General features: G+C 70.0%; 171 protein-coding genes, 1 tRNA gene, 1 pseudogene and 1 riboswitch. Of the genes and pseudogenes, 80 read left to right on the plus strand and 93 right to left on the minus strand.

Annotated elements, in window-relative coordinates; genetic code table 11:
• The coding region (locus ACGFNK_RS36600) for an L-serine ammonia-lyase, iron-sulfur-dependent, subunit beta (RefSeq protein WP_393414437.1) at positions 1 to 174 on the plus strand (174 nt) is incomplete at its 5' end.
• Between the two features lie 106 nt (positions 175 to 280).
• Here the strand turns inward: ACGFNK_RS36600 and ACGFNK_RS36605 are convergent.
• The 11 genes from ACGFNK_RS36605 to betA all read right to left on the minus strand — a co-directional run bounded on the left by ACGFNK_RS36605 (position 281) and on the right by betA (position 17,461).
• A complete protein-coding gene (locus ACGFNK_RS36605) occupies positions 281 to 883 on the minus strand; it encodes a sarcosine oxidase subunit gamma (protein ID WP_393423013.1) in 603 nt (200 codons plus the stop codon).
• Positions 876 to 4,304, minus strand: a complete 3,429-nt coding sequence (locus tag ACGFNK_RS36610) for a sarcosine oxidase subunit delta family protein (RefSeq protein WP_393423015.1) — start codon at positions 4,302 to 4,304, stop codon at positions 876 to 878. The genes ACGFNK_RS36605 and ACGFNK_RS36610 overlap by 8 nt, the downstream gene beginning before the upstream one ends.
• 11 nt (positions 4,305 to 4,315) lie before the next feature.
• A complete protein-coding gene (locus ACGFNK_RS36615; RefSeq protein WP_393423017.1) occupies positions 4,316 to 5,548 on the minus strand; it encodes a sarcosine oxidase subunit beta family protein in 1,233 nt (410 codons plus the stop codon).
• Between the two features lie 22 nt (positions 5,549 to 5,570).
• Positions 5,571 to 6,431: a bifunctional methylenetetrahydrofolate dehydrogenase/methenyltetrahydrofolate cyclohydrolase gene (locus ACGFNK_RS36620; RefSeq protein WP_393423019.1), complete on the minus strand. Its 861-nt coding sequence runs from the start codon at positions 6,429 to 6,431 to the stop codon at positions 5,571 to 5,573.
• A 22-nt stretch (positions 6,432 to 6,453) separates the two neighbouring features.
• Positions 6,454 to 8,892, minus strand: coding sequence for an FAD-dependent oxidoreductase (locus tag ACGFNK_RS36625; RefSeq protein ID WP_393423021.1), 2,439 nt, complete (start codon positions 8,890 to 8,892; stop codon positions 6,454 to 6,456).
• A 235-nt stretch (positions 8,893 to 9,127) separates the two neighbouring features.
• Entirely contained in the window at positions 9,128 to 10,105 is a 978-nt protein-coding gene (locus ACGFNK_RS36630) for an ABC transporter substrate-binding protein (RefSeq protein ID WP_393423023.1), read from the minus strand.
• A gap of 13 nt (positions 10,106 to 10,118) precedes the next feature.
• Positions 10,119 to 12,128 carry an ABC transporter permease gene (locus tag ACGFNK_RS36635; protein ID WP_393423025.1) on the minus strand — a complete coding sequence of 670 codons (2,010 nt, stop codon included), beginning with the start codon at positions 12,126 to 12,128 and terminating at the stop codon, positions 10,119 to 10,121.
• Positions 12,128 to 13,216, minus strand: a complete 1,089-nt coding sequence (locus ACGFNK_RS36640; RefSeq protein WP_393423027.1) for a glycine betaine/L-proline ABC transporter ATP-binding protein — start codon at positions 13,214 to 13,216, stop codon at positions 12,128 to 12,130. The genes ACGFNK_RS36635 and ACGFNK_RS36640 overlap by 1 nt, the downstream gene beginning before the upstream one ends.
• Before the next feature lie 20 nt (positions 13,217 to 13,236).
• A complete protein-coding gene (locus ACGFNK_RS36645) occupies positions 13,237 to 14,706 on the minus strand; it encodes an aldehyde dehydrogenase family protein (protein ID WP_386338383.1) in 1,470 nt (489 codons plus the stop codon).
• Between the two features lie 244 nt (positions 14,707 to 14,950).
• Entirely contained in the window at positions 14,951 to 15,787 is an 837-nt protein-coding gene (locus ACGFNK_RS36650) for a 5,10-methylenetetrahydrofolate reductase (RefSeq protein ID WP_393423029.1), read from the minus strand.
• A 3-nt stretch (positions 15,788 to 15,790) separates the two neighbouring features.
• Positions 15,791 to 17,461 carry a choline dehydrogenase gene (gene betA, locus ACGFNK_RS36655; RefSeq protein ID WP_393423031.1) on the minus strand — a complete coding sequence of 557 codons (1,671 nt, stop codon included), beginning with the start codon at positions 17,459 to 17,461 and terminating at the stop codon, positions 15,791 to 15,793.
• A gap of 191 nt (positions 17,462 to 17,652) precedes the next feature.
• Here betA and ACGFNK_RS36660 point away from each other — a divergent pair, with 191 nt between their 5' ends.
• Positions 17,653 to 18,399, plus strand: coding sequence for an IclR family transcriptional regulator (locus tag ACGFNK_RS36660; RefSeq protein WP_393423033.1), 747 nt, complete (start codon positions 17,653 to 17,655; stop codon positions 18,397 to 18,399).
• Positions 18,400 to 18,544: 145 nt separating this feature from the next.
• On the opposite strand, the gene ACGFNK_RS36665 is transcribed toward ACGFNK_RS36660, so the two are convergent.
• The 5 genes from ACGFNK_RS36665 to ACGFNK_RS36685 form a co-directional block, all read right to left on the minus strand.
• Positions 18,545 to 19,678, minus strand: coding sequence for an aromatic ring-hydroxylating dioxygenase subunit alpha (locus ACGFNK_RS36665; RefSeq protein WP_386338370.1), 1,134 nt, complete (start codon positions 19,676 to 19,678; stop codon positions 18,545 to 18,547).
• A 129-nt stretch (positions 19,679 to 19,807) separates the two neighbouring features.
• Positions 19,808 to 20,971, minus strand: coding sequence for an NAD(P)/FAD-dependent oxidoreductase (locus ACGFNK_RS36670; RefSeq protein WP_393423036.1), 1,164 nt, complete (start codon positions 20,969 to 20,971; stop codon positions 19,808 to 19,810).
• Positions 20,968 to 21,330, minus strand: coding sequence for a bifunctional 3-phenylpropionate/cinnamic acid dioxygenase ferredoxin subunit (locus tag ACGFNK_RS36675; RefSeq protein WP_386338364.1), 363 nt, complete (start codon positions 21,328 to 21,330; stop codon positions 20,968 to 20,970). The genes ACGFNK_RS36670 and ACGFNK_RS36675 overlap by 4 nt, the downstream gene beginning before the upstream one ends.
• A 305-nt stretch (positions 21,331 to 21,635) precedes the next feature.
• Entirely contained in the window at positions 21,636 to 22,271 is a 636-nt protein-coding gene (locus tag ACGFNK_RS36680; protein WP_393423038.1) for an MBL fold metallo-hydrolase, read from the minus strand.
• On the minus strand, positions 22,268 to 23,353 hold the full coding sequence (locus ACGFNK_RS36685; protein WP_393423040.1) for an S-(hydroxymethyl)mycothiol dehydrogenase: 1,086 nt from the start codon (positions 23,351 to 23,353) through the stop codon (positions 22,268 to 22,270). Before ACGFNK_RS36685 ends, ACGFNK_RS36680 begins: the two co-directional genes overlap by 4 nt.
• 348 nt (positions 23,354 to 23,701) lie before the next feature.
• On the opposite strand from ACGFNK_RS36685, the gene ACGFNK_RS36690 reads away from it, so the two are divergent.
• From ACGFNK_RS36690 to ACGFNK_RS36705, 4 genes are all read left to right on the plus strand, one after another.
• Complete coding sequence (locus tag ACGFNK_RS36690) at positions 23,702 to 24,583, plus strand: LysR family transcriptional regulator (protein ID WP_393423042.1); 882 nt, start codon at positions 23,702 to 23,704, stop codon at positions 24,581 to 24,583.
• 147 nt (positions 24,584 to 24,730) lie between these two features.
• Entirely contained in the window at positions 24,731 to 27,091 is a 2,361-nt protein-coding gene (locus ACGFNK_RS36695) for an arylsulfatase (protein WP_393423044.1), read from the plus strand.
• A gap of 86 nt (positions 27,092 to 27,177) precedes the next feature.
• Positions 27,178 to 27,981, plus strand: coding sequence for a formylglycine-generating enzyme family protein (locus tag ACGFNK_RS36700; RefSeq protein ID WP_393423046.1), 804 nt, complete (start codon positions 27,178 to 27,180; stop codon positions 27,979 to 27,981).
• Positions 27,982 to 28,053: 72 nt separating this feature from the next.
• Entirely contained in the window at positions 28,054 to 29,025 is a 972-nt protein-coding gene (locus tag ACGFNK_RS36705; RefSeq protein ID WP_393423048.1) for an ABC transporter substrate-binding protein, read from the plus strand.
• Between the two features lie 157 nt (positions 29,026 to 29,182).
• Here the strand turns inward: ACGFNK_RS36705 and ACGFNK_RS36710 are convergent, their stop codons facing one another.
• Entirely contained in the window at positions 29,183 to 30,766 is a 1,584-nt protein-coding gene (locus tag ACGFNK_RS36710; protein WP_393423050.1) for a multicopper oxidase family protein, read from the minus strand.
• A gap of 78 nt (positions 30,767 to 30,844) precedes the next feature.
• Positions 30,845 to 31,309: a hypothetical protein gene (locus tag ACGFNK_RS36715; protein WP_393423052.1), complete on the minus strand. Its 465-nt coding sequence runs from the start codon at positions 31,307 to 31,309 to the stop codon at positions 30,845 to 30,847.
• Between the two features lie 586 nt (positions 31,310 to 31,895).
• On the opposite strand from ACGFNK_RS36715, the gene ACGFNK_RS36720 reads away from it, so the two are divergent.
• The 3 genes from ACGFNK_RS36720 to ACGFNK_RS36730 all read left to right on the plus strand — a co-directional run bounded on the left by ACGFNK_RS36720 (position 31,896) and on the right by ACGFNK_RS36730 (position 35,033).
• Positions 31,896 to 32,189 (plus strand): heavy-metal-associated domain-containing protein, encoded by a 294-nt coding sequence (locus ACGFNK_RS36720; RefSeq protein WP_386338343.1) that lies wholly within the window; start codon positions 31,896 to 31,898, stop codon positions 32,187 to 32,189.
• 566 nt (positions 32,190 to 32,755) lie between these two features.
• The gene (locus tag ACGFNK_RS36725) at positions 32,756 to 34,201 is read left to right on the plus strand and encodes an MFS transporter (protein ID WP_393423054.1); all 1,446 of its coding nucleotides are present in this window, start codon (positions 32,756 to 32,758) and stop codon (positions 34,199 to 34,201) included.
• 475 nt (positions 34,202 to 34,676) lie between these two features.
• Positions 34,677 to 35,033 carry an NADH-quinone oxidoreductase subunit A gene (locus tag ACGFNK_RS36730; protein WP_393423056.1) on the plus strand — a complete coding sequence of 119 codons (357 nt, stop codon included), beginning with the start codon at positions 34,677 to 34,679 and terminating at the stop codon, positions 35,031 to 35,033.
• Here the strand turns inward: ACGFNK_RS36730 and ACGFNK_RS36735 are convergent.
• Positions 34,997 to 35,701, minus strand: coding sequence for a hypothetical protein (locus tag ACGFNK_RS36735; protein WP_393423058.1), 705 nt, complete (start codon positions 35,699 to 35,701; stop codon positions 34,997 to 34,999). The two genes, ACGFNK_RS36730 and ACGFNK_RS36735, sit on opposite strands and share 37 nt — an antisense overlap.
• Positions 35,702 to 35,728: 27 nt before the next feature.
• Here ACGFNK_RS36735 and ACGFNK_RS36740 point away from each other — a divergent pair, with 27 nt between their 5' ends.
• The 8 genes from ACGFNK_RS36740 to ACGFNK_RS36775 all read left to right on the plus strand — a co-directional run bounded on the left by ACGFNK_RS36740 (position 35,729) and on the right by ACGFNK_RS36775 (position 43,309).
• A complete protein-coding gene (locus tag ACGFNK_RS36740; protein WP_393423060.1) occupies positions 35,729 to 36,502 on the plus strand; it encodes a hypothetical protein in 774 nt (257 codons plus the stop codon).
• Positions 36,495 to 37,439 (plus strand): complex I subunit 1 family protein, encoded by a 945-nt coding sequence (locus tag ACGFNK_RS36745; RefSeq protein ID WP_393423062.1) that lies wholly within the window; start codon positions 36,495 to 36,497, stop codon positions 37,437 to 37,439. Before ACGFNK_RS36740 ends, ACGFNK_RS36745 begins: the two co-directional genes overlap by 8 nt.
• Before the next feature lie 68 nt (positions 37,440 to 37,507).
• Positions 37,508 to 38,068: an NADH-quinone oxidoreductase subunit J gene (locus ACGFNK_RS36750; protein ID WP_393423064.1), complete on the plus strand. Its 561-nt coding sequence runs from the start codon at positions 37,508 to 37,510 to the stop codon at positions 38,066 to 38,068.
• Positions 38,065 to 38,370 (plus strand): NADH-quinone oxidoreductase subunit NuoK, encoded by a 306-nt coding sequence (nuoK, locus tag ACGFNK_RS36755; protein WP_386338319.1) that lies wholly within the window; start codon positions 38,065 to 38,067, stop codon positions 38,368 to 38,370. Before ACGFNK_RS36750 ends, nuoK begins: the two co-directional genes overlap by 4 nt.
• The gene (locus ACGFNK_RS36760) at positions 38,367 to 40,214 is read left to right on the plus strand and encodes an NADH-quinone oxidoreductase subunit L (protein WP_393423067.1); all 1,848 of its coding nucleotides are present in this window, start codon (positions 38,367 to 38,369) and stop codon (positions 40,212 to 40,214) included. Before nuoK ends, ACGFNK_RS36760 begins: the two co-directional genes overlap by 4 nt.
• 5 nt (positions 40,215 to 40,219) lie before the next feature.
• On the plus strand, positions 40,220 to 41,725 hold the full coding sequence (locus ACGFNK_RS36765; RefSeq protein WP_393423069.1) for a NuoM family protein: 1,506 nt from the start codon (positions 40,220 to 40,222) through the stop codon (positions 41,723 to 41,725).
• A complete protein-coding gene (locus tag ACGFNK_RS36770) occupies positions 41,722 to 43,140 on the plus strand; it encodes an NADH-quinone oxidoreductase subunit N (protein ID WP_393423071.1) in 1,419 nt (472 codons plus the stop codon). The genes ACGFNK_RS36765 and ACGFNK_RS36770 overlap by 4 nt, the downstream gene beginning before the upstream one ends.
• A 1-nt stretch (position 43,141) precedes the next feature.
• A complete protein-coding gene (locus ACGFNK_RS36775; RefSeq protein ID WP_393423073.1) occupies positions 43,142 to 43,309 on the plus strand; it encodes a hypothetical protein in 168 nt (55 codons plus the stop codon).
• An 81-nt stretch (positions 43,310 to 43,390) separates the two neighbouring features.
• Here the strand turns inward: ACGFNK_RS36775 and ACGFNK_RS36780 are convergent, their stop codons facing one another.
• The 4 genes from ACGFNK_RS36780 to ACGFNK_RS36795 all read right to left on the minus strand — a co-directional run bounded on the left by ACGFNK_RS36780 (position 43,391) and on the right by ACGFNK_RS36795 (position 48,314).
• The gene (locus ACGFNK_RS36780; RefSeq protein WP_393423075.1) at positions 43,391 to 44,806 is read right to left on the minus strand and encodes an acyl-CoA reductase; all 1,416 of its coding nucleotides are present in this window, start codon (positions 44,804 to 44,806) and stop codon (positions 43,391 to 43,393) included.
• Positions 44,803 to 46,146 (minus strand): hypothetical protein, encoded by a 1,344-nt coding sequence (locus ACGFNK_RS36785; RefSeq protein ID WP_393423077.1) that lies wholly within the window; start codon positions 46,144 to 46,146, stop codon positions 44,803 to 44,805. Before ACGFNK_RS36785 ends, ACGFNK_RS36780 begins: the two co-directional genes overlap by 4 nt.
• Before the next feature lie 10 nt (positions 46,147 to 46,156).
• A complete protein-coding gene (locus ACGFNK_RS36790; protein WP_393423079.1) occupies positions 46,157 to 46,906 on the minus strand; it encodes an ABC transporter ATP-binding protein in 750 nt (249 codons plus the stop codon).
• Positions 46,907 to 47,075: 169 nt separating this feature from the next.
• Positions 47,076 to 48,314: an ABC transporter substrate-binding protein gene (locus tag ACGFNK_RS36795; protein ID WP_393423081.1), complete on the minus strand. Its 1,239-nt coding sequence runs from the start codon at positions 48,312 to 48,314 to the stop codon at positions 47,076 to 47,078.
• A gap of 208 nt (positions 48,315 to 48,522) precedes the next feature.
• Between ACGFNK_RS36795 and ACGFNK_RS36800 the strand changes: the two genes are divergently transcribed.
• A complete protein-coding gene (locus tag ACGFNK_RS36800) occupies positions 48,523 to 51,282 on the plus strand; it encodes an ATP-binding cassette domain-containing protein (protein ID WP_393423083.1) in 2,760 nt (919 codons plus the stop codon).
• A gap of 76 nt (positions 51,283 to 51,358) precedes the next feature.
• On the opposite strand, the gene ACGFNK_RS36805 is transcribed toward ACGFNK_RS36800, so the two are convergent.
• The 5 genes from ACGFNK_RS36805 to fabG are packed head-to-tail and all read right to left on the minus strand — an operon-like array spanning position 51,359 to position 56,899.
• On the minus strand, positions 51,359 to 52,153 hold the full coding sequence (locus tag ACGFNK_RS36805) for an SDR family NAD(P)-dependent oxidoreductase (protein WP_393423085.1): 795 nt from the start codon (positions 52,151 to 52,153) through the stop codon (positions 51,359 to 51,361).
• A gap of 16 nt (positions 52,154 to 52,169) precedes the next feature.
• Positions 52,170 to 53,378 carry an acetyl-CoA acetyltransferase gene (locus ACGFNK_RS36810; protein ID WP_393423087.1) on the minus strand — a complete coding sequence of 403 codons (1,209 nt, stop codon included), beginning with the start codon at positions 53,376 to 53,378 and terminating at the stop codon, positions 52,170 to 52,172.
• Positions 53,375 to 54,829: an OB-fold domain-containing protein gene (locus ACGFNK_RS36815; protein ID WP_393423088.1), complete on the minus strand. Its 1,455-nt coding sequence runs from the start codon at positions 54,827 to 54,829 to the stop codon at positions 53,375 to 53,377. Before ACGFNK_RS36815 ends, ACGFNK_RS36810 begins: the two co-directional genes overlap by 4 nt.
• Positions 54,829 to 56,121: an acetyl-CoA C-acetyltransferase gene (locus ACGFNK_RS36820; protein WP_393423090.1), complete on the minus strand. Its 1,293-nt coding sequence runs from the start codon at positions 56,119 to 56,121 to the stop codon at positions 54,829 to 54,831. Before ACGFNK_RS36820 ends, ACGFNK_RS36815 begins: the two co-directional genes overlap by 1 nt.
• 31 nt (positions 56,122 to 56,152) lie before the next feature.
• Positions 56,153 to 56,899, minus strand: coding sequence for a 3-oxoacyl-ACP reductase FabG (fabG, locus tag ACGFNK_RS36825; RefSeq protein ID WP_393423092.1), 747 nt, complete (start codon positions 56,897 to 56,899; stop codon positions 56,153 to 56,155).
• Between the two features lie 113 nt (positions 56,900 to 57,012).
• Between fabG and ACGFNK_RS36830 the strand changes: the two genes are divergently transcribed.
• The gene (locus ACGFNK_RS36830; RefSeq protein ID WP_393423094.1) at positions 57,013 to 58,230 is read left to right on the plus strand and encodes an acyl-CoA dehydrogenase family protein; all 1,218 of its coding nucleotides are present in this window, start codon (positions 57,013 to 57,015) and stop codon (positions 58,228 to 58,230) included.
• Here the strand turns inward: ACGFNK_RS36830 and ACGFNK_RS36835 are convergent.
• Entirely contained in the window at positions 58,227 to 58,805 is a 579-nt protein-coding gene (locus ACGFNK_RS36835; RefSeq protein WP_393423096.1) for a DUF2889 domain-containing protein, read from the minus strand. The two genes, ACGFNK_RS36830 and ACGFNK_RS36835, sit on opposite strands and share 4 nt — an antisense overlap.
• Entirely contained in the window at positions 58,802 to 59,629 is an 828-nt protein-coding gene (locus ACGFNK_RS36840; protein ID WP_393423098.1) for an enoyl-CoA hydratase-related protein, read from the minus strand. The genes ACGFNK_RS36835 and ACGFNK_RS36840 overlap by 4 nt, the downstream gene beginning before the upstream one ends.
• 239 nt (positions 59,630 to 59,868) lie before the next feature.
• Here ACGFNK_RS36840 and ACGFNK_RS36845 point away from each other — a divergent pair, with 239 nt between their 5' ends.
• Both ACGFNK_RS36845 and ACGFNK_RS36850 read left to right on the plus strand, forming a co-directional pair.
• Positions 59,869 to 60,672, plus strand: a complete 804-nt coding sequence (locus ACGFNK_RS36845) for a FadR/GntR family transcriptional regulator (protein WP_393423100.1) — start codon at positions 59,869 to 59,871, stop codon at positions 60,670 to 60,672.
• 116 nt (positions 60,673 to 60,788) lie between these two features.
• The gene (locus tag ACGFNK_RS36850) at positions 60,789 to 61,970 is read left to right on the plus strand and encodes an amidohydrolase family protein (protein WP_393423102.1); all 1,182 of its coding nucleotides are present in this window, start codon (positions 60,789 to 60,791) and stop codon (positions 61,968 to 61,970) included.
• 55 nt (positions 61,971 to 62,025) lie between these two features.
• Here the strand turns inward: ACGFNK_RS36850 and ACGFNK_RS36855 are convergent, their stop codons facing one another.
• Genes ACGFNK_RS36855 through ACGFNK_RS36880 form a run of 6 tightly spaced genes read right to left on the minus strand, consistent with a single transcriptional unit; the run spans position 62,026 to position 66,977 of the window.
• Complete coding sequence (locus ACGFNK_RS36855; protein ID WP_393423104.1) at positions 62,026 to 63,153, minus strand: serine hydrolase domain-containing protein; 1,128 nt, start codon at positions 63,151 to 63,153, stop codon at positions 62,026 to 62,028.
• Positions 63,143 to 64,618, minus strand: coding sequence for a class I adenylate-forming enzyme family protein (locus ACGFNK_RS36860; RefSeq protein ID WP_393423106.1), 1,476 nt, complete (start codon positions 64,616 to 64,618; stop codon positions 63,143 to 63,145). The genes ACGFNK_RS36855 and ACGFNK_RS36860 overlap by 11 nt, the downstream gene beginning before the upstream one ends.
• Before the next feature lie 55 nt (positions 64,619 to 64,673).
• Positions 64,674 to 65,117: a MaoC family dehydratase gene (locus tag ACGFNK_RS36865; RefSeq protein WP_393423108.1), complete on the minus strand. Its 444-nt coding sequence runs from the start codon at positions 65,115 to 65,117 to the stop codon at positions 64,674 to 64,676.
• Positions 65,114 to 65,569 (minus strand): MaoC family dehydratase N-terminal domain-containing protein, encoded by a 456-nt coding sequence (locus ACGFNK_RS36870; protein ID WP_386338250.1) that lies wholly within the window; start codon positions 65,567 to 65,569, stop codon positions 65,114 to 65,116. Before ACGFNK_RS36870 ends, ACGFNK_RS36865 begins: the two co-directional genes overlap by 4 nt.
• A gap of 30 nt (positions 65,570 to 65,599) precedes the next feature.
• On the minus strand, positions 65,600 to 66,454 hold the full coding sequence (locus ACGFNK_RS36875; protein WP_393423110.1) for an enoyl-CoA hydratase-related protein: 855 nt from the start codon (positions 66,452 to 66,454) through the stop codon (positions 65,600 to 65,602).
• A 4-nt stretch (positions 66,455 to 66,458) separates the two neighbouring features.
• Complete coding sequence (locus tag ACGFNK_RS36880; RefSeq protein WP_386338245.1) at positions 66,459 to 66,977, minus strand: PaaI family thioesterase; 519 nt, start codon at positions 66,975 to 66,977, stop codon at positions 66,459 to 66,461.
• A 152-nt stretch (positions 66,978 to 67,129) separates the two neighbouring features.
• On the opposite strand from ACGFNK_RS36880, the gene ACGFNK_RS36885 reads away from it, so the two are divergent.
• Positions 67,130 to 68,341: a CaiB/BaiF CoA transferase family protein gene (locus ACGFNK_RS36885; RefSeq protein ID WP_393423112.1), complete on the plus strand. Its 1,212-nt coding sequence runs from the start codon at positions 67,130 to 67,132 to the stop codon at positions 68,339 to 68,341.
• 278 nt (positions 68,342 to 68,619) lie between these two features.
• On the opposite strand, the gene ACGFNK_RS36890 is transcribed toward ACGFNK_RS36885, so the two are convergent.
• The 4 genes from ACGFNK_RS36890 to ACGFNK_RS36905 are packed head-to-tail and all read right to left on the minus strand — an operon-like array spanning position 68,620 to position 72,319.
• A complete protein-coding gene (locus ACGFNK_RS36890; RefSeq protein WP_393423114.1) occupies positions 68,620 to 69,384 on the minus strand; it encodes an SDR family NAD(P)-dependent oxidoreductase in 765 nt (254 codons plus the stop codon).
• Positions 69,384 to 69,923 (minus strand): nuclear transport factor 2 family protein, encoded by a 540-nt coding sequence (locus ACGFNK_RS36895; RefSeq protein ID WP_393423116.1) that lies wholly within the window; start codon positions 69,921 to 69,923, stop codon positions 69,384 to 69,386. The genes ACGFNK_RS36890 and ACGFNK_RS36895 overlap by 1 nt, the downstream gene beginning before the upstream one ends.
• A complete protein-coding gene (locus tag ACGFNK_RS36900) occupies positions 69,920 to 71,098 on the minus strand; it encodes an acyl-CoA dehydrogenase family protein (protein ID WP_393423118.1) in 1,179 nt (392 codons plus the stop codon). Before ACGFNK_RS36900 ends, ACGFNK_RS36895 begins: the two co-directional genes overlap by 4 nt.
• Before the next feature lie 48 nt (positions 71,099 to 71,146).
• Positions 71,147 to 72,319 carry an acyl-CoA dehydrogenase family protein gene (locus ACGFNK_RS36905; RefSeq protein ID WP_393423120.1) on the minus strand — a complete coding sequence of 391 codons (1,173 nt, stop codon included), beginning with the start codon at positions 72,317 to 72,319 and terminating at the stop codon, positions 71,147 to 71,149.
• 68 nt (positions 72,320 to 72,387) lie between these two features.
• On the opposite strand from ACGFNK_RS36905, the gene ACGFNK_RS36910 reads away from it, so the two are divergent.
• Entirely contained in the window at positions 72,388 to 73,209 is an 822-nt protein-coding gene (locus ACGFNK_RS36910; RefSeq protein ID WP_386338228.1) for an enoyl-CoA hydratase/isomerase family protein, read from the plus strand.
• Between the two features lie 46 nt (positions 73,210 to 73,255).
• Complete coding sequence (locus ACGFNK_RS36915; RefSeq protein WP_393423123.1) at positions 73,256 to 73,765, plus strand: MaoC/PaaZ C-terminal domain-containing protein; 510 nt, start codon at positions 73,256 to 73,258, stop codon at positions 73,763 to 73,765.
• Positions 73,766 to 73,797: 32 nt separating this feature from the next.
• Here ACGFNK_RS36915 and ACGFNK_RS36920 read toward each other — a convergent pair whose 3' ends face one another.
• The 3 genes from ACGFNK_RS36920 to ACGFNK_RS36930 all read right to left on the minus strand — a co-directional run bounded on the left by ACGFNK_RS36920 (position 73,798) and on the right by ACGFNK_RS36930 (position 78,028).
• Positions 73,798 to 75,207: a family 1 glycosylhydrolase gene (locus tag ACGFNK_RS36920; protein WP_393423125.1), complete on the minus strand. Its 1,410-nt coding sequence runs from the start codon at positions 75,205 to 75,207 to the stop codon at positions 73,798 to 73,800.
• A 205-nt stretch (positions 75,208 to 75,412) separates the two neighbouring features.
• Positions 75,413 to 77,014 carry a GMC family oxidoreductase gene (locus ACGFNK_RS36925; RefSeq protein ID WP_393423127.1) on the minus strand — a complete coding sequence of 534 codons (1,602 nt, stop codon included), beginning with the start codon at positions 77,012 to 77,014 and terminating at the stop codon, positions 75,413 to 75,415.
• A gap of 111 nt (positions 77,015 to 77,125) precedes the next feature.
• Complete coding sequence (locus ACGFNK_RS36930; protein ID WP_393423129.1) at positions 77,126 to 78,028, minus strand: crotonase/enoyl-CoA hydratase family protein; 903 nt, start codon at positions 78,026 to 78,028, stop codon at positions 77,126 to 77,128.
• A gap of 81 nt (positions 78,029 to 78,109) precedes the next feature.
• On the opposite strand from ACGFNK_RS36930, the gene ACGFNK_RS36935 reads away from it, so the two are divergent.
• The 3 genes from ACGFNK_RS36935 to ACGFNK_RS36945 are packed head-to-tail and all read left to right on the plus strand — an operon-like array spanning position 78,110 to position 81,104.
• Positions 78,110 to 78,907, plus strand: coding sequence for an enoyl-CoA hydratase/isomerase family protein (locus ACGFNK_RS36935; protein ID WP_393423131.1), 798 nt, complete (start codon positions 78,110 to 78,112; stop codon positions 78,905 to 78,907).
• A 42-nt stretch (positions 78,908 to 78,949) separates the two neighbouring features.
• Positions 78,950 to 80,194, plus strand: a complete 1,245-nt coding sequence (locus ACGFNK_RS36940; RefSeq protein WP_393423133.1) for an acyl-CoA dehydrogenase family protein — start codon at positions 78,950 to 78,952, stop codon at positions 80,192 to 80,194.
• A complete protein-coding gene (locus ACGFNK_RS36945; protein ID WP_393423135.1) occupies positions 80,082 to 81,104 on the plus strand; it encodes a TIGR03617 family F420-dependent LLM class oxidoreductase in 1,023 nt (340 codons plus the stop codon). Before ACGFNK_RS36940 ends, ACGFNK_RS36945 begins: the two co-directional genes overlap by 113 nt.
• 32 nt (positions 81,105 to 81,136) lie before the next feature.
• Here the strand turns inward: ACGFNK_RS36945 and ACGFNK_RS36950 are convergent, their stop codons facing one another.
• From ACGFNK_RS36950 to ACGFNK_RS36995, 10 genes are all read right to left on the minus strand, one after another.
• The gene (locus tag ACGFNK_RS36950) at positions 81,137 to 81,922 is read right to left on the minus strand and encodes a FadR/GntR family transcriptional regulator (protein ID WP_393423137.1); all 786 of its coding nucleotides are present in this window, start codon (positions 81,920 to 81,922) and stop codon (positions 81,137 to 81,139) included.
• An 85-nt stretch (positions 81,923 to 82,007) separates the two neighbouring features.
• A complete protein-coding gene (locus tag ACGFNK_RS36955; protein WP_393423139.1) occupies positions 82,008 to 82,604 on the minus strand; it encodes an ATP/GTP-binding protein in 597 nt (198 codons plus the stop codon).
• Positions 82,585 to 82,956, minus strand: coding sequence for a DUF742 domain-containing protein (locus tag ACGFNK_RS36960; protein WP_386338428.1), 372 nt, complete (start codon positions 82,954 to 82,956; stop codon positions 82,585 to 82,587). The genes ACGFNK_RS36955 and ACGFNK_RS36960 overlap by 20 nt, the downstream gene beginning before the upstream one ends.
• Before the next feature lie 17 nt (positions 82,957 to 82,973).
• A complete protein-coding gene (locus tag ACGFNK_RS36965) occupies positions 82,974 to 83,408 on the minus strand; it encodes a roadblock/LC7 domain-containing protein (protein WP_393423141.1) in 435 nt (144 codons plus the stop codon).
• A 2-nt stretch (positions 83,409 to 83,410) separates the two neighbouring features.
• Entirely contained in the window at positions 83,411 to 86,002 is a 2,592-nt protein-coding gene (locus tag ACGFNK_RS36970; RefSeq protein WP_393423143.1) for a nitrate- and nitrite sensing domain-containing protein, read from the minus strand.
• A 128-nt stretch (positions 86,003 to 86,130) separates the two neighbouring features.
• Complete coding sequence (locus ACGFNK_RS36975; protein WP_393423145.1) at positions 86,131 to 86,538, minus strand: Zn-ribbon domain-containing OB-fold protein; 408 nt, start codon at positions 86,536 to 86,538, stop codon at positions 86,131 to 86,133.
• Positions 86,535 to 87,701, minus strand: coding sequence for a thiolase family protein (locus ACGFNK_RS36980; RefSeq protein ID WP_393423147.1), 1,167 nt, complete (start codon positions 87,699 to 87,701; stop codon positions 86,535 to 86,537). The genes ACGFNK_RS36975 and ACGFNK_RS36980 overlap by 4 nt, the downstream gene beginning before the upstream one ends.
• A 4-nt stretch (positions 87,702 to 87,705) precedes the next feature.
• Positions 87,706 to 89,289, minus strand: coding sequence for an AMP-binding protein (locus ACGFNK_RS36985; protein WP_393423149.1), 1,584 nt, complete (start codon positions 89,287 to 89,289; stop codon positions 87,706 to 87,708).
• 35 nt (positions 89,290 to 89,324) lie between these two features.
• Entirely contained in the window at positions 89,325 to 90,815 is a 1,491-nt protein-coding gene (locus tag ACGFNK_RS36990; RefSeq protein WP_393423151.1) for an aldehyde dehydrogenase family protein, read from the minus strand.
• Between the two features lie 117 nt (positions 90,816 to 90,932).
• Entirely contained in the window at positions 90,933 to 92,075 is a 1,143-nt protein-coding gene (locus tag ACGFNK_RS36995) for an acyl-CoA dehydrogenase family protein (protein WP_393423153.1), read from the minus strand.
• 129 nt (positions 92,076 to 92,204) lie between these two features.
• Here ACGFNK_RS36995 and ACGFNK_RS37000 point away from each other — a divergent pair, with 129 nt between their 5' ends.
• The 6 genes from ACGFNK_RS37000 (at position 92,205) to ACGFNK_RS37025 (ending at position 97,698) form a co-directional block, all read left to right on the plus strand.
• Positions 92,205 to 92,960, plus strand: a complete 756-nt coding sequence (locus ACGFNK_RS37000) for an SDR family NAD(P)-dependent oxidoreductase (RefSeq protein WP_393423155.1) — start codon at positions 92,205 to 92,207, stop codon at positions 92,958 to 92,960.
• An 11-nt stretch (positions 92,961 to 92,971) separates the two neighbouring features.
• Positions 92,972 to 93,751, plus strand: a complete 780-nt coding sequence (locus tag ACGFNK_RS37005) for an enoyl-CoA hydratase/isomerase family protein (protein WP_393423157.1) — start codon at positions 92,972 to 92,974, stop codon at positions 93,749 to 93,751.
• 104 nt (positions 93,752 to 93,855) lie between these two features.
• Entirely contained in the window at positions 93,856 to 95,010 is a 1,155-nt protein-coding gene (locus ACGFNK_RS37010; protein WP_393423159.1) for a CaiB/BaiF CoA transferase family protein, read from the plus strand.
• 62 nt (positions 95,011 to 95,072) lie between these two features.
• On the plus strand, positions 95,073 to 95,984 hold the full coding sequence (locus tag ACGFNK_RS37015; RefSeq protein ID WP_393423161.1) for an SDR family NAD(P)-dependent oxidoreductase: 912 nt from the start codon (positions 95,073 to 95,075) through the stop codon (positions 95,982 to 95,984).
• Positions 95,981 to 96,511: a DoxX family protein gene (locus ACGFNK_RS37020; protein ID WP_393423163.1), complete on the plus strand. Its 531-nt coding sequence runs from the start codon at positions 95,981 to 95,983 to the stop codon at positions 96,509 to 96,511. Before ACGFNK_RS37015 ends, ACGFNK_RS37020 begins: the two co-directional genes overlap by 4 nt.
• Positions 96,512 to 96,540: 29 nt before the next feature.
• Positions 96,541 to 97,698, plus strand: a complete 1,158-nt coding sequence (locus ACGFNK_RS37025) for an acyl-CoA dehydrogenase family protein (RefSeq protein WP_393423165.1) — start codon at positions 96,541 to 96,543, stop codon at positions 97,696 to 97,698.
• A 76-nt stretch (positions 97,699 to 97,774) separates the two neighbouring features.
• On the opposite strand, the gene ACGFNK_RS37030 is transcribed toward ACGFNK_RS37025, so the two are convergent.
• From ACGFNK_RS37030 to ACGFNK_RS37060, 7 genes are read right to left on the minus strand one after another with little or no spacing between them, the layout of a single operon-like run.
• Positions 97,775 to 98,890, minus strand: coding sequence for an acyl-CoA dehydrogenase family protein (locus ACGFNK_RS37030; RefSeq protein ID WP_393423167.1), 1,116 nt, complete (start codon positions 98,888 to 98,890; stop codon positions 97,775 to 97,777).
• The gene (locus ACGFNK_RS37035) at positions 98,887 to 100,134 is read right to left on the minus strand and encodes an acyl-CoA dehydrogenase family protein (protein WP_393423169.1); all 1,248 of its coding nucleotides are present in this window, start codon (positions 100,132 to 100,134) and stop codon (positions 98,887 to 98,889) included. Before ACGFNK_RS37035 ends, ACGFNK_RS37030 begins: the two co-directional genes overlap by 4 nt.
• A 16-nt stretch (positions 100,135 to 100,150) precedes the next feature.
• Entirely contained in the window at positions 100,151 to 101,299 is a 1,149-nt protein-coding gene (locus tag ACGFNK_RS37040; protein WP_393423171.1) for a thiolase family protein, read from the minus strand.
• Positions 101,296 to 101,754 carry a Zn-ribbon domain-containing OB-fold protein gene (locus ACGFNK_RS37045; protein ID WP_388684242.1) on the minus strand — a complete coding sequence of 153 codons (459 nt, stop codon included), beginning with the start codon at positions 101,752 to 101,754 and terminating at the stop codon, positions 101,296 to 101,298. Before ACGFNK_RS37045 ends, ACGFNK_RS37040 begins: the two co-directional genes overlap by 4 nt.
• Before the next feature lie 15 nt (positions 101,755 to 101,769).
• On the minus strand, positions 101,770 to 102,684 hold the full coding sequence (locus ACGFNK_RS37050) for an SDR family oxidoreductase (protein ID WP_393423173.1): 915 nt from the start codon (positions 102,682 to 102,684) through the stop codon (positions 101,770 to 101,772).
• Between the two features lie 22 nt (positions 102,685 to 102,706).
• Positions 102,707 to 103,417, minus strand: coding sequence for a hypothetical protein (locus ACGFNK_RS37055; RefSeq protein ID WP_393423175.1), 711 nt, complete (start codon positions 103,415 to 103,417; stop codon positions 102,707 to 102,709).
• Positions 103,417 to 104,742 carry a phenylacetate--CoA ligase family protein gene (locus ACGFNK_RS37060; protein ID WP_393423177.1) on the minus strand — a complete coding sequence of 442 codons (1,326 nt, stop codon included), beginning with the start codon at positions 104,740 to 104,742 and terminating at the stop codon, positions 103,417 to 103,419. The genes ACGFNK_RS37055 and ACGFNK_RS37060 overlap by 1 nt, the downstream gene beginning before the upstream one ends.
• A 176-nt stretch (positions 104,743 to 104,918) precedes the next feature.
• Between ACGFNK_RS37060 and ACGFNK_RS37065 the strand changes: the two genes are divergently transcribed.
• The 6 genes from ACGFNK_RS37065 (at position 104,919) to ACGFNK_RS37090 (ending at position 111,977) form a co-directional block, all read left to right on the plus strand.
• Positions 104,919 to 105,686 (plus strand): electron transfer flavoprotein subunit beta/FixA family protein, encoded by a 768-nt coding sequence (locus ACGFNK_RS37065; protein WP_393423310.1) that lies wholly within the window; start codon positions 104,919 to 104,921, stop codon positions 105,684 to 105,686.
• Between the two features lie 67 nt (positions 105,687 to 105,753).
• Entirely contained in the window at positions 105,754 to 106,719 is a 966-nt protein-coding gene (locus tag ACGFNK_RS37070; protein ID WP_393423179.1) for an electron transfer flavoprotein subunit alpha/FixB family protein, read from the plus strand.
• Positions 106,720 to 106,795: 76 nt separating this feature from the next.
• Positions 106,796 to 107,875, plus strand: a complete 1,080-nt coding sequence (locus tag ACGFNK_RS37075) for an amidohydrolase family protein (protein ID WP_393423181.1) — start codon at positions 106,796 to 106,798, stop codon at positions 107,873 to 107,875.
• A gap of 34 nt (positions 107,876 to 107,909) precedes the next feature.
• Entirely contained in the window at positions 107,910 to 110,438 is a 2,529-nt protein-coding gene (locus ACGFNK_RS37080) for a GNAT family N-acetyltransferase (protein WP_393423183.1), read from the plus strand.
• Complete coding sequence (locus ACGFNK_RS37085) at positions 110,435 to 111,409, plus strand: LLM class flavin-dependent oxidoreductase (protein ID WP_393423185.1); 975 nt, start codon at positions 110,435 to 110,437, stop codon at positions 111,407 to 111,409. Before ACGFNK_RS37080 ends, ACGFNK_RS37085 begins: the two co-directional genes overlap by 4 nt.
• Before the next feature lie 13 nt (positions 111,410 to 111,422).
• Entirely contained in the window at positions 111,423 to 111,977 is a 555-nt protein-coding gene (locus ACGFNK_RS37090) for a PaaI family thioesterase (protein ID WP_393423187.1), read from the plus strand.
• Between the two features lie 10 nt (positions 111,978 to 111,987).
• On the opposite strand, the gene ACGFNK_RS37095 is transcribed toward ACGFNK_RS37090, so the two are convergent.
• Together ACGFNK_RS37095 and ACGFNK_RS37100 are read right to left on the minus strand one after the other, a co-directional pair.
• Complete coding sequence (locus tag ACGFNK_RS37095) at positions 111,988 to 113,139, minus strand: acyl-CoA dehydrogenase family protein (protein ID WP_393423189.1); 1,152 nt, start codon at positions 113,137 to 113,139, stop codon at positions 111,988 to 111,990.
• Positions 113,140 to 113,348: 209 nt separating this feature from the next.
• Entirely contained in the window at positions 113,349 to 113,522 is a 174-nt protein-coding gene (locus ACGFNK_RS37100; protein ID WP_393423191.1) for a hypothetical protein, read from the minus strand.
• Between the two features lie 557 nt (positions 113,523 to 114,079).
• Here ACGFNK_RS37100 and ACGFNK_RS37105 point away from each other — a divergent pair.
• The 21 genes from ACGFNK_RS37105 (at position 114,080) to ACGFNK_RS37205 (ending at position 141,762) form a co-directional block, all read left to right on the plus strand.
• Positions 114,080 to 115,558: a sugar transferase gene (locus ACGFNK_RS37105; RefSeq protein WP_393423193.1), complete on the plus strand. Its 1,479-nt coding sequence runs from the start codon at positions 114,080 to 114,082 to the stop codon at positions 115,556 to 115,558.
• Between the two features lie 78 nt (positions 115,559 to 115,636).
• Positions 115,637 to 116,962 (plus strand): nucleotide sugar dehydrogenase, encoded by a 1,326-nt coding sequence (locus ACGFNK_RS37110; RefSeq protein WP_393423195.1) that lies wholly within the window; start codon positions 115,637 to 115,639, stop codon positions 116,960 to 116,962.
• A complete protein-coding gene (locus tag ACGFNK_RS37115) occupies positions 116,952 to 118,232 on the plus strand; it encodes a glycosyltransferase family 4 protein (protein WP_393423197.1) in 1,281 nt (426 codons plus the stop codon). The genes ACGFNK_RS37110 and ACGFNK_RS37115 overlap by 11 nt, the downstream gene beginning before the upstream one ends.
• A complete protein-coding gene (locus tag ACGFNK_RS37120) occupies positions 118,229 to 119,596 on the plus strand; it encodes a Wzz/FepE/Etk N-terminal domain-containing protein (protein ID WP_393423199.1) in 1,368 nt (455 codons plus the stop codon). Before ACGFNK_RS37115 ends, ACGFNK_RS37120 begins: the two co-directional genes overlap by 4 nt.
• Positions 119,593 to 121,113: a Wzz/FepE/Etk N-terminal domain-containing protein gene (locus ACGFNK_RS37125; RefSeq protein WP_393423201.1), complete on the plus strand. Its 1,521-nt coding sequence runs from the start codon at positions 119,593 to 119,595 to the stop codon at positions 121,111 to 121,113. Before ACGFNK_RS37120 ends, ACGFNK_RS37125 begins: the two co-directional genes overlap by 4 nt.
• Positions 121,114 to 121,116: 3 nt before the next feature.
• Positions 121,117 to 123,045: an asparagine synthase (glutamine-hydrolyzing) gene (asnB, locus tag ACGFNK_RS37130; RefSeq protein ID WP_393423203.1), complete on the plus strand. Its 1,929-nt coding sequence runs from the start codon at positions 121,117 to 121,119 to the stop codon at positions 123,043 to 123,045.
• Between the two features lie 25 nt (positions 123,046 to 123,070).
• Entirely contained in the window at positions 123,071 to 125,272 is a 2,202-nt protein-coding gene (locus ACGFNK_RS37135; RefSeq protein WP_393423205.1) for a bi-domain-containing oxidoreductase, read from the plus strand.
• Positions 125,269 to 127,245: an alginate lyase family protein gene (locus ACGFNK_RS37140; RefSeq protein ID WP_393423207.1), complete on the plus strand. Its 1,977-nt coding sequence runs from the start codon at positions 125,269 to 125,271 to the stop codon at positions 127,243 to 127,245. The genes ACGFNK_RS37135 and ACGFNK_RS37140 overlap by 4 nt, the downstream gene beginning before the upstream one ends.
• 8 nt (positions 127,246 to 127,253) lie before the next feature.
• The gene (locus ACGFNK_RS37145) at positions 127,254 to 128,774 is read left to right on the plus strand and encodes a right-handed parallel beta-helix repeat-containing protein (RefSeq protein ID WP_393423209.1); all 1,521 of its coding nucleotides are present in this window, start codon (positions 127,254 to 127,256) and stop codon (positions 128,772 to 128,774) included.
• A gap of 1 nt (position 128,775) precedes the next feature.
• Positions 128,776 to 130,080 carry an O-antigen ligase family protein gene (locus tag ACGFNK_RS37150; protein WP_393423211.1) on the plus strand — a complete coding sequence of 435 codons (1,305 nt, stop codon included), beginning with the start codon at positions 128,776 to 128,778 and terminating at the stop codon, positions 130,078 to 130,080.
• Positions 130,081 to 130,082: 2 nt separating this feature from the next.
• Entirely contained in the window at positions 130,083 to 131,357 is a 1,275-nt protein-coding gene (locus ACGFNK_RS37155; RefSeq protein WP_393423213.1) for a glycosyltransferase, read from the plus strand.
• Complete coding sequence (locus ACGFNK_RS37160; RefSeq protein WP_393423215.1) at positions 131,358 to 132,608, plus strand: class I SAM-dependent methyltransferase; 1,251 nt, start codon at positions 131,358 to 131,360, stop codon at positions 132,606 to 132,608. It begins immediately after the preceding gene.
• Positions 132,605 to 133,426, plus strand: coding sequence for a glucose-1-phosphate cytidylyltransferase (locus tag ACGFNK_RS37165; RefSeq protein WP_393423217.1), 822 nt, complete (start codon positions 132,605 to 132,607; stop codon positions 133,424 to 133,426). Before ACGFNK_RS37160 ends, ACGFNK_RS37165 begins: the two co-directional genes overlap by 4 nt.
• Entirely contained in the window at positions 133,423 to 134,070 is a 648-nt protein-coding gene (locus tag ACGFNK_RS37170) for a PIG-L deacetylase family protein (protein WP_393423219.1), read from the plus strand. The genes ACGFNK_RS37165 and ACGFNK_RS37170 overlap by 4 nt, the downstream gene beginning before the upstream one ends.
• Positions 134,071 to 134,073: 3 nt before the next feature.
• Positions 134,074 to 135,099, plus strand: coding sequence for an NAD-dependent epimerase/dehydratase family protein (locus tag ACGFNK_RS37175; protein WP_393423221.1), 1,026 nt, complete (start codon positions 134,074 to 134,076; stop codon positions 135,097 to 135,099).
• A 20-nt stretch (positions 135,100 to 135,119) separates the two neighbouring features.
• The gene (locus ACGFNK_RS37180; RefSeq protein WP_393423312.1) at positions 135,120 to 136,394 is read left to right on the plus strand and encodes a DUF4910 domain-containing protein; all 1,275 of its coding nucleotides are present in this window, start codon (positions 135,120 to 135,122) and stop codon (positions 136,392 to 136,394) included.
• Positions 136,391 to 137,689 (plus strand): hypothetical protein, encoded by a 1,299-nt coding sequence (locus ACGFNK_RS37185; RefSeq protein WP_393423223.1) that lies wholly within the window; start codon positions 136,391 to 136,393, stop codon positions 137,687 to 137,689. Before ACGFNK_RS37180 ends, ACGFNK_RS37185 begins: the two co-directional genes overlap by 4 nt.
• A complete protein-coding gene (locus tag ACGFNK_RS37190; RefSeq protein ID WP_393423225.1) occupies positions 137,686 to 138,633 on the plus strand; it encodes a glycosyltransferase family 2 protein in 948 nt (315 codons plus the stop codon). Before ACGFNK_RS37185 ends, ACGFNK_RS37190 begins: the two co-directional genes overlap by 4 nt.
• Positions 138,630 to 139,862, plus strand: a complete 1,233-nt coding sequence (locus tag ACGFNK_RS37195) for a polysaccharide pyruvyl transferase family protein (protein WP_393423227.1) — start codon at positions 138,630 to 138,632, stop codon at positions 139,860 to 139,862. Before ACGFNK_RS37190 ends, ACGFNK_RS37195 begins: the two co-directional genes overlap by 4 nt.
• Complete coding sequence (gene rfbC, locus ACGFNK_RS37200) at positions 139,859 to 140,410, plus strand: dTDP-4-dehydrorhamnose 3,5-epimerase (protein WP_393423229.1); 552 nt, start codon at positions 139,859 to 139,861, stop codon at positions 140,408 to 140,410. Before ACGFNK_RS37195 ends, rfbC begins: the two co-directional genes overlap by 4 nt.
• Positions 140,411 to 140,418: 8 nt before the next feature.
• Entirely contained in the window at positions 140,419 to 141,762 is a 1,344-nt protein-coding gene (locus ACGFNK_RS37205) for a glutamate-1-semialdehyde 2,1-aminomutase (protein WP_393423231.1), read from the plus strand.
• 12 nt (positions 141,763 to 141,774) lie between these two features.
• Here the strand turns inward: ACGFNK_RS37205 and ACGFNK_RS37210 are convergent, their stop codons facing one another.
• Positions 141,775 to 142,461: a phosphatase PAP2 family protein gene (locus ACGFNK_RS37210; protein ID WP_393423233.1), complete on the minus strand. Its 687-nt coding sequence runs from the start codon at positions 142,459 to 142,461 to the stop codon at positions 141,775 to 141,777.
• Positions 142,462 to 143,216: 755 nt separating this feature from the next.
• On the opposite strand from ACGFNK_RS37210, the gene ACGFNK_RS37215 reads away from it, so the two are divergent.
• Entirely contained in the window at positions 143,217 to 143,933 is a 717-nt protein-coding gene (locus ACGFNK_RS37215) for a methyltransferase domain-containing protein (RefSeq protein WP_393423314.1), read from the plus strand.
• A gap of 75 nt (positions 143,934 to 144,008) precedes the next feature.
• Here the strand turns inward: ACGFNK_RS37215 and ACGFNK_RS37220 are convergent, their stop codons facing one another.
• Together ACGFNK_RS37220 and ACGFNK_RS37225 are read right to left on the minus strand one after the other, a co-directional pair.
• On the minus strand, positions 144,009 to 144,779 hold the full coding sequence (locus ACGFNK_RS37220; RefSeq protein ID WP_386338060.1) for a FadR/GntR family transcriptional regulator: 771 nt from the start codon (positions 144,777 to 144,779) through the stop codon (positions 144,009 to 144,011).
• Entirely contained in the window at positions 144,776 to 146,224 is a 1,449-nt protein-coding gene (locus tag ACGFNK_RS37225; protein WP_393423235.1) for an amidase, read from the minus strand. The genes ACGFNK_RS37220 and ACGFNK_RS37225 overlap by 4 nt, the downstream gene beginning before the upstream one ends.
• A 129-nt stretch (positions 146,225 to 146,353) precedes the next feature.
• Here ACGFNK_RS37225 and ACGFNK_RS37230 point away from each other — a divergent pair, with 129 nt between their 5' ends.
• Genes ACGFNK_RS37230 through ACGFNK_RS37265 form a run of 8 tightly spaced genes read left to right on the plus strand, consistent with a single transcriptional unit; the run spans position 146,354 to position 155,023 of the window.
• Positions 146,354 to 147,424, plus strand: coding sequence for an isocitrate/isopropylmalate dehydrogenase family protein (locus tag ACGFNK_RS37230; protein ID WP_393423237.1), 1,071 nt, complete (start codon positions 146,354 to 146,356; stop codon positions 147,422 to 147,424).
• A 5-nt stretch (positions 147,425 to 147,429) separates the two neighbouring features.
• Positions 147,430 to 148,950: an ABC transporter substrate-binding protein gene (locus tag ACGFNK_RS37235; RefSeq protein WP_393423239.1), complete on the plus strand. Its 1,521-nt coding sequence runs from the start codon at positions 147,430 to 147,432 to the stop codon at positions 148,948 to 148,950.
• Positions 148,951 to 148,966: 16 nt separating this feature from the next.
• Positions 148,967 to 149,917 carry an ABC transporter permease gene (locus tag ACGFNK_RS37240; protein WP_393423241.1) on the plus strand — a complete coding sequence of 317 codons (951 nt, stop codon included), beginning with the start codon at positions 148,967 to 148,969 and terminating at the stop codon, positions 149,915 to 149,917.
• On the plus strand, positions 149,914 to 150,792 hold the full coding sequence (locus ACGFNK_RS37245) for an ABC transporter permease (RefSeq protein WP_393423243.1): 879 nt from the start codon (positions 149,914 to 149,916) through the stop codon (positions 150,790 to 150,792). Before ACGFNK_RS37240 ends, ACGFNK_RS37245 begins: the two co-directional genes overlap by 4 nt.
• Positions 150,789 to 151,856 (plus strand): ABC transporter ATP-binding protein, encoded by a 1,068-nt coding sequence (locus ACGFNK_RS37250; protein ID WP_393423245.1) that lies wholly within the window; start codon positions 150,789 to 150,791, stop codon positions 151,854 to 151,856. Before ACGFNK_RS37245 ends, ACGFNK_RS37250 begins: the two co-directional genes overlap by 4 nt.
• Positions 151,849 to 152,730, plus strand: coding sequence for an ATP-binding cassette domain-containing protein (locus ACGFNK_RS37255; RefSeq protein WP_393423247.1), 882 nt, complete (start codon positions 151,849 to 151,851; stop codon positions 152,728 to 152,730). The genes ACGFNK_RS37250 and ACGFNK_RS37255 overlap by 8 nt, the downstream gene beginning before the upstream one ends.
• Positions 152,727 to 154,220 carry an aldehyde dehydrogenase family protein gene (locus ACGFNK_RS37260; RefSeq protein WP_393423249.1) on the plus strand — a complete coding sequence of 498 codons (1,494 nt, stop codon included), beginning with the start codon at positions 152,727 to 152,729 and terminating at the stop codon, positions 154,218 to 154,220. The genes ACGFNK_RS37255 and ACGFNK_RS37260 overlap by 4 nt, the downstream gene beginning before the upstream one ends.
• 5 nt (positions 154,221 to 154,225) lie before the next feature.
• On the plus strand, positions 154,226 to 155,023 hold the full coding sequence (locus ACGFNK_RS37265) for an SDR family NAD(P)-dependent oxidoreductase (RefSeq protein ID WP_393423316.1): 798 nt from the start codon (positions 154,226 to 154,228) through the stop codon (positions 155,021 to 155,023).
• Between the two features lie 121 nt (positions 155,024 to 155,144).
• Here the strand turns inward: ACGFNK_RS37265 and ACGFNK_RS37270 are convergent, their stop codons facing one another.
• Together ACGFNK_RS37270 and ACGFNK_RS37275 are read right to left on the minus strand one after the other, a co-directional pair.
• On the minus strand, positions 155,145 to 157,412 hold the full coding sequence (locus ACGFNK_RS37270; RefSeq protein WP_393423251.1) for an arylsulfatase: 2,268 nt from the start codon (positions 157,410 to 157,412) through the stop codon (positions 155,145 to 155,147).
• A 372-nt stretch (positions 157,413 to 157,784) separates the two neighbouring features.
• On the minus strand, positions 157,785 to 158,765 hold the full coding sequence (locus tag ACGFNK_RS37275; protein ID WP_393423253.1) for a formylglycine-generating enzyme family protein: 981 nt from the start codon (positions 158,763 to 158,765) through the stop codon (positions 157,785 to 157,787).
• Between the two features lie 915 nt (positions 158,766 to 159,680).
• On the opposite strand from ACGFNK_RS37275, the gene ACGFNK_RS37280 reads away from it, so the two are divergent.
• Both ACGFNK_RS37280 and ACGFNK_RS37285 read left to right on the plus strand, forming a co-directional pair.
• Complete coding sequence (locus ACGFNK_RS37280) at positions 159,681 to 161,168, plus strand: UDP-N-acetylmuramoyl-L-alanyl-D-glutamate--2,6-diaminopimelate ligase (protein WP_393423255.1); 1,488 nt, start codon at positions 159,681 to 159,683, stop codon at positions 161,166 to 161,168.
• Positions 161,169 to 162,139: 971 nt separating this feature from the next.
• A complete protein-coding gene (locus tag ACGFNK_RS37285) occupies positions 162,140 to 162,271 on the plus strand; it encodes a hypothetical protein (RefSeq protein ID WP_393423257.1) in 132 nt (43 codons plus the stop codon).
• 284 nt (positions 162,272 to 162,555) lie between these two features.
• On the opposite strand, the gene ACGFNK_RS37290 is transcribed toward ACGFNK_RS37285, so the two are convergent.
• Positions 162,556 to 164,001 carry an FAD-dependent monooxygenase gene (locus tag ACGFNK_RS37290; RefSeq protein ID WP_393423259.1) on the minus strand — a complete coding sequence of 482 codons (1,446 nt, stop codon included), beginning with the start codon at positions 163,999 to 164,001 and terminating at the stop codon, positions 162,556 to 162,558.
• Between the two features lie 169 nt (positions 164,002 to 164,170).
• Between ACGFNK_RS37290 and ACGFNK_RS37295 the strand changes: the two genes are divergently transcribed.
• A complete protein-coding gene (locus ACGFNK_RS37295; protein WP_119102998.1) occupies positions 164,171 to 164,770 on the plus strand; it encodes a TetR family transcriptional regulator in 600 nt (199 codons plus the stop codon).
• 163 nt (positions 164,771 to 164,933) lie between these two features.
• Here ACGFNK_RS37295 and ACGFNK_RS37300 read toward each other — a convergent pair.
• Both ACGFNK_RS37300 and ACGFNK_RS37305 read right to left on the minus strand, forming a co-directional pair.
• Positions 164,934 to 165,386, minus strand: a pseudogene (locus ACGFNK_RS37300) (IS5 family transposase); the annotation flags it as partial.
• 358 nt (positions 165,387 to 165,744) lie between these two features.
• Entirely contained in the window at positions 165,745 to 167,034 is a 1,290-nt protein-coding gene (locus ACGFNK_RS37305) for a vanadium-dependent haloperoxidase (RefSeq protein ID WP_393423261.1), read from the minus strand.
• 474 nt (positions 167,035 to 167,508) lie between these two features.
• On the opposite strand from ACGFNK_RS37305, the gene ACGFNK_RS37310 reads away from it, so the two are divergent.
• The gene (locus tag ACGFNK_RS37310) at positions 167,509 to 167,688 is read left to right on the plus strand and encodes a hypothetical protein (RefSeq protein ID WP_393423263.1); all 180 of its coding nucleotides are present in this window, start codon (positions 167,509 to 167,511) and stop codon (positions 167,686 to 167,688) included.
• 30 nt (positions 167,689 to 167,718) lie between these two features.
• On the opposite strand, the gene ACGFNK_RS37315 is transcribed toward ACGFNK_RS37310, so the two are convergent.
• Positions 167,719 to 167,940, minus strand: coding sequence for a hypothetical protein (locus tag ACGFNK_RS37315; protein ID WP_393423265.1), 222 nt, complete (start codon positions 167,938 to 167,940; stop codon positions 167,719 to 167,721).
• A gap of 137 nt (positions 167,941 to 168,077) precedes the next feature.
• On the opposite strand from ACGFNK_RS37315, the gene ACGFNK_RS37320 reads away from it, so the two are divergent.
• Positions 168,078 to 168,662, plus strand: a complete 585-nt coding sequence (locus ACGFNK_RS37320; RefSeq protein WP_393423267.1) for a hypothetical protein — start codon at positions 168,078 to 168,080, stop codon at positions 168,660 to 168,662.
• Between the two features lie 54 nt (positions 168,663 to 168,716).
• Here the strand turns inward: ACGFNK_RS37320 and ACGFNK_RS37325 are convergent, their stop codons facing one another.
• The 6 genes from ACGFNK_RS37325 to ACGFNK_RS37350 all read right to left on the minus strand — a co-directional run bounded on the left by ACGFNK_RS37325 (position 168,717) and on the right by ACGFNK_RS37350 (position 172,610).
• Positions 168,717 to 169,424: a carbon-nitrogen hydrolase family protein gene (locus tag ACGFNK_RS37325; RefSeq protein ID WP_393423269.1), complete on the minus strand. Its 708-nt coding sequence runs from the start codon at positions 169,422 to 169,424 to the stop codon at positions 168,717 to 168,719.
• A 185-nt stretch (positions 169,425 to 169,609) separates the two neighbouring features.
• Positions 169,610 to 170,098, minus strand: a complete 489-nt coding sequence (locus tag ACGFNK_RS37330) for a nucleoside deaminase (protein WP_393423271.1) — start codon at positions 170,096 to 170,098, stop codon at positions 169,610 to 169,612.
• Between the two features lie 631 nt (positions 170,099 to 170,729).
• A complete protein-coding gene (locus tag ACGFNK_RS37335) occupies positions 170,730 to 171,467 on the minus strand; it encodes a SpdA protein (RefSeq protein WP_393423273.1) in 738 nt (245 codons plus the stop codon).
• On the minus strand, positions 171,460 to 172,032 hold the full coding sequence (locus ACGFNK_RS37340; RefSeq protein ID WP_393423318.1) for a tyrosine-type recombinase/integrase: 573 nt from the start codon (positions 172,030 to 172,032) through the stop codon (positions 171,460 to 171,462). The genes ACGFNK_RS37335 and ACGFNK_RS37340 overlap by 8 nt, the downstream gene beginning before the upstream one ends.
• Positions 172,033 to 172,035: 3 nt before the next feature.
• Complete coding sequence (locus ACGFNK_RS37345) at positions 172,036 to 172,419, minus strand: phage integrase N-terminal SAM-like domain-containing protein (RefSeq protein ID WP_393423275.1); 384 nt, start codon at positions 172,417 to 172,419, stop codon at positions 172,036 to 172,038.
• Between the two features lie 117 nt (positions 172,420 to 172,536).
• A tRNA-Pro gene (locus ACGFNK_RS37350) sits at positions 172,537 to 172,610 on the minus strand.
• Between the two features lie 137 nt (positions 172,611 to 172,747).
• Here ACGFNK_RS37350 and ACGFNK_RS37355 point away from each other — a divergent pair.
• Together ACGFNK_RS37355 and ACGFNK_RS37360 are read left to right on the plus strand one after the other, a co-directional pair.
• A complete protein-coding gene (locus ACGFNK_RS37355; RefSeq protein WP_393423277.1) occupies positions 172,748 to 173,449 on the plus strand; it encodes a transketolase in 702 nt (233 codons plus the stop codon).
• 84 nt (positions 173,450 to 173,533) lie between these two features.
• Positions 173,534 to 174,451 (plus strand): transketolase family protein, encoded by a 918-nt coding sequence (locus tag ACGFNK_RS37360; protein WP_393423279.1) that lies wholly within the window; start codon positions 173,534 to 173,536, stop codon positions 174,449 to 174,451.
• Between the two features lie 18 nt (positions 174,452 to 174,469).
• Here ACGFNK_RS37360 and ACGFNK_RS37365 read toward each other — a convergent pair whose 3' ends face one another.
• On the minus strand, positions 174,470 to 174,829 hold the full coding sequence (locus ACGFNK_RS37365) for an MmcQ/YjbR family DNA-binding protein (RefSeq protein ID WP_386342149.1): 360 nt from the start codon (positions 174,827 to 174,829) through the stop codon (positions 174,470 to 174,472).
• Positions 174,830 to 174,990: 161 nt separating this feature from the next.
• Here ACGFNK_RS37365 and ACGFNK_RS37370 point away from each other — a divergent pair, with 161 nt between their 5' ends.
• Positions 174,991 to 176,880, plus strand: coding sequence for a DUF2264 domain-containing protein (locus tag ACGFNK_RS37370; RefSeq protein WP_393423281.1), 1,890 nt, complete (start codon positions 174,991 to 174,993; stop codon positions 176,878 to 176,880).
• A 79-nt stretch (positions 176,881 to 176,959) separates the two neighbouring features.
• Here ACGFNK_RS37370 and ACGFNK_RS37375 read toward each other — a convergent pair whose 3' ends face one another.
• The 6 genes from ACGFNK_RS37375 to ACGFNK_RS37400 all read right to left on the minus strand — a co-directional run bounded on the left by ACGFNK_RS37375 (position 176,960) and on the right by ACGFNK_RS37400 (position 182,627).
• The gene (locus ACGFNK_RS37375; RefSeq protein ID WP_393423283.1) at positions 176,960 to 177,562 is read right to left on the minus strand and encodes a GAF domain-containing protein; all 603 of its coding nucleotides are present in this window, start codon (positions 177,560 to 177,562) and stop codon (positions 176,960 to 176,962) included.
• Complete coding sequence (locus ACGFNK_RS37380; RefSeq protein ID WP_388684025.1) at positions 177,559 to 178,158, minus strand: ATP/GTP-binding protein; 600 nt, start codon at positions 178,156 to 178,158, stop codon at positions 177,559 to 177,561. Before ACGFNK_RS37380 ends, ACGFNK_RS37375 begins: the two co-directional genes overlap by 4 nt.
• Positions 178,136 to 178,507, minus strand: a complete 372-nt coding sequence (locus ACGFNK_RS37385) for a DUF742 domain-containing protein (RefSeq protein WP_344396048.1) — start codon at positions 178,505 to 178,507, stop codon at positions 178,136 to 178,138. The genes ACGFNK_RS37380 and ACGFNK_RS37385 overlap by 23 nt, the downstream gene beginning before the upstream one ends.
• A 2-nt stretch (positions 178,508 to 178,509) precedes the next feature.
• Positions 178,510 to 178,944, minus strand: coding sequence for a roadblock/LC7 domain-containing protein (locus ACGFNK_RS37390; RefSeq protein WP_344396047.1), 435 nt, complete (start codon positions 178,942 to 178,944; stop codon positions 178,510 to 178,512).
• A gap of 77 nt (positions 178,945 to 179,021) precedes the next feature.
• Entirely contained in the window at positions 179,022 to 181,067 is a 2,046-nt protein-coding gene (locus ACGFNK_RS37395) for a sensor histidine kinase (protein ID WP_393423286.1), read from the minus strand.
• Positions 181,068 to 181,424: 357 nt separating this feature from the next.
• Complete coding sequence (locus tag ACGFNK_RS37400; protein WP_393423288.1) at positions 181,425 to 182,627, minus strand: MBL fold metallo-hydrolase; 1,203 nt, start codon at positions 182,625 to 182,627, stop codon at positions 181,425 to 181,427.
• A gap of 315 nt (positions 182,628 to 182,942) precedes the next feature.
• Between ACGFNK_RS37400 and ACGFNK_RS37405 the strand changes: the two genes are divergently transcribed.
• Together ACGFNK_RS37405 and ACGFNK_RS37410 are read left to right on the plus strand one after the other, a co-directional pair.
• The gene (locus ACGFNK_RS37405; RefSeq protein WP_393423290.1) at positions 182,943 to 184,133 is read left to right on the plus strand and encodes a Glu/Leu/Phe/Val dehydrogenase dimerization domain-containing protein; all 1,191 of its coding nucleotides are present in this window, start codon (positions 182,943 to 182,945) and stop codon (positions 184,131 to 184,133) included.
• Between the two features lie 41 nt (positions 184,134 to 184,174).
• A complete protein-coding gene (locus tag ACGFNK_RS37410) occupies positions 184,175 to 184,792 on the plus strand; it encodes a TetR/AcrR family transcriptional regulator (protein WP_393423292.1) in 618 nt (205 codons plus the stop codon).
• A 518-nt stretch (positions 184,793 to 185,310) separates the two neighbouring features.
• Here ACGFNK_RS37410 and ACGFNK_RS37415 read toward each other — a convergent pair.
• From ACGFNK_RS37415 to ACGFNK_RS37430, 4 genes are all read right to left on the minus strand, one after another.
• Positions 185,311 to 186,096 (minus strand): SGNH/GDSL hydrolase family protein, encoded by a 786-nt coding sequence (locus ACGFNK_RS37415; RefSeq protein ID WP_388684447.1) that lies wholly within the window; start codon positions 186,094 to 186,096, stop codon positions 185,311 to 185,313.
• A 122-nt stretch (positions 186,097 to 186,218) separates the two neighbouring features.
• A complete protein-coding gene (locus ACGFNK_RS37420) occupies positions 186,219 to 186,941 on the minus strand; it encodes a DUF6250 domain-containing protein (RefSeq protein ID WP_393423294.1) in 723 nt (240 codons plus the stop codon).
• Between the two features lie 233 nt (positions 186,942 to 187,174).
• The gene (locus ACGFNK_RS37425) at positions 187,175 to 188,101 is read right to left on the minus strand and encodes a peptidoglycan DD-metalloendopeptidase family protein (RefSeq protein WP_393423296.1); all 927 of its coding nucleotides are present in this window, start codon (positions 188,099 to 188,101) and stop codon (positions 187,175 to 187,177) included.
• 4 nt (positions 188,102 to 188,105) lie between these two features.
• A riboswitch (cyclic di-AMP (ydaO/yuaA leader) is annotated at positions 188,106 to 188,267 on the minus strand.
• 301 nt (positions 188,268 to 188,568) lie between these two features.
• Complete coding sequence (locus ACGFNK_RS37430) at positions 188,569 to 190,677, minus strand: alpha-galactosidase (protein ID WP_393423320.1); 2,109 nt, start codon at positions 190,675 to 190,677, stop codon at positions 188,569 to 188,571.
• A 191-nt stretch (positions 190,678 to 190,868) separates the two neighbouring features.
• On the opposite strand from ACGFNK_RS37430, the gene ACGFNK_RS37435 reads away from it, so the two are divergent.
• Complete coding sequence (locus ACGFNK_RS37435) at positions 190,869 to 191,666, plus strand: tyrosine-protein phosphatase (protein ID WP_393423298.1); 798 nt, start codon at positions 190,869 to 190,871, stop codon at positions 191,664 to 191,666.
• A 39-nt stretch (positions 191,667 to 191,705) separates the two neighbouring features.
• On the opposite strand, the gene ACGFNK_RS37440 is transcribed toward ACGFNK_RS37435, so the two are convergent.
• The 5 genes from ACGFNK_RS37440 to ACGFNK_RS37460 all read right to left on the minus strand — a co-directional run.
• A complete protein-coding gene (locus tag ACGFNK_RS37440) occupies positions 191,706 to 191,831 on the minus strand; it encodes a DUF6126 family protein (protein WP_033329364.1) in 126 nt (41 codons plus the stop codon).
• Positions 191,828 to 192,454 (minus strand): helix-turn-helix domain-containing protein, encoded by a 627-nt coding sequence (locus tag ACGFNK_RS37445; RefSeq protein WP_393423301.1) that lies wholly within the window; start codon positions 192,452 to 192,454, stop codon positions 191,828 to 191,830. The genes ACGFNK_RS37440 and ACGFNK_RS37445 overlap by 4 nt, the downstream gene beginning before the upstream one ends.
• 89 nt (positions 192,455 to 192,543) lie before the next feature.
• Entirely contained in the window at positions 192,544 to 193,950 is a 1,407-nt protein-coding gene (locus ACGFNK_RS37450; protein ID WP_393423303.1) for an aspartate aminotransferase family protein, read from the minus strand.
• Positions 193,947 to 195,887 (minus strand): 1-deoxy-D-xylulose-5-phosphate synthase, encoded by a 1,941-nt coding sequence (gene dxs, locus ACGFNK_RS37455; protein WP_393423305.1) that lies wholly within the window; start codon positions 195,885 to 195,887, stop codon positions 193,947 to 193,949. Before dxs ends, ACGFNK_RS37450 begins: the two co-directional genes overlap by 4 nt.
• A gap of 28 nt (positions 195,888 to 195,915) precedes the next feature.
• Positions 195,916 to 196,620, minus strand: a 705-nt coding sequence (locus ACGFNK_RS37460) for a flavodoxin-dependent (E)-4-hydroxy-3-methylbut-2-enyl-diphosphate synthase (protein WP_393423307.1), incomplete at its 5' end; no start/stop codon positions are given.

Consider the following 196,620-nt stretch of genomic DNA (forward strand, 5'->3'; position numbering starts at 1 on the left):
ATGGCCGCGGTGAAGGCGGTCACGGCCGCCCGCATGGCCCTGCGCGGCGACGGCCGGCACCACGTCTCCCTCGACAAAGTCATCAAGACCATGAAAGACACCGGCGCCGACATGAGCGTGAAGTACAAGGAGACAGCGCGCGGCGGGCTCGCGGTGAACATCATCGAGTGCTGAGCGGACGCGCGCGCCAGTCCGGCCCGTCACGACCAGGGTCCGCCCGGTTCACCGGGCGGACCCTGGTCTCCATGCCGTCAGTGCCCGACTGTCCGCACCACGTCCTTCACACGTACTCCGTCGCCGCGTCCAGCAGCCAGTCCGCGAGGTAGCCGGCGAAGGACGAGCGGACCAGTACCCAGAACCCGGCCCGGTGTTCGTCCCGGGCGACCAGCACGATCTGCGTGCGGCCCAGAGTCGTCTGGGCGCAGCGTCCGGGGCCGAAGGCGCGGGGATGCAGGTCCAGCGAACAGCCGTGGGCCAGCAGGTCGCGGGCACGGGGGCCGGCGACGAGGAGCGTGGTGCGCTGGGCGGAGACGTCGGTGACGGAGACGGGCTCGTCCCCCGCGGCCTCCCGGATCCGGCTCTCCAGGTCCCGTTCGCTGCCGGGCGGGCCCACCAGCAGCCATTCGTCCGGGCCCAGCCACAACGCGGTCAGCTCCCCGGCTCGTACGACGGTGTTGGGTTCGAGGGGCAGTGGGAGGTCCAGCGCGAGCCCGACGGCGTCCGCCGCTGTTCCCTTGGCGTCGAGGCGCACGTTGATCTGCGTCAGGTAGGGCAGTTCGGCCAGCCGGACCGCGCCCCCGGACGTACGCGTCGCGGCGGCCAGGCGGTTGGCGGCGTGCGACAAGGGGCTGCGGAACGGGGCGGTAAGGGCGGTGTCAGCCATCGCGGCGGGCTCCCTCGGGGTCGTAGAGGACGGGGCTTGCGACGGTCACCGGAACCAGCCGGTCGCCCAAGGGGGCGTACAGCCGCTCGCCGATGCGGTCCCGGCCGCCCTTGATCAGGGCCAGCGCGAAGGTCCGGCCGAGGGCGGCGCTGCGGTAGCTGGAGGTGACGTGGCCGAGCATCGGGACCGGCGGCGCGGGCAGCACACCGTCGGCGACCAGGTGGGTGCCCTCGGGGAGGAAGGTTCCCGGGTCCTCGGGGAGCAGGCCCACCAGGTGCTTGCGGTCGGGGCGGACGCTGTCGGCACGCGCGTACGAACGCTTGCCGATGAAGTCGGGCTTCTTCTTCGACACCGCCCAACTCATGCCGAGGTCGTGCGGGGTGACGGTGCCGTCGGTGTCCTGGCCGATGATCGGGTAGCCCTTCTCCGCTCGCAGGACGTGCATGGTCTCCGTGCCGTACGGGGTGATGCCGTACGGGGCCCCGGCCTCGTACAGGGCCTCCCACAGGGCGAAGGCCTCCCACGGTGACACGTTGATCTCGTAGGCCAGTTCGCCGGAGAAGCTGATCCGGCACACGCGCGCGTCGATGCCCGCGACGGTCGTCTCCCGCCATGCCATGAACGGGAAGTCGTCGTTGGCGACGGCCAGTTGGGGTGCGAGCGTGCCGAGGACCTCGCGGGAGCGGGGGCCGACCAGGGCGACGGTCGCCCACTGCTCGGTGACCGAGGTGCAGTGGACGCGCAGTTCGGGCCACTCGGTCTGCAGCCACTCCTCCATCCAGTCGAGTACGGCGGCGGCGTTGCCCGTCGTCGTGGTGAGCAGGAAGCGGTCCTGGGCGAGGCGGATGACGGTGCCGTCGTCGAAGAGCATGCCGTCCGGGCGGCACATGACGCCGTAGCGGATCATGCCGACCTTCAGGGTGCTCATCATGTTGGTGTAGAGCCGGTCGAGGACGACGGCGGCGTCGGGGCCCTGTACGTCGATCTTGCCGAGGGTGGAGGCGTCCATGAAGGCCACGCTCTCGCGGGCGGCGACGCATTCGCGCAGGACTGCCGCCTCCATGTCCTCGCCGTCCTGCGGGTAGTACCAGGGCCGTTTCCACTGGCCGACGTTCTCGAACAGGGCGCCGTGCGCGACATGCCACTCATGCAGGGCGGTCGTCCGGATCGGGTCGTGCAGCACGCCCCGGTCGCGGCCTGCGAGGGTGGCGAAGGAGACCGGCGTGTACGGCGGCCGGAAGCTCGTCGTGCCGAGCGCCGAGATGTCCACGCCGAGCAGTTCGGCGACGACGCCACTGGCCAGGACGCCTGAGGTCTTGCCCTGGTCGTTCGCGGTACCGGCCGTGGTGTAGCGCTTGGTGTGCTCGACCGAGCGCATACCGGCACCGGTCGCGCGGGCCAGATCGTCGACGGTGACGTCCCGTTGGAGGTCGACGAAACGAGGGGCGTCCGGGGCACCGGGCACGACGTACACGTGCATGGGTGGCGTCTGCGGCTGTGTGGCCACCTCGGGGAGGCGAGGCGCCTCAGGGGTGTAGCCCTCGGCCTCGATGGCGCGGGCACCGGCGGCCGCACCCTGTGCCAGGACCGCGGCCAGGTCGAGGACGCCGCTCGCGCTGCCCGCAACCTCGACCGCCTGGCGGCAGGTGTCGGGGACGAAGGAGCCCAGCGCCTCGTCGTGGCGCAGCTTGCCGCCCGCCTGGCTGAACAGGTGTGCCACCGGGTTCCAGCCGCCGGAGACCAGCAGGAGGTCGGCGGCGAACTCCCGCTGCCCTGTGGCCTCTCCGGACTCTGCGGACTCTCCGTACGGGGCGACGGTCACCGCGGTGAGGCGCGCGTCACCTTCCGTGCCGGTGACGGCGTGGCCGGGCAGGACTTCGATGCCGGCTTCCCGGGCGCGCTGCGCCCACTCCCCCGGTTCGGGGCGGGTGTCGACGATCGCTGTGATGTCCACGCCCGCCGCGTGGAGGTCCAGGGCTGCCGCGTAGGCACTGTCGTTGGTGGTGAAGACCACCGCGTGGTGGCCGGGCAGGACGCCGTGGCGGTTGACGTAGGTACGGGCCGAGGCGGCCAGCATCACTCCGGGGCGGTCGTTGTCCGCGAAGGCCAGCCAGCGCTCGTGGGCGCCGGTGGCGAGGACGACGCGACGGGTGCGGATGCGCCAGACGCGTTCGCGGGAGACGTTCTCGGGGGCCTGGGCGCCCAGGTGGTTGGTGCGGCGCTCGACTGCGAGGAGGTGGTTGTCGTCGTAGTAGCCGAAGACGGTGGTGCGACGCAGGACGCGTACCTCGGACTCGGCGTCGAGGAGTTCGGCGACATCTCCCACCCAGTCGGGGTGTTCGCCGGTGCCCAGGAGGCTACCGCCCGGCTCGGGTTGGTCGTCGGCGAGGATGACGCGTGCGCCGCTTTTCGCTGCCGCCGCCGCGGCCGCGAGGCCCGCCGGGCCTGCGCCCACGACCAGCAGGTCGCAGTGGGCGTGTACGGCGTCGTAGCGGGCGGGGTCCGGCTCGGTGGCGAGGCGGCCCTGGCCGGGGAGGCTGCTTGCGACGAGGCCGTCGTAGAGCTCGACCGTTGTCGCGGGGAGCATCGGCTCGGGGAACGGGGCCTCGATCTGGACGACGGCGTTGGGTTCCTCGACGCCGGCCGAGAAGATGCCGCGGGGGCGGCCGAGCTTGATGCTGGTTCCGGCGTGGATGACGCCGTTGGCGAGGAGGGCGGAGGCGAGGGTGTCGCCCTTGTAGCCCTCGTATTCGGTGCCGTCGAAGGTGAAGGTGAGGGGGGTGTCGCGGTGGATTCGGCCGCGGGTGGGGTCGCGGAACGGCTGGTTCTTCCCCACCCCGCCCCTTCCCGTAACCAGGGGGCCGGCCCCCTGGGCCCCCGCTGGGGGCTCCGCCCCCAGACCTCCGATATCGGCCTGAACGGCCTCGTCCTCAAACTCCCCCAGAGGGGGCACCCCCAGACGGGCTGGAGTGCCTGGACCGGCGTCGACAAGTGACCGTCGCTCGGCCCCCTGCGGGTGGGTGGGGGTTGGGGACGGTGCGACCTCGTCCTCGGACGCCGGACCGTCTGGTTGTGCCGGCCCGCGTTGAAAGGGCCCCGAGCTCGAGGGCCCCGAGCTCGGCTGAGAAATGACCCGACGCGGCTCAACAGTTGCGGGGCGTTCCTCCCCCGCCCGATACACCGCCAGGACCTCGTTCGTCGCCGTGTCCCGCACCGCGTTGAACCACTTGCGGCAGCCCGCCGCATGGCTCCAGCGCTCGGCGAACGGGCCCTTCGGGTTGTCGCGGAAGAACAGGTACCGGGCCCATTCCTCGTCGGTCAGGGCCGACGGGTTCTCCGGATAGGGCACGTGGGCCTGGCCGCCGTAGTGGAACTCGGCCTCGTCGCGGGGCCCGCACCACGGGCAGGGGATCAGCAGCATGGTTCGGCTCCCTAGTGGGCCACCGCGGCCGCGCCGTGCTCGTCGACGAGCGCGCCGGTGGTGAAACGGTCGAGCGAGAAGGGGGCGTTGAGCGGGTGGGGGGTGTCGTGGGCGATGGTGTGGGCGTAGACCCAGCCGACGCCCGGGGTCGCTTTGAAACCGCCTGTGCCCCAGCCGCAGTTGAGGTAGAGGTTGTCGACGGGAGTGAGTCCGACGATCGGCGAGGCGTCGGGGCTGACGTCGACGATGCCGCCCCAGGTGCGCAGCACGTGGGCGCGGGCGAAGACCGGGAAGAGCTCCAGGGCCGCGGACATCTGCTCTTCGATGATGTGGAAGGCACCGCGCTGGGTGTAGGAGTTGTACGCGTCGATGCCCGCGCCCATCACCAACTCGCCCTTGTGCGCCTGGCTGACGTATACGTGGACCGCGTTGGACATGACGACCGTCGGGTGCACCGGCTCCAGCAACTCCGACACGAGCGCCTGCAACGGGTGGCTCTGCAGCGGCAGTTCGATGCCCGCCATGGCGGCGAGGACCGAGGTGTGGCCTGCCGAGCAGAGCGCCACCTTGCCGGCGGCGATCGGGCCGAGCGTGGTGTGTACGCCGACCACCCGGCCGCCGATCACGTCAAGTCCGGTGACCTCGCAGTTCTGGATGATGTCGATTCCGGCGGCGTCCGCCGAGCGGGCCAGGCCCCACGCCACGTGGTCGTGCTTGGCGATGCCGGCCCGTGGCTGGTAGGTGGCGCCCAGGACCGGGTAGCGCACGTCGGGGGAGATGTTGACGATCGGGCAGACGTCCTTGACGCCATCCGCGTCCAGCCACTCCGCGTCCACGCCGTTCAGGCGGTTCGCCTCCACCCGGCGCACGCTGTCGCGGACGTCCTGGAGGCTGTGGGCCAGGTTCAGCACGCCGCGCTGGGAGAACAGGATCGGGTAGTCGAGTTCGTCCGCCAGTCCCTCCCACAGCTTGAGGGCGTGCTCGTAGATACCGGCGCTCTCGTCCCACAGATAGTTCGAGCGGATGATGGTGGTGTTGCGGGCCATGTTGCCGCCCGCGAGCCAGCCCTTCTCCAGTACGGCGACGTTGGTGATGCCGTGGTTCTTCGCCAGATAGTGGGCGGTGGCGAGGCCGTGTCCGCCGCCGCCCACGATGACGACGTCGTACGACCGCTTCGGCTCGGGCGTGCGCCACAGCCAGTCGGGGTGCTCGGGGAGCTCGGCGCCGGGGGTGCGGGGGCTCATCGCATGTCTCCGTTCAGCGCGTTCATACCGTGTTCGCGTTTCTCTCGGCGGCCTCGACGACATTGGCGAGCAGCATGGCCCGCGTCATGGGTCCCACGCCTCCGGGCATGGGCGCGAGCCATCCGGCGACGTGGGCGGCGTCCGGGTGTATGTCGCCGACCAGCCCGTGGCCGGTGCGGGTGATGCCGACGTCCAGGACCGCCGCTCCGGGGCGCAGCATGTCCTTGGTGATCAGCCCGGGCGAACCGGCAGCCGCGACGACGATTTCCGCCTCGCGTACGTGCCAGGCCAGGCCCTTGGTGCCGGTGTGGCACAGGGTCACGGTGGCGTTCTCGGACCTGCGGGTGAGGAGTAGCCCGATGGGCCGTCCGACGGTGATGCCGCGGCCGATCACGCACACCCGCGCTCCGGCAAGGGGCACGTCGTACCGGCGGAGCAGCTCGACGATGCCGCGTGGGGTGCACGGCAGCGGGGCCTCGACGCCGAGGACGAGTCGGCCGAGGTTGACGGGGTGCAGGCCGTCGGCGTCCTTGGCCGGGTCCATGCGTTCCAGTACGGCGCCCGCGTCCAGGTGGCGCGGGAGCGGGAGCTGGACGATGTAGCCGGTACAGGCCGGGTCGGCGTTGAGTTCGTCGATGACGTCCTCGACCTGTTGCTGGGTTGCGTCGGCGGGTAGTTCGCGGCGGAAGGAGGCGATGCCCACCTGGGCGCAGTCGCGGTGCTTGCCCGCCACGTAGGCACGGCTGCCGGGGTCGTCGCCGACCAGGACGGTGCCGAGCCCCGGCGGGCGTCCGCCGTTTGCGGTCAACTTGGCCACCCGCTCCGCGAGTTCGCGGCGGATCTCGTCGGCGGTCGCCTTGCCGTCGAGGAGTTGTGCGGTCACCGGCGGTACCTCTTCTCCACGGTCAGCCACGGAGGCGGGACATGGTCGGGTCGAACAGGGGCTCCTCGGCGACGACCGCCTCGACGCGCTGGTCGAAGTAGCCGATGTGCACGGTGGTGCCGGGGGTGGCGAGCTCGGCGGGGAGCCACGCGTAGGCGATGCCCTTGCCGATCGTGTAGCCGTAGGCGGCGCTGGTGACGTAGCCGACCGCGCGCTCGCCGTCGTACACCGGCTCCTTGCCCATGACGACCGACTGCGGGTCGTCGATCGTGAGGCAGGTCAGCTTCCGCCGCACCTCAGCCTTACGGCGCTCCAGCGCCGACTTGCCGATGAAGTCGTCCTTGTCGAGCTTGACGGCGAAGCCGACGCCGGCCTCGTAGGGGTCGTGCTCGTAGGTCATGTCGGTGCCGAAGGAGCGGTAGCCCTTCTCCAGACGGAGGCTGTTGAAGGCGCCGCGGCCCGCGATGATGCCACCGAGCGGCTCGGCCGCCCGCCACAGGGTGTCCCACAGCTTCTGGCCGAGGTCGGCGGTGGTGTACAGCTCCCAGCCGAGTTCGCCGACGTACGACAGGCGCATCGCCGTCACCGGGACACTGCCGATGTGGGCCCGCTTGGCGCGGAAGTACTTCAGGCCGTCATTGGCGAAGTCCTCGTCCGTGAGGGGCTGAAGGACCTCGCGGGCGAGCGGCCCCCACAGGCCGATGCAGCAGGTACCGGGGGTGATGTCGCGTACCTGGACCGTGCCGTCGGCGGGGAGGTGGCGGGCGAACCAGTCCAGGTCCAGGTTGCCGTTGGCGCCGACCTGGAAGAGGTCGCGGGCCAGCCGGGCGACGGTGATGTCGCTGCGGATGCCGCCGTCGTGGTCGAGGAGCAGGGTGTACGTCACCGAGCCGACGGACTTGGCGACCTTGCCGGTGACCAGCCGCTCCAGGAACGCGGCGGCACCGGGGCCGCTGATCTCCAGCCGCTTGAGGGCCGTCATGTCGTACATCGCGACGGTCTCGCGGGTGACCTGCGCCTCGGCGCCGACGATGGGCGACCAGTACTGCGCCGCCCAGTCATTGGGCGTGGCGATGGAACGGCCTTCCACCAGGCCCGCGTTGGCCTCGTACCACTGCGGGCGCTCCCAGCCGTTCGCCTCCAGGAAGAAGGCGCCCAGCTCCTGCTGGCGGGGGTAGAACGGGCTGGTGCGGATCGGGCGCGGGTCCCCCGACGGCTGCAGCGGGTGCAGGATGTCGTAGACCTCGGCGAAGTTCTGGCAGTCGCGGGCCAGGACGTACTCCGGGGACAGCTGGTGGGGCTCGAAGCGGTTGACGTCGCACTCGTGCAGGTCGAAGGAGGAGCAGTAGCCGTCGACCAGCCATTCGGCCACGGCCCGGCCCACACCCGCGGAGTGGGTGACCCAGACCGCCTCGGCGACCCAGAAGCCCTTGACGTCGGGGGACTCACCGAGGAGCGGGTTGCCGTCGGGGGTGAAGGAGAACAGGCCGTTGATGCCCTCCTCGACCTTGGCCTCCTTCGTCGCGGGGAGCAGGGACTGGGTCTCGGTCCAGGCGTCGGCGAAGTCGTCCTCGGTGAACGTCAGGACCGAGGGCATCTCCTCGGCCTCGTCGACGGAGAGGATGTCGCCGGCGGAGATCGGCATCGGGCGGTGGCCGTAGTAGCCGATGCCGATGCCGTCGAAGCGGTCGCGGTAGTAGAGGTCGGCGTCCTGGTGGCGCAGGATCGGGCGCACCGCCTCCTCGGTCTGGCCGGCGAGGGCCGGTACCGGGCCGGTCCAGGCGAGCTGGTGGGCGAGCGGAGTGAGCGGGAGGTTCATGCCCGCCATGCGGGCGATCTTCGGGCCCCAGATGCCGGCGCAGCACACGACGATGTCGGCGGGGATCTCGCCCTGGTCGGTCAGGACGCCGGTGACGCGGCCCTCGCTCTGCTGGACGTCGAGGACCTCGTGGCGGGCGAGGAAGCGCACGCCGCGCTCGGTGGCCCGGCGGATCTGCGCCTCGACGGCGAGGACGGCCTTGGCGAGGCCGTCGGTCGGGACCAGGAGGCCGCCGAGGACCCTGTCGCGGTTGACCAGCGGGTGCTGTTCGACGCACTCCTCGGCGCTCAGCAGCCGGGCGTCGATGCCCCAGGCGGTGATCCAGCCGTGGCGGCGGCGCAGTTCCGCGAGGCGCTCGGGCGTGGTCGCCACTTCGAGGCCGCCGACCTGCAGGAAGCAGGGCTTGCCGTCGACATCGAGGGAGCAGAACTTCTCGACGGTGTAGCGGGCCAGTTCGGTCATGGTCTTGGAGGCGTTCGTCTGGAAGACCAGACCCGGGGCGTGCGAGCTGGAGCCCCCGGTGGCGGGCAGCGGGCCCTGGTCGACCACGGTCACTTCGGTCCAGCCTCGCGCGGAGATCTCGTCCGCGAGTGCCGCGCCAACGACGCCCGCTCCGATGATGACCACTCGGGGTCCCGCCATCGCCGCACCTCCGGTGTGCAAACCAGTCCAGCCGGTCTAGTTGCTGTCTACGCAACATGCTCCAAGTTGCGCAACTCAATGTGCCTGGCGTGCAGGTGGGTGTCAAGAGGGTTCGGGACGTCGGAAAACGGGCCGCGGCACGGGCCGGAACATGGCAATGCCCGGTGGGCGGAGCGCACAGGTGCGCTCCGCCCACCGGGCATGTTCGACCGGTTTCCGGCTCTGCCTTCCGGGGTTACTTGATCCAGGCGTCCACCTTGTCGCGGTTGGCCTCGACCCACTTCTTCGCGGCGGCCTCGGGGGCCATCTTGTCGACCGCGATGTACTTGGCCACGGTGTTCTGGTCGTCGTTCGTCCAGGTGAAGTTCTTCACGAGGTCATAGGCCGGGCTGCCCGACTCGGAGAACTTCTTGCTGACGAGCTTGTCGAGCTTGTACACGGGGTAGTCGCACGCGACCTTCTCCGCGTCGGCGTCGCAGCCCTCCTTGTAGTCGGGCAGCTTCACCTTGACGAGCGGCACCTCGGACATGAACCACTGCGGCTCGTAGAAGTAGCCGATCATCCATTCCTTGTCCTTCTCCGCCTTGCGGAAGGCCTGGATGAGCGCGGTCTCGCTGCCCGCGTACACGACCTTGAAGTCCAGCTTCAGGTTCTTCACCAGGGCCTCGTCGTTGGTGACGAACGACGGGTCACCGTCGAGGAGCTGCCCCTTGCCTCCCGACTCGGAGGTCTTGAACTCGGCCGCGAACTTGTTGAGGTTCTTCCAGTCGGTGACCTCAGGGTGCTCCTTGGCCAGCCACGGCGGCACGTACCAGCCGATGAGGCCTTCGTTGCCGGTCGGCCCGGCATCGACGGCGGTCTTCTGGTCGGTGATGTACTTCTTCTTCAGGTCGTCGTGACCCCAGTTCTCGATGACGGCGTCGACCTCACCCGTCCCGAAGCCCTGCCAGGCGATCTCTTCCTTCAGGTCCTTCTGGACCACCTTGCAGCCGAGGTCCTTCTCCGCGACGTAGGCGACGACCGCCGCGTTCGCCTCGTAACCCACCCACGGGTTGACCGCGAGGTTGAAAGTGCCGCACTTGCCGGAGCCGCCAGAACTGTCGGATCCCGAGGAGCTGTCCTCGACCGTCGCACCGCTGCAGGCGGTGAGGGTGAGGCCGAGGACCGCTACGCCGGCCGCGCCGACTCTCCACTTGCTTGCTTGCCTTGCCATGATCAATTGCTCCTTATGCGCTGGTACGCCGCGCGGCTGCCTGAGTGATTCGGTCGAACATGACTCCGAGAAGGACGATGGCCAGCCCTGCGGCGAGCCCCTTCCCGTACAGCTGTCCCTGCGAGAAGCCGGCCACGACGTCGTAGCCGAGGGCGCCCGCGCCTACCAGGCCGCCCACAACAACCATCGACAGCACATAGATCAGGCCCTGGTTGGTGGCGAGGGTCAGGGCGCCGCGTGCCATCGGGAGTTGAACCTTGGTGATGATCTGCCAGGTGTTGCACCCGGCGGAGGTGGCCGCCTCCACGGTGGTCTCGGGGACGTTCCGCACCCCGTCCGCGACGATCTTGATCGTGACGGGTGTCGCGTAGACCACCGCGGCGACGATCGCGGTGAAGCGGGTGGCGCCGAACAGTGCGAGGAACGGCACCAGATAGACGAACGGCGGCATGACCTGGGCCGCGTCGAGCGTGGGCCGCAGTACCCGGTCCACCCGCAGGCTGCGTCCCATCCACACCCCGAAGCCGATGCCGAGCGCCATCACCAGCACGGTGGCGACGACGGTCGACGCCAGCGTGGTCATGCTGTCCGACCACACGCCCGTGCCGACCAGCAGGCCCACACAGACCGCCGCGGTGAGCCCGGCGCGCCAGCCGCCGAGAACCACTCCGAGCCCGATCAGCACCGCGCCGACCAGCCACCACGGGGAGTCGGTGAGCAGTGTCTGGAAGGGGTTGAGCAGGCCGTTGGTGATGACGTCCCGGAAAGCGTTGGTGAGGCCTGACAGGTTGTCCTGCGTCCAGGTGGTCGCGGTGTCGGCGGCTCGGGCGATGGAACTGCCGAGGTCGCCCTCGCCGGGGAACTCCGCCGCCCACAGATAGGTGTGCGACATGTAGATCAGGACTGCGGTGGCCACCGCTCCCGCTCCCAGCAGTGGCCGCCGCCAGGTGAGGAAGCGGCTGCCGGAGCGCCGGGCCGGATCCTCTCGTCCGCTCGCCGCGGTCGTGACCCGGTCGAGGACGATGGCCATGACGACGATGGCGAGCCCCGCGTTGAAGGCCGTACCGACGTCGAGCGACTGCAAGGCCTGGACGACGGTCTTGCCGAGGCCGGGCGCGTCGATCAGGGCCGCGATGGTCACCATGGCCAGGGCGGCCATGATGGTCTGGTTGATGCCCATCACCACGGTCCGCTTGGACATCGGCAGCAGGACCTTGAGCAGCGACTGCCATCGTGTCGCACCCAGCGAGTCGGCCGCCTCGACGGTCGTCTCCGGTACGGAGCGGATGGCGTGCGCGGTGATGCGGATGGCCGGCGGTGCCGCGTAGATCAGGGTGGCGATGGTGGCGGAGGCCGGACCGATGAGGAAGAACAGGGTCAGGGGGGCCAGGTAGACGAAGGTCGGCATCGTCTGCATGAAGTCCAGGAAGGGCGTGAGAATCCGGTTGAACCGGTTGGACAGCCCCGCCCACACGCCCAGCGGGATCGCGAACAGCAGCGCCACGAACACCGCGGAGAGGGTGAGCGCCAGGGTGTCCATGCTCTCCTGCCACAGGCCCTGCAGCCCGAGGAAGGTGAAGCCGGCCACGGCCAGCACTGCGACCCGCCAGTTGCCGACGGCCCAGGAGACATAGCCGGCGATGCCTACGACGCCCAGCCAGCCGATCTGCGGAACCGGGCGGCCCTCGGGCGGCTGGGAGATCAGCCCCTGGATGAAGGTCACCAGGTTGTCGATGACCAGGCGGATCTCGTTGAAGAAGTAGAGGAAGAGGGGGTTGGAGTTGCGGTTGGCGCCGATCGAGTCGTTGACGTCGTTGAACCAGCGGTGCAGATCGGTGAGGTCCGCCGCCGCGAGCGACAGAGTCTGCTTGCCGCGCAGCACGGCGAACAGCACCAGCCACACGACCAGGATCGCGGCGATCACCATGCGCCGGCTGACCCTGCGTACGGCCACGACGGGCGCGGTCCCTTCCGCGGTCTGCGTCTTCTCCGGTTTCTCAGCCTTGTCCATGACGACGGTCATCACATGTCGCCTTCCTGCCCGGCGACCACCGCGAGGATCTCCTCGTCGCCGACGATGCCGAGCAGCTTGCCGTTCTCGACGACCTTGACCGGCTTCTCGGCCACCAGCACCGCCCGTGTGGCCTCCTTCACCACGACGTCCGGACCCATCTCAGGGCCGTCCAGGGCGTCGCCGTCCGCCGGCGGTCGCATGATCCACCGCAGGGTGAGCACATCGCCGCGCGGCACGTCCTTGACGAACTCGCGCACGTAGTCGTCGGCGGGGGCGCCGACCAGTTCGTCACCCGTGCCGCACTGGACCATCTGACCGTCGCGCATGATCAGGATGCGGTCGCCCAGCTTGAGCGCCTCGGAGAGGTCGTGTGTGATGAACACCATCGTCTTGCCGACCTCGTGATGCAGACGGATGACCTCGTTCTGCATGTCACGGCGGATCATCGGGTCGAGTGCGGAGAACGGCTCGTCGAAGAAGAGCACGTCCGGATCGCCGGCCAGCGCCCGGGCGAGGCCGACGCGCTGCTGCATACCGCCGGAGAGCTGGTCGGGGTAGGAGTTCTCGTAGCCGGAGAGGCCGACCAGTTCGACGACCTCCAGGGCCCGCTTCATGCGTTCGGCCTTGCCCATGCCGCGGATCTCCAGCCCGAACGCCACATTGTCGACGACGCGGCGGTGGGGCAGCAGACCGAAGTGCTGGAAGACCATGGAGAACTTGCGGCGGCGCAGTTCACGCAGGCGCCCCGCGTCCGCGCCGCGGATGTCCTCGCCCTCGAAGACGATCTCACCGGCGGTGGGTTCGATCAGCCGGGTCAGACATCGCACCAGTGTGGACTTGCCGGAGCCGGACAGTCCCATGACGACGAAAACCTCGCCCGGGGAGACCTCGAAGTTCACGTCCCGTACGGCGGCGGTGTTCCCGGTGCGGTCCATGAGCTCGCGCCGGGTGAGCCCGCACAGCTCCTCGGACTCCGGTACCTGCTCGGCTTTCGGCCCGAACACCTTCCACAGCTTGCGCACGGATATGACCGGCGTGCCGTCCGAATCCTGGGGCGTGCCGCTCCGCTGCGGTGCCTCGGTCTGTGTTGGGGTCACGATCGACCTCTCTTCGGCGTTCAGCCGCGAAACCAGTACTGCGGCCGGGGTTGGATGTTCTGCCAGATGTGCTTGGGCTCTCGGTACTCGTCCAGGCCTGTCGGTCCCAGCTCCCGGCCCACGCCCGAGTGCCCGAAGCCACCCCATTCCGCTTGCGGCACATAGGGGTGGTAGTCGTTGATCCACACCGTGCCGTGACGCAACCGCCGCGCGACCCGCTGGGCCTTGCCGCCGTCCTGCGTCCAAACGGCTCCGGCAAGGCCGTACTCGGTGTCGTTGGCTATGTGTACGGCGTCGTCCTCGTCTGTGAAGCGCTCTACGGTGAGCACGGGTCCGAAGGACTCCTCGTGCACCACGCGCATGTCCTGTCGGCACTCGTCGAGGAGGGTTGGCGGGTAATAGTAGCCCTTCGCGAGGGCGGGGTCGTCGGGCCGTTCACCGCCGCAGCGCAGTACGGCGCCCTCGGCGAGGCCCGCTGCCACGTACGCCTCGACCTTCTCCAGATGCTGGGCGGAGATCAGCGCGCCGGTCTCGGCATCGGGGTCGAAGGGGCCACCGAGGCGGATCTGCCGGGCGCGGCGGACGACCTCGTCGACGAAAGCGTCGTGCAGGGAGTCCTCGACGATCAGGCGGGCACCTGCCGAGCAGACCTGCCCGGAGTGCAGGAAGACGGCCGTGAGGGCGAAGTCCACGGCCGTCTCGAAGTCCGCGTCGGCAAAGACGACGTTGGGATTCTTGCCGCCGAGCTCCAGCGCCACCTTTTTCACGGTCGCCGCGGCCGTGGCCATGATCCGCTTGCCTGTCTGCAGGCCTCCGGTGAAGGAGACCATGTCGACGGCGGGGTCTTCGGAGAGCGGTGCGCCCACTTCGGGCCCGGCACCGAGGACGAGGTTGGCGGCGCCGGCGGGGAGACCGGCCTCCTGAAGTGCCTTCATCAGCAGGATCGAGGTGGAGGGGGTGAGTTCGCTCGGCTTGAGGACGATGGTGTTGCCGGCGAGGAGGGCGGGGGCGACCTTCCAACTGGCCTGCAGCAATGGGTAGTTCCAGGGAGTGATCAGTCCGCACACGCCGATGGGCTCGTAGACGACGCGGCTTACGGCGTCGTCGCGGCCGGTGTCGATCACGCGGCCGGCGTCGGTGCCGCCGAGCCCGCCGTAGTAGCGGAAACAGGAGACGACGTCGGCGATGTCGTACTCGCTCTCCACCAGCCGCTTGCCGGTGTCCAGCGATTCGGCGCGGGCGAACTCCTTGGCGTCGCGCTCCATGAGGTCGGCGGTGCGCAGCAGCAGCGCGCCGCGCTCCCGCTCGGGGGTGCGCGGCCAGGGCCCCTCGTCGAAGGCACGGCGGGCCGCGGCGACAGCCGCCTCGGTGTCGGGACGAGTCCCCTCCGAAACGGTCGCGGTGAGCGTGCCGTCAGCGGGACAGCGGATCTCGCGATGGCCTCCGGCGAGGGGTTCCCGCCATTCGCCGTCCACATACAGGTCTGCCACGCGCCCAGCCCTTCACCAGAAATGCGTTGCGCATCATGCATTCAATTGCTTGTGGTGGAACACCATGGCGAATGCGCACACACGCGTCAAGAGGTTGAGGATGACGATTCCGCCAGGGGCCAGTCGGCCCCTGCGTTACCGGTTCCGTCCCGCCGACCAGGCGTGCCGCATCTCGTATACGACTTTCGGCGCACCGCCGCGCAGCCAGAACGGGTGCCGGAGGAAGGCGATGAGCGCGGAGCGTTCAGCCGCCCAGCCGGTCCAGCAGCGCGCGGCGCCACCGCTCCGTTTCGGCGATCTGGTTGAAGGTGAACAGGTGCAGACCGGCCACCCCCGCCGAGGGTGCGGTGAGGGCCTCCTCCGTGCGGGCCAGCAGCCTCTCGGGGGAATACCCTCCGGGTGCCGCGAAACGCACGAACCACGAGGCGTGCTTCGTCAAGAAGCGCGTCGACTCCCCCACCCCGATCTTCGTGGCCATCGACAGCAGCTTCGCCCGCTGTACAGGCCCCGCAATGCCCACATGGACGGGCAGGGTGACGTTCCGACGCCGTATCCGGGCGATCCACTCCCCCAGCACACGCGAGTCGAAGCACAGGTTGCTCACGATGTACGTGGCGTGTTCGCGCTTGTCCCACATCGCCTGGACGGTGACGTCGTCATGGATGAGCGGATGGCTCTCGGGATAACCGGTGACCCCGACGTGTGTGAAGGGCCTGCCCAGCTCCACCAGCCTGCGCAGCACCGGGAGCGACTCGTCGTAGTCCCCGGCGGGCGGGTCCGCGTCGCCCGCCGGCACGAAGACGTCGTCCACACCCGCCTCGCGGAGCCGGTCGACGACTTCCTTCAGATGCCCGTCGTCCCGGACCAGGCGCGCCGGGACGTGCGGGACCACACGGTAGCCGTGCACCGCGAGCCGGGTAGCGAGGCCGAGCGTCGGTTCCAGGCCCTTGACCGGCGACGCCGTCACGGTGACGACGACATCGCGCGGGACATGGGCGAGGACCTTGTCCTCGGTCGCCTTCGCAGGCAGCACCTCATAGCGGACACTGCGCAGCAGCGCCCGAAGCCCTGCGCCACCCAACGCCTACCCCGCCTGCTTCTGTGCGTCGCGGTGGCGGTAGTACGCGGCCGTGGACGGCGCCGGTGGTTCCTTGCCGAGGATCAGGTCGGCGGCCTTCTCGGCGATCATCATCACCGGCGCGTAGATGTTGCCGTTGGTGACGTAGGGCATGACGGAGGCGTCCACCACCCGCAGGCCCTCCACCCCGTGCACCCGCATGCTGGCCGGGTCGACGACGGACATCTCGTCGGTGCCCATCTTGCAGGTGCAGGAGGGATGCAGGGCGGTCTCGCCCTCCTTCGCGACCCAGTCGAGGATCTCCTCGTCCGTCTCCACCTTCGGACCGGGCGAGATCTCACCGGCGTTGTAGGGAGCGAGCGCGGGCTGGTTGAGGAGCCTGCGCGCCACGCGGACCGCCTCGACCCACTCGCGGCGGTCCTGCTCGGTGGACAGGTAGTTGAAGCGCAGGGCGGGGTGCTCGCGCGGGTCACCGCTCTTGATCTTCACCGAGCCGATGGCGTCGGAGTACATGGGGCCCACGTGCACCTGGTAGCCGTGACCGCCCGAGGGGGATGAGCCGTCGTAGCGGACCGCGACGGGCAGGAAGTGGAACATCAGGTTGGGGTAGTCCACGTCCTCGTTGCTGCGGGCGAAGCCGCCGGCCTCGAAGTGATTGGTGGCGGCCGGACCCTTGCGGAAGAGCCACTGCAGCCCGATGAAGGGGGCGCGCCACTTCGCCATGTACGGCTGCATGGACACCGGCTGCTTGCAGCCGTACTGGATGTAGACCTCCAGGTGGTCCTGCATGTTCTCGCCGACGCCCGGGAGGTCGTGCACGATGTCGATGCCGAGGGCCGACAGCTCCTCGGCGTTGCCGACGCCGGAAAGCTGCAGCAGCTGCGGGGAGTTGATCGCGCCGCCGCACAGGATGACCTCCTTGGCGCGGACCTGCTGGAGCGCGCCCCGGCCGCGCCGGTACTCGACGCCGACGGCGCGCTTGCCCTCGAAGAGGACGCGGGTGACGAGGGCGCGGGTCTTGACCGTGAGGTTGGGTCGCTTCATCACGGGCTTGAGGTACGCCTTCGAGGCCGACAGACGACGTCCGCGGTGGACGTTGCGGTCGAACTTGGCGAAGCCTTCCTGCCGGTAGCCGTTGACGTCGTCCGTGGGCGCGTAACCCGCCTCCTCGGTGGCCTTGAGGAAGGCGCCGAAGAGCGGGTTGGTCGCCGGGCCGCGTTCGAGGACGAGTGGCCCGCTGTGACCACGGAACTCGTCGTCCGGGTCGGCGGCAAGACAGTTCTCCATCCGCTGGAAGTACGGCAGACAGTGCGCGTAGTCCCAGGACTCCATCCCGGGGTCGGCCGCCCAGCGTTCGTAGTCCATGGGGTTGCCGCGCTGGAAGATCATGCCGTTGATGCTGCTGGAGCCGCCCAGCACCTTGCCTCGCGCGTGATAGACGCGCCTGCCACCCATGTGGGGTTCGGGCTCGGACTCGTACTTCCAGTCGTAGAAGCGGCTGCCGATCGGGTAAGTCAGCGCCGCGGGCATGTGAATGAACACATCCCACGGGTAGTCAGACCGGCCGGCCTCCACAACCAGCACCCGGTTCGCCGGGTCCGCGGACAGTCTGTTCGCCAGTGCGCTGCCGGCCGATCCGCCGCCGACGATGACGAAGTCGTATTGGAGGGGAGCCATGGTGCCTCGTCTCGCTCGCGCCGTAGATACGCGAGCATGCTAGCCACAGTATCGCTATACGCACCAGGTTGCGGTGCGCGCAACTTCGTTTCGTCGCTGTTACTTGCAGTAGCGTTGTTTACTCTGGGTATAGTTGCGTTGTGAGCAACTACAACATTGATACCGGAACCTCAAATTCACATGCTGGCGGAGTGCAGTCGGTCGACCGCGCCATCAGCGTCCTAGAGATCCTGGCCCGCCGCGGCGAGACAGGAGTCAGCGAGGTGGCGGCCGAGATCGATGTTCACAAGTCCACCGCGTTCCGCCTGCTCGGCGCCCTCGAGGCGCGCGGCCTGGTGGAGCAGGCGGGCGAGCGTGGCAAGTACCGTCTCGGCTTCGGCATCGTGCGGCTGGCCGGAGCGGTCACGGGCCGCATCGACATCACCCAGCAGGGCCGCCCGGTCTGCGAGGACCTGGCCGAGGAGATCGGCGAGACCGTCAACATCGCCGTGCTGCAGGAGCATTACGCGGTCAACCTCTACCAGGTGCGCGGCCCGGGGGCCGTCACCGCACAGAACTGGGTCGGCCAACTGACCCCGCTGCACGCCACGTCGAGCGGCAAGATCCTGCTGGCCTACCTCCCTGCCAAGGAACGCGCCGCGGTGCTGGCCGTGTCCGGCCTGAAGAAGGTCACCAAGCACACCATCACCGCGAAGACGAAGCTCGAGAAGAACCTCGCCGACATCCGGGAGAGCGGCTACGCCTGGGCCCTGGAGGAATTGGAGCTCGGCCTCCACGCCATGGCCGCTCCGATCCGCAACCGGGACGGAGAGGTCGTCGCGGCACTGAGCGCCTCCGGTCCCGGCTACCGGCTCACCAAGGAGCGCCTGCACGAGCTCGCGCCCGTGCTGATGAAGGGCGCGGACGAGATCAGCCACCGCATGGGGTACCTGGGCTGAGCGGCCCGTCCGCCACCGGCACCGCCCGCACCGCTGACGTACGGTCAGGCGCGGGCCGCGCATGCGACCGTCGCTACTGCGACTGCTGTGTATCCAGGTGCAACCGTCGCTACTGCGACTGCTGTGTACCCAGGTCCGACCGTCGCTACTGCGACTGCTGTGTACCGAGCCGCTCGTGCACCCAGTCGTGGAAGGCACCGATGTGGTGCTCGCTGGGCACCAGCACGCCCCCCTTGGCGTACATCCGGGAGTTCATCGCGGGCTGGGTGCGCTCGCAGGCGTCGAAGTCCTGCCGGTTGACCCGGTCGAAGAGCTCCACGGACCGGCTGACGTCCTTGCCGCTCTCGACGACATCGGGGAGGTAGAGCCAGTCGCACTCCACGATGGTGCGGTCGACGGCCACCGGGTACATGCGGTGGAAGATCACATGGTCGGGGACGAGGTTGATGAAGACCTGCGGCCTGACAGTGATGGCGTAGTAGCGGCGGTCCTGGTCCTCGGCGACGCCCGGAATGCGGTCCAGGCCCTCGCTGCCGTCGACGGTGAAACCCTGGACCTCCGCACCGAACTCGGCGCCGTGACCGACGTAGTACTGAGCGGCGAAGCCGTCGGCGAACTCAGGGAGCACCTCGGTCAGTTCGGGGTGGATGGTGGCGCAGTGGTAGCACTCCATGAAGTTCTCGATGATGAGCTTCCAGTTGGCCTTGACGTCGTACACGATCCGCTTGCCGACCGAGAGGGCCGCGATGTCGTAGCGCCCGATCGCCTCGGCGTCGCCGAGGCGGCTGACGACGTCGCCGATGACGTCCTCCTCGAAGGAGGGCGGGTTCTCCGCCAGGCAGACCCAGACGTAGCCGAGCCATTCACGGACGGCGACGCTCACCAGGCCGTACTCGGTACGGCCGATGTCGGGCATCTTGGTGAGGTTGGGCGCCGCGACGAGCTTGCCGTTCAGGTCGTACGTCCAGGCGTGGTACGGGCACTGGAAGGCCCGCTTGACCTCGCCGCTCTGCTCCGTACGGATCCTGGCTCCGCGATGCCGGCAGACGTTGAAGTAGGCCCGGATGGAGTTGTCCCTTGCGCGGGCGACCAGGATGCTTTCGCGGCCCACGTCGACGGTCCGGAAGGCGCCGGGCTTGGCCAGGTCGGACGCACGCGCGACGCAGAACCACATGGTCTCGAAGATGTGCTCCTGCTCCTGGGCGAAGATCTCGGGATCGGTGTAGGAGGAGCCGGGGAGGGTGGCGATCAGGCTGTTTGGCAGGCTGGTCGAGGTCACGGTGCACTCCTCGGGGACGTCGTGGAAGGGTCATTCACGCGCCGGGAAGAGCGACTCCGGACGGCGTTGTGTATGGAGCAACGCTGCGTGCCATGTGAAACCGCAGCATGGGATGCCCGAGGGGCGGTGTCAAGAGGTGGTGCGGGCGAGCTGCTTGCGCCAGCGGGTGAACAGCCGCGGCTGGTTCATCCCGAGCGCGGCGACCGGCTGACCTGCACGCCGGTAGACGGCCAGGACGTTGCGCTCGTCCGCCGTGCCTTCCTCGATCGTCACGCTGTCGGCTCCGGCCGCATGACCGGCGAACTGGATCTTCACGCCGTACTGGTCCGACCAGAAGTACGGCGGCCGGGGCACGCCCGGTTCCACCGCGCCGCCCGCCAGCAGCGTGGCGACGGCGGCGTCGGGGCGCTCCCTGGCGCCGGTCCAGTGTTCGACGCGACGATGGACGCCCGCACGGGGGTCGTACCAGTTGGCGCAGTCACCGACCGCGACCACACCGGCCAGGCTGGTGCGGCCGTCCGCACCACACCTGACGCCGTTGTCGAGCTCGATGCCGGATCCTTCCAGCCACTCGACGCATGGCCGTGCGCCCACACCGATCACGACGACGTCGGCGGGGACGCTGCGGCCGTCCTCGAGCAGGACGGCATCCACACGGCGCTCCCCGCTCAGCCCCTTGACGCCCACGCCGCACAACAGCCGTACGCCGTGGTCCGCGTGGAGAGCCGAGACGATGGCGCCCATGGTCTCGCCGAGCGGTCCGGCGAGCGGCGTCCGGGCGGCCTCGACCACCGTCACGTCGAGCCCGAGGGCGTAGGCGGTGGAAGCGACCTCGGCACCGACGAATCCGCCGCCGATCACCACCAGCCGTCCGCCGCCCGCCAGTTCGCCCCGTAGTGAGCGGGCGTCGTCCAGGGTGCGCAGGACGTGCACTCCGGCCAGGCCCTCGGAGCCGGGCAGGGTGCACGCGGCGGCGCCGGTCGCGACGACGATGCCGTCGGCGCGGACCTCCCGGCCGTCGTCGAGCCTGATGGCGCGGTTCGTGCGGTCGAGTCCGGTGGCGCGGACGCCGAGCAGCCACTCGGCCCGCAGGTCCTCGTCGTCCGTCTCCAGCACGAGTTCCGCTTCGCCGATGGTTCCGGCCAGGAACTCCTTGGACAGCGGTGGCCTGTCGTACGGGCGGTGGAGTTCGTCTCCGATGACGACCAGCCGCCCGTCGTAGCCCTGTTTCCGCAGTGAGCGCGCCGCTGACAGCCCCGCCAGCGAGGCGCCCACCACGGCCACCGTCCTCACGCGGGAGCCCCGGCGAGCTTGGCTGCGACGCAGGGCGGCAGGTTGGGAGCAGCCGTGGACAGCCGGACGTAGACCATGCCGTCCTCGACGAGGACCTCATGGGTCCGGACGGGGCGCTTGGCCGGCGGGGCGTCGACGGCACCGGTCTTCAGGTTGAACTTCGAGGCGTGCAGCGGGCATTCGACCCAGCAGTCCTCCAGCCAGCCGTCGGCGAGCGAGGCGTCCTGGTGGGTGCACGTGTCGTCGATGGCGAAGAGCTCGCCGTCATCGGTGTGGAACACCGAGACCGGCGGGTCGATGTCGAGCCGGAAGGCCTCTCCTCGCGGGAGATCCGCGAGACGGCACGCGGGAATCATCATGACCACCTCGGTGCGTATAGCGAAACGGATTGCGGTAAGCGCAACATCAGTCTGGAGTCGGCCAGAACCCTTGTCAAGGCGTTCCGAGGGCCGTTTGAGCCGTCGATCTGAGTTGCCCATCACACAACTTCACACGCGATAAGAAACAAGCGCGCGAGGGGACACAACGCCGGAACCACCCCCTTCGCCCCGGTCAAAGGGGGTGGCCCAGCCGTCGCCCCCCCTCCCGCGTTGGACCGTTGCACGCACGCCCGCTCTCGGCCGGGATGGCCGAGAGCGGGCGTGCACTGTTCGACGGGCGGTGGTCAGAACCCGCGGTCGATCCAGTCCTGAAGGTGCGGGGACTCGGCGGCGATGGTGGTCGTCTCCCCGTGGCCGGTGTGTACGACGGTGTCGTCCGGCAGAGGCAGCAGCCGGTACCGGATGGAATCGACGATGGTCGGGAAGTCGCTGTACGACCTGCCCGTCGCCCCCGGGCCGCCCGCGAAGAGGGTGTCACCGCTGAAGAGGGCTCTCAGGGCAGGCGCGTACAGGCACACTGCACCGGGGGCATGGCCGGGGGTGTGCAGCACGGTCAGCCCGACACCGGCCACCGTGAGGACCTGGCCGTGGGCCAGGTCGCCGTCGGGCATCCGGCCGGGGTGGGTCTGCTTCCACAGCGGCAGGTCGTCGCCGTGGAGCAGGATGGGGGCGCCGGTGCGCGCCGCGAGTTCGGGTGCGGCATCGATGTGGTCGTTGTGGGCGTGGGTGCACACGACGGCGCGCAGGGTGCGCCCACCGAGGGCTTCGGCGATCGCCTCGGCGTCGTGGGCGGCGTCGATGACGACCGCCTCGCTGTCATCGCCGATGATCCACACGTTGTTGTCGACATCCCAGGTGCCGCCGTCGAGCGTGAACTGGCCCGAAGTGACGAGATGTTCGATGCGGGCGCCGGATGTCACAGGACCACCACCGAGCGCAGCACGTCGCCACAGTGCATCCGCTCGAATGCCTTCTCGACCTCGTCCAGCGCGATGGTCTCCGTGACGAAGGCGTCCAGGTTCAGACGGCCCTGCAGATAGAGGTCGATGAGCATCGGGAAGTCCCGGCTCGGCAGGCAGTCGCCGTACCAGGAGGACTTCAGCGCGCCGCCCCGGCCGAATACGTCCAGCAGCGGCAGTTCCAGCTTCATCTGAGGGGTCGGCACACCGACGAGGACGACCGTACCTGCCAGGTCGCGGGCGTAGAACGCCTGCTTGTACGTCTCCGGGCGGCCCACCGCCTCGATGACCACGTCGGCGCCGAAGCCGCCGGTCAGGTCACGGATCGCCTCGACCGGGTCGGCGTCCTTGGAGTTTACGGTGTGGGTCGCGCCGAGCTTCTTGGCGTTGTCCAGCTTGAGGTCGTCGATGTCCACCGCGATGATCTTCGCCGCGCCCGCCAGGTTCGAACCGACGACGGCCGCGGCCCCGACGCCGCCACAGCCGATGACCGCCACGCTGTCACCGCGACCGACATTGCCGGTGTTGATGGCGGCGCCGATGCCCGCCATCACGCCACACCCCAGCAGACCGGCAGCGGCCGCCGACGCGGCCCGGTCCACCTTCGTGCACTGCCCGGCCGCCACCAGCGTCTTCTCCGCGAACGCACCGATGCCCAGCGCAGGCGACAGCTCCGTGCCATCGGCCAAGGTCATCTTCTGCTTCGCGTTGTGGGTGCTGAAGCAGTACCACGGCCGTCCGCGCAGGCAGGCCCGGCACTGCCCGCACACCGCACGCCAGTTGAGGATGACGAAGTCACCGGGGGCGACGTCGGTGACCCCTTCTCCGACCGACTCCACGACACCCGCGGCCTCGTGGCCCAGCAGGAAGGGGAAGTCGTCGTTGATACCGCCCTCGCGATAGTGCAGATCGGTGTGACAGACCCCGCAGGCCTCGATCTTCACCAGCGCCTCTCCCGGGCCCGGGTCGGGCACGATGATCGTTTCCAGGCTGACGGGGGCGCCCTTCCCCCGCGCGACGACAGCACGGACCTGGTGAGTCATGGCCACTCCTCGGCTGGTACTGAATCATGTGTTGCTCATTACGGCACATGGTTCATGTGCCGCAACACAGCATCGTGGAGTGCCGACCGGGGGGTCAAGGACTCGGCTTCGACAGGGGTCCCCCACCGTGCACGACGAACCCACCGTGCTCGAAGATGTCGTCGCTGTGCGCGGGTGCCGGCGCCGTGGTGAGCGTCGTCGACGTGCCGCACGGTGCACTGTGCCTGTCGGCAGTACACGCCAGTTCCCCACGGGCCGCGGGTCGGCAGCCCTGCGGTCCCGAGATTCCGAGATTCCGACCGACCGACCGACCCGACGATGGTGTTACCTGGAATTAACGGAGATCCGATGGAACGACGCCAGCTGGAATACTTCATCGCCGTGGTCGAGCACGGCGGATTCACAGCCGCGGCCATTGCGCTCCATGTCGCACAGCCCTCGCTGTCCCATGCGATCCGGGCTCTGGAGCGTGAATTCGGCGGAAGCCTGTTTCACCGCCTTCCGCACGGCGTCGCACTCACCGCGGCGGGTGAGGCGCTGGTCCAGCCGGCGCAGCAGGTCCTGCGGGACCTGTCCACGGCCAGTTCCCTGGTCCGTGAAGTCCTCGGCCTCAGTGGTGGCCGGCTCGACATCGTTGCGCAGACAACCCTCTCGGTCGATCCGCTCGCGGGCATGCTGGGGCGCTTCCATCGCGCGTATCCGAAGGTTTCCGTGCGCGTGGTCGACCCGGAGCGCGGACCTGACGTGGCGCTCATGGTCGCGGCCGGCCAGTGCGAACTCGGGCTGGTGGACGCTTCGGTGGCCACAACGGACCTCCGCGGGCTCGACCTGCCGGAGCAGGAGATGCACGTCGTGCTGCCCCCGGACCACCCGCATCCGGCAGGCAGCACGATCACCTCGCGTGAACTGGCCGCGCTGAACCTGATCGTGACGCCCCCGGGCACCGAGACCCGCGCAGCCCTGGACGACGTGTGCACCGCGCTCGGCGTAACACCTCGGATCGTCGTGGAGACCGCCCATCGCGCGATGATCGTGCCGCTGGTCCTCTCCGGCGTCGGCGCCTCATTGCTGCCCACCTCCATGGCCAAGGACGCCGAGCTCCGCGGCGCTCGGATGCTGTCCAACCGTCCGCGACTGCTGCGCCATGGCCGACTGGTCTGGCGGTCGGGCCCGCTGTCGCCCGCTGCCCAGGCGTTCGTGGACCTGGCAGCCTCGCCTGACCAGGAATGACGCCCGGCCCTGCCGGTATAGAAGTTTTCTATTGCCTTGATTCAAAACCGGTTCAGGAGGATTCGAGGTTCCTTATTGACCGGCGTCGGATCGCCTGCCACTTTTGCCGGGAAAAGAGCGGGTGACATTATCCCGACGGAGAATTACATGACCGATTTCGAAGCCGGACGGCACATACTCCCCCGGCCGGACGCACATCGGCCCCTGACGACCGCGATGGACGTCCACGAGCAGGAGGCCGCCTTCACTCCCATCGGTCCGGTTCCTCCGCCGGAGGGCGCACCGAACGTGGTGATCGTGCTCGTCGACGACCTCGGGTTCGGCACCTCCAGCGCGTTCGGCGGGCCGTGCGAGATGCCGGCCGCGGAACGACTCGCCGAGGGCGGTCTGCGCTACACCCGTTTCCATGTCACGGCCCTGTGCTCGCCGACCCGGCAGGCCCTGCTGACCGGACGCAACCATCACTCGGTCGGCATGGGCGGCACCACCGAGATGGCCACGGCGGCCCCCGGGTACAACGGATTCCGGCCGCGCAGCGCGGCGACCATGGCCCAGATCCTGCAGGGCAACGGCTACAGCACGGCGGCCTTCGGCAAGTGGCACCAGACCCCACCGCGGGAGATCAGCGCGGTCGGGCCGTTCGACCGCTGGCCGACCGGGGAGGGATTCGACACCTTCTACGGGTTCATGGGCGCCGAGATGAACCACTGGTACCCGTTGCTGTACCAGGGCACCACCCCGGTCGAGCCGGACCGCCGGCCCGAGGACGGCTACCACCTCTCCGAGGACCTCGTCGACCATGCCATCGACTGGGTTCGTACGCAGCGCACCCTGACCCCGGACCGGCCGTTCTTCACCTACCTCGCGCTCGGCGCCGCGCACGCGCCTTTGCACGTCGGCCCGGAGTGGCAGGAGAAGTACCGCGGACGCTTCGACCACGGCTGGGACCAGCAGCGGGAACTGACGCTGCAACGGCAGAAGGATCTCGGCGTCGTACCCGAGGACGCGGAACTCGCGAACTGGGCGGAAGGCGTGCCGCACTGGGACGAACTCACCGGCAACCAGCGCCGGCTGGCAGCCAGGTTCATGGAGACCTTCGCCGCCTTCACCGAACACGCCGACGTACAGGTCGGCAGGTTCATCGACGCCTTGGAGGAACTCGGCGAGCTGGACAACACGATCGTCCTCTACATCCTCGGCGACAACGGCGCTTCCGGCGAAGGCGGTATCGAGGGAACGATCGTCGAGCACCGGCTCGGCCACGGCATCGTGGACGACCCGGACGAGATGATCGACCACCTCGAGGAGATCGGCGGCCCGCACAGCTACCCGATCGCCCCCGCGGGATGGGCGCTCGCGCTGAACACTCCCTACCAGTGGACCAAGCAGGTGGCGTCGCACTTCGGCGGCACCCGGGACGGCATGATCCTGCACTGGCCCGAGCGTGTCCCCGAACGAGGCGGCCTGCGTCACCAGTTCTCCCACGTGATCGATCTGCTGCCGACGATCCTGGACTGTGTGGGCGTCCCGGCGCCGTTCAGCGTCGACGGGGTGACGCAGCAGCCCATCGAGGGGACGAGCATGCGGCAGACGCTCACCGATCCCCAGGCGCCCGAGCATCGCCGCACCCAGTACTTCGAGATGTGCGGCAACCGCGGCATCTACCACGACGGCTGGATGGCGGTCACCCGGCACGGCATCCCCTGGGAGATGATCCCGGACAAGAACCGGCGGTTCGCCGACGACGTGTGGGAACTCTACGATCTCGACCACGACTGGAGTCAGGCACACGACCTCGCCGCCGAGTTCCCCGAGAAGCTGCGCGGCCTGCAGGACCTGTTCCTGATCGAAGCCGCGAAGTACCAGGTCTTCCCCCTGGACGACCGGGTCACCGAACGGGAGAACCCCGCCGTGGCCGGCCGTATCGATCTCCTCGGAAACCGGACGTCCGTGACCTACCGCGGAGGAATGCGCCGGTTCACCGAAGAGACCACACCCAACATCAAGAACCGCTCGCACAGCATCACCGCGGACATCGACGTACCGGATCCGGCGGCCGAGGGCGTACTCATCGCACAGGGCGGCCGATTCGGCGGCTGGACCCTCTACGTCACCGGTGGAAGGCCGGCCTACGCCTACAACTACTTCGGAATGAGCCTGTACACCGTGCGCGGGGACCGACCCCTGGCACCGGGACGGCACGAGGTCCGGCTCGAATTCGACTATGACGGAGGCGGACTCGGCAAGGGCGGAACCGCCGTGCTCCTGGTGGACGGCGAGAAGCACGTGACCGGCCGGGTCGACCGGACGATCCCCTACTACTTCTCCTTCGACGAGACACTCGACGTAGGAGTGGACCTCAGTACACCGGTGACCGACGACTACCCCGCCCTGGACAACGAGTTCACCGGGACCATTCACACGGTCCGCATCGACCTGGACCTCCAGACAGACGGATCGTCCGAGTTCGACGGTGGACTGCACCGGCGCGTCATGGGGGCCCAGTGAGCTGCTGCACGCCCTCCGGCGGCCGGGGGGCGGACCGGCCACCGGCACGGCGGACCGCCGCCGTCCTCAGGGCGCACACCGACGGCATGGTGACCATTCCCACCGGCGAGTTCCTCATGGGCAGCGAGGACGCGCTCGCCTACCCCGCCGACGGAGAAGGCCCGGTGCGGACGGTGCACGTCGGCGCCTTCTCGATCGACGCCTGCACGGTGACGAACGCGCAGTTCGCGCGCTTCGCCGCCGAAACCGGGTACCGCTCCTCAACCGAGCGGACCGGCTGGTCGTTCGTCTTCGCCGGTCTGCTCCCGGACGACTTTCCACCGACTCGCTCAGTGGTGGGCGCGCCCTGGTGGCGCCAGGTCGAGGGCGCCGACTGGCGTCATCCCGACGGACCGCACTCCACCTGGGAGGACCGCGGGGATCACCCGGTCGTCCACGTCGACTTCCACGACGCCCGCGCCTACTGCTCCTGGGCCGGCAAGCGCCTGCCCACCGAGGCGGAATGGGAACGCGCCGCCCGAGGGGGACTGCACGGCAAGGTGTTCCCCTGGGGCGACGAGCTGGAGCCTGGCGGTCGTCCCCGGATGAACGTGTGGCAGGGCGACTTCCCCAACCGGCACCCGACGGCCGACGGCTGGTACGGCACCTGTCCGGTCGACGCCTACGAGCCCAATGGCTTCGGCCTGCACAACGTCACCGGCAACGTCTGGGAATGGTGTGACGCCCCGTTCTCCCCGGCGGACGACGGGGGGCAGCGTGTCGCCAAAGGCGGCTCCTACCTGTGCCATGCGTCGTACTGCCGCCGCTACAGGGTCGCCGCAAGACAGGGTCTCCCCCCGGACTCGGCAACCGGCAATGTGGGGTTCCGGTGCGCTGTGGACATGGCTTGATCCCTACATGGCTCGTGTTCAACTCGATCACTCAGGCGACGGCTCACGCGTCGGCGCATAAGGAGCAAGACCATGGCAGAGCAAGCAAGACAGTGGCGCGTCGCCTCGGCGGGCCTGGCGGTCCTCAGTCTCACCCTCACCGCCTGCGGCGGCGCGAAGGTCGGTGAAAGCACCGCCGGGTCGGACAGCAGCTCGGGCAAGTGCGGCACCTTCAACCTCGCGGTCAACCCCTGGGTGGGCTATGAAGCGAATGCGGCGGTCATCGGCTATGTCGCGAAGACGAAGCTCGGCTGCAAGGTCACCAACAAGGACCTGAAGGCGGAGATCGGCTGGCAGGGCTTCGAAACGGGCGAGGTCGACGCCATCCTCGAGAACTGGGGCCACGAGGACCTGAAGAAGAAGTACATCACCCAGCAGAAGACCGCCGTCAGCCTCGGCCCGACCGGCCTCAAGGGCATCATCGGCTGGTACATCCCCCCGTGGCTCGCGAAGAAGTACCCGGACATCACCAACTGGAAGAACCTCAACAAGTACGCGTCCAACTTCAAGACATCCGAATCGGGCGGCAAGGGGCAGCTGCTGGACGGCGATCCGTCGTACCAGACCAACGACGAAGCCCTGGTGAAGAACCTGAAGCTGGACTTCAAGGTGGTGTACGCGGGCAGCGAGACCGCGCTCATCCAGGCTTTCCGGGACGCCGAGCAGAACAAGAAATGGATGATCGGCTACTTCTACGAGCCGCAGTGGTTCCTCTCGGAGATACCACTGGTCCATGTAGAACTGCCCAAGCACACGGCGGGCTGTGACGCCGATCCCGCGAAGGTCGCATGCGACTATCCCGTCTTCGACCTCGACAAGATCGTCAGCACCCGGTTCGCCAAGTCCGGCAGCCCGGCCTATGACCTGGTGAAGAACTTCAAGTGGACGAACGAAGACCAGAACACCGTGGCGAAGTACATCGCGCTGGACAAGATGTCTCCGGAAGCGGCGGCGAAGAAGTGGGTCGAAGCGAACCCCGAGAAGGTCCAGGCCTGGCTCGGCTAGGAGCAGGGAGAGGCGTTCCACGGTCACGCCCCTCGCCGACGTCGCGAAGGGGATGCGGATGGATGGGCCGCCGTTCGGTGCCTGAAATGGCAGGGGCAGGCGCCGAAGGAACAGCGCCCGCCCCTGGTCCGCCAATTGAGGATGGGTCACATGAACGTCAGGCCGGATAGGCCACGTTCGCCATCATCCCGGCCTCACCGTGGTACGCGTTGTGGCAGTGCAGCATCCACTGGCCCGGGTTGTCGGCGTCGAAGAAGACGGACAACTTCTTCTTCGGCAGCACGATCGCGGTGTCCTTGCGGGGACCGGAGGTACCGATCTGGTACGTGTGGCCGTGCAGGTGCATCGGGTGCCACATGTCCGTGTCATTGAAGAAGTCGAGCCGTACGCGCTGGCCCTCCTCGATCATGATGGGGTTCGCTTCGGGGTTGCCCATGTCGAAGGGCTTGCCGTTGATGGCCCAGTTGTACTTGGCCATGCCGCCGGTCAGTTTGAGCTGGTGCGTTACGTCGGTCCTGGCGGACTTCAGGCGCACGTCGTCTTCGGCGCGCAGCTGGGAGGCCGTCATGATGAGGCCGTCGAGTTCCTTCGGGCGGACGGTCGGCTTCGGGGCGCTTCCCGAGCCCGTGCGCACCAGGGCGAAGCCGTTCGCGTTCTTGCCCTCGGCCACGGCGACGAGCGGGAAGACTCCGTCCCCGAGGGTGACGAGGACGTCGTAGCGCTCGCCCATGCCGACGAGCAGGGCGTCCACCTTCTGGTGCTGGACCGGGAAGCCGTCGGTGTGGGTGATGGTGACCTTGTGGTCGCCGAGGGCGACACGGTAGGCGGTGTCACCGCCCGCGTTGATGATCCTCAGCCGTACCCTCTTGCCGGGCCTGCCGGTGTACACGTCCGGGTCGGCCGCCACGCGGCCGTTGATCAGGTGGTGCGGGTACTTCACATCGCCGGCATCGCCGCCGAGCAGGTCGCTCTCGGCGCCCATGAGCATGAACTTCATCGACATGTCGCCGGATGAGGAGGCGGAGGCCGAGGGGGACTCGGAGACCTCCATGTCCATCTCGCCCATGTCCCCCATGTCGTGGCCCTCCATGCCGCCCATGCCCTGCCCGACCTCGGCGAAGACCTCGTCAGGGGTGCCGGTGACCCCGTCGACCCAGTCGTCGAGGAGGACGACCCATTCGTCGTCGTACGCGAGGGGCTCCTTGGGGTCCTCGACGACCAGCGGGGCATACAGGCCGCGGTCGAGCTGGACGCCGACGTGGGGGTGGAAGAAGTACGTGCCGGGCACGTCGGCGATGAAGCGGTAGGTGAAGGTGGAGCCGGCCCGGACGGCACTCTGCGTGGCGGGCGGCACGCCGTCCATGTCGTTGCGCAGCGCGATGCCGTGCCAATGGATCGACGTGGGCGTCTTGTTCGGAAGCTGGTTCGACAACTCGGCGACCAGGGTGTCTCCGACCGACAGCCGGATCTCCTTACCCGGGGCGCGGCCGTCGAAGGCCCACGTCCTGGGCATGACGCCGCCGCCCAGGTCGACGGTGGCGGGCGCGGCGGTCAGGGTCGCCTTCTGCAGGCGTCCGGTGCTCTTGCGCTTCTTCTCCGCAGCGGCGACTGCCGAACCGGAAGGGTTGACCAGGGCGTTGCCGCTACCGGAGCCACTCGCATTGGTGCAGGCAGCGAGTGCTCCGGCGCCTGCGGCTCCCAGCCCGGCGAGCAGGACGGAGCGGCGGTTGATGCTGTTCATTGTGTTGTGTCCTCTGTTTTTTCGAAACTGCCGATGCGGTCGCGGAGGGACGGCACATCGCGCGCCGTCCGGCGCGGCCTATATGCGCAGTTGCGAGAGGACGGACAGATCGGGCGGGGCACGGCCGACCGTGCTGGCGGGGGCACGACCTGCCGCGGCACGCTCCAGGTCTGCGGGCGAGTCGAACGCGCTCTGGCCTGGCGTGGCCAGTTGCACGGAACCGACGCTCGCCGTGGTGCAGTGCTGCATACCGGGCATGGCGCAGGCGCCGGAATCGGCGCCGTGCGTGGACGATTCCGAGGCGGAGGGTGTCGCCTCGCCCGCCATCACATGACCCGTATGCGCCATCGCATGAGCCGCGTGGGCGGGAACCGGCATGCGGGCAGAGCCGGACATGGGCGAGGCGGTCGTCATGGACGTCATGGACGTCATGGACGTCTCGTGGTGGACGAGCACGGCCAGCGCGACGCAAAGGGTGAGGAACACCCCGTACGCCAAGCGGACGGCCGTGCCGCCGCCGCTGTGAGCCGCCCGTATCGCCATGAGTTCCACCTGTGCCGTGCTGACTGGTCACCGGAGTCGCATGCTACCCCCTGGGGGTAATTACGGCTTCCCGGCCCGATGCGGTCTTCTTCGGCGGGCTCCGACAGCCCTCCGTTCGACGACTCCGCGGGCACCGCCCACCGAGTCCACAGTTCTCCCGAGACGTGGCCGTGGGCGGTGCCAGCACTTGCGTGCTCCTCCTGTCACACCGTCCACGACCACACTCATCGTCCGGTCGCGTGCGCGCACGGCCGAGGGCCTCCGTGCCGTCGAGGCGGCAGCGGAAGCACGAATTAGCTTAGTACTACTTGAGAACACTCGGGGCCGCCCGCGGCAGGGAAGGAGGAGCTCAACGGGCCTCGCGGGCGGGCCTGCTGAGCGCGCATGAGTGACAGGTGGGTGTCATCCGCAGGCCGCGACACCCACTAATCGGTTGGCGAGACGGAAGCCGGCCAAACCGACCACGTGGGCAGCACCACAGGTTTTTTTATACCCCTAGGGGGTATAGTGTTGGCGTCAGGACGGGCCGGGGGACAACGCCCCACCCGGAAACCAACCCACCAACCACACTCCGAGGATGTAGCCAATGACCACCCAGACGAACTCCAACTCCGGCTCTTGCTGCGGCTCCTGCGGCTCCGGTAACGCGGTCGACGTCCAGGGCGTCGGCCTCACCACCACCTACAAGGTGACCGGCATGACCTGTGGCCACTGCGAGAGCTCGGTCTCCCAGGAGATCTCCGCCCTGGACGGCGTCACCGCGGTCAAGGCCGTCGCCAAGACCGGCGAGGTGACCGTCACCTCCGCCGCCCCGCTCGACGAAGACGCCGTCCGCGCCGCCGTCGACGAGGCCGGTTACGAGCTTGTCGGCCGCGCCTGACAGCCCCCTTCGGGGCCTCACGGTCCCGAACTCGCGAATTGCTCCCCGCAGCCGGGACCTAGCGCTCCGCTGACACGGATGCCGTACGTCCCGGCCTCCCCCTGGCGCCCGGCCCGATGAGGCCGGGCGCCTCGGTGTCGGGCCCGTCGCTCGCGCTGACCTCCCCGCTCGTCGACTCAGTCCCCGAGCGCGCCGGAAGTCCTGCCCAAGAACGACAAACTCGTGGAGGTCGGGGGCTTCATCGGCAAGGGCGGCGGACAACTTCTGGGGCGTGCACACGTCAGCCGATGATCCTGGAGCAGTCACCGGACACGACGAGCCGCAGCCTCAGACACAGCCCCAACACCCGCTTGAGCAGAACGACTTCGGCAGATCCCACCCCGCACAGAGACCGGCAGGGGCGGCTCGAGGTGGCCAGCGGCAGCTCTCCGATACACATACACCGAACATACCCCCGCGGGGTAAAAAGAGAACCGCACCAACCCCCTTCCATACCCCCCACCCGTATGCTAACTTGCCTTCGCGTCATACCCCCTAGGGGTATATCGAGAGAAAGGAAAAACGTCATGTCAACCGTCAACCCCCGGCGCTGGTGGGCATTACTCGTCCTCGCCACCGCCCAGTTCATGGTGATCATGGACACCTCGATCATCGGCGTGGCCCTGCCCGAGATGCAGCGCGATCTCGGCTTCTCTCAGGGCGATCTCCAGTGGGTGTTCAACGCGTACGTCATCGCCTTCGGCGGCCTGCTGCTCCTCGGCGGTCGGCTCTCCGACCTGCTCGGCGCACGGCGGATCTTCGTGAGCGGCTGGACCGTACTGATCGCAGGCTCCGTAGTGGCCGCCGCCGCGACGACCGCATGGGTGGAAGTCCTCGGCCGCGCCGTCCAGGGCGTGGGCGGCGCGCTCATCGCACCCGCCTCCATGACCCTGCTGATGATGCTCTTCAGCCACGACCCGAGGGAACTCGGCAAGGCCCTCGCGCTCTACGGCGCGGCCGCCCCGGCCGGCGGCACGGCGGGCGTCTTCCTCGGCGGCGTCTTCACCGAATGGGCCAGCTGGCCCTGGGTGTTCATCATCTACATCCCGATCGGCGTCGCCACACTGCTGGCCACCGGACTGTTGCCGTCGGTCGCGAGCCGGCGCGGCGCCATCGACGTTCTCGGCGCAGCGTCCGTCACGGCCGGTCTGGCGCTCGCGGTGTTCGCCGTCGTCCGCGCCCCCGAGGTCGGCTGGGGCGCGGGTCAGACCGTCCTGGAGCTGATCGGCGCCGCCGTACTCCTCGGGCTGTTCCTCGCCATCCAGCGCTCGATCAAGGCGCCGCTCATGCCTCTCGGGGTATGGCGCACTCCTGGCCTCGCCCCGTCAAACCTGGCGATGACGCTGCTGGGCGCGGCCTGGATCCCGATGTGGTACTTCCTCAACCTCTACCTTCAGCAGGTGCTCGGCTACGGGGCCTTCGCCAGCGGCGCCGCGCTGCTGCCGATGACCGGTCTGCTGATGCTCTTCATGACGATGGTCACCGCACGGCTGCTCGGCCGCTTCGGACCGAAGCCGCTGATCGTGGGAGGTCTGTTCGTCCTCGCCGCGGGCCTGCTGTGGCTGGCCGCCGTCGAGCCGACGGGCACGTTCGTGGTGGACGTCCTGCCGGCCTCGCTGGTGGCCGCGCTCGGCATGTCGTTGGCGTACATCCCGGCGATGATGGCCGCCATGTCGGGCGTACCCCAGGAGCAGGCAGGTCTGGCCTCCGGCATCGTCAACACCACCTACCAGGTGGGCTCCGCCCTCGGCCTGGCCGCGCTCACCGCGCTCGCCACGTCGCAGGGTGCGGGCGAACTCGGCGACCTTTCCGCCCTCACCGACGGATTCAGCGCCGCGTTCCTGGCCGCCGCCGCCATCGCGGCCGCCGGCGGCCTGCTGACCGCACTGCTCATGCGCGGCAGCAGCTCCACGAACGGCCAGAGGGCCCACGAACCCACTGCCCGGCCACAGGACGAATCCGTGACCACCTAGGAGGCCGTTGAAACTGTGTGATCTCGACGTGAAAACGGGCGACTCGACGGCCACCGCACGGTCCTTCAGAAGGGCAGCGCCCTTCGGGGGACCGAGCGGTGGCCGCACGCGTTCGCGGTCACGGTCGACCCCTCCGAGGCCGCGCCGCTCGAGCGTCCCCGAACCGCTCACGCCCTCGACGCGGGAGTGCTGTCCGCTGCGCGGTCGGCTGTCACTCACCCGGCGTTACCCCAAGGGGGTATACTGCCGTCTCGTCGCGTCACCGTTACTCACTGGCGCTCCCACCCCGTGGGCACCGGCGCTGGAGGGCTGGCACGGCGTACGCCAATGCGTTGACGGACACGACCGCTGGAGGCAGTTGACGCCGGGACGAAGCACCTCGTCAGCCCCGGTGTCGTACGTTCCGCACGTCACGGCCGGCTGACATGCCGCCGCCGGGGTAACCGGCTGGGGCAATCCTCGACAGGGAGTCCGTGTGCAGACATCCGACTGGCAACCGGTCCTGCTCCTCCTCGTGCTGGTCGTCGCGGCCGTCGTGCTGCTCCATGCCGCGTCCATTGCGCTGCGGGCGATCCGCGCGCCGCTGCACACCGGACCGTTCAGCGGAGGGCTCGAACCACAAGAGCATCCCCACTCCCGGTTCCACGTGCGCTGGTATCCCGTCACGATGGTCTTCCTGGCCTTCGACATGGAGATGTTGTTCATGTATCCGTGGACGAAGGTCGTCTCGGCCGTCGGTACGACCGCGGTCGTCGAGATGTTCCTCTTCCTGGGCATCCTGCTCGCCGGTGTCGGTTACGCCTGGCGGGAGGGGGCCTTCCGGTGGAGTTGAGGCGCAGGTTCTTGCGGACGGCTGTTTCCCGGCCGGGAGTTCTGCTGGCGGTGTCCCCCGGAAGCACGCGCGAGCGGCTCGCCGTCGAGGCGGAACTGGTACGTCGGGGGTGGCCTTGTGTGAGCGCGCCCGCGGAGGCTGATCTGCTCGTGGTCCTGGGTGGTCACCACGCCGAGCAGAGCGACGAGGAGAGCGCCTGGGCAGCGAATCTGTGGCGAGCCATCCCGGCGCCCAAGGCCCGCGTACCGGTCACGGACGCCGGGCAGGTCGCCGAGGCTCTCGATCGCGGACTCGCCGAGCTTCACCGCGGGGAACCGCCACGTGACCATCACCACGAGGACGGCGCGCATGCCCATCACGACGGGCAGGGCAAGGCCGAGCACACCGCGCACGACACGAATGAGAACCCCGGAGCACCCGAAGGTCACGACGGTCACGATAGTCACGTGGATCATCACGGTGAGCACGGCGGCCACGAGGGGCACGCCGGCGGACACGGCAGTGACGACATGCATGGCGGTCACGACATGCACGATCGCCACGACATGCATGGCGGTCACGACATGCACGATCGCCACGACATGCATGGCGGTCACGACATGGACGATGGCCACGACATGCACGGTGGTCACGACATGCACGGCGGCCACCACGGTCATGCCGGCCACGCCATGGGCGTCGTGGACGGTCTGCCCATGGCCGATCGCGCCGATGACCGCGACGGGCTGAGGCTCGACCGGCTCCACGTGCCGCTCGGACCGGCCCTCGTCGACTGGCCCGCTGGGCTCGTCCTGCGTGTGGCTCTGCAGGGCGACATCGTCCAGCAGGTCAGCGTGGAGGCGAAGGGGTCCGCATCGCCGCATCCGCCCTTCTGGAACGAGCCGTGGCTGCGGGTGCTCAGGGGCGAGCGGGTGTCTCAGGGGGAGGCTGCGAGGCGGCTGTGTGCCGCGCATCTGGACAGTCTGGGCAGATTCTTCGCCGTGACGGGGTGGGCCGACATGGCCGCCCGCTTCCAGCGCGGTCGGGATCGTGCCCTGGACGGAGCCGACGCCGCGGAACTCCGCGATCTTTTACGTCCCCTGATCCGCCGGGCGGAGCGCTCCCGGACCCTGCGGTGGCTGACCAAGGGGCTGGGGCCCCTCACCGCTGAGCACGCGCGGCACCTTGGGGTCACCGGCCCTCCCCTGGTCGCCGGCGGAGATGCGTACGACCGGATGCGCGCGTGGCTCGATGCCGCCTGGCGCAGCGCGGCCGAGTGCGACGACACCGAGGCGCTGGACACGGCCCAGGTCAGCGGGCCGCGCGGGCGGGTCGACGGACCGGTGCCTCCGTCACGGGCGCTGCTGGATGCGCTGCCCGGCTTGCTGGAGGGCGCGGAGTTCGCCGGTGCGCGGATCATCGTCGCGAGCCTCGACCCGGACCTCGACGAACTCACACACGTGCCGGCGGTGGGGATGGCCCATGACTGACAGCGCACCGCTGTGGGCGGTCTTCGTCCTGCCTGTTCTCCTGCTCTCGGTCGCTCTGGTGACGGCCGGATTCGATGCCGTGCTCGCGGCCGGTGCCCGGGGCGGGCGAGCAGGGTCCCTCGCTGAGGCGGCCGTCCGCGCGGCAGTTCCCGGCCGGGAGGTGCTGCGGCAGCTCGTGCAGCAGCCACGGCGCACTCGGGCCTCCGATGTGCCGCTGGCCCGGATCGGGGCGGCTCTCCTCCCCGTCGCCGCGATGCTCGCTGCCGTCGTGCTGCCGCTCGGCTTCCGGTCGGTGAGCGATCTGCCGGAGGGGATCGTCTGGTTCAACGCGATGGAGGCGTTGGCCTGGGCTGCGGTGTGGCTGGCGGGCTGGGGGCCGAACTCGACGCTCTCGCTCATCGGCGGTTATCGCTTCCTCGCGCAGGGGCTGGCGTACGAGCTGCCGCACATGCTCGCGATCACCACCGCGGCGCTCGGGGCCGAGTCGCTTCGGGTCGGTGAAGTCGTGGGCGCACAGGCGGGGTTGTGGTTCGCGGTGTGGATGCCGGCCGCGTTCGGGATCTATCTGCTGAGTGCGATGGCGATGGCGTTCTGGGGGCCGTTCGACCAGCCCGCGGGGCGCGACGTGGCCGGCGGCGCGGCAGCCGAGTTGTCCGGCGCGGACCGGGTGCTCTTCCTCGGTGGCCGGTGGCTGCTGCTGGTCGTGGCCGCGGCGTTCAGCGTGCCGCTCTTCCTGGGCGGCGGATACGGGCCGTGGCTGCCCGGCTGGGTGTGGACCATGCTCAAGACCGCTGCCGTACTGGCGTTCCTGGTCTGGGTTCGGCACAGGGTCCCGACCGTGCGGATGGAGCGCTATGTGGAGCTGGCCTGGGTCGTGCTGACTCCGCTCGCCATCGTGCAGGCGCTGGTGGTGGCCGTGGTGGTGCTCAATCGGTGACGTCCTCAACATCGGTGACGTCCTCAACGTGCACGAGGTCCATGACGAGAGCGAGGTGTCGTAGGTAAATGGATGTCGCGGTCTTCTGGATCCTGGCCGTCCTGGCGGTGATCAGCGGCGCGATGGTGTTCCGCTTCGACTCCATGGCCCGTGCGACGTTCTCCCTGCTGACCTCGCTGCTGTGCGTCGGCGGGCTCGTCGTGCTGCTGGGGCTCGACTACCTGGGGATCGTCATCGTGCTGATGATGACCATCGAAATGGCCATCATGGCTGTCTTCATGGTGATGTACATGATGAACCCGGCCGGGCTCATGCCGATGACGATGATGCACAACAAGCGGGGTGCGGCCGTCGTCTGCGGCCTCGTCTTCCTGCTCCTCGCCGCGGGGATCCTGTTCGCCCCTTGGCCGGCCCGACGAGGGAAGGCCTCCGCCGATCCCACCATGGAACTCGGCATGTCCCTCATGGGCACGCAGATGCTCACCATGATGACGCTGGGTATGGCGCTGTTCGCGACGATCGTCGCCACCGTGGTGCTGGCCACCCGCCGGGGACGCTACGACCGGCTCGGCGACGATCTGCGGGCACATCGCGCGGACGATCCCGTACGGGGCGGTGTCGGCCGGTGACGCTGGAACTGTTCCTGCTGCTGGCCGCCGCCCTGTTCTGCATCGGGCTGTTCGGGGCGCTCACCCAGCAGTCGATCGTGATGCTGATGATGGGCCTGGAACTGATGCTGGGCGGGGTGATCCTGGCCGCCGCGACCGCGTGGCACTACATCGCCCCGGCGGCCACAGACGGACAGGTCCTGATCGTCCTGGCCGTGACGGCGATGGCCCTGGAGATGGCGATCGGCTTTGCCGTCGTCACCGCACTGTTCCGGTCACGGGAGGTCGACATGACCGACATGGCGGCGGAGTTGAAGGAGTGAGCGCCCTGTTGTGGGCGCTGGTCGCCCTGCCGCTCGGCGCCGGTGTGGTGCTGCTCGTGGTGGGGCGCCGGGCCGATCGCGCGGCACCACCTGTGGCTGTCGCCGTGGCGGCCGCTGCTCTGGGCCTCGCCATCGCCGCAGCCTTTCGGCACCCTGCCGTCGGGGCACCGCTCCTCGACGGGCTTCCGGTGCGACTCACGGTGGACGGCCTGTCCGGTCTGCTGGCGGTCACGGTCACCTCGGTCACGCTGGCCGTACTGCTCTTCAGCGCCGCCGAGTTCGGTACCGGCGAGGCGCGGGCGCGCTTCTTCGGCCTGATGCTGCTGTTCGCCGGGAGCATGCTCCTCACGGTGACCGCCGCGACTCTCCCGGTCCTGCTGATGGCGTGGGAGATCATGGGCGCCACCTCGTGGGCGCTGATCGGCTACTGGTGGCGGGACCCGAACCGTACGAGCGCGGCAGACACCGCATTCCTCACCACCCGCACCGCCGACCTCGGTCTGTATCTGGCGGCAGGTGCCGCACTCGCGAGCGGCCGGGATACGACACTGTCGCTCGAGGGACTCGCTCGCGCCGACGACCCCTGGCTGTCCCTCATCACCGCGGGCGTCATCGTCTCCGCCTTCGGCAAGTCCGCCCAACTGCCCTTCAGCTTCTGGCTCTCGAAGGCCATGCAGGGCCCGAGCCCGGTCTCCGCGCTGCTGCACTCCGCAACCATGGTCGTCGCGGGCGCGTACCTGCTGCTGCGGACCGGGCCACTGCTGGACGCATCCGGCTGGGGGGACGATGTGGTCGCGTGGACGGGCGCCGCCACCGCGCTGTGCCTCGGACTGGTCGCGGTGGCGCAGACCGACCTCAAACAGCTGCTCGCCGCGTCGACCTGTGCCCAGATCGGCTTCATGGTGCTGGCTGCGGGAACCGACGCGACCTCCGGTGGCACGCTGCAACTCATCTCCCATGCGGCGGCGAAGAGCCTGCTCTTCCTAGCCGCCGGGGCCTGGCTGACCGCACTGGGCACCCAACAGCTCCGCGAGCTGCTCGGCGCCGCGCGCCACCACCGGACCGTCGGCCTGGCCTTCAGCATGGCCGCCCTCTCCTTGGCCGGGCTTCCTCCGCTGTCGCTGTGGGCCGCCAAGGACGTTCTGCTCGCGGGAGCCCTGGAGACCAGCCCTTGGTTGTACGGCGTCGCGCTGGCGGCTGCCCTGTTGTCGGCGGTCTACAGCACCAAGGCCGCCTGGTACGTGTGGCAGCCGGCGGTCCCGCGACCGGAAGCGCGCCGTATCCCGGGCGGCGCCGTGGGGCCCTTGGTCCTGCTGGCCGTGGCCTGCCTCGCGCTGACACCGGTGGCCTTCCCACCGCTGCGTGACGATGTCGGGCGCGCACTCGCGTCCGCCGGTCAACCTGACCCGCGCGTCTGGGAGTTCGTGCTGTCCGGGGTGCTCGCTCTGCTGGCGGCCGCGGTCACCTGGACCTGGGGAACGCGCCCGCTGCCCTTGCCCGCACGGGCGAAGTCGGGCTTTGCGGACTGGCTGCTCTTCGAGCGTGCCGCTCATGTACTCGTCGTTGGTCCCGTGATGCGGCTCGCACGCGTCGCCGCGGCCTTCGACGATCGTGTCGTGGATCGGGCCGTCGACGGTTCGGCCGCGGCTGCCATGCGGTTCGCCCGCTGGACGGACGGCGTCCTGGAGCGTGCCGTCGACAGCTCGGTGGCCTCGGTCGCTGCCGGTACGCGTGCGCTCGGCCAGTGGGCCCGCCGCCCGCAAACGGGCCAGCTGCACCAGTACCTCGCCCAGGCCGTCGCCGCCTTCACCGTCCTCGCCGTCGTGATCGTCCTCGTGAGGTGACCCACTTGCTGACCGCCCTCGTCTTCGCGCCCACGGCCGTCGCCCTGCTGCTGTTCGCGCTCCCCCGCCGTACGTCGCCGACCGTGTTCCGCACTGTCTGGGTGGCGGCGTCGGCTGTCGAGCTCGCCCTCGTCATCGCGATGTGGATCGGGTACGAGGCCGACGGCGGCATGCAGTACGAGGAGCAGGCCCGCTGGATCCCCAGCGCGGGGGTCGGCTACCACGTCGGCGTGGACGGGCTGTCGCTGCCGCTGCTCGCCCTCACCTGCCTGCTGTTCCTGGCCTGCGCGCTGTACTCCCTGCGGGAGAACCGCCGCATCCGGGAGTTCGCCGCGCTGTTCCTCTTCCTGGAGACCACCTGCCTGGGGCTCTTCGCGGCCCTCGACCTGATCCTGTTCTTCGTCTTCTTCGACCTGTCCATCGTGGCGATGTACTTCGTCATCGCCGGCTGGGGTCATCGGCAAGCGGCCCGTGCCGCGCTGAAGTTCTTCCTCTACACCTTCATCGGTTCGCTCGCCCTGCTGCTCGGCTTCATCGGCCTGTACCTGGCGGCGTCCCCGCACACCTTCGACATGGTGGAACTGACCGAGCAGAACCCGCTCGCCGGACGCTCCGTCTACGGCGCCCTTGTGTTGCTCGCGGTGGTCGTCGGGCTGGCGGTGAAGACCCCGACAGTGCCGTTCCACACGTGGCTGCCGCCGGCCCACGTCGAGGCGCCCGCCGCCGGTTCGGCCATCCTCGCCGGAGTGCTGCTGAAGATGGGCACATACGGTTTCGTCCGCATCGCCATGCCCATGCTCCCCGAGGTCTGGCGCCGCTACGCACTCGTCCTGGTCGTCATCGGCGTTCTCTCGGTCCTCCACGGCGCCCTGGTCGCCCTCGCCCAGACCGACTTCAAACGGATGGTCGCCTACACCTCCGTCAACCACATGGGCTACATCGTGCTCGCCGTCGGCGCCGCCGCAGCGACCGCGGACAGCTCCGAGCAGGCCCGCTCCCTGGCCGTCACCGGCGCGGTGACACAGATGGTCAGCCACGGGCTGCTCACCGGCGCGCTGTTCCTCCTCGCCGGTGTCCTGTACGAGCGTGGGCGGACGTACGACATGACGGCTTACTCCGGAGTCGCCGCGGTGGCCCCCCTCTTCGCGGCCATGACCGGCATCGCGGCCTTCGCCTCGCTCGGTCTGCCCGGATTCTCCGGCTTCATCGCCGAGTTCCAGATCTTCACCGGAAGCCTCGGGCCACGCCCGCTGGCCACAGCACTCTCGGTACTCGGCATCCTCCTCACCGCCGGGCTGTTCCTGCGCGCGCTGCGACAGGTCTTCACGGGCCCGCTGCGCCTGCCCGACACACCCGGCACGCCGCGCGCGTTCCCCGACATCCGCACGCACGAGAGCCTTGCCATCGTCCCGCTCCTCGCCCTGGCAGTCGTCCTCGGTGTGGCACCCCGCTTCCTGCTCGACGTCATCGAACCGGCCTCCCGGTCCGTCCTGGAGCTGCTCGCCCGATGACCGAGATGAACGAGAACCCCCTCGACCTCCTTCCCGAGGTACTGCTCGCCGCCTCGGCCGTCCTCGGGCTGCTGCTCGGCTCCTGGCTGCCGCGTACCCGGCAGTGGATCGTGGGGCTGCTGGCCGCCCTCGCGTGCGTGGCCGGGATCGTGGCCGCGGCCGTAGCCGCCGCGGAGCCCGCCCTGACCGCCTTCGGAGAGGCCTTCGCCGTCGACCCGGTGACGAGCACGTCCCGGATCGTTGTCCTCGGCGGCACGCTCCTCGTCCTCGGCGTCTCCTTCCGTCCCTTGCGCGCGGATCCCAGGGAAACGGAGTTCTACGTCCTGGTGCAGTTGGCGGCCCTCGGCGCACTGATGATGGCCGGGGCACAGGACCTGCTGCTGCTCGCCGCCGGGTATCTGCTGGCGAGCATCCCCGCCTACACCCTCGCCGGGTTCCGCAAGGACGGACCGGGCACCGAGGCAGCCCTCAAGTACTACGTGATCGGCGCCCTGTTGGGCGTACTGATGCTCACCGGCATCACGGTCCTGTACGCGACCGGACGCGGCACCGCGTACCCCATGCTCGCCGAGGCGTTCCGCGACGCGCCCAAGGCACTGATCGCCACCGGCACGACGGGGCTTCTGGCAGGCGTGCAGTTCAAGGCCGGAGGTGTACCCGCACATTTCTGGGTTCCAGACGCCGTGCAGGGGAGCAGCCCGCCGGTAGCCGCGCTCCTCACCACGATCCCGAAGATCGGTGCCATCGCCGCACTCTTCCGCCTCGGCGATGTCGTCTTCGCGGACAGCACCCTGCCATGGCCCGCACTCGTCGCCGTACTCGCCGCCGCCTCCATGACCCTCGGCAACCTCGGCGCGTTCTTCCAACAGGACGTCAAGCGGCTGCTCGCCTACTCGACGATCAGCCAAGTCGGATACCTTCTCATGCCGGTCGCCGTCGCCGGACGCGCGGACCTCGCCCAGCAGGCGCTGCTGTACTACCTGGCGGCCTACGCGGTGACCAACCTCGGTGCCTTCGCCGTGGTCTGCGCCCTCCCCCGCGCCCATTCGCTGGACGACTACCGAGGGCTCGCCAAGGAACATCCGCTGCTCGCCGCGAGCCTCGTCGTCTGCCTGCTGGGGCTTGTCGGTACGCCACCGACCTCTGTCTTCCTCGGCAAGCTCGAAGCCTTCAGCGCCGCCTTCGACGGCGGCTACGCCTGGCTGGCCGTTCTGGCTGCCGTCAACACCGTGGCGTCGCTCTTCTACTACCTGCGCTGGATCGTGCCCGCGGTATCCCGGAGCGGGTCCTCGCAGCCTGCCGTGGGTGATCAGGCGGCTCGCTTCGTCGCGTACGCCGCCACGGTGGCCTCGCTCGGACTCGGTCTGGCCGGGGGGCCAGTACTCGATGCGTTGGCAGGACCGATCAACCGCTGACATGGAAGGCGGCCGAATCGCTCCGGCCGCCTTCGACAGCTTTCCACACCTGGTCTTCAGCACGTACGGCACCGAGATCGACGCCGATCTGACGGACCGGCTGATCGCCCAGGGAGTGGAGATGTTCCTGGACCACTACACGCCGCGCGACCCGGATACGGCGCCCTGAGGGAACCGGAGCAGACGGTACGGGCTGCCTCGTGGCCCTCAGCAACAGCCGCCCCTTCCATACGGGTCGCTGTCTGCCGGGTCACTCGTCGTTCACCCAGCGCATGAGCCGCTGCAGCGGGTAGAAGCCGTCGTGGGAGAGGCCGGGCGCCATGCCGCCCGCCCTGCCGAGGGACACCACCCGCTGAACCCCGGCGCAGGCAAGTGCGTCGCGTACTTCCGCCTTGCGGGCGTCCGGGTACACGCCGACCGTCTGCGTGGCGACCCCGGCGTGCGCTACGGCGTCGGACAGCGCGGCAACGGGAACGACGTTGACGATCTTTCCGTCGGGGTGGAAGTCCACCGGTTCGGGAGAGCGGATGACCAGGCCCCGGCCGTCGTAGCCGCCCCACACCCGGTATTCGGGCGCCAGGGAACGCAGTACGTCGATCTCCTCACGGAGTTCCGCCGCGACCCGCGGACCGCCGGCCGCGCTGAACTGCCGGGCCACGCCCAGGCGTTCGCACAGCAGCGCGGCGTAGCGGTCGGCCTCGTCCTCGGAGCCCTCGACGAACTGGAAGCGGCTGGCCACGCACGCCTGCTGGTTGAAGAACGTGGCGTCCTCGGCGCCCGAGTCGGCAGCCTGTTCCAGGGCCGCCGCGGACGCGAACGCTTCCCGGCCGATCAGCGAGATGGAGGTCTTGGGGTCGAAGGAGACGAGCTCGAATCCCGGACCCACGTACTTCAGGGCGCCGCGGATGGTGGCCTCGCCACCCCAGGCGACCAGCTTGTCGAAGAACTGCGGGCGGAACAGCACGCTTTCAACCGCCTCGTCGCCGCCTCGCCAGTACACCGCGGAGAACGAGCGCACCACGGGGTGGCCGGGGGCCACCGAGGCCATCGTGCGCAGAATCGCGGTGGCGGTGAACAGGTCGTTCGAGGGCAGCTTCAGCAGGTTGACGCCCTTGGTGAGGGCTCCGCGCACGACGGACATCGCCGCGACGCCGGGGGCGTTGCCCGCGATGATGTGCACCAGGCGCGGCGGGAACGCGCGCGTGGCCGCGATCCGGCCCTCGGGCAGCCGCACCTCGCGCCAGCCGTCGAGCACGTCCGCTCCGCCGAGTTCGTGGTCGATCTGGGCGTACAGGGCGGGCCGTTGGAAGCTGCGCCACAGTACGGCGTAGGCGCGTTCGAGCACTTCTCCGGGCAGCGGGCTGACCCGGGCCATGCGGTCAAGGGCTTCGGCGAGCAGGCCGTCCCGGTCCGCCTTCAGGGCCTCGCCGGTCTCCACCAGCAGGTCGACGATCTCCGCGACGGGTACGTGGAAGGCGGGTCCGGGATCGGTACGGGGCCACACCAGGCGGTCCAGGTCGAGGGCCGGCGCGGTGAAGGGCGCGTCCGGTCGGCCGTGAGTGATGTGCGAGCCCGGGTCGACCTCGCCCCGGAGCACGTGTACGACGGCCACCGGACTGCCGTCGACCTCCGGCGAGGGTGCTCCGTGCAGCGTCGTGCCGCTCATCCGTGGATCATCCCCCGCACGTAGGAGTCCAGTGTCGCGGCGCAGGTGATCTTGTCGTCGCCGCCGAGGTCCCCGTAGCGCTGGATGTCCGGCAGGACGACCGGTCCCGCTCTGCCGCAGTCGCAGGGCGAGAAGTCCACGAAGACGCGATCGCCGCTGATCAGTCCGCCCCAGCGTCCTGACAGTGAGACGTCCAGGAAGGCGAACCGCCCCTCCACGACGCCGTGTTCGGCATTCAGCAGTCGCTCGCCCGCCTGGTCCAGGACCAGCGGGATCACCCATGGCGGCACGTGGTAGCGGCCCTTCTCGCAGGCGGGGCAGGAGCCCTGGAGCTCCGTCATGCCGTAGCTGCGCACGCGCCGTACGCCCTCGTAGAAGGCGGCGAACTGCTGCTGGTAGTCGTCGGGCAGCGCCCGGCCCTTGTTGCCGCCGCCGCTGAGCACCAGTGAGTCCGGGTGGAGGCTCCCGTCGGGTACGCCACGGGCCCGCAGGGCCTGGATCAGGGTGAACTGCTGGTTGTTCATCCCGGCGATCAGCAGCGGTTCGTCGCGGTGGGCGGCGATGTCGTCGACGATCCGGGTCACGGCCGCGCTCAGCTCGTCCTCGCGGGCCTCGGACGCGGTCTCGAACGAGCTGATCTCCTGCGGGGTCGCGGTGCCTTCCGCCATCCGGCGGCGGAGCAGTGCGCTGCTCATCAGCTCGGAGACCCGCAGTGGGTCCTCGGTCAGCAGCCGCGTCTCGCCGGGCCGTGCGAAGACCTCCGCGTGCCACCGGAAACCGTCGATGGAGCGCATCGGGCCGCTCGCCGGGGCGAGCAGATAGCCGCGCCGGGTGGGCTTCGGCGGGAGCGGGTCGGGCCAGCAGGTGAGGTGTTCCAGGATGTCGTGGAGGAAGTCCAGGTCGCTCGCGTCGCAGTTGAGGAAGGAGACCTTGCCGGACGTACCGCTGGTGATGTACGGGCGGTGACCGGCAGCCGTGATGCGTTCGGTCCACTCGTCGATGTCGCGTACGCCCTCGATGTCCACGTCGCCCGGCTCGACCACCGAAACGGTCGAGTACCAGCGCAGCAGCCGGTCCCACCGGCCGGCGGTGATGAGGGAGACGGGGTACGACTTGTAGCTGGTGTGCGAGAAGAGCAGGGGGACGAGGTCTTCGAAGCCGGTGAGTTCATGGACTCCGGTCTCCTCCGCCCGCGTGCGGAGCAGCGGAATGCGCTCGCAGTGGGCGGCGAAGGCCTCCCGCGCGGCTTCGAGCTGGAGCTGCCGTAGCTCCTGGGCGGGCTGGTCGAAGGTGTCGCCGGAGCCGGCCAGGCCCCGGACCTGCTCGCGTGCGCTGGTCACAGCACTCACCTCAATCAGTGTCGATCGCTGTCTTTTCGGCGAGGTAGGACGACTCGATGGCGTCCAGGTTTCCGCGCAGTTCCTGCGGGGTGCCGGTCATGACGACGCGGCCGCGGCGCAGGACGTACACGCGGTCGGCGATGTCCAGCACCTTGCGTACGTGCTGTTCGACCAGCAGCGCGCCGAGACCCCGGTCGGCGGCTTCACGCACCGCGCGCAGCAGACGCTCGACGACCAAGGGAGCCAGACCGAGCGACAGTTCGTCTGCGAGGAGAAGCCGGGGTTCCCGGCACAGGGCCCGGGCCAGCGAGAGCATCTGCTGTTCGCCGCCGGACAGCATCCCCGCGCCGGTTCCCAGCCGCTTCTCCAGCTCCGGGAAGAGTTCCAGGGCCCGGGCGGTCTCCACCCGGCCGACCCGCAGGTTGTCGGCGGTGTCGAGGCGGGTGAAGACCGCGCGCTCACCGACGTAGGCGAGGCCCTCGCGGGCACGGCGGTGCAGTGGCGCCCGGCTGGGCTCCCCCAGCCAGGACACCTCGCCGCTCATCGGGGCCAGGTCGCCCGCGAGGACTCGGAGTGTCGTGCTCTTGCCCGCGCCGTTGGGGCCAAGCAGCGCGACGACCTCGCCGGGGCGTACCTCGATGTCGAGGTCGCGTACGACGGGCTGGGTGCCGTATCCGGCGGACAGGGCGCTGGTCGCGATCAGGGGCCCCGAGAGTGCCTCGGGGGCTGCGCCGGGGTGATCGTGTGCGACGGTGGACACGGTCTTCTCCTTTCTGGAATGTGCTGGGTGCCCGCGAGGATGCGGGCTTCGCGGAGGCGGTGACCTCCTCCGCCGCCGCTTCGGTCTCCGCGGCCTTCACCCTCGCCGTGGGCCTCCGGAGGTGCCGCGGCCTTCACAGCCGCGGCGCCCTCCTCATCGTGCGGAGCCGTCAGCCGGCCGGTGTCGTGAGCGCCTTGCGGACATCGACGAAGGTCGAGCCGGACTCGGCCCACTCGATCTTGCCGTCCTTCAGCACCAGTTCGGTGGCGGTGGTGTTGTGGATGCGGTTCAGGCCCGGAATGGGCAGGGCCGTCGACGACAGCCAGTCCAGCTTCGGGGTCAGTCCGCCGGTGTCGATGCCCTTGGTGGTGTTGAGCTCTTCCACCAGGGCCTTGGAGGTGATCTTCGGAAGCTGTCCGACAGCCTCGGTGAAGACCTTGAACGCCACCCAGGTCGTGGCGTTGGCGCCGTTGGAGAGGTCGACGTCCTTGCCCTTGGTGGCCGCGACCCCGTCCTTCCAGGCGGCGTCGGAGATGGGCGGGTAGTACCCGGTGATGGCGGCGCCGTTCAGCGGGCTCGAACCGCCTCCGGTGCTCTGGGCCAGCTCCGGGGTGAGGTTGCCGACGACACTGCCGACCTTGGTCTTGTCCCCGGACTGCAGGTACGCCTTCACGAACAGGTCCGAGTGCGTGCCCAGGATGACGCTCACGCAGTCGCTGCCCTTGGTCGCGGCGGCCACCTGCGGAGCGAGGTCGGTGGCGGTGAGGGGCACCTTCAGGTCCTTCGGCGCCTTCGCGCCGGCGGAGGTCGCGCCCAGCGTGAGGAACTTGATGACGATCGCGGCGGCGGCGACGTCGTACCGCACACCGGAGATCTTCTTGCAGCCCTCCTCCGCGAGCTGCTGGCCATGGGCGGTGAAGACGGTGGGCGTGCCGCCGTTGACCGGGAACGAGAGGGGGTTGGAGAACTCCGCGGCCGAGACGCCCGTCCCGCCGATGTACGGGATGCCGGCCTTCTCCAGGATCGGCATGTAGCGGTCCCCGGCGAGGCTGTAGGAGCCGACCACGGCGACCACGCCGTCACTGACCGCCTTCTGGGCGCAGTTCTCGGCCTCGTCGGGGTCGCCCTTCTCGTTGCAGGTGATGACCTCGAGCGGACCGCCCTTGATGCCGCCGTTGTCGTTGATCCACTTTTCGTACGCCTGGGCGGTGATGCGCACGCCGGGCTGGGCGCTGCCCTGGGTGTTCTCAGGTGCCCACACCATCACCTTGACCGGTGCGCCGGTAAGCGAGGAGGCCGAGGCGCTGTCGGCAGACTCCTCTCCGCCGCCGCAACCGGCGGCCAGCAGCACTCCGGTCATCGCGAGACAGCTCGCTGCGGCGGTTCTGCGTCGGCGTGACTCGTTCATGATCCCTCCGCGGGGATGTGGGGTCCCCTGCTCGAGCTGAGTCGAGAGCCTGGGGAGCCCGGATGGGCGTTGTCGAGATGTCGCACAGCATGGAGGGAGTCGATTAGTTAGAGAAGTACTCTTGCCGAAATTATCTAAATAAATGTTCTATCTAGTCTTGCCGGGGCATCCGGCGTTCGCTTCTCATGGAGCCCTGGAGGTTCATCTGGTGGACGACATCCTGCGCTTCGCGCTCCTGGGCCTCGGCCTCGGTGCGCTCTACGCGCTCACCGCGCAAGGCATCGTGCTGATCTACCGAGGCTCCGGCGTCCTGAACTTCGCGCACGGCGCGATCGGGATGGCCGCCGCCTATGTGCAATGGGAACTCGCCGTGCAGCACGGCGTGCCCTACTGGACCGCCGTCGGGTGCGGGGTACTGGTGGCCGGGACGCTGGGGGTGCTCACCCATCTGCTGGTGATGCGCCCGCTGCGCAGGGCCTCCTCGCTGGCCCGGCTCGTCGGCACGCTGGCGGTGTTCATCGTGCTCACCGCCGCCGCCGTCAAACGCTACGGCGACAGTGTGGAGCTCGTGCCCGGCAAGCTGCCGACCGAGTTGCTGACGGTCGCCGGGGCGACGGTGTCCGAGGACCGGATCTGGCTGCTCGGCATCGCGATCCTCATCACCGTCGTGCTGCATCTGCTCTACAAGCGCAGCATGTTCGGGCTCGGTACCACGGCGGTCGCGGAGAACCAGAGCGCCGCCTCCGCACTCGGCTGGTCGGCGGACCTGATCGCCGCAGCCAACTGGGGGCTCGGCTCGGCGCTCGCGGGGCTGACCGCGATCCTGATCGTGCCGGTCATCGGCCTGTCGGTCACCGGCCTCACCACGCTCCTGCTGAGCGCGCTGGCCGCCGCCCTCGTCGGACGCTTCGCGTCGTTCCCCGTCACCCTGGCGGGCGGCCTCGTCATCGGCGTCGTACAGTCCGAACTGACCCGCTTCGGTACCGACGTCACGGGGCTGGCCGCGTCGGTGCCGTTCCTGGTCATCGCCCTGGTACTGGTGGCGCGCGGCCGGGCGCTGCCCCTGCGTGGCACGTTCCTCGACCGGCTGCCCGCGCTGGGCAGCGGACGGGTGCGGCCGGTGGCACTGGCCGTCACGGTCGCGGTCGCGCTTCTCCTGGTGGGCGTGTCCTCGCCGCTGTGGGCGGACGCGATCACCAACACCCTGGTGCTGTCGCTGATCATCCTGTCGATCGTGGTGGTGACCGGTTACGCGGGGCAGGTCTCCCTGGCCGCCTACGCGCTCGCCGGGACCGGCGCCTTCATCGCCGGGCACGCGGTGGCCGACTGGGGCTGGCCCTTCGAACTCGCCCTGCTCGCCGGTGTGCTGGGGACGGTCCCGATAGGCCTGCTGTTCGCTCTGCCCGCGGTCCGCACCCGGGGCGTCAACCTCGCGATCATCACGCTCGGTCTCGGCACCACGCTGGAGGTCATGGTGTTCCAGAACACCGACCTCGCCACCACCCCGGGCAGCGACGGCATCGCCGTCGGCCATCAGACGCTCTTCGGCCTCGACATCTCCGGCGTGGACCATCCCCAGCGGTACGCGGCCCTGGTGCTGCTGCTGTTCGTCGGCGCCGCGCTGGTGGTCGCCAACGTGCGGCGCAGCCGGACCGGGCGCCGGCTGATCGCGGTCCGGGCCAATGAGCGGGCCGCGGCCGCCCTCGGCATCGGTGTGCGCGCCACGAAGCTGTACGCGTTCGGGCTGTCCGCGGCGATCGCCGCGCTCGCGGGGGTGCTCACCGGGTTCCGCTCGACCTCGGTGGTCTTCACCGACTTCGCGAGCTTCGACTCCATCACCGCACTCGGGCTCGCCGTCATCGGCGGCGTCGGCTTCCTTGTCGGCCCGCTCTTCGGCGCCACGTTCGCCGCCGGCACGGTCGGCGCGCGCTTCGGGGACCTGGTGCTGCCGGGCCTGAGCGAGTGGATGCCACTGATCGGCGGGGTGATTCTGCTGCTGACACTGGTGGGGAACCAGGACGGGATCGGTCAGGAACTCGGCAAGCAGGCGGGCGGGGTGTCGCGCAGGCTGAACCGGCACCGGGTCGGGCGGCTGTCGGCGGCAGCGACCACACCCCTTGGGCACCTCGCTCCGGAGGCACCCGACGTACAACGCGCGGCGCCACTCCCCCTTCAGGTCACGGACCTGACCGTGCGCTACGGCGGTGTCACCGCCGTCGACGGCCTCTCGTTCGCCATCGAGCCCGGCCGCATCGTCGGCCTCATCGGCCCCAACGGCGCGGGCAAGACCTCCGCCATCGACGCGGTCACCGGATTCACCCGGCCGGCGTCCGGCAGCGTCAGCCTCGGCGGCCGGGACGTGACCGGCGTTTCGGTTCACCGACGCGCGCAGGCCGGGCTCAGCCGGTCCTTCCAGTCGCTGGAGCTCTTCGAGGACATGACCGTCCTGGACAACCTGTACGCCGCATGCGACCGTCCCGGCCCGGGGGCGTACCTCATGGACCTGGTACGCCCCGGAAGCCGTCCACTGCCCGCCCAAGTCCTGGTCGCCGTCCGGGAGTTCGGCCTCGGGGGCAGTCTCGAACGGCCGGTGGGCGACCTCTCCTACGGGGAGCGCCGGCTGCTGGCCATCGCCCGCGCGGTGGCGACGTCGCCGTCCGTGCTCCTGCTCGACGAGCCCGCCGCCGGGCTGTCGGACGACGAGACCCGGGAACTGGCCCGTCTGGTCCGCAGACTCGCCGAGGACTGGGGCATGGGTGTGCTCCTCGTGGAGCACGACGTGGACATGGTCATGAGCGTCTGCGACCAGGTCGTCGTCCTCGACTTCGGACGCCGGATCAGTGTCGGCACTCCGGACGAGGTACGCCGCGATCCTGCGGTACGGGCCGCCTACCTGGGCGATCTGTCGCCGGAGGAAGCGGCCGGCGAGACCGTACCGGGGGCGGAAGGGGACCCGGTCAGCGCATAGTGCACCGCACAGAGCGCGGTGGCCGGAGAAGTTCCCTGGGAACTTCTCCGGCCACCGCGCTCTCATGGGGGATCACTCACTCGGGGCGCAGGTCCGCCACGTACGGCTGGTGCGCCAGCAGCCCGCCGTCCACGCACAGCGTCTGCCCGGTGATGAACGCCGCCTCGTCGGAGGCGAGAAAGACCACCGCCGCGGCGATGTCCTCCGGCCGCCCGAGGCGGGGCGTGAGGTGATGACGCAGCATCGTCGCGCGGATCCCCTCGTACGCCGGCCCCGTCTTGGCGTCCGTCACGATGAACCCCGGCGCGACGGCGTTGCAGCGCACGCCCTGCTTGCCGTGCTGGGTGGCGACGTACTGGGTCAGATTGATCAGCGCGGCCTTCGAGGCGCCGTACGCAGGATTGCGCAGGTCCCCGGAGAGCCCGGACCCGGACGTGGTGTTGATGACGCAGCCCCCGCCGCGCGCGACCATGTGCGGCACGGCGGCCTGGATGGCGACCATGGTGCCGCGCAGGTTGATCCGCATGGTGTCGTCCCAGACCGCCGGATCGGCCTGAGCCACCGCGAGATCCTGACGGGCGGCCAGATGGGTGGCCGCCGCGTTGTTGTGCAGGATGTCGAGGCCGCCGTACGTCTCGACGGCCGCGTCCACCATGGCCCGTACGCTGTCGATGTCGCCGAGGTCGACCCGGACCGCGGTCGCCGAGCCTGAGGCGGACCGGATCTCCTCCGTCACGGCCTTGGCACCGTCGAGGTTCACATCGGCGACCACCGTGTGCGCGCCCTCGACCGCCAGGCGGCGCGCGGTGGCGGCGCCGATGCCGGAGGCGGCTCCGGTCACGACGGCAATCTTCTCGTCCAGTCGTCCCATGACCGAACCGCCCTTCTCAGTCGCTGAGTTCGCTGCCCACGACCGACACGAAGGAGACGCACTCCCCCGGTCCGCCGCCCAGGTTGTGGGTGAGGGCGAGCGAGCGTCCCTCGGCCCGTGTGCGCACCGTGCGTTCCGGCGGTGCCTCGCCGCGCAGCTGGAGCCAGGCCTCGAACATCATGCGCAGACCGGAGGCGCCGATGGGGTGGCCGAAGGCCTTCAGGCCGCCGTCCGGGTTCACCGGCAGGGCGCCGTCCAGGTCGAACTGCCCGCTGGTGACGTCCTTCCACGCCTGGCCCCGGTCGGAGAAGCCCAGGTCCTCCATGAGGACCAGTTCGGTGGGCGTGAAGCAGTCGTGGACCTCGGCGAGCGCGATCTCGGTGCGCGGGTCGGTGACGCCCGCCTGCCGGTACGCCTCCTGCGCGGACGCCACGACCTCGGGGAACGTGGTGAAGTCGTACTCGGGGTCGAGGAGGCCGTCCGCCGGGCCGGCGACGAAGGACAGCGCCTTCACGAAGATCGGCTTGTCCGTGTACTTGTACGCGTCCTCGGCGCGCACCACGATCGCGGCCGCCGAACCGTCGGAGACGCCCGAGCAGTCGAAGACCCCCAGCATGCCCGCGACGATGGGCGCCGAGCGGATGCGCTCCAGCGGCACCTCCTTGCGGAACTGCGCCCGGGGGTTGCGGGCGCCGTTGACGTGGTTCTTCCAGGCGATCCGGGTGATGACGTCCTTCATCTCCTCGTCCGACAGCCCGTACTTGGCGGCGTAGGCCGGGGCGAGCAGGGAGAAGTTCGCGGGTGCGGTGATCTCGCCCCGGCTGTCGTCGCCGGCGCCCGGGATGGCGGTTCCCGAAAGCCCCGACATGCCGGAGTCCTTGAGTTTCTCGACGCCGACCGCCATCGCGACGTCGTACGCGCCGGAGGCGACGGCGTAGCAGGCGTTGCGCAGGGCCTCGGAGCCGGTCGCGCACATGTTCTCCACGCGGGTGACCGGCTTGCAGGGCAGGCGGAGGGCCCGGCTGAGGGCCAGCCCGGACACGCCGGACGCCTGCGTGCCGAACCAGAACGCGTCGATGTCGTCGAGCGCGATACCGGCCGAGGTGACCGCCGCGCCCACCGCGTCCACCAGCAGATCGTCCGCCGACTTGGTCCAGTGCTCGCCGAACGGCGTGCAGCCCATGCCGACGATCGCGACCCGGTCCCTAATTCCGTGCGAGCTCATCCGCGTGTCTCCTCAGCCTCGCCCGTGTCAGCCTCGCCCGTGCGCAAAGGCCGGGCCTTCCAGAAGTAGTTGTGAATGCCGGAGGCGGTGACCGTGCGCCGGAAGGTCATTTCGACGCGGGCGCCGATGACGGCGTCGGCCTCGGTGGCGTCGGTGAGCTGGCAGCGGAACCGGCCGCCGCCGTCGTAGTCGACGACCACGACGAGCATCGGCGGGCTGGGGGTGTACGCCAGCCGGTCCACCGTGAAGGTGGCCACCGTGCCGCGCACGTGCTCCATCGGCTCGTCGGTCATGGTGTCGACGTTCCGGCACGACACGCACACCCGGTCCGGCGGCAGATGCCGCGTGCCGCACTTCTCGCAGCGGGAGGCGACGAACCCGTACTTCCAGCCGGTGCGGCGGTGTGCGGGCGGGGCGTAGGGCGGCTCGGGGTCCGGGCGGCGGGGCGGTTCGCGGTCGAGCAGGCCGCGCCAGGAGAGATAGGTGGCGTACGGCATCGGGGCGCTGCCCGCGGCGATCTGCGCGGCGACAGGGCGGGCGCTGCGGTGTGCCTGCAGCGCGTCGGTCGCACGCAGCAGCACGACGCCGGCGCCGTCGCCGAGTACGACGAGCGCGATGGTCTCGCCGGGCCGGGCCCGGTCGAGGACGTCGGCGAGGAGCAGGCCGGGCTGGGCGGTGCCGGCGTTGCCGATCGCCCCGGTGAGGTCCGGGGTCACCGCCTCCGGCCGTACACCGGACGCGCGCCGGACGGTCGCGCAGGCCCGCGCGTGCAGGCCGGAGACCACGAAGTGGTCGATCGCGCCCTTGTCCAGGCCCGCCTGGTCGAGCGCGGCACTCAGCGCCTTGTCCGCGAGGGACACGTAGATCTCCTCGGCGAAGCGCTCCTCCCAGACCCGGGAGGCGGGAGCGCCCGGCAGCCGCCAGCGGTCGAGGATCTCGTCGCTGACCGTGTCGTGGGCGAGCAGTTCCGCGATGACGGGTGCCCCGTTGCGGTGTCCGCCGAAGACGAACGCCGCCGCGCCGTCGCCGCCCGCGACCTCGTCGCTGCCGCCGGGCAGACCGGTGCGCAGATCGGAGAGGACGGTGAGGGTCGGCACCGGGGAGCGGGCGGCGGTCACCAGCGCACCGAGGCCGGAGCGCACGGAGCCTGCCATGTCGGCGGCGAGCACGTGACTGTCGAGGCCGAGCGCGGCGTGGACGGCGGCAGCGTTCGTCTTGTCCAGGTAGGCGGGTGCGGCGGTGGCGAGGAACAGCTGTGTGACGCGGGCGCGGAGTCCGTCGCGGGCCAGTGCGCCGCGGGCCGCCTCGACGGCCATGGACGTGGTGTCCTCGTCGTAGCCCGCGACCGCCCGGGTGCCCTTACCGGCGCGGGTGCCCAGTGCGTCAGCGACATCCGTCCGCGCGAGGCGGTGGTACGGCACGTATGCGCCGTATGCGATCAGTCCGGCCATCAGCGTTCTCCGTGGGCGTCGGTTGGGGTGGTTGCGTTGGTCGCTTTGGTTGCGTCCGTCGGCCGTTCGCCTTGCGGCCGCTCGAAGACCGCGGCCAGGCCCTGGCCTCCGCCGAGACACATGGTCTCCAGGCCGTAGCGGGCCTGGCGGCGGTCGAGTTCGCGCAGCAGGGTGGCGAGGATGCGGCCACCAGTCGCGCCGACGGGGTGGCCCAGCGAGATGCCGGAGCCGTTGACGTTGAACCGTTCGAAGTCGGCCTCGGTCAGGCCCCATTCGCGGGTGCAGGCGAGCACCTGGGCGGCGAAGGCCTCGTTGAGTTCGATGAGATCCATGTCGGCGAGCTTCAGTCCGGCTCGCTCCAGGGCCCTGGCCGTCGCGGGCACCGGCCCGATGCCCATCGTCTCCGGTGGCACGCCCACGACGGCCCAGGAGACCAGGCGGCCCAGCGGGCGCAAACCGAGTTCGGCGGCGCGCTCCGGATGGGTCACGATGCAGAGCGCGGCGCCGTCGTTCTGCCCGCTGGCGTTGCCTGCCGTGACGGTCGCGTCCGGGTCCTGGCGGCCGAGCACGGGGCGCAGCTTGGCGAGCTTCTCCAACGACGAGTCGGGGCGCGGGTGTTCGTCGGTGTCGACGACCGTCTCGCCCTTCCGGCTCCGTACGGTCACGGGCACGATCTCGTCGGCGAACCGGCCCTCCCGCTGCGCCGCGAGGGCCTTCTCGTGCGAGCGCAGGGCGAGTTGGTCCTGCTCCTCGCGCGGGATGGCGTACTGGCGCCGCAGGTTCTCGGCGGTCTCCAGCATGCCGCCGGGGACCGGATGGTTGGCGCCGCCCGAGGTGACCCGGCCGCGGGCCAGCCGGTCGTGCAGCGTGGTGCCCGCGCCGCGTACGCCCCAGCGCACATCGGTGGTGTAGAACTCGGCCTGGCTCATGGACTCCACACCACCCGCCAGGACGAGGTCACTCGCGCCGGTCTGCACCTGCATCGCCGCGGTGATGATCGCCTGCAGTCCCGAGCCGCAGCGTCGGTCGATCTGCAGTCCCGGCACCTCCACGGGCAGACCGGCGTCCAGGGCCGCCACACGGCCGATGGCCGGGGCCTCGCCGTTGGGGTAACACTGGCCCAGCAGGACGTCGTCCACGGCGGCGGCCGGTACACCGGTGCGCTCCAGCACGGCGCGTACGACCGTGGCCGCGAGCTCGGCCGCCGTCACGTCGCGGAAGACGCCGCCGTAGCCGCCGACGGGGGTACGCACGGGTTCGCAGATCACCGCGTCACGCAGGAAGGCGGGCATCGAGCAGGCCTTTCATCAGGGGGAACGTTCGTCACATGTACCGGCCGCCGGTCACCTCGACCACGGCTCCGGTGATGTAGCTCGCCATGTCGCAGGCGAGGAAGAGGACTACCTGGGCGACCTCAGCGGGTTCTCCGGCACGTCCCATGGGGATCTCGGCGAGCTTCGCGTCCCAGGCGGACTGGGGCATCGCCTCGGTCATCGCGGTGCGGATCAGGCCGGGCTGCACGGCGTTGACGCGGATCCCGGCCCGGGCGAGCTCCTTGGCGGAGGATTTGGTGAGACCGACGAGGCCGGCTTTGGCAGCGCTGTAGTTCGTCTGCCCGAAGTTGCCGACCTTGCCGGAGATGGAGGAGATGTTGACGATGCTGCCGCCCTGACCGTGCGCGCGCATCGCCTCGGCGGCGTGCCGGGTGCCGTTCCAGGCGCCTGTGAGGTGGACGTCGACGACGGCGCGGAAGTCGGCGAGGGCCATCTTGCGCAGGGTCGCGTCCCGCGTGATCCCGGCGTTGTTGACCATGACGCCGACCGGCCCGAAGGTGTCGGTGCCGTGGGCGACGAGGGCGGCGACCTCGTCCTCGTCGGTGACGTCGCAGCGCAGCGAGGTGGCGGCCGCGCCGTTCTTGACCAGACGCTCGGCGGCTTCCGCCGCGGCGTCCTCGTTGATGTCGCCGATGACGACGGATGCGCCCGCGCCGCCGAGGACGCCGGCGATCTCGAAGCCGATGCCCTGCGCGCCGCCGGTGATCACCGCGTTCCGGCCGTCCAGCAGTCCCATGTCAGCCCGCCTTCGGCTCGCCACTATTCCGCTAAAATAGATAACCTATTAGGCTGAAAGAATCAACACGGCGAGGGGTCGGCCGAGCGAGGCCGGGCGAGGAGACGACGCAGGTGGACATCAGCTATCCCCCGGAGACCGAGGCGTTCCGCACCGAGATCAAGGGCTTCCTCGCCGAGGCGCTGCCAACGGACTGGAAGGGCATCGGCGCCCTCGACGAGGAGGCCGCCTGGGCCTTCGCCCGCGACTGGCGCCGACGGCTGGCCGAACGCGGCTACCTCTCCCTCACCTGGCCCGAGCAGTACGGCGGCCGCGGACTGTCCAAACTCCACCAGGTGGTCCTGATGGAGGAACTGGCCCTGGCCGGCGTGCCGTTCGGGCTGCCCCAGGACACGTTCGGCGTGAAGATGCTGGCGAACACGCTGCTGCGCTGGGGCACGGAGGAGCAGAAGAGCCACTTCCTCCCGCGCATCCTCAGCGGCGAGGACACCTGGTGCCAGGGCTACTCGGAGCCGGACGCGGGCTCGGACCTCGCCTCCCTCACGACCCGTGCGGTCCGCGACGGCGACGAGTGGGTGATCGACGGCCAGAAGGTGTGGACCTCCGGCGCCCACCACTGCGACTGGATCTTCGTCCTGGCCCGTACGAACCGCGACGCCTCCAAGCACCGCGGCATCTCCTTCCTCCTCGTCCCGCTCGACCAGCCCGGCGTCGAGGTGCGCCCGTTCCGCATGATGAGCGGCCAGCTGCACTTCAACGAGGTCTTCTTCAACGGTGCCCGCACCCGTGCCGATCTCATCGTCGGCGGCGTCGACAACGGCTGGACGGTGGCCCAGAGCCTGCTGGGCGTGGAGCGCGGCGAGGAGGCGGCGACCAATCCCATCCTGTTCCGGGCGGAGGTGGAGCGCCTGGTCGAACTCGCGCGCCAGTACGGCAAGGACCAGGACCCGGTCATCCGGCAGCGGATCGCCTGGTGCTGGTCCAAGGTCGAGATCATGCGCTACCTCGGCTACCGCATCCTCACCGGCTGGCTCAAGGGCGCCGAGCCCGGCCCCGAGTCGTCGATCGCCAAGCTGTACTGGAGCGAGTACCACACGAAGGTCACCGACCTGGCGATGGACATCATGGGCCTGCACGGGCAGGTGCCGGAGGGACGGCCGCCCCTGCGTACGTACCGCACGGACGACCCCGGGGCCGCCAACTCCTCGGCGTCCTGGTCGACGACGTACCTGATCGCCCGCTCCGGCACGATCTACGCGGGGACGTCGCAGGTGCAGCGCAACATCCTCGCGGAGAAGGTGCTGGGGCTGCCGCGGGAGCCCAGACCCTAGGGTTCCGAACGGCTCCCGAACGTCCCGATCTCCGGGACCGGTCGCGGGCCGGTGCCCGGTCGCCAGCCCGCGTCGAGTTTGCGCAGGCCCACGCCGTCCGGCGCCCAGATGTGGCAGCTGTTCAGCACTCCGGCGGTGGAGCGCGGGCCGGCGGACGGCCCGCCGGCCTCACGACGGCGCGCGCCCGCCGAGATTGCCGCCTGCACGACCGCGGGGCCGAGTGCGCGGGCCAGCTCGTACAGGTGCGTGCAGCCCGACACACCACGGAACCGCTCCTGGATCGCCCGGTTGTAGCCTGCGGCGACACTGAGCCCGACCAGGCCGTCGAACACCGGAGAGATCAGCGGGCACTCGGCGTGCGGGAAGTCCCGCATGTCCGCGTGGGCGGCCACGATCACCATGTCCGCGAGGCGGATGCGCACCGCGAGCACCATGCGGTGGACGACGCCGGCCGACGGCTCCGCCCAGGCGCGCTCGTCGCGCAGCTCCGCCTCGACCGAGATCTCGTCGCCGTCCTCCTCGTAGGCCGTGACGGTGATCGTGCGCTGATGCAGCGGGAGTTCGGCGCGCTTCACGACGTCGCCTCCGCAGACTCCGGCGCGGACTCACCCAGGCCCGCGAACTCCGCCTGACGGCGTTCGATGAAGCTGCGGACGCCCTCGCGGTAGTCCGGGGCACGTTTTGCCGTGGCCAGCAGCGCGGCCGCATCGTCGCGGCTCTCGGTGAAGCTCCGCGCCTGGTCGTCGGCGAGCTGGCGCTTGATGAGGGACATCGCGTACGGGCTGGCCGAGCGCGCCAGTTCCGTCGCGTACGCCATCGCCGTCGGGAGCAGTTCCACCGGCTCGACCAGGCGGTTGACCAGCCCCATGGCCAGCGCCTCCGTCCCGGTGATCCGTCGCGAGGACAGCAGCAGGTCGCTGGCGTTCCCGTATCCGACGAGCCGGGGCAGGATCCAGGACACCCCGTCCTCGGCCACCAGACCGCGTGCACTGAAGGCGGCGGCGAACTTGGCGTGGGGGACTGCGAACCGTACGTCGCACATCAGCGCCTGGTTGAACCCGATGCCCGCGCAGGCCCCGTTGACGGCTGCCACGACGGGCTTCGGGAAGGACATGGGCCGGGTGCGCGGCGGCAGTTGGCCGGTCGGCCACGGGCGGGCGCCGGACGACGCCCCGTCGAGCACGCTCATGTCCATTCCGGGGCAGAAACTGCGTCCGGCGCCGGTGAGCACCACGGCCCGCACCCGTGGATCCGCCTCTGCGCGGTCGAACAGCTCGTTGTAGAGCAGCTCCATCTCCAGGGTCCAGGCGTTGTGCCGCTCGGGCCGGTTCAGGGTGAGCAGCATGACCCCGTCGTCGGTCAGCTCCGTGAGGATCACCGGGGTCGAATTCTCGGTCATGGAGGTCATGGAGGTCATCGAGGTCGCTCCCACGAGGCCCGTCGCTTATAGATAGATGAATCATCTATATACCAGGCGAGTGCCCGACACCAGACACACCGCAGCACGCCCTGCCACGCCACAACCGGAATCCGATCTTCCTCCCCTTGACCTGGTAGCCTCGATTGAACTAAGAAGATTCATTTTCCTATATCTCGTGAAACCCGGACAGGGCAGATCACCAGCGAGGAGAGTCCACCGTGGCTGAGCCAGCCCGCGCAGCAGAAACGCCGACCGTGCCCGTCCCGGCCCGCGGCCGTGTCGGACGCCAGGTGCGCGTACCGAAAACCGCCGAACTGGTCGCCGGACACCTGCGCCGTCAGATCGTACGGGGCGAGCTGAAGCCGGGTGACGCCCTGCCGCCGGAGTCGGGGCTGATGGAGCAGTTCGGCATCTCCCGGCCGACTCTGCGTGAGGCGTTCCGCGTTCTGGAGTCCGAGTCCCTGATCACGGTGCGCCGCGGAGCGCACGGCGGCGCCCGGGTGAGCGCGCCCGACTCCGACGTCGCCGCCCGTTTCGCCGGCCTGATCCTGGAGTACCGCGGAGCCACGCTGGGCGACCTGTACCGCGCGGCGGCCCTCATCGAGCCGCCCTGCGTCCGCCAGCTCGCCACCAAGCACACGGCGGACGACATCAAGCGGCTGCGCGACGCGGTGGCCGCCGAGAAGGCCGTCCTGGACGACCCGCTCTCCCTCGTCGACGCACAGGACGCCTTCCACGCCCTGCTGCCGGAACTCACTGGCAACCAGACCCTGATCCTGCTGTGCGGCATGCTGCGCAACATCATCGACCGGGCCAACGCCTCGTACACCGCGGCCGCCACCGACCGCGCGGCCCAGAAGACGCAGGCCCTCAAGGGCCACCGGGCCCATGTGCGGCTGGTCGGCCTGATCGAGTCCGGCAAGGCGGACGAGGCCGAAAAGCTGTGGCAGCGCCACATCAACGCCGCCGACGACGTCGTGAACGCGGCCGGGCCCAAGACGGTGCTGGAGCTCATCGACTGACCCCGGGACCAGCAGCCGGCGAACCGCCCCGCCATCACCTCTTGCGTCCTGTAAACAGTTAGATAATTATAGGAGGCGTACTGAATAGATAGCTCAGGGGTCCGGAGGCGACGGCCATGGCCGAACAGCGCAAGCGCATCTTCGACTGCGACCAGCACATGTATGAGGAGCGGGACTCCTTCACCCGCTATCTGCCGAAGGAGTTCCTCGGCCAGGCAGTGGCCCCGGTGACCCTGCCGGACGGCCGCGAGGTCATCCTCGCCGGAGACCGGATCGTCGTCTGTCTGGAGCCGGAGTTCGGGCAGGTGTACCGGCCCGGCTCACTCAAGGAGATGCTCAAGGCGATGGCCTCGGGCAACCCCGAGGAGACGTACCAGTTCGAGCCGATGCACGAGGCGTACCAGAACCGCGAGGCCCGGCTGCGGATCATGGACGAGCAGGGCCTCGACCAGACGATCATGTATCCGGGCGGCTGGGCACTGGTCGCCGAGGAGTACGTGAGCGGCGTCGAGCCGCTCTACGCCAACTACCACTCGTTCAACCGCTACATGAACGAGGTGTGGGGCTTCAACCACCAGGGCCGCATCTACGCCCCCGCCCTGCTCTCCCTGCGCGACCTGGACCACGCGGTCAAGGAGCTGGAGTACGTCCTCGAGCAGGGCGCCCGCTTCATCATGCTGCCGACCGGGCCGCAGTACGGCCGCTCACCGGGCGACCCGTACTTCGACCCGTTCTGGAAGCTGGTCAACGAGGCCAAGGCCAGCGTCTGCTTCCACATCAGCGAGTTCTACTACAACTCGCACGTCGCCCCGGCGTGGGGCCACGACCCGAGCCCGATCCACTTCCGGATGTCCGCCTGGCAGTGGATGAACAGCTACGGCCAGCGCCCGATCGAGGAGACGCTCTCCGCGCTGATCTTCGACAACCTCTTCGGACGCTTCCCCGACATCAACGTCCTGGTCTCCGAGTTCGGCGCCGAGTGGGTGCCCCACTTCGTCCGCCACATGGACAAGAGCCGCGGCATGGGCCGCAACGGGCCGTGGATCGGCGGGCAGTTGGACGAGCGGCCCAGCCAGGTCTTCCGCAAGCACATCCGCGTGGTGCCCTACCCCGAGGACGACATCGTCGGCCTGGTGAAGCGCCTCGGCTACCACGAGTCCCTGGTGATGGGCTCGGACTTCCCGCACGCGGAGGGCATCGCCAACCCGGCCGACTACCGCAAGCTCATCTCGGAGCTCGACGAGTCGGTGCAGGACGACATCATGTACAACAACGCTCAGCAGCTGATCAGCCGCTGAGCGACGGGGATGTGAGAAGCGGGCCCGGTACCCACAGAGGTACCGGGCCCGCTCGTCAGTCGGTGAGATCGGCCGCGAGATTCGCGAGGTTCGTCAGCAGCGCCGTGCCGCGCCGCGAGTGGTCGTAGCCCGCGAGCGGGTAGCCGTTGCTCAGGCAGGCGAAGGACAGGCCGGTCTCCGGGTCCATGAAGCCGAGTTGGTACGCCGCTCCGGCACTGCCGAAGAGGGCGGGCGAGCCGGTGGACGGCAGGTTGCTGCCCGCGTCCGGACCGGCCACCGTGACGAAGAGCCCCATGCTGGTCCGCCGGCTGCTGCCGCCCCCGTAGATCTGCTCCCCGTACGGATGGTCGGTCAGCCGAATTCGCCTTCCCTCTGCCACCGCTTCCGGCTTCCACAGGCCCGAGTGCTCCAGCGCCTGGAAGTACAGCGCGACGTCGGCGGCGGTGGCGACCAGCGCATGGCTGGGCTCCCCCGCGGCGAGGACGCGCGGGTCGGACAGATACCAGGGGCCCCAGGGATCGGCCTCCTGGTCGTCACTGGTGCGGTCGGTGGCGGTCATCGGGGCGACGGTTCCGGGCTGCCGGTCCACCGGGACGCCGAGTTCGATCGAGGCGAGGCCCAGCGGCCGGGCGATCCGCTCGTGCAGGTAGTCGGCGAAGGCCAGGCCCGTACGCCGCTCGACGATCTCGGCGACCAGCCAGGCCGCCGAGGTGAGGTGGAACTGGAAGCGGCTGCCCGGCAGGTGGTCGAGCCGCCAGCGGCCGAAGGCGGCGAGCCGTTGCTCGCGGTCCAGCATCTTCGGGTAGCCGAGCGGTGCGAAGGGGAAGCCGGCGGTGTGCGTGAGCACCTGCTCGACCGTCACCGTCTCCTTCCCGTTCGGGGCGAACTCCGGGATGATCGCGGCGACTTGCTCGCTCACGTCCAGGAGCCCCTCACCGATCAGCTTCCAGACCACGCCCGCGACGATCGACCGTCCGACGGACTGCAGGACGTACCGTGTGTCGCTGCCTGCGTCACCCCAGGTCTCGAAGGCCACCAGCCGGCCACCCCGGGCCACGGCCACCTGCGCCGAGGGAAGGGGACCGTGGTCGACTTCCAGGCGGATCCGGCGCAGGAGTACGTCCAGCCGATGCGGGTCGACGCCCACGGTCTCCGGGCTGACGACCGAGTGATCAAGCACCACTTGTTCCTCCTTGGCACGGCTCACGCAGACGCCGGCGTACGACCTTGCCGTTCGCGTTGCGCGGCAGGTCGTCCACGAACCACCAGCGGACGGGGACCTTGAACCCGGACAGCCGGGCGCGGGCGTAGCTCCTGAGCTCCGCCGGCTGCGGCGGTGCGTCGGGGTCGGCGGGCACGACGAAGGCGACGACGGTCTGGCCGAGCCGCTCGTCCGGCGCGCCCGTGACCGCCACGTCCGCGACGCCGGGATGCGCGGCCAGGACCGTCTCCACCTCCAACGGGTGGACGTTCTCGCCCCCGCGAATGATCATGTCGCTTCGCCGACCGGACAGGTAGAGGTAGCCGTCCTCGGCCACCCGGCCCAGGTCGCCGCTGTGCAGCCAGCCGTCCGCGTCCACCCGGAAGAGCTGGTCGGCGCGGGCGTGGATCTCGCCGATCCCGTCCGGACCGGGGTCGTGAACTCTGAGCTCGACGCCGGGAGCGGCACGTCCCACGGACCGCAGCAGCTCGGTGCGCCCGGCGACCGCCTCACGATGGTCCTCGGGCGTGAGCACGCTGATGGGTGAACCTTCCGTCTGCCCGAACATGTTGAGCATCCGGACGCCGGGCATGGCCTCGTACGTCCGCCGCAGCGTGCCGGGTCGGATGGGGGCGCCGCCGTACTGGAGGACCCGCAGTGCCTTGTGGCGTGCCTGTCCGGCCGCGAACAGCGTCTCCAGCATCGCGGGGACCATGCTGGTGTGCGTGGTGCCGAGGTCCCGCAGCAAGGCCCAGCCCTCGACAGTGAAGCGGGGCAGTCCGGTGATCAGCGCGCCGGCGGCGAGGGCGACGGCGATGTTGCCGAGGCCCGCGATGTGGTGGAAGGGTGCGCTGCCGCCGTAGAAGCTCTCGGGGTCGAGCCCGCACAGCTCGCCGTTGACGCGGGCGCGGGCAGCCAGTCGCCGCTGCGTCATGGGGACGGGTTTGGGCAGGCCCGTGGTCCCGGAGGTGTGCAGAACGGATGCGAAATCATCCGGCGCGGCCGCCAACGCCCTTCCGTTAGGCCTGAGTTCGGGTACGAGCACCGCGCGGCGTCCCGACAGCCGGGCCACTTGGTCAGCCAGGTCGGCGAACTCCGGCTGTGCCAGGAGGACTTGGGAGTCCGTCGCCTGGACCACCGTGGCGATCTCGTACGGGGTCATCCGGACGCCGAGCGGGGCCAGCGGGTGGCCGGATCCGGCGCCGCCGATCACCAGCGCGAGCGCGTCGGCGGAGGTGGCGACCAGCGCGGGCACCGGTGCGCCGGGGGCGAGGCCGAGCGAGTCCAGCCAGTCGGCCGCGCCGCCCGCCCGGTCGAGGAGTTCGCGACCGGTCCAGGTGAGGTCGCCGAACCGGACGGCGGGGCGGGCATGGTCGTAGGCACGGCTCACCATGGCGGTCCAGGTGGGTACCGTCACGGAGTCTTGCGCGACGGTGGGTGCCGTCACGGACTCCTGAGCGACGGTGGGTGCCGTCACGGAGTCTTGCGCGCCGCCCACCGGCTCAGGACTCCAGGCGGGCCGCCGCGGTGCCGGTGACCACCTCGACGCCGTCCTGGTTGACAGTGCGCAGGGAGAAGTGGGCGACCGGGCCCGCCGGTGTGTCCTCGACCGACTCGACGGTGGCCGTGGCGGTCAGGGTGTCGCCGGGCCAGACCTGGGCCTTGAAGCGCACACCGAAGCGCAGCAACGCCTCGGGGCCGACCCAGTCGGTGAGGACCCGCCCGGTCATGCCCATCGTCAGCATGCCGTGCGCGAACACGCCTGGGTAACCGGCCGCCTCGACGGCGAACTTCGCGTCGGTGTGCAGGGGGTTGTAGTCGCCGGAGGCGCCCGCGTACTGCACGATCCGGGTGCGCTTGAGGTCGTCGACCAGCACGCTCTCGCGGGTCTCGCCGACCTTGACGTCGTCGACGCTCAGGCTGCTGGGGCTGCTCGGGCTGCTCATCGAGCGTCCTCCTTGCGGGTTGCGGGGCCCTCGGGCACAACCGCGACGGTCTTGGCGCTGACGACCGGTTCGCCGTCGGCGTCCCGGTACTCGGTGATGCGTTCGCTGAACAGCAGGCGGCCGGTGCGGCCCTGCTTCTCCCAGCTGCGTCCGGGGACGGAGTGCGCGTACAGCGTCTCGCCGGCGCGCACCGGGCGGTGGTACTCGAAGTGCTGCTCGGCGTGCAGTCCTCCGGCGCCCTCGAGCATCACCCCGGGGCCGCGTCCGGACCCGAACCACTCCTCGTCCGGCTTGGGCCGCAGGTGGTAGTCGGGGTCGTACTGGGCGCCGGCCATGGTGAAGGTGGGCGGCGCGAGCGCGCTCTCACCGTGGTACGCCGGGTTCTCGTCGCCGATGGCGCGGGCGAACATCATGATGTGCCCGGCCTCGACGGGGAACGGCTGCCCTGTCATCTTCGTGAGCTCCTCGGTCGGTACGGCAGGTCAGTACGGCAGGAACGCGTCGCGGGTGGCCTCGTCGGGGTCGAAGTCGGGCGGCAGGCCCTCGAACTTCGGCTCCCGCTTCTCCGTGAAGCTCGCCACCCCTTCACGGAAGTCCGGCGAGCCCGCGAAGAACTCCATGGCGGAGTAGGAGCGGGCGAGGGCATCGGTGAAGGTCCGGTCGAGGTCGCCGTACACCTGGTGGCGTACGACGGCCATGGCACGCGGGGAGCAGTTGCGGGCGATGTCCCGGGCGTAGGCGCGTGCGGCGTCGAGCAGGTCCTCCGGTTCGACGACGCGGCTGACGAGGCCGAGGTCCTTCGCCTCGTCGGCGTCGAAGACCCGGCCGGACAGCAGCAGGTCGAGGGCGTTCTCCAGACCGATGACGCGCGGCAGCACGTACGGCATGTTGTACTCGCCGGCCAGGCCGCGGCGGGTGAAGGCCGTGGTGAAGCGCGCCCCGCGGGCGGCGAAGCGGACGTCGCAGATAAGAGCCTGGACCAGGCCGATGCCCGCGCAGGCGCCGTTGATGGCGGCGATCATGGGCTTCGGCATGTTCCGCTTGCTGTACATGGGGACGCGGGCCTGGAGGTTGAGGGACTCGCCCGGCTGTGAGTTCTGTTCAAGGCGCTGCATGTCCATCCCGGGGCAGAAGGCCTTGCCGGCCCCGGTGATGACCACGACACGGACGGCCGGGTCGCTCGCGGCCTCGTCCAGGAGGGCGAAGAAGCGGCGTTCCATGGGGAGGCTCCAGGCGTTCTTGCGCTCGGGCCGGTTGAGGGTGACGGTGGCGACGCCGTCCTCGTCGACCTCGTACAGCACCAGGTCCTGGGCCGCCTCCTGGGACTCCTCGGTCATCACGTCACTCCTCGGTCAGCGGTTGGATCGGGTCGGTGGGGTCGATCGGGTCGATGGGGTCGCCGACGCCGGGCCGCTCCCCGGAGATGGTCACGACCACCTGCCCGCGGGCGCAGATACGCCCGTCGGCCATCACGTCGACGTCGGCGAAGTGCACCCTGCGGCCCCGCCTGACGCAGCGTGCGTAGGCGACGGCCTCCCGGCCCCGGGCGGGCGCGAGGTACTGCACCGACATCGACACAGTGCTGAGCAGACTCCCCTTCGCGAAGTCGTGCCCGGCGATCACCGCTCCCGCGCCCGCGGTGTCGATGAGCGCCGAGACCACTCCGCCGTGGAAGACGCCTTCGTGGGCGGAGAGGGCCTCGGCGTACGGAAGCACCATTTCGACGCCGTCCGGGTCCCAGCGGACCACCCGCATACCGCTGCTGCGGTTGAACTTGACCCCGCGCTCCCAGCGGGCCCGGAACCACTCGCGGCGTTCGCGCTGCTCCTGGTCGGTGAGGGTCCTCGCCGCGACGGTCATCCGCACGCCCTCCGCCTCTCGGCCTGTCGGCCGATCGATATAGTTACATGATTTGCCTGCTTCGGGCAATCATACGGGAGACCGCGAAACTCGTATGTATTATTTATCTAACTCATTCACCCAACTTTACTTGCGAAGAGGGAGGGCCTCAGATGCCGTCGACCGTCCTGGCCGGGATCCGCGTCCTCGACCTGTCCCGCATCCTCGCGGCACCCCTGGCCACCCAGATGCTGGCCGATCTGGGCGCCGAGGTGATCAAGATCGAGCGGCCCGGCACGGGCGACGACTCACGGACGTACGGCCCGCCCTTCGCCGACGGCCCAGAGGGCGCGAGGACCGACACCGCCGCCTTCTACCTCTCCTGCAACCGCAACAAGCAGTCGGTCACCGTCAACCACGCCACGACTGAGGGCCAGGAGTTGATCCGCGCACTCGCCGCCCGGTCGGACGTCCTGGTCGAGAACTTCCGCGCGGGGACGCTGGCGAAGTACGGGCTCGACCACGAGAGCCTGCGGGAGCTCAACCCTCGGCTGGTCTACCTCTCCGTGACGGGCTTCGGACAGTCCGGGCCCTACGCGCAGCGCCCCGGATACGACGGCATCTTCCAGGCCATGTCCGGGATGATGAGCGTCTCCGGACACCCCGACGAGCCGATGAAGGTCGGGGTCAGCATGGTCGACATCCTCACGGGTCTGTACGCCTCCACGGCCGTCCTTGCGGCCCTGCGGCACCGGGACGCCACCGGCGAGGGCCAGTTCATCGACCTGTCCCTGCTGGACTGCGGGCTGGCCTCGCTGTCGCACTTCGCGATGAACTACCTGATCTCCGGGGAGGTTCCGCAGCGGCGGGGCAACGGCGGTTACGGCGGGATCCCCTCGCAGGCCTTCATGTGCAGCGACAAGCCGCTCTTCCTCGTGGCGGGCAACGACAAGCAGTTCGCCGCGTTCTGTGCGGCGGCCGGCCGCACCGAACTGCTCCAGGACCCGCGGTTCGCCACGACCTCGGCCCGGATCACCCACCGCGAGGAGATCCTGCCGGTGCTGGCGGCGATCCTGCGCACCCGCACCAGGGACGAATGGCTGGCTGTGCTCGACGCGTACGACGTCCCTGCCGGACCGTTCAACGAGATGCCCGAGGTCTTCGCCGACCCCCAGATCCAGCACCGCGAGATGCTGGTCGAGGTCGAGGACCCGGTGTCGGGCCGGCTGCCGTTGCTCGCCAATCCGATCCGGTTCGCGGCGACGCCGGTCGAGGGGTACGCCGCGCCGCCTGCGCTGGGCGAGCATACGGCCGAAGTTCTGGGCAGGCTGGCCGGGGTGACGGAGGATCAGCTTTCGGAGCTGCGGGGGCGGGGCGTTGTGTGAGGTGGGTGGGGGTGCGCGTTGCGGGTTTTCGCCCCCGCCGCCCCTACCCGTTCCCATCCTTCTGGGGCTCCGCCCCAGGCCCCGCTGGGGGGGGCTGCGCCCGCAGCCCCCCCCAGCGGCCTGAACGGCCTCGTCCTCAAACGCCGGACGGGCTGATTGGGCTTAGGTCTGCTTTTCAGCCAACCGCGTCGGGTGGTGGGTGGGCATAGGTTGGGGATCCAGGGGGCGGAGCCCCTGGAGATGGGACGGGTAGGGCGGCGGGGGCGAAAACCCCTGCCTCACCCGATCACGGTCCGCCCACCCTCCAGCATCAGCGTCGCCCCGGTCAGATAGACCATGTCGTCGCTGACCAGCGCGGCCACCGCCCGGCCGATGTCAGACTCCGGGTCCCCCATCCGCCCCAGCGGAATCCCGGCCAGCACGTGCTCGGCCTTCTCCGGATGGGCGGCGAAGTACGCCTCCGCGGCCGGGCTCAGTGCGGCCGGGCAGACGACGTTCACGCGAATTCCGTACGTGCCCCACTCCCGTGCGGCGACCCGTGTCAGCCCGCGGATGGCCTCCTTGGCCATCGCGTATGCCGCGAAGGTCGCCTCGCCCTGCACCGCGGCCGAGGAGCCGAGGTTCACGACGCTGCCGCGGCTCGCCTTCAGATGGGGCAGGGCGGCCTGCATCGCGTGGAACGTCGCCAACGGGCCGCTGCGGTAGGTGAGTTCGACGTCGTCGTACGACGTCTCCTCAAACCGGCGCTGCACCGAGCTCTGCGCGTTGTTGACGAGGACGTCAAGGCTGCCGAACTCCCGTACCGTCTCGGCCACCATGCAGTCGACGTCGCCGCGCTCGCCCACGTCCCCGACCACGGTGTGCACCCGCCCGCCGCGCCCGGCGATCATGTCGGCGGTGTCCTTCAGCTTGTTCTCGGTACGGCCGGTGATCACCACGGCCGCTCCCTCCGCAGTCAGCGCGAGCGCGATACCGCGGCCCACGCCCTGACCGCCGCCGGTGACGAGAGCCGTCTTCCCGGCCAGCCGTGTGCCTCGCTCCATCACGTCTCCATCTCGTTCTTCCAGAAGGCCGCCCAGGTGGGGAAGGCGTCGGGCAGTGCCGGTTGTCCGGCTCCCTCCCAGCCTTCGAATCCAACCGCCTGGGGGCGCTCGGTCACATCGGCCGCGTACCAGTGCTGCTCGCGGCGCCGGGAGAAGTACCACTCGCCGTCCACGCGCGCGTAGTCGTCGAGGTAGCGGATGGCCATGACGATCCACCGCTCCCCCACCTCGTGCTCCGCACGGCAGTAGACGGAGCCGGTTGCGGTGTCGCGGCCGGTGAACTCGATCCGGTGACCGCAGATCTGATGGATGGACCGGTGGAATCCGCGGACGAGGGGTTCGATGTACGACCGCAGCGCGTCCCGCCCCCGGCCGCGGCGTCCCATGTCCACATCGGGCCGGAAGCAGCCGGCCCAGGCGTCGAGGTCGCGGGCGTCCACGGCCAGCGCGTACCGGATGGGGAGTTGCTGGATCGCCAGGTGCGACTCGATGCGGTCGAGGCGATCCTCCAGTGACGTCAGCGGCGTCAGCTTCGTCACGGTCGCGGCTCCCTGGGGAGACCGAGGACCTGCTCCCCGATGATGTTCCGCTGGATCTCGCTCGACCCGCCGTAGATCGTCTCCGCCAGGGAAAGCAGGAAGGAGCGCTGGCGGGTGTCCAGGCCGTAGTCCTCGCCCACGATCTGGCCGGCGGGTCCGGCCAGTTCCATGGCCAGGTGCCCGACTTGCTGGTGACGTGTCGAGGCGTACAGCTTCGCGGTGGTGGCCTGCGCGCCGGGCGTGCGGCCCGCGGTCAGTTCGGCGATGGTGCGCAGGTTGGTGGTGCGCATGATGCGTACGGAGATCCAGGCGTCCACGATCCGGCGGCGCAGCATGGGGTCGTCGAGCGCGCCCCGTTCCCGGGCCAGGTCGATCAGCGACTCCGCCTCCCGTTCGAAGGTGAGCTGCTGCGGCAGCAGCGTGGTGCCGCGCTCGATGCCGAGCGTGGCCATCGCCGTGCGCCAGCCCTGGCCGGCCTCGCCCACGACCATGTCCGCGCCCGTGCGCGCGTCGGTGAAGAAGACCTCGGCGAACTCGTCCTGGCCGGCGAGGTTGCGGATGGGCCGGATCTCCACGCCCGGTTGGTCGGCGGGCACGAGCAGCATCGTCAGTCCCTTGTGCCGCCGGGAGTCCGGGTCGGTGCGCGTGAGGACGTACAGCCAGTCGGCGTACATGCCGAAGGAGGTCCACACTTTCTGCCCGTTGACCACCCATTCGTCGCCATCGCGCTCCGCTCTGGTGCGTACGGACGCCAGGTCGGAGCCGGCGCCGGGTTCGCTGAAGCCCTGGCCCCACAGTTCCTCGACGGTCAGGATCGGCGGCAGGAAGCGCTTCTTCTGATCCTCGCTGCCCATCTTGAGGATCATCGGTCCGAGCAGGTCGAGGGCGTTGGTGGTGGCCCGGTAGGGCGCGTTGGCACGCGCGTACTCGTACTCGAAGACGATCTCCTCGATGAGTCCGAGCCCCCTGCCCCCGTACTCCTTCGGCCAGCCGACGCCCAGCCAGTTCCCGGCCGACAGCTCACGGTCCCAGGCGAGACGCACCTCCCAGGCCGTCCCGTCGGTGGGGCCGCCCACGCCCCGGTGCTCGGCGAACTCCCCCACGAGGTGGTCCGCCAGCCAGTCCCGCAGCTCGTCGCGGAAGTCGCGCACCGCGGGCCCGAAGTCCAGCTCCATTCCAGCTCCTTTGCCGATGGTCAGATGCCGGTGATCAGATGCCGGTGATCAGATGCCGAGCCGGGTGGCGAGCAGCTCCCGGTGGTACGACGGCGTGCCGAGCAGCACCTCGGAGCTCTTGGCCCGCTTCAGGTAGAGGTGGGCAGGGTGCTCCCAGGTGAAGCCGATTCCGCCGTGGACCTGGATGTTGTCCCCGGCGACCCTGGTGAACGCCTCCGAGCAGAAGGCCTGGGCCAGGGCCGCCGAGACGGCTATCTCCGTCTCGTCGCCTGCGTCCAGCGCCCACAGTCCGCCGTACGCGGCCGAGCGGGCGGACTCGATCTCGACCAGCATGTCGGCGCACTTGTGCTTGATGCCCTGGAACGAGCCGATGGGCCGCCCGTACTGCTCGCGAATCCCGGCGTACTCCACCGCTGCGTCCAGGGCTGCCGCGGCTCCGCCGACCTGTTCGGCGGCCAGGAGGACGGAGGCCGTGGCGAGGGTGCGTTCGAGGACCGGCCACGCCGCGCCCTCGGTGCCGAGCAGGCGGGCGGGGGTGTCCGTGAACTCCACGCGGGCCTGCTTGCGGGTCTCGTCGAGCGTGGGAAGGGGGGTGCGGGTGAGACCCGGTGCGCCGGCGTCGACCGCGAAGAGACTGATGCCGGAGGGGGTGCGGGCGGCGACCAGGAGCAGGTCGGCGACGTGCCCGTCGGGGACGTAGGTCTTCGCGCCGGTCAGCTGCCACTCGGCCCCGCCTGCCCTCCCGCCTGTCGTCTGGCCTGCCGTCCCGCCTGTCGTCTCGCCCGCCGTCTCGCGTGCGGCGAGCCGGATGCCCTGCTCGTCCCAGCGGCCGCTGTCCTCGGTGAGCGCCAGCGTGGCCACGCTCTCTCCGGACGCGATGCCCGGCAGCAGCTCGCTTCGGGCCTGCTCGTCGTCACAGCGCAGCAGCGCCTCGGCGGCCAGGGCGACGGTGGCGAAGTACGGCGCGCACAGCAGCGCGCGGCCCGCCTCCTCGAAGACGACGCCGAGGTCGACGTAGCCGAAACCGGAACCGCCGTACTCCTCCGGTACTGCGAGTCCCTGCAGGCCGAGTTCCGTGCCCATCCGCCGCCACACGGCGCGGTCGTAGCCGCGCGGGTCGGCGGCGAGGCGGCGTACGTCCGCCTCGCCGGAGTATTTGGTGAGGAAGGACCGTACGACCTTGCGCAGTTCGTCCTGTTCCTCGCTGAAGGTGAGATCCATGTTGCCCGTCCTCCCGCGATACAGTTAGATAATTATAGTATCCGCACTGAATACACCAGGAGCGCGGCGTGACGGATCTCTACGACCAGTTCACGAGCCTGACCTTCGAGCGGCCGGCGCCCGGCGTGCTCCGTATCGTGCTCGACGCCCCGAACCTCAATGCCGTGGATCCTCGGATGCACGGCGAGCTGGCCGACATCTGGCCGGTCGTCGACCGGGACGAGCAGACCCGTGCCGTGCTGATCCAGGGGGCGGGCAAGGCGTTCTCGGCCGGCGGGACCTTCGACTCCATCGAGGGCCTGATCGAGGACCACGGGGTGCGTGCCCGGGTGATGCGCGAGGCACGGGACATGGTGTACGGGGTGATCAACTGCTCCAAGCCGGTGGTCTCCGCGATCCACGGCCCGGCCGTCGGCGCGGGGCTGGTCATCGGCATGCTGGCGGACATCTCCATCGCCGCCCGCACCGCGAAGATCGTCGACGGCCACACCCGCCTCGGCGTCGCGGCCGGTGACCACGCCGCCATCTGCTGGCCCCTGCTGTGCGGCATGGCCAAGGCCAAGTACTACCTGCTGACCTGTGAGGTGCTCACCGGCGAGGAGGCGGAGCGGATCGGCCTTGTGTCGAAGTGCGTGGACGACGAGGACGTGCACGCCGAGGGTCTGCGGGTGGCGACCGCGCTGGCCGCCGGGCCCGCAAGTGCCATCAGCTGGACCAAGCGGTCCCTCAACCACTGGTACCGCACCGCCCAGCCGATCTTCGAGGCCTCGCTGGGCCTTGAGTTCTTCGGGTTCGCGGGACACGAGGTCGTGGAAGGGCTGGCCGCCCACCGCGAGAAGCGTGCCCCGGACTTCGAGGGCGTGGGCGACAAGCACCCGCTCGATCTCTGACAGCAGGTCCCTGGTTCCGCTGATTCCGTACGGAGAGGATTCCACCATGGCGTCGGAGCACACCACCACCGCCGAAGTCGCCCCGCTGGTACAGGGGTTGACGTACGAGGACATGCCCGTGGGGCTGGTCTTCCGGACCGCCCGCCGCACCGTCACCGAGACCGATCTGGTCAACTTCATCACCTGGGGCGGCTTCACCGAGCCGCTGTTCTGGGACGCCTCGCACGCCGCGGAGGGCGGCTACACCGGCCGGCTGGTCCCGGGCGGGCTGACGTACTGCCTCGCCGAAGGACTCGTCCTGCAGACGAACGTGCTGCACGGCACCGGCCTCGCCTTCCTGCACATGGACCTGACCGTGCGGGGACCGGTGTACGTAGGCGACACGCTCTATGCCGTTGTCGAGACCACGGGCTCCCGCCCGTCGAGCAAGCCCGGCCGGGGCGTGGTGACCAGCCGGATCACCGTCCGTAACCAGCGGGACGAGGACGTGCTCGTCTACAACCCGGTGCGGCTGATCCGGGGCAAGGACTACGGCAAGGACGACAGCAAGGAGTAGGGCAGGGAGTGGGGCCAGGACCAGGGCGAGGACTACGGGGCTCCGAGCCGCTGAGCCCTGGGAACGGCCGGCACCAGGGTCAGCCCGGGACCTCCTCCGGATGCGGCGGCATCGGCGAAGGCTCCGCCGTGCACCCAGTCGGACGGCATCGGGGGGCGCGGCGGGGGCTCGTGGTCCGGGACGGCCATCGAGTACAGGCGGGTGTAGCGGAACTTCGCCTCCAGGTTGTCGAGCACCGACCAGTACTCGTAGCCGCACACGTCCACCCCGGCCGCAACGAGTCCCGCCAGCCAGGACAGCCTGGCGCGCAGCAGAGCCCGGCGCCGCGCGTCGTCACAGCGTCCCGTCTCGTCGACCAGGTCCAGATCGCCCATGCCGTTGTCGACGATGGACAGCGGCGGCAGCAGGTCCCCGTACAGGTCGTGGAGGCCGGCGACGGCATCGGCGAGCCCCTCGGGGAGGATGGGCCAGCCGTACGCCGTCGTCTCCACGTCGTCGAAGGGGACGATCGCGAAACCGAGGCCCACCAGCAGGCGATTCACCTCGTTGAGGGCGCTCAGGCACTTCGTGGTCGGAAGCACGCGGGGCAGGTTCTCGGGTGCCGTGACCCGGAAGGGCGTGTGCCAGGACAGGCCCAGCAGGTCCTGTGCGGTGGCGATGATGTCCAGGTCTCCGGGCCGGACGCAGCCGGTGGCCTCGACCGGTGAGATGTCCTCCTCGGTCACCATGTGCTCGCCGAGCAGCATCGGGTCGAGGAAGAGGCGGTTGGTCCAGCTCTCCAAGCGTTCCAGGGCGAGGCGGTCGAAGGGGTCGTCGGTGGCCGGGTAACCGCCGACGAGCGTGATCGTGGTGCCGATCCGGCCGCTCGCGCCGGCGGCCCTGAGGGCCTGGGCCGCGAGACCGTTGGCGAGCAGGATGTGGTGGACCGTGGGCAGTCCCGCGCGGCCGATACCCCGGCCCGGGCCGTACATGCCGGCCACGTGGTCCGCGAGCGTGGGCCCGGCGAGATCGGTGGAGGTGATCCAGCGCTCCACCCGGTCGCCGAAGCGGCGGCCCAGCTCGGCGGCGTACGCGGCGAAGTGCTCGGCGGTGTCGCGGGCGAGCCAGCCGCCGGCGGCGTCCAGCCAGGGCGGCAGTGACCGGTGGAGCAGGGTGAGGCCGGGCCGCAGGCCGCGCGCGATCAGGGAGTCGAGTGCGCGGTCGCAGCGGTCCAGGGCGTCCCGGTCCCAGGTGCCGGGGCCGTCGGGCTGGAGCTGCGGCCATCCGGCGACCATCCGGTGTGCGTCCACGGGGGCGCCGACCAGCTGCCGGATGTCCTCGGTCCACTGCCGGAAGTGCCCGCCCTGCTCCGGCGGGGGTGGCGGTGGGGCCGCGATGGTGTCAGCGGTGGCGACTCCCCAGTCGACACCGCGGAAGGATTCGTGCAGGGAACCATCGCTCATGGTTACCGTCCAGGCGATGAATGGTTAAGCGCATTCAGCTGAATGCACGCCGACGGACGCTAACACTTCGAGCAAACTACGACAATGTTTCGGCCAGATCTCTCTGGTTCGGCCGGATCATGTCGGTCCGAGGTCCGGGTCATGCCGGTCCGAGGCATGGGTCATGCCGGTCCGAGGTCCGGATCAGGCCTGTCCGAGGTCCGGATCAGGCCTGTCCGAGGATGAGGTCGGATGCCCGCCAGGCCATGGCCATGATCGGCGCGTTCAGGTTGCCGGACACCATCGTGGGCATGACCGAGCAGTCCACGACCCGCAGGCCTTCGACTCCGCGTACGCGCAGCTCAGGATCGACGACGTCCTCGTCGGCCGGCCCCATGGCGCAGGTGCCGACGGCGTGGTAGCCGCAGCGCCCGTGGTCCAGGCCCGCGTCGATGATCTCCTGGTCGGCCTGCACGGCGGGGCCCGGCAGCGTCTCGGCGGTGATCCGGCCGGCGATCGGCTCGGTCTCGAAGAGCTCCCGCATCCTGCGGAAGAGGGCGGTTCCCACGGTGCGGTCGTGGCCGGACCCGTAGTAGTTCGCCGTGATGGTCAAGGGCGCCTCGGGATCGGCCGAGGTGATGTGCAGGCCTCCCTCAGCGGTGGGGCGCAGGATGTAGCCGAGGCCCATCACGCCGGGCTCGCGCTCCACGCCCGTCTCCTTGCCCGGGACGTCCGGCAGCAGGGAGACCGGTGCGATCAGCAACTGCGCGTCCGGGCGGGGGAGTTCGGGGCGGGTCTTGAAGAAGGCGATGACGTCGAAGGCGGGGGCGGCCAGCGGTCCGCTGCGTGTCGCCATGTATCGCATCCCCGACAGGGCCTGCCGCAGCGGGGTGCTCAGTGCCTTGTTGTAGCCGAGGTTGTCCTTCAGCCGGTACTGGACGACGAAACAGCGGTGCTCGCGCATCCTGCCGCCGACGTGCGGGCTGTCGACCAGGACGTCGACGCCCGCCGACTTCAGTGTCTCGGCCGGTCCGATGCCCGACAGCTGAAGGATCTTCGGCGTGGCGATGCTGCCTGCGGAGAGGATCACCTCGCGACCGGACAGGACGTCGCTCTCCTGGCCCTTGCTGCGGGTGCGGACGCCCACCGCCCTGCCGTTCTCCGTCAGGACCTTTGTCACGACGGTGTCGACCGTCACGGTCAGGTTCGGCCGGTGCGCGACCGGGTGCAGGAAGGCGCGGGCGGCGCTGAACCGCTGCCCGTCCTTGATGGTGGCCATGGCGTAGCCGATGCGTTCGTCGTCGCTCGCGTTGAGGTCGTCGGCGCGGCTCCAGCCGAGTCCGGTACCGGCGGCGATGGCCTCTTCGCACAGCGGCTCGGGCTTCGGCGCGGTGGAGACGTGCAGCGGGCCGCCCGCGCCCCGGACCTCCGAGGCACCCAGCGCGTTGTCCTCCATCTGCTGGAAGACCGGCAGCATCGTGTCCCAGCCCCAGCCGGGGTTGCCGAGCCGCTCCAGCTCGTCGTAGTCGGCGCGGTCGCCGCGGTTGTAGACCATGCCGTTGACGGAGCTCGATCCGCCGAGCGTGCGGCCCCGGACCCAGTGTTCGACCTTCCCGGTCGGACTCACCGGTTCCACCGGGTAGTGCCAGGCGAACCGGGGATCCCCGAGCAGCTTGCCGAAGCCCTTGGGCATCTTGATCAGCGGAGTCGTGTCCCGACCGCCCGCCTCGATCAGCAGCACGGTCGTGCCGGGGTCCTCGGAGAGGCGGCCCGCGAGCACGCACCCCGCCGAACCGGCGCCCACCACGATGTAGTCGAACGTCGTCATGCGATCTCCCTCACCCGTGTGCCTGACTCACCCGTGCCTGACTCACCCGTGCCTGACTCACCCGTGCCTGACTCACCTCTGCCTGAGTCACCGGTGCTCACTCGCCCGTACTCACTCGCCGAAGGGGCGGAACTCCTCGTCCTGCCACCAGGGGTAGACGGGGGGCATGTCCTTGCTGACCCGGCCCGGGAACTCCGGGGGTCGCTTGGCGAGGAACGACTCGACGCCCTCCGTCGGGTCCGGGCCACCGCCGATCTGGCTCATGATCCGCGAGTCGAGCCGGTGCGCCGTCATCGGGTGGGGCTCACCGAGCATCCGCCACATCATCTGCCGCGACAGCGCGACCGAGATGGCCGAGGTGTTGTCGGCGATCTCCCGGGCGAGTTCGTACGCCGCCGGCAGCAGCTCCTCCGGCGGGTGAACGGAGCGGACAAGACCGGCCGCCAGCGCCTCGTCGGGGCCGAAGACGCGACCGGTCGCCACCCATTCCATGGCCCGCTGCATCCCTACGGCCCGCGGCAGGAACCAGCTCGCGGCGGACTCCGGCACGATGCCTCGGCGGGCGAAGACGAAGCCGAACTTCGCCGAGGTCGACGCCAGCCGGATGTCCATGGGCAGGGTCATGCTGGCCCCGACGCCCGCCGCCGGGCCGTTGATCGCGGCGATGACCGGCTTGGTGCAGGAGAAGATCCGCAGCGCGACCCGGCCGCCGGTGTCCCGGTGCCAGGCACCGGCCGTACGGTGGTCGAAGGTCGAGCGTCCGCTGCTGACGTCGGCGCCCGCGCAGAAGCCGCGCCCGGCACCGGTCACCACGACCACACGTATACCGTCGTCGGCGTCGGCCGCGTCCAGGACGTCGAGCAGGTCGTGCATCATCTGCGGGCTGAAGGCGTTCAGCTTCTCGGGCCGGTTGAGGGTGACGGTGAGGATCCCGTCCGCCGCCTCGGCCCGCACGGTCTCGTACTTCCGCTCATACTTCTGCCCGTACTCGCGCTCGTAGTCCTGCTCCGGCATCCGCGTCCTTCCTCCGTCACCCCGCGAGCTGGTTCTCAGAAAGCTAAATTAGTTATACCATTCAACTCTACCGACTCACCCATGCCTACGGCGGTGGAGATGAAGGATCTGATGACGGATCTGGTGGTGACGGCCGTCGGGCCGGTCCGGCTGGTCGAGCTGAACCGGCCGGAGCAGCTCAACGCGATGAGCGAGGAGCTGCATTCGGGCCTCGCGTCGGTGTGGGACGACCTCGCCGCCGACCCGGAGGCACGGGTGGTCGTGCTCACCGGGCGCGGCCGGGCGTTCAGCGCCGGCGGCAACCTCGACACCATGACCCGAGTCCAGCGCGACGCCGACTTCCGGGAGCAGCAGGTCGACGAGGCCCGCCGGATCATCACCGGCATGGTCCGCTGCCCGCTGCCCGTGATCGCGGCGGTCAACGGTCCCGCCGTGGGCCTCGGCTGCAGCCTGGCCCTGCTGAGCGACCTGGTGCTGATCGCCGACGATGCCTATGTCGCCGATCCGCACGTCCAGGTCGGGCTCGTCGCGGGCGACGGCGGCGCCTACATCCTGCCGCTGCTCGTCGGCCTGACCCGGGCGAAGGAGCTGCTGTTCCTGGGTGACCGGGTGAGCGCCGAGGACGCGGTCCGGCTGGGCATCGCCAACCGTGCCGTGCCCAAGGACAAGCTCATGGACGAGGCCATGGACCTGGCCGGACGGCTGGCAGCCCAGCCCGCGCAGGCGCTGCGCGAGACCAAGCGGGCGGTGAACCGGCACCTGGAGCAGGCCCTCGACACCGTGATGGAACCGGCCCTGCTCGCCGAGCGGGACACCATGCACGGACCGGACCACATCGCCGCCGTGGAGCGGATCATCGCCTCGCGCGGCCGTCGCTGAGCGGGAGAGCCCGAGAGGAGTTCGGGAGAGGAGCACAGGGGAATGGACTTCGCGTTCAGCGACGAGCAGGAGGAACTGCGGCGCACGGTACGGGCGTTCCTCGCCGACACCTCGCCGGAGACCGAGGTACGGCGCCTGATGGAGACCCCGGAGGGCTTCGACCGGGCGCTGTGGCGCCGGATGGGCACGGAACTCGGTCTGCAGGGGCTGGCCGTCCCCGAGGAGTACGGCGGCGCCGGGTGCGGACCGGTCGAAGTGGGCGCGGTCATGGAGGAGATGGGCCGCGCGCTGCTGTGCGCACCGTTCCTCTCCTCGGCGGTACTGGCGACGACCACGCTGCTGCGCAGCGACGACGAGGAAGCCCGTAAGAAGCTCCTCCCGGGGCTGGCCTCCGGCGAGCTCGTCGCGACGCTGGCCCTGACCGAGGACTCCGCCCGCTGGGACGCCGAGGGCGTGCAGCTCACCGCCCGTGAATCCGCGGGAAGTTGGCTGCTGAACGGGCACAAGACGTTCGTACTCGACGGCGCCTGTGCCGACGTCGTCCTGACGGTTGCCCGTACCGGCGACGACGGCATCGGCGTCTTCTGGGTGGACGGCGACGCGAGCGGGCTGACCCGTGAGCCGTTGCCCACGATGGACCCGACCCGCCGGCAGGCGCGCCTCGACTACGACGACGTACCGGCGACCCGGATGCGCACCCACGGCGACGGCTGGGACCTGGTGGCTCAGGTGCTCGACCATGCCGCGGTGGCGCTGGCCGCCGAGCAGGTGGGGGTGGCCTCGCGAGCGCTGGAGACGGCGGTGGAGTACGCCAAGGTACGGCACCAGTTCGGGCGGCCCATCGGATCCTTCCAGGCCGTCAAGCACCTGCTGGCCGACGTCCTCCTCGAGGTGGAGTCGGCGCGTGCCGCCGCGCACTACGGGCTGCTCGCGGCCCAGAACGACGACCCGGAGCTGCCCGCGGCGGCAAGCCTGGCCAAGGCGTTCTGCTCCGACGCCTGTCTGCAGGCGACGGAGCAGAACATCCAGGTGCACGGAGGCATCGGCTTCACCTGGGAACACCCGGCCCACCTCTACCTGAAGCGGGCGAAGACCTCACAACTGCTGTTCGGCGATCCGGCATACCACCGGGAACTGCTCGCACAGCGCATCGGTATGGAGTCGGAGGAACGGCATGAAGGTCGACGGCAAGCTCAATGTGTGGGGCACCGCAGCGGTGGTCGAGGAGGCCCGGCACCACGAGAAGGCGGGCTACGACGGCCTGTGGGCCTCGGAGTCCAAGCATGATCCCTTCCTGCCGCTGCTGCTCGCGGCCGAGCACACCGACCGCCTCGAGGTCGGTACGGCCATCGCGGTGGCCTTCGCCCGCTCCCCCATGCAGCTCGCGTACACCGCGCACGACCTGCAGGCGTACTCCGGCGGGCGGTTCTCGCTCGGTCTCGGCAGCCAGATCAAACCGCACATCGAGCGGCGGTTCGCCATGCCGTGGAGCAGGCCCGCGGCCCGTATGCGGGAGTACGTGAGCGCGCTGCGCGCCATCTGGGCCGCCTGGAACGAGGGCGAGAAGCTCGACTTCCGCGGCGACTTCTACACGCACACGCTCATGTCCCCCTTCTTCTCTCCCCCGCCTGCCCCCGGCGGCGCGCCGAAGGTCTTCGTGGCCGCCGTCGGGGAGGCGATGACCCGGGTGGCGGGCGAGGTGGCGGACGGGCTGCTCGCGCACGGCTTCACCACCGAGCGGTATCTGCGGGAGGTCACCCTGCCGACCGTCGAGGCCGGGCTCGCGGGCTCCGGCCGCACGCGCGCCGACTTCTCCGTGTCCCATCTGCTGCTGACCGCGACCGGCCGGACCGAGGAGGAGATGGCCCGCGCGGTGGACGGCACCCGGCGCCAGATCGCTTTCTACGGCAGCACTCCCGCCTACCGCGGCGTCCTGGAGCTGCACGGCTGGGGCGAACTCGGCGACGAGCTCAACGCGTTGTCGAAGTCCGCCCGCGAGGACAAGTGGGAGGCGATGGGCCGGCTCGTCGACGACGACGTGCTGAACGCGTTCGCAGTGGTGGCGGAGCCGGAGCGGGTGGCGGCGGAGATCAGCCGCCGGTACGGGTCGCTGGTCGACCGGGTGTCCTTCTACACCGCGTACGAGATCGACGCCGAGGTGTGGGAGCCCGTCGTCCAGGAGCTGCACAGCAGCTGACGACGGCGCTTGGTGACGGCAGTTGGTGACGGTCAGCCGAGCAGGTCCAGGACGGTCGTCATGGACCTGTTCTGCAGCAGATAGTCCTCGGCCTCCTGGAGGTGGAGCCGCCACAGCTCCTCGGCGGCCTCACCCCGGCGGGCGGCCACCAGGTCGACCAGCGCGACATGGGCGCGGAAGCCCCTGCGGTTGGCCCGCACGTTCTCGGGGCTGCCCGCGTCGAGGTCGACGTGGGACCAGTTCGCCTGGTCGATGATGTGCCGGACCATGCCGTTGAGAACGGTGAGCGTCTGGTTGCCCGCCAGTTCGACGACGAGGGCGTGGAACTCCATGTGGGCGCGGATGAAGGCCGACGGGTCGTCCATGAGCCGCTCGGCCTCGGCGACGGCGGCCCGCAGCCGCTCCAGGTCCTCGTCCGTGCGCCGCTCGGCCAGCAGGCCCGCGCACGGCGCCTCGATGACGGTACGCGCGTCGTAGACGTCCTTGAGGGTCGTGCCCCGGTACTCGAGGACCACCCCGGCGTAACGGGCGGCCACCGTGCCTTCCGGGACCTGCACCCGCGCTCCGCCGCGGGCGCCCCGGCGCACGCTGATCAGCGACTCCGACTCCAGCACCCGAAACGCCTCGCGCAGGGTCGGCCGGGATACGGCGAACTCCTCCATGAGCGCCGTCTCGGACGGCAGCGCCTCGCCCTCCGTCAGTTCGCCGCGCACGATCATCCGGCGCAACCGTGCCGCCACCAGCTCGGCCATCTTGGGCACGCGTACCTGGGCGCCGCCGAGCCCGCCACCGCCCCTTCTCCCTGTCGCACTTGTCACAGGGCCCACCTCCGTCCGACCCGCGGGCGCGGAACACAGCCGAACCCCTGGGTGGACTCACTGTACAACTAGATAACTCTTTTAACTAGGTCATCGAGTTTGTCACAATGAGGTGCTCGGCCAGGGACACCAGCAGGGCGCGGCCGACCGACCGCTCGCGCATGTCCCCCATCAACAGGGGGACTTCGGGGTCGAGGTCCAGCGCCTCGCGGACCTCCTGCTCGGTGCGGTCCCTGTGGCCGAAGAAGCAGTTGACGCCGACCACGAAGGGGATGCGGCGGCTCTCGAAGAAGTCGATGGACGCGAAGCTGGTCTCCAGTCGTCGGGTGTCGGCGAGGACGACCGCGCCGAGGGCGCCGTGCACGAGGTCGTTCCACATGAACCAGAAGCGCTCCTGGCCTGGCGTCCCGAAGAGGTAGATCACCAGCTGGGGGTTCACCATGATGCGGCCGAAGTCCATGGCCACCGTGGTGGTGGACTTCCGCTCGACGCCTTCGACGTCGTCGACGCCCACGCTCGCGACCGTGAGGTACTCCTCGGTACGCAGGGGCGCCACCTCGCTCACTGCCCCGACGAGGGTCGTCTTGCCCACGCCGAAGCCGCCGGCCACGAGGATCTTGACCGCTGCGGGAGCGGTGCCGGCAGCGGTGCGTTGGATGAGGTCAAAGTCTGCGGAGGCCATCCCTCACCGCCCGAAGTAGGTTCATGTCCATCGTGCTTCCTGCCGCGACAGCGAGCGGCGGACGGGTGGTCGCCCTGCCCAGGGCGACCAGGTCGTCGATCAGGATTTTCGCGACCGAAATGGGCAGGTCCAGCCCAGCGGCGATCTCGGCCACCGCCGCGGGCGCGCGGCACTGCCGGAGGATTGCGCGGTGCTCGGGTTGCAGGCCGCGGGAGGCGGCTCGCCCTGGGGGCTCCGGTTCGACGGTCGTGACGAGGGTGATCAGGGTGAGGTCGTCACGTGCCGGCGCGGTCCGGCCCTGGGTGATCGTATAAGGCCGTACGGACTGCGCGTCCGCGTCGTCCGGCTCCATGCTGTCCGCCCAGTGGCTCACTCACGTACACCGCCCTCGACGGCGGGCGCCGCGATGCGGGCCTCGCTTCCCAGGCGCTGGCCCACCTGCTGCATGAGCGTGTGCATGGCCACGGCCATCAGTTCGGCGTCCACTTCCTGGGACGCCACGACGGCCAGATGCGTGCCCCGGCCCGCGGCGGTGATGAACAACCACAGGTCGGCCAACTCGACGATCACCTGGTGCACGGGACCGCCGTTGAACAGCGTGCCGACGCCGCGGGCCAGACTCTGCTGGCCCGTGGCCACGGCGGCGAGGCGCTCGGCGTCGCCGCGGGCGATGGTGCTGGACTGGCTCACCACCAGACCGTCGTCGGACAACACGATGGCGTGCCGGGTGCCCGGGACCTGTTCGACCAGACCGTCCAGCAGCCAGTCGAGATCCTGATGAGTGGCGGTCGTTCGCAGTGTCATGGTCAGTCTTCCGTCGGGATGCTTCTACGGGGCGGCACGACGCCGGCGGAGCCGTGGTCTGCCGTGGTGCTCGTACTCCTGACCAGCCGGGACTGGCGTTGGAAGGCGCCGATCGTGGCGCCGGAGCGTGCCGGGGTGGGCCGGGGTGGCGTCGTTCGCTCGTCGTCCGGGCGTGCGTGCACGGCCGCGTCCGGGTTGCGCAGCTCGTCGACGAGGCTCGCCTGCCGTACCCGCTTGGGCAGCGGCTTCACCACGACCGGCGCGGCGCTCGTGGGCAGTGCCGCGACGCGGCCCGACCCGAGGTTCCCAGGCGGCGGGCCGAGCGTCTCGCGCCCGGCTTTCGCGTAAGGTGCGTCGGCCGTCTCCGGCGAGGCGCCCGTGTACGGTGCGCCGACCGTCTCCGGCCCGGCGTCCGCGCGTCGCCCGCCGACCACCTGCGGCACGCCGTAGGGGCGCGGCCCGAACCACTCCGCGCCCAGCGGGTCGTCGGTCCCGGGCGGGCCGCCGACAGGGACCGGGTGGCCGGCGCCCGGGTCGGCCTCGTGCCCGGTGTCGGGTCCGGCGTGCGTGACGGCGTCCGGCGCCGGCGGCCAGGAAGCGACGGCCTCCTCCGGCCCCGTCTCCGAATGTTCGGAGGCTGCGACGACTTGTTCGGCGGCCGCGACGACGACAAGCTCGTTGGGGATGAGCACGACCACGCGGGTCCCGCCGAACGCGGAGGGGCGCAACTCCACATGGAGGCCGAGTCCCTGTGCCAGCCGGGCGACGACGTACAGCCCGAGCCGGACATCGTCGGCCCGTGACATCACGTCCATGCGGGGCGGATCGGCCATCAGCCGGTTGATCGCCTCGTACTGATCGTCGTCCATGCCCACACCGCGGTCCTCGATCTCCACCGCGAGCCCGCGCCCCACCCGGGCTGCGTACACCTCCACCGGTGTGGGCGGCCTGGAGAACCCCACCGCGTTCTCCATGAGTTCTGCCAGGATGTGGATCACCAGGCCGACCGCGCGCTCGGACAGCCAGAGGCGGCCCTCCACTTCGATCTGGATCCGCCGGTAGTCCTGCACCTCGCTCTGGGCGGAGCGGAGCACGTCCAGCAACAGCACCGGCTTGCGCCAGCGGCGCTGGGGCTGGCCGCCGCCCAGGATCACCAGGTTCTCCTCGTAGCGGCGCAGCCGGGCGGTCAGATGGTCGAGGTCGAACAGGTCCTCCAGGACCTCCGGGTCCTCGTGCTTGCGCTCCAGTTCGCTGAGCTTCTTCATCTGCAGGCCGATGAGGAGCTGGGTGCGCCGGGCGATGCGCTGGAGCAGTTTCTCGAAGCCGTGGAACTGGCCGACCTGGGCCACCGTGGTGTCGAGGGCGGTGTGGCGCGCAAGGTTGAGCGCTTGGCCGAGCTGGCCGAGTTCGTCGCCGCCGTGCCGGATCGCCGGGAGTTCGGCGTCCGGGTCGACGGACTCTCCCCTGCGCATGCGCTCCACCACGTCCGGCAGCCGGGTCTGCAGGTCCAGGGCGGCCGTGCGCAGCGCGCGGATCCGGCGGCGCAGCATGCGGGTGAACAGCATGGTGACCCACGCGACGAGGACCACGGCCACCGCGTTCGTCACGCTGGTGACGATCAGCCGGTTCTCCATCGCCTGAAGCTTGTCGTCGGTGGCGGCCGTCAGGGTCTTGGAGTAGGCGGCGTTGCGCTCCTGGAGTCCGGCGGTGACCTGTTGAACGCTGGAACGCCAGGTCTTGCCGAGTGCGGTGGAGAACTTGTCGGTGCCGGTACCGCCGAGCACGGCCTGTTCGACGCCGGTCTTCTCCTTCCACGCGCTTCCCGCCATCAGCTTGCGGAAGGCCGCCGCCTCGTCGTCCGGGAGCAGCGGCACGACCTTGTTGTCGTAGATGAGCCGCTGGGAGCCGATCCAGCCGGCCAGCTGCGCGCGTTCGCCGGCGGAGAGCCGGCCGGTGACCGAGGCGCGGGTGAGGAGCGCGTCCTCACGCGAGATCATCTCCACGCCCCAGTTCTCGTCGATGGCCGGCCGTGCGAGATGGTCGATGCCGGGCAGACCCACGTTGCTCAGCGTGTTGAACACTTCCAGGTGCCGCGCGATCAGGCCCGTATAGCGGTCGAACGTCTGCTGCTGCGAGGCGCCCCGGGCGTCCACCGCTGTTCGGTAGCCGTCCAGTTTCAGCAGCTCGCTGCCCAATGCGGCGACGTCGCGGCGGATGTCGTCCGGAGCGTTCCACCCGCTGCCAGGCAGTGCCTCGACGCCCTTGACTGCCGCGTCGGTTCGGGCGCGCTGTTCGCGCAGCCGCTTCTGGTACGCGGCGGGGTCGGCCAACGCCGCACCGCTGAGCCGGCGTTCCTCCTGAAGACTGAAGAAGGCGCCCATGACCGGGCGAGCGGCCTGAGTGGACACATCGTTGCGTTCCACCTGCCGCCGCCAGTCCACGTAGAGCTGCGTGGAGCTGGTCGCCCACAGGGCTGTGAGGGTGACGATGGGCACCAGCGCCAGGATGAGCAGGACCGTGCGCAGCGACAGCTGCCGGCCGCCTTCCGGCTCCGGTTGGCCCTGTTTCTTCGACGCACGCGCATGCACTGCCACTTGAGGTCCCCAGCGATGCTCCATGGGCGAGCCGCTCCGACAGGGCCCGCGCGATGCGGAGATGCTAGCGGCTAGTACAGCTAACTAAATACACTCAGAGCAATTGGTGCTTTACATTTAGCGAGCTGTTATCTCGCCGGGTTCTCCGGCACGAAGTAGGGCAGCGTGATCCGGTCCGTGAAGGGCCGGAAGTCCACGCGCACACGCATGCCGATGACGACGTCGCCCGGATCGGCCGCGTCGACGTGGGTCAGCAACGTGCCCCCGTCGTCGAGGTCGACGACTGCCAGTGCGAAGGGTGCGTCGAAGCCGGGGCCGGGTGCGCGGTGCACCACGGTCACCGAGTAGACGGCCCCCCGGCCCGCACTCGCCTCGTACCGCCAGTCGCCGGACATGCAGCCCGGGCACGCCGGTTCGGGGACGAAGAAGCGCAGGCCGCAGGCGGGGCAGTGCGGGATGACCAGTTCACCGCGCCGGGCCGCTTCCCAGAACGGCTCCGACAGCGGGGTGGGTTGGGGCACAGGCCTGCCGGTCATCGGATCCTCCCCAGCACGCTCATCTCGTAGTGCTGCGCACCCGACCCGGCGTTGCCGACGACCGCGAGTTCGGCGTCCGCGATCTGGTGCACTGCGGTGCCGCGCAACTGCCGTACGGCCTCGACGACTTTGAGCGTCATCTGCTGCGTTCCGTTCCAGGCGTACGACAGACAGCCGCCGTCCGGGTTGACCGGATGCTTGCCGCCCACGGCGATGGAGCCGCTGGCGGCCAGCGGTCCGCCCTCTCCCTCGCCGCACAGCCCGAGGATCTCCAACTGCCGGATTATCTCGAAGGAGTTGGGGTCGTAGAGGGAGAAGACGTCCACGTCGTGCGCGCCGATCCCCGCCATCGCGTACGCACGTGCCGCGGCGTCCCGCCCGAGCTGACCGACCTCGCGGTGGAGCGCCGGATTGGCGTACGCGGCCTGGTGGTACTCCATCGCGCCGCCGAGCACCGCGATGGGCGGGTGGGGCAGGTCCCGGGCACGTTCGGCGGTCGTCACCACGAGCGCGGCGCCGCCCTCGCCGACGATGCAGCAGTCGAGGAGATGGAAGGGGGTGGCGACCATGCGGGAGGCGAGCACGTCGTCCGCGGTGTACGGGCCGCGCCCGTACATCATCGCCTCCGGGTTGGTGGTGCCGTTGTTGCGGATGGTGGCGGCGACCTCCGCGAGCTGGCGGGAGGTCGTGCCGTACTCGTGCATGTGCCGTGCCGCCACGAGCGCGAACTGGGCGACGACATAGCTGCCCCAGACGTCGGCGAACTCCAACGGCACCCCGGCCCCGACGGGACCCGCACCGCGCGAGACCAGTTTGCAGCCGCCGACCACGACGGTGTCCGCGTATCCCGCCTGTACCGCGGCGGCGGCCTTCAACAGCCCCCGGGAGCCCGCGTTGTCCAGCATCGAGTCGCTGGTCCAGCGCAGGTCGCGGCCGAGTGCCCGCGCCCAGGAGCTGCCCTCGCCGGGCACGCCGCCGGGCCCCGGCCAGTCGACCTGGGCGCCGTCGATGTCGGCGGGCGTGAGCCCGGCGTCCGCGATCGCGCCGCTCACCGCTTCGAGGGCGAGGTCCATGGCGTCGCGGTGCGGAAGGGACAGCGCCTGCTCGGTGGCGTGCACACCGACGACGACGGGCCGGCGGCCGTTCACGGGCTCACCGTTCACGGCCTCACCGTCCCGCGCCGAGCTGGTCGCCGCCGGGGTAGCCGCCACCGTCGAAACGCTCGTCGAGCGCCTCGTAGTCCTTGGCGAAGTCCTTGGTGCGCGGCAGCGCGTCGACGAACTCCACCGTTTTCGGCTTCTTGTACGAGGCGATACGCGCCCGGCAGTGCTCGATGACGTCCTCGGCCGTGACCGACTCGGCGTTCGCCTGGAGCACGACGACGGCCTTGACGTCCTGTGCCCAGCGCTCGTTGGGGACGCCGATCACGGCGGCCTCCTTGACGGCCGGGTGCGACTCGATGCAGTTCTCCACCTCGGCGGGGAAGATGTTCTCGGCCGCCGACTTGAGCATGCGGGTCGTCGTCCCGAGGAAGCTGATCGTGCCGTCCGCCTCACGCCGCCCCAGGTCGGTGGTGTGCCACCAGCCGAAGCGGAAGCGCTGCTCGTTGATCTCCGGGCGGTTCCAGTAGCCGAGGTGGACAAGGTCGCCGCGGACGCAGATCTCACCGGCCTCGCCCACCTCGCACTCCTTGCCGGTGCCGTCGAGGATGCGTACGGCGGTGGAGGCGCCGGGCCGTCCCGCGTTGCCGGCGCCCGAGCCGCCGTAGGCGCCGGTCACGGCGAAGCCGGTCACCTCGGTCTGCCCGTAGCCGCGGCCCTCGCCGCCGCCGTTGCGCGTGAACCGGCTCTGGTCGGTGGGCACGGTGCCCTGCCACAGGGGGGCCGCGACGCTCGCCCGCAGGTGGGAAAGGTCGTGGCCCGCCTCTTGGTTCAGCGCGACCAGTTGGGCGATGGTCGGCGGCATCAGATACGCGTGGGTGCACTGCTCCGCCGCCAGCAACGGCAGCAGTTCCTCGGCGACCACACGGCGGACGACGACGTTCTTGCCGCCGTGAACGAAGGCCGGGACGCCCCAGAACTGGTAGTTGCCGATGTGGAACATGGGTCCGGCGCCGAGGAAGGCGGTCTCCTGCCCGATGTCCCCCATCCAGGCGGTGCTCGCGCCCATCGCGAGCAGGTTGCGGTGCGAGAGCATCGAGCCGGACTGCCGTCCGCTGATCGCCGCGGTGTAGATGACCAGGAGCGCGGAGTCGGGGTCGACGTCGGCGGCGGGGTCGTCGGGTGAGCCGGAGGCCAGGAAGGACTCGTACGACTCCGGGCCCGCAGCGCCTTCCAGGTCATGCCGCAGCCACAACGCCTGGTGGTCGCTGCCGAGTTCGGCGCGCGCCTTCCTGACCGTGTCGCCGATCTCCTCGTCCTGCCAGACGACGACACGGGGGTCGAAGTCCTCGACGGCGAACGCCATTTCGGGGGCGGCCCAGCGCCAGTAGCCGGGGCAGACCATGGCGCCGATCTTCGCGGCGGCGCCGAGCAGCTCCCAGATGCGGAAGGAGTTCTGCCCCAGCCACAGGATCCGGTCGCCCGGCCCGACGCCGGCGTCCGCCAGGGCGTGGGCGAGCCGGTTGGTGCGCTCGTCCAGCTGCGGCCAGGTCAGCCGGACGTCGCCGTCGACGAGGGCGACGCCGTCGGGGTAGGACCGTCGGTGCTCACGGATGATGTCGCCGAACGTCAGGCGGCGGGCTGGATTCATGCTCTTCGGCTCCAGGAGGTGAGAGGTCGAGGTCGTCAGGCGCGGCTGATGCCGACGCCCTTGACGTTGATGAACTCGTCGAGCCCCGCCTTTCCGCCCTCCCGGCCGAAGCCGCTGATGCCGACACCGCCGAACGGTGTGGCGGGCGAAGTGATCGGGTTCGGGCCGGGGTTGACGTACACCGTCCCGGCCTTCAGGCGCGGCACCAGCCGGTTGACGCGCCCGATGTCACGGGACTGGATGTAGGCGGACAGGCCGTACTCGGTGTCATTGGCCAGGGCGACCGCCTCGTCCTCGGTGTCGAAGGGCGTGATGGCCAGGACGGGGCCGAAGATCTCCTGCTGGGCGAGGTCGCTGCGGTTGTCGACGTCGGCGAAGACGGTCGGGGTGACGAAGTATCCGTCGGACACGATGCGTTCACCGCCGTGCACGAGCCGGCCGGCGCCGCCCTCGACGGCCTTGTCGATCACGCCCTGGACACGGTCGCGGGCGGCGGCGTTGACGAGCGGTCCGATGTACGTCGTCGGGTCGAGCGGGTCGCCGATGGGCAGATGCGCCACGACCCCGGCCACCCGCTGGACGACCTCCTCGTAGATCGCCCGCTCCACGAGCAGCCGCGTCGGCAGCGCGCAGCCCTGGCCCGTGTTGCTCATCGCGAAGGCCGCGCAGTACGGCACGACGGTGTCGAGGTCGGTGTCGGCGAAGAGCAGGTTGGCGGACTTGCCGCCCAGCTCGAACACGACGGGCTTGAGGCTCTGGGCGGCGGTCGCCATGATGCGGCGCGCGGTGACGGGCCCGCCGGTGAAGGAGATCTTGTCGACTCCGGGGTGGGAGACCAGTGCCTCGCCCGCCTCACCGAGTCCGGTGACGACGTTGATGACGCCCTCGGGTATCCCCGCCTCGCGGGCCAGGTCGGCGAAGAGCAGTGCGGAGAACGGCGTGGACTCGGCCGGCTTGATGACCACGGTGTTCCCGGCGGCGAGCGACGGCGGGACCTTCATCGCCAGGGACAGCGCGGGCGAGTTCCAGGTGATGATGTGGCCGATGACGCCGTACGGCTCGGCGATGGTGTACTCGACGTTCTCGTGCGGGCTGTAGGCGGCGCCGACCATGCCCTCGATCTTGTCGGCCCAGCCGGCGTAGTACTCGGTCCACTCGGCGACGTGCGGCCCGACGTTCTCCGCCCAGCCGCCGATGCAGACGCCGTTCTCCAACGGGCAGATCGCCGCGAAGTCGGGGATGTGGTCGCGGAGCAGCTGGGCGAAGCGGGTGAGCAGCCGGCGGCGCTCGGCGGGGCGCATGGTGCCCCACACCTCGAATGCCTGCCGCGCGGCGGCCACGGCCCGGTCCACCTCGGTGGGGCCCGCGAGCGGGATCTGCGCCTGGACCAGACCGGTCGCCGGGTTCCGGTGCTCGTAAAGTCCGCCGCTCGCGTCGGTGACGTCCTTGCCGCCGATGACCAGCCGGGGTTGCGGCAGGTCGTGCTCGGCTCTGTCCTGGTGCAGCTGAACATCAACGGTGACCACGGATGCCTCCTCGAACCCGGCCCCACATATCGATTAAATAGCTAACCTATTTATCGAAGACAGTCAATGAATCGGGCGCACTCGGCACACCACGGCGTGCTCGCCGCACAGCCACGGCTACAGCCCCAGCGACCGCCCGACGATCTCCTGCATGATCTCCGAGGTCCCGCCGAAGACCCGCTGCACCCGGCTGTCCCGCCAGATGCGCGCGATCTCGTACTCGTTGACATAGCCGTAGCCGCCGTAAAGCTGCATGCAGCGGTCGATGGCCTCCCAGCAGGTCTCCGTGGTCCAGTACTTGGCGGCGGCGGCCTCCTCGGCCGTCAGCTCGCCCTGGAAGAGGGCCATGATGCAGCCGTCGAGGTAGACCCGGGCAACACTGAGCCTGGCCTTGATGTCGGCCAGGGCGAACCGGTTGGCCTGGAACTGGCCGATCGGCCGGCCGAAGGCGGTGCGGTCCTTGGCGTAGTCCAGCGCGAGCGCGAAGGCCCGCTCGGCCGACGCCAGCGAGGAGACGGCGATGGCGATCCGTTCGGTCGGGAGGTTGCCCATCATGTGGTAGAAGCCGCGCCCCTCCTGCCCGATCAGATTCTCGGCGGGGACGCGGACCTCGCGGAAGAAGAGTTCGGCGGTGTCCTGGGCCTTCATCCCGACCTTGTCGAGCTTGCGCCCCCGCTCGAAGCCCTCGGCGCCGCGCTCGACGACGATCAGGCTGATGCCCTTGTGCCCGGCATCGGGGTCGGTCTTGCAGGCGACGATGACCAGGTCGGCGAGGATGCCGTTGGTGATGAAGGTCTTGGATCCGTCGATCACCCACTCGTCGCCGTCCCTGCGGGCGGTGGTGCGGATGCCCTTGAGGTCGGATCCGGCGGCCGGCTCCGACAGCGCGAGCGCGCAGATGATCTCGCCGCTGATCACTCCGGGGAGCCAGCGGGCCTTCTGTTCCGGGGTGGTCAGGTGCATCAGGTAGGGCGGGATGACGTCGTTCTGCAGCCCGAGTCCGATGCCGACCGAGCTGGTGGCGGCCATCTCCTCCGCCATGATGGCGTTGTAGCGGAAGTCCCAGATGCCCTGGCCGCCGTACTCCTCCGGGAACTGCCAGCCGATGAGCCCAGCCTTGCCCGCGGCCGCCCACGCAGCCCGGCTCACCTGGCCGTCGCGCTCCCACTGCTCGGCGTACGGGGCGCATTCGCGCAGGTAGAACGTGCGGGCGGTGTCCCGGAACAGCTCGTGTTCCGCGGTGAAGATCGTACGGCGCATGCTCGTCCCCAGTCCGTCGGCGGCTGTCGTTTCGTCGTTCAGCGATCTCGCTCATTCAGCTGAAGTAGTTATATGATAGAGCTGAAATCCCGGACGGTCGACGGGGCGGTCTCGAGAACGGGAGGGCACGTGAGCGTACGGGACAGGGTGGCACTCGTCACCGGAGCGGGCCGCGGCATCGGCGAGGCGATCGCGGATGCACTGGCCGCGGCCGGAGCCTCGGTCGCCGTCTGCGACATGGACGCGGAGGCCGCCGGGAAGGTCGCGGCCCGGCTCGCGGAACGGCATGCGGTGCGTGCGATGGGAGTCGGTGCGGACATCTCCGACAGCGCGGCCGTGCGCGCCGCCGTGGAGCAGGTGACCGCCGAGCTCGGCCCGGTGGACGTCCTGGTCAACAACGCGGCCGTCGACGTCATCGGCCGCTTCGTCGACAGCACCGAGGAGACCTGGGACCGGATCATTGCCGTCAATCTGCGCGGCACCATCACGATGACCCGGGCCGTCCTCGACTCGATGATCGAGCGCGGCGGCGGCCGCATCGTCCACATCGCCTCGGACGCCGGCCGGGTCGGCTCCTCCGGCGAGGCGGTGTACTCCGCGACGAAGGGCGGCGTCATCGCCTTCGGCAAGGCGCTGGCCCGCGAGGTCGCCCGGCACGGCATCACCGTCAACAGCGTGTGCCCGGGGCCGACCGACACCGCACTGCTCGGCCAGGTCGCCGAGTACAGCCAGAAGATGTACGACGCGACCGTGCGGGCGATCCCGCTGCGCCGCGTCGCCCAGCCGGCGGAGATCGCCGGCGTGGTGGCCTTCCTCGCGTCCGACGACGCCGCCTACATGACCGGGCAGACGCTCTCGGTCAGCGGCGGCCTCACGATGGTCTGAGGGGATCGGACATGGGAAGCGTGCTGCGCGTCGAACTCCGCGACAGGATCGCCGTGTTGACCCTGGACCGGCCGGAGCGGCTGAATGCCGTCGGCACGGACACCGTCGAGCAACTGAAACAGACACTGGAGGACGTGCGCGGCGACGACGACGTACGGGCCCTGGTGCTGGCCGGAGCGGGCCGGGCCTTCTCGGCCGGTGCCGATCTCGGGGAGATCGAGTCGTTCACGAGGCCCGGTCAGTTCCGGGACTTCGTGGGGCGGCTGACTCAGGCGTACGCACTCCTGGAGGACTTCCCCAAGCCCTCGGTGGCGGCCGTCCACGGCTTCGCCTTCGGCGGGGGCCTGGAGCTCGCACTTGCCTGCGATCTGCGGGTGGCTGAGCGCGGCGCCCGGCTCGGCCTGCCCGAGATGAAGCTCGGCGTCCTGCCGGGCGCGGGCGGTACGCAACGGCTGCCACGTCTGCTGCCGCCGGCGATCGCCAAGCAGATGATCCTCACCGGCGAACCGATCGACGCGGAACGGGCCTGGCAGCTCGGGCTCGTCAACGAGCTCGCCGAGCCCGGCGACGCGCTCGCCGCCGCCGAGGCGCTGGCCGCCCGGTTGGCGGCCGGTGCCCCGCTGGCGCTCGCCGCGGGCAAGCGGCTGATCGACTACGGGCTCGGCATGGACCTGGAGGCGGCGATCGCGTACGAGCGTGAAACCGTCGCCGTGCTGTTCTGCACCGAGGACCGGGCCGAGGGGCTGAAGGCCTTCCGTGAGCGCCGCCCGGGAGAGTTCCGCGGCAGGTAGCGAGCGTCCCGAGCATCCCGTGATCCCGGGCGACCTTGCGACAGACGTACAGCGAGCGTCCCGGACAGATTCCGAACCCGAACGAACCGGCGTGGAGGTGGGCCGTGCGGCCACTTGAGGGCTATTCCGTCGTCGAGCTGGGCATGTGGGTGGCGGCACCGGCCGCGGCCACCATGCTCGCCGACTGGGGCGCGGACGTGGTGAAGGTGGAGGCGCCGACCGGCGACCCCAACCGGTACACGCTCAAGCACGTCGGCCAGGACATCGACAGCGAGCCGCCGTTCGAGTCCGACAACCGCGGCAAGCGCGGCATCGTCCTCGACCTGCGCTCCGAGGAGGGCAAGGACGTACTGGAGCGGCTGCTGGAGCGCGCCGACGTGTTCGTCACCAATCTCCGTCCCGGCGCACTGGAGCGGCTGGGGCTGGCCCCGGACGAGCTGCGGGCCCGCCACCCGCGCCTGGTCGTCGGCACGCTGACGGGTTACGGCTGGGCGGGCGCCGAGCGCGACCGGGCCGGATACGACGTCTCCGCCTTCTGGGCCCGGCCCGGCATCGCCGCCATGCTCAACCCGGCGGGGGAGCCGCCGCCCGGAATCCGCCCCGGCCTCGGCGACCGCATGGCCGCGTCCAACCTGGTGGCGGGCGTACTGGCCGCGTTGCTGCTGCGGGAACGCACCGGCGAGGGCGGCGTGGTCGACGTATCGCTGCTGCGTTCCGGGACGTACGCCAACGGAACCGACCTCGCCCTGCAGAACTTCTTCGGCAAGCGCGGGCGTACCCGCCCGCGCACCGAGCACGAGTCCCCGCTCTACAACTCCTACCGGACCGCCGACGACCGCTGGTTCTGGCTGGTCGGTCTGGAGGGCAATCGGCACTGGCCCGGGATCCTCAAGGCGCTCGGCCGCGAGGACCTCGCGCAGGACGAGCGGTTCGCGACGGGCAAGGCCCGGCGCGGCCATGTACGCGAGCTGATCGCCGCCTTCGACGAGGAGTTCGCGAAGCTGCCGCTGGCCGAGTGGGCGCAGCGCTTCGACGCCGAAGGTGTGTGGTGGGCGCCCGTGCAGACCCTCGCGGAGGTGGCGGCCGATCCGCAGGCGGAGGCCGTGGGGGCCTTCGTCGAGCAGCCCGGCATGGGCGACGCTCCGCCGCTGCGGACGGTGGCGACGCCGGTCAACTTCTGGGGTGTCGACGACAAGCCGCGCAGCGGCGCGCCGGCGCTCGGCGAGCACACCGACGACGTACTCCGCGAACTCGGCTGACCCGGCGCACAGAACTCAACTGACCCGACACACAAACCCCAACAACGATCAGGAGGCAGGGCGTGGGCATCCTCGACGACAAGGTCGCCATCGTCACCGGTGGCGGCAGAGGGCTGGGCCGGGCGCACTGCCTGGCGCTCGCCGAAGCCGGAGCGACCGTGGTGGTGAACGATCTCGGCTCGGGCATACACGGCGAGCGGACGGGCGACTCCCCCGCCGACGACGTCGTCACCGAGATCACCAAACTCGGCGGCCGGGCGGTCGCCAATCATGCGTCGGTCACCGACTGGGCGGCCACCGAGGCGATGGTCGCGGACACGGTCACGGAGTTCGGACGGCTCGACATCGTCGTGAACAACGCGGGGATCGTGCGCGACCGCATGCTCTTCTCGATGAGCGAGGCCGAGTTCGACGCCGTGATCGCGGTACATCTGAAAGGGACCTTCGCTCTCACCCGGCACGCGTGCGCGTACTGGCGGGAGGCGTCGAAGCGGGGGGAGCGCGTCGCCGGCCGCGTGATCAACACGACGTCCGGGACGGGCCTGTTCGGCAACCAGGGCCAGTCCAACTACGGCGCCGCGAAGGCCGGGACAGCGGGGCTCACCGTACTGACCGCACTTGAAATGCGCCGATATGGCGTCACCGCGAACGCCATCTCGCCGATCGCGGCGACACGGATGACGGAGGGACTGGCGGTCGGTGCCTCACTGCAGGCCGCCGACGACTTCGACCCGCGCGATCCCGCCAACGCCTCCCCTGTCGTCGTCTACCTGGCCTCCGACGCCTCGGCATGGCTGACCGGCCAGGTGCTGCGCGTCGAGGGCAACCGGCTGAACCGGCTGCAGGGCTGGACCGTCACCGGTGTCCACCCCAGCGCGTCCGGCAAGGCCCTCACGTACGAGGAACTCGTCGAAGCGGTACCGCAGTTGTACGGTGTCGCCCCCGCGGGCCGGGCCACAGGGGTGGGCCAGTGACGGCGCACGGCCTCGACATCGCGGCGCTGCTGCTGCGCGCGACGCTCGGCCCGATGCTCTTCGTCCATGGCTGGAACAAGGTCGCAGGGCCGGGCGGGCTGCAGGGCACCACGGGCTGGTTCGAGGCGCTCGGGCTCAGACCCGCCGCGGTGCACGCCCGGATGGCGGCGGGCACCGAGCTGGCCGCGGGCGTAGGCCTCGCGCTGGGCGTCGCGGGCCCGCTCCCCGCGGCCGCGACCGTCGGCCTGATGGCCGTGGCGGCCCTGACCGACCATCGCGGCAAGGGCTTCTTCGTCTTCAAGGGCGGCTGGGAGTACGTCGGTGTCGTGGGCGGTGCGGCGGTGGCGCTGGCCGCGCTGGGCAATGGCAGGTACTCGGTCGACGGGCTGCTGGGCTGGGAATGGACGGGCGGCGGACCCGCGCTGCTGGCAGCCGGGCTGGGTGCGGGGAGCGCCGTCGCGTTGCTGGCGGCGTGCTACCGGCCGACGGAGAAGCCGGACGAGATCCCGGACGAGATCAATGACTGACAGAGACATGCCCATACGAGGGAGGCGACATGGACGCGACTGACTTCGCAGCGGTGCTGTCCGAGGCCCGGCGCTTCGTCCGGGAACGCGTCGTGCCGCTGGAAGCGGATATCGACGAGAAGGACGAGATGCCGGCGGACATCCGCGAGGCGGCGAAGAAGATGGGGCTGTACGGCTTCGCGCTGCCGGAGGAATACGGCGGGCTCGGGCTGTCGATGTACGAAGAGGCCCAGCTGATGTTCGAGCTCGGCTACACGACCCCGTCCCTGCGCTCGATGTTCGGGACGAACAACGGCATCGCCGGGCACGTCCTGATGGTCGGCGGCACCGAGGAACAGAAGGCGGAATGGCTGCCGAAGATCGCCTCCGGTGACGTACTGGCGTCGTTCGCGCTCACCGAACCCGAGGCCGGCTCGGACCCGTCGACGCTGACGACCCGCGCCCACCTGGAGGGCGACGAGTGGGTCATCAACGGGGCCAAGCGGTACATCACCAACGCCCCGCTCGCCGACATGTTCATGGTCTTCGCCCGCACCGACCCCGACGCCCGGCGCACCCGCGGCATCTCCACCTTCCTGGTGCCCGCCGGCACCCCGGGCCTCACCGTGGCTCCCAAGGACCACAAGATGGGCCAGTTCGGCGCCTGGACGGCGGACGTGTACTTCGACGACGTACGCGTGCCGGCCGCCGCGCTCGTCGGCGGCGAGGACGGCCTGAACCGGGGCTTCTCCACGGCGATGGGCTGCATCGCGCACGGGCGGGTGCACATCTCGGCCCTGATGGTCGGCATGGCCGAGCGCCTGGTCGACGAGTCGGTCGCGTACGCGAGCACCCGCAAGCAGTCCGGAAAGCTCATCGGATCCTTCCAGCTCGTCCAGGGCCTGATAGCCGACTCGATGACCGACTACTACGCGGGACGCGCCACCGTCCTGGAGGCCGCCCGGCGCTTCGACTCGGGCGAGGACACGAAGATCGGCCCGTCCTGCACGAAGTACTTCGCCAGCGAGATGGTGTGGCGGGTAGCGGACCGCGCGGTACAGGTCCACGGCGGCGCGGGCTATATGCGCGGGGTCGCCGTCGAGCGCTTCTACCGCGACGCCCGGTTGTTCCGCATCTACGAGGGCACCAGCCAGATCCAGCAGGTCATCATCGCGAAGGCGCTGCTGGGTGAGGTGGCGCGCGGCTGAGGGCACAAAGGCCAGGGCCCCGGGGTATCCCCGGGGCCCTGGCCTTTGCTCGGTCGTCAGATGTCGTCAGATGTCATCAGATACCGAGCCGGTCCAGCAGCCGCTCGTGATACACCGCCGGGCCGCCGAACAGCAGTTGCGAGGACTTGGCGCGGCGGAAGTACAGGTGGGCGGGGTGCTCCCAGGTGAAGCCGATGCCGCCGTGGACCTGGATGTTCTCCATGGCCGCGGCCATGTACGCCCGTGAGCAGCACGCGTGCGCCACCGCCGAGGCGACCGCGAAGTCCGCGGAGCCCTCGGCGGCCAGCCGCGCCGCTTCCCGGGCGGAGGCCTCGGCCAGTTCCACCTGGACGAGCATGTCCGCGCACTTGTGCTTGACCGCCTGGAAGGAGCCGATGGGCCGGCCGAACTGGTGACGTACCTTCGCGTACTCCGTGCTCATCTCCAGGCACCGGCGCGCTCCGCCCGCCTGCTCGGCGGCCAGCCCGACCGAGGCGACGTCCAGGACCTCGGCCATGATGCGCCCGCCCGCCCCGTTCGCGCCGACGAGCGTCGCGGGCACGGCGTCGAACGTCAGCCGGGCCATCGCCCGGGTGGCGTCCAGGGTCTCCATCGGGGCGGCCGCAAGTCCGGTCGCCTGCCGGTCGACGGCGAAGAGCGACGGACCGGCGACGGTACGGGCGACGACCAGGAGCAGATCCGCCGTCGTACCGTCGATGACGAAGCACTTGCGGCCGGTCAGCTTCCAGCCGCCGTCCCCGTCGGGTTTGGCGCGTGCGGAGATCAGCGCGGGGTCCCAGAAGCCGCTGTCCTCGGCGACGGCGAGGGTGGCCGTGGTCCGCCCTGCCGCGATGCCGGGCAGGTGGCGTGCGCAGGCCTCCTTGTCGCCCGAGGCGAGCAGGGTCTGGGCGGCCAGGACGACGGTGGCGAAGTACGGCGCGCACAGCAGGGCGCGGCCCATCTCCTCCAGCACGACGCCGAGTTCGACAAGACCGAAGCCGTCGCCGCCGTACTCCTCGGGGATGGCCAGGCCCGGAAGCCGCAGCTGGTCGGCCGCCTGCGCCCACACCTCCGCGTCGAAGCGCGGATCGCTGTCCATCAGCTTCCGTACGGCTTCCTCGGGTGACTTGGCCTCCAGGAACTCGCGTACAGAAGCACGGAGTTCCCGCAGTTCGCTCTCGTCGGCGGTCACGGACGCACCTCCTTGGCAGCGGTGGCCACCGGTTCCTTGGGCAGGCCGAGGACGCGTTCCGCGAGGATGTTCTTCATGATCTCCTCGGTGCCGCCGAGGATGCGCAGGGCCGGGGTGGCCAGGAGCAGTTCGGACCAGGCGTACGTGCCCCACTGGCCTGTGTCGGCGATGAGCCGGGGGCCGAGCACATCGGACACGAAGTGCGCGGCGCGGGTGAGATTCTGACCGTACATCAGCTTCGAGACGGACATCTCGGGGCCTGGTGCGGTCCCGGCGCGGAGCTTGCGCAGGGCGCGGGCGTTGAGGTGTTCGGTGGCCATGGCGTCGACCAGGAGTTCGGCGAGGCGGGCGCGCAAGGCGCGGTCGTCCCAGGTCCAGGTGGCGCGCATCAGCGCCGAGAGCCGGTCCGGGGACAGGGCGGCGGCCACCGGTCCCGCGCCCTCGCTGCCGACGGTGGCGCGCTCGTTCATCAGGGTGGTCAGGGCGACGGTCCAGCCGCCGTCGACCTCGCCGAGACGGTGGTCGTCGGGGATGCGTACGTCGGTGAGGAAGACCTCGTTGAAGTCGGCGCCGCCGGTCATCTGCCGGAGCGGTCTGACCTCCACGCCAGGTGTGTCCATGGGGATCAGGAAGGCCGTGATGCCGCGGTGCTTGGGCGCGTCCGGGTTCGTACGGGTGAGCGCGAGGCCGATCTGGCTGTGCTGGGCGACCGAGGTCCACACCTTCTGCCCGTCGATCACCCACTCGTCGCCCTCGCGGACGGCCCGGGTCGCGACGCTCGCCAGGTCGGACCCGGCGCCGGGCTCGCTGAACAGCTGGCAGGCGATGGCGTCCCCGCGGTACATCGCGGGCAACCAGCGGTCCTTGATGTGCTGCTGGGCGTGGGCCAGGATCGTCGGGCCGATCATGCCGAGACCGACCACGCCGAGCACCCCGGTGTCGGCGACTTCGTACTCGGACTCGATGGAGTCGTAGAGCAGGTCGTGGACGGGGGTCAGGCCGCGGCCGCCGTACTCGGGCGGGCCGGTGATCCAGCCGAAGCCGTTCTCGTGACGGGTCTGCTGCCACTCCCGCGCCCGCTGCACATGCTCCTGCTCCTCCTCGGGCGGGAGGCTGCTGAAGTACGCCATCGTGTCGTCGCCCTCGCCCCAGGTGAGGGCGGTGCGGTCGGGGGCCTTCGCCACGTGCGCGTCGAGGAAACGGCGCGCCTCGGCGGCGAAGTCCTGCATGTCGTCGGGTTCCATCGCGTTCGCTCCGCTGTCAGGTCGAGAGGATCGTCACCGCCGACGCGCCCGGCGCGCCGTACAGGTGGGTGAGGCCGACGCGGGGCGTGCCGGGGACCTGCCGGTCCCCCGCCGTGCCGCGCAGCTGGAGCACGATCTCGTGGATCTGGCGCAGTCCGGACGCGCCGATCGGCTCGCCGTTGCCGAGCAGTCCGCCGTCGGTGTTGACCGGGAGCCGGCCGCCGATCCTGGTGGCGCCCTCGGCGACGAGGCGTTCCTGCTCGCCGTCCTTGCACAGGCCGGTCTCGGCCATGTGGATGATCTCCGACCCTGCGTCGGTGTCCTGGAGCTGGGCGACGTCGACGTCCTCGGGGCCGATGCCCGCCAGTTCGTACGCCGCCCGGGAGGCGTCCACCGTCGGGCTCTCCACCGGCTCGCCCACCGGGAACGACGGGCTCTGCACCTCGAAGGCGCCGAGCCTGCGGCTGCGCAGAGCGGTGGCCCGTACGCGTACGGGGGTGGAGGTGTACTTGTGGGCCTGGTCGGCGCGGCACATCACGACGGCCGCGGCCCCCTCGTTCGGGCCGCAGTACATGAACTGGCGCAGGGGGTAGTTGAGGACCGGTGAGGCCAGGATCTCCTCGGGTGTGAGCGGGGTGCGGCGCCAGGCCTTGTCGTTGCCGGCGGCGTTGCCGAAGTTCTTCGACGCCACGCGCGCGAGCGTCTCGTGGGAGATGCCGTGGTCGTGCATATAGCGGTTGATCTTCATGCCGAAGAAGTGGGTGGTCAGGAAGAGCCCGGTCTGCCCGTACCAGGAGGGGATGCCGGCCACGGACGGGTCGGCGGCGAACGCGCCGCGCGGGTGCTTGTCCAGGCCGATCGCGATGGTCAGGTCGTGCTCGCCGGTCTCGATCGCGCGGGCGGCGAGCGCCACCGCCGTACCGGCCGTGGCGCAGCCGTTGAACACCCCGCGCAGCGGCACGCCGGTGAGGCCGAGCTGTCCGACGATCGCGTCGGGGTTGGCGACCTCGTAGCTGCCGATGTAGCCGCCCTGGACCTGCGGCCAGGTCACGCCCGCGTCGGCGAGCGCCAGCCGTACCGCGTCCGCGCCCATGTCCATCGCCGGCTTCCCGGGAAACCTGCCGAACGGGTGGAGCCCCACCCCGATGATGACGGCCTCGGTCACTGTGCCTCCTCCTCGGCCGCGTCGTCCTCCGCCGGGGCGAACGCGAACGTCATGACTTCGGTGCCGTCGTCCTGCACGGTGTAGGGCACGAGCGTGAGCCGCATGGGCTGCCCGATCCTGAGCTTCTCCGGGTCGGGTTCGGTGAGGCGGCCCTCGACCAGCAGCTCGCCGGGGAGTTCGACGTATCCGACCGTGTACTCCTCGAAGGCCTCGGGGCCGTCGTACGGCGGGGACGGCGGGCGGAAGTTCTGCGTGGTGTACGTCCACAGCGTTCCGCGGTCCGACAGGAGCCGTTCCTTCGACTCCGTGCCCGCGCACTGTACGCAGTGCGTGGCGGTGGGGAAGCTCACCAGTCCGCAGGCCGTGCACTCGGATCCGATGAGCCGCGGTGGTGCGTCCGCCGAGGGCGGCCAGGTGAACAGGCCCTCTGCGACCGGCCTTTGCGTCGTCGTCATGTGCTGCTGCCCCCTTCAGGCCGTCGTGCTGCGGTTGCCCATGGCGTCGGCGTTCGGAGCCGCCTTGGCCACCAGGTTCGGGACGACGGAGGACAGCTCTTCCGGTGTCCATCGGGACTCGGCGCCCGTCGCCGGGCCGTTGACCCAGCCCTCCAGGACCGTGATCCGGTTGCCGACGACGCCGAACACCCGGCCGGTGACCTCGCGGGAGGCGGCCGAGCCGAGCCACACCACGAGCGGCGAGATGGCCTCGGGGGTCAGGTCCTGGCTCTCGGCGGCCTGCTTCATCATCTCGATGTCCTCGGTCAGCCGGGTCAGCGCGGTCGGCGCGATGGCGTTCACCGTCACGCCGTAGCGGGCGAGTTCGGCGGCGGCGATCAGCGTGAGGCTGGCGATGCCCGCCTTGGCCGAGCCGTAGTTCGACTGGCCGGGGTTGCCGAAGATGCCGGACGGAGAGGTCGTGTTGATCACCCGGGCGTCGTTGCTCTGACCGGCCTTGGCGCGCTCGCGCCAGTACGCGGCGGCGTGGTGCAGGGTGGCGAAGCTGCCCTTGAGGTGGACGGCGATCACACCGTCCCAGTCCCGCTCGGTCATCGACACGATCATCCGGTCCCGCAGGATGCCGGCGTTGTTGACCAGGACGTCCAGGCCGCCGTAGGTGTCCACGGCCTGCCGTACGAGGCTGCCGGCGCCGTCCCAAGTGGAGATGTCGTCCGTGTTGGCCACCGCCTGGCCGCCGGCCGCGACGATCTCGTCCACCACGGCCTGGGCGGGCCCGGCCGAGGCACCGCCTCCGTCGCGCGCACCGCCCAGGTCGTTGACCACGACTTTCGCCCCGTGCGCGGCGAACGCCAGGGCGTGCGCCCTGCCGATGCCGTTACCGGCGCCGGTGACGACCACGACTCGGCCGTCGACCACTCCTTCGGACATCTTCAACTCCTTGATGCGATGGCTAGTTGGCCTCGGCGAGCAGAACGCGCGGGTCCTCGCTGCCGCAGCCGCACCGGCCGGTGACGACGCGGCCCGCAATGCCGAGCGGCGTCTCGGGCAGCGCCGATGTTCGCTGCTCCCCCGCCGCCAGGAACAGCTGCCCGTCCCGCTCGTCGACCCGCCATTCGGCGGCGTTGACGTGCGCGCCGGTTCGCTCGGGGCACTCCAGAGCGAGGGCCGGTCCCACGGCCGAGATCAGGCACGCGGACACACCCACACCGCGCAGCACCGGTATGGCGGCCGGCCGGGCCATTACGACGGACACCGGGCGGAACATCTCGCCGATGTCGGCGCTGCCGGCGAGTCCCTCCAGGGTCTCCGCCGACAGGCCGATCACCACCTGTGGGTCAAGCTCCCGGTGGAAGACCGCGGTACGGCGGTGGTCCCAGCCCATCGCCTCGGCGATGCCGTACGTCACCTTCAGCGTGCGCAGGGCTCCGATCACCGCCTGGCCCCAGAAACCCTCGAATCCGGAGGTGGTCAGCACCGCACGCTGCCCGGCGGCCAGGCCGTGCCCGCGCAGCCCTTCGGTGGCCCAGGCGGTGTCGCGGGCGAGTTCCGCCCAGGTCAGCTCCATGTCCTTGACGCCGTCGGCGGTGGGAAAGCGCATGAGATAAGCGAGTTCGGGCCGGTCGAGTTCCCGGGCCCGGGCAAGGGTGTCGGCGCGTGCCATCAGCTCTTCACCACCCGGGGGAACTTGGCGACGCTGGTCATGGTCTTCAACAGGTCCTCCTCGGTGCGCATATCGAGCACCGGCTTGACGCCGGTCCGCTCCCGTACGGCCTCGCTCAGCCGCCCGGCCAGGGAGCCGACGTCGCCGGTGAGCGCGGGGTCGTAGCCGACGCGCAACCGCAGTTCGTCGACCTCGCGGGACTCCCGGACGATCTGGAACACTCCGGCCACCGTCTCCGGCTGGTCCTCCACGGCCTGCCAGACGTCCCGCAGTACGACGGAGCGCCCCTGAACCACGGTCTCGTCGCCGCGCCGTCCGGCCACCCACATACGGGCGTGGGTGCGCCCGCAGCCGCAGGTGTCGCCCGACAGGCGGACCAGGTCCTCGCTGCGGTAACGGATGAGTGGTGCGGCGCGGTTGTCCAGGTCGGTGGCGACCAGTTCGCCGAGGTCCGCCTCCGGAACGTCGCGCCATCCGCCCTGCTCGTCGACCTCGACGCACTCGGCGAAGACGGTGTCCTCCCACAGGTGGAAGCCGTCGTGTTCGCGGCACTCCCAGGCGGTGCCGGTGTCGGCGGCGCTGGTGTACTCGTAGACGTCGATGCCCCAGTCGTCGCGGATCCGCTCGCGCATCTTCCGGCTGAGGGGCTGCCCGGCGCAGGAGGCGCCCTTCAGGGAGGAGAACGCCTCCTTCAGGTCCACCTTCTCGGCCAGGTGCTCAAGCTCCACCATCTGCGGATACATCATCTGCAGGTAGGCCGGGCGGTAGGTGCGCATGGCCTCGACGACCTCGTGCATCTTGCCCAGCCAGGTGTCGACCTCGATCACGACCGCGCCCAGCGCCTGGTAGCCGGGGTCCATGAGGTTGCGGAAGGTGCCGGGCGGGCTGAGCACCCGGTCCCCCGGCCTCAGGCCGAGCTCCCACAGGTCACGTACCTGCGCGGTCACCAGGGGCGGTGCGTCCTGCCATATCTCGGCGAAGAACTCCGGGTCGCCGGTGGTGCCCGAGCTGGAGGAGACTGAGGTCAGCTCTTCCATCGGGACGCACAGCAGACCGCCGAAGGCATCGCCGGTGCGGGCCCGGTAGGCGCGCACCATGTCCTTGGTGATGAACGGGACGCGGGCCCGGAAGTCGTCCAGGGTGCGGATGTCGCGTGGGTGCACCCCGTGCTCGTCCCAGAGCTCGCGGTAGAAGGCGGAGTTGCCGTAGGCGTGCTCGACGAGTTCAAGGACCCGTTCCTCCTGCAGCGCCCGCAGCTGTTCGCGAGCCATGGTCTCCACCTGTGGCTCGAAGTACCTGTCCTCGTCGGACCTGTCACCGACCATGGCGCCTCCTTGCGCGATGAAGCTGCCCAGATCTTCCAGCTATCAGCGCAATCAGTCAACCAATTCGACGGATTCAAGGCCAGACCTCGCGCCGCACCGATCGATATAGTTAACTATTAACACTCATTAGACCTACGGGAGAGCCTCGGGAGAACGCTGTGAAGATCGTTGTCTGTGTGAAGCACGTGCCCGATGCCACGGGGGACCGCACCTTCACCGAGGAGGGCGTCACCGACCGGGCGTCGGTCGACTCCCTGCTGTCCGAGCTCGACGAGTACGCGGTCGAGCAGGCGCTGCGGATCGCCGAGTCCGGCGTCGACACCGAGATCAGCTACCTCACCGTCGGACCCGACGACGCCAAGGACGCGCTGCGCAAGGCGCTGGCCATGGGCGGCGACTCGGCGATCCACGTGAGCGACGACGACATCGAGGGCAGCGACGCGTTCGCCACCTCGCTGGTCCTGGCCAGGGCGATCGAACGGCACGGCTTCGACCTCGTCCTGTGCGGGATGGCCTCGACGGACGGCACCATGGGCGTCGTACCGGCGATGCTGGCCGAACGGCTCGGCGTCCCGGCCGTCACCCACGTCGACGAGCTGGCGGTCCAGGCCGAGGACGGCACGGTGACCGGCCGCCGCGAGGGCGACGGTGCGAGCGTACGCATCCAGGGCACCCTGCCGGCCGTCGTGTCGGTGACCGACCGCTCCGGTGACGCCCGCTACCCCTCCTTCAAGGGGATCATGGCCGCGAAGAAGAAGCCGGTGGAGACCCTCGACCTCGGCGACCTCGGGATCGAACCCGAGCAGGTCGGGCGGAGCGGCGCGCGGTCGGCCGTGGACACCGCGGCCAGGCGCCCGCCGCGCAGCAAGGGAGAGATCGTCAGCGACGAGGGTGCGGGCGGCGTGGGGCTGGCCGAGTTCCTCACCATCAGAAAGTTCGCCTGACCGGACCGGTCACCCGACACCGACCACACCCACACCCACACCCACACGACTCAAGGAGCGCATCACCGTGGCCGAGATCCTCATACTCGTCGACCACGCCGACGGCGTCGTCCGCAAGCCGACACTCGAACTCCTCACCCTGGCACGCCGCCTCGGCGAACCGTCGGCCGTCTTCCTGGGACTGGGCGGCGCAGACACCGCGACCGAGGTCCTCGGCCGCTACGGTGCCCACAAGGTCTACGTCGTGGACGCCCCCGAGGTGGAGGAGTACCTCGTCACCCCGGCCGTCGACGCCCTGACGCAGATCGCCGAGCGCACCGGCCCGGCTGCGATCCTGCTGCCGGCCGGCTCGGACGGCAAGGAGACCGCCGCGCGGGTGGCGCTCCGCCTGGACTCGGGGCTCATCACGGACGCCGTCGAAGTCACCGCAGGGGAGGACGGCCCGGTCACCGAGCAGTCCGTGTTCGCGGCGACGCACCAGGTGACGGCCCACGTCACCCGGGGCGTGCCGATCATCACCGTCAAGCCCAACGCCACCGCCCCCGAACCGGCCCCTGTCGCACCCGCCGTCGAGAAGTGGGACGTCACCTTCGGCCCGGCTTCCGCCGCCGTCAAGGTCCTGTCCCGCACACCGCGGGAGCGCGGCGACCGTCCCGAGCTGACCGAGGCCGACATCGTGGTCTCCGGTGGCCGCGGCGTGAACGGTGCCGAGAACTTCACGGTCATCGAGCGCGTCGCCGACACCCTGGGGGCGGCCGTCGGGGCGTCCCGCGCCGCGGTGGACGCGGGCTGGTACCCGCACAGCCACCAGGTCGGCCAGACCGGAACCCAGGTCTCCCCGCAGCTCTACCTCGCCGCCGGCATCTCCGGCGCGATCCAGCACCGGGCGGGCATGCAGACGTCCAAGACCATCGTCGCCGTCAACAAGGACGCGGACGCGCCCATCTTCGAACTCGCCGACTACGGCGTCGTAGGGGATCTCTTCCAGGTGCTGCCGCAGCTGGTGGAGGAGATCGAACGGCGTCGGAGCTGATCTTCCGCCCTTCCATCCAGCCCCTCAAACTCCTAAAGTGTTTAACTGATTGCATCTATTGCCCCGAAGGAGCGCCATGACGAAGATCTGGGTCAACTCTGGGGATTCCCACGTGATGGAACCGGACGACCTGTGGACCGAGGCCCTGCCGCCGCGCCTGGCCGACCGGGCGCCGCGCAGTGAGCGCGGCGAGAAGTACGAGGTGCTCTACATCGACGGCGAGCGCATCGACCGCCAGCTCAACGACTTCATGGACGCCATGCGCCCGCCGGGCTCCCGGGACCTCGACGTCCGGCTGAAGGACCTGGACCAGGAGGGTGTCTGGGGCCAACTGGCCTTCCCCTCCATGGGGTTCTGGCTGGTGTCGATCACCGAGCGGGAGCTCGCCCGGGAGACGGTGAAGGCCTGGAACGACTGGGCGCACACCGACATCCTGAGCAAGAACAAGCGGGTCATCACCCCCGCGTGCGTCTCGACGGCGAACATCGAGGATGCGGTCGCCGAGGTCGAGCGCGTGGCCGAGCTGGGCTTCCAGTCGGTCTTCCTGCCCTGCTCGACACGGCCCGGCGAGGAGTACGCCCTCGACCGCTGGGAGCCGCTGTGGACCGCCGCCGAGCGGGCCGGTCTCGTGCTCGGCTTCCATATCGGAACCGGCGGCGAGAACGTCGTCTTCCGCGGGCCCGGCGGCGCCATCGTCAACTACATGGAGACGACCTACCCGGGCATGCGCGTGATCTCCCACATGGTCGCGGGCGGTGCCCTGGACCGCCACCCCAACCTGAAGATCCTCATCGCCGAGGGCGGCGCGGGCTGGGTCCCGGCCATCGGCGACCGCATGGACGAGGCATACCGTCAGCACGGCATGTTCGTCCGGCCGAAGCTGAGCCGGCTGCCCAGCGAGATCATCAGGCAGCAGGTGTACGCCTCCTTCCAGCACGACAAGAGCTCGGTGGAGATCGTCGAGTCGACCGGCTACCGCAACGTGATGTGGGGCGACGACTACCCCCACCTGGAAGGCACCTACGGCCACACCCAGTCCACGCTCCGCGAGCTGTTCGACGGCGTGCCGGACGACATCCGCGAGCGCGTCACGCGCGGCACCTTCAACGAGCTCTTCCGCCTGCCGGAGCAGACTCCCCAGGAGGCGGCCGTCTGAGCGGCACCGGCCCGGCACAGGCGGAGAAACACCCGTGACCACTCCCCCGTATCCCGAGGGCCGGGAACGGCCGTACCCCGAGGGCCGGGAACGGCCGTACGCCGAGAGCCCGGAACGGTCGTACCCCGAGGACCTCGAACGGCCCGGACTCGTCAGGACCGGGCGGTCGACCTTCGTCCGGCCCATCCGGCCGGAGGACGCCGACCGCCTGGTCGCGTTCGTCGGCACTCTGTCGCGGGCGACCTTGGCCTACCGGTCCCTCGGCCCGGTGGTCCGCGTGCGCGACGACCTCATCCGGCGCGGCGCACACGTCGACTACCTCAACGAGCTGGCGCTGATCGCCCTGGCCGGCGAGGAGATCGCGGGCCTGGTGCGCTACGTCCGCGACCCCGAAGAACCCGAGCACGCCGAGGTCACGTTCACCATCCGGGACGACCACCAGAGCGAGGGGTTCGGCAGGCTGCTCCTCGAACACATCGCCGCCGCCGCCCGCGCCCGGGGCATCCGGGTCCTCGAGGCCGACGTCCTGGCGGACAACACCCGCATGATCAATGTGTTCCTCGGCTCCGGCTACCGGGTCGAGACCGGGCCACCCGGCCAGATCATCCACTTCGAGATCGCCATCGACCCGCAGGCCCAGGCCGTCGCCCGGGCCGAGCGCCGCGAGCACACGGCCGTACGGCGCTCGCTGCGACCGCTGCTCGAACCCCGGTCGGTCGCGGTGATCGGCGCCAACCGCAGCCCGCTGACGATCGGCAACGAGATCGTGGCGAACCTGCTGCGGGGTGGTTTCAGCGGCAGCGTCTTCCCGGTCAATCCGCAGGCCGAGCAGATCGCCGGAGTGCGGGCGTACCCGAGTGTCCGGGAGCTTCCCGAGCCGCCGGATCTGGCGCTGGTGGCCGTGCGGGCGGAGGCGGTGCCCGAGGTCGTACGGGAGTGCGCGGAAGCCGGCGTCAAGGCGGTGGTCGTGGTCTCGACCGGCTTCGGGGAGACCGGCGCGGCCGGACGGGCCACCGAGCTGGAACTGGCCCGCTTCGCCCGCACCTCCGGGATGCGGCTGGTGGGGCCCAACTGCATGGGCGTGGTCAACACGACGCCCGCGGCACGGCTGGCCGCGACCTTCTCACCCGCCCTGCCGACCCCCGGCCGGGTGGCGATGTCCAGCCAGTCCGGACCGCTGGGGCTCGCGGTGCTCGACTTCGCGCGGCGGCTGCGGCTCGGCTTCTCCGGTTTCGTGTCGGTGGGCCACGCGGTGGACGTGTCCACCAACGACCTGCTCCAGTGGTGGGAGGAGGACCCTGAGACCTCCGTGATCCTTCTGCACGTCGAACACTTCGGCAATCCGCGCCGGTTCGCCCGTATCGCCCGCCGGGTCGCGCCGCGCAAGCCGATCATCGCGGTGCACCCGGGGCACGCTGATTCGGCGGTGAGTTCGCTCTTCGCCCAGTCCGGGGTGATCCGTACCCGCAGCCTCCAGGAGCTGTTCGACGTCGCCCTGCTGCTCGCCCACCAGCCTCCCCCGCCCGGCAACCGGGTCGCCGTGATCACCAATGCGGGTGGGCCCGCGTCACTGACCGTCGGAGCCTGCGCGGCGAGCGGGCTGCGCGTGCCCGCCCTCGGGGAGCCCACCCAGCAAGCCCTGCGTACGGCCCTCTCGCCCAGTGCCGACATCGCGAACCCGATCGACCTCACCCCCACAGCGACCGCCGCGCACTACCGGCACGCGTTGGACACCGTCCTGGCCGACGACGACATCGACGCCGCCATCGTCCTGTTCATGCCGCCGCTGGCGGACAAGCCCGACGAGGTGGCGTCGGCGATCCTCGACGCGGCAGCGGCCGCGCCCGAAAAGCCGGTGGTGACCAGTTTCCTCGGCGGCGCGGGCGTCGCCGATCTGCTGCACCGGGGCGACCTGGTCGTACCCACGTACACGTTCCCCGAGGCGGCGGCGGCCTCACTCGGCCACGCGGCGGCCTACGAGGCTTGGCGCAGCATGCCCGCAGGCGTCGTACCGGATCTCGCGGGAGTCGACGTGGAGCGCGCCCGCTCGCTGGTCGCCGGATCGGCCCGCGGCCTGGTCCCTGCGTCCATCGCGGCCGAGCTTCTCGACTCGTACGGAATCGCCGTACGGGACACCGAACCGGGCTCCGGGCCGGACCCCGGCCCGGACGCGTTCCTCTCCGTCAGCGCCGACCCGGTCTTCGGCCCGGTGGTCGCCTTCGGCCTCACCGGGGACTACGCCGATCTGATGGCGGACGTCGTCCACCGGGTCACTCCGCTCAGCGACCGCGACGCCCGGGAGATGGTCCGCTCGCTGCGGGCGGCTCCGCTGCTGGACGGGCGGGTGGGCGGCCGGGGTGTGGATCTGGCGGCGCTCGAGGAGACCGTCCTGCGGATCTCGGCGATGGTCGAGGACCTGCCCGAGATAGAGGCGCTGGAGCTGCGTCCCGTACGGCTGCTGCCGCCCGGGGACGGGGTCGCCGTCGCCCACGCGACGATCCGGCTGGCGGACAACGCCACGGGAGACACGACTGGACACCCGATGAAAGGCGGCCCCTCATGAAGGTGGGCATCTACTTCGACCTGCGCAACCCGCCGCCATGGCGGCAGAGTTGGTCGCGGGTGTACGGCTTCGCCCTGGAGATGTGCGAGGAGGCGGACCGCCTGGGTCTCGACTCGGTCTGGTTCTCCGAGCACCACGGCTTCGAGGACGGCTACCTGCCGCAGCCGCTCACCATGGCGGCCGCGGCCGCCGCCCGTACCCGCCGCGTGCGCCTGGGCACCGCGGTCATCCCCGCCCCGCTGCATGCGGCACCCGAGATCGCCGAACAGGCGGCGATCGTGGACATCATCAGCGACGGCCGCCTGGACCTCGGGCTCGGCACCGGCTACCGCGTACCCGAGTACCGGCTGTACGGAGGCGACCTCGGCAAGCGCTACTCCACCACCGACCAGCGGGTCCGGGAGATCCGCGGCCTGTGGGCCGAGTCCCTGGTCACCCCCGGGCCGGTCCAGGATCCGCTGCCGATCTGGCTCGGCTACCAGGGTCCGCAGGGCGCCCGCCGGGCCGGCCGCCTCGGCACCGGGCTGCTGTCGCTGAACCCGGCGCTGCTGACGCCGTACCGGGACGGGCTCGCCGAGAGCGGCTACGACATTTCGACGGCACGGATGCAGGGCTCCTTCACCACGTTCGTCACCGAGGACCCGGACGGCGACTGGCCCGTGGTGCGCACACACCTGGCGTACCAGTGGGACAGCTACCGCCGGTACATGGTGGAGGGGACGGACCAGCCCGTCCCCCGCCCCATCGATCCCGAGAAGTGGCGGGAGACGGGGCTGCGCGCGACCGGTGTCGGTCAGTTCCTCTACGGCACACCGCAGGACGTCGCCGATGCCGTCAAGGCGTACGTGGCAGGGTTGCCGGTCGAAGGGGTGTTTCTGTGGGCCTCCCTGGCCGGGATGCCCGAGGACATGGTCGCCCGCCAGGTCCAGCTGATCTCCGGGAAGCTGCGCCCGCTGCTTGCCGATGTCTGACGAGGAGTTGAGCATGACGACGGAAGCCGGCGAAACCGGGGCGACGACGCCGACCGGTCACTGGGCCGGGGCGGACTTCCAGGAGCCGCCCCGCACCCCGGGCGGGGTGGCACTGTGCGGTGCGTGCCGCGTCGCCGGTTCCTGCCGGCTGGGCGTGGAGCGGGAGCGGCTCGACGAGGACGGCGTGGCCTGGTTCGAGCTCGCCTGCCCGCGAGACCAGGAAGGCGGGCCAAATGTCGCGCACGGCGGCTGGACGGCGGCCGTGCTGGACGACTGCCTCGGTCATCTCCCGCTGCTGCACCGGGTGTTGAGTGTGACGGCCGAACTCACCGTGAGCTTCGTGAAGCCGGTGCCTGTTCAGCGGCCTCTGGAGGTCCGGGCCTGGGTCGAGCGGCGCGCGGGCTCACGCTGGTACATCGCGGGCGAGATGGTGCTGCTGCCGACCCGCGCCGTGCTGGCCCGGGCCTCGGGGATATGGGTCACCCGCGACCGGGGCCACTTCGCACGGCACGAGGAGTGGCTGGCTCAGCAGAAGACGGACCAGGACACGGACGGGGAAGGTCAGTAGCCGTCTGTCGTCAGTACGACCGCAGCCCCATGCTGCGGGCGATGCCGTTGCGCTGGATCTGACTGGTCCCCCCGGAGATCGTGGCCACGATGGACTCCCGGTAGCGGAAGCTCATGACGCTCTCCGTCGAGAAGCCGTGCCCCGCGCAGACCTGCATGCCGAGACGGGCAGCCGCCACGTATGTCTCAGAGCCCTTCAGCTTCGCCATAGAGCCCTCCCGTGTGCACGGTTTGCCCTGGGCGAGCAGCCAGGCGGCGCGGTACGCGAGCAGCCGGGCGGAGTCGATCTCGGTCTGGAGGTCCGCCATGGCGTGGGCGAGCGCCTGGAAGTTGCCGATGGGACGGCCGAAGGCGTGCCGGGTGCGCGCGTACTCCAGCATCTCGTCCAGGGTGGCCTGGGCGGCGCCCAGATAACCGCCGGTGATGATCACCTTCTCCAGTTCGATGTTGGACAGCATCACCTTCCAGCCCTCGTCACGCGGGCCGACGAGGTTCTCCTTCGGCACCAGTGCGTCGTTGAAGAAGACCTCGTTGGTGCCCAGGATGTGCCGGGCCAATGTGGGTGTCCGGCGCACCTCGACCCCCTTGGTCGAGGGGTCGACGAGCAGCAGACTGATGCCACCGTGCTTGGGCTCGCGGGGTCCGGTGCGCACGTAGGTCGCGATGGTCGTGTCGGGCAGCCCACCGCCCGTGCACCACGCCTTCTGGCCGCGGAGGAGGAAGTGGTCGCCGTGGTCCTCGGCGGTGGTGCCCAGTGCCGCGGCGTCGGACCCGCTGTCCGGCTCGCTGAGGCCGACGGCGAGCCGGTGTCGTCCGGTCATGACCTGCTCGCGGATGAAGTCACGTTGCGCCTCGCTGCCCCACCGGAAGACGGTTATCCCGGGTATGAGGACCCCGATGTAGCACATGGCGACGTCGAAGCTGGCCCGCCCGAGTTCCTCGGCGATCAGGATGAGCTCGAGCGGCCCGCCGCCGTCGCCGCCCTCGTCCTCACGGAACGGAAGCGAGAACCAGCCGAGATCGGCCATGCCGCGGAACAGCTCGGGCGGTACGACGCCCTCCTCGTCCCACTGCTTGGCCTTCTCGGCCGGGCACACGTCGGCGACGAACTGCCGTGCCGTCATGCGCAACAGGTCCTGCTCGTCGGTCAGCCCGAAGTCCACGGCCACTCCTCGCCACCACTCAGCTATTCATCTATCTAATTATTCTATGTTAGCGGATAGAGCGCCAGTGGGCGTACGGTCGCACCCCCGCAGCTACAGCCGCAACGTCCAGGCCGACCCGCGCACCCCGATCACCCTCGACGACCAGGCCGGACGACCGGTGGAGCCGGACGGACAGACCGGGCGCGGCCTGGAGACTCGGGGCCAGGTCAGGTCGAGGACATGCCGCCGAACACCGACACGATCGAGTCGTGCGCCTCGTCGTCCGGGTCGATCGTCCCGCCCACCTCGGGCACCCACAGCGACACCCCGTAGTGCACGAACAGCGGGAAGGTGTTGCCGAACCGGGCGCCGCAGAAGGCCCGCTGCAGCTCGCCGATCACTACCGCGCAGAAGCCGCGCCTGGGGGCCGGGCGCGCTGCCCGAGCGCACGGTGGCGTGAAGGCACCGGTAGGCGGTCACCGATCGGTGGATCAAGTCCCAAAGCTCGAACACAAATTACACACATTCCCTCTCCAAAACCGGCACTCATGGTCTAGATTGACCGTGCTTCAGCTGATCGGACACGAGGCGATCAACAAGGATCTATACGTCCGGCACTACGGAAAGCCAGCAGTCGCGTCCCCGGATCCAGAGGTGGGGGTAAGCCCGAGAGGGGGCTTTGGGTGCGGGGAGCACCCGAGGTTTCGACGGGCTCCCGCGCACCTCGAGAGTCTGGCAGGACATGCGAGTCCAGTGCCACCAGGGTGGGTTGTTCAAGTAGCGCTGAGGTAGCCGGGACGTCATGCGCGGGGGGTGGGGGCCTCCCGAGGGAGGAACAGCGCGGCGCGGGAGGCGGGGGCCTCCCGAAGGGAGGGACTGTGCGGGGGGGCGGGGGCCTCCCGGGGGGAGGAACCGTGTTAGGCGATCACGTCGTACCACTGGGGACCGGGGGGGTTCTGTGCGGCAGGGGGGAATAGTCGACCCTTTTTCGTCAGCGCGCGGGAGTCTGGCGAACGGGGCAATCAGCCGGCCCGCGATCGACTGGGAGCAGCGGTACCGCCGTACCGTGATCACCAGCGATACCGTGGCCACCGCCTTGGTGGTGGCGGCGATCGGCAACTTCTTCGGGGTCCGGGACGCGGCCAACTGGCACGAGAAGTGGGTGATTCTCGCATTCGGCACCGAGCTGCTGGTGCTGGGGGCGCTTGCGGTGAGCCGGTCGTGGTCTTCGGCCGTGCTCGGCCAGGGCGCCGAGGAATTCCGCCGGCTCGGACGCTCACTGTTCACGGCGACCGTCGTACTGGCGCTCGGCGGAATCGCCCTCACCTCGCGCAACATCAAGCTCTGGATCTTCGTGGCGATCCCCGCGATCGCGCTCGTCACCATGACCGTGCGGTATCTGCTCCGCCTCCGGCTGCACAAGCAGCGGAAGGAAGGACGGTGCCTGAGACCGGTACTCGCTGCCGGGAGCCCGGCCACCGTGCGCGACCTGATCAGCCGAACCCGCAAGTTCCCGCACCTCGGCTGGCGGGTGGACGGGGTGTGCACGACGGACGGGCTCGGGCTCGACGGTGACCACCTGGACGGAGTGCCGGTCGTCGGCCGACTGGCGGACGTGGCCAACCACGTCCGCCGCGACGGCTACCGTGTCGTCGCGGTCACACCGGACCCGCACTGGTCACCGGACCGGCTGCAGCGGCTGGCCTGGAACCTCGAAGGCAGCGACGCCGAGATGGTCGTGGCCCCCGTGCTGATGGAAGTGGCCGGCCCGCGGCTGCACGTCGACGCGGTGCTCGGGATCCCGCTGCTGCGGGTCAGCATGCCGACCTTCACCGGGGGCCGCCGGGCGATCAAAGGCGTCGTCGACCGGATGGGCGCAGCGATCCTGCTGATGCTGTTCGCGCCGCTGATGCTGTTCGTCGCGCTGCTCGTGATCGTGGACAGTCGTGGTGGGGCGTTCTACCGCCAGCGCAGGGTCGGCAAGGACGGCCGCGAGTTCACCATTCTCAAGTTCCGCACCATGGTCGCCGGGGCTCACGGGGTACGTGCCGAGCTGGCCGACCTCAACGAGGGCGCAGGCCTGCTGTTCAAGCTCCGCCGGGATCCGCGGGTGACCCGGGTGGGAGCAGTGCTGCGCCGGTACTCGATCGACGAGCTCCCGCAGCTTTTCAACGTGCTCAACGGATCGATGTCGCTCGTCGGTCCGCGGCCTCCGCTACCGGAGGAGACCGCTGCGTACGGCCCGGACATCCGGCGGCGGCTGCTGGTCAAGCCCGGGCTCACCGGCCTGTGGCAGATCAGCGGACGCAGCGACCTGCCGTGGGAGGAGGCGGTCCGCCTTGACCTGCGGTACGTGGAGGACTGGTCGCTCGCCCTGGACGCAGTGATCTTGTGGAAGACGCTGCGTGCGGTGCTCCACGGGCAGGGGGCCTACTGATATGCGCGGGGGTCGTCGTCCGGACGGACGACGTGCGGACCGCAGGCCGCAAGGGCCTGCCAGGGGGAGGAACGGGTCATGAGAGTCAGCGTTTTCGGGCTCGGCTACGTGGGCTGTGTGTCGGCCGCATGCCTGGCCAGCATGGGTCACGAGGTCATCGGGGTGGACGTGAACCAGGTGAAGGTCGACCTGGTCAACGACGGCAAGGCCCCGGTGGTCGAGGAGAGGATCGGCGAGCTCATCGCCGAGGTCGTGCGGACCGGAGCGCTGCGCGCTACCGACGACGTCCGCGAGGCGATCATGAACAGCGAGGTGTCGCTGGTCTGCGTGGGCACGCCGTCGGAGCCCAACGGCAGCCTGTGCACCACGTACTTGGAGCGGGTCACCGAGCAGATCGGCGCCGCGCTGGCCGAGGGGGCCAAGCAGGGGGGCCGGCACACCGTCGTGTTCCGCAGCACCATGCTCCCGGGCACCTGCCTGAACCTGCTGGTACCGATCCTGGAGAAGTACGTCGGCGGCACGGCCGGAGTGGACATCGGGGTCGCGGTCAACCCGGAGTTCCTGCGCGAGGGCACGAGCGTGCGGGACTTCTTCGACCCGCCCAAGACCGTCATCGGCGAACTCGACCCGGCAAGCGGCGAGGTGGTGGCGGCGCTGTACGACGGACTGCCCGGCGAGGTGTTCCGGGTGCCGGTCCCGACGGCCGAAGCGATCAAATACGCGGACAACGCGTTCCACGGCCTCAAGATCGGCTTCGCGAACGAGCTGGGCGCGGTGTGCCAGGCACTCGGGGTGGACTCGCACCAGGTGATGGACGTGTTCCTGGCCGACCGCAAGCTGAACATCAGCCCCGCCTACCTGCGGCCCGGCTTCGCCTTCGGTGGCTCCTGCCTGCCCAAGGACCTGCGCAGCCTGGTCCACGCGGCGCAGCGGGCCGACGTCTCGGTGCCCATCCTCGCCCACGTGCTGCCCTCCAACTCCGACCATCTGCAGCGCGCGGTGGAGCTGGTCGAGCGCACCGGCAAGCGCCGGGTGGGCCTGTTCGGGTTGTCCTTCAAACCCGGCACCGACGACCTCCGCGAGAGCCCGCTCGTCGAGCTGGCGGAGAGGCTCTTCGGCAAGGGGTACGACCTGCGGATCTACGACCCGAACGTGAACCTCTCCCGGCTGCTCGGCGCGAACCGCGAGTACATCGAGACCCGGCTGCCGCACCTCGCGCAGCTGCTCGCGGAGTCCGTCGGCGAGGTGCTCGAGCATGCCGAGGTGTGCCTGGTCGGAACCAGGGATCCGGCTGTGCTGTCGGCGCTGCCCCATGGCGACGGCCCGGTGATCGTCGACCTCATCCACCTTCCCGACGCCGAAGCGCGCCGGGCCGAACCAGGGTACGTGGGCCTTGCTTGGTGACACATCGTTTGATGAAACAGCCGGCGGCGACCAGCCGGCCCGGCGCGCGCTGGTCCTCGTGGAGAACCTGTCGGTGCCGTTCGACCGGCGAGTGTGGCAGGAGTGCACGACGCTGCGCGACGCGGGCTGGAAGGTGCACGTCATCTGTCCCCGGGGGGAAAAGCGGGACACGGAGCCGGAGGCGGAGATCGACGGGGTGCGGATCCACCGCTACCCGTTGCGCGCGGCCACCGGAGGACCGGCCGGCTACCTGCGGGAGTACGGATCGGCGTTGTGGCACACGGTCCGGCTGGCCCGCAAGGTCGGCCCGGTCGACGTGGTCCACGCCTGCAACCCGCCCGACCTGCTGTTCCTGCCGGCACTGTGGCTGAAGCGGCGCGGCGCGCGGTTCGTCTTCGACCAGCACGACCTGGTACCCGAGCTGTACCTCTCCCGGTTCGACCGCGGCAAGGATCTGCTCTACCGCGCCGTGTGCGCGCTGGAGCGGCGGACCTACCGGGCCGCGGACGTCGTCCTCGCCACGAACGAGAGCTACCGGAACGTCGCGATGCGCCGTGGCGGCCGGCGGCCGGAGGACGTATTCGTGGTGCGCAGCGCGCCCCAGATCGACCGGTTCCAACCAGTGCCTCCCGAGCCGGAGTTGAAGCGCGGCAAGCCTCATCTGCTGTGCTACCTCGGCGTCATGGGCCCGCAGGACGGCGTCGACTACGCCTTGCGCGCCCTCGCGAAGCTGCGCGACGAGTTCGGGCGGACCGACTGGCACGCGGTGTTCGTCGGCTCCGGCGACGCCTTCGACGCGATGGTGGAGCTGTCCCGACGGCTCGGGCTCTCCGAGCAGGTGCAGTTCACCGGGCGCATACCGGACGCCGACCTGGTGCGCTACCTGTCCACTGCGGACGTGTGCCTTTCCCCCGACCCGCGCAATCCGCTCAACGACGTGTCGACCATGAACAAGGTCCTCGAGTACATGGCGATGGGCCGACCGATCGTCTCGTTCGACCTCCGGGAGGCACGAGTCTCCGCCGGTGACGCCGCTGTCTACGCGCCCGCCAACGACGAGGCCGAATTCGCGGGGCTCATCGCGCTGCTCCTTGGCGATCCGGACAAGCGGGCCCGGATGGGCAAGATCGGCCAGGAGCGGATCAGCGGGGAGCTTTCCTGGCGGAACTCGCAAGCGTCGCTGCTCGCCGCGTACGCCGCTGCCTGCCGTGACCACACTCCGGTGTCGGCGAGCGACCAGGTCCGCACAGGGAAGAGGCAGCACCGTTGAACGAAGACACGATCCGCCTGGCCACGATCGGGCGGATTCTCCGTCGACGGTGGCGGCTTCTCGCCACCCTCGCCGTGGTGGGCGCACTCGTCGGCTACGGCGCCTCGGTGGTTTTCCCGCCGCGGTACACGACGTCGGCATCGGTTCTGCTGCCGGGGCAGTGGGAAGAGCGCGCGCTGCTGACTCAGGTGGATATCGCGACCAGTTCGACGGTGGTCGACCGCGCGGCCGCCAAGCTCGGCTGGCCGGGCGTCAGCGGCGCCGAACTGCGGGATCAAGTCAGCGCCAAGGCCGCCGACGGGAACATCGTCAAGATCTCGGGTACGGCCGACACCCCGGAGCGCGCGCAGCAGCTCTCCGACCAGCTGGCCCAGCAGTTCGTCGGATTCGCCGCGCGGATCGCAGGCGGCAGCACCGACTCCGAAGTGGTCACAGGGCCCGAGGCGCTGCGGCAGCAGGTGGAGGAGACCAACCGCCGCATCACCGACCTGGCCAAGGCGGCCGATCCGGGGCGGAGCGTGGAGAGCGTGCAGGCCCGCACCTCGCTCGAGAAGCTGCGCACCGCGCTGGAGGAGGCCATGACGCAGCTGGACCAGGCCGACCCGACGACCAACATGGCCGGCATGGTCGTCATGGGTCCGGCGGCCCGGCCGACCGGCGAGGCGCCGCCGACGAGGATGCAGCTCATCGGCGCCGGGGCACTGCTGTTCTTCCTGCTCGCGGTCATCGGCCATCTCACTGCCGCACGGGTGAATCGCCGACTGCGCACCGACCCGGAGATCGCGGCGGCGCTGGGCTCGGCGCTTCTTGGCACCGTCGACGTGCCTGATGAACAACGCGCGCACCAGCCGGAACACCGTGGCCCACGGGCCTCGATCCGCCGACTCCTCGGCATCGACACCCGCTGGGACATACCGACCCCGCAGAGGTCCGGCGACGAGGCCGGCATGCGGATCCGCTACCGGCGGGTGTGCACTCGCCTCCGGGACCAACTAACGGCCCCCCGGCGGCTGCTGGCTGTCGTGCCGGAAGGCGACGAGATCGCCCGCCTGGCCGCCCAGCAGCTCGTCGCCGAGGCCAAGGGCGATCCGCTGCTGCGGGTGGTGGAGGTTTCGGTGGACCGGCCGATGGTGCCGGACCGCGGCACCGAGTCCGGTGCCCTGGTCGTCCTCAGCGCGGGCAGCTGGACCACGGAGGAGCTCGCCGGCATCGCCGAGGCGTGTGCGGACGGCGGGCATGACGTCGTCGGCATCGTCGTCGCCGGCCCGGTCCGGGCCCGTCCCACGCGGTCTGCCGATGATCCTCCGGACGACGCCACCCCGGCGCTCGCGGTTCGCGGCCACGCGACGGGAGGTTCAAAGTGACGACGAGCACGGCTTCGGAGTCGTCGGCAGCCACTCCACTCTTCGACCTGCAGGCGCTGATGGTGTCGGTGCGCAGGCGCCGCCGCCTCTGGAGCTCCATGGCGCTCCTGGGACTGCTGGTCGGCGTGGCGGTGGCGGTCCTGCTGCCGCCGCGGCCGACCGCGGTGACCAAAGTGCTGGTCGCACATAAGGAGGACCAGCCGAACGACACCGGAACGCTGATCCGCACCGACGTCGCGCTGCTGGGGACCACGCGGATCGCCGGCAAGGCCCTGGAGTCCCTCAAGTCCCCGGAAAAACCCGAGGACTTCATGGAGGACTACCGGGGCACCGGCTTGACCAACAATCTGCTGCAGATCGAAGTGACAGGTGACAGCGACGCGGAAGCGGTGGCCCGGGCCAAGGCACTGGCCGATGCGTTCGTCGCGGACCATGTGAAGCGGATGCGGGAAACCGCGAAGGCCGAAGCCAAGGCCCTGCTCGACCAGCGTGACCGCATGCGAAACGAGCTCGCCCAGGTCAACAAGGAGATCGGAGACCGATCGCCGGAGAGCGACCCGAAAACGTCGGCGAGCATCGAGTCGCTCTTCGCCCGCCGGGCCGAGCTCAACTCGCGAATCGCCGACTTCGACCAGCGCGCAGCGGAGGCGCGCACCGGCACGCCCAAGATCATCACCGGCACGCAGATCGTGGACGACCCCCGCGCGGTGCGGCACTCCCTGCCCAAGGCCGCTGTCACCAACGCCGCGATCGGGCTCGTCCTGGGGCTGGTCCTCGGGCTCGCGCTGGCCGCGGTCGGCGCGGTGGTGGCGGACCGCCCCGTGCTGCGCCGGGACATCGCGGCGAACCTGGGCGCCTCGGTCATCGCCGAGCTGCCCCGCCGGTCGGGCAAGCTGTGGCAGCGCCGACGGACCAGGGCGGCACGCGAACGGCTCACCGTGACCCTGGCCCGCACCGTGCGCGGCTCCGCGGAACCGGTGTCGCTGCTGGAACTGGGCTGTGCGCGCAGCACGAGCGTGATCGCCCTGAACCTCGCCGGGGCACTGGCGGCGGAGGGGCCAGTGGTGATCATCGATGGTCTGCCCGGCCCGCAGCTCGCGCGCCGCCGCCAGAAACCAGGAGGCCCGGCCGTGGTCAGCGGCGAGCATGCCGCGGCCGTGTCGCAACAGGAGCGCCGGATCGGTGTCGGCTCGGTCGCGCCCGGCACTGCGTGGACCGACCTCCAGTACCTCGGCACCCAGACCGTGCTCGTCGTGCGTGCCGGGCACGGCAGCGCCGCATGGCTGCACACCGTGGCGCGGCAGCTCGCGGACCAGCGCATTCCGGTGATCGGTGTGGTGCTGATCGACCCCGATCCGCGGGACCGGACCGACGGCACGCTGTGGGACGGGCTGAACACCGCGCTGCGCGGCCGGAACGAGGTACCGGCCCGGCAGAACGGCACGGGCGGGCGGCGGACGGAGCGGCTGGCGGTGCGGGCCGCACTGGGCCCGGACAACGACGAGGAGGCGCGGTAGGACATGTGTGGCATCGCAGGCACTTACCGATGGCCGGACGGGAAGGTCGTGACCGACCGGCTCACCGATACCCTCGCCCACCGCGGTCCGGACGGGGCGGGCCGGTACGGCCACCGCGTCGGTGACGGCGAAGTACAGCTCGGGCACCGCCGGCTGGCCATCATCGACCTGTCCGAGACCGGCGCCCAGCCGATGGTCTCGGGCGGCCTGGCGCTTACGTACAACGGCGAGCTGTACAACGCGCCCGAGCTGCGTGCCGAGCTGGCAGCCGCCGGGGTGCGCTTCCGCGGTACCTCCGACACCGAGGTGCTCCTTGAGGCCTGGCGGCGCTGGGGCACGGACTGCCTGCCCCGGCTGCGCGGCATGTTCGCGTTCGGGATCTTCGACGAGCGAACCGGTGACCTGGTACTCGCCCGCGACCAGCTCGGCATCAAGCCGCTGTTCCTGCTCCGGCGCGGTGCCGGCCTGGTGTTCGCCTCCGAGCTCAAGGCTCTCGCCGCCGCGACCGGCGGGTCGCTGCAGGTGGACCATGCGGCGTTGGTGGCCTCGCTGCTGTACTACTGGGTGCCGGACTCACGCTGCGCGTTCCGCGAAGCGGAGAAGCTGCCGCCGGGGAGCTGGCTGCGGTGCCGGCCCGACGGCCGGGTGGAGCGCGGCCGGTTCTGGAACCTCCGGGATGTCGCCGCCGAGGGCCGGGACCGGGCCCGGGGCGGCGAGCAGCCGGATGTCGCTGCCGTCGTCGAGGAGTCGACTCGGCGCCACCTGCTCTCCGACGTACCCGTGGCGACCTTCCTCTCCGGCGGTCTTGACTCCAGCTACCTGACCGCGCTGGCGGCCCGCGACCGACCCGGGATCTCCGCTTACACGATCGGGTTCCGCGCCGAGGACGCCAAGTTCGAGGCGATGCCGGACGACCTGCGCTACGCCCGGCAGGTGGCCGAGCGGTTCGGCGTCGACCTGCACGAGATCGAGATCGCTCCGAATGTGCTCGACCTGCTGCCGCAGATGACCTACCACCTGGACGAGCCGATCGGCGACCCCGCCGCGATCAACACGTTCCTGATCTGCTCGGCCGCCCGGGAGGCCGGGGTCAAGGTGATGCTCTCGGGGATGGGCGCCGACGAACTGTTCGCCGGTTACCGCAAGCACCTGGCCAACCTGCTTGCGCTGCGCTACCAGCGCGTCCCGCGGCCCCTGCGGCGGGGCCTGTCCAGGGCCGTGGACCGGCTGCCGGTCGCCACGGCCCGCCGGGGGTACCGGTCGGTGCGCTTCGCGAAGCGGTTCCTCTCCTTCGCCGATCTGCCGGAGGAGACCGCGTTCCGGCGCAGCTACACCATGTACGACCAGGACGAGCTGCTCGCCCTGGTCGATCCGGACCTGGCCGGGACGGTCGAGGACGTGCTGACCGAGCATGCGGACATCTACCAGGACAACGACCTCGACGACTTCGTCAACCGCATGTGCCTGGGCGACGCCCGGATGTTCCTGCCGGGCCTGAACCTCGCCTACACGGACCGGTCGAGCATGGCCGCGTCGACCGAGGTGCGAGTGCCGTATGTGGACGTCGAGGTGGTCAAGGCGGCGTTCGCCGTGCCCGGCGATCGCAAGATCGTCGGACGGCAGGGCAAGGCCGTCCTCAAGGAGGCGGCCACCTCGATCCTGCCCCGGGAGATCGTGTACCGGCCCAAGGGCCTGTTCAGCGCCCCGCTGCGCGCCTGGATGAGCCGGGATCTGGCACCGCTGGTGCGCGAGGTGGTGCACGACGGCGTGCTCGTCAATTCCGGGATCCTGCGCCGCGACGCGCTGGCGCGGATGGTCGCCGAGGACGCCGCCGGGCAGCGGGACTTCTCCAAGCATCTGTGGCATGTGCTGACCCTCGAGTACTGGTATCGCGGCGCGACCTCTGGCTCCGGCCAGAGCCGGGCGGCTTGACGGCGTGGAAACAAGAGGAGCTCGGGTGAAACAGGTTGTACAGAACTACAAGAGTGGCGAGCTGGCGCTGCTCGACGTGCCGGCGCCGGGGTGCAAGCCGGGCGGTGTGCTGGTCCGGAGCGCCTACTCGCTGATATCCACCGGGACCGAGCTCATGAAGGTGTCCGAGGCCGGCATGTCGATGGTGGGCAAGGCCCGCTCCCGGCCGGACCAGGTGGCCAAGGTCATGCAGAGCGTGGCCACCAACGGGGTGCCCGCCACCTACCGCAAGGTGATGGGCAAGCTGGACTCCTACACGCCGCTGGGCTACTCGCTGTGCGGGGTGGTCGAGCAGGTCGGCGCCGGCATCGAGGACGTGAAGGTCGGCGACCTCGTGGCCTGCGCCGGCAACGAGCACGCGTTGCACGCCGAGCTGAACTGGGTTCCGAAGAACCTCTACGCCCCGGTGCCGGACGGCCTCGCGCCGCGGCACGCGGCCTTCGGCACCGTCGGATCGATCGCGATGCAGGGCGTCCGCCAAGGCGAGTCACAGCTCGGCGAAGTGGCACTGGTCATCGGCCTCGGGCTGATCGGGCAGCTGGTGGTGCAGCTCCTTGCCGCCTCGGGAGTCCGCGTCGTCGGCGTCGACCCCGACCCGGTGCGCTGCGAACTGGCCGAGCGTCTGGGCGCCGCGGCCTGCGGCGATCCCGCGTCCGCGGCCGTCGAAGCCACCGTCGCCGAGCTCACCGGCGGTCACGGCGTGGACCAGGTGTACCTGGCCGCCGGCGGCGGCAGCAACCAGCCCGTCGAGCTGGCCGCCCGGCTGAGCCGGGACCGCGGCCGGGTCGTCGACATCGGCAAGTGCCGCCTGGACCTGCCGTGGAACGCGTACTACGAGAAGGAGCTCGACGTCCGGTTCTCCCGCAGTTACGGCCCCGGGCGCTACGACCCGGAGTACGAACTGGAGGGCCGGGACTACCCGATCGGCTACGTGCGCTGGACCGAGCGCCGCAACCTGGCGTGCTTCCTCGATCTCCTCGCCCGCGGCAGCGTCGACGTGGAGCCCTTGATCTCCCACATAGCCGACTTCGATGACGCCGTGGGGACGTACCAGAGCCTGAAGGACGGCGACCTGAAGGCCGTGGCTGTGCTGTTCCGGTACCCCGGCCCCGTTGAACACACAGCGGAAGCGGGAGAAGCGGGGGCCTCGGCGGTGGCCGTGCCCGCGGTGAAGCGACCCAGCGGCTCAGCGTCCACGCCGGCCCGAGCCGCCAAGGCGCCGGTGCGCCTTGCGTTCGTCGGCGCGGGAAACTACGCGACGTCGATGCTGCTGCCGCACCTGGCACAGCGCGACGGCGTCGAGTTGTCGACCGTCGTCACCACGACGGCGCTGTCCGCGGCCAACGCGCAGCGGAAGTTCGGCTTCGCCGAGGCGACCACCGATCTCGACGCCGTGCTCGGCGACAAGTCCATCGACGCGGTGTTCGTGGTCACCCGGCACAGCTCGCACGCCGAACTGACCCGCAGAGCGCTCCTTGCCGGCAAGACGGTGTTCGTGGAGAAGCCCCTGGCCCTCACCGAGGACGAGCTGGCCGGCGTGCTCGCGGCGGTGGAGGAGTCCGGCAACGACCGGCTGCAGGTGGGCTTCAACCGCCGGTTCGCGCCCATGCTGCGGGAGGCCCGGCAGCGCTTCGGCACCCGGACCGGTCCGGCGAACCTCCGCTACCTGGTCAACGCGGGCCGGCTGCAGCACGGCAGCTGGTATCTCCAACAGGGCACCGAGGGCTCGCGGTTCGCGGGAGAGGGCGGACACTTCATCGACACGGCGAGCTGGCTGCTCGAGGCCGACCCGGTCTCGGTGTACGCGGTCGCCACGTCCGGCAACGAGGACCTGCAGGTGGTGCTGCGCTACCCGGACGGGTCCACCGCCACCATCAGCTACGTCACCACCGGTGCGCCCAGCTTCCCCAAGGAGACGCTGGACCTTGTCGCGGACGGCAGGGTGCTGCGGCTCGACGACTTCGTCCGGGCCAGTGTGTACGGCCGCAAGCGGTGGGTCAGCTCACGGCTGCCCAAGGCCCGGGACAAGGGCCAGAACGCCGAACTGGCGGCGTTCATCAAGGCCGTGCGGACCGGCGGGCCGATGCCGGTGCCGCTCGAGTCGCTGGTCGCCACCACGGCGGCCACCCTCGCCGTGCAGGCCGGCCTGGCGGGCGGCGCGCCGGTGACGCTGGCGAGGGCGCAGTGACGATGAGCGCGGGCTGGTACCTGCGGCGGCTCTCCCGGATGGGACCGCGGGAGGTCGGCGGCCGGGTCGGGGACGCGGTGCGCAGGCGGCGGTGGCGGTCGGCGCGGCCGAACTGCCCGAGCGTGACCGACGCCCGGTTCACCGCGGTACTGCCCGCCGGGACGATCGCCGCGATACCCCCGGACGCCGCGAAACGTCTCATCGCCGAGGCGGACCGGCTGATGTACGGGCACGACGAGTACTTCGGGGTGGTCCGCGACGACCTGACCGACCCGGACTGGTGGTGCGACCCGAAGACCGGGCGCCGGGCTCCGTGGGGCTATGCCTTCGACGTGCCGTACCGGAACGAGGACGCGGTCGGGGACATCAAGCAGATCTGGGAGCTGTCCCGGCATCAGTACCTCACCCAGCTCGCCGCCGCCTACGCGATCACCGGGGACGACCGGTACGCCGAGCGAGTGGCCGAGCACCTGCGGTCGTGGTGGACGGCCAACCCACCGCTGCGCGGCGTGCACTGGATCAGCGGCATCGAGCTGGGCATCCGGCTGCTGTCCTGGGTGTGGATCCGCCGGCTGCTCGACGGCTGGCCGGGCGTGGCCGGTCTTTTCGAGGGCAACCCGGTGGCGCTGAACCAGATCTGGCACCACCAGCGCTGGCTGGCCGCCTTCCCCAGCCGGGGGTCTTCGGCGAACAACCACGTCATCGCCGAGGCCGCCGGACAGTTCGCAGCGGCCTGCGCGTTCGGGTGGTTCCCCTCCTCGGCGCGCTGGCGGGCCGGCGCGCTGCGGTCGCTGGAGCGGCACCTGCGAAGCAACACCTTCCCTTCCGGCCTCAACCGCGAGCTGGCCACCGAGTATCACGGACTTGTGCTGGAACTCGGCCTGGCCGCGGTGGCCGAGGCGGATGCCGCAGGCAGGCCGGTCCCCGCGTCCATCCGGCTGGTGCTGCTGCGGATGACCGACGCGCTCGCGGCAGTCGTGGACAGCCGGCTACGGCCGCCGCGCCAGGGGGACGCGGACGACGGGCACGGTCTGGTCCTGGACGGCGCGGGCACCGACCGCTGGGCCTCTCTGCTGGCCACCGGGGACGCCGTGTTCGGCCGGCTCGCCTGGTGGCCGGCGGTGACCGGCACCGATGTGCGCACCCCGCTGCTGGCCGCGCTCATCCGGCCGTACGCGAAAAATGGAACCGCGCCGGCCGTGACCCGCCCGGCTAGCCGACCGGCCCACTTCGCCGACGCGGGCATGACCATCCTGCGCGGTCCGGAGGAGATCTGGTGCCGCTGCGACGGTGGCCCGCACGGCTTCCTGTCCATCGCCGCGCATGCCCACGCGGACGCGCTGTCCGTGGAGGTCCGGCACGACGGGGTCGACGTGCTCGCCGACCCGGGGACGTTCTGCTACCACGGGCAGCCCGAGTGGCGGCAGTACTTCCGCTCGACCCTCGGCCACAACACCCTGCAGCTGGACGGCGGTGACCAGTCCGTCTCCGGCGGTCCGTTCCTGTGGACCCGGCATGCCCGCAGCCGCGTCCTGGCCGTGGACACATCCGGCACCTCCGACGGGGGGACGGTCCGCTGGTGTGCCGAGCATGACGGTTACCAGCCCTCCGTGCACCGCCGCCGGGTGGAACTGACGGCCGCGCGCCAGGAGTTGAGGGTCGTCGACGAGGTCCGGGGCCAACAGGGCCCGCGCCGGGCCGTGCAGCTGGCGTTCCACCTCGGCCCCGCGATCGCCGCGGACCTGGCGGACAACCGGGCCGTGCTCACTTGGACCCGGGACGGCGAGGACCGCTCCGCAGTGCTCGACCTGCCCGGGCAGCTGAGCTGGCGGGCCCATCGCGGCGAGTGTGACCCGCCGCTGGGCTGGTACTCCCCCGGCTTCGGGCGCAAGGAACCCGCCACGACGCTGGTCGGCACCGGCTTCGCCGACGGCGCGGAGGGGTTCGTCACCGTACTCAGGTTCCAAGGCTAGGGGGACGCGTGGGGATCAAGTGGCGGCACTGGGCGTTGCCGGTGGTACCGCTGGCGATGGCCCTGCTGGCGGCGACCGGCTGCGAGAGCACGCCGGACGCGCGGCCAAAGCCGACCGCTGCGCCGTCCACGTCCGTGGCCCGGGTGTGCGCCAAGCCCGCGGCCGGGCCGGCGAAGGCGCCGGCGGGCGCGGTGACGGTGGACCCCGCGGTGGTCGGTGACCTGGCTGCGAAGACCAAGAGCAGCCCCCCGAAGACCACGTTCTGGCTTCGACCGGGCAAGCACAGGCTCGACCCGGACCGCTACGCCCAGGTCATTCCCAAGGAGGGGAACCGCTACATCGGCGCGCCGGGCGCGGTACTCGATGGCGGGAAGAAGAACCAGTACGCGTTCGGCGGCAGTTCCCGCAACGTCACGATCCGCTATCTGACCGTGCAGCGTTTCGTCGCGCCGCACGACGAGGGCGTGGTCAACCATGACTCGGCCGACGGGTGGGTGATCGAGCACGCGACGATCCAGTACAACTCCGCCGCCGGGCTGATGGCCGGTGCCCGCCAGCAGGTCCGCGCCAGCTGCCTGCGCGACAACGGTCAGTACGGCATGAACGCGTACAAGGCCGGCGACTCCATCCGCGGCCTGGTGGTCGAGGGCAACGAGATCGTGGGCAACAACACCGGCGACTGGGAGCGGCGGCGGGAGGGCTGCGGCTGCACCGGAGGCATCAAGTTCTGGGCCGTCAACGGGGCCGACGTGCGCGGCAACTGGGTGCACGACAACCGCGGAACAGGGTTGTGGGCGGACACGAACAACAACGACTTCCGCATCGAGAACAACGTGATCGAGGCCAACGACGGTGCCGCGCTGATCTACGAGACCAGCTACAACGCGGTCGTCCGGAACAACAAGATCCGGCGGAACAACTGGGTCGAGGGCCGCAGGGAAGCGGCCCGCGGCGACGACTTCCCGTTCGCGACCGTCTACCTGTCCGAGTCCGGCGGCGAACCACGGATCAAGGCCCGCACCGACAAGGTCGAGGTCTACCGGAACGTGCTGGAGAACAACTGGTCCGGGATCACCCTGTGGGAGAACGCCGACCGGTTCTGCAACAGCCCGGCCAACACCTCGTCCGGTGACTGCACCTTGCTGGTGCGGGACTCCGACCGCTGCGCGCAGCCGGCGATCGCCAAGCCACCGCTCTACGCCGACTGCCGGTGGAAGACCCAGCGGGTGGACATCCACGACAACCGCTTCGTGCTGGACAAGTCCGTCGTCAAGTGCACGGCGAAGTGCGACCGAATGGCGGTGCTGTCCAACTACGGCACCTATCCGGACTGGTCGCCGTACAAGGGCGAGCGGGTGGCCGACGCGATCACCCGCAAGCAGGACAACCGCTGGCACGACAACGTCTACCTCGGTTCATGGAAATTCGTCGCCCACGACCCGAGCCGGGTGCTCGGCTTCAGGCAGTGGCAGGGCAAGACCTACCAGCAAGACACGGGCAGCACCCTCGGCCCGCGGACCGGTGGTTGAGATGGGCGCAGACCTGCGGAGCGGCGGGCTGCCGGGCGGACCGGACACGGCGGGCACGCGGCCCGACGCCGAACCGCGTCCTGCCGGCACCCCGAAGATCGTCGGGATCGTCTGGGGGTTGCTGATCCTCAACACGCTCGGCTCCACCGGGGCGAAGACCATCATCCCGCTGCCCCGCTCCCTCATCCAGATGGCCACCATGGGCGCGCTGGTCGCCGCGTTCGCGCTGGCGCTCGCAGTCAATCTCCGGCTGCGCATCCGAGCGAGCGCCTACCTGTTCCTGCTCACCCTGCTGCTGGTGCCGAGCGTGATCTCCAGCGCGAACCTGGAGTCCGGGTACGGCGCGCTGTTCCGCTGCACCCGGCTGGCTCTGTTCGTCGGCACGCTGTGGCTGCTCAGCCGCTGGTGGGACGGCGGCCTGACGTTCGTCCGGCACCACATCCGGATGTACTTCGCGGTGCTCGGGTCGGTGGCCGCCGGCCTGGTCATCTCGCCGGGCGCGGCCCTGCCCGAGATCTACGGCGGACGCCTTGTCGGCGCGTTGTGGCCCCTCACCCCGCCGCAGATCGGACAGTACGCCGCGGTGATCATCGGGCTCACCGTGCTGCTCGTACTGGGCCGCCGGACCGACGGGGTCAGCGCGGCGGTGGTCATCGTGCCGTCACTCGTCCTGCTCGCGTTGACCCATACCCGGACGGCCACACTGGGCCTGATCATCGGACTTGCGTTGGCGATCGGCTCGCTCATCCTGACCAGCGCCGCGGCCCGCCGGTTCTTCACCTGGACGGTGCTGTGCGCCACGGTGGCCGCGGTGGGGTTCAGCTCCGCGCTCCAGGCGTGGTTCCTGCGCGGACAGAGCCAGGAGAACTTCTCCAACCTCACCGGTCGGGCCAAGGTCTGGGAGGCCCTGCTGGCAGCGCCCAGGACGACCGCGGACAAGTTGTTCGGCATGGGCCTGGGCGACAAGTCGTTCGGCGGGCTGCCGATCGACAACAGCTGGCTGGCCGTTTACCAGGAACAGGGTCTGATCGGCGTCGCCTTGGTGGGGGCGATCATCATCGTCCTCGCCGGCGTCGCGTTGCTGCGGCCACCGTCGCTGTCGAGGGCCTGCGCGATCTTCCTGATCAGCTACTGCGCGATCGCGTCGTACACCGAGGCCGGGCTCGGCGACGCCTCGCCGTATCTGCTGCATCTGGCCCTGGCTGCCTCGCTCCTTGCGGCACCTGCCACGGCCACGCCCCTCTCGACGCCCGATGTCCCTCGACCACGCATCCCGCGCTGGGCCCTGAGATCGGAGGTGACCTGAGCATGCACGTCCTCGTGGTGCACAACCGCTACGCCTCGGCGCAGCCGAGCGGGGAGAACAAGGTCGTCGACCAGGAGGTCGCGCTGCTGCGCGCCGCCGGCCACCGGGTCGAGGTGTTCGAGCGGCGCAGCGACGACATCGCCGCCCGGTCCCTCCTTGCCAAGGCCGCGGTGCCGCTCCTTGTGCCGTGGAACCCGGCGGTCCGCGCGGAGATCACCGCCCGGCTTCGCGCCGAGCGACCGGACGTGGTGCACGTCCACAACGTCTTCCCGCTTCTGTCGCCCGCGGTGCTGGCCGCCTGCGCCGACGCCGACGTGCCCGCCGTCGCCACGCTGCACAACTACACCCAGGTCTGCCCACCCGGCACGCTGCAGCGGGACGGCCGGCCGTGCACCGAGTGCGTCGGATCGGCGCCGCTGCCCGCCGTCCGGCACGGCTGCTACCGGAGCTCCCGGCTGGCGACGGTGCCGCTCGCGGTCAGCCTGTCGGTCAACCGGCGGCGGTGGTGGTCCGGCGTGGAGCGGTTCTTCTGCCTCTCCGCGGCGCAGCGCGACGTCCTGGTGCGGGCCGGCATGCCGGCCGAGCGGCTGACGGTGAAGCACAACTTCGTGCCGGAGCCGGGCACCTCCCGAGCGGGCGACGGCGAGCATCTGCTCTATCTCGGCCGACTCGCGGAGGCCAAGGGCGTGCGGCTGCTCATGGCCGCGTGGGACGAGATCGCAGCGAGCGGCGGTGTGGGCGTGCCGCTCGTGATCGCCGGCGCGGGGCCGCTGGCGCAAGAGGTGACCGCCTGGGCGGCGGGCCGGGACGACGTGCGCTACGTCGGCCTGTATGACACGGCGGAGACCCGGAAGGCCGTCGCACGGTCGGTCGCCGTGGTGGCTCCCTCGACGTGGCTGGAGGCGTTCGGCCTGGTGGTCGTGGAGGCGATGGCGGCGGGGGTCCCGACCGTCGCCGCTGGTCACGGCGCCTTCGTCGAACTCGTCGAGGACGGGGTGACCGGGCTGCTGCACCGGCCGGGCGAGCCCGCCTCGCTCGCGTCCTGCATACGCCGGATCGCGGCCGAGCCGGCCCGCAACCGGGAGATGGGCCAGGCGGCCAGGCGCCGTTACGAGCAGGGTTTCAGCCCGGCCGTCGGCCTTGAGCGCCTGGTGGATGAGTACCGCACCGCGATCGCGGGTCGGTCCGGCGGCGGGGACAGCCCACCGCCGGTGGGGGACAAAAGCACTGGCTCGCGGCGGGGACACCCGCCCGAGCAGGGGGGATGGGGACAGTAGATGACACGATGCCGACTCTGCGGCTCGGAAGCGATGACGAGCGTCGTCGATCTTGGGGCGACGCCACCATGTGAGAGCTTTCTCGCCGCGGACCAACTGGACAAGGCGGAGCCGACCTACCCGCTGCACCTGCGGGTCTGCACCGACTGCTGGCTCGCGCAGATTCCTCCGCTGATCACGCCGGAGGAGACGTTCACGCAGTACGCGTACTTCTCCTCCTACTCGACCTCCTGGGTGGAGCACGCGCGCACGTACGTCGCCGACGCCGTACAACGCCTTGCTCTCGGCCCCGACGCCTTCGTGGTCGAGGTCGCGAGCAACGACGGGTACCTGCTGAGGCACATGGTGGACCGCGGGATCCGCTGCCTCGGCATCGAGCCGTCGGTGAACGTCGGCGCCGCGGCGCGGGACGCGGGTGTGCCCACGCTCACGGAGTTCCTCGACCCGGCCACCGGCGCCGACGTCCGCGCCGAGCACGGCCCGGCGGACCTGGTCGTGGCCAACAACGTGTACGCGCACATCCCCGACGTCGTCGGGTTCACCCAGGGGCTGCGTGCCCTGGTCGCCGACGACGGCTGGGTCTCCATCGAGGTGCAGCACCTGCTGACCCTGATCGAGGAGAACCAGTACGACACGATCTACCACGAGCACTTCCAGTACTACACGGTCGCGTCCGCGATCCGGGCGCTTGCGAGCGGCGGGCTCGCGCTCGTGGACGTCGAGCTGCTGCCCACGCACGGCGGCTCCATCCGGCTGTGGGCCCGGCCGGCCGAAGTGGCCGGCGAGCCGACCCGGCGGGTGGCCGACGTGCTGGACCGGGAGAAGGCCGCCGGGCTGCAGGAGATGTCCGGGTACACCGAGTTCTCCGACCGGGTGGCCAAGGTGCGCCGGGACCTCCTGCGGTTCCTCATCGAGGCGGCCGAGCGCGGCGAGACGGTCGTCGGCTACGGCGCCCCGGGCAAGGGCAACACCCTGCTCAACCACTGCGGCATCCGGCCCGACCTGCTCCCGTACACGGTCGACCGCAACCCCTACAAGCACGGCAGGTTCACTCCGGGCACCCGCATCCCGATCCTGCCGCCCGACCAGATAGCCGCCGACAAACCGGACTACGTCCTCGTCCTCCCGTGGAACCTGCGGGCCGAGCTGGTCGAGCAGCTGTCCTTCGTGCACGACTGGGGCGGCCGGCTCGTCTTTCCCATCCCGGAACTGAGCATTGTCGAGGTCGCGTCTGGAAAGGGCACAGCATGAAGGTCGTTCTGTTCTGCGGCGGTTACGGGATGCGGATGCGCAGCGGAGCCGCCGACGACACGCCCAAGCCGATGGCGATGGTCGGCCCGCGACCGCTGATCTGGCACGTCATGCGCTACTACGCGCACTTCGGGCACACGGAGTTCATCCTGTGTCTCGGGTACGGGGCCCACCACATCAAGGACTTCTTCCTCAACTACGAGGAGACGGTGTCCAACGACTTCGTGCTGCGCGGCGGGCGGACCGAGCTGCTGTCCACCGACATCGCGGACTGGACGATCACGTTCGCGCAGACCGGCATCGAGTCACCGATCGGGGAGCGGCTGCGCCGGGTGCGGCACCACCTGGACGGCGACGAGATGTTCCTCGCCAACTACGCCGACGTGCTCACCGACGCCCCGCTGCCGGAGATGGTCGACCGGTTCGCGCGGCGTGACGCCGGTGCGTCGATGATGGTGGTGCCGCCGCAGTCCTCGTTCCACTGCGTGGAGCTGGGCGAGGACGGACTGGTGGGGGGCATCACCGCGGTGAGCGACCTGCCGCTGTGGGAGAACGGCGGCTACTTCGTGCTCCGCCAGGAGATCTTCGACCACATACCGGAGAACGGGGACCTGGTCGCCGACGGATGCGCCCAACTCGCCAAGCGCGGCCGGTTGGTGGCGCACCAGCACCGCGGCTTCTGGAAGCCGACCGACACCGTGAAGGAGCGGGCCGCGCTCGACGACGCCTACGCCCGGGGCGACCGCCCGTGGGCCGTGTGGGAACGGGACGGCGCGGGAGCCGGCGCGGGAACGAACCCCGGGGTGAGGACCGCGTGATCCAGCTCAGCGCCGGGCGTTTGGACCGGATCGTCGCGGTAGGCGCGCACTGCGACGACATCGCCATCGGCGCCGGCGGCACGCTGCTGACCCTGTGCCTCGCGCGGCCGGGTATGCGTGTCGACGCGCTGGTGCTCTCCGGCGGTGGCAGCGAGCGGGAGCAGGAGGAGCAGGCCGCGCTCGCCGCCTTCTGCCCGGGCGCCGACCTGCGGCTGACCGTGCTCAAGCTGCCGGACGGCCGACTGCCGACGCGGTGGGAAGAGGCCAAGGCCGCCATCGAGGAGCTGCGCGAGCGGACCGAGCCGGACCTCGTGCTGGCTCCGCGTACCGATGACGCGCACCAGGATCACCGCGGCTTGGCGAAGCTGGTACCCACCGCATTCCGCGACCACCTGGTCCTCGGCTACGAGATCGTCAAGTGGGACGGCGATCTCGGCCGTATGGCGGCGTACCAGCCGCTGTCGCCCGAGATCGCCGAACTGAAGGTGCGGCTGCTGCAGGAGCACTACCCCTCGCAGCGGCACCGGCCCTGGTACGACCGGGAGGCCTTCCTCGGCCTTGCGCGGATCCGCGGCATCGAAAGCCACGCGCGCTACGCCGAGGCGTTCGCCGTCACCAAACTCACTCTCAACCTGGGGGAATGAACCTTGCGCGTACTGCTGACCGGACATCAGGGCTACCTGGGCACCGTGATGGCCCCGGTCCTCGCGGCCGCCGGACATGAGGTCGTCGGCCTTGACGCCGGCCTGTTCGCCGACTGCGTCCTCGGCCCGCCGCCCGCGGACCCGCAGGGGCATCGGGTGGACCTGCGCGACGTCACGGCCGACCACATGGCCGGGGTGGACGCCGTGATCCACCTGGCCGCGCTGTCCAACGACCCGCTGGGATCGCTGGCGCCGGACCTCACCTACGACATCAACCACCACGCGTCCGTACGCCTTGCCCGGCTGGCCCGCGACGCCGGAGTGCGGCGCTTCCTGTACGCGTCGACCTGCTCGGTGTACGGCGCCGCCGGCGGCGAAGACCTGGTGAGCGAGGAGGCCCCGCTGCGCCCGGTGACGCCGTACGCGGAGTCCAAGGTGCGGGTGGAGGACGACCTGCACGCCCTGGCCGACGGCGACTTCACCCCGGTGTTCATGCGCAACGCCACCGCCTTCGGCTACTCGCCCCGGCTCCGCGCCGACATCGTGCTGAACAACCTGGTGGGCCACGCGCTCCTGTCCGGCGAGGTCCTCGTGCTCTCCGACGGCACCCCCTGGCGCCCGCTGGTGCACGCCGCCGACATCGCACGGGCCTTCGCGGCCGCGCTGACCGCGCCGCGGGAAGCGGTGCACGACCGGGCGTTCAACATCGGCAGCGAGATCAACAACGTCACGGTCGCCGAGATCGCCGAGCAGGTCGCCGAGGCGGTGTCCGGCGCGAAGGTGGTGATCACCGGGGAGAACGGTGCCGATCCGCGGTCGTACCGGGTGGACTTCTCCCGGTTCCGCGCCGCGATACCCGGCTTCGACTGCGAGTGGACGGTGAAGCAGGGCGCGCTCGAACTCGCCGACGCCTACCGGAAACACGGGCTGACCCGGGAGGACTTCGAGCAGCGCTTCACCCGCCTTGCCGTGCTGCGCGCGGCGTCCGACGCCGGCACCGTCGACGACACCCTGCGGTGGCGCCGATGACGGCGGCCGGCGAGCAGCCGATGACCGCGGCCGGCGACGAGATGTACGCGCTGGTGGAGCGGCTGTACCCGCTGTGCCGGAGCATCACCGGCGACGGTGTGCGCGCCACCCTGGACATCGTCGGCGAGTACGTCCCGCTGCAGGTGCACGAGGTGCCGACCGGGACTCAGGTGCTCGACTGGACAGTGCCGCAGGAGTGGAACATCCGGGACGCGTACATCGCCGACACCGCCGGCCACCGGGTCGTCGACTTCGCCGCGTCCAGCCTGCACGTGCTCGGCTACAGCGTGCCGGTGTCGGCGACCATGCCGCTGGCCGAGCTGCGCGAACACTTGCACACCCTTCCGGAGCACCCGAACTGGGTGCCGTACCGCACCAGTTACTACAAGCCGGAATGGGGGTTCTGCCTGGCCCAGGAGACCTTGGACGCGATGCAGGACGGCGAGTACGAGGTGCGCATCGACTCCACCCTCGCCGACGGACACCTCACCTACGCCGAGCACGTGGTGCCCGGGCAGGTCCCCGACGAGGTGATCGTCTCCTGCCACGTCTGCCACCCGTCGCTGGCCAACGACAACCTGGCCGGCATCGCGGTGGCGACGTTCCTGGCCCGGGTGCTGGCGGAGCAGACGCCGTACTACACCTACCGGTTCATCTTCGCGCCCGGCACCATCGGGGCGATCACCTGGCTGGCCCGCAACAAGGAGCGGGTGGAGCGGGTCAAGCACGGCCTCGTGCTGGCCTGCGCCGGCGACTCGGGCCAATTGACGTACAAGCAGAGCAGGCGCGGCGACGCGGAGATCGACCGGGTGATGCGGCACGTGCTGGCCGCCTCCGAACGCCCGCACCACGTCACCGAGTTCACTCCGTACGGCTACGACGAGCGGCAGTTCTGCTCGCCCGGATTCAATCTCGGCGTGGGCTCGCTCACCCGGACCCCGTACGCCGGCTACCCCGAATACCACACCTCGGCGGACAACCTGGACTTCGTCTCCCCGAAGGCGATGGCGGACACCCTCTCCGTCTGCCGCGAGGCATTCGCCGTCCTTGACCGCAACCGGCGGTACCTCAACCTCAGCCCCTACGGCGAACCCCAGCTGGGCCGGCGCGGGTTGTACGACGCGCTCGGCGGCCGCAGCGACACCAAGCAGGCCCAGATGGCCATGCTCTGGGTGCTCAATCTCTCCGACGGTGACCACAGTCTGCTGGACGTCGCCGAGCGGTCCGGGCTGCCGTTCGACACCGTCGCCGCCGCGGCCGGAGCCCTGCACGGCGCCGGGCTGATCAAGGCATGACGCCGATGACCACCGAGGGGGATAAGACGACGAGACCGGCCGGATCCGCCCGGCGGGCCCTCGTCGGCCGGCTGTCCTGGGGGCTGGCCGACCAGGCGGCCTCCAGCATGTCCAACTTCGCGGTGGGGATCTACGTGGCACGCTCGCTCGGGCTGGCCGCGTTCGGCGTGTTCAGCCTGGCCTGGGTGACCTACGGCGTGGTGCTCAACGTCTCCCGCGGGCTGGCAACCGATCCGCTCGTGGTGCGCTTCAGCGGTGTGTCGGACGCGTCCTGGCGCGGTGCGGTGGCCCGGTCGTCCGGTACCGCGCTCGGCGTCGGTGCCGCCCTCGGCGCGGCGTGTCTGGTGGTCGGGCTGGCCCTGGGTGGCCGTGTGGGGCCCGCGTTCGCCGCCCTTGGCGTCATGCTGCCGGGGCTGCTGCTGCAGGACGCCTGGCGGTTCTCGTTCTTCGCCGCCGGTACCGGGCGGAAGGCGTTCGTCAACGACCTCGTGTGGGGCGTCGCGCTCATCCCGGCCATGGTCGTGGCGGCCCGCGTGGGCACCGTGGCCGCTTTCGTACTCGCGTGGGGCGTGTCCGCCACGGCGGCGGCGGCGTACGGCTACGTCCAGTCCGGTATCCGGCCCCGGGTGACCGGGGCGCGCGGGTGGCTTCGCGAGCAGCGCGATCTCGGCTACCGGTACCTGGTCGAGAACGTCAGCCTCAGCGGCGCGGCCCAGCTGCGGGCGTACGGGCTCGGCGCGATCGTCGGGGTCGGCGCGGTGGGTGCGGTCCGGGGCGCCGAGCTCCTGCTCGGCCCCTTCCTCGCCGTGCTGATGGGTCTTTCGCTGGTCACCGTCGCGGAGGCGGCACGAGTGCTGCGGCAGGCCCCGCACCGGCTGGCCAAGTTCTGCCTCCTGCTCGGTGCCGGGCAGGCCGCCGCCGCGCTGCTCTGGGGCGCGGCGGTGCTGCTGATACCGGACCGGCTCGGCGAGTTCGTGCTCGGCGACGTCTGGCACTCCGCCGCACAGCTCATCGTGCCGGTCACCCTCGGCGTCGCGGGCGCCGGCCTCGGTACCGGCGCGGCGGCCGGGCTGCGCGCGCTCGGCGCGGCCCGGCGCAGCCTGCGCTCCCAACTGTTCGCCTCCGCCTGCTATGTCGGCGGCGGGCTCGGCGGGGCGGCCGTGGCCGGCACGGCCGGCTCGGCCTGGGGCGTCGCCGCCGCGACCGTCGGCAGCTCAGCCGTGTGGTGGCTGCAGCTGCGGACCGCCCTGCGCGAGCGCCACCACAACCCCATCCCCGAAGTGAGGACCTCATGACCGCCCGACCCAGGCTGAGCATCGGCCTGCCCGTGTACAACGGCGAGGAGTACCTCGCCGAGGCACTCGACGCGCTGCTCGGCCAGACCTACGAGGACTTCGAGCTGGTCATCTCCGACAACGCCTCGACCGACGGAACACAGGACATCTGCCGACGGTACGCCGCGAAGGACTCACGCATCCGGTACCTCCGGCTGCCCCGGAACATCGGCGCCGCACCGAACCACAACTACGTGTTCACCGAGTGCCGAGGCGAGCTGTTCAAGTGGGCCTCGCACGACGACCTGTACGCCCGGGACCTGCTGCGGCGCTGCGTGGAGGCGCTGGACGAGCGGCCGGAGGTGATCCTCGCGCACAGCGGCCAGGCGGTCATCGACGGCGACGGCCAGGTGAAGGTCCCGTACGAGTACGGGCTCGCCACCGACTCGCCGCACGCGCCGGAGCGCTTCCGCAGCCTGCTGTTCGAGCCCGGTGGCGACGACTTCTACGGAGTGATGCGGGCCGACGTGCTGCGCCGGGTGAAGCCGCACGACAGCTACCACCACGCGGACCGCACGTTCGTCGCCGAGATCACCCTGCACGGGCCCTTCCACCAGGTTCCGGAGCTGCTGTACTTCCGCCGCGACCACCCCACCCGCGCCGAGCGGGCGAACCCTTCCAAGCGCTCCCGGTGCGTCAACCTGGACCCGCGCCGGGCCAGCCCGCTGCACCCGACGCCCCGGCTGCTCGCCGAGTACGTCTGGGGCTTCGCCTCGGCGATCCGACGGGCGCCGTTGTCCACGGCCGACCGGCGCGCGTGCTACCGCCACCTGGCCGCGTGGATGACCAGCCGGGTCCGGCCGGGCGCCGGCGAGCGGGTCGAGGACCGCGCCCCGGTCGACCCGGGCGGGCTCACTGTCTCCGTCGACGCCCTCGTCGCCGGCCGTGAGGGGAGGCAGGCATGACGTCCGGGCAAGAAACTCCGGTGCGCGTCGGGGTGTTCGGCCTGCTCGGCTCCGGCAACCTCGGCAACGACGGGTCGCTCGAGGCCGTACTCGGTTATCTCCGCGCCGAACACCCGAAGGCGGTCGTGGACGCGCTGTGCGGCGGACCCGAGGTCGTCGCGACCCGGTACCGGATCCCCGCGACGCGGCTGCACTGGTACCGCGGGGAGTACCGGACCGCGTCGCGCGCGGGCGCGATCGCGGGCAAGGGGCTGGGCAAACTCGTCGACGCCGTCCGCACCGCCGCCTGGGTGCGCCGGCACGACGTGGTGATCGTGCCGGGCATGGGCGTACTGGAGGCCACGCTGCCGCTGCGGCCGTGGGGCTTCCCGTACTCGCTGTTCCTGCTCTGCGCGAGTGGCCGGCTGTTCGGCACCCGGGTCGCGCTGGTCGGCGTCGGCGCCGCCGCGATCGGCCAACGGCCGACCCGGGCCCTGGTGCGCTGGTCGGCGCGGCTGGCCACGTACCGCTCGTACCGGGACGCCCTGTCCCGCGACGCGATCCGGGCGATGGGCGTGGACACCGCGCGCGACGAGGTCTACCCGGACCTCGCATTCGCCCTTCCGACGCCGCCGGCGAACGCGCCGTCCGGTCCGCCGGGCCCGGTCTGCGTCGGCGTCATGGACTTCCACGGCGGTAACGACGACCGCGCACGGGCCGAGGAGATCCACCGGCGCTACCTCGACGGGACGACCCGGTTCGTCCGCGCGCTGGTCGAGGACGGCAGGCCGGTCCGGCTGCTCACCGGCGACGAGTGCGATGCGCCGGTGGTCGCCGCGATCCTCGACGCGGTGGACTCGCCGCTGGTCACCGCTGCCGAGGCGGCCTCGCTGGCCGACCTGATGAAGGAGATGGCGGCTGCCGACACCGTGGTGGCGACCCGGTACCACAACCTGATCTGCGCGCTGAAGGTCGGCACGCCGACGCTCGCGCTCAGCTATGCGGCGAAGAGCGACGCGCTCATGGATCGGATGGGCCTTGCCGCGTACTGCCACCCGGCTCGCGCGGTCGACGCCGACCGGCTGCTCGAGCAGTTCCAGGCGCTGGAGAAGCGATCGGTGGAGCTGCGGCGGACCCTGGCCGAGCGAAACCTGGTGGCCGCCCGGCAACTCGAGGACCAGTTCACCGCCTTGACCGCGGCCCTGTTCCCGGCGACCGACCACGCCCACACCTTGCGGAAGGCTCCATGAAAGCGACCGAAGTCCCGGCGATCGCCGGGGCGTACCTGTTCGAGCCGACGCCGTACGCCGACGAGCGCGGCTTCTTCTGCCGCACCTTCGACGCCGACGTGGTCCGCTCGGTGGGCCTCGACCCGGACGCCTTCGTCCAGGACAGCCTGTCCCGCTCGGTTCAGGGCGTGCTGCGCGGCCTGCACCTGCGCTCCGGCGCCGGCGAGGCCAAGCTGGTGCGGTGCTCGTACGGGAGGATCTTCGACGTCGTCGTGGACCTGCGGACGGACTCGCCGACCTACCGCAACCGGGCCTTCTTCGAGCTGTCCGACGAGACGCAGGTGACCCTGTACATCCCCGCGGGCTGCGCGCACGGCTTCCAGGCGCTGACCGAAACCGCTGACACCTCGTACCGGATCGACCGCCCGCACGATCCGGCCGAGGACGTGACGATCGCCTTCGACGACCCGGAGCTCGCCATTCCCTGGCCGCTGCCGGTCACATCGATGTCCCAGCGGGACCGGGAGGCGCCGAGCCTCGCCGAGGTCCTGAAGCAAAGAGAGAAGTGAGGGTCGGCGTGGACACCGAACACACCGAAGAGACGGAGGAGTTCGTCCTGCCCCGGTCGCGGCAGGCGAACGAGCGGCTGCACGCCATGATCCCCGGTGGCGCGCACACCTACGCCAAGGGCGACGACCAGTACCCCGAGAACCTGGCCCCGGTCATCAGCCACGGCCGCGGTGCCCACGTTTGGGACATCGACGGGAACCGCTACATCGAGTACGGCTCCGGCCTGCGGTCGGTCAGCCTCGGCCACGCCCACCCGCGCGTGATCGAGGCGGTGCGGCAGGAACTCGACCGCGGCAGCAACTTCGTCCGGCCGTCCATCGTGGAGGTCGAGGCCGCGGAACGATTCCTGGCCACGGTGCCGACCGCCGAGATGGTGAAGTTCGCGAAGAACGGCTCCGACGTCACCACCGCCGCGGTCCGCCTCGCCCGCGCCGTCACCGGGCGCCCGCGGGTGGCCGTCTGCGGCGATCATCCGTTCTTCTCCGTGGACGACTGGTTCATCGGTACCACGCCGATGTCCGCCGGCATTCCGGCGGCGACCACCGAACTCACCCTGGCGTTCCCTTACGGGGACCTGGCCGCCACGGAGGAGCTGCTCACCCGGTACCAGGACGAGGTCGCCTGCCTGATCCTCGAACCCGCCGGCCACACCGAGCCGCCGCCCGGGTACCTCGTCGGCCTGCGCGAGCTGGCCGACCGGCACGGCTGCGTACTGATCTTCGATGAGATGATCACCGGCTTCCGCTGGTCCGAGGCGGGCGCCCAGGGCCTGTACGGCGTCGTCCCCGACCTCTCCACGTTCGGCAAGGCGCTGGGCAACGGGTTCGCCGTCGCCGCGCTGGCCGGGCGCCGCGAGCTGATGGAGCGGGGCGGGCTGCGTCACTCCGGCGAGCGGGTGTTCCTGCTGTCCACCACGCACGGTGCGGAAACGCACTCGCTTGCCGCCGCGATGGCCGTGCAAACCACCTACGTCGAGGAGGGCGTCACCGCGCGGCTGCACGCCCTCGGCGAGCGGTTGGCCGCCGGTGTCCGCGACGCGGCGGACAGCATGGGCGTCGGCGACCACGTCGTCGTCCGGGGCCGGGCCAGCAACCTGGTCTTCGCCACCCTCGACGAGAACCGGCAGCCGTCGCAGGAGTACCGCACTCTGTTCCTGCGCCGGCTCCTCGCGGGCGGGGTGCTCGCCCCGTCGTTCGTGGTGAGCAGCGCGCTCGACGACGCCGACATCGACCGCACCGTCGATGTGGTGGCCCAGGCATGTGCGGTGTACCGGAAGGCACTGGACGCCGCTGACCCCACCCCCTGGCTGGCAGGGCGACCGGTGAAGCCCGTATTCCGCCGCTTGGCGTGACGTGACGTGGCCTCAGCGGCGCTCCCGCCGGCCGGCGTCGGCCGTCCGATCGACCAGCTGGTCGGCCATCCGGTCGACCAGCCACGCGGTCGCCGGTATCACCGCCAGCGCGGTGCACCAGCCGCCGAGGACGTCGGTCGGGTAGTGCGCGCCCAGAGCGACCTGCGCCCAGCCCATGGCGGCGCCGGCAACCAGCGCCGCGGCGAGCACGAGTAACGTGCCGGCCGTTCTGCCGAGGCCGAGCCGGCCGGTCGCGAGCAGCGCCACCACGAGGGCGAGCGCGGTGACGAAGGCGGTGTGCCCGCTCGGATAGGCCAGGTTGCCGTCGCCGTGGATGGTGCGTCCCACCAGGGGCTTGAGCAACGTCGTCGTCGCCACGGTCGTGCCGGCACCGGCAACGATGAGCACCGCCGCGCGAGGCCGCCGAAGCAGCAGGCAGCCCGTCACGGTGGCCACGACCAGCATCGCCGCTCCGGCGGGCTCCCCCAGGAAGTCCGTGGCCAGAGCGACGTACCGCCACGGCGGCCGCACACTGTCCGCCGTCGGCTGGACGATCCACCTGTCCATCCTGCCGGGCTCGCTGTGGCCGGCGTACAGGGCCCCGAGCACGAGGACCACCAACGCGGCGAGGGCCGCGATCAGCCCGAGCCACGCGCGCAGCGACGGCGGCAGCACCGCGGGCGCCGACCGGCCGGTCACACGCCCACCGCGTCCGGTCGACCTCGATGGCGGTCGAGCCGAACACCCCGCTCATGACCGAGACGGGGAAAAGCCCGCACACCGTCGCAGACCATCCGACAGATGTGATGCACCTCTCCCCTCCCGTCGGGGCCTACGCCATGTCACCCGCCGCTACCGCGATGCCGCGCCCCGAGAACTGCCCGCTGCCGCCCGCCGGCATGGCCGGGACCGTCAGATGTACGGGCTGCGCGCGGCTGGACCGAGCAAGATTGCAAACACGTCAAGCGCGAACTGGGCTGGGCCGACTTGCATGCCAGCTCGGCCAGCTCGGCCAAGCGATCCAACGCCACTGACGCTGGTCGACGTGGCCTGCGGCTTCTGCCGGCCCCAACTCCCCACCAACGAGCCCCCCGTCGTGTCTGACTTTGTCACCCTAACCAACAATGCGGTCGCGGCAATGCGGTCGCGGCAAACCGCCGTCGGAAAGTCCGAATGTCAACACTCCGCGAATTTTTGGTTCCGGAAATCGCTTTTCCGTGCCGGAGCCACGGAGTGCCACCGAAACCGCGATCGTGATGCGTCCATCGGGCATGAGACCCCGGCGCCGTAACCGGCCCTCGACTGCCGCGTAGCGAAGTTCGCCGTCCCACTGCGCGTCCGCGTCTGCGGTCCTATGCTTCGGGTACCGAGGGTGGCGACAAGCGGGGGGGTCATGCCTGGTGAGCGCAGCAGCGCGGGGAACGTCAGTATTGAAGTCGGGGGTCAAGCGGCTCTTGGGGCGTGCGGGATTCGACATCGTGCGCACCAACAACAACCGGGGTGGAGTGGACGACTTCATTCCGTTCGAGGCAACGGTGCGGGCTGCACGGGCGGCCGGTCTGTCGGTCGGTGACTACATCGACGAGGTCATGAACGGGACGCCTGGCGCCACCCAGTTCACCATCGATGAACTAAGCGCTCTCGGCGTCTTCGCTGCCAACCCGGACACGGTGCTGGAGATCGGCCCCGGGTCCGGACGGTACCTGGAGAAGACACTGAAGGAGTGTTCACCAGGCCGCTACGAGATCTACGAGACGGCAGCGCCCTGGTCCAACTACCTGGTGGACACATTCGGCGTGGTCGCCCAACCGACCGCAGGATGCAGTCTCGCCTCGACACCCGACGGCAGCATCGACCTCGTTCAGGCCCATAAGGTCTTCAACACCGTGACCTTCCTCTGCGCCTCCCGCTACTTCTTCGAGATGGCACGTGTGACGCGACCCGGTGGTCGGATCGTCTTTGACGTAATGACAGAGACCTGCCTGGACCCGGCCACGGTGCGTGCCTGGGCGACAAAGGGCGGCGCGGGGCACGGTTCCTATCCAGCCGCCATGCCTCGCCAGACATGCGTGGACCTCTTCGCGACCTTCGGCTGCAGCCTGGAGGCCAGCTTCCTGGCACCCATGGGCGTTGCCTCCACTGAAGTGCTTGTCTTCGGAAAGCGGGCTTAACCCAGGCTTATCCAGAGCCGAGGCGAGCAGGCTCGTCCGCGCCCGGCCGCGGCGCGCGGTCACCATGGTGGAGGTTCAGGGCTCTTCGTCGTCCACGAGCGCGAGCAGCGGCCCCTGCTCGTTCTCCGGGACGTAGCCGACGTAGTAGTCGTAAAGGTCGCGTCGCGAGATGCGTGCTGCCGCCGGGCCGTCCTGTGCGCGGATCGCCTCGAGCACCTCCCTGTGGTGGTGGAGCGACTCCCGCATGAGCGCTGTGCTGTGGGCTGCGTGGGCGAGCTTGTCCGAGATCAGCGAGAGGACAGCACCCCGGACCACCAGGTTGCAGACCTCGATGAGGGAGTTGCGGCTGGCCTGGGCCACGACCTCATGGAATGCGACGTCCGCCTTGCTGAACTCCTCGTACCCTTCCTCGATCGCGTCCGACATGACGGCAAGCGTCCGTTCCATGGCAGACAGCTCCTCCTCGGACCGCAGCCGAGCCGCCAGCAAGCTCGCCGACCCGTCGAGGATCATGCGGAACGAGATCAACTCGGCCATCGACACGTTGTCGAACTGGACGAGCCGGGTCATCTCCTTGGTCAGGCCGGCCGACGAGAACGCCAGGATCTCCGGGCCGTTCGGGTCACCCTGACGCGAGCGGACGAGGCCGTTGCTCTCCAGCACACGCAGGGCCTCCCGCACTGTGGGCCGGCTCGCCCCGAACTGCGTCACCAACTCCCGCTCGCTCGGCAGCCGTTGACCTGGTTTCAGGTCGCCTCGCGCGATCGCCTCCTCGATCTGCTCGACGATGCGCTGGTAGAGCCGTACCGGCGGCGATACCTGCCGGAACTGTGCCCCGTCACTCACGGCTTCTCCCCTTCGAGCGTGGTCCATGTCGTCTTCTCCCCGGGGGCGCTGTCCGGCCAGCGCGGGACCGCCTCGGCAGGCCGGCTCCGTTCGTACCACGCCGCCGCCCTCAAGACGCCGAGGTCGTCGAAGCGGCGGCCCGCGATCTGCACCCCGATGGGCCGACGGTCCGCCGTAAAGCCGCAGTTGACGGTCGCCGCAGGCTGCCCCGACATGTTGTACGGCGCGGTGAAGCCGATGTGGTACATGGTCTTCCCGTCCCCCATGTACGGCATCGGCTGCTCAGCGGGAAACGCCGCCACCGGGGCCACCGGCGAGAGCACCAGATCGTACGGGACCGTCGCCGCCACGGTCTGCGCCTGGATGCGCATGATCTGCTGGTAGCACTGGAGAACTTTCGTGCCCGGCACGTCCGCGCCCCCCTGACACCATTGGATGATGTGGGGGTGGACCCGCAGCCGGGCCTCGGGCGCCAGTTCGCGGAAGTCGTTCCAGGACCGCACCCGCCAGAAGAGATCCAGGTCGTCCAGGAGCTCTTGGCTCATGAACGGCTCGACCGGTTCCACGACGGCTCCCGCCGCCTCGAAGACCGCGGCGGCGCGGTTCACGGCGGCGAGGACCTCGGCGTCGCACGGCTCCCCGCAGCCGGCGTCCAGGTGCACCCCCACCCGCAGTCCTCGTACATCGCCGTCCAGCGCCGACCAGTCGATGTCCTGCGGCGGCAGGCTTGACCAGTCCCGGGGATCCGGTCGGCTCAGGACACGCATGAACAGGGCCGCGTCCGCCACGGTGCGCGTCATCGGGCCGGCGGCGCGCCCCTGGTACGGGGTGTCCAGCGGGATCCTCCCGTAGCTGGGCTTGAGCGTGGCCAGGCCCAGCCAGGTGCCCGGCAGCCGGATCGATCCCCCGATGTCCGTGCCGACGTGGAGCGGACCGTATCCCCCGGCGGCCGCGGCCCCCGCACCGGAGCTGGAACCGCCCGTGGTCCAGGCGGCGTTCCAGGGGCTGCGTGAGATGCCGTGCCGGCTGGAGACCCCCGAGGAGAGCATGCCCCAGTCCGGCATCACGGTCGACCCGAGTACCACCCCACCGGATTCGAGGACGCGCGCGGTGATGGGCGCGTCCGCCTCGGGGACGACCGGCTCGGTCCCCGCGTTGCCCGAGGGCATGGGGACGCCCCTGCGGGCGACGTTCTCCTTCAGCGTCACGGGCACGCCGTCGATGAGCCCGAGCGGTTCCCCCGCCGCCCATCGGGCCTCGCTGGCCAGGGCTGCCTTGCGGGACTCGTCCGGGTCCCGCACCCAGAACGCGTTGAGCACACTCTCGCGCGCCTCGATCACCGACTGGACGGCGTCGTGGACCTGGACCGGCGACAACGTGCGGTCAGCGAATCCGGCCACCATATCGACGGCCGGCATGGCGGCCAGGCCCTGTTCCGTGAGCACCCGCGCCCTCCCTTCGTTCGCGACTTCTGGGGCATGCGAACCCTTGACAAGAACAGTTTCAGTCGTCCACGGTACCTGACAAGTGAGCTTACTGGTCAGGCCAGTTGCAAGCGAAAGGTGGCGTCCAGGATGCGGGACACCAAGGTCGTGCGGCTCGCCGTCATTCCGGGTGACGGAATCGGTCCTGAGGTCGTCGCGGCGACCGTTCCCGCACTTCGCGCCGCGCTGGAGGCCGACGGCCACCGGCTCGACGTGACCTCGTTCGACTGGGGAGGCGAGCGGTTCCTCCAGCAGGGCGCGGCGATGCCGGCCGATGCGGCCGACCTCGTCAGGAAGACGGACGCCGTGTTATTCGGTGCCGTGGGGCGTCCCGATGTTCCGGAACATGAGCTGGTCTGGGGCCTGATCATCGGCCTGCGACAGCAACTCGACCTCGCCGTGAACCTCCGCCCGGTGCGCGCGTTCCCCGGCGTTCCCACCAAGGTGCGCGACACCGATGGCGTGGACCTGGTGATCGTTCGCGAGAACACCGAGGGCGAGTACGTCGGCGCCGGCGGGGTGGCGCACGCCGGCAGCGGACACGATCTCGGCATCGAGGTCGCCGTGCACTCCCGTCGCGTCATCGAGCGGGCGGCGCACCAGGCCTTCACCCTGGCCGGCCGGCGGTCGGGGCACCTGTGCCTGGTGACCAAGTCCAACGCGATGCGATACGGCTATCCGCTGTGGGACCGGGTGGTGCGCGAGGTCGGCGAGAACTACCCGGAGGTTCGGCTGGAAACCGTGCTGGTCGACGCCATGGCCGCCCGCATGATCCAGGCTCCGCGATCCCTTGACGTCCTGCTCACCGGCAACCTGTTCGGCGACATCCTGTCCGATCTCGCCGCGGTACTCGCCGGCGGTATGGGCATGGCGCCCAGCGCCAACGTCCTTCCGGGCGCGGCCGTTCCGGGTATCTACGAACCCGTCCACGGCTCCGCACCCGACATCGCCGGAAAGGGCGTAGCGAATCCGGTGGCATGCATGCTCTCCGGTGCGCTCCTGCTCGACGACCTCGGACACACCGGCGCGGCGCGCCGCATCCGCGACGCGGTGGCGGGCACTTTGCGAGATACCAGGCACCACACGGCCGACCTCGGCGGCAACGCCACCACAGCGGAGGTGGCATCCGCCGTCCTGCACGCGATGGAAAGCCAGGGGTAGAACAGATGAGACACGACAGGCGGCTGACGCGGCACATCAGGACGGTCGCAGCCACGCTCGCATGCCTGCTGCTGGCAGCCTGCTCGGCCGGGTCCTTGGCAACCGGCGGCGCCGCGAATTCCGGCAACACCCTGACGATCGGCCTCGCCGCCGAGCCGGCCAACCTCGACTTCACCAAAACCGAAGGTGCCGCCATTCCGCAGGCACTGCTCTACAACGTCTACGAGAACCTGGTGAAGCTGGACCAGTCCGCGAAGATACGGCCCGGTCTGGCCAGGTCGTGGAGCATGTCCAAGGACCGTAAGACGTACACGTTCCAGCTGGTGAAGGACGCCAGATTCAGCAATGGCGCACCGTTCACGGCCGAGGACGCCAAGTTCTCCATCGAACGCGTCACGTCCGACTGGACGCTGATGCAGAAGTCCCAGATGGACGTCGTCGACAAGGTGCAGGCGGTGTCGCCCACCGAACTGAAGGTCACTTTGAAAAGGCCGAGCAACGACTGGCTGTACCGGATGACCACCCGCGTTGGCGCGATGTTCAGCCGGACCGGCGTGAGCAAGCTGGCCACCGAGCCGGTGGGCACCGGCCCGTATGTGGTGAAGAAGTGGAACCGCGGCGACTCGATCACGCTGGCCCGTCGTGATGGCTACTGGGGGCGCGAACCGCACTTCGCGTCGGTCGTGCTCAAGTACTTCAAGGATCCGACGGCCATGAACAACGCGCTGCTCACGGGCACCATCAACGTGATCGGCACGATGCAGACCCCGGATGCCCTGTACCGGTTCGAGAACAACCCGAAGTACAAGGTCATCGAGGGCACCACCAACGGCGAGGTGGTCCTGTCCCTCAACAACGGTTCGGGACCGCTGCGGAATCCGAAGGCCCGCCAGGCAGTTCGCTACGCCATCGATCACAAAGCCCTTGTGGACACCTGCTGGGGAGGCCGCGGCAAGCTCATCGGCAGCATGGTCCCTCCGACCGACCCGTGGTCCCAGAACCTCACGAACGAGTATCCGTACGACCGCGACAAGGCCAGGAAGCTCCTCGATGAGTCCGGCCAAGCCGGCCGTACGCTGCGGCTGCGGCTCCCGACGCTGCCGTATGCCACCGCATGCGGCACCGTGGTCAAGAGCCAGCTGGAACAGGCCGGGTTCAAGGTGAAGCTCGATCAGTTGGAGTTCCCCGCCGCCTGGCTGACCACCGTGTTCAAGAACGCCGACTACGACATGTCCATCATCGGCCATGTGGAACCCCGCGACATGCAGACGGTGTTCGGGAACAAGACCTCCTACATCCGATATGACAACCCTGAGTTCCGCGGGTTGTTGCAGAAAGCGGACCAGGGCACCCAGGAGGAGCAGATCACCTCCATGCGGGCGGCTGCCCGGCTGCTCTCCAAGGACGCCGCGGCCGACTGGCTGTTCCTGCTGCCGAACCTCATGGTGGCGGACAAGGACATCACCGGCCTGCCCGTGAACAACGTCTCCGAGTCACTGGATCTCACCGGCCTGGGCCGGTCATGAAAGGCGGCATCGTCCCATGATCGTCCGTCTGATACAGCGGATCGCGATCCTCCTGGCCAGCCTTGCCGTGAGCTCCGTGCTGGTGTTCGCCTTCATGGCGGTGCTGCCAGGGGATCCCGCCCGCGTCGTCCTCGGCACCAGCGCGTCGGACACGGCGGTTGCGCAACTGCGCGGGGAATTCGGGCTCGACCGGCCGCTCGTGACCCAGTACCTCAGCTGGGTACACGGACTGGTGACCTTCGACCCGGGGAACTCCTACATCTCACAGGCGCCGATCGGCCCGCAGATCGCCGACCGTCTCCAGGTCACCCTGTGGCTCGTCGGCACCGGGATGGTGGTCGCCTGCATCCTGGCGATCCCCTTGGGCATCCTCATGGCTGTGCGGCACCGCAGGCCGTCCGGGCTCATTCTGTCGGCCCTGTCCCAAGTCGGCGTGGCGGTCCCGGCCTTCCTCGCGGGCATCCTCATGATCACCGTGTTCGCGGTGGAGTTCGGGTGGCTGCCGGCGAACGGCTGGACACCCCCGGTGGAGGATCCGGTCCTGTTCCTCAAACAGCTGGTGCTGCCCGCACTGTCCCTCGGAGTGGTGCAGGGTGCCGTGCTCACCCGCTATGTCCGCAGCGCCGTCCTCGACGTCCTCCGGGAGGACTACTTGCGCACCGCTCGCGCCAAAGGCCTTCGCCCGACTCAGGCGCTGCTGCGGCACGGCCTGCGGAACGCGGCGGTGCCCGTGGTCACCATCCTGGCGTTGCAGCTCGCCACGCTGCTGGTGGGTTCCGTCGTCATCGAACGGGTCTTCGTCATTCCCGGGCTCGGCAGCCTGCTGCTGGACAGCGTCTCCAACCGGGACCTCGTCGTGGTACAGGACGTGGTCATGATCATCGCAATGGCGGTACTGCTCGTGAACTTCCTGGTGGACATCGTCTATCTGCTGATCGACCCCCGGCTGAGGGTGGGTGCGTCATGACTGTTCTGGACACGGAAGTCGCTGCCGCGTCGGCGGTGCCCGAGGGCCGTCGGCGGCGCCGCCCGATGCCGGGCAGCCTCCTGGTGGGCGGTCTCATCGTCTCGCTCGTCTTCGGCATGGCGCTGCTGTCCTTCGTGTGGACTCCGCACGACCCGACCCTGGTGGACCCCTCGGTGCGGCTGCAGAAGCCGTCGCTGGAGTACTGGTTCGGCACGGACAAGTTCGGCCGCGACGTGTTCAGCCAGATTCTGATGGGCTCGCGCACCACGCTTTTCGTCGGCTTCGTGGCGGTGGGGGTCGCCGCCCTGGTCGGAGTGCCCCTCGGCATCGTCGCCGGCATGGCACCCCGCTGGTTCGGCGAGTTGGTGATGCGCGGCAACGACCTCGTTCTCGCCTTCCCGGCTCTCCTGTTGACCATCATGTTCTCCGCCGTGTACGGCGCGAGCACGCTGGTCGCCATGGTCGCCATCGGCATCGCGTCCATCCCCGGTTTCGCCCGGCTGATCCGCGGCGGCACGCTGCAGGTCATGAAGACCGAGTACGTCCTCGCCGCGCGCGCGGCGGGTCGCGGGCCGTTCTCGATCGGTCTGCGGCATGTCCTGCCCAACGTCAGCAGTCTCGTCATCGTGCAGGCGTCGGTCGGTTTCGCCATCGCCGTACTCGCCGAAGCCGCGCTGTCGTTCCTGGGCTTCGGAACCCCGCCCCCCACACCGTCCTGGGGCCGGATGCTGCAGGAGAGCCAGGAGATGCTGTCGATCGCCCCCCGGCTCGCGATGTTTCCGGGCATCGCGATCGCGGTGGTGGTGCTCGGTTTCAACCTGCTCGGAGATGGCCTGCGCGACCGTTTCGACCCCAAGCTGGAGGACCGCCGATGACCGCGGCACCTGACACGGCACCGGCCTCCGGGTCGCGCTCCCCCGACTCCCCCGACGACGTATTGGCCGTTCGGAAACTGGACGTAACGGTGGGCGGCCGCAAGCTCGTCGAAGATGTCGACTTCACCATCCGGGCCGGCGAGCGGGTCGGCCTGATCGGTGAGTCGGGGTCGGGCAAGTCGCTGACCGCGCTGAGCATCATGGGCCTGCTCCCGGAGGGGCTCCGGGCCACCGGATCGGTGCGGCTCGCCGGAGTCGACCACGACCTGGTGGGTGCCGACGAAACGCGGATGTCCCGGGTGCGGGGCAAGGAGATCGCCATGGTCTTCCAGGAGCCCATGACCGCTCTGAACCCCACGATGAGGGTCGGGCGGCAGATCGCCGAGGTGCTGCTGGTCCACCGGGCCAGGCCCGACCGCGCGTCCGCCCGAGCCGCTGCCGTGGAACTGCTCGCCCAGGTGGGGCTTCCCGATCCCGCGGCCGCCGCGGACGCCTACCCGCACCAGTTCTCCGGAGGCCAGCGGCAGCGGGTGGTGCTGGCCATCGCCCTCGCGAACGACCCCGCGCTCCTGGTCTGCGACGAACCCACCACCGCGCTCGACGTGACGGTGCAGGCGCGGGTGCTCGACCTGATCGTGCGAGGCGTCCAGGACCGCAGGTCGGCCATGCTCTTCATCACCCACGACCTGGCCGTGGTCGCCACCGCCTGCGAGCGGGTCATGGTCATGTACGGCGGGCGGGTGGTCGAGTCCGGCCCGGTCCGGGAGGTGTTCACGCGTCCCCGGCACCGCTACACCCAGGGCCTGATCGGCGCGTCGGACCTGACCGTGGTCGACGACCGCGGTCGGCTGGTCACGATCGGCGGGTCGGTTCCGCCGGCGGGCCAGTTCCCTGGCGGATGCGTCTTCAGAAACAGATGCGCTCAGGCTACCGAGGTGTGCGCCACCAGGCCGGAATGGGTCCCGACCGGGCCGGACTCCGGCTACGCCTGCTTCCACCCGGTATCCGAGAGCGGTGCACGCGGGACCGGCACACCCACGAACCAGGAGGCCGGCCGTGGCTGAGCAGCCGACCAACGCCACCCTCGGACCCAGGTCACCGACCGCCCACGTGGACGCCATCAGCGTCCGCGACGTCACCCGCGACTACCGACGGCCTCGTACCTCGCTGCTCCGCCCCAGCCCGCCGGTGCACGCCCTGCGCGGCGTCAGTTTCGCCATCCCTCAGGGGCAACGCTTCGGCATCGTGGGCGAGTCAGGGTGCGGCAAGTCGACGCTGCTGCGGATTCTGGCCGGGCTCGACCGCCCCACCAGCGGCAGCGTCGCGATCGACGGCCGGGACATCACCGGGCTCCGGGAGAGACAGCTCCGGTTCGTCCGCGAGCGACTCCAACTCGTGTTCCAGGACCCGATGAGTTCGCTGGACCCGCGCATGCGCGTCGGCGACATCGTGGCCGAGCCGCTCGTCGCGCAGGGGCACCCGAACCGCCGGGAGCGGGTGGCCGAGTTGCTCGAGGCCGTCGGCCTGCGAGCCGACGCGGCGGACCGGTATCCGCACCAGTTCTCCGGCGGCCAGCGGCAGCGCATCTCGATCGCGCGCGCTCTCGCCCCCCGCCCGAAGATCATCGTGGCCGATGAGCCGGTGAGCGCCCTGGACGTGTCCGTACGGGCCCAAGTGCTCAACCTCATCGCCGACCTCGTCGACGAGTTGTCCCTCACCCTGGTCTTCGTCTCCCACGACCTGTCCGTGGTCCGTCATGTGTGCGACCGGGTCGCGGTCATGCACGACGGGCAGATCGTGGAGACCGGGCCCACGGAGCAGGTGTACGAGGAACCGCAACATTCCTACACACGCAGTCTGATCGCCGCCGTTCCGACTCTGAGCAAGGCACTGTCCGGAGTGTCGGCGGCCGACCTCAACCGGGAGTACCGACCTTGACCACCCATGTCGAACACGCCGGCGGCGACAGCCCCGTGGGGAGGGAGTTTCCGGAGGATCTTCCCATCGGCGACACCTGGGTGGAGGCACCCAACACCGAGGACGTCCGCTTCCCCTACGACGGGACGCTCGTCGCGCGGGCACCCGTCGGGGACACCGGCCTCGCACGCCACGCGGTGGACGCGGCCGTCGCGGTCCGCGGGCGGGTCGGCCGACTCCCCTCGCACACACGCAGGGCGGCGCTGCTCGCGACGCACGAGGCGATCGCCTCCCGACGCGCGGACTTCGAGCGGCTCCTGGTCCTGGAGACCGGCAAGCCGCTGGTCGACTGCCGTGTCGAGGTGGATCGCACCCTGCTGACCCTGCTGACGTCGGCCGAGGAAGTGGCCCGGCTGCACGGGGAGACGGTGCCGCTGGACCTGCTGCCATCGGGTGAGGGTCTGCTCGGCTTCTGGACCCGCAAGCCGATCGGCGTGGTGGTGGGCATCTCGGGCTTCAACTACCCGCTGCTGCTCGCCGCGCACAAGATCGCGCCGGCGCTGGCCGCCGGCTGCCCGGTCATCGCCAAGCCCGCCCCGCAGACGCCGCTGGCCACCCTGTGGCTGGTGCACCTCCTCCGCGAGGCCCTTCGCGCCGGCGGCGCGCCGCAGGCCGCGGTGCAGCTGGTGACCGGGGGCCCCGAGGTGGGCGCCGCGCTGACCACCGACCGCCGGATCGGGGCGGTGTCCTTCACCGGTTCCGCCGCCGTGGGCCACCAGATCGCCCGGGACGCGGCACCCACCAAGGTGCTGCTCGAACTCGGCTCCAACGCCGCCTTGGTGGTGGCCGCCGACGCCGACCTCGACGCCGCCGCCGACGCGGTGGTGCGCGGCGGGTACTACGCATCGGGCCAGGCGTGCATCAGCGTGCAGCGGGTCATCGTGGTGGACGCCGTGCGCAAGGAGTTCGTGGCCCGCCTGACGGAGCGAGTGGCCCAGGTGGTCGTGGGCGACCCCCGCGATCCGGCGACGAGAGTCTCGGCACTCATCGACAAGCGGTCGACCGAGCGGGTGTGCGCGTGGCTGGACGAGGCGGTGGAGACGGGGGCGTCGCTGGCGGCCGGAGGCAAGGTCACCGACGGAGTGATCGAGCCGACCGTGCTGCTCGACGTTGACCGCGCCCTCGACGTCTGGGGCGAGGAGGTCTTCGGCCCTGTGGTCGCGGTACGGTCCGTCCCCGATCTGGAAACGGCCTTCGACCTGGTCAACGACTCGCGCTACGGACTGCACGCGAGCGTCTACACCAGCGCCCTTGACGCGGCGTTCGCCGCTCTCGACCGCCTGGAGGTGGGCGGAGTGGTCGTCAATGAGGTTCCCGGGTTCCGTTCCGACGTCATGCCGTACGGCGGCGTGAAGGACTCCGGGGCCGGAAGGGAGGGCCCGAGGTTCGCCATCGAAGAACTCACCGTAACCCGTATGGCAGTGATCCGTCCGACGACAATGAAGCCGTGAGGACCATGCAAACAAAGGACCGCACCGATGCGGTGGAAGCGTACTCCCGCCTGTTCAGGCTCGACGGCCGCAGGGCTGTCGTGGTGGGCGCGGGCAGCGGAATCGGCCGCGAGAGCGCCCTGGCCCTCGCCGCGCACGGCGCCACGGTGGTGTGCGCCGACCTCGACCTGACGGCGGCCAAGGCGTCGGCGTCGATGGGGCCGGGCCTTTCGGCGTACGCCCTCGACGTGCTCGACGGCGAGGCGGTCGCGCATGCAGCTGAGGAGCTCGGACCCGTCGACGTGCTCGTCTTCACCGCCGCGACGAACGTGCGCAAGCGCCTGCTCGACTACACGGCGGAGGAATTCGAGCGGGTCGTGGCGCTCAATCTGCGCGCATCCTTCGACCTGGTGCGCGCATTCGGCCGTGGCATGGCCGAACGCGGCAGGGGAAGCATCATCGGCTTCAGCTCGATTCGCGCGGTGGCCGTCGAGCCGGGACAGGGTGTGTACGCGGCCACGAAGGCCGGCCTCGTCCAGCTGCTGCGGACCGCGGCGGCCGAGCTGGGCCCGTCGGGCGTGCGGGTGAACGCCGTCGCCCCGGGCATGGTGGACACCCCGCTGACCGCGCAGATCAGAGCTGTGCCGGAATGGTCGGAGGCCTATGCGGCCAAGAGCGCCCTGGGCCGCTGGTCCCGGGCCGACGAGCTGGCCGGCGCCGTCGTCTACCTCGCATCGGACGCGTCATCCTTCGTCACGGGGAGCCAGCTTTTCGTGGACGGAGGCTGGACAGCGATCGACGGACGCTATACGCCGCCCAACTGACTGGACGTCGGGCAGGCCCTGCCCACCGATCCGGGGTGGTTCACCCCGGAAGGGAGCCAGGAGCCGTAACAGTCAAGGCCGCCTCCGCTCATCGGCGGAGGCGGCCTTCGACGCGCGCGAGTCAGTCGATTCGCTCGAAGGGTTCCTCGTCTTCTTCGTCCGGCGCGACCGTGAAGACGACCTTCTCGAACTCTCCAGTGAACGCGAACTCGCCGTCATAGCTGGGTGAGGAGGGCGACAGGGTGTCCCGGCCGATGTCGAGGCCCTGCCACCCCAGGAAGTGCGGGAGGACCCGGGGAATGGCCCCGTTGCCGACCGGCTTTCCTGACACGTACAGGTTCCCAACGCCCCGCATGTCACCGGTTTTGACGAATTCGAAGGTCAACTCCGCCGGGCCGATGGGGAGTTCTTCCTCCGAGGTCACCTCGTATCGGGTGCCGAGGAAGTTGTACTCGTAGACCAGCCGGTTGTCCTTGACGTACAGGACGTATCCGCTGCTGATGTTGCCCAGGGACACCAGGACACCCTCGTCCGACGCGGCGGCCCGGTCGACGAACGCGGTGATGCGGTGCGCGCGGTTCATCACCGGTGGCACCGCGGCGCCGGGCAGATGCGCCATGCCGGGGTAGTAGGTGAAGGTGGTGCGCTTGCGCGGAGAGCCGGGACGCGGAATCTTCGCCCGGTAGGCGAATCCTTGGTCGTCCAGCGGCAGCACATCGTACTTTCCTGCTTCCACCCAGAAGCGGGAGACCATCTTCTGCAGTTGCTCGGGCCGCTCCTGCGCCAGGTCGTTGCACTCCGAGAAGTCGGTGTCGTGGTGGTAGAGCTCCCACTGGTCCGCGTCGAAGGACGTTCCGCGTTGGTGGTAGGCGACGGCCTTCCAGCCGTCGTGCCAGATCGCGCGGTGCCCGAACATCTCGAAGTACTGGGCTTCTTTGCGCGTCGGCGCGGTCGGCGAGCCGAAGGTGTAGGCCATGCTCACACCGTGGATCGGCAGTTGCGGGATGCCGTTGTAGACCGCGGGAGCCTCTAGGCCGAGCAGTTCGAAAAGGGTCGGGGCGATGTCGTTGACATGGTGGAACTGCTGCCTGATCTCGCCGGTGCGCGGCAGCCCCCGCGGCCAGTTCACGATGAGCGGGCAGCGGACGCCGCCTTCGTGGGTGTTCTGCTTGTAGCGCTTGAACGGCGTGTTGCCCGCCTGTGCCCAGCCCCATGGGTAGTTGGAATGAGCGCGTGTGGTGCCGATGTCATCGATCCGCGCGACCATCTCCTCGAAGTCCTCGGGTACGCCGTTCTGAAACGCGGTGGGGTTGAGTGAACCCTTCTGCCCGCCTTCCTGGCTGGCCCCGTTGTCCGAGAGCAGGATGGTGATGGTGTTCTCCATCTGGCCTACCTGCTCCAGGAACTCCATGAGTCTGCCGATGTGGTGGTCGGTGTGGTCGACCATCGCCGCATAGGCCTCCTGGAGGCGTGCGGACAGTTTCTCCTCGTCGTCCGACAGATCGTCCCAGGGAACGACGCCGGGGTTGTGCGGCGCCAGTTCGGTGCCGGGCGGCAGGATGCCCCGTTCGATCTGGCGGGCGTGCCGGGTGGCGCGCTCGGCGTCCCAGCCGTGGTCGAACTGGCCCCGGTACTTCTCCAGGTACTCCTTGGGAGCCTGGTGCGGGGCGTGGGCCGCGCCGAACGCCAGGTACATGAAGAAGGGCTTGTCCGGAGTGACCGACGTCTGGTCCCTGACGAATTCGATCGCCCGGTCGACCAGGTCCTCACTGAGGTGATAGCCCTCTTCCGGGCTCTTGGGCGGATCCACGGCGTGGTTGTCGTAGAACAGCTCCGGATAGAAGCTGTCCGTCTCGGCTTCCAGGAATCCGTAGTAGCGCTCGAACCCGCGGCCCAGCGGCCACTGGGTGTACGGCCCGGACGCGGTGGTCTCCTCCATCGGCGCCAGGTGCCACTTGCCCACGGCCATGGTGTTGAAGCCGCTGTCACGCAGCACCTCAGGCAGTGTCGCGGCGGCCTTGGTGATCCGTCCACGACCGCTGGGGAAGCCGGTGTCGAAGTTGGACAGCATGCGCATGCCGACGGAGTGGTGGTTCCGGCCGGTCAGCAGGGAGGCGCGGGTCGGCGAGCACAGCGTTGTGGTGTGGAAGTTCGCGTAGCGAAGGCCGTCGGCGGCGAGGGCGTCCATGGCCGGGGTGTCGATGTCCGAGCCGAAGCAGCCGAGGTCGGAGAAACCGACGTCGTCGAGCACGATGACCACGACATTGGGCGTGTCCTCGGGAAGCGCCTGCTGATCGGGCCACCACGGAGTCGACTCCTCGTAGGTCGTGCCGATCTTGCCTTGGAAAGTACCGCTCGCGGACGGCGGATGCGGAGAGGCGTTGGTCATCCAGGACGCTCCTTTTGCATGGACTTTCGAACGTGCGCTGTGCCGACGGTGGCCTCCGCACTCAAGACGTCTGCTGGGCGGCGCAGCGGTCGGGCGGGCAGGCGGAATCCGAAGGCTTGGCGCGACCGGCAGACCCCTGGAGCTTCCGAGGAAGGCTCCCAGCCAACTGGTCGTTAACTGGTCTTACCAGTAGCCTGAGTTAAAGTCTGACCGGCCGTCATTCCCGTGTCAACCACAGCTGCCCCACGCCCGTACGTCCATCGTCAGGCGGCGGTTGGCCTGCCGACCGGCCCCCACCAGGGACCATCACCCCCAATCCACCGCAGCCGCGACCCCCGAGGCGAGGGCGGAGGCGGTCGCCCGAGCGGTGCGTCAGCGTGACCGGGGCAGGTCCGCCGCGCAGCGGAACCCCATGTGCCCGGTGCTGCTGTCGGGTGTGTTGGAGGTGCGCGCGGCGACGCGGTAGCGGTTGCAGTACGACGCATGGCACAGGTAGGAGCCGCCGCGGATCACCTTTGCCTCCCCCGTGGGAGGTCCGGCCGGGTCCTCGCGGGTCTCCGGGCGGTCGGCCGCGTGCCATGTGGTGCTCCACCAGTCGGAGCACCATTCCCACACATTGCCCGATGTGTTGTACAGCCCGAAGTTGTTGGGCCTGTAGGTCTTGACCGGCGCGGTTCCCAGATACCCGTCCTCGCCAGTGTTGACCTGCGGGAACTTCCCCTGCCAGATGTTGCAGCGGTGCTGCCCCCGGGGCTGGAGCTCGTCCCCCCAGGGGAAGCGGGAGCGTTCCAGACCGCCACGCGCCGCCATCTCCCACTCCGCCTCCGTGGGCAATCGCTTGCCCGCCCATGCCGCGTAGGCGGACGCGTCGCGCCAGGAGACATGGACGACAGGGTGGTTCGACAGATCGGTCCATGACGACCCTGGCCCGTAAGGGGCCCGCCAGCACGCCCCATCGACCGCGAGCCACCAGGGCGCCTGCGCCACCGTGCCGTCGCGCACCAGATGCCGGGCGTCAGGGTGGACGAGTGCGTAGAACACAAAGGACCAGCCGTAGCGCTCGGCATCGGTCCGGTAACCGCTGCGGCGCACGAACGTCGCGAACTGCCTGTTGGTGACGGTGGTCGCGTCGATGAGGAACGGCGACAGCCGCACCGCCCGGACCGGGCCTTCACCGTCCTCGGGAAACGCGTCGGCGTCGTCACCTCCCATCAAGAACGTCCCTCCGGGGATGCGCAGCATGGCGCGCATCCCCTGCACCCGGTCCCGCTCCGAGGCCTGGAGCCGCACGGCGGACGGCTCGGGGATCTCCTGGTCGCCCCCTGACGCGGGGGCGCAACATGCGCCTGACATCGCTCCTCCGACCGCGGCGGCTGTTCCTCACCCGACACCGCACATTCGCCCGCGGGTCCGAGAGTACGGCCCGCCGCGCGTTCCCCGACCGGCGGCCGGGACGGGCGCCCGTTTTGGGCCGTGCCCGGCCTCGGGCCAAGGCGTCGAGAGCCAGGCAGGAACGGCCTCACAGGGACGGCAAGTTCGGTCCGTCGCAGTGGTCGTCCCACCCGGAGAGCAGCGGGTCGCCCATCATGCGTACCACCGCTGGCCGCGGCCGCGTCTACCGACGGTGCGGCTGCCGAGACGCCCACCGCCGCCAGCGCGGAGCGCACTCCCCCAAGAATGCGCTCGGCACTACGTCGAAGACCTGAACAACCACACTGCGCCGTACAGCGCAGTCAAAGCTGTACGCCGCCCGCTGCACCACTGCCGGGGCCACCAAGGGGGCCCGATGCGGAGGTACTCGCCTCGTGCGCGCTCGGTGGCGCGCCGAGCATGGCTTTCTGGCCGCTCGGGCGGACGTACACTCGGCACATGAGTCGCACACGTGCCGTGAGGGATAGCCTGCAGCAGGCTACCTGTCGGCTGTGCCCGGCTGCCGTGGGACCGGCTGCCGTGGGCCCGGCGACCGCAGCTGACGATGAGGCGCCCGAGAGTGGCCGTATCGCGCTGCACGGCCACGGCTAGCGATTCTCCGCGCCCTCACCAGGGCGGGGCCTGGCCTCGCTCGGCTCGCTGTTCTTGTAAACACACCGCAGGCAACACGGCAGGACTTCTGCTGCCGGCCTGAGCCGCCGCATCCGGTTCTGATCGGACGCGTCCGCGACACCTGCGCACCCGCTCAACGGCACCACCGCAGCTTCCGGCGCGCCGCCGGGGCTGCCTCCTGGCGACGGCCGCACGACGGCCCGAGCCACCTTCGAAGGGATCACTGTGAAGCTGAGCGAGTTGCTGGCCGGGCAGGAGCACCACGTTCTGCAGGGCGACCCGGCGAGGACGTGGATCACCGCCGGAACCACCTTCGACGCCGGCCGGGTAACGCCCGGTTCGCTGTTCATCGCCGTGCCCGGCCACCGTGAAGGCGGCCCCGACTCGGTGGCACCTGCCCTCGCATGCGGCGCGGCGGCGGTACTCGTCGACGCCGCGACGCCGGCACCTGAGGCGTCGGTGTGGGCGTCGGCACCGGACGTGTGCGTCGTACGGGTGCCGGACACCCGGACAGCGGCCGCAGTCGTCACCTCCCGCTATTTCGGTGAGCCGGGGCGGCACATGGACATGGTGGCGATCACCGGCACCAACGGCAAGACGTCGGTGTCGTACATGGTCGAGTCGGTCCTGCGGATTTCCGAGGGCGCGAAGGTGGGAGTCATCGGGACCGCTGGCAGCCGGATCGGCGACGAGCTGATCCCGATGCCGAGGTCGGTGCTGACCACGCCGGAGTCGCCGGACCTGCAGTACCTGCTGGGGTGCATGCGCGACCGCGGAGTCGGCAGCGCGGTACTGGAAGCCACGTCCATGGCGCTGCTGACACACCGGGTCGACCGTACGTTCATCGACGTCGGCGTGTTCACCAACCTGACGCAGGATCACCTGGACGATCACGGAACGATGGCAAACTACCGGGACGCCAAGCTGCGTCTGTTCCAGGGCTTGTGCAGTCGCGCTGTGGTCAACGCCGACGACCCGGTGGGCGCCAGGATCCAGGCGATGATGCCGGGCACGGTGACCACGTACGCCCTGGACGCCGAGGCGGACTACCGGGCCACCGACCTCTCCGTGGACGCCTCCGGCACGCGTTTCATCCTGCACCACGACGGCCGCAAGTATCCGGCGGCGATCCCCATTCCGGGCCGCTTCTCGGTGGCCAACGCGCTGGCCACCGTGGCAGCCTGCCACCTTCTGGGCCACGATCTGGGCAGGCTGGTCGCCGCCCTCGACCGGATGCCTGCGATCCCGGGTCGGTTCGAGCGCTTCCAGACGCCGCGCGGCACGTCGGTGATCGTGGACTACGCCCACTCACCGGACTCCCTGGACAAGGTCCTCACCACCATCCGGGACTTCGCACGCGGCCAGGTCATCACCGTCTTCGGCTGCGGCGGGGACCGCGACACCACCAAGCGGACGGACATGGGCAGGATCGCCGGAACCCACTCCGACCTGTGCGTCCTCACCTCGGACAACCCCCGCAACGAAGACCCCCAGGCCATCCTGGACCAGATCGCCCCCGGCATCGCGGCGACCGGCACACCGTTCGAACGGTTCACCGACCGCCGTCAGGCTGTCGCTTTCGCTCTCTCCGCCGCGGGCCCGGACGACATCGTCCTGATCGCCGGCAAGGGCAGCGAGCCCCATCAGATCATCGGCGACAAACTGCTCCCCTTCAGCGACATGGCAACCGTGCTCGAACTCGCCCGGGCATAGCGGGCCCTGCCGCCTCAAACACGGACCGCCCGCGCCATACTCGGCCCGAAAGCGCACTCGCCGGTCCTTACTGCCCTACCGCGGAAGTGCACCAATTCGGTGGTCAGATCGCTGTCCTCCAGCATCAGCTTGCCGAAGACAGACACGCCCCCTGTATTGCAGTACAGCCGGATGATCGCCTGCGTGCCACAGCTGCAACCGGCGGCCGACAGGCACGACGAGTGGCAATCAAGCGCGCCACTACCTGTCCGAAGGGTCTATGGCCCAACCTGCGGTGCTGGCGATATGGCCGCGATCGACAGCGGCGAGTGGACACCGACGATCAACCTCAAAGCACCGACCGCAAGCACCACAGCCAGACCTGCCCGGCATCAGAAACCCGCGCGGCCTGAGACCGGACGCCGGGAATCCACGGGTTTGCCATCACGCCGCCATCACGTGCCGCACGAAAGCAACCAGCGGGCCTGCCGTTTCCGGCAGACCCGCTGATGAACACCGTCGGGACGACAGGATTTGAACCTGCGACCCCTTGACCCCCAGTCAGGTGGGGTCTGAGCGGCGTGCGACGGGTCGTTCTTCGAGGTCAGTGTCCAGCGTACTCGGCCGAGTAAAGGAGTCCGTGTGTTCAGGCCTCCGCCGGTCAGCCTCGTCGACTCACGCACCGCCTTCCTCTCGTCGAGGGAACCGCAGCGAACTCTGCTTTTCCACCCTCTCGCTTCGGCCAAGAGCCAGCAAGTCGGAGCATGCATGCGGTCCTTGCGCTCTGAGCGTGACTCTGGCCAACGTGGCGTCGAGACCCACCTGCCGGTGCGAATCGTTCAAGGGAACGTCTTCGTCGAGCGCCCTGACCTCCCAGCGCCGAGTGCCCTCGACACCCCTCCGAGGTGAAGCGTTCCCGGATTGGTAAACGCTCTACGCGTTGACTCCAGCTCCGAGTTTGGGCTGCTCCGGGCTCGCCTGCCCTGCACAGCGTGGTGCGTACCTGCCTCGCCCGCGATCCCCACCTCCGCTACCAGAAGCCGCAGGACTTCCTCGCAGAGCTTGAGGCGACACCGGAGTTCCGGGCAGAGTCGGTGCCACGGGTGGTGCCGGACGCAGGGTGATGTGCGGCCGCGTGCAATGGCGCCATCACAGTCGGCGCGGCTCAGCGCCGCCCGCTGAGGCCTCGGTCCGCTCCTGGCCGTGGGGTTGATGCGGCAGGGCGCGGGCGCTCTTGCCTCGAGTGGCGTGCACACTCCGCCACGGCACTCTCAGGTCGACCTGCTCCAGCACCATGTAGCCGCGGGGCCGGACGTCGGCCCTGTCGTTCGGATCAGCCCGGGCGTGAGGTGCGGCGCCTCTCGACCGCCCTGACCCTGCGACGCCGGGATGATCCAGCCGAGAGGGCCTAGCCCAGATACCGGGCCACCGCCTCTTCGATCCCCGCCGCGTCCGCACCCTCCGCCGCCCAGGCCACGTATCCGTCGGGCCGTACCAGGACGGTCGTCCGGCGGTCGCCCGCCCAGCGCTCCACGGTCAGCCACCCCTCACGGACACCGGGGCCTTCGTACGTCCCGGGCGTGATCAGCACGAACCGGCCGCCGCGCAGCGCCTCGTAGAGCCGGCCGTCCTTCAGAGCGACGTCGGGGACGCGGGTGCCGGTGAGGCGGTGGGCGCCGCGGGGGGTGGGGTAGGCGTAGCCGATCCCGGTGATCTGACCCAGGGCCTTGCGCTGGACGGGCGGGGCCATGTCGACGAACGCGGAGAAAAGGGCGCGGGCGGCACGCAGCAGCGGATTCCGCGCGCGGGCCAGCCGGACCAGTCCGCCACTGCTGCGCAGCACCGCCCTGCCGACCGGGTGGCGCTCGGCCTCGTAGCTGTCGAGCAGCCCTTCGGGCGCCCGGCCCTGGACGGCCGCGGCGAGCTTCCAGCTCAGGTTTGCGGCGTCCTGGAGGCCGGTGTTCATGCCCTGCCCGCCGGCCGGGGAGTGGGTGTGCGCGGCGTCCCCGGCGAGGAAGACCCGCCCGACCCGGTAGTGCGGTGCCTGGCGCTCGTCACTGTGGAAACGGGAGAGCCAGCGGGCGTCGTGCATGCCGTAGTCGGCGCCCAGGGCACGGCGGGTGATCTCCTTGACCTCGTCGAGGTCGAGCGGGGCGTCGTCGGAGACCTCGTTGCGGCGGTTCCAGCCCATGACCCGGTACCAGCCGTCGCCGAAGGAGGCGATCATCGCGAAGGCGTCGCCGCGGCCGTTGACGGTGAGGACGCCTTCGGGCTTCTCGGCCAGCCGGACATCGGCCAGGATCAGCGACTTGATGACGGAGACACCGGGGAAGTCCAGGCCGATCGCCTCCCGCACGGCGCTCCGGTGACCGTCGGCGCCGACGACATAGGCCGCCCGGTGGGTGACGACCGCCCCGTCCGCGCCGCGCACGTCGAGGTCGACCCCTTCGTCGTCCTGCCGCAGCCCCACGACCTCGCTCTCGTACGCGAACTCGACCCCAGCGTCCCGGGCCCGCCGCTCCAGGAGCCGCTCGACCTCGTACTGCGGGGTGATGAGCAGGAACGGGAAACGTGAGGGCAGCGTGCTCAGATCGAGGGAGAGGCGGCGGAAGAGCCGCAGGCCGGTGATGGTGTCGCCGGTGGTGAGGAGTTCGTCGGCGAGGCCGCGGGCGTCGAGCTGCTCCAGGGTGCGGGCGTGCACCCCGAAGGCGCGGGAGAAGTTGCTGATCTTGCGCGGCCGCTTCTCGACGAGGGTCACGGTGACGCCGGCTGTGGCGAGGTCACCGGCGAGGAGGAGGCCGGTGGGGCCGGAGCCGACGACGATCACGGTGCGGTGGGTGGCGGTGCCGTTCATGGTGGCCTCCTGTTGCCAACGCTTGCTTGCCATCGCCTATTGCCAACGAATGTTGGCCAACGCTCGTTGACGAAGATAGCGAGGCGCCAAGGAGGGTGTCAACAGTCGTTTGCAAACAACTGTTGGCGAACGCTTGTTGACCTACGCCCGTTGGCCTACGCTTGTTGGCATGAACGGCAGCGACAGCACCTCCACGGTTCCCGGCTCCGGCGCCCCCCGCCGCTCCGACGCCACTCGCGGCGCGATCCTCGCGGCGGCCCGCGAGCGCTTCGCGACCGACGGCTACGAGCGAGCCACCATCCGCGCCATCGCCAAGGACGCGAACATCGATCCGTCGATGGTGATGCGGTACTACCGCAACAAGGAGGGCCTCTTCGCGGCGGCCGTCGCCATCGACCTGCGGCTGCCGGACGTGAGCGGGGCGGACCGCCGGCAGGACGCGGGGCGGATCCTCGTCGAGCACTTCCTCGACATGTGGGAGAACAACGAGGTCCTCACCGCCCTGCTGCGGGTCGGCGTGACCAACCAGGCCGGGGCGGAGCGCATGCAGGGCATCCTGCGGGACCAGCTGCTGCCGGTCGCCCGTCAGGTGTGCCCCGACCCCGAGCAGGTCCCCGCACGGGCGGCACTCATGGCGTCGCAGCTGCTGGGGCTGGCGCTCACGCGGTACGTGCTGCGGATGCCGCCGGCGGTGGGGCTGGCGCGGGCGGAGATCGTGGCATGGCTGGCACCGACGATCCAGCGGTACCTGACCGCGCCGAGTCCCTGAGGCTTGCCGAGCACTCGTATCCGCAGGGCCACGGGACCGGTAGGGCGCTGGAAGGCCGCCCCGTACATGAGACCCGCCGGGCGCCGAGAAACCCGGGCCCAGGAGGCCGGCCGAGCGCCGAGAACCCGCCGAGCCCCTGACACGCCTAGGCGGTCTCGTTGGATCATCGGCCAGACCAGAGGAAGATGCCTGCGATGTGGAGTCCGGCCAGGTAGATGGTGGCGGTCTTCTCGTAGCGTGTGGCGATGCCTCGCCACTGCTTCAGGCGGTTGATGCACCGCTCGACGGTGTTGCGCTGCTTGTATGCCTCCCGGTCGAAGGCCGGTGGCCGGCCGCCTTGGCTGCCCCGTCGCAGCCGGTGTCCGCGCTGGTCAGCGGGGACGGGGATCACTGCCCGGATGCCGCGCTTGCGCAGGTGCTCGCGGATCGCGCGGGAAGAGTACGCCTTATCCGCCAGAACCACGTCCGGTCTGGTGCGTGGCCGTCCTCGGCGGCGGGGAACCCGCAGGCGGGCCATGACGTCCGTGAAGGCAGGTGCGTCGCCGACCTGGCCTGCGGTCAGGACTAACGCGAGAGGCCGGCAGCGGTCGTCGGCAGCAAGATCCACATCCTCACTGGTCAGAGCAATGCCGGTTACTTAGCGTGTTACCGCAGGTGGCGGGGGTTGGGGAGCGAGTCTGTAAGGGCTCTAGCTCTGTGAACTCTGCCCCGTTTTGGGTGGTTGTCCGGCGAAAGCCCCACGCGGCAACGGAGTTCCCCATAGACAGGAGATCGACCAAGATCCTTCTGTCGCACGAGGAACTCCGTTGGATGCTCAGTGTCGCACCCTGCCCGCAACAACCAGGCAGCATGACCGGATACGGCGACGGACCGGCCGTAAGCGGTATCTGTCGGCTTCGAGGCGACGGGCCAGGGCGCCGGTGTCGGTGCTGTCCCGAGCTGTCCTCCCGGCGGTGGTGGGAGGGACGGTCGTGTCAGCGCCGCTGGAAGGCGCGGTTCAGGACGTCGAGGGTGACCGCCACCCCGAGCCGGCGTCCGTGCTCGGAGGCGAAGCGGTAATGCACGCCGGCCCAGATTCGCGCCTCCAGGAGTTCGGCTGTCGCCGCCTGAAGGCTGTCGTAGTGGCGGGTCGTGCCGGAGGCGGGGCTGTACGCGGCGAACGTGAGGTCGTCACGGCCGAAGAACGACCCCAGGGCCGTCATGACCGCCGTGGTGAAGCAGGCGTGGCCCGACGGGTACTCCGGCGACGGGGCGGTGACCCGCAGCGGCGTCCAGTCCGGGTCGGGATCGGTGGCCGCGTTGCCGTCGGTGCCGGCGAGCTGAATGGCCGTCACTGGGCGCCAGAAGTTCCAGTGCGCCTTGGCCTTGTAGCAGGCGATCAGGGTGTCGGCGGAGGCCACGTACACCATGGCGAGCAGCCGGGCCGTCCGGAGGCTGCTGAGGCGGTGCGCGTCGGCGAGTTGCCGGGTGATCGACCATTCGACCATCCGGGGGTCGTCCCACCAGATCGCCGCCTCGGTCTGGTCCTCGGTGCGGACGGTGCTGGTGGCCGCGCCGAGGCTCTTGGCCTCGTTCAGGTCGCGGGCCCAGGCGGCGCCGGTCAGGGCCGGCGGGGGCTTGACCCGGTAGGCGCCGGCGTCGGGGACGACGAACGGCTTCAGGTTCGGCACCCAGGCGCCGACGTTGACGTAGCCGGGCGGGGTGAGCCGGTATTCGCCCGGCTCGGTGCCGACGGTCCACGGCGCGGTGGGGTCGAAGCCGTCGTCACGGCGGCTCTCGGTCATCGCCGCGGCGGCGGCCCTGCCGACGGCCACCCCGCCGTCCTCGGCGCGGCCGTCGGGGATCGCGGCCAGCGCCTCGTCGTACCGGGCGTTCAGCGACTCGGCCTGCCCGGGGAAGAGCCACAGCAGCGTGTCGTGGGCGGCCGCGGCCACCGCCGCGGCGGTGGAGTCCCCGGGGCGGCTGCGGGGCGCGCTGACCAGGGGCTCGTACGGACGGCCGGCGACGGCGTTGACCGCGTCGTACACGGCGCCCTGCACGATGGCGAAGCTGCGGGTGCTGGTGGTGGGCGACTGCTTGGCGGTGTCGTAAATGGCGGTCTGGGCGTGGATGTTCCAGGCGATGACGGGATTGCCCGGGGCGGCCTCCACGCCGCTGTGCGCCTCGGCGGTGGTGGCCGTCAGTGGGACGGTCAGGGCGAGTACGGTGAGGACCGCGATACGGCGTAACCCTCTGAATGATCCGGCGAGCGGGCGTTGTGTCACGAGACCCCCCATGGGCTTGTCGGTGACAGATTGTCCGAGCCTATAGGCGGGGGTCAGTTTTGTCGTTACATCGACAATCATCGACAATCCGACGGGGTTCACACCCGGATGTCCGTCGCCTCGGCGACGAATGCGCGGGCTCCGGCCGGGAGCACTCGGCCGGAGCGCCCTCCGGGCGGGCCGGTCGGCCGTGGTGGCGAGGTCGGTCGCCGGGACGGAGGGCACGGGCAGGAAGTCCGGGCGCCTCTGGGCGCGGTCGGCGCGAAGCGAAGGCGGAGAGCAGGGGGGCGATGCGCAGACGCAGAACGGCTGACTCGGCGCCTGCCACGACGACGGACAGCACGTCGCTGCCGGCAGCATGCGCCAGGAAGGGGGCCAGGTTCCACCGATCCATCCAGCCGTCTCGTACGCCGCCCGGTCGGCGGTGTCGCAGCCGTTCGGCAGTTCGACCGCCGGCAAGGAGTCGGCGGCTGGGTGCCGGAGGTGGTGGCCGCGTTGGCCGTGAGGCCGGCCGAGCGGCCCGACCTCCGGCACGCGCGCATTTCCTTCTGGCTGTACTCCGGCGTCGACCCGGCGGAGTGTGCTCGCCGGGCGGGACAGAGCGTCGAGGTGCTCTTCCGGCACCATGCGAAGTTCCTGGGCGGTGTGAGGTAACACGCCAACCGGCTGTGTCGGTGTGAGGTCTCAGGACTTCCTTGACGGTTTGTCGTCAGGAGATCCTTGACGGTCCTTCTGGGTGCCCATGCCTTTGACGTAGAGCCTGGTGATCGGTCCGGGGTTCTTGCGGGGGCGGACAGCGAGTTCGTCCTCTGCGTGCAGGATCCGGTAGTGGGTGTCCTCGATGACGACGGTGACGATCTTTCCCGCATGGCGCGGGCCGAGCTTGATGAACTGGCCGTTGATCATGAAGCGTCCGCTTGCATGCACCTTGCGCTGGGCCCGGATGGCACCGGTCGGCAGGGGCGGAGGCGGCAGCGGTGACGTCGCCGTCCGTGCCCCGTGGACCTGCCCCAGGCGGTTGGCGCTCCCTCTCCATACCCGCGATGAAGGCCATCCGACGAGCTGCGCTGAGCGAAGACGAACGCCTGGACGCCCTCGGCCGACTGCTGACCGACCCGGACATACCGAAGAACCTCCCCGTCGCCGGCGTCATCGTGCTCCTCTACGCACAACCCCTCACCCGGATCGTCCGGCTCACCGTCGACGATGTGGTGCACGACGGAGAAGCAATACTGCTCCGGCTCGGGGAACCAGCCTCGCCCATCCCCGAGCTGGCCGCTTCCCTGCTGCTGGACTACATCGCCGACCGCGACCACATGAACACCGCCACCAATCAGGCATCCCTCTGGCTGTTCCCCGGACGCCGGGCCAGCCAGCCCTTCCGCCCCGACCACCTGTCCGCACTCCTCAACAAGATCGGCGTCCCGGTGGCTGCCGCTGGCGGCGCCGCCATCCGACAACAACTCCTTGAGATGCCCGCTCCCGTCGTCGCGGACGCGCTCGGCTACCACGACAAGACCACCACCCGGCTGCTCAACGAGACCGGTGGGACATGGAGCCGATACGCCCCTGGAGATCACGGAAAGTCACTGCCACGATCAACAGCACTGACAGCACACGACAGTTGAGCACGACTGCCCTCTGTCATCTGCCAGTCGCGGCTCCCACGCTCCGGCTCGGACTCACTTGATGAAAACCGCCCGCGCAATCTCATCGGGGGCGGCGCTCGCCTCCGCGACCAGTTCCCCGTCGGCGGACCAGATGCCCGAACGGCCGGACGTGCGGTCGAAGCCGCCACCGGTCGGACCCGCGAAGGCCGCCGTGGCGACCCACACACCGTGGTCGGCGGCGACCCGGCGGGCGCGCTCGCCGTGGACCTCGGCCTCGTGATCGGCGTGGACGACCCCAGCCACATACCCGTCGATGCCCAGCGCGGCCGTCTTCGCGGCGTGCTCGGGGACACCCGTGTCGCGGCAGACGGCGAGCCCCAGCCGCCACCCGTCCACTTCGATCACCGCGGGCTCCCCGGGCACAAAGTGAGCGGCCTCGCTGCCGTGCAGGTACACCTTCCCATAGGCCACCCGTGCGCCGTCTCCGTCCACAGCCAGGATGCCGATGCGCGGACCCGGCACAGGCGCGCCGACCAGGGCAAGCGTCCCGGTCTCGGCGCACGCGGCGACGATCGGAGCCAGCCGTTCATCGTCCGGGGAGACCGGCTCCGCGTCCAGCTCGTATCCCGTCAGCGACATCTCGGGGAAGACCACCACCCGCGCCTCCGCCGCCCGAACGGCCTGCGCGTGGGCCACCGCGTTGGACGTCACGTCGAAAGCGATGCACCTTGGCTGCGCCACCGCGATGCTCAACGGCTGCTCCACCCCGACTCCCCTCACCGAATCGCGCGATCACCCTACAGAGCGGCCACACAGCGAGCCGTTGCGCACCTGCCGCACAAGCCTGCCGTCTTCCACCAGCACATCACCGCTTACCCGGACGCAACACTCCTCGACCTCGTCACCCAAAGCCACTCCGCCGACCTCATGACGCACGACCCACGTTGCATCTCAGCGGTCAGGAGCTAGTCGCGCTGCCTCGCGCCGTGAAATCTGCGGTGCAGGTCGCGGACCTCCGTCACCAGTTCCGGGACCGGCCCCTCAACGACCACCCCGGGAGCGACCTCGTTGACTGGCAGGGGGCGCACTGGAGGCGCGGGAACCCCCAACTCGCCAAGCCATGTGGCGAGCTGCTCGGAAGAGGCCACGTACACGATGCGGCCGAGACCAACCCAGGCGTGCGCAGCCGCGCACATCGGGCAGTGCTCGCCGGAGGTGTAGACAGTCGCGGCCGTCCGCTGCTCGGGCGTCAGGTGTGCGGCGGACCAGCGGGCCAGCTCGAACTCAGGGTGCCGGGTGTGGTCTCCGGAGGCCACCTCGTTGTGCCCCTCAGCGAGCACCGAGCCATCCGCGCCCACCAGCACCGAACCGAACGGCTCGTCCCCTTTCGCCAGTGCCTCGGCTGCCAGCTCCACACAGCGGCGCAGGTACGGCAGTTGGGCGTCCGTCGCCATGGCGTACGGTCCTCCTCACATCACGATCTTCGGGCGCAGCATATGTCCGGCTGCGGTGACCGGGAAGGTGCACCGGCGTGGGCATCACCGGCGCTTAGGGAGCGAACTAGGCTCGGAGTGACCCCGAAGGCCGCTGGATCCGGGGCGGTCTCCCATGATGACCAGCGCAACGTCTGTGTGCACTCGATGACTCGCGCATGCGCGACGAGTGCTGAGGGACTCTGCAACGGCACGCTGGGCGACCACTGGCGTGCTCATGCCCTCGATATGCAGGAGTTAAGCCCCGCGGGTTCAGTCGGCCAACGGCGTTCCTGCTCCCGGCAACGCCTCGCTGAACTGGACACGCACGAGGCGAGCCCGCACCCTACGGTGCGCGTCGTTGTGTTCCTCTTCGCCCTTCAGCAGCGGTCGTCCGAGGCGTCAGGTGCTGGATCAACCGCTAATTGCTGTCGGCAAATTGGCAGGTCAGGACCTACTAAAGAACTGCTAAGCAGCTACTGACCTCGCAGGAACCGTCCAGTTCGGCATGACGCCCGTTCCCTCGTATGCCTCAGAGGCGGGATGGCCCGGAACACTCGACCGCCGGTGGCACCGTGCACCGTCTCCGGTCACCACGCGACCGGCCATACTCCTAGCGCGCTACAGCCCGGATCCCGCTCTCGACCTCCGGCACGCTTCCTGCGCGCAGGACGGCGACCAGTGCGCGGGATCGTGCGGCGCCGATATGCAGGCGCTTGCGAAGTGTCTCCGCAGAGATCGGCCGCCGGCGGGTCTGCCAGTGCCGGGCGTCTTCCGCCCGAGCTCGCTCGAGAAGATCACCGCCGCCGTCTCCCAAGATGCCCGGTTCGACTGGTTGGACGCTGCGCGGTCGCCCTCCGGTGGGACCGGAGCTGCCACGCGGCAATGTCGGCGCGTCGTCAGCGACGGCACGCAAACCGTTGATGGCCTGCAGTAGACCGGGGCCGATCTCGGCCCAACCGATCAGCAGCAGCGGCCCCACGGCGTCGAAGGCCGCCCGCCCGTACGCGCCCACGAGCAGCGGCTCGGTGACGTTGAGGGCCAGGGTGAGCAGACTGGCCAGGAGCAGCAGTCTGAGGGCCGGGCGCAGCGTCTTCGGAGTAGCCCCATAGAGGGTGAGGTAGCGGATCGCCAGCAGCAGCGCCAGGACGGACAGGTCCACGGCGGGTGCGACGAGTGGGGCCACCCAGGCGGATACACCCAGCCGCAGGGCCAGCGTCCATACGTTGCCGAAGCCGAAGAGGAAGGCCAGGCCCACCACTGCTCCCGCGATCACGGTGACAGCACGGAAGGCAAGTTGCTGCTCGCGCACGGTGCCCGGCCGCCCAGGCGTTACTCGGGGCTCAGACATGGTCGCCGACCCCGATCCGCTGGTGGGTTTCCTGGGCGCGTTCGGCGGCGGCGCTGGCGCCATAGCGGCGCGGCATCTCCTGCGACGTCCAGCCGAGCAGCAGCATCAGGTCGCCGGTGTCGGCGTCGGCGCGCTTCCATTCATGGGCGAAGGTGTGCCGCCACCGGTGGGCGTGCAGTTTGACCAGGCCGGCCGCGAGGCCCCGCCGCTTGAGCATGATCTTGATGCCGTTGGGGGCCAGCGGTCGGACCCCTCGCTCGGCCAGCCACAGCTCCGGCAGGTCGGCCGCCTTGTGCTTGGCGCGGGCCCGCAGGTAGCGGCTGGCGGCCCGCGCGGTCTTCGGCCCGAACCGCACACGGCGGTCTTTGCTGCCCTTGCCGTGATAGTGCACGGATTCCGTGGTCAGATCGATGTCGTCGAGCATCAGGTTGCCGACCTCGGACAAGCGCGCTCCGGTGTTGCAGTACAGGCGGATGATCGCCTCGTCCCGCAGCTGGACGAACTGCTTGCCCCGGCAGGTGCCGAGGACCTTCGTGGTCTCGTCGTCACGGATGACCGGGACCAGCTTCTACGGCGTCTTCGGCTGCCGGACGCGCTCCATCGGCGACCGGTCGATCCCGCCCTCATCCAGCATCAGCCACTTGAAGAACTGCTGCAGCCCCTTGTGCTTGTTGAGCGCCGTGGATGCCGACCGCGTCTCGATCATCCACGCCTGGAACGCCTCCACGTGCGCCCGCGTGACCTCGACCGGATCCTCGGCCGCCGCGTCGGCGTCCGGATCCGGCGAGTACTCCCCCAGATAGCGGCCCAACTGGGCGGCCGCCAGCAGATAGTTGTACCGGGTGGTCTCCGGATAGTTCCCCGACCGCAGTGAGCGGTCCCAGTCCCGCCGGAACCCCGACCAGGTCGTCGACAGCCCCGCAGTGATCTTGTCCAGGTTCAGCAGCGGCATCCTCGCAAACCTCCGAGTAAAGGCGCCGATGAGCGGCGTGCTCAACCTCGAAGATCGGAAACGACCCATACGAAAAGGGCCCTCACAGGCTCTCGCCTGCGAAGACCCTTCGCACTGTCGGGACGACAGGATTTGAACCTGCGACCCCTTGACCCCCAGTCAAGTGCGCTACCAAGCTGCGCCACGTCCCGATGCCCGCTGACCTGGGATTTCCCTGATCGAACGTGCATGGAAACAATACCGCACTCGGACCGGTGGTCGCGCACTCCTTTTGCGCCGGGCGACACCACTTGACCTCAATCTTGCTTGAGGTTGCACGATCGTCGGCATGACCAAGACAGCGGAACGGCAACATACGTACGAGGACCTCTCCGAGCTGCTGAGCCTGATGAGCGGGGATGAGAAGCACGGGCCCGCAGCCACGTCCACCCTTGACGCGCTCTGGGTGCTCTACGACCGAGTCCTGCGGGTCACGCCGGAGCGGATGGACGATCCGGAACGCGACCGGTTCCTGCTCTCCAAGGGGCATGGCCCGATGGCGTACTACGCGGTGCTCGCCGCCAAGGGTTTCGTACCGGTGGAGTGGCTGCCGGGGTTCGGCTCGTACGCCTCGCCCCTCGGCCACCATCCGGACCGAGTGCTGGTGCCGGGAGCCGAGATCGGCAGCGGTTCGCTCGGGCACGGACTGCCGATCGCGGTCGGGACGGCGCTGGGGCTGCGGGCCCAGGGGCTGCACGAGCCCGCCGTGTGGGTACTGGTCGGGGACGCCGAACTGGACGAGGGCAGCAACCACGAGGCGATCGCGTACGCCGGGCCTGCCGGGCTCGACCGGCTGCACACCGTGGTGATCGACAACTCCTCCGCCAGCCATGCCCTGCCGGGCGGGATCGCCGCGCGGTTCGAGGCCGCGGGCTGGTCCGTCGAGGGCGTCGACGGCCGGGACCACGAGGCGCTGTACGAAGCGTTCACCGCGCCGCATCCCGGTCGGCCCCGGGTGATCATCGCCCAGGTCGAACCCAAGTCCGCCTGAGATCCAGACCCTCAACCAGTACCACTGGATCCCTCAACCACCACCCTCAGATCCCTCAACCAACTTCGGAAGGGCAATTCCGACATGGACACCATGCGTGACCGCTTCGCCCCCGTAGTCTCGCGGCTGCTCGACGAGGACCCGCGCGTCGCGGTGGTCCTCGCCGAGATCGGTATGGCCGATTTCAACGAGACCCGGAGCCGGCATCCGGACCGAGTGATCAACGTCGGTATCCGTGAGCAGCTGCTGGTCGGAGCGGGTGCCGGCCTGGCGCTGACCGGGCTGCGGCCCGTAGTGCACACCTTCGCGAGCTTCCTGGTCGAGCGGCCCTTCGAGCAGGTCAAGCTGGATCTCGGGCATCAGGGCGTGGGCGCCGTGCTGGTCAGCGCCGCCGCGTCCTTCGACTGGCCCGCGGGCGGGTACACCCATATGGCACCCGGCGATGTGGCGCTGCTCGACACACTCGACGGCTGGACCGTACATGTCCCTGGTCACCCGGACGAGGCGGAGAGGCTGCTGCGGCACGCGGTCGCGGCGGGCGACGACAAGGTCTACGTACGGCTGTCGGTGCAGTCCAATGCGGAGGCCCTGCCGGTCGACGGATCGCGGTTTCTGACCGTTCGCGAGGGGCGCGCCGGTGTCGTCCTCGCCGTCGGGCCGACGCTGGACGCGGTGCTCTCGGCCACCGAGGGGCTCGATGTCACCGTGTTGTACGCGACGACCGTACGGCCCTTCGACGCGGCCACGCTGCGCCGAGCCGCCGAGACGGCCGGCACCGATGTCGTCCTCGTCGAGCCATACCTGGCCGGTACTTCGACGTCCGCCGCGAACGACGCCCTCGCGGACCTTCCGCACCGGGTCCTCGGCCTCGGCGTCGGCCGCCGTGAGCTGCGCCGATACGGGCAGATCGACGAGCACGTGGCCGCACACGGGCTGGACGCGGCTTCCCTGCGGGAGCGGATCGGACAGTTCCTGAGGGCCGGAGCGGGCGCCCAGTCGTGATCGGTCCCGACAACACCCTCAGTCGGCCGCCGGAAGGCCCAACTCCGGGTAGGAGTCAAGAAGTCGGGACGGCGCGGCCTGGCGCCAGGAGTCCGCGAGGATGTCCCGCAGCTCGTCGTCGTCCTCGAGGGCGGCGAGCCGGACGCGCACCCAGGCGAAGCCCGCCTCATGGTCGGCGATCCAGAACTTCCCCGGCTCCGCCAGGACGAGTTCGTCGCGCTCCTCCTTCGGGCAGCGCACGGCGATGGACGTCTCCTCCTCGGGCAGTGTGGCGAACATCTTCCCCGCGACCCGGAAGGTGGGCATGCTCCACGCGATCTTCTCCGTCGTGTCCGGCAGGGAGAGGGCAATACGGCGTACATCTTCTGCTTCCGGCATGACTCGCACCGTAGCCAATCCCACTGACATTCACCTGCTCAGCCGAGTTCAAGCCAAGGCCAACGCCTCTGCCCGCTCAATTGATCTATCCGCGGCATCCAGCCGTATCCCTCCTCGGAACCCTCAAAACGACCGGCGACCCAAGGAGTCAGGACTCTTACATGCCCGCACCGCATCTGGCCCTGCCACCCACCGACCGCGTCCTGTCGCCGCTCACCGGCTGGACGCGGGCGCACTGGGAGGCGCTCGCCGACCGGCAGTTGGAGGCGCTGGTTCCCTATGCGACGCCGGGACTGGCGCAGTACCGGCTGCCCGGCAGAACCTCCTGGTCGGGTGTGGTGTCGGACGGGCTTGAAGGGTTCGCACGGTCATTTCTGCTGGCCTCTTTCCGGATCGCGGGAGCGCGCGGCGAGGTGGATCCCCGTCTCATAGAACGGTACGCGCGGGGTCTGACAACGGGCACGGACCGCGACAGCGGCGAAGCCTGGCCCGAACTCACCGACTGCTCCCAGCAGATGGCCGAGGCCGCCCTGATCGCCGTGGGACTGCACGAGACCCGCCCCTGGATCTGGGACCGCCTGGACGGCGAGGTGCGGGAGCGGGTCGTCGACTGGCTGTGGGGGTTCGTGGGCCGTCGTACCTGGAACAACCACTGGCGGCTGTACCAGGTGGTGGCCGAGCAGTTCCTGGCCTCGGTCGGCGCACCGTACCGGCAGGACGACATCGACGCCGGGCTCGACCGTATCGAGGACTGGTATGTCGGCGACGGCTGGTACAGCGACGGCGAGGGGCGCGCCTTCGACTACTACAACGGCTGGGCCATGCACCTGTACCCGCTGCTGTGGTCCCGGATGACGGGCGGCGAGGGCGGTGGCCGCGGCCGGGTCTACCGGGACCGGCTCGCCCAATTCCTCGCCGTCTACCCGCAGTTCTTCGGTGCGGATGGCGCACCGGTGATCCATGGGCGCTCCCTGACGTACCGTTTCGCCACCACGGCCCCGGTGTGGCTGGGCGCCCTCGCAGGCTGCACCCCGCTGGCGCCGGGGCTCACCCGCCGGCTGGCCTCCGGCGCGGTCAGCCACTTCGTCGAGCGCGGGGTGCCCGACGAGCGAGGACTGCTTCCGCTCGGCTGGTACGGCACGTTCCTGCCGATGACGCAGCCGTACTCGGGGCCCGCGTCACCGTACTGGGCGAGCAAAGGTTTCCTCGGGCTGCTGCTGCCCGCGGACCACCCGGTGTGGACGGAGCGTGAACTGCCGCTCCCCGTCGAGGAGTCGGACCAGTACACCGCGCTCCCGGCGCCGGGCTGGCTGCTGCACGGCACGAAGCACGACGGCATCGTCCGCCTGGTCAACCACGGCAGCGACCACAACTCCCCCGACCGGCCTCCCGAGGACGATCCGCACTACGCGAAGTTCGGGTACTCCTCGGCCACCGCTCCCGAGTCGGGAGCGCACGCCTGGGAGCGCACCATGGACGGACACATCGCGCTCCTCGCCCCGGACGGCACCGCCTCCCGTCGGCGCCTGATCCTTCCGCTGCACTGCTCCGGACGTACGGCGGCGTCCCGCTACCTCGCTCAACTGCCGGGCAACGACACCGAGTTCCCGATCGAGACGACGAGTGTGCTGCGCGGTCCGTGGGAGATCCGCGTACACCGGGTGCGGGCTCCGGCCGGTGTGGCGGTGCGGGAGGGCGGTTACGCGGTCGCCGCCGAGGCCCGGCCCACGGCGGAGCGGGGCTCCGGATGGGCGCTGGCGCGGACCGCGGACGGGCTGACCAGTGTGGTCGTCGCGCTGCACGGCTGGGACGAGGACGCGGGCATCGCGCGCGAGGTGGAGGCCAACGCCCTGGGCCCGCATTCGGCGACACCGTACGTGCGGTGTGCGGCCGGTCGCCCGGGAGGCAGCGGTGTGTACGTCACGCTGCTTGTGCTGACCCGGGACGCCGTGCATCCCCAGGCGCTGCGGGAGTCGGTGTCCTGCGCGGTGGAGGAGCACGAAGTCCGGATCACCTTCCCCGAAGGGGACACCGTTTCCGTTTCCGTATGAAGGCCCCTCCTGCTGACAGCCCCTCCTACTGATGGCCCCCCGAGGCCTGAACGCATCACCACCGCGTACGCCCGCCCCCTCAGAACCCGCCACTCTCCCGAAGCTCGATCCGCTCGACGAGTTCCGCCGCCATCGCCTTGATGGTGTCCAGGCCCGCCCTCCCCCAGGGCCTCGGCTCGATGTCCTCGACGCACACCGTGCCGAGCACGATGCCCGTGCGGTCGATGAGCGGGGCGCCCAGATAGGAGCAGATACCGATCTCGTCGACGACCGGATTCCCGGCGAACCGCGGATAGTCGCGGACGTCCTCCAGGGCCAGCGCCTTCCCCCGGACCACCACATGAGGGCAGAAGCCGTGGTCGCGGGCCATGTGGCGACCGAACCGGTACTCCGTACCGTCCGCGGCGACGATCACGGCCGGCCGCCCACCCGAGCCCGCCCCCATGCCCATGCCGTCCGGAGTATGCAGCCCCGCGAAGAACTGCCCGTTCTCGTCAATGAAGTTGACCATCGCGTACGGCACCGCGGCGAGCTCCGCGAGTCGGTCCGCGAAGGCGTCGAAGGCCGGCTCGGCCCGCTCCCCCAGACCGAGACGGCGCAGCCGCCGCGTCCGGGCGGGGGCCTCCTTGTCCTCGGGGGTGAGCAGCAGCCGACCGGCCAGGCGCGGCGGGTCGTACCTCATGTGCGGGCTCCGTAACTGGGGGCGCGGGTGGGTGCGTGGGCGAGCAGATGGCGGACGAGGGTCAACAGGGTCTGCACCCCTGAGCTGGAGATCCGTGCGTCGCAGCGCACGATGGGGATCTCCGGGTCGAGGTCGATGGCCGCCCGCACCTCTTCCGGGTCATAGCGGTAGGCACCGTCGAACTCGTTGACGGCGACGATGAACCCCAGGCCGCGCTGCTCGAAGAAGTCGACGGCGGCAAAGCATTCCTCCAGGCGGCGGGTGTCGGCGAGGATGACCGCGCCGAGCGCGCCCTCGCAGAGCTCGTCCCACATGAACCAGAACCGCTCCTGTCCCGGCGTACCGAACAGATACAGCACATGTTCCGGATCGAGCGTGATACGCCCGAAGTCCATCGCGACGGTCGTCTCGACCTTGTTCTCGATGCCGTCGAGGTTGTCGGTCGAGGCGCTGACCGTGGTGAGCAACTCCTCCGTACTCAGCGGCGCGATCTCGCTCACCGCGCCGACAAAGGTGGTCTTGCCTACCCCGAACCCTCCCGCCACCAGGATCTTCAGTGCGGTGGGGAAGGGGTCAGAGCTGTCGTCGTAGTCCATCGAGCACTGCCTCCAGAAGAGACCTGTCAGTCGGGATGTGGTGGAAGGCCGGGGGCTTCGTCGTCAGCGCCCCGCAGTCGACGAGGTCGGCCAGCAGCACCTTCGTGACCGCCGCCGGCAGCTTCAGATGTGCGGCCACCTCGGCGACCGAGACGGGCACCCGGCACAGTTCGAGCGCCTGGTTGTGCTCGGGGCCGAGGTAACCGAGCGGGGTTGCTCCGGTGGCCCGCATCTGCGACAGAAGATCGAGCGCGGTACTGGGCCGGGTCCGGCCGTTGCTGACCGTGTAGGGGCGTACGAGGCGTCCGGCCGCGTCATCGAGCCAGGGCCCGTCCCCGGCCGCGGTCACGCTCAAGGCCTCATCGCCGAGGGCTCGACGGCGGACTGCCTGGGCGCGGTCATCAGATACGGGCGGACGCTCTTGACCAGCATGGCCATCTCGTATCCGAGCACGGCCGCGTCGGCCTCGCGTCCGGCGAGCACGGCGAGACAGGTGCCGGAGCCCGCGGTGGACACGAACAGCAGGGTGGAGTCGAGTTCGACGACGACCTGGCGCACGTCACCACCGTCCCCGAAGCGGACGCCCGCGCTGCGTCCCAGGGAGTACAGCCCGGAGGCGAGGGCCGCCATGTGGTCGGCACTGTCGGGGTCGAGGCCATGGACCGACTTCACCAACCCGTCGCAGGAGAGCAGCACCGCGCTTCTGGTGTGCGGGACGCGCTGCACCAGGCCGCTCATCAGCCAGTCGAGATCGGATACATGGGCGGTCGGCACATCGCTCGCCATGGGGGATCGACTCCTTGAAGTACGTACGTCTGTGGGAGCGGAGGTGTGAGTGGACGTGGAAGTGGGGGTGGCGTTGATCATCCGGCTGATGTGCTCCCGTCGTGCCGGGCGGTGAAGTCGGTGAAGTCATGAGAAGACGCGGGCGCCGGCTCGCGCGCGGCGTGCGCCTCGGGTGATTCGTGCGTGTCCCTGCGCGCCGTCTCCCTGCGCGCCGCGTCCCGCTGCTGGGCCTCGGCGAGCCCGATGCCCCGCTGAAAGGCGGCCATCAGGCCGGGGTCGTGACCGACGAGGAACTCGGAATCCGGGCGGGGCAGGGGCCCCTCGCGCAGCTCGGGCACGATGTGCTCCTGGGCGCGCCGTCTGGGCAGTTGGGGCTTGCCCATGGTGCCGCGCACCGCGCCGCCCCGCGCCGTCGGCGAGGTGATCGCCTTCGCGACGTTCTCGATCACGACCCGCCGGTCGTCGGAGCGGATGCCGGGCAGTGCCTCCGCCGGATTGGGCCGCGCCTCGGCGCCACGCACGGGAAGCGGCACCGAACGGCTGCCGCTCACCACCGTCGCCCCGGCCGACGCGTCATCCCGCGGCTGCTGTGACGCCGCGGCGCTCTCGCCGAAGTGCCCGTGTGGTGTCGTCTCCTGACGAGCAGTCGTTTCCTGACGTACCGTCGTTTTCTGACGCTGCGCATGCGATACGTCTACGGGGGCGCCCGGCACGACCCCCTCCACCGGAACGGGCGTGCCCGGAACCGGGACCTCCGCCCCACGAGCCGCAACGTCATGAGGAGCCGCCGTCCCGTGCCCGGGCTTCCCCCGGACCGAAACACCGTGAACCGGAGTGCTGTACACCGGAACCCCATCGGCCGGCGTACCTGCTTCCGACACCGCCGTCCTCGGCCGCCCCGCCCCCGACTGCTCGGGTTCCGCGCCGAGGAGCGCCTGCGGCATGACGAGCACGGCCTGGATGCCGCCGTAGATGTTGGTCTGCAGCCGGACCGCGATGCCGTGCCGGCGCGCGAGCTGCGAGACCACGAACAGCCCGATGCGTCCGTCCTGCAGCAGGCTCGCCACGTTCACCTGGTCCGGGTCGGCGAGCAGGGCGTTCATCTTGTGCTGTTCGTCCGGCGGCATGCCGAGCCCGCGGTCCTCGACCTCGACGGCGAGTCCCGAGGTGACGAGGTTGGCGCGCAGCAGGACCTGCGTCTGCGGGGCCGAGAACACCGTGGCGTTCTCGACGAGTTCGGCCAGCAGATGGATCACGTCGGCGACGGCATGACCGCGCACGGTGCCTTCGACCGGCGGCACGAGCTTGACCCGCGAGTACTGCTCGACCTCGGCGGTGGCGGAGCGCAGCACCTCGGTCATGGAGACCGGGTTGCTCCACTGACGGCGGGAGACGGCGCCGCCGAGTACGGCGAGGTTCTCGGCGTGGCGGCGGATGCGGGTGGCGAGGTGGTCGACGTGGAAGAGGCCCTTGAGCAGGTCCGGATCCTCGATCTCGTTCTCCAGCTCGTCCAGGATCGAGATCTCGCGCTGCACGAGGGACTGAAGCCGCCGGGCCAGATTGACGAAGACCTCGAGCTTTTGCTCGCTGCCCGCCTGGCTGGACAGCCGTGAGGCCTGGACAACCGCGTTGACGGCGCCGTCGTGGGCGCGCGCGAGGTCGTCGGCGAGCAGGTCGAACTCGTCGGCGTCCGGGGCGAGTTCGCGGCGCTTGCGACGCGCCGGCGGCCCGTCGCCGCGTCGCAAGGCCTCGACCAGGCCGCGCACTTCGGCCTGGTCACGGGCACTGGCGCCGCGCAGCGAACCGACTCGCTCGCGTACGGACCTGGCGGCGCGGTCGGCGGCCACGGCGGCGATCACGATGCCCGCGAGGGTGACCGCGACGGCTCCGCCGAGGACGATCCACAGGGTGAGGCTGGGCCTGGCCATGGTCGAGCGGACGGTGAACAGCACGGCGGCGCTGGCGCTGAGGGCCACCGCGATGGGTGGCAGGACCGCGAGGCGCAGGAGCTGGGGCCGTATATGGGTCTCGGGCAGCGAGGGGGCGGTACGGGCGACCGGTCGCCCGTGGCGCCCGCCCTCGCGGCGGTCAGCGCGTGCGGCCGGTGCGCGAAGGTGAGACATCGACGTCCTCGTACTGGATATGTCGGGGCCGTGGCGGCTCCCGCGGATCTGCGAGTCGGGCATGCGCCATCGCGGTGCCGTGTTCGCGCATGCCGAAAGTCCGGCCCTGCGTCGCACGGCGGCCACTCACAGTAGTTGCCAGCGCATCACACTCGGTGGGCAGTTGACAAAGTCCGGCGGGCATCGTCCCGCTCTGGTATGAGCGTTCGTACGACAGACCGATAAGCCTCTCGCACACGCGTTCCCGTGCGCGATCGGATCGATCAGACCTGGTCAGAACCGGTCAGCGAAAAAGAGTGAGGGCCGAGGAGCAGTGCGCCCCTCGGCCCTCGCCGAACGTCTTCGCTTACGTCCCGATCACCCGGCCGGGACCGTTTCCGGCTCTCCGGTGTCCTCCGCGGCGTCACCCGGTGTATCAGCGAGCGACTTTTCCAGGACGGGCCAGCCACCGGCCGGCGTGAGCGCCACGCCGCGCCACCAGGGCTCGGACGGCACGGTCTCGGCAGTGGGCTCGAAGGGCTCGCCGGGCCGGGGCAGCGCGATCCGCGTACCGGCCGCGTGGGCAGCCGTGATCGTCCCCTCGCCGGGCTCGGCCCAGGGGTGCGTCGCCAGGTTGAACGTAGCCCAGTGGATCGGCAGCATCACGCCGCTGGGCTTGTCGCCCTGGAGGTCCAGGTGGGCGCGCATGCCCTCCTCGGGCGTCATGTGGATGTCGGGCCAGAAATCGGAATAGGCGCCGATCTGGATCATCGTGGCGTCGAAGGGGCCGTGCTCGGCGCCGATGTCCTTGAATCCGGTGAAGTACCCGGTGTCACCGCTGTGATAGATCCGGTGCTCATCACCCGCGACGGCCCACGAGGCCCAGAGGGTGTGCTGGGTGTTGCGCAGGCCGCGCCCGCAGAAGTGGCGGGCGGGCGTGGCGGTCAGGGAGATACCGCCGACCTTCGCCGTCTCGTTCCAGTCCAGCTCGCGCAGCCGGTCCGCCGAGACGCCCCAGTGCTCCAGGTGGGCGCCGACGCCGAGGGGCACCGCGAACACCGTGTCCGTGTCGGCCAGGGCCTTGATGGTGGGCAGGTCGAGGTGGTCGTAGTGATCGTGCGAGATGACGACCACGTCGACCGGGCCGAGCGCCGCCAGCGGCAGGGGCACGGGGTGCAGCCGCTTGGGCCCGGCGAAGGCGAACGGGGAGCAGCGCTCGCCCCAGACGGGGTCGAAGAGCACCCGGTGGCCGTCGATCTCGGCGAGCACGCTGGAGTGGCCCATCCACGTCAGGCGCAGTCCGTGGGCCGGGGGCCTGGCGAGGTCGGCGAGGGTCGTGGCGTGCACCGGCACCGTCCCCGCCGGGGCGCGGCGAACCCGCTCTTCCTTGCGGAAGAAGGCCTGCGCGAACTCGCGCATGGCACCGTCGGGCCGAGGGGCACCCTCCGGATTCCGGAAGACGCCGTCCGCGAAGTTCGGCGATCTGCGGATGCGCTCCATGCGCTCACCGCTCGGATCCGCGCCGAAGGCGGCGGGCCGCAGAGCACGGAGCCCGGAGCTCAGGGGACGGAAACCGGTCACGGCACCTCCAGGTGGAGTCGGTCTGACATTCCATTATGGTCGCCGCCTCTGACAGCGCCGGGTCGGGCGTATGACAGGGCGGTGTCCGCGCCGGGCGCGGCGAAAGCCGCCACGTACGACGTCGGCCCCGTACTGAAGATCCATTCAGCACGTTGACAGAACCGTTCAACCATTTCGATACTGACTGGTTATTCAGCAATGACAGGCCCCGACCGGCACCGGGCCCACTCTGGGGCACCCGGTCCCACGCTGCTCAAACGCTCCGACTCCGCTGCCTGTTCCCGGCTCCCGATCCCCGTTCCCGAGGAGACCCCCATGACCGCCCCGGACAGCAGTCCCCTGATGACGCTCACCTGGACCGACCACGTCACCGGCCGCCAGGGGCACCTGGTCGTGGACCGGCTGGTGCGCGGAGTCTCCAGCGGCGGGCTGCGGATGCGGGCGGGCTGCACGCTGGACGAGGTCGCCGGCCTCGCGCGTGGCATGACCATGAAGGAGGCACTGCACTACAACCCCGACGGCCGCTACGTCCCGCTGGGCGGCGCGAAGGGCGGCATCGACTGCGATCCCCAGGCCCCCGAGGCGTACGGGGTGCTCGTGCGCTATCTGCGCGCCATGCGCCCGTACATCGAGAGCTTCTGGACCACTGGCGAGGACCTCGGCCTCACCCAGGACCTCGTCGACCGGGCCGCGGCGCAGGCGGGGCTCGTGTCGTCGATTCAGGCCGTGTATCCACTGCTCGACGACGAGGCTGCAGCCCGACGGCGGCTGGCGGACGCGTTCGCGGTCGACGTGGACGGCATCGGGCTCGACGAACTGGTCGGCGGCTGCGGAGTCGCCGAGTCGGTGTTCGCGGCCCTGGACCGGGCCGGGGTGGCGTACCCGGGCACACGCGTCGCCGTGCAGGGCCTGGGCACCATGGGCGGGGCCACGGCCCGGTTCCTCACGCGCGCGGGGCTCAGCGTCGTGGCCGTTGCCGACGTGAAGGGCACGATCGCCAATCCGGCGGGACTCGACGTCGAGGCGCTGCTCGCCGCCCGGGACACGTACGGCACCGTCGACCGCTCGGTGCTGCGCCCGGCCGACCTCGAACTGCCGGGCGACGCCTGGCTGTCCGCCGAGGCGGAGGTGCTGGTGCCGGCGGCGGTCTCGTACGCGATCGGCACCGCCAACCAGGCGCGGATCAAGGCCCGTTGGATCGTCGAGGCCGCGAACATGCCCGTTCTGCCCGAGGCGGAGGAACTGCTCGCTGCGCGCGGTGTCACCGTCCTGCCGGACGTTGTCGTCAACTCCGGGACCAACGCCTGGTGGTGGTGGACCCTGTTCGGCGACATAGGGGCCGACGCGGAGGAGGCGTTCGCGTACACGCGACGCTCCATGCGGGCCCTGATCGACCAGATGCTCACGCGCGCGGAGGCCGACGGCATGACACCGCGGGCGGCTGCCCACGCGATCGTCGCGGACCGGCTGCCGCTGATTTCCGAACGGTTCGGATGGTATCGGTGACGCCGACCGCCTTGTCCGACCTCGTGTGTAGGGTTGCGGGCGTGGCCAGGGTTCGGTTGAGCGTTCAGGAGCGGCGGGAGGAACTGCTGCGGGCCGCGGTTGAGCAGATCGAGGCGCGGGGCGTCGCGGCGATACGGATTGGCGACGTGGCCGCCGCGCTGGGGGTGAGCAACGCGCTGGTGCTGTATCACTTCTCGACGAAGGAGAAGCTGGTCGCCGCCGCGTTCACCTACGCGGCCGAGGGCGACCTGGCGCATCTGCGCAAGCTCCTCGCTCGCCGCACCACGGCGCTGCGCCGACTGCGGGCCGCCGTCCGCTGGTACGCCCCGACTGGCCAGGCCAAGGGGTGGCGGCTGTGGATCGAGGGCTGGTCGGCGTCCCTGCGCGAGCCCGCGCTACGGGACGTCGCGCGAGACCTCGACCGCCAGTGGAAGGCCGCGCTGACCGAGGTCATCGCGGAGGGCGTGGCTGCCGGTGAGTTCGAGTGCCCGTCTCCCATGGATACGGCTCTGCGCCTCACCGCGCTTCTGGACGGTCTGGCTGTCCAGATGACGGCGTATGAGGGCGCGGTGTCTCGAGCCCGTACGCAGCAGTGGGCGGATGAGGCTCTGGCACGCGAACTGCCTCCGGCGGTTGAGCAGGGGCGCCCACGGGGGTAGTGGGTTCGGTTTGTTGGCGACTGCGGGTTTGTGGGTGGCTGGTCGCGCCCCGCGGCGGAGCCGCTAATGTCACAGCCCCGCGCCCCTGAGGTGCGTGGGTGGGTCGGGGCCGTGGGCCGGTGCGTCAGCCCGTCGCCAACAGGGCATACGGCCCTTTGCTGATACAGGCGCGGGTGGGCCGAGACAGAACCTACGCGACGGGCATACGACGCACCGGCCCACGTCCCCTCCCGCCGGTGGGAGGCTGCGGGAAGTTGGGGGTGCGGGCTTTTTCTGGGCGCGGATCCTCTTGGGGCGCCGGGAGTCGCAGGCTTTCGCTTTTCAGGGGCGCGGGGAACTGCGCGACCAGCCACGACGGACTGGCAGCCGCGACACGACGTGTCACCCCATCCCCTGGCGGGGGGCCTGGGGCGCAGCCCCGGTTTCGGGAAGGGGCGGGCTTGGGGAACTTCGCGACCAGCCACGACAGGTCCGCACCCGACAACGAACCCCAGCGCACCACCCCCGGACATCAACCCTCAAACCGCAGACCGCATCCGCAACTTGATGTCATCCGGCGACAGACTCCCCTTGGCCACCACCCGATCCCCCGACGACTCGCCCCGAAGCCGCCGCCCAATCCACGGCACCAAATACTCCCGAGCCCAGTGAATGTCGTCCCGCCGCACCTCAAGCGTGCCGCGCGGCGGCAACGGCGGCCACGGCTGCTCCGGATCCGCGGGCACCGACAGCCCAAGAACCTGCCCGGCGCGGAGCGCAACCCGGGTGTGCCCCTCCGGCGAGAGATGCAGCCGATCACCGTCCCAGGCCCGCCGATCCTGAATGGTCTTCAACGACCACAGGTCGAGCACAGGACACCCGTACCGATCGGCAATAGCCCGCACATGCCCGTTGTACGTGGCGATCTTGCCGCGCAAGTGCTTGAGCACAGGCACACCACGGGTGTCGAAGCCGGTTGTCACAAGCACCGTGCCGACAGCCGAAGTGAGTTCGGCAACGGCACGCTCAAAACGAGAAGCGACCTCGTCGGGATCGGTCCCGGGCCGAAGAATGTCGTTACCGCCCGCGGAAAAGGAAACCAGGTCCGGCGCCAGCTCCTTCGCGCGCGAAAGCTGGTCCTCGACGATCTGGTCGAGCAGTTTCCCCCGGACGGCGAGGTTGGTGTAGCCGAAGTCGCCCTCAGGCCGCCGGTCGGCGAGCAGCACCGCGAACCGGTCGGCCCAGCCGACGAACGCCCCGTCGGGGCCGGGGTCGCCGACGCCCTCGGTGAAGCTGTCCCCCACCGCCACGTACGACCCGATCACTGATCTGCTGAGTTCCTTCGAATCGTCTGCCACGTCGACCCATGATTCACCTTGAGATGTGAGCTACGCGACCGTAGGAAAGGGTTGACGGACGGTGAGATAAGCCACGCGTAAAGTCCCGGTCAACTCGGAATACGCAGCTCCCACACCCGGAAGTCCGCGATCCGGAAATGGCTCCACACGGTCCGGAACGCGAAGTGCCCGCTCGTGTACGGCTCCGGGTCGGCGTAGTCGAAGACGAGCCGCCCGTTGTTCCACCACTGGACGGTCGAGCCGTGCGAGACGATCCGGACGCGGTGGGGGCGGTTCGCCACGAGCAGGGGCTCGGTGTAGTCGTAGATCAGCGGCCGGACGCCGGCCTGACCCACGTAACGTCGCAGCCGCGTGGTCGTGTTGTAGTTCGCGCCGTAGCCCGAGTAGTACGTCTTGAGGTAGTCGTACTCGTCGAGGGCGCCGCCGCGTTCGGTGGCGAAGAGGTCGTCCGGGGAGCGGACGTCGACGGCGTTCCAGAAGTTGTTGAGGTCCGACACCCGGTCGTTGACACCTCCCGCGGAGACCGGTGTGGCCGTGTACTCGACGACGTACGGTCCCACGAGCTTCCGCTTGAACCAGACCGTGGCGCCGCCCGGCACATCGATCTCCATGACCCCACGGGACGCGGTGACACTGCCACCGTCCTGCAACTCCGTTGCCCACTGCCCCAGTCCGTGCCGGAAGCCGTCACGAGCGATGAGCCGTCCTCGGCGAAGGTGCGCCGACCCGCTCGCGGCGTGCGCGCTCGCAGTGTGCGCAGGGCCGAGGGCGGCACCGGCGGCCAGGGCTTCGAAGGCTCTACGGGTCGTCATGAAGCGTCTCCTTGGCTGGCGTACGACGGGTCGTGCCGATCTCACGTCGTGCTGATCTGACACCTGTGCTGATCCCACAAGCAGACAGAAAGCGCTTACCCGCAGATCTTGACCGTCAGCCGCCATCCCTGTCGACCCCCGGAACAAGCCGAAGGCCGGAACCCGGGGATCAGGGGTCCGGCCTTCGGCGCGAGAGGGAGACGCGCTCCGCTCGCGGCACTGCGCTGGTGACGTCAGACGGAGACGCCTTGCGAGCGCAGGAACGCCAGCGGGTCCACGTCCGAGCCGTAGTCCGGCGTGGTGCGGATCTCGAAGTGCAGATGCGGACCGGTGACGTTGCCGGTCGCACCGGAGAGGCCGACCTGCTGACCCGCGGTCACAGACTGCCCCTGCGAGACAGAAAGGGACGAAAGGTGTGCGTACTGGGCATAGTGGCCGTCGCTGAGCTCGATGACGACCTGGTTGCCGTAAGCACCGCCCCAGCCGGCGGAGACGACCGTGCCCGCACCCACGGCCTTGAGCGAAGTGCCGGTCGCGGCGGCGAAGTCGACACCGGTGTGGTAGCCGCTGGACCACATGCCGCCCGACATTCTGTACGGGGTGCTGACGGTCGCGCCCTCGACCGGCATGGTGAAGCCGCTCGAACTGCTGGGCGCCTCGGCGGCCTTGGCGGGCGTCGCCTTCTTCGCGGACGCCTGGGGGGCCTCGGCCACCTTGGGAGCCTTGGCCGCCTTGGGAGCCTTGGCCTCGTTGGCGCCGGAGGGCGCGGCGGCCTTCTTGCCGATCGTCAGCTTCTGGCCCGGGTGAATGAGCCCCGGGTCACTTCCGACCACCTGGCGGTTGTCCTGGTAGAGCTTTTTCCAGCCACCTCTGAAATTCTGTTCGCCGGCGATCTTCGAGAGAGAATCGCCCGCCTTCACTTCGTACGTCCTGGTCGCGGCCTTCTTCTGCGCGGCGACCGGAGCGGACTCAACAGCCTTCTGGGAAACGGATTCGGCCTTATTGGAAACAGACGCGGGCGAGCTCTGCGGAGTAGCGGCCTGGGCTCCGGCTGCTCCCAGCAAAGGCAGTGCGAGAGCGGCGCCACCGGTCGAGGCAACGGCGATCGAGCGGGTGAAACGCGCGGACTTCGGGCGGCGGTGCTTACCCTTCGCGGGCATGGCGAATTCCTCTCCGGCGCCTACGAGGTGAGCTGTCGGGTGCGAGCTGGAGATGCCCGGCCACACTTTCGCGCGGCTTTACCCCAAGCCTGTTCCGGAGACCGGAGCAGGCGTTGTACCTGTGGGTCCCCCGCTCCTGCCGTGTACGGATCGGTGTGCGGATTACGGGCGGCGGCAGGATTAGGCGTCCGCCCGGATTGGTGGTGAACGTAAGCGACTAAGACGCACAGGGACAAGCTTTGGGTTTCCTATGTGCCCCATTCTCTTGATCCTTGGTCGAAATCGCCGTCACCCTCCGTGAATCACCCGTCTCCCGCCTTCCCGAAATCCCCTGTAAACACGCTTGAATTACGTGAACATGACGACAGCACAACGTCACGAATATGACGCTGCTCACGCATCACTGATTCAGGAGTCCCTATTGAAGAGCGAGTTGGAATGAACGCACTCCAATACGGACACAACCCTCAGATGCGACGCAGCCGGAAAACTGCCGCATCGAGGTCGCCGCGCAAGCCGGTCCGCAGTCCGTGATGCAACAACACCGCACCTCTGTGCACTTCGCCCGTTTCGAGGCATTCGTACGTCGCAGCCGGGTCGAGTCCCCGCAGCCGTACGGGCGCCACGGGCTCGCCGTAGTGCTGAGCCTGGAGCCAGGCAAGCACGACGGCCTGGCCCTCATGGACGTACTGCACGGCACTCAGCCCGCCCTGCGGGGCCCGCAGCCGGTAGAGGTCGCCACGCTGCACGAGGGGCCGGATCTCCTTGTAGAGCGCCACCCAGTCCCGCGCCTCGGCGAGCTCCTCGTCACTCCACTCGGTCAGGTCGCCACCGACCCCGAGCACTCCGGCCATGGAGCTCACAAAGCGGAAGCGCAGCGAACTCACGCGTCCGTTGAGCTGATTGTTCGGGCTGTCGGTGACCCAGGCGGCCATGGCCCGCGCCGGATGGATCTGGCTGAAGCCGTGCTGGATGGCGAGCCGGTCGAGCGGATCGGTGTTGTCCGAGGTCCACACCTGGTCCGTACGCGCCATGACGCCGAGGTCGATCCGGCCGCCACCGCCGGAGCAGGACTCGAAGGCGACACCGGGGTGCGCGGCCCGCAGCCGGTCCAACAGGGCGTACAGGGCGTGCACATGGTCGACCCAGAGCCGCTGCGGATACGCCTCGCCGGGCCAGCCGGCGTCCGTGAAGCAGCGGTTGAAGTCCCACTTCACATAGTCGATCGGGGCGCTGGAGAGCAGCCCGTGAAGCTGCTCCCACAGATACTCCTGGACGTCTTCGCGCGCGAGGTTCAGTACGAGCTGATTGCGGAGTTCTGTCTTCTTTCGTCCTGGTTGATACTGAATCCAGTCGGGATGCGCCCGATACAACTCGCTGTCCGCATTGACCATTTCCGGCTCGACCCAGATCCCGAACTGCATCCCGAGGGCGTGCACGTCGTCCGCCAGCGGCTTGAGCCCGGCCGGGAAGCGGTCGGGGTTGGGCGTCCAGTCCCCGAGCCCGGCCCGGTCGCTGGTCCGTTTCCCGAACCAGCCGTCGTCGACCACGAAGAGCTCCACGCCCATCGCCGCGGCCCGCCGGGCGAGCGCGCGCTGCTGCTCCTCGGAGATGTCGAACTCCGTGGCCTCCCAGGAGTTGTAGAGCACGGGCCGGTCCTGGTCCGCGTCCGGGATCACATACGTCCGCTGGTACGCGTGCCAGGCCCGGCTCGCCCCGCCGAAGCCGCCATCACTCCACAGGCCCGCGAAGACCGGCGTGACAAAGCTCTCCCCCGGCTCCAGCACCACCAGGCCGGAGTCGTCGTATCCGGCGCCGCCGGTGATCTGTACGCGCGCGTCCGGGAGTTGGGCCACGGCGATCCGCCATGAACCGGACCAGGCGAGCGCGCACCCGTACACCTCACCGTGCTCCTCGGTCGCCGCGCCCTCGACGTCCAGCGCGACCCACGGCAGATGCTGGTGCCCGGTGTGCCCGCGCCGGCTGCCGATGACCTGCTCACCGTAGGTGAGGTCCGTTCGTACGAGCTGGGACTCGGCCGCCCAGCGCCCGTGCGTCTGCGACAGCCGCCAGCCCTCGCGCTCCGGCAGCGTCCAGGTCGCGGAGTCGGCGCGCAGGACCTCCAGGGTGGGCCCTTCGTTGGCGAGGGTCACCCAGCGCTCGACGACGTCGGAGGCGGGGCGCATCCGGTAGTGCAGCGTGATGCCGAGTCCGGAGTCGGAGAACCGCAGCCGCAGTTCAACCCCGTCCGATTCGTTAGATTCGTCGGATTCATCTACTTCGTACGCTTCGAAGCGCCACTCCGTGCCGCGCCGCTCGTCCGTACGCACGGACAGCGCCGGCCGTACGAAACGGGGGCCGCCCTCGACCGGGTACTCCTCGTGCCCGTCGAGCGGGGACTCGAAGCCCCGGTACTCCGGCCCGGGACGGGCGGCCAGTGCCTCGGCGTCCGCGAGCGCGATGCGTGGCCCCCAGTGCAGATGCAGCAGCTCGTCCTGGTCCGTGAGCCGCAGGGCATAACTGCTCGTGGGCCCCGAAAGCAGCCACGTACGACCGTCTTTGCCGATCTCCACCATCAAGTCCTCACAGATCCGAACAAGCTCGCTCAAGCACAACATCATCGCAGGCGCCCGCGCCTCGCCCGCATCGCCTGTGGACGACGCACCCGCACCGCCTGTGGACAACTGATTGGCCCACGAATGCATGTCGTATCGTCGAGTGGCGCCCCGCCGACAACAGCGTCGGCCGCCGACTGGGAGGAGCCCCCGTGACGCAGCAGGTCCCGTCGACCGAGCCCGAGCTGACCGGAGTGCGCAACTTCCGCGATGTGGGCGGCCTGCCGACCGAGGACGGCCGACGCGTGGCGCCAGGACTGCTGTTCCGCAGCGGCCATCTCGCGCACGCGACCGAGGAGGACGCCGCGTTCCTCGCCTCGCTGGGCCTGCACACGATCTTCGACTTCCGCAACGAGGCGGACAAGAAGCTGGAAGGGCCGGACATCGAGCTGCCGGGCGTGCGGAATGTGAATCTGCCGCTGACCGATCCGGCACACGGCGCCGAGTTCTGGACAATGGTTCGCGACGGCGACCTGGACCAGCTGCGCATGATCCTCGCGGACGGCAAGGCGGCAAACCGGATGATCAGGTCCTACCGTTCGATCATGAAGGAGCGCACTCCCGAGCACTCGCGGGTGCTGCACGCGATGGCCGAGGACAGCGTGCCCACGCTGATGCACTGCGCGGCGGGCAAGGACCGCGCGGGCCTTTCCGTAGCCATCACGCTCCTCGCCCTAGGCGTCGAGCGCGAGGCCATCGTGGCGGACTACCTGAAGTCGAACGCCCCCCACCGCCGCTACAAGGTGCGCCGCAGCGGCTCCGCGTCCTCGGCGTACTCCCCCGAGGTGATGGAGCTGCTCAGCCCGCTCTTCGACGCACGCGCCGATTACCTCGCGGCGGCGTTCGAAACGATCGAGGAGACCTGGGGCGGCGTCGACACCTACCTGGAAGAAGGCCTTCACGTGACCCCGAAGACGCGGGAGCGGCTCCGGGAACGCTTCCTCGACTGACCGCCCGACAAACTGACCACGCGTCTGCCGGCCCGTTGCCTACTGGTTCTGCGCGCCGAGCGTGAACAGCAGGTAGATGAAGGCCGCGAAGAGGTGCCCGACGGCCACGTAGATGATGAGCCGCACCCACAGAGCACGCGGGAACTTCTCTTCCATGTCCCTCATGAAGTCGCTCCGGGGGTCGTCGGGCCGAGGCACAGCGCGGCCGCGGGGCTCTGCAGCAGGGTGTGTACGAAGAGCAGTTCGGCACCGTCCCGGTCCGCGGCGGCGATCCGGTGCGGCGTCAGCGAGTCGAAGTGCGCGCTGTCTCCGGGCGCGAGCGCATGCGCGGTGTCTCCCAGCCGCAGACCCAGCCGTCCCTTGAGGACGTACAGCCACTCCTCGCCGGGGTGGACGCGCACGATGTCGCCCTGCGCTCCGTACGGGACGTGTACGCGCAGGGACTGCATGCCGCGCCCTGCCGCGCCGGCCTGCCAGTACGTCCAGCCGCCCGCCTGTGTGGGCTCCATGTCGGCGGCGCGGACGACCGCGTCCCGTTCGGGGACCGTCTCGCCGAGCAACTCCGAGACCGTCGTACCGTAGGGGCGGGCGAGCGCGAGCAGCATCGGCAGCGAGGGCTGGCGCCGCCCGGTCTCCAGACGGGAGAGATGGGCGGGCGACAGTCCGGCGGCGCGGGCCGCGGCCTCCAAGGTGAGTGAGGCGCGGCGCCGCAGCTCACGCAGTTGCGGCGCGACGGCGGACAGCTCGGCGGACGGCTCTTCGGCCGCCCCCGGCTCGGTGGGGCTCATGCCTCCATTCAGCCCGAGCTTTGCCTCATCGGCAAACTTCTTGCCTCAAAGGCAAAGACTCGGAATGCACCGGAGGCGGCGCGACACCCCTACCTGTTTGCCACCGCCTGCTTCACGAGTGTCTTGCCGAAGTCCCACATCAGCCCGCCGCCGTTGTGCGCGTCGTCCATCACGTCAGTGAAGGCGTTCACGAAGCGGTCCACGTCCCGCTCGCCGATGATCAGTGGCGGAATCAGCTTTATCACCTCCAGGTGATCGCCCGAGACCTGCGTGAGGATCCGATGCCGCTGGAGCAGCGGTACGACCACCATCTGCGCGAACAGACCCTTGCGTGCCGCCTGCAGCATGGTCCAACGGCTGCGCAGCTTCAGCGACTTGGGCCTGCCGAACTCGATGCCGATCATCAGCCCCCGGCCGCGTACCTCACTGAGCAGCTCATACTTGTCCACGAGCGCCGCGAGGCGGGACTTCAACTCCTCTCCCATGGCACGGGCGTTCGCGACGGTCTCCTCGTTCTCCATCACGGAGAGCACGGCGAGGCCGGCCGCCATGGCCTGTGCGTTGGCGCCGAAGCTCGCGGAGTGCACGAGGACTCGGTCCATCGACGAGTAGACCTTCTTGAAGATCCAGTCCCTGCCGAGGGTCGCGCCCACGGGCACATAGCCGCCGGACAGGGCCTTCGCCACACACACCAGATCAGGCTCGACTCCGGTTTCATGCTGGTAGGCGTAGAAGTCCCCGGTCCGTCCGAGCCCCGTCTGCACCTCGTCCGCGATGAGCAGCGCCTTGTGCCGGTGCAGCAAGTCCTGGGCGGCGCGCATATATCCGGGCGGCGACTCATGCACGCCCTTGCCCTGGATCGGCTCGACGATCAGCCCGGCGACGTCGCCCTTCCTCAACTCCCTTTCCAGTACGTCCAGATCGCCGAGCGGCACCGCGGTGTCGGGAAGCAGCGGTGCGAAGCCGTCGCGGAACCCGGACTCGCCGTTCACGGACAGCGAGCCGGTGGTCAGCCCGTGGAAGGCGTGCGGGCAGTAGAGAACGCGCGGTTTCCCGGTCGCGTAGCGGGCGAACTTCAGCGCCGTCTCGACCGCTTCCGTACCGCTGTTGCCGAAGAACACCCGGTCCAAGTGCGGGCTGTGGGTGAGGAGTTGCTCGGCCAGTAGGCCGGGGAGCGGCTGGCAGTCGAAGCGGGTGAGGTCGGCGAGCGAGGCGTCGAGGACGTCGTGCAGTGCCTTACGGACGACGGGGTGATGACGTCCCAGGCCCATCACCCCGAACCCGGCGAGCATGTCCAGGTAGTCGTTGCCCTCCGCGTCCCAGAAGTACGCGCCCTCGGCCCGCTCGTAGTACTTGTCGAAGCCGATGGTGTGCAGCATGCGCGGAAGCTGGTGGTTGAGGTGCCGGGCGTGCAGTTCGTAGCGTTCGGCCGCACGCCCGGCGAGTAGTTTGCCGAGGTCGAAGTCCCCGGACTGCGAAGAGGTTTCCGCCGTCATCCCTGTTTCTCCTTGGACACGTGCACCTTGACGGCGGTGAGTTCGGCCGCCGTGCCGACCGGGCTCGCCTCCTGGGTCGCCAGACCCGCGCTGATCCGTCCCGCGATCTCGACGGGTGTGAGACCGATGTCGGCCAGCACCTCCCCGCGCTTGGCGTGCGTGAGGAACTGCTCGGGAATCCCGAACCGCCGTACAGGTACGTCGACTTCGGCATCGCCCAACGCGAGGGCGACTGCCGCGCCCACGCCGGCGGCCCGGCTGTTGTCCTCGACGACGGCGACCAGGCGATGCTCGGCGGCGAGCGGGGGCAGCGCGGGATCGACGGGCTTGACCCAACGCGGGTCGACGACCGTGCAGTCGACACCCCGCGCCTCCAACAGCTCGGCCGCCTGGAGACACACCGGCGCCATCACACCGACAGCGACCAGGAGCACTTCGGGCCTCTCGCCCCGGTGCAGGACGTCCAGACCGCCCACCCGGTCGATCGCCTCGATCGACGGTCCCACCGACTCCTTGGGGAAGCGCAGCAGCGTCGGTGCGTCGTCCACGGCCACCGCCTCCCGCAGCTGGGCCCGCAGTTGGTCGGCGTCACGCGGCGCGGCGATCCTCAGCCCCGGCACGACCTGCAGGATGGACATGTCCCACATGCCGTTGTGCGACGGCCCGTCAACTCCGGTGACTCCGGCCCGGTCGAGCACGAAGGTCACGCCGCAGCGATGCAGCGCGACATCCATCAGCAGCTGGTCGAAGGCGCGGTTCAGGAAGGTCGCGTACACCGCGACGACCGGATGAAGTCCGCCCGTCGCGAGCCCGGCCGCGGACACGGCGGCGTGCTGCTCGGCGATGCCGACGTCCCACACCCGGTCGGGGAACCGCTCCGCGAACTTCGCCAGGCCCACCGGGTGCAGCATGGCCGCCGTGATCGCCACGACGTCCTCGCGCTCCTCCCCGATCCGTACGATCTCGTCGCCGAACACCGAGGTCCAGGCAGGTCCGTTGGAGGGCGACAGCGGCTCGCAGGTGAGCGGGTCCATCACGCCGACCGTGTGGAAGTGGTCCTCCTCGTGGGCGAGCGCGGGTTCGTAACCGCGCCCCTTCTCGGTGAGGCAGTGGATGAGGACGGGCCCGTGGAACCGCTTCGCGCGCCGCAGCGCCGACTCGACGGCCCCGACGTCATGCCCGTCGATGGGCCCCACGTACTTCAGCCCCAGGTCCTCGAACATGCCCTGTGGCGCGAACGCGTCCTTGAAGCCCTTCTTCGCGCCGTGCAGCGATTCGTAGATCGTGTTCCCGATGACCGGCGTGTTCAGCAGTACGTCCTTGCCCCAGGCCAGCACCTTCTCGTAGCTGTCGGTGGTCCGCAGCGTCGCGAGATGGTTGGCGAGGCCGCCTATGGTCGGCGAGTACGAGCGCTCGTTGTCGTTGACGACGATGATCAGCGGCCGGTCCTTGGCGGCGGCGATGTTGTTCAGCGCCTCCCACGCCATGCCGCCGGTGAGCGCGCCGTCCCCGATGACCGCGACGACATGGCCCTTCTCCCCTTGCACCTGACGGGCCTTGGCGAGTCCGTCGGCCCACCCGAGCGCGGTGGACGCGTGGCTGTTCTCGATGATGTCGTGCTCGGACTCCTCGCGTGACGGGTAGCCGGAGAGACCGCCCTTGCCGCGCAGCTTGGAGAAGTCCTGACGTCCTGTCAGGAGTTTGTGTACGTAGCTCTGGTGGCCGGTGTCCCACAGGATGCGGTCGACGGGCGACTCGAAGACCCGGTGGAGTGCGATGGAGAGTTCCACCACCCCCAGATTGGGCCCCAGATGACCGCCGGTCCTGGCGACCGCGTGCACCAGGAACTCCCGGATCTCGTCCGCCAGTTGATTGATCTCCGCCTCGGACAGCGCCTTCAGGTCGCGTGGTCCCCGGATACTCTCCAGAATCGTCACGCTAGGGCCCCCTCTCGTTCCGTGCTGTTCAACTCACGGTGACGGCCGGATCCCCCGACGCGACGCCGTCCTTCTGCATCTGCTCCGCGATCTTCATCGCCTCGTCGATCAGGGTCTCCACGATCTTCGACTCGGGCACCGTCTTGATGACCTCGCCCTTCACGAAGATCTGCCCCTTGCCGTTGCCGGAGGCGACGCCCAGGTCCGCCTCCCTCGCCTCGCCCGGCCCGTTCACGACGCAGCCCATGACCGCGACGCGCAGCGGGACCTCCATCCCCTCCAGACCGGCCGTGACCTCGTCGGCCAGCTTGTAGACGTCCACCTGGGCACGGCCACACGACGGGCAGGACACGATCTCCAGGCGTCGCTCCCGCAGTCCCAGCGACTCCAGGATCTGGATGCCGACCTTGCACTCCTCCGCAGGCGGGGCGCTCAACGACACCCGGATGGTGTCGCCGATGCCTTCGGAGAGCAGCGCGCCGAAGGCGACCGCCGACTTGATGGTGCCCTGGAAGGCGGGGCCGGCCTCCGTCACGCCGAGGTGCAGCGGGTAGTCGCACTGGGCGGCCAGCTGCCGGTAGGCGTTGACCATCACCACCGGGTCGTTGTGCTTCACCGAGATCTTGATGTCCCGGAAGTCGTGCTCCTCGAACAGCGACGCCTCCCACAGCGCCGACTCCACCAGCGCCTCGGGCGTCGCCTTGCCGTACTTCTGCAGCAGCCGCCGGTCCAG

It is taken from the genome of Streptomyces sp. NPDC048825, from assembly GCF_043198355.1.
In the GTDB taxonomy this organism is placed as follows: Bacteria; Actinomycetota; Actinomycetes; order Streptomycetales; family Streptomycetaceae; genus Streptomyces; species Streptomyces xiangluensis.

Excerpts from the sequence above, each read along its gene's own strand:
- ACGFNK_RS36965 (WP_393423141.1), bottom strand. The coding sequence starts at position 83,408 with ATGACACTGCGAACGACCGCCACTCATCAGGATCTCGACTGGCTGCTG.
- ACGFNK_RS36715 (WP_393423052.1), bottom strand. The coding sequence starts at position 31,309 with ATGGCGATACGGGCGGCTCACAGCGGCGGCGGCACGGCCGTCCGCTTG.
- ACGFNK_RS36685 (WP_393423040.1), bottom strand. The coding sequence starts at position 23,353 with ATGACTCACCAGGTCCGTGCTGTCGTCGCGCGGGGGAAGGGCGCCCCC.
- ACGFNK_RS36780 (WP_393423075.1), bottom strand. The coding sequence starts at position 44,806 with ATGAGCGGCACGACGCTGCACGGAGCACCCTCGCCGGAGGTCGACGGC.
- ACGFNK_RS37185 (WP_393423223.1), top strand. The coding sequence starts at position 136,391 with ATGACGCCGATGACCACCGAGGGGGATAAGACGACGAGACCGGCCGGA.
- ACGFNK_RS36930 (WP_393423129.1), bottom strand. The coding sequence starts at position 78,028 with ATGCCGGAGCAGGACTACGAGCGCGAGTACGGGCAGAAGTATGAGCGG.
- ACGFNK_RS36820 (WP_393423090.1), bottom strand. The coding sequence starts at position 56,121 with ATGCCCGCCTTCCTGCGTGACGCGGTGATCTGCGAACCCGTGCGTACC.
- ACGFNK_RS37425 (WP_393423296.1), bottom strand. The coding sequence starts at position 188,101 with ATGCCCGCGAAGGGTAAGCACCGCCGCCCGAAGTCCGCGCGTTTCACC.
- ACGFNK_RS37075 (WP_393423181.1), top strand. The coding sequence starts at position 106,796 with ATGACGAAGATCTGGGTCAACTCTGGGGATTCCCACGTGATGGAACCG.
- ACGFNK_RS37360 (WP_393423279.1), top strand. The coding sequence starts at position 173,534 with ATGGACACCATGCGTGACCGCTTCGCCCCCGTAGTCTCGCGGCTGCTC.
- ACGFNK_RS36850 (WP_393423102.1), top strand. The coding sequence starts at position 60,789 with ATGGCCGAACAGCGCAAGCGCATCTTCGACTGCGACCAGCACATGTAT.
- ACGFNK_RS37270 (WP_393423251.1), bottom strand. The coding sequence starts at position 157,412 with ATGACCAACGCCTCTCCGCATCCGCCGTCCGCGAGCGGTACTTTCCAA.
- ACGFNK_RS37420 (WP_393423294.1), bottom strand. The coding sequence starts at position 186,941 with ATGACGACCCGTAGAGCCTTCGAAGCCCTGGCCGCCGGTGCCGCCCTC.
- ACGFNK_RS36935 (WP_393423131.1), top strand. The coding sequence starts at position 78,110 with ATGCCTACGGCGGTGGAGATGAAGGATCTGATGACGGATCTGGTGGTG.
- ACGFNK_RS36870 (WP_386338250.1), bottom strand. The coding sequence starts at position 65,569 with ATGACAGGGCAGCCGTTCCCCGTCGAGGCCGGGCACATCATGATGTTC.
- ACGFNK_RS36610 (WP_393423015.1), bottom strand. The coding sequence starts at position 4,304 with ATGCTGCTGATCCCCTGCCCGTGGTGCGGGCCCCGCGACGAGGCCGAG.
- ACGFNK_RS36995 (WP_393423153.1), bottom strand. The coding sequence starts at position 92,075 with ATGCGCCGTACGATCTTCACCGCGGAACACGAGCTGTTCCGGGACACC.
- ACGFNK_RS37235 (WP_393423239.1), top strand. The coding sequence starts at position 147,430 with ATGAGACACGACAGGCGGCTGACGCGGCACATCAGGACGGTCGCAGCC.
- ACGFNK_RS36900 (WP_393423118.1), bottom strand. The coding sequence starts at position 71,098 with ATGGAGCTGGACTTCGGGCCCGCGGTGCGCGACTTCCGCGACGAGCTG.
- fabG (WP_393423092.1), bottom strand. The coding sequence starts at position 56,899 with ATGGGACTGCTGGACGGCCGGAACGCGGTGATCACCGGCGGCGCGCAG.
- ACGFNK_RS37330 (WP_393423271.1), bottom strand. The coding sequence starts at position 170,098 with ATGGCGACGGACGCCCAACTGCCGTACCTGCGCCGCTGTGTGGAGCTG.
- ACGFNK_RS36775 (WP_393423073.1), top strand. The coding sequence starts at position 43,142 with ATGGAAGGCGGCCGAATCGCTCCGGCCGCCTTCGACAGCTTTCCACAC.
- ACGFNK_RS37275 (WP_393423253.1), bottom strand. The coding sequence starts at position 158,765 with ATGTCAGGCGCATGTTGCGCCCCCGCGTCAGGGGGCGACCAGGAGATC.
- ACGFNK_RS37005 (WP_393423157.1), top strand. The coding sequence starts at position 92,972 with ATGGGAAGCGTGCTGCGCGTCGAACTCCGCGACAGGATCGCCGTGTTG.
- ACGFNK_RS37245 (WP_393423243.1), top strand. The coding sequence starts at position 149,914 with ATGACTGTTCTGGACACGGAAGTCGCTGCCGCGTCGGCGGTGCCCGAG.
- ACGFNK_RS36635 (WP_393423025.1), bottom strand. The coding sequence starts at position 12,128 with ATGACCGTCGTCATGGACAAGGCTGAGAAACCGGAGAAGACGCAGACC.
- ACGFNK_RS37320 (WP_393423267.1), top strand. The coding sequence starts at position 168,078 with ATGAAGGCCATCCGACGAGCTGCGCTGAGCGAAGACGAACGCCTGGAC.
- ACGFNK_RS36880 (WP_386338245.1), bottom strand. The coding sequence starts at position 66,977 with ATGACCGTCGCGGCGAGGACCCTCACCGACCAGGAGCAGCGCGAACGC.
- ACGFNK_RS37355 (WP_393423277.1), top strand. The coding sequence starts at position 172,748 with ATGACCAAGACAGCGGAACGGCAACATACGTACGAGGACCTCTCCGAG.
- ACGFNK_RS37195 (WP_393423227.1), top strand. The coding sequence starts at position 138,630 with ATGACGTCCGGGCAAGAAACTCCGGTGCGCGTCGGGGTGTTCGGCCTG.
- ACGFNK_RS36695 (WP_393423044.1), top strand. The coding sequence starts at position 24,731 with ATGACCGATTTCGAAGCCGGACGGCACATACTCCCCCGGCCGGACGCA.
- ACGFNK_RS37050 (WP_393423173.1), bottom strand. The coding sequence starts at position 102,684 with ATGTCCGAAGGAGTGGTCGACGGCCGAGTCGTGGTCGTCACCGGCGCC.
- ACGFNK_RS36690 (WP_393423042.1), top strand. The coding sequence starts at position 23,702 with ATGGAACGACGCCAGCTGGAATACTTCATCGCCGTGGTCGAGCACGGC.
- ACGFNK_RS36605 (WP_393423013.1), bottom strand. The coding sequence starts at position 883 with ATGGCTGACACCGCCCTTACCGCCCCGTTCCGCAGCCCCTTGTCGCAC.
- ACGFNK_RS36955 (WP_393423139.1), bottom strand. The coding sequence starts at position 82,604 with ATGGCCTCCGCAGACTTTGACCTCATCCAACGCACCGCTGCCGGCACC.
- ACGFNK_RS37055 (WP_393423175.1), bottom strand. The coding sequence starts at position 103,417 with ATGGCACGCGCCGACACCCTTGCCCGGGCCCGGGAACTCGACCGGCCC.
- ACGFNK_RS36675 (WP_386338364.1), bottom strand. The coding sequence starts at position 21,330 with ATGATGATTCCCGCGTGCCGTCTCGCGGATCTCCCGCGAGGAGAGGCC.
- ACGFNK_RS36945 (WP_393423135.1), top strand. The coding sequence starts at position 80,082 with ATGAAGGTCGACGGCAAGCTCAATGTGTGGGGCACCGCAGCGGTGGTC.
- ACGFNK_RS37090 (WP_393423187.1), top strand. The coding sequence starts at position 111,423 with ATGACGACGGAAGCCGGCGAAACCGGGGCGACGACGCCGACCGGTCAC.
- ACGFNK_RS36630 (WP_393423023.1), bottom strand. The coding sequence starts at position 10,105 with ATGGCAAGGCAAGCAAGCAAGTGGAGAGTCGGCGCGGCCGGCGTAGCG.
- ACGFNK_RS37315 (WP_393423265.1), bottom strand. The coding sequence starts at position 167,940 with ATGATCAACGGCCAGTTCATCAAGCTCGGCCCGCGCCATGCGGGAAAG.
- ACGFNK_RS37190 (WP_393423225.1), top strand. The coding sequence starts at position 137,686 with ATGACCGCCCGACCCAGGCTGAGCATCGGCCTGCCCGTGTACAACGGC.
- ACGFNK_RS37390 (WP_344396047.1), bottom strand. The coding sequence starts at position 178,944 with ATGGCGAGCGATGTGCCGACCGCCCATGTATCCGATCTCGACTGGCTG.
- ACGFNK_RS36705 (WP_393423048.1), top strand. The coding sequence starts at position 28,054 with ATGGCAGAGCAAGCAAGACAGTGGCGCGTCGCCTCGGCGGGCCTGGCG.
- ACGFNK_RS36915 (WP_393423123.1), top strand. The coding sequence starts at position 73,256 with ATGGCGTCGGAGCACACCACCACCGCCGAAGTCGCCCCGCTGGTACAG.
- ACGFNK_RS36940 (WP_393423133.1), top strand. The coding sequence starts at position 78,950 with ATGGACTTCGCGTTCAGCGACGAGCAGGAGGAACTGCGGCGCACGGTA.
- ACGFNK_RS36985 (WP_393423149.1), bottom strand. The coding sequence starts at position 89,289 with ATGAATCCAGCCCGCCGCCTGACGTTCGGCGACATCATCCGTGAGCAC.
- ACGFNK_RS36810 (WP_393423087.1), bottom strand. The coding sequence starts at position 53,378 with ATGAGCTCGCACGGAATTAGGGACCGGGTCGCGATCGTCGGCATGGGC.
- ACGFNK_RS36805 (WP_393423085.1), bottom strand. The coding sequence starts at position 52,153 with ATGGGACGACTGGACGAGAAGATTGCCGTCGTGACCGGAGCCGCCTCC.
- ACGFNK_RS36865 (WP_393423108.1), bottom strand. The coding sequence starts at position 65,117 with ATGAGCAGCCCGAGCAGCCCCAGCAGCCTGAGCGTCGACGACGTCAAG.
- ACGFNK_RS37295 (WP_119102998.1), top strand. The coding sequence starts at position 164,171 with ATGAACGGCAGCGACAGCACCTCCACGGTTCCCGGCTCCGGCGCCCCC.
- ACGFNK_RS37240 (WP_393423241.1), top strand. The coding sequence starts at position 148,967 with ATGATCGTCCGTCTGATACAGCGGATCGCGATCCTCCTGGCCAGCCTT.
- ACGFNK_RS37035 (WP_393423169.1), bottom strand. The coding sequence starts at position 100,134 with ATGGAACCCGACGACATGCAGGACTTCGCCGCCGAGGCGCGCCGTTTC.
- betA (WP_393423031.1), bottom strand. The coding sequence starts at position 17,461 with ATGGCTCCCCTCCAATACGACTTCGTCATCGTCGGCGGCGGATCGGCC.
- ACGFNK_RS37380 (WP_388684025.1), bottom strand. The coding sequence starts at position 178,158 with ATGGACTACGACGACAGCTCTGACCCCTTCCCCACCGCACTGAAGATC.
- ACGFNK_RS36925 (WP_393423127.1), bottom strand. The coding sequence starts at position 77,014 with ATGACGACGTTCGACTACATCGTGGTGGGCGCCGGTTCGGCGGGGTGC.
- ACGFNK_RS36720 (WP_386338343.1), top strand. The coding sequence starts at position 31,896 with ATGACCACCCAGACGAACTCCAACTCCGGCTCTTGCTGCGGCTCCTGC.
- ACGFNK_RS37375 (WP_393423283.1), bottom strand. The coding sequence starts at position 177,562 with ATGAGGTACGACCCGCCGCGCCTGGCCGGTCGGCTGCTGCTCACCCCC.
- ACGFNK_RS36815 (WP_393423088.1), bottom strand. The coding sequence starts at position 54,829 with ATGGCCGGACTGATCGCATACGGCGCATACGTGCCGTACCACCGCCTC.
- ACGFNK_RS36890 (WP_393423114.1), bottom strand. The coding sequence starts at position 69,384 with ATGGAGCGAGGCACACGGCTGGCCGGGAAGACGGCTCTCGTCACCGGC.
- ACGFNK_RS36745 (WP_393423062.1), top strand. The coding sequence starts at position 36,495 with ATGACTGACAGCGCACCGCTGTGGGCGGTCTTCGTCCTGCCTGTTCTC.
- ACGFNK_RS37230 (WP_393423237.1), top strand. The coding sequence starts at position 146,354 with ATGCGGGACACCAAGGTCGTGCGGCTCGCCGTCATTCCGGGTGACGGA.
- ACGFNK_RS37445 (WP_393423301.1), bottom strand. The coding sequence starts at position 192,454 with ATGAGCCCCACCGAGCCGGGGGCGGCCGAAGAGCCGTCCGCCGAGCTG.
- ACGFNK_RS36885 (WP_393423112.1), top strand. The coding sequence starts at position 67,130 with ATGCCGTCGACCGTCCTGGCCGGGATCCGCGTCCTCGACCTGTCCCGC.
- ACGFNK_RS36795 (WP_393423081.1), bottom strand. The coding sequence starts at position 48,314 with ATGAACGAGTCACGCCGACGCAGAACCGCCGCAGCGAGCTGTCTCGCG.
- ACGFNK_RS37450 (WP_393423303.1), bottom strand. The coding sequence starts at position 193,950 with ATGACGGCGGAAACCTCTTCGCAGTCCGGGGACTTCGACCTCGGCAAA.
- ACGFNK_RS37180 (WP_393423312.1), top strand. The coding sequence starts at position 135,120 with ATGACCGCGGCCGGCGACGAGATGTACGCGCTGGTGGAGCGGCTGTAC.
- ACGFNK_RS37335 (WP_393423273.1), bottom strand. The coding sequence starts at position 171,467 with ATGTCTGAGCCCCGAGTAACGCCTGGGCGGCCGGGCACCGTGCGCGAG.
- ACGFNK_RS36750 (WP_393423064.1), top strand. The coding sequence starts at position 37,508 with ATGGATGTCGCGGTCTTCTGGATCCTGGCCGTCCTGGCGGTGATCAGC.
- ACGFNK_RS37290 (WP_393423259.1), bottom strand. The coding sequence starts at position 164,001 with ATGAACGGCACCGCCACCCACCGCACCGTGATCGTCGTCGGCTCCGGC.
- ACGFNK_RS37045 (WP_388684242.1), bottom strand. The coding sequence starts at position 101,754 with ATGACGACGACGCAAAGGCCGGTCGCAGAGGGCCTGTTCACCTGGCCG.
- ACGFNK_RS37430 (WP_393423320.1), bottom strand. The coding sequence starts at position 190,677 with ATGGTGGAGATCGGCAAAGACGGTCGTACGTGGCTGCTTTCGGGGCCC.
- ACGFNK_RS36960 (WP_386338428.1), bottom strand. The coding sequence starts at position 82,956 with ATGGAGCCGGACGACGCGGACGCGCAGTCCGTACGGCCTTATACGATC.
- ACGFNK_RS37265 (WP_393423316.1), top strand. The coding sequence starts at position 154,226 with ATGCAAACAAAGGACCGCACCGATGCGGTGGAAGCGTACTCCCGCCTG.
- ACGFNK_RS37370 (WP_393423281.1), top strand. The coding sequence starts at position 174,991 with ATGCCCGCACCGCATCTGGCCCTGCCACCCACCGACCGCGTCCTGTCG.
- ACGFNK_RS37405 (WP_393423290.1), top strand. The coding sequence starts at position 182,943 with ATGACCGCCCCGGACAGCAGTCCCCTGATGACGCTCACCTGGACCGAC.
- ACGFNK_RS36875 (WP_393423110.1), bottom strand. The coding sequence starts at position 66,454 with ATGACCGAGGAGTCCCAGGAGGCGGCCCAGGACCTGGTGCTGTACGAG.
- ACGFNK_RS36920 (WP_393423125.1), bottom strand. The coding sequence starts at position 75,207 with ATGAGCGATGGTTCCCTGCACGAATCCTTCCGCGGTGTCGACTGGGGA.
- ACGFNK_RS36770 (WP_393423071.1), top strand. The coding sequence starts at position 41,722 with ATGACCGAGATGAACGAGAACCCCCTCGACCTCCTTCCCGAGGTACTG.
- ACGFNK_RS37155 (WP_393423213.1), top strand. The coding sequence starts at position 130,083 with ATGCACGTCCTCGTGGTGCACAACCGCTACGCCTCGGCGCAGCCGAGC.
- ACGFNK_RS36700 (WP_393423046.1), top strand. The coding sequence starts at position 27,178 with ATGGTGACCATTCCCACCGGCGAGTTCCTCATGGGCAGCGAGGACGCG.
- ACGFNK_RS37440 (WP_033329364.1), bottom strand. The coding sequence starts at position 191,831 with ATGAGGGACATGGAAGAGAAGTTCCCGCGTGCTCTGTGGGTGCGGCTC.
- ACGFNK_RS36840 (WP_393423098.1), bottom strand. The coding sequence starts at position 59,629 with ATGACCGAGAATTCGACCCCGGTGATCCTCACGGAGCTGACCGACGAC.
- ACGFNK_RS36905 (WP_393423120.1), bottom strand. The coding sequence starts at position 72,319 with ATGGATCTCACCTTCAGCGAGGAACAGGACGAACTGCGCAAGGTCGTA.
- ACGFNK_RS37345 (WP_393423275.1), bottom strand. The coding sequence starts at position 172,419 with ATGCCGCTGCTGAACCTGGACAAGATCACTGCGGGGCTGTCGACGACC.
- ACGFNK_RS37250 (WP_393423245.1), top strand. The coding sequence starts at position 150,789 with ATGACCGCGGCACCTGACACGGCACCGGCCTCCGGGTCGCGCTCCCCC.
- ACGFNK_RS37085 (WP_393423185.1), top strand. The coding sequence starts at position 110,435 with ATGAAGGTGGGCATCTACTTCGACCTGCGCAACCCGCCGCCATGGCGG.
- ACGFNK_RS36625 (WP_393423021.1), bottom strand. The coding sequence starts at position 8,892 with ATGGCGGGACCCCGAGTGGTCATCATCGGAGCGGGCGTCGTTGGCGCG.
- ACGFNK_RS37110 (WP_393423195.1), top strand. The coding sequence starts at position 115,637 with ATGAGAGTCAGCGTTTTCGGGCTCGGCTACGTGGGCTGTGTGTCGGCC.
- ACGFNK_RS37395 (WP_393423286.1), bottom strand. The coding sequence starts at position 181,067 with ATGTCTCACCTTCGCGCACCGGCCGCACGCGCTGACCGCCGCGAGGGC.
- ACGFNK_RS36740 (WP_393423060.1), top strand. The coding sequence starts at position 35,729 with ATGGCCGATCGCGCCGATGACCGCGACGGGCTGAGGCTCGACCGGCTC.
- ACGFNK_RS37160 (WP_393423215.1), top strand. The coding sequence starts at position 131,358 with ATGACACGATGCCGACTCTGCGGCTCGGAAGCGATGACGAGCGTCGTC.
- ACGFNK_RS37150 (WP_393423211.1), top strand. The coding sequence starts at position 128,776 with ATGGGCGCAGACCTGCGGAGCGGCGGGCTGCCGGGCGGACCGGACACG.
- ACGFNK_RS36725 (WP_393423054.1), top strand. The coding sequence starts at position 32,756 with ATGTCAACCGTCAACCCCCGGCGCTGGTGGGCATTACTCGTCCTCGCC.
- ACGFNK_RS36710 (WP_393423050.1), bottom strand. The coding sequence starts at position 30,766 with ATGAACAGCATCAACCGCCGCTCCGTCCTGCTCGCCGGGCTGGGAGCC.
- ACGFNK_RS37025 (WP_393423165.1), top strand. The coding sequence starts at position 96,541 with ATGGACGCGACTGACTTCGCAGCGGTGCTGTCCGAGGCCCGGCGCTTC.
- ACGFNK_RS36975 (WP_393423145.1), bottom strand. The coding sequence starts at position 86,538 with ATGACCGGCAGGCCTGTGCCCCAACCCACCCCGCTGTCGGAGCCGTTC.
- ACGFNK_RS37365 (WP_386342149.1), bottom strand. The coding sequence starts at position 174,829 with ATGCCGGAAGCAGAAGATGTACGCCGTATTGCCCTCTCCCTGCCGGAC.
- rfbC (WP_393423229.1), top strand. The coding sequence starts at position 139,859 with ATGAAAGCGACCGAAGTCCCGGCGATCGCCGGGGCGTACCTGTTCGAG.
- ACGFNK_RS37165 (WP_393423217.1), top strand. The coding sequence starts at position 132,605 with ATGAAGGTCGTTCTGTTCTGCGGCGGTTACGGGATGCGGATGCGCAGC.
- ACGFNK_RS36615 (WP_393423017.1), bottom strand. The coding sequence starts at position 5,548 with ATGAGCCCCCGCACCCCCGGCGCCGAGCTCCCCGAGCACCCCGACTGG.
- ACGFNK_RS37060 (WP_393423177.1), bottom strand. The coding sequence starts at position 104,742 with ATGGTCGGTGACAGGTCCGACGAGGACAGGTACTTCGAGCCACAGGTG.
- asnB (WP_393423203.1), top strand. The coding sequence starts at position 121,117 with ATGTGTGGCATCGCAGGCACTTACCGATGGCCGGACGGGAAGGTCGTG.